The following is a 222,426-nucleotide window of genomic DNA, read 5'->3' on the forward strand; positions in this document are numbered from 1 at the left end:
CATCACCAACATGGGCGGCTTCGTCGCCTCGATGACGACGCTGCTCGCGATCGGCGTGCTGCTCGACGCGACCGGCGACAACTACCGGATCGCGTTCTCCGCGGTGTTCGTCCTTGAGGCGTTCGGGCTCTGTCAGATCCTGCGGCTCAAGTCGCGGGCGGTGCGCAGGGAGCGGGAGCAACTCGTCGCCAGCAGGGTCGAGGCCGTGCACGTACCCGTGTGAGCCGCCTCGGGGGCTCTGCCCCCGGACCCCCAGACCCCAGGACCCCGGTCCTCAAACGCCGGACGGGCTGAAAATCACGGGGTCACCGCGAAGTTCCGCAGGACCGCCTCCGCCAGTTCGTGGTCGCCCTCGATCTTCACCCGGTCCGCGACCGCCGCGTACGTCACGCGGCCGCACGCGAGCCTGAAGTACGTCTCCCAGTCGAGGCCGAAGGTGGCGAGCGGGCCCAGCGAGGGGGCGCCGTCGACGGTGCCCTTGCCGTCGGCGTCCAGCCGGACCGTGCGCAGGAACTCGACGGGGCCGCTCACGTCGAAGACGACCGCCGAGTTCGCGGGCGCGCCCGCCTTCTCGGCGACGACCTTCGGGAGGCCCTGGAGGAGCAGGTCCCGGGTGACGTACGCCCCCGGGGAGTCGAGGTTGCCGGGCTTGCGCAGCGTCGTACGGAGGTCCTGCTCGTGCACCCACACGTCGAACGCCCGCAGCCGCATGGCCAGTTCGAGGGTCTGCTCGGTGCCGAGCGGGCCGCGGATCTTGGTGCTCGGGTCCCGCGACTCGTTCCGCAGCTGCCGCGTACGGCGGATGATCGTGTACTCCAGCTCGGAGGTCATCTCCGGCGCGGTGTGGTGGCGCCGCACGTCGACCTGCATCTCCATGTACCGCTGGCCCTCGGTCTTCACGTGGAACAGGTCCCGGGGCAGGGTGTGGATCGGGCGGGGGTCGCCCAGCATCTCGCAGTCGAGGCCGATGACATGGGAGACGATGTCGCGCACCGACCAGCCGGGGCAGGGGGTGGCCCAGTTCCACTCTCCCTCGGCGAGGGGCGACACCAGCTCGGATATCGCTTCCACGGAATGCGTCCAGGCATCGGCGTAGTTCTGCAGGCTGGGATGGAGACTCACGGGACCCCTTGCGGTTGTACGCGGGCGGTGGGTGTCTGAGACGCTAAGTTACGCTGCCCACAGGCACCCCGGCAGTGCTTTCGTGTGACGATCGTAGGCCCGTGTTGACGGCTCGAATGCCAGGACGGTGGTAGTGTGCGCGCCTCCCTCATCCAGATCGCCGTAGACGAGGACGAACCGGTCAATTCCCGTCGGTCGCGGGTCGCTTCGCTGGTACGTGAGGTGAGCGCCCGGGACGGATCGGATCTGGTCGTTCTCCCGGAACTGTGGACCACGGGCGCCTTCGCCTACGAGTCCTTCGCGCGCGAGGCGGAGCCGCTGGAAGGCCCGACGTACGAAGCCATGTCGAAGGCCGCGAGCGACGCGGGCGTCTGGCTGCACGCGGGCTCCATCCCGGAGCGGGACCCTGACGGGCCGCTCTACAACACCTCGCTCGTCTTCTCCCCGGCCGGTGAGCTCGCCGCCGCCTACCGGAAGATCCACCGCTTCGGCTTCGACAAGGGCGAGGCCGTCCTGATGGCGGCCGGCTCCGAGCTGGCGACGGTCCGCACGCCGGATGCGACGCTGGGCCTCGCGACCTGCTACGACCTGCGCTTTCCCGAGCTCTTCCGGGGGCTGGTCGACGCGGGCGCCGAGATGTTCGTGGTGCCGGCGGGGTGGCCTGAGCGGCGGCGGGAGCACTGGCTGCTGTTCGCGCGGGCGCGGGCGGTCGAGGACCAGGTGTATGTCCTGGCGTGCGGTACGGGTGGGACGCATGCGGGGGTGCCGCAGGCCGGGCACAGTGTCGTCGTCGATCCGTGGGGTGAGGTGCTTGCGGAGGCGGGGGGCGGTGAGGAGGTCCTTACCGTCGACCTTGACCCCGGGAGGGTCTTGGCGACTCGTGAGCAGTTCCCGGCGCTGAAGGACCGGCTTCTGGGGCAGGCGCCGCCGCCGCGTCCCTGAGTCGCGGCGTGTGCCCACGCGCCGCGGGGGCTGCCGTCTTCTTCGCGGCTGCGGGTGCGTGGTGGTTGCTCGCGCAGTTCCCCGCGCCCCTAGGACGCGGCTTCGCCGTGGTCCTGGGGCGTGGCCTCTGGAGTCAGTCGTCGCCCCGCTCCTTCTCCGCCAGGCGGATTACGCAGACCGCTACGGCCAGGAGCAGTGCGGGGTCGGCGTCTTCGCGGGTGATGTGGAGGCCGTATGTGTCGCGGACGTGGAACCAGCGGCGTGAGATGTCGGCGAGGAGTTCACCGTCGTACTCGATGGCGAACTCGCGGTCGAGGATCTTGCCGCTGACGTCCAGCGCGGTGCCGTCGACCAGCTCGACGCGGTAGTGGTTGCGCAGCAGCGACAGGCGCTTGCGCTTCACCGTGGCGAGTGGCTCGCCCGCCCGCTCGATCACCATCGTGTCGCGCAGGGCGAGCATCTTGGCGTGGATGTCGATGAGGACTCTGCCCTGCGTGTCCTTCAGCTCGAAGGTGTCACGCAGGCGCATCGCCTTGCCGTCGACGAGGAAGACCTTGCGGCCCCGGTCGTCCTCGATCCAGTAGTCGTCACCGATGCCGAACACACGGTCGCGCACGAGAAGTCTCATGGCGCCATGACTACCCCGAATCGCCGCAGAGCGGACATGTCAGTAGCCGCGGGACTGCTGGTCCGGGTCGACCACGGTGGTGGTGGGTGCGACCGGCGGGACGACCGCCCGCCTGCGTCGGGCGATGCTGGTGAAGACGGCGACGCCGATGAGCCCCACAGCCATCATGATGACTCCGGCGACGGTGAGGTTGACCCCCTCCATCTCCCAGTCGGTCGCGAACGTGAGGATGGCACCCGCGGCGATCAGAATGATGCATCCGCCCAGGCCCATGAGGACCGCCTCCCTGCTGTAGTGGCTACGAAGTCACCGTGTACCCGGGTGCGTTGCAGCCACACAGCCATTCGGAAGGTCAGCCTTCCAGGAACGCCACCAGCGCGTTGGCCAGCATGTGCGGGTCGTCCGCGCCGCACAGCTCGCGCACGCTGTGCATGGACAGGATCGCGACGCCGATGTCGACGGTCTTGATGCCGTGCCGGGCGGCGGTGATCGGGCCGATGGTGGTGCCGCACGGCATCGCGTTGTTGGAGACGAACGACTGGAAGGGGACGCCCGCCTTCTCGCACGCGGCGGCGAACACGGCGCGGCCCGAACCGTCCGTGGCGTAGCGGTTGTTGACGTTCACCTTGAGGATCGGGCCGCCGTTGGCGCGGGGGTGGTGCGTCGGGTCGTGCCGCTCCGCGTAGTTGGGGTGGACGGCGTGGCCGGTGTCGGAGGAGAGGCAGACGGTCCCGGCGAACGCCCGCGCCCGGTCCTCGTACGAACCGCCGCGCGCGAACACGGACCGCTCCAGGACGCTGCCGAGCAGCGGGCCGTCGGCGCCGGTGTCGGACTGCGAGCCGTTCTCCTCGTGGTCGAAGGCGGCGAGGACGGGGATGTACGGCAGCTCGTCCTGGGCGGCGACGGCGGTGAGGGCGGCCGTCGCGGAGTGCACGGACAGGAGGTTGTCCATGCGGGGGCCGGCGAGCAGTTCGCGGTCGCGGCCGAGGAAGGCGGGCGCCTCGACGGCGTACGTCATGAGGTCCCAGCCGGTGACGTCGCCCTCGCCGAGCCCGGTCTCGTCCTCCAGGAAGCGGATCAGGTCGCCCTCGTGGACGTCGTCGCCGAGCCCCCAGATGGGCTGCATGTGCTTCTGCTTGTCGAGCTTGAGCCCCTCGGTGTGCACGGACCGGTCCATGTGGATGGCCAGTTGGGGCACGCGGAGCAGCGGCCGGTCGATGTTCACGAGCCGCGTGGTGCCGTCGCGCAGCGAGAGGCGTCCGGCGAGGCCGAGGTCCCGGTCGAGCCAGGAGTTGAGGAGCGGGCCGCCGTAGATCTCCACGGCGACCTGGCGCCAGCCGTGGGCGCCGGCGTCGGGCTGCGGCTTCACGCGCAGGTTCGGGGAGTCGGTGTGGGCGCCGACGATGCGGAAGGGGGTGTGCGCGGCGGCGCTCTCCGGGACGTACCAGGCGATGATGGCGCCGCCTCGCAGGACGTACTTCCCGCCCGTCGTACCGTCCCAGGCTTCGGTCTCCTCGACCTGCCGGAAACCGGCCTTCTCCAGCCGCTCGGCGGCGCTCGCCACGGCGTGGTACGGCGTGGGGCTCGCCGCGAGGAAGGTCATGAGGTCTTCGGTGTGGCCACGGTCGAAGGGCCGGGAGGGTGTGCGCATGGCAGCCAGCCTAATGGCGTCGCCGTGCGGGTGGCGGGGCGATCAGAGGCGGTCGATCTCGGTGAGGTCGATGTCGATGTCGTACGGGACGGACAGCTTGAGGCGGTCGTGATGAACGCCGGTGGAGAGGTACGCCCCGGTCACGGTGTCGTGCTGGTATGTGTAGACGGCGGGCAGATCGTCTTCGCCCTCCATCTCCACGCGCCAGAAGTGAGGAATGCCTGCTGCGGCGTATTTGTGCGGTTTGGTGTCGCGGTCGCGGTCTTCGGAGTCGGGGGAGACGACCTCAACGGCAAGGACCACGTCCGCTGCTGCGAAACGGGTCGACCGACGGCTCTTGACGGCCTCCGCCTTGACCAGGACGAGGTCAGGTTCAGGAGCGTTGCGTTTTCCCAGCACCACGGCCATCTCGCGGCGCGCCCGCAGATGTTCCGGGAGGCTGCGACGCAGGCCGTGCTCCAGCAGGTACATCACCAGCGTGTGGAAATCGCGCTGCGGACTCACGAAGACCAGGCTCCCGTCGATCAGCTCGGTGTGCGGCGGGAGGTCGTCAAGTGCGAAGAAGTCGTCCACGGTGTAGCCGTCCGGGGGCGGGACCGGCCATTTGGAACGGCTCGGCTGCCGACGGCTGGAACCTTCCGGCTGCCGGTGCTGCGAGTCGGGCAATGCCTCGGCGGTCATGGTTCCTCCCCATGGACGGGATCCTCGGCCACTTACTCAGCGTACCCAGCCCATACGGCGATGCCGCCACCCGAAAGAAGCAGGTGGCGGCATCGCGCTGACGTGCGAAGGAAACCCGTGCTCGGGCGGAGTCCTTTAGAACGCCGCCTCGTCCAGCTCCATCAGGTCGAGCTCCACGCCCTCGGCGAGCTTCCGCTCGGTGGCGACGGTCGGCAGGACGTTCGCGGCGAAGAACTTCGCGGCCGCGATCTTGCCCTCGTAGAAGGCCTTGTCCTTCGCGGAGGCCGTCGCGAGCTTCTCGGCGGCGACCGCGGCACCGCGCAGCAGCAGGTAGCCGACGACGACGTCGCCCGAGACCATCAGGAGGCGGGTCGTGTTCAGGCCCACCTTGTAGATGGACTTCACGTCCTTCTCCGTGGCCGCGAGGTCGGTCAGCATGACGCCGACGATGGCCTCCAGCTCGACGGCGGCCTTGGCCAGCTCCTCGCGGGCGCCGGCCAGCGCCTCGCCGCCCGTGCCGACCGCGAGGAACTTCTTGATCTCCTCGGCGAGGCCGTTCAGCGCGGCGCCCTGGTTGCGGACGATCTTCCGGAAGAAGTAGTCCTGGCCCTGGATCGCCGTGGTGCCCTCGTAGAGGGTGTCGATCTTGGCGTCCCGGATGTACTGCTCGATCGGGTACTCCTGGAGGTACCCCGAGCCGCCGAACGTCTGGAGCGACTGGGCGAGCAGCTCGTACGACTTCTCGGAGCCGTAGCCCTTCACTATGGGCAGGAGCAGGTCGTTCAGGGCGATCAGCGAAGACGCGTCCTCGCCCGCCGCCTCCTTGACCTGGATCTCGTCCTGGACGGCCGCGGTGTGCAGGACCAGGGCGCGCATGCCCTCCGCGTACGCCTTCTGCGTCATCAGCGAGCGGCGGACGTCCGGGTGGTGCGTGATGGTGACCTTGGGGGCCGTCTTGTCCATGAACTGGGCCAGGTCGGGGCCCTGCACGCGCTCCTTGGCGTACTCCAAGGCGTTCAGGTAGCCCGTCGAGAGCGTCGCGATGGCCTTCGTGCCGACCATCATGCGGGCGAACTCGATGATCATGAACATCTGGCGGATGCCGTCGTGCTTGTCGCCGATCAGCCAGCCCTTGGCGGGGTGCTGGTCGCCGAACGTCATCTCGCAGGTGTTGGAGGCCTTGAGGCCCATCTTGTGCTCGACGTTCGTGGCGTAGACGCCGTTGCGCTCGCCCAGCTCGCCGGTCTCCCAGTCGAACTCGTACTTCGGCACGAGGAAGAGGGAGAGGCCCTTGGTGCCGGGGCCGGCGCCCTCGGGGCGGGCGAGGACGTAGTGGAGGATGTTCTCCGACATGTCGTGCTCGCCGGACGTGATGAAGCGCTTCACGCCCTCGATGTGCCAGGAGCCGTCCTCCTGCTGCACGGCCTTCGTGCGGCCCGCGCCCACGTCCGAACCGGCGTCCGGCTCGGTCAGGACCATCGTCGAGCCCCACTGCTTCTCGACGGCGATCTGCGCGATCTTCTTCTGCGCCTCGTTGCCCTCGGCGTGCAGGATGCCGGCGAACGCGGGACCGGACGAATACATCCAGACCGCCGGGTTCGAGCCGAGCAGCAGCTCCGCGTACGCCCAGATCAGGGAGCGCGGGGAGGTCGTGCCGCCGATCTCCTCGGGCAGGCCGAGGCGCCAGTACTCGGAGTCCATGAAGGCCTGGTAGCTCTTCTTGAAGGACGCGGGGACGGGCGCGGTGTTGGTCGCGGGGTCGAAGACCGGCGGGTTGCGGTCGGCGTCCTCGAAGGACTCGGCCAGCTCGTTCTCCGCGAGGCGGCGGAGCTCGTCGAGGATGCTCTTGGCGGTGTCGACGTCCATCTCCGCGAACGGGCCGGTGCCGTACAGCTTGTCGCGGCCGAGCACCTCGAAGAGGTTGAACTCGATGTCGCGGAGATTCGACTTGTAGTGGCCCATGGCGAAGGCTCCGTAAGCAGGAAAGTGGATGAATACCAGCAAGTAGCTACGATGATGCTACCCGTCGGTAATAAGGCGCAACCCCTGAGCGGCCATCTGTGACGTCCGTGACTCAGTACGCTTACGCGCATGTACGGCTACGACCAGAATCCCGGCGCCCAGCAGCAGTACGCCCCGCCGGGCGCGCAGCCGCCGCCGCAGCAGATGCAGGGCATGCCCGGCGGTGGCTACGGCCAGCAGCCTCCGCTCTACCCCGAGCCCTCGCCGCCGTCCCTCGCGGACGCCGTGCGGGCCTTCACGACGGGGTCGATGTCCGCCGAGGACTTCCAGCAGATCTTCGCCACGTCGAAGGTCTACTGCCCGCGCGGTGACAACCCCGGCTTCCTCGCCCTGCACAACACCCAGCAGCCCGTGATCCCGATGTTCACCTCCCTCAAGGAGCTGCGCAGGTACGCGGGCAAGGACTCCAAGTACTTCGTCATCACCGGCGCGGAGGTCATCGACCTGCTCCCGACCGGGTACGGCTTCGTCCTCGACATGGAGGGCGAGCACCGCATGGTCTTCGACGCGAAGGCCGTGGAGCAGATGGTCGACTTCGCGATGCGCCGTATGTACGGGTAGTCCGTAGATCGTTTCTTGCCAGCACCGGAGCCCGGAGGGAATGCCCTCCGGGCTCCGTTCGTTGTGAGTGGCAGAAAGTTCTACGTTCAACTAAAGTCAGTGAACGAGGAGGTACCGACCATGCCTGCAGTGACTGTCGAGAACCCGCTGACCCTGCCCCGAGTGGTGGCGCCGGCCGACGCGACGCCGCGCCCCGTGCTCGCCGTGACCACGGCGCCGAGCGGCTTCGAGGGCGAGGGGTTCCCGGTGCGCCGGGCCTTCGCGGGGATCAACTACAAGTACCTCGACCCGTTCATCATGATGGACCAGATGGGCGAGGTGGAGTACGAGGCGGGCGAGCCGAAGGGCACTCCCTGGCACCCGCACCGCGGCTTCGAGACGGTCACGTACCTGATCGACGGAACGTTTGTGCACCAGGATTCCAACGGTGGCGGCGGCACCATCCGCAACGGCGACACCCAGTGGATGACGGCCGGCAGCGGCCTCCTGCACATCGAGGCGCCGCCGGAGGAGCTCGTCATGTCCGGCGGTCTCTTCCACGGCCTCCAGTTGTGGGTGAACCTGCCCGCCAAGGACAAGATGATGGACCCCCGCTACCAGGACATCCGCGGCGGCCAGGTGCAGCTGCTCTCCACGCCCGACGGCGGCGCGCTGCTCCGCGTCATCGCCGGTGAGCTCGACGGGCACGAGGGCCCCGGCATCACGCACACGCCGATCACGATGATCCACGCGACCGTGCGGCCCGGCGCCGAGGTGACGCTGCCCTGGCGCGAGGGCTTCAACGGACTCGCGTACGTCCTCGCCGGTCGCGGCACGGTCGGTGCCGAGCGGCGCCCGGTGCACATGGGGCAGACCGCGGTCTTCGGCGCCGGGTCCTCGCTGACCGTCCGCGCGGACGAGAAGCAGGACGCGCACGCCCCCGACCTGGAGATCGTGCTGCTCGGCGGGCAGCCGATCCGGGAGCCGATGGCCCACTACGGCCCGTTCGTGATGAACAGTCAGGCCGAGCTGCAGCAGGCCTTCGAGGACTTCCAGAAGGGCCGGCTGGGCTCGGTCCCCGCGGTGCACGGCATGTAGCTCCCGTCCTCTAGGTCCGGTCCCTGGGCGTACATAACTCGCGCGGCCGGTGACGCCGTGTTCGGGTAGGAGGGGTGAGTACCCTCCTGCCCGAGCCCGCGCGCCGCACCGCCGCCTGGTGCGTCGTCGTCCTCCTCGTCACCGGCGTGGCCGCCGTGGGGATCTGGCTCTGCGTCACGTTCAAGACAGCCGTGACACCCGTCCTCCTCGCGCTCCTCGGCACCGCGCTCCTCGGACCGCTCTACCGGCGCCTGCTCAGGATGAAAGTCCAGCGTTCCCTGGCCGCCGGGCTGACCTGCGCGGCCGTCGTCGCCGTCGTCGGCGGGGCCACCTACATCGTGGTCAAGGCGCTGATCGACAGCGGTGACCAGATCATCGCCTCGCTCAAGCAGGCCGCGACGGATCTGTCCAAGTACTTCGGGGCGGCGGGCACCTCGCTCGACGACATGGCGTCCAACGCCAAGGAACTCTTCGGGAAGTTCGGCGGGACCGCAGCGTCCGGAGTGATCAGCGGCATCAGCACGGTCGGCGAGATGATGGCGATGGCCGTCCTCGCCCTGCTGCTCGTCTTCTTCTTCCTGCGGGACTCCGACCGCGCGATGACCACGCTGCGCTCTCTCGCCCCCGGCAACACCGCAGGCATCATCGAGGCCATGGCCCGCCGCGCCTTCGAGGCCATCGAGGGCTTCATGCGCGGCACGACGATCATCGCGTTCATCGATGCCATCTGCATCACCGTCGGCCTGCTGATCCTCGGCGTCCCCGGCGCGTGGGGCCTCGGCGCGCTCGTCTTCGTCGGCGCCTACATCCCCTACCTCGGGGCGTTCCTCTCCGGCGCCGTCGCCATCCTGGTCGCCCTCGCAGACCGGGGCTTCGTGATCGCCCTGTGGGCCCTCGGCGTGGTCCTGGCCGTCCAGGTCCTCGAAGGCCACATCCTCCAGCCCATGATCCAGAGCCGCACCGTCCAGATGCACCCGGCGGTGGTCATGCTGGCAATCACAGCCGGAGCCTCGGTGGCCGGCATCCTCGGCATGCTCCTGGCAGTCCCCCTCACGGCAGCAGCCTTCGGAATCCTGTCAGAGCTACGAGGCACCTACACGCCCACGCCATAGCACCCCGAGAGCGCCCCACCAGGGGCGCGGGGAACGCCGCGAGCACCCACAGCGCTGCCGCAGCCGACAACGGCGCTGTCTCCAAGGGGCGCGGGGAACTGCGCGAGCAACCACAACCGAACCCGCAGCCGAGGACGGCGCTGTCTCTAAGGGGCGCGGGGAACTGCGCGACCAACCACAACGGCGCCGCGGCCGAGGACGGCGCTGTTTCAGGGGCGCGGGGAACGGCGCGAGCAACCACAACCGCACCCGCAGTCGACAATGGCGCTGTTTCAGGGGCGCGGGGAACTGCGCGACCAACCACAACCGAACCCGCAGGCAACAACGACGCCGCTACTCCACCCCACCCTCCCCGTCCCCATCCCCATCCCCGTCCCCCTCATAAAGCTCGAACCAAATACTCTTCCCGTCCCCCCGGGGATCCACGCCCCACGCCCCCGCGAGCAGCTCCATCAGAACGAGCCCACGCCCAGAAGAGGCAAGCTCCCCCGGCCGCCGCTTGTGCGGCAGATCATCGCTGCCGTCCGCCACCTCGGCCCGCAACCGCCGAGCCCCCGGCTCCCCAGTGACCTCGGCGACCATCAGGGCATCCCCGTCCGTGTGCACGAGCACATTCGTGAGCATCTCGGAGACCATCAGGACCGCCGAGTCGACCTGGTCGTCGTCGGCCCAGTCGTGCAGCAGGTCCCGCAGATGCCTGCGCGCCCCGGCGATGCGCTCGGGCTCGGCCTGGGCGATGGTCAGGACCGTACGGCGGGCATCCGTGCGCTGCTCGGGCCGGCTCGTACGGCTCAGCAGCAATATCGCTATGTCGTCCTCGCGGCGATCAGCGAGCGGCCCCGTCGTGTGGTGCGACGAAGGCCCGTGCACGGCCTGCACGAGCGAGTCGGCGAGCTGCTCGAGGCCGCCGGACTCGCCCTCGCCCGCGTCCTCGCCCGGGTACTCCTCCAGGATCGACCGGATCCGCGACCAGCCGCTGTCCAGGTCGTGGCCCCCGGTCTCGATGAGGCCGTCGGTGCAGATCAGCATGGTCTCGCCGGGCTCCAGGACGAGCCGGGTCGTCGGATAGTCGGCGTCCGGGTCGATGCCGAGCGGCAGACCGCCCGCGGTGGGCCGCTGCAGAACCGTTCCGTCACCCATGCGTATCGCGGGCTCGGGATGCCCGGCGCGGGCCATCTCCAGGACGCCGGTCGCCGGGTCGGCCTCCACGTACAGGCAGGTCGCGAAGCGCGGGTCGTACGCCGTGCCCCCATCGGCGCCCGTGCCGCTCGACCCGAAGGTGATGGACTCGGTGATCCCGGAGAGGAAGCGCGTCGCGCGCGAGAGGACGGCGTCCGGACGGTGCCCCTCCGACGCGTACGCGCGCAGGGCGATCCGCAACTGCCCCATCAGACCCGCCGCGCGCACGTCGTGCCCCTGCACGTCGCCGATGACGAAGGCGATGCGGCCGCTGGGCAGCGGAATCATGTCGTACCAGTCGCCGCCCACCTGAAGGCCGCCGCCGGTCGGCACATAGCGGGCCGCCACGCTCATCCCCGGGATCTGCGGGCCGAGCATCGGCAGCATCGAACGCTGCAGGCCCTCCGTGAGCTCCCGCTCGGACTCCGCGACACCGGCCCGCGACAGGGCCTGCGCCAGCATCCGCGCCACCGTCGTCAGGACGGAGCGCTCGTCGGGCGTGAACGACACCGGATACGTGAACGCCGCCATCCACGCGCCCATCGTGCGGCCCGCGACGGTCAGCGGCAGGAACGCCCACGACTGCCGTTCGAAGCGGCTGGCCAGCGGCCAGGAGGCGGGGTAGCGCCTGCGGTAGTCCTCCGGCGTGGAGAGGTAGACGGCGCGGCCGGTGCGCACCACCTCCGCGGCCGGATAGTCGGTGTCCAGCGGCATCGCCGAGAAGGGCCCGTCGTCGCCGGGCTGGTGCCCGTGGTGCCCGATGATCGTCAGCCGCTCGCCCTCCACCCCGAAGACCGCGAGCCCGTCCGGCGAGAACCCCGGCATGGAGAGCCCGGCGGCGACCCGCAGCACCTCTTCCGTGGAGCGCGCCTCGGCGAGCGCCCGCCCCGCGTCCAGCAGGAACGCCTCGCGGGAGCGGCGCCAGTCGCCGGTGACGGGGGTGCGGGCGGCGGTGCCCGGCGCGGGCTCCGTCACCTCTTGCAGGGTGCCGACCAGTTCATACGCCTCGGTCGCCCCGTGCATGACGGGCTTGGAGCGGCTGCGCACGGTGCGCAGGACCCGACGCCCCGTCTCGTCCATGATCCGCAGCCGGGCCTCGGCGAGGGTGCCCTCGGCGACGGCGAGCTGGACGGTTCCGTAGATCTCGTTCCAGTCGACGGGGTGGAAGCGGGAGCGTACGCCCGCCTCCGACAGGGTCTGGGCGCGTGCGGGCAGACCGAGCAGCCGGGCCGCCTCGGCGTCGAGCGTGACGGTCCCCGATGCGTTGTCCCAGCGCCACAGCCCGGTCGCGATGGCGGCCAGGACGTCCCGTACGGGTGGCAGGGAATCATCCCCCACCTGCAGAAGGGGATCGTCGGTGCGCATTGACCCACTTTAGGAAGATGTACAGGCAAGGCGCCACCGATCCCGGCGGCAACCTGCCCCCGGGCGGGTGGCCCCCGGAGATATCCGGAAACCGATCCTCGGCCGGGCGGTAGCCTTGGGAGGGTCTGCTCTCTCCCCTATTCGCGAAGACTGGATGAACGACGATGCATCGGTACAGGTCCCACACCTGCGGCGAGCTCCGCGCCTCTGACGTCGGCACCGACGTCCGGCTGAGCGGCTGGCTGCACAATCGCCGAGACCTGGGCGGCATTCTCTTCATCGATCTCCGCGATCACTACGGCATCACGCAGCTGGTGGCCCGCCCGGGCACGCCCGCCGCCGAGACGCTCGACAAGCTCTCCAAGGAGACGGTCGTCCGCGTCGACGGCAAGGTCGTCTCGCGCGGCGCCGACAACGTGAACCCGGAGCTGCCCACCGGCGAGATCGAGATCGAGGCCGCCGAGGTCGAGGTGCTCGGCGCCGCGGGCCCGCTGCCCTTCACGATCAACGCCGAGGACGGCGTGAACGAGGAGCGGCGCCTCGAGTACCGCTTCCTGGACCTGCGCCGCGAGCGCATGCACCGCAACATCATGCTGCGGTCGGCCGTGATCGCCTCCATCCGCTCCAAGATGGTGGCCCTCGGCTTCAACGAGATGGCGACGCCGATCCTCACCGCGACCTCCCCCGAGGGCGCGCGCGACTTCGTCGTCCCCTCCCGCCTGAACCCGGGCAAGTTCTACGCGCTCCCCCAGGCCCCGCAGCAGTTCAAGCAGCTGCTGATGATCTCGGGCTTCGACCGCTACTTCCAGATCGCGCCCTGTTTCCGCGACGAGGACGCGCGCGCGGACCGCTCGCCGGGCGAGTTCTACCAGCTCGACGTCGAGATGAGCTTCGTGGAGCAGGAGGACGTCTTCCAGCCCATCGAGAAGCTGATGACGGAGCTGTTCACGGAGTTCGGCGGCGGCCGCGAGGTGACGTCCCCCTTCCCGCGCATCCCGTTCCGCGAGTCGATGCTGAAGTACGGCAACGACAAGCCGGACCTGCGCGCCAAGCTCGAACTGCACGACATCACGGACATCTTCGAGGGCTCTGACTTCAAGGCGTTCGCCGGCAAGCACGTGCGCGCCCTTCCGGTGCCGGACACGGCGTCGCAGTCCCGCAAGTTCTTCGACGGCCTCGGTGACTACGCCGTGGAGCAGGGCGCCAAGGGCCTGGCCTGGGTGCGCGTCGCCGAGGACGGTTCGCTGTCGGGCCCGATCGCCAAGTTCGTCACCGAGGAGAACGTGGCGGAGCTGACCAAGCGCCTCGGCCTGGAGCCCGGTCACGCGGTCTTCTTCGGCGCGGGCGAGTTCGACGAGGTCTCGAAGATCATGTCGGCGGTGCGCGTCGAGGCCGCCAAGCGTGCCGGGCACTTCGAAGAGGGCGTCTTCCGCTTCTGCTGGATCGTCGACTTCCCGATGTACGAGAAGGACGAGGAGACCGGCAAGATCGACTTCTCCCACAACCCCTTCTCGATGCCGCAGGGCGGCATGAAGGACCTGGAGGAGAAGGACCCGCTCGACATCCTCGCCTGGCAGTACGACATCGTCTGCAACGGCATCGAGCTCTCCTCCGGCGCCATCCGGAACCACGAGCCCGAGGTCATGCTCAAGGCCTTCGAGATCGCGGGCTACGACGCGGAGACCGTCGAGCACGAGTTCGCGGGCATGCTGCGCGCGTTCCGCCTCGGCGCGCCGCCGCACGGTGGCATCGCCCCGGGCGTCGACCGCATCGTGATGCTCCTCGCCGACGAGCCGAACATCCGCGAGACGATCGCGTTCCCGCTGAACGGCAACGCGCAGGATCTGATGATGGGGGCGCCGACGGAGCTGGATGAGTCCCGGCTGCGGGAGCTCAACATTTCGCTGCGTAAGCCTGCGGCGCCGAAGCCTGCGGCGCAGTAGCGGTTACGTAATTGGCCCCGGAACCTTTGGTTCCGGGGCCTTTTGCTTGCCGTTCGCGTGCGGGTGCGTTGTGGCTGGGCGCGCAGTTCCCCGCGCCCCTGACGGGGCGGCTGTCTCAAGCCGCGTGGGTCGGGGAGGAGTTGGCTTCTGCTTCTGCCCACTCCGTTACGAGCTGTTCGTACAGCGCGCGTTCGTCGGGACGGAGGCGTCCGCCCGCGCGCAGCCACAGCGCACGGATGTCCTCATTGACCTCGTCGGCGCTGCGCCGGCGGTCGGGGGAGGGAGTCGTGGCCATGTCGTGAAGCTTACGTAGGCGGGTGTGAAGGCGGCGTCAATTTAAGCCTCCTCTCCGCATGACTTAGCTCACCGTGAGACATACCCCTCGTTTCAGTGGGCAGTCGTACCGGGCCTGAACCGCGCCCCGTTGAGCGCGACGGCGCCTGTCACCCCTCCTTCGCCGTCTTCTTCGCCATCAGCTCCACGGCCCGCGAGAAGCTGTCCGCCCCGTGCCCCGCCTCCACGACACGGCGGAACACGTCGTGCACGGCGGCCGGGAACGCCGTGTCGACGCCCGCGTCGGCGGCGGTGTGGAGGACGTGTTCCATGCTGGCCAGGCCCATGGAGGTGCGGTCCACGTCACCAGCGTGGTTGCCCGCGTCGATGCGGGGCGCGTAGAAGTCGATGAAGTGGCCCATGCCTGCGAAGTTCTCGGTGGCGTAGGGGGCGATGTCCGCGGCGGTGAGGCCGTGCGCTTTGGCCATGGCGACGGCCTGCCAGTAGGCGATCATTGATGGCCAGAAAATGACCATGTTCAGCTGGTACATGAGCGCGGCGAGCCCCTGATCCTCGCCCCGGTAGTCGGTTTTGCCGGTGATGACTTCGAGGGCGGCGCGGTGCTTGTCGTACGCCTTGCGGGGACCGCTGTAGAACGTCGACGCGTCGGCGGTGCCGATGAGGGGCGGCGGGACCAGGACGCCGCCGGTCAGGTGCGTCCCGCCGAGCTCGGTCACCCAGCGGGCGCCGGCCCGCGCCTTCTCCGGGGTGTCGGAGCTGAGATTCACGAGGGTGCGGCCCGCGACGGCCGTCTTGGCGGGCTCCAGGATCGCGTACATGGCGTCGAAGTCGGTGAGGCTGAGGATCACCAACTCGTTGGCGAGCAGGGCTTTCTCGGTGCTGTCGGCGAAGACCGCCCCGCGCTCCACCAAGGCGTCGGCGCGAGACCGGGTGCGGTTCCAGAGGGTGACGTCGTAGCCGCGGTCGAGGTAGGCGGCGGCCATGGCCTGGCCCATGGGGCCGAGACCGATGACGGTGACGGACTGCGATGAGGGCTGCGATGCGGAGGGCATGGATGACTCCAGACAGTTACTAGAACGATCGCTCTATCTAGCGCGTGGAGAGAAGGTAGCACGCCTCTAGAACGAACGCTCTAACTAATTGGAGATAGGGTGGGGGCATGCCCGAGAAGAGCGCTCCCACCACCCGCGACCGGATCGTCACCGTCGCCGCCCGCCTGATTCAGCGGCAGGGCTATGTGGGCACAGGAATCAAGCAGATCGCCAAGGAGGCGGAGGCCACGCTCGGCTCCGTCTACCACTTCTTCCCCGGCGGGAAGGAGGCCGTCGCGGTGGCCGCGATCGCCTACAGCGCCGAGGAGTTCGCGGAGCTGCTGCGGGCGGGGCTGGCCGGCGACGACGCCCCGGGCGCCGCGATCGAACGCTGCGCGGGTGAACTCGCCGCCGGGCTGCGGGAGTCGGGCTGGGTCGACGGTTGCCCGGTCACGGCGGCGGCCCTGGAGACGCTGGGCACGGACTCGGAGATCCAGCGGGTGTGCGCGGAGGCGCTGCGCGGCTGGGAGCGGATCGTGGAGGAACGGCTGCTCGGCGCGGGGTTCGCGGCACAGGACGCGCGCGAGGTGGCGACGACCGTCATCGGCGCGCTGGAGGGCGCCGAGGTGACGGCGCAGGTCTCGCGCAGCGAGGAGCCGTTGCGGGTGGTGGGGCGGCAGTTGGCGCGGTTGGTGGGGTTGTACGGCGGCTGACGCGACGCCACGCGGCGTGGCGGGGCGGGCTCTTGGGCGATGTGCATTGGTATGCACCAATGACGTAGGGTCCTCGGCGCCATGCGGTGCATAGCCACCGCATGGCGCTTTTTCATGTCAAGACCCTTAATCCATGCTCCAAAGCGGAAGAACCACGTGAAAAAACGAATACGTGCCACCGTGCGCACCGCCGCACTCGGTGCCGCGGCGACCGCCGTACTGCTCAGCTCTACCGGCCTCGCGGCAGCGGCACCGGTGACACCGGCGGCTCCCACCCCCACGGTGACCGCGTCCCCGGGAGCCACCGTGCCTCCGGAGGCGACGAAGGCGCCTGAACCCACCCGGACCCCGCAAGCCCCCAAGTCCTCCGCCGGGGCGGCCCAGAAGGGCAGCGGGAGCGAAGAGGCCAAGGACGGCAAGGACGGCGAAGAGGGCAGGGGCAGCGGGCAGAGCAAGGGCGACGAAGAGGGGGAGCGGCTCAAGGCCACCCCCGAGGAGATCGCCGAGGCTCGCGCCGCCGAGGCCTACTGGACGCCCGAGCGCATCGCGGACGCCGTGCCCGCCAACCCCGACAAGGGAGTTGCGGACGGCCCGCCGACCACAGCGGGCGACATGCTGCGTGCCCCCTCCAGCATCAACAACAACGGCGTCGCCACAGCCGGTGTCTTCCTCATCAGCCAGGATGACGACCCGCAGTCGGACCCGGGCAAGCGCGACCAGTTCTGCTCCGCCTCCTCCGTCGCCTCGCCGAACAAGTCGCTGGTGATCACGGCCGCTCACTGTCTCAATGACAACGACCGGTTCCGCAACCTCGCCTTCGCGCCCGGCTGGAAGGCCGATCCGCAGCACAAGGGCCGGGGCGTCGCCCCGTACGGCGTCTTCCCGATCAAGAAGGGGAAGATCTGGATCGACGGCCGCTATCTGTCCCTCGGCACGCAGAAGGCCGATGACCTCGACTTCGCCTTCCTGCGGACCGGCCCGAACTCCAAGGGCCAGTTCCTGGAGAACGCGACGGGTATGGGCAACGAGCTGACCACGCTCCCCGCCGCCGGCAACCTGAACCAGAAGAACGTCACCCTGATCGGCTTCCCCGGCAGCTCCAAGTCGCCGCGTGTGTGCCCCAAGACGTCGACGAAGGGATACGCGGGGCGCTTCCTGGAGATCGCGTGCGACGGGTTCGCGCCCGGTGTCTCCGGTGGGCCGTTCCTGCGCAACTTCGACGGCAAGCGGGGCGACGTCATCGGGGTCATCGGCGGTTACAAGACCGGTGGCAAGTACGACAACGTCTCCTACTCCTCGCAGTTCGACGCCGACGTCGTACGCCTCTACAACCAGGCGGTGAACGACTACACGCCGGACAAGCCGTCCCGGATCGAAGGCATGGGCGACGCGGGCCTGTGGCGGCACGCCACCGCCGCGGCCACCGGCCAGTTCCACACCTCGTCGCAGCGGACGAAGGACGGCGACCTCGTCGTGAAGTGGTCCGACGGGGAGGTGACGCTCTACCCCGGCGACCAGTCACAGGGCTTCTACACCGGCTGCGCCAAGGACCAGCCGTGCGAGACGCGCCTGGCGAAGCCGAACAAGATGTGGGCCGACTACGCCGAGGTCGTCACCGCCGGCGACTACACCGGTTCCAACGCGTACGACCTGATGGTGAAGTGGATCGACGGCGAGGTCACGATCTACAAGGACATCGACGAGCACACGCAGCTGCCCACCTCCACCTCCGAGCACCCGGCGAACGAGATCACGATCGCCAAGGCGGGCTCGACGTGGAAGTACGCGAAGGGCATCGCGACGGGCAAGTACGGCGGCAACAAGTGGGCCGACGACCTGGTGGTCCGCTGGGTGGACGGGGAGGTCACCAAGTACACGAACGTCGACGGCGGCGGCTTCCACGCCGAGCAGCAGCTCCTGGCCCCCAACGCCCTGTGGAAGGAGCACGCCTCCGTCATCGCGGGCGGCGACTTCGACGGGTCGACCAACTCCGACTTCGACCTGTTCGTACGCTGGTCGGACGGTGAACTCACCATCTACGAGGACATCGGCGCGCACGGCCTCGGCAAGGAGAACCAGCTCAAGGCCGCGAACGGCACGTGGAAGCACGCGCGCGTCATCGTGCCGGGCGAGTTCGGAGGCAACCTCTGGGAGGACGACGTCTTCGTGCGCTGGTCCGACGGCGAGGTGTCGGTGTACGGCAACACCCAGGCGGACGCGCTGGGCCGCGAGTACCAGCTCGTTCCTCCCGGATAGGTTCGTTTCATGCGCATACGTCACGCACGCCGTCACGTCCTCTCCGCGTCCGCCACGGCTCTGGCCGTTCTGATGCTCACGTCGGGCTGTGCGGGTGGGGGGAGCGGGGGTGGCGCCGACTCGAGCGCGCCGCCGAAGCCGAAGAAGACGTCCTCCGGCGAGCCTTCCCCCTCGTCCGGCGGTGCCAGGCCCTGGGAGCCGGACGACGCGCTGCAGCGCGCGGAACGGGCTCTGGACGCAGCCGCCGACGACGGCACGGAGGCGGAGTTCGTCGACTCCGGTACGGCGTACGTCGGCTCGGGCCTGGACAGGTCCTTCCCGGCGGGCGGCGCGGACCCCTACCGTTTCGAGATCACCTGCGACGCCGACGAGGCCGAGGAGCTCACCCTGACCCTGTCCCGGGCCGGGGAGGAGCAGGCCTACGGAGTGGAGTGCGGGGACAGTGAGGCGGACCAGTTCAACCTTCCGGCGGGCAAGCCGTTCAAGGCCCGGGTTGACCCCGAGAAGGCCGGCGCGGGAGTCATCGCCTGGCGTCTGAACACGATCGCCGAGGGCGATGTGAGCGGTTGCGACGACGACATCGACGGCTGCGAGGGCTGAGGGCGCCCGCCCGCGAGGGCTCTACGGGGCTGCCTCGCCAAACGTCCCCCTCGCCTTGACTACTCGGAGGAGCTGGGCGAGGGGGGCGGGGGAGGTGATCAGCTCGGTGGCGGGGTCGTCGCTTTCGCGAAGGTGTATGTGAGGTTCGGCAGCGGCCAGTTCTATGCAGGTATCACCATCGCCGCCACCGGAGAATGATGACTTCTGCCAGCGGATGGCCTGGTCCATGCGAGGCGCCTCACAGTTCCTTGATCATGCGGTGGATGAACTCTCGTGATTGTGCAGGGCTGAGTGACGACTTCTCCACTTGGCCAAGGAGGGCTCGAAGCCTCACGAGATGCGGCTCGGCATCGATGACTGCGGTTCCGGTCGGAGAGTCACGCAGCCCCGTGTCCAACCTCGCCACGGGTCCACCGAGGTACATCATTGTCGCCCCTGCACCGGCGAAGTTGTCCTGATCGAACGGGATGACGCGCACGCTGACGTGATCGAGCTCTGTCTGGTGCAGAATCGCCTCCAATTGGGCACGCGCAACCCGGCGGTCAACTACGCGGATGCGCAAGGCCGCCTCATGGACGATCGCCTCGTATGGGGTGGACTTTTCCCCTTCGAGGACGGTCCGCCGCCTCATGCGGTGCTCCAGTCTGGGTTCCAGTTCGCTTTCTGGGATCCCCGGGATTACGTACGAGTAGACCGCGCGGGCATATTCCGGGAGCTGGAAGAGTCCCGGCACGTAGGCGATGACGACCTCACGCAGGAACGTCGCATGGTGTTCCAACTCGGCGGTGTTCAGGAATGGTGGCGGCAGGGACCCCCTGAATTCTTCCCACCAGCCGCGCGTGCGATCGGTGGCCATGGCGACCAATGCCTCGATGAGCGCCTCATCGGCACATGCATAGTGAGCTGCGAGTCGCCGCACACGCTCCTCGCTAACGCCGGCGAAGCCGGCTTCCACCTGGCTGATCTGTGCCGAGGTCGAATGCAGCAGCGCCGCCACCTCTCGGGCTTTCAGCCCGGCAGCCTCTCGCAACCTGCGCAGCTCAGTCCCCAGGCGCACCTGACGCGCGGTGGGCTGGCTCCTCGGTGCCATGCGCTTCTCCTGCTCTCAACATCCGCGCCGCAGTGCCTCGTTCGGGTGCCAGATTACGCCACGATGTTGCGCGAGGAAAAATTTTTGCTCTACCGTCAGTGACGCGTCGCAAGCGCTGCGAGACCGCCGGGACACCGGAAGCGCACCACCCCGTCATGCCATGACGGCGGTGACATGCCACCGCCCTGCCACCGCCGCGTTCCGTCAACTCCCCCTCACCCGTTGGAGTTCTCGCATGCCCTCAAGCGAGCCGTGGGAGTACAGCCTGTACATCCCCCACGACCCCCGCGCCGTCACCATCTGCCGCCGCACCCTGCGCCTCATCCTCAGCCTGCACTGCTTGCCGCAACTCAGTGACATGGCCGAGCTGTTGGCCACCGAACTGGTCAGCAACGCTGTACGTCACACCAAGGGCCCCGCCGCCCTTCGCGTCCGTTACCGCGACGGTGTTCTCCGCGTGGGGGCCTGGGACGCCGACCCCACGCCGCCCGCCCCGCCCCCGCGCACCGCCCACGTGAGCGACGAGCAGGGGCGCGGCCTCGATCTCGTGCGGGCCTGTGCGGACGGGTGGGGCTGGTATCCGGGGGACCCGGGAGCCACGGAACCCGGCAAGCACGTCTGGTGCGAACTAAGTGCGGCGTAGCTCGTTGATCATGCCGAACAGAAAGGAGAACCGATGGTCGGCTCGTCACACGAAGCGATGCACCGGATCTTCCAGAAGGACACAGCTCTGCTGGTCCGATCGCTGCAACGTCTGCTCCATGTTCCGTTTCCGGAACCCCGGGACATCATGACCCTCGACGTGGACCTCACGGAGATCGAACCGGTCGAGCGCCGCTGCGACACCCTGCTGAGGGTGGACACCGACGACGGCAACTACCTGTTCGTCATCGAGTCGCAGGGCAAGAAGGACGAGTCCAAGCGCGGCAGCTGGCCGTACTACCTCTCGTACCTCTACGAGAAGTACCACTGCGAGCCGGTGCTGATCGTCGTGACCCAGAGCGCGGCGACGGCTCGTTGGGCCGCCAAGCCCATCCAGTTCGGGCTCCCGGGCTGGTCCTCGCTCACCGTTCGCCCGCTGGTCCTGGGGCCGGACAACGTGCCGGTGATCACGGACCGGCACGAGGCCGAGAGGGATGTCCCCCTTGCGGTGTTCTCGGCGATTACGCATGGAAGAGGACCGGGTTCCGCCGCCATACTGGGGGCACTGGCTGCGGCTCTGGAGACCATCGACCGCGAAGCGGCGGGAATGTTCGCACAGCTCACCCGGTCCGGTCTGGTGGACCCCCGGGCGAAGGAGATCTGGGAGGAACTGATGACGGCGACCAAGTACTTCTTCGACCACCCGTTCGCGGTGAAGGAGCGGGAGGAGGGCCGGGCTGAAGGCCGGGCCGAGGGCCGTGAAGAGGGCCGGGAGGTGGGCCGGGCCGAGGAGCGTGCCGAGACGATCCTGAACATTCTCGCCTGGCGGGGCATCGAAGTGCCTCCCGCCGTCCGTGCACGGGTCACCGCGTGCACCGACTTGCAGCAGCTCAAGGTCTGGTCGGAACGGGCGGTCCACGCGGCCAAGGCGGACGATCTGTTCGTGGGCGACAGCGCCTGACGCCGTACATCAGAAAGTCCCGCCACCTCCCCGTGCCTACCGGGAGGTGGCGGGACTTCCCGCGAAACGTAACGTACCGCTACGCGGCGGGCTTTTCCTCCAGGCGGGGGAACAGCACCGCGCCCTTCGTGACCGTCGCGCCCGCGGGGAGCGTGCCCCAGGTGCCGGCGGCGCGGACGTCCTGGTCGGCGAGGGCGCCGAGGAGGGGCTCCGCGCCGAGGGAGTCCCAGAGCTTCTGGGAAGTCTCCGGCATGATCGGGTTGAGGAGGACCGCCACCGCGCGGAGGGACTCCGCCGCCGTGTAGAGGATCGTCGCCAGGCGGGCCTTGCCCTCCGGGCTGTCGTCCTTGGCGACCTTCCACGGCTCCTGCTCCGTGATGTAGCCGTTGACCTGCTTCACGAAGTCGAAGATCGCCAGGATGCCGCCCTGGAAGTCCAGCTCCTCGCCGATCGCGCGGTCCGCGGTCGCGACGGCCTTGGCGAGGCCGTCCTGGACCGCCTGCTCGGCCTCGCCGGCGGCCGTCGCCTCGGGCAGGGTGCCGCCGAAGTACTTGCCGACCATCGCCGCGACGCGCGAGGCGAGGTTGCCGTAGTCGTTCGCCAGCTCGCTGGTGTAGCGGGCCGTGAAGTCCTCCCAGGAGAACGAGCCGTCGCTGCCGAACGCGATGGCGCGCAGGAAGTACCAGCGGTACGCGTCCACGCCGAAGTGGGACGTCAGGTCCTGGGGCTTGATGCCGGTCAGGTTCGACTTCGACATCTTCTCGCCGCCGACCATCAGCCAGCCGTTCGCGGCGACCTTGCCGGGCACGGGCAGGCCCTGCGCGAGCAGCATCGCGGGCCAGATCACCGCGTGGAAGCGGAGGATGTCCTTGCCGACGAGGTGGACGTTCGCGGGGAAGGTCGAGGCGAACTTCTGCTCGTCCGCGCCGTACCCGACGGCGGTCGCGTAGTTCAGGAGGGCGTCGACCCAGACGTAGATGACGTGCTTGTCGTCCCAGGGCACCTTGACGCCCCAGTCGAACGTCGAGCGCGAGATGGAGAGGTCCTGGAGGCCCTGTTTGACGAAGTTCACGACTTCGTTGCGCGCGGACTCCGGCTGGATGAAGCCCGGGTTCGCCTCGTACAGGGCGAGGAGCCTGTCGCCGTACTCGCTCAGCTTGAAGAAGTAGTTCTCCTCCTTGAGGAGCTCCACCGGCTTCTTGTGGATCGGGCAGAGCTTCGTGCCGTCCTCGGCCTCGATGAGGTCGCCGGGGAGCTTGTACTCCTCGCAGCCCACGCAGTACGGGCCCTCATAGCCGCCCTTGTAGATCTCGCCCTTGTCGTAGAGATCCTGGACGAACTCCTGCACGCGGTCCGTGTGACGCTTCTCCGTCGTACGGATGAAGTCGTCGTTCGCGATGTTCAGGTGCTCCCAGAGGGGCTTCCAGGCCTCGGTGACGAGCTTGTCGCACCACTCCTGGGGGGTGACGTCGTTCGCCTCGGCCGTGCGCATGATCTTCTGACCGTGCTCGTCCGTGCCGGTGAGGTACCACACCTTCTCGCCGCGCTGACGGTGCCAGCGCGTGAGCACGTCCCCTGCAACGGTCGTGTAGGCGTGGCCCAGGTGAGGAGCGTCGTTGACGTAGTAAATGGGGGTCGTCACGTAGAACGCCTTCGCGTCTTCGCTCGTCCCCTGCTTCTCGGATCCAGTGGCCGCCATGGTCGAAATCCTAACGGCCCTGTGAAGATCCACTCACCTCGATTCCAGGGGGTGGACCGGTGGCTTCCGGTCCAGCCCCTGGGGTGGCGTACGACCGGTTACGGGCGCCAGGACGCCAGCAGGCCCTCGTACAGCTCCTTGTCCGTGAGCTCGCGCGGGGCCGGGCCCGCGTGGAAGAAGGCCGCGTTGTCGGCCTTCAGCTTGCGGAGGTAGTCGAAGCCCTTCGCGTCGTGCTCGCCGAACGCCACGAACTGGAAGAAGAGGGGGTGCTCGGCGGCGTCCTTCAGGGCCTGCGTCGCCGGGCCCTTCGCGTCGGGGGCGCCGTCCGTCTGGAAGATCACCAGGGCGGGGGTGCCGCTCTCCTTGTGCTCCGACTTCTCGTAGTGCGCCACGACCTCTTCGATCGCGCGGTGGTAGCTGGTGCGGCCCATGTGGCCCGCGGCGGCGTGCAGCTCGTCGATGCGGCCCTCGTGCTCGGGGAGCGTGAGGGTGCCGGTGCCGTCGATCTCCGTGGAGAAGAAGACGACGTGCACGGTGGCTTCGGGGTCCGTGTGGGCGGAGAGGGCGAGGACCTGTTCGCCGAGGCTCTGGGCCGAGCCGTCCTTGTAGTACGGGCGCATGGAGCCGGAGCGGTCGAGGACCAGGTAGACCTGGGCTCGGGTTCCTGTGAGGTTGTTCTTCTTCAGGGCGGCGGCTGCGGCCTTGTATGCGTTGGCCAGCCCCGGGGCTTTGGACCTCACCTTTGCCGCGGAGACGGCGGGCTTTCCCTTGGCCGGGGTGGGGTTGCCGCCCGCGTCCGGGGTTGCCTCAGCCTCCGGCTCGGGGTCGGCCACCGGGGTGGCCTGAGCCTCCGGCTCGGGGTCGGCCTCAGGCGTCACCTCAGCCTCCGGCTCGGGGTCGGCCTCAGGGGCGCCTTCGTTGTCGGTGCTCGGCACCGGGGGCTGTGCCCACCCGTCCCGCCCAGCGGGACGATTGCCCACAGCAGTAGCGGCTTCCGCCTCGGGCTCGTCCACCGCGGGGGCAGGAGCGGGCTCGGCCTTGGCCTGGGGCTCGTCCGCAGCGGGAGCGGGCTCGGGCTCGGCCTGCGGCTCGTCCGCCGTGGGGGCGGTGGCGGCATCCGGCTCGGGGTCAGCCTGAGCCTGCGGCTCGGGGGCAGCGGCAGGAGCTACCTCGGCCTCGGGCTCGGGAGTCACCTCAGCCTTCGGCTCGGGAGCCGCGTCAGGAGCCACCTCGGCCTTCGGCTCGGGAGCCGCCTCAGGCTTCGGCTCGGGAGCAGGTTCCGGCTCCCGTGTGTTCGGCGGCGCCGGCTGCTGGGGGACCGTTACGTTGTCGAATGCTGCTGCTACCAGGTCGTCCACCGTGGAGGGGGACGGTTCCGGGCTCGGGGAGGGGACCGAGGCCTTGGGGGGCGGGGTCGGCTCGGGGGACGGGGACGGGAGGGTCACCGGCTCCGAGGCTGCCGCATCCTGCTCCGGCGCAGTCGCACGCTCAGGCTCCCGTGCCTCCGGAACGCTCTCCTTGCGTGATCGTCCGAACGCGTTCCGCAGGCGGTTCAGAATGCCCATGTGCGCAACCCTTCGCGTGAGTTGATTCCCGAAAATCCCTGGCCAGGGCGGACACGTAAGGTTAGCCGCCGCTGTGGGCGATCTTGGGCAGGGTCATCGACCGGCACGGGACTCCTCCTCCGCCCCCATCAGCTCACTGCCTGCCTGGCCTCAACTTCTTCCCGTGCGTCGCGGATTCACTCTCCGTTCACCCTCCGGCCGTCGTTATGCCGAATACCGCCCATAGCGTCACGGCGAAAACAGGCCATGCCAGACGACGGAGGACACGTGCGCAAGCTGCTGCCGATCATCACCTCGCATCAGGGGAGCGGCGGCCGTTCCGCCCTGACCTGCCGCTTCCGCTGCGGCGACGCCTGCTTCGGCGAGGTCCCGAACACCAGTGAGAACGAGTACGTCGGGGACGTCATCGCCGGTGCGCTCAGCCGCCGTTCGATGATGCGCGCCGCCGCCGTGGTGACCGTCGCCGCCGCCGCGGGCGGTGCGGTCATAGCGGACCCGGGCGCCCCGCAGGCAGCAGCCGCGGCGCCCACCGGCCGGCCCGGCCACCCCGGCCACCCCGGCGACAAGAAGAGCAAGGGGGCGCGCGGACTCCGGTTCGCGCCCGTCGCTCCGAACACCGCCGACACCGTCACCATCCCCGCCGGCTACGAGCAGAGCGTCGTCATCCGCTGGGGCGAGCCCATCCTGCGCGGCGCCCCCGCCTTCGACGCGTCGAAGCAGACCGCCAAGGCGCAGGCCGGGCAGTTCGGGTACAACAATGACTTTCTGAGTCTGCTGCCGCTGCGGCGTGAGCCCGGGCGGCAGGTGCTCGTGGCCAATCACGAGTACACGGACGAGCTGTTGATGTTCAAGGGGTACGACCCCGAGAACCCCACCCGTGAGCAGGTCGAGATCGCCTGGGCCGCCCACGGTCTGTCCGTCGTCGTGGTCGAGGGGGAGCGGAAGAGCGGGAAGCTGCGCGCCGTCAGCCGGCACCACCTCAACCGGCGCCTCACCGCCACCAGCCCCTTCCGGATCTCCGGCCCGGTGCGCGGCAGCGAGCTCGTCCGCACCAAGGCCGACCCGCGCGGCACCACCGTGCTCGGCACCCTCAACAACTGCTCGGGCGGCACCACCCCGTGGGGCACGACGCTGCACGGCGAGGAGAACTTCAACCAGTACTTCGCCAACGCGGAGAAGGTGACCGACCCGACGACCACCGCCCGCCTCAAGCGGTACGGCGTGACCGGCGCCGCCTCCGAGCGGAAGTGGGAGCGGTTCGACCGCCGCTTCGACCTCGCCCAGGAGCCCAACGAGGCCAACCGCTTCGGCTGGGTCGTCGAACTCGACCCGTACGACCCCGACTCGACCCCGCGCAAGCGCACCGCGCTCGGCCGCTTCAAGCACGAGGCCGCGCAGCCGCGCCTCACGGACGACGGCCGCCCGGTCGTCTACATGGGCGACGACGAGAAGTTCGACTACTTCTACAAGTTCGTCAGCAGCAAGCGCATGGCCAAGGGCACCTCCCGGGCCGCCCACGAGCACAACCTGACGCTCCTCGACGAGGGCACCCTCTACGTCGCCAAGCTGACCGGCGACTCGCCCGCGGCCGAGATCGACGGCAAGGGGACGCTCCCGGAGGACGGGGAGTTCGACGGCAGCGGCAAGTGGATCCCGCTCGCCACCGCGGGCCCCGGCGGCAAGGCCGTCTCGCACGTCGACGGCATGACCGCCGAGGAGGTGTACGTCTTCACGCGTCTCGCCGGTGACAAGGTGGGCGCCACGAAGATGGACCGCCCCGAGGACATCGAGCCGTCCCCGCACACCGGCAAGGTGTACGTGGCGCTCACCAACAACTCCGACCGCGGCAAGGCGGGCAAGGCCGGTGCCGACGAGGCCAACCCGCGCAACCTCAACAAGCACGGTCAGATCCTGGAGCTGACCGAGCGCCGCAATCGCGCGGACGCCACCACCTTCGGCTGGTCGCTCTTCCTCGTCGCCGGCGACCCGAACGACCCCTCGACGTACTTCGCGGGCTTCCCCAAGGAGCGGGTCTCCCCGATCTCCTGCCCCGACAACGTCGCCTTCGACCCGCACGGCAACCTGTGGATCTCCACCGACGGCAACCAGCTCGGCTCGCACGACGGCCTCTTCGGCGTCGCCACGCGCGGTGACCGGCGCGGCGAGCTCAAGCAGTTCCTGACCATGCCGACCGGCGCGGAGACCTGCGGCCCGATCGTGCAGGAGCGGCGCGTGCTCGTCTCCGTGCAGCACCCGGGCGAGGTCGACGGCGCGTCCGTGGAGAAGCCGGCGAGCGCCTGGCCCGACGGGCCCGGGAAGATCGTCCGCCCGTCGGTCGTCGCGGTGTGGCGCGAGGACGGCCGCGACATCGGCGTCTGATACGCCGGGACAGTGAGGGGCGGCGGGCGTCAGCGGGTGGCCGAGACCAGCGTTCCGCCGGTCGTCCCGCGGGCGTCGCCGGCCCGCAGCAGCCACTCCGCGTAGGCGGGCGCCTGCCGTGCCGCCTCCCAGTAGGCGGCCTCCAGCTCGCCGTACACCGCGTCGAGCTCTTCCTCGGTGCGCGCCGTCAGAATGAGGCGTACGCCGAGGGGGTCGCCGTACAGGGGGCGTACGGCCATGTCGGTCCTGCCGCGCGAGGTCGGCTGGCAGAGGGTGACGACCTCGCCCGTGGCGACGAGGGAGGATGCGGTGAGGTAGTCGCCGTGCAGGACACGGGGGTTGAGGCCGGCCGCGGTCAGGACGCGGCGCAGGCCGTCCCACTCGCCGTCGACCGTCGGGTCCACCATCCAGCGGTCGTCCGCGAGGTCGGAGAGGCGTACGACGGGACGGTCCGCCGCCGGATGGTCGGCGGCGAGGGAGACGAACTGCGGCTCCCGGTCGAGGAGTATCCGTCTTCGCAGGCTCTCCGGCATCCGCAGCGGGCAGCCCTCCACCTCGTGCACGAAGGCGATGTCGAGCTGGCCGGTCTCCACCATGCGCAGCAGGGCGTTCGCGGACACGTCCATCTGGAGGGACATCTCGGTCCCGGGCAGCCGTGCGCGCAGTCTGCGCAGCCAGCCCGGTATGGCACGGCTCGCCGTGGAGCCGATGCGCAGCTGCGGGCCCTCGGCGGTGCGGGTGGCGGCCGCCCTGGTCTCGGCGACCAGCGCCCGCATCTCCGTGACGAGGGGGCGGGCGCGGCTGAGGACGACCCGGCCGAGCTGGGTGGGGCGGCAGCCGGTGCGCTCGCGGGCGAAGAGCTGGCCGCCGAGCGCGTGCTCGATGCGCCGCAGCTGTGTCGTCAGCGACGGCTGGCTCATGCCGAGCTGCCGCGCGGCCTTGTGCAGGCTGCCGGTGTCGGCGATGGCGCACAGCGCGCGGAGGTGCCTGACCTCGAGCTCCATGGCCGTTGAGCGTAGAGGCGGTACGGCCGCCGCACCAGACGCTCAAACCCCATGAGAACCGGCCGATCTGGGCAGGCCGGGTCCCGGCGATAGCTCCGTGCTATCGCGAGTTGCCATCATCCCCACGCGTCACACGCTCCCCGACACTCACCGGTACCGAACCGTTCACCTTTCATCGACTGCCCCACGCGGTCGTGGAACGAGTAGGGAGCCCCCCACACATGAACAAGCGTTACCTGTCTGTCGCGGCCGTCCTCGGCCTCACCGTGGCCGGACTCGGCGCGACCTCGGTCTCGGCCTCCGCCGCACCGGCCGGCCCTGTCGGCTCCGGCCAGTCCTCGTACGCCCGGTACGAGGGATCGGCCGCGGAGGCCAAGGCCAACAAGGCGTTCTTCGAGGCCGTCGTGAAGGCGGTCGCCGAGAAGCGCGCGGCCAACCCCGGAGCCAAGTCCGTGACCGTCACGTACGACGCGTCCGGCGCCCCGTCCTTCGCCCGGCAGATAGCCAGTTCCACGTCCATATGGAACAGCGCCGTCTCCAACGTCAAGCTCCAGGAGGGCAGTTCCGGCGCGAGCTTCGAGTACCGTGAGGGTGACGACCCGCGCGGCTCGTACGCGAGCACGGACGGCCACGGGAAGGGCTACATCTTCCTGGACCACGCGCAGAACCAGGAGTACGACTCGACGCGCGTCACCGCGCACGAGACCGGGCACGTGCTCGGGCTGCCCGACACGTACGACGGGCCGTGCAGCCAGCTGATGTCGGGCGGTGGGCCCGGGCCCTCCTGCACGAATGCGCAGCCCGATGCGGCGGAGCGCTCGAAGGTCGAGCAGCTTTGGGCGAATGGGTTCGCCAAGGCGCTGCACAAGGTTCGCTGAGCGCGGCTGTAACGGGTTTTTCGGTTGTTGGGGAGCTGCGGGCCGGTTGTGGCTGGTCGCGCAGTTCCCCGCGCCCCTTTTACCTACCCTTCGGTGAGGCCACCGCCCGTGCCGCGCCCACCTCCTGGCGTAGGGGCTCCAAGACGCTCTCCTTGGAGTTGTCCGTGAAGTTCGCGTGGCCCTTCTCCAGGATCACCGACTTGCGCAGGCGGTCCGCCAGGCCGTCCAGTTCGTGGGCTACTTCGGCCACCTCGGCCGGAGTCGGGGGCTCCGCGCCGTGCCGGATGCGGACCCTTGCCGCCGTCGTGGCGTCGAGGATGCGTTCCACGGCGACGACCAGCGGCCACCAGGCGGCTGCCCGCGTGCCGGTGGGCGGCGGTTCCGTCAGGGCGCGCTGGAACTCGGAGCGGATGACGGACAGGTCGCGGTAGAGGCCGCGGCGCATGCGGGCGCGCTCGGCGGGTTCCCCGTCGGTGCCGAACGCGCACTCCACGTACCGCGCGGTGTCCGCCACCGCGTCCGCGAGCCGGTCGCCGATCCGGGTGCCCCAGCTCTCCGGCCAGAGCAGATATCCGGCGACGAGCGTGATGCCGCAGCCGATCAGGCTGTCGACGAGGCGCGGCACGACGAGGCCGAGGCCCTGGTGGTTGAGGATGTCGGAGAGCAGCAGGATGACCGGGGTGATCGCCGCGGTCTGGTAGCCGTAGCCGCGGGTGGTGAGGGCCGGGATGAGCGGGGCCAGGAGCATCATCACGGGCACGTCCCACCAGCCGTGGGGGACCTCCGCGAGGACCGCCGCCGCGACCACCAGGCCGGCCGCCGTGCCGAGCGCGCGCAGGACGGCGCGCGAGAAGACCGAGCCGAAGTCGGGCTTGAGGACGAAGGTGACGGTGAGCGCCACCCAGTACGACCTGGGGACTTCGACGAGGGAGACCAGGGCCTGGGCGACGCCGATGCAGAGGGCCAGCCGCAGGCCGTAGCGCCATGAGGTGCTGGACAGGATGACGTTGCGGGCGGCGCGGCGGGCGCGGACGCGCAGGGCGGCGGGGCGGCCGAGGCGGTCGTCGGCCGCGATGACGCCGAGCGGGTCGGGGTCGGCGAGGGTCTCCGCCGCGTGCAGCACGGCGTGGTCGAGGGCGCGGGCGGCGTGGTCCTGGGGTTCCGGGATGCGGGCCGCGGCGCGGGTCGCTGGTGCGCTGACGGTGGCGTGCGCGGTCGCGCCGCGCTCCACCGCGTCCGCGAGCGCGCGGACGGCGTCCGGGACCTCGGGCGGCAGGCGTACGCAGGCGTGGCGGGCGGCCTGGTCGGCGGCGGGGGCGGCCTCGACGATCGGGATGAGGGCGTTCAACTGGGCGACGAGTCGGACCAGTTCGGGGTTGCGGCCGTGGTCGCGGGTGCGCCGGGCGAGGACGAGGTCGTAGCTCTGGTTCAGGGATGCCGTCACGGCGGTGCGCGCGTCGCCGTACGCGTCCGTGCCCGCCGCATCCAGCAGCGCGGCCACCGAGCGGTAGGAAGCGGCGACGGCGGAGCGCTCGGGGACGCCGGAGCGCAGCGGCCAGGCGAGCAGGGCGAGCGCGAGGACGAGGAGCCCGCCGCCGGTCATCAGGGCCGGGGCGAGCCACCACTCCCCCGGCATCGGCAGCCCGGCGCCGACCACGCAGTTGAGCAGCAGGAGCAGGCCCGACACGGAGGCGACGGCGCCGATCGTCGACATCATCCCGGAGACCAGCGCGACGAACGTGACCGCGCCGACCGCCACCCAGCCGTGCCCGAAGACGAGCGAGCCGAGGGTGACGCCGATGGCTCCGAAGAGCTGCGGCACGGCGATGTTGAAGATCCGCATGCGGTAGGCGTCGGCGGTGTCGCCGATGACCCCGGAGAGGGCGCCCATGGAGGCGAGCGCGCCATAGGTGGGCTTGCCCGCGAGGATGCCGACGGCGAGGGGGAGCGCCATCGCGACGGAGGCGCGGGCCACGGCCGCCCAGGGGATGGGCGCGGACTGCGGCTTGAGGGACCTGACCAGCCAGTCGGGTGGGGTGAGCGGGCTCAGTGAGACCGGACGGGCGGTACGGGACTCTCGGGGCATGCGCCCATTATCGGTGCTTTACGTTACTTTCCCGGGCCGGGCGATCAAGGCCCGGCAGGGCACCCCGGTCAACGCTCCCTTTCGGCTTCGTACAGCGTCAGGGTGACGGCCAGGGCCCGGTGGTCGGTGTCGCCGATGTCCAGGAAGCGGGCGTCGCGGGCCGCGAAGTCCGGGGTGGCGAGGACGTGGTCGATCTGCGCGCCGAGCGGCGCGGGGGCGGCGGCGGGCCAGCTCGGGGTGCGCGAGGACCCGGCGAGGCGGGCGGCGTCGCGCAACCCCTCGTCCAGGAGCGCACGGAACGCGGCGTGGTCCTGGGTGGCGTTGAAGTCCCCGGCGACGATGGTGGGCCGCCCGCCTCCCGCGGCCGCGTACTCCTGGAGCTTCCGCAGCTCGGAGCGCCACAGGCCGACCTCGCGGGGCAGCGGCGGCATGGGGTGCGCAAGCTGTACGCGTACGGGATGTCCGTCGACGTCGGCGACGGCGCCGGGCATGCCGAGGGTGGCCTCGATGCCGGCCGCGCTCTTCAGCGGGAACTTGGAGAGGATGACGGAGCCTTCGGCGCCGTACGCCTCGACGGCCTCGCGGTGCGGGTAGTCGGCGCGGGGCAGCTCCTTGCGGAGCAGGGCCGAGCAGGCCGGGTCGCACTCCTCCACGAACAGCAGGTCGGGCCGCTCCTCGCGGACGGCCCGGACCAGGCCCGGGGTGCCCTGCCCGAACTCGACGTTCGACGTCAGCACGCGCAGCTCGGCGACGGCGGAGCCGCGGGGCGTGTCGGTGTTCCCGTACGGCTCCATGTACCAGGCGACGAGGCCGAGCGCGACGACGCCCCACAGCATGCCGGTCCGCCACCGCGCGAGCACGGCCATCAGCAGCCCTGCCCCCGCGGGCGCGAGCAGCCAGGGCAGGAACGCGAGGAGCTGCGGCACGGGCGTGAAACCGTCCGAGTCGGCGACCCGGAATCCGATGACGGTGCTCACCCCTGCGAGCAGCAGCCCGGCACCCCACGCGGCGGCCCGCCCCGCTCGCCGTCGCGGCGCCGGTTCGTCCCGGGACTCGTCGGCGGCCGTGCTGTTGACGTCGTTCACGCTGTCCACGCTGTTCACGCTGTCCAAGGGGACGGGCCTCTCGTCGTCGGTGGCTGTGGTGCATGTCGCTCCCGCCGGGCGCATCCTCCCTCAGAGACGGGGTGGGACCTACGACGGTTGCCCATCGGGCGGGAACCGCAGGAAGGGCCGGTCGGCGGGGGCGACGGCGTCGGGCGGTCCCGTGGCCGCGAGGACGACGTCGAGGACGCGGTCCGGGTCGGCGGCGTAACAGTTGGCGAACCAGGCCATGTTGGCCTCGACCACGGCCCACCGCCCGTCGGCCAGCACGCCGACGTCGAGGACGACGGCACGGGGAAGCCGCGGTCCCGCCCCCGCACAGCGCGCGAGGACCCGGCCGGCGAAGGCGCGGGCGCCGTCGCTGAGCGGCCCGGGACCGAGCAGCCCGCGGACCGCGTACCGGCTGCCGGTGACGACGCGCCCGTCGAGCACGAAGCACCGGTACTCGGCGGCGAAGTCGACGACATCAGAGACGAGTACGGCGGCGTCGTCCGTGACGCGAGCCGCGGCGTCGGCAGGCGGCAGTCGCGAGCCGTCCGAGTACACGGCCGCCGGAAACGACTTCTCCGACGGCGGCTTCACGAAGGCGGCCCGCCGCAGCCGCCGCGCCTCACCGAGCGTCGTGATGTCGACGCGGCGGCACGTGAGGTCGTACGGCAGGGCAGCGAGCCAGCCGTCGGCCGGTTCGAGCAGCGCGATACCGGCGCGGCCGGCGACCTGGTCGGCGGCGAGGGGCCCGCCGTACCAGTGCACGGCAGGGACCGGGGCCGGGGGCGCGACGGGCAGCCGCGCCGACACGCGCAGACCACGCCGGACGGCCGCCTCGGCGAGCAGCACGGCGGTGGAACTGCGCGGGTGCGGGGCCAGCAGAACGGCAGGTCCGGGCGTACACATGCTCGGTGACGGTAATCGAACCGACCGGTCACCGCCCGCGAGTTTCCGCGTACGCGGACCTACGCAGACCTATGACGGCGGTCGCTCAGGCGCGGTAGGAGCCACATCGCCAGAGCCACGACGAGTCCCGTCGCGATGATCACCCAGGCCGTCACCCGCAGCGTCTCCGTCAGCGCGTCGTACACCGCGCCCGCGGCGTCGCGTGAGATGTCCGGGGGGAGGTCGTCGAGGGTCAGGGCGCGGCCGGTCGCGACGGCGGCGGCCAGGACCGCGGCGGCGAGGGCCATGCCGAGCGCCGTGGCGGTGACGGCCCTGCGGCGGCGGGCGGCGAGCAGGACGCCCGCGACGGCGAGGGCGGCCGCCGCCACCGCGGGCCAGACCCCCGCCACCTGCAACGTGTGGAAGCTCTTCCACAGCCGGCCGAGGTCCTCGGACTCCAGGACCGTGATCTCCGTGTGCTTCACCGGGATCTTCGATGCGAACGGCACGCCGTCGTCCTCCAGTTGCCGCTTGATCTGCTCGGTGATGGGCGCGAGGTCGATGGTGACCTCGCCGTTCGAGTCGTCGTTGAGGGCGGACTGCACGGCGTCGTGCGCCCCCCGGTTCGCCGCGTTCCAGGCCGTCCGGTACGCCCCGGTCTCGGTGAACGACCGCACCGCGTCCCGTACGAACGACTCGACCGCGCCCCGCAGCGGGCCCACGTCGATCTCCTTCATCACCGAGTCGGTGACGGCGTCCGCCACCGCCGCGCGCACCGCGGGGTCGGAGGCGAGCGGCGCCATCGTGGCGACGTAGCTGTCCCGGTCCCCGATCTCGTACTTCGCCCAGGTGGAGAGCGCCCCGAGCGGCACCAGGAGGCAGGCGAGGACGAGGAGGACGGCGGACAGGGCGGGGCGGACGCTTTTCGGCACGCGTCCAAGGCAAGGCCCCGATCACGCGGGGCGCGACCGGGGCGACTGCATATGGGGCAACGAAGTCAGCCGCACAAGCGGCCAACACCCGCTACTTACGGTTGTACAGACGCATCGTCACCGGCCCGAACACCGCCACCAGGAGCAGCGCCCAGCCGAACGTCCACGCCAGCTCCGTCGTCGGCGACGTGCCGTCCATCAGGGCGCGGACCGCCGAGGAGACGTGGGTGATGGGGTTGTTGTTGACGAAGGCCTGCAGCCAGCCCGGCATCGTCTCGGGCTTCACGAAGATGTCGCTGAGGAACGTCAGCGGGAAGATCACCATCATGCTGACGCCCATCACCGACTTCTCGGTGCGCAGCAGCAGCCCGAACATCGTCCAGATCCACGAGAAGGCGAAGGAGAAGACGAGCAGGACCGCGATGCCCGCCACGACGCCGACGAAGCCGCCGTCCGGGCGGTAGCCCATGATGAGGCCGACGGTCAGGATCACCACGGAGGCGATGGCGTAGCGCAGGGCGTCGCCGAGGAGGTAGCCGACCATCACCGAGGGCCGCCAGATCGGCAGCGTACGGAACCGGTCGAAGACGCCCTTCTCGATGTCGGTGTTGACCGAGACGCCCGTGTACATCGTGATCATGACGACGGACATCACGAGGATGCCGGGCAGCAGGTACTGGATGTACTCGCGCGGCGACCCGGCCAGCGCCCCTCCGAAGAGGTACGTGTACATCAGCACCATCATGATCGGGAACGCCGTGACGTCGAAGAGCTGCTCCGGCACGTGCTTGATCTTGAGGATGGCGCGCCAGCCGAAGGTGAGGCAGGCGGAGAGCGCGGTCGGCCTTGCCGGGCGCTCGGTGGCGATGAGGAGCTCGGCGAGGGACTCGGCCCTGACGGGTGCGAGTTCCTGGGTCTCGGTGGGGGCGGGGGCGCTCATGCCGTGGCCTCTTCCTTCAGGTCCTGCACGTCTTCCGTCACGGGTGCCCGGTGGTCGGCGTCCGCGCCGGTCAGGGCGAGGAACACCTCGTCGAGGCTGGGCTGGCCGAGCGAGAAGTTGTCGACGGTGATGCCGGCGAGGGCCAGCTCGGCGAGCGCCCGCGATGCCTGCTCGGCCGCGCCGCCGCCGTTCCGCTCGCCGTGGGTGCCGACGCGGGCCGTCAGGGCCACCGGGTCGGGCTCCAGCTGCACCTGCGCGTCGAGCACCGCGCCGAGCAGCCGGGCCGCCTCCTCGCGCCGCGCGGCATCCCGCAGCCGCACATGCACCGAGCCCGCGCCGACCGACGCCTTGAGCTCGCCCTTGGTGCCCTCCGCGATGACCTTGCCCTTGTCGATGACGGCGATGCGGGCCGCCAACTGGTCGGCCTCGTCGAGATACTGGGTGGTGAGCAGGACCGTCGTGCCGTGGCCGACGACCGCGCGCACGATGTCCCAGACCTGGTTGCGGCTGCGGGGGTCGAGGCCCGTCGTCGGCTCGTCGAGGAAGAGCAGGTCCGGGGTGTTCAGGATGGACGCGGCGATGTCGATGCGGCGCCGCATGCCGCCCGAGTAGTTCTTCACCTGCCGCGCGGCCGCGTCCGTCAGGCCGAACGCTTCGAGGAGCTGCCCTGCCCGGTCCCGCGCCGCCTTCCTGGCGTGCCCGGTGAGGCGGCCGAGCAGGACGAGGTTCTCCATGCCTGTCAGGTCCTCGTCGACCGACGCGTACTGCCCGGTGAGGCTGACCCGGCTGCGTACGGCGTCCGCCTCGCGCACCACGTCGTGGCCGAAGACATGTGCCTCGCCCCCGTCCGGGCGCAGCAGGGTGGCGAGCATCTTGACCGCCGTGGTCTTGCCCGCGCCGTTGGGCCCGAGCACGCCGTAGACCGTGCCGGCCGGGACGGTGAGGTCGATTCCGTCGACCGCGCGGTTGTCGCCGAAGGTCTTCACCAGACCCGCGGTCTCGATGGCCGTGCCGCTCATGTCCGCCCGCCTTCTCGCAAGGGGTTCCGCGAAGGAGTGTCGTAGGGGCAGACCGGGTCCGCCCCGGAAACTCATCGGTCTCCAGGCTAGAACGGTCTCCGGTGGAGCGCTGGGCCGAACGGGTGTTTCCTGGATGAGGGGATCAGGAGGCTGATCATGCGAATCGCTCTGGGCCTGGGGGCGGCCTGCGCGGCGGCCGTACTGACGGCAGGAACCGCCGCCACCGCCACAGCCACTACATCCGTAAGTCCCGCATCCGTAAGTCCCGCATCCGTAAGTCCCGCATCCGTAAGTCCCGCCCATAACGACGACAGCGTCATCTGGGGCACCGTCGTCTCCGGCCCCGACCTGAAGGTCAGGGACGAGCCGAGCACCCGCGGCACGGTCCTCGCGAAGCTCCCGTACGGCAGCGAGGACCGCGTCAAGTGCGCCGTCAAGGGCACCACCGTGCACGGTGACCCGCACTGGTACTGGCTGGAGGGCGTCCGCGGCTGGGTGAGCGCGGCGTACATCAACACCGACGGCCGGCACGTGCCGAGCTGCCCGTCGTCCCAGGACCCGTGCCCGCAGTGGCGCGACAAGGACCACCGGGACCACAGGGACTGCGACCACGACCACGACCCGTGCGCGTACCGCGATCACTGACGTACGCCCTGTGCGCGTACCGCGATCACTGACGTACGCCCCGTGCGCGTACCGCGATCACTGACGCACAACCCGTGCAGAGAAGGGAACCGTCATGGCACATGCCGCGCCCACTCACGCCCACTACACGCCCCGCACCACCCCCGGCGCACGCGCCACCCCGACCTCCGCGGCCCGCTGGGCCGGTCTCGCCCTGCTCGCGGGGGTCGTCTACGGCCTCTGGGCCTGTGCGATCCGGCGCGACGGCGGGCCGATCACCACCGGGAACGTCCTGTTCGGTGTGGTGACCGGCCTGGTCTTCGCCGCCCTCATGTTCGCCCTGCACCGGGTGGCGCCCGCGCTCCCGCGCGAACTGCGCGCGCTGTCCTGGACGGCGTTCGCGGGGATCGCGTTCGGCTTCCTCTACAGTCTCGGCGGGGCGAGCGTGCTGCGGTCCACCGTGATGGCGCTGGTGGTCGCGGCGGGCGTCTTCGCGGTGACGTTCTACCGCTACTACACCACCGAGTGAGCTCGGTCCCGGTCTCGGTCCCGGTCCCGCTCCCGGCCCGCCCCGCGCCCCAGCCGGTGCGCGACGAGCAGTGAAGCGGCAAGCACCAGCCCGGAGTTGACGGCCACCGCCACGCTCACCCCGGACAGGACGGCCTGCGGATCAGCGCCCGCGCCCGTCCCTGTCCGGGCCGCCACGATCGCGCTCATCACCGGAATGCCGAGGGTGATGCCGACCTGCTGGGTCATGGTCGCCAGACCGGTCGCAAGGCCCTGCTCGGAGTCGGCGACGCCCGAGGTGGCGGTCACCATGAAGCCGACGATGAGCACCATGTTGCCGACGCCGCCGACGAACGTGGCGGCCAGCAGCAGATACAGCCAGCCCCCGGACGTCCCGAGGGCCACCAGGGACAGCGTGGCGGCGGCCTGCACCGCGCCTCCGCCGAGGATCGCCGCCCGGCCGCCGAACCGGCTCACCACCCGCCCGCCGAGCAGCCCCCCTGCCACCGTGCCGAGACCGAGGACGCCGAAGGCCAGACCGGTCGCGAGCGCCGAGTAGCCGAGGACCTCCTGGAGGTAGAGCGTCAGGAGGAAGACCAGCGAGGTCTCCGTGGCGAAGGCGATCAGCCCCGCCGTGTTGCCCCAGACGACCGTGCGGCGCCGCAGGATGCGGACGGGCACGAGCGGCGCGGGCGAGCGCCGCTCCACGAAGTGGAAGGCGACGAGCAGGGCGACGCCCGCGAGCAGCGCGGCGAGCGCGACGGGGTCGCCCCACCCGCTCTCGCCCGCCCGAGTGAGCCCGTGGACGAGCGCGAGGAGCCCGCCGGTGACGGTGACCGCGCCGGGCAGGTCGAGGCGGTGTCTGCAGACGATGCGCGACTCGGTGAGGAGGGCCGGGGCGAGGGCGACGACGGCCGCGGCGACCGGCACGTTGATGAGGAACGCCCAGCGCCAGGAGAGCAGTTCGGTGAGGAGCCCGCCGAGGACGGCGCCGGTGGTGAAGCCCGCCGACATCAGCGCTCCGTTGAGGCCGAGCGCCCGGTCGCGCAGCGGCCCCTCGCGAAAGGCGGTGGTGAGCAGGGCGAGCCCCGCCGGGGTGACCGCCGCGGTCGCCAGGCCTTGCAGCACCCGGGCGGTGAGCAGGACCTCCGGCGTGGTGGCGAGGCCGCCCAGGGCCGAGGAGAGTCCGAGCAGCGCCATGCCCCCGACGAACAGCCGCTTCCGCCCGAACAGGTCGGCGATACGCCCGAAGAGGAGCGTGAAACCGGCCGCGGCGAGCGCGAAGGCCGTGGAGATCCACTGGAGGTGGGCGAGGGAGAAGCCGAGCCCCTCCCCGACGACGGGGAGGGCGACGTTCAGGATCGAGAAGTCCACGGCGACCATGAACTGCGAGCCGAGGAGGAGGGTCAGGACCATCTTCTGGCGGCCGGTCATGCGCACGCGCACGCTGCCCGGGCCGGTGCCCGCCGAGATCCCGACGGCGCTCACAGCGCGTCCAGCTCGACCGCGCGGGCCATGGCCCGGTAACCGGCGTCGTTCGGGTGCAGGTGGTCCCCGCTGTCGTACGCGGGCGCGATCCGCTCCGGGTCCTTCGGGTCGGCGAGGGCCTTGTCGAAGTCGACGTACGCGTCGTACTCGCCGGACGTCCGCACCCACCGGTTGAATTCGTCGCTCACGGCGGCCGCGTGCTCGCCGTAGTGGTCGGAGCCGCCGAGCGGGAGCAGGGTGGCGCCGACGACCCGGACCCCTTTGGCGCGGGCCTGGCGTATCAACTCCCGGTGGCCGTTGATGAGTTCGCGTGCGGAGACGACCGGCGCCGGCTTGTAGGTGGGCTTGTCCGTCTCGCTGAAACCGATGTCGTTGAGCCCTTCGAGGACGACGACCGTGCCGACGCCGGGCAGGTCGAGGGCGTCCCGCGCGAAGCGGTTGGCGCTCTTCTCGCCGTACCAGGCCGAGTCGTTGAGGACCATATTGCCGCCGATGCCGGCGTTGAGGACGGGCCTCGGCCGCCCCGCCTCGTCGAGGCGCTCGGCGAGGGCGTCGGACCAGCGGCGGTCGCGGTCGGTGGAGGAGGCGAAGCCGTCGGTGATGGAGTCGCCGAAGAGGACGACGCCGTCGCGCCGCTGCCGCGCCTCGCCGTCCACGTCCACGCCCGCGAGGTAGTACCAGGACTCGGTCGACTCGCCGAAGGCGCGGCCCGCGGTGTCGGCGGAGTGGTCGCCGTCCGCGCGGTAGCTGGTCGCGAAGGACTGCGCGTGGAAGGTGGCGGGTCCCGTGGTCCGGGCGAGGTGCAGGGTGACGGTGACGGACTCGAACGCGTCGAGCTCCAACCCGGCGGCGTCGCTGGACAGTTGACCGTGGGCCGGGACGGTGACGGACCGCTTCCCGCCGAACGTGAGGTGTCTGACCGAGCCCTTCTCGACCGACGCCCCCTTCTTCGTACGGGCGATGGTGGCACCGGCGACCTTCAGCGGCGAGGTGCCGTACGCGTTGGAGAGCCGGATGCGGGCCCTGTCGCCGCCCTCCGTGACGCGGACGACCTGGCGCAGGGTCTGGCCGTCGAAGCCCGCCTCCGACCAGTTGGGCTTGAAGCCGGTGCTGGGGCGCTGGGGGGCGGCGGCCCAGGCGGCGGTCCAGGACGGGCCGGTGGAGGTGCGCTCGGGGGAGGCCTCGGCACCGGTCACGGCGAGGGTCGTGGTCAGGGCGAGAGCGACGGCGCCGGCGGTGACGGCGAGGGACGTGCGGGCACGCGAAATCATCGGGATCTCCTGGCGGTTGAAGAGAGAGGGTGTCCGTCCGGCGGGTCGCCGTCCTGACTCCTCAAAGATCCGCCGGACGCGATCCCCCATCAACGGCGATCCGTGAAACGATCGACGCGCTCAGGCTTATCGATGCAGGTCACAGTGGGTATGACGGTGGGTACCGGGGGGTACGTGGTGGAGCGGCAAGAGCTGGAGACCTTCTTGACCCTGGCCGAGGAGCTGCATTTCGGCCGCACGGCCGAGCGGCTGCTGCTCTCCCAGGCCCGGGTCAGCCAGACGCTGAAGAAGCTGGAGCGCAGGATCGGCGCCCCGCTCTTCGAGCGCACCAGCCGCGTGGTGCGGATGTCCCCGCTGGGCCGTCAGCTGTACGAGGATCTGGCGCCCCTCCACGCTCGGATGGAGGCGGCCGTGGCCCGCGCCAAGGACACGGCGCGCGGCGTCGACGGCGAGCTGAACGTCGGCTTCCTCGGCTCGGGCGCGGGCACCCTGACGGCCCCGATCCTGGCGATGTTCCGGGAGCGCTGCCCGCACGTCGAGGTGCGGATGCGGGAGACCCAGTTCCAGGACCCGCTGGGCGCGCTGCGCGGCGGCGACGTCGACCTGCTCTTCACGTGCCTGCCGGTCGAGGAGCCGGACCTGACGGTCGGCCCGGTCGTCATCAACGAACCGCGCATGCTGGCGATGCCGCTCGGCCACCCGCTCGCCGGCCGCACGTCGGTCTCCCTGGAGGAGCTGGCGGGCGAGACGTTCTTCGGCGTCGTGAACGGCGCGCCCGCGTACTGGTGGGACTTCCACGTGCCGCCGCGCACGCCGAGCGGCCGCGAGATCCACCGCGGCCGCGCCGTCGCGTCCTTCCAGGAGCTGATGACCCTCGTCGCGACGGGCCAGGGCATCTCACCGGTCGTCGCGTCCGTGGAGAAGTACTACGCGCGGCCCGACGTCACGTTCGTACCCCTGCGGGACGTGCCGCCCGCGGACGTGGCGCTGATCCACCGGGCGGCGGGCGTCGGCGCCCGGGCGGAGGCGTTCATCCGTGCGGTGGAGGACGCGGTCGCGGCGAACGGCGGTCCGGCGCCGTACTGAGCGCGAGCCACGTGGGGGCTTCTCAGGGCCCGGCGACGTCCGAGCGGTCGTTGCACAGCGCCCAGATGACGAAGACGCCGATCGCGATCGAGATGAGCGCCCAGATCGGGGTGTACGGCAGCCACAGGAACTGCGCCACGATGGCCAGCGCGGCGAGCGCGACGCCGCTGGCCTTCGCCCAGCTCGCACCCTTGAGGATGCCCCAGCCGACGACGGCCACGAGGATGCCGAGGACCAGGTGGATCCAGCCCCACGTGGTCAGGTTGAACTTGTAGACGTAGTCGCCGATCCGCTCGTAGACGTCGTCCTTGGCGATGCCCGCGACGCCCTCGAAGATGCCGAGGATGCCGTTCACCATCATCAGGACACCGGCGAACATGGTGCCGCCCGCGGCCCACCCGCTCTCCCGGGTCGGGTGCGGCTCGTGTGTTCCGTGGCCGGGCCGGTGCGGCGCGCTCGCGCTGCTCATGGCCACCACCCCCTCATCTCTCTGCTCGGGTCTCAGGTGGACTCACAGCCTGTGACGTCGCGAGGGGCGGGGCGAGCGGTGCTGGGCCGAACGGGTGGAGCGGTGTTTCCGTTTCCCGTGAGCGTTCAGGAGGCGGCGGCCACGACGCGGGTGATCTCCGCGGTCATCCGCCGGATGCCCGGCGACCGCACCGGGCACGGCCGTGACCTGGCCGTGGTCGGCGCCAGGCAGAAGTGCAGGAAGTCGTCGCCGCGGTGCATCGCCGTACGGCCGCTGCCCGGCTCCGTGCAGTACGCCGGGTGCCGCGTCTCGTACGCCGTGCACGGCAGCTTCTCGACCCACGTGTAGCGACCGGAGGCCGGGCTGACCGTCCGCCCCGCGTCGGCGACGAGCCCGCCCGACGCCTTCGCCTGCGCCCGGTAGACGGCGTTGACGCGCCGCACACGGTCGGGCGTCATCGCGTCCGGCCCCTGTAGGACCCACACGACACGCGTCCGGCCCGAACCGGCGGCGGCGTCGATCTGCGCGGCGAGCCGCCGCGCGTCTGCGGCGTACCGGTCGAAGTACTTCGCGCGCTGTTTGTCGTACGTGATGCCGTCCATGCACGGCGTGTAGCCCCACGCGTTCCCCCAGAACTGGAGGACGACGTAGTCCGGCCGCTCGGCCCGCACCAGTGCGGCCGCCTTGTCCTTGTCGGGTACGAGGGAGTCCTTGCCGGTCCCTTCGAGGTAGTCGCAGAGGGTGGTGCCGGAGTACGGAGCACTGCGGTAGCGGGCGCGGAGGCCGTCGCGGAGCTGCGCGCCGAGGACGTCCTGGTTCTCCATGGCGAGGGAGTCCCCGAGGTAGAGGACCTTCGGGGCATTCGGAGCCTTCGGGGCATTCGGGGCCTCTGGAGCCTTCGACCGCGGCTTTTCCGCGGCACGCTGCCGCGTGGTGGAGGACGGCGAGGGCTCACGGGGCGCCGCGGCGCCGGGTGGTGCCTCGGGCGCGTCAGCCGGTGCCGCGCCCCCGGAGCCCGATCCGGGGTCGCCGCAGGCACCCAACAGCAGCACGCCGGCCAGCAACCCCGGCAGCACCCCCGCGCTCCACAGCTTCCGCATGCGGCAACTCCCGCCCCAGTCAGCCGAAACGGCCACCAGGCAAGCACACGCGGGAGGGGGAGGGAAGGCATCCGCATGCCAACTGCGCTCCCGAGGGCGGACGGTGGCGCTTCAGTAGCGGAGAGCCGTGGTGACGTCGGCCTTCACGTCGTCGCCGTCTAGTTTGTGCGTGCTGCGGGCCGTGGCGTCCTTGGACGTGCCTGCGGGGACGCCGGAAATCTTGGTCACGACCGTGTCCAGAAGCTTGCCGTCGGCATTCTTGAAGGTGACCTGGACGGCGAAGGACTTCGACGAGTCGGCGCGGTTCTCGGCCGTGACCTTCACGGTGGTGCCGCCGGCCATGCCGCCTCCGTGACTCGCTCCAACTGGTCCCCCCAGTGAAGATCAGCGAGGCGGAGGCCGCATGCCGGAAGGGTCCGAACCGCTCAGCGCGCGACGTACTGCGTCAGGATCGCCTGCACCTCGTAGATGTCGACGCCCTTCGTGAACGTCTTCTGCATCGGCGCCGGGTTGCCGGAGATCCAGATCTTCAGCTCCGCGTCGAGGTCGAAGTGCCCCGCCGTCTCCACCGCGAAGTGCGTGATGCTGCGGTACGGCACCGAGTGGTACTCGACCTTCTTGCCGGTGATCCCCTGCTTGTCGACCATGATCAGCCGACGGTCGGTGAACAGCATCGTGTCGCGTATCAGCGTGTACGCGGCGTGCACCTGCTCGCCGTGACCGAGCAGCCGCGCGTAATCGCTCTGCGCCTTCGCCGGGTCGACGGTGTGCGCGTTTCCGAACAGTGCCATGTCAGGCCCCCCACTCAATTTCGATGAACTGTCACTGTATAGGTGACGCGTTTTTGCCCAGGTGGTTCAGGTAGCTCAGGTGGTTCAGGCGTCCGTCAGTCAGGGGGCGGTGAAGCCCGTGCAGTCGATGCTGGAGTAGTCGTCGGGCGCCCGGACCACGTGGAACTCGACCGCCCAGTCGCCCGGGTCGTTGGCCGTCGGAATCGCCTTCTTCGTGCCCACCTGCGGAATCCGGGTCGCGAAGTCGTCCGGGTAGGTGGCGGTCTTCCAGTCGTCGGGTTCCTTGCCGCCGTACAGGTCGACGGGCTTGCTCGCGTATCCCATGGCCCGGTTCTCGGTGGGAAGACCGGCGACGGGGCGGCCGGTGTCGGGATCGATGTCGTGCGGGGGTTTGACGGTCACGGCGACGTAATACTTCTTGGCTTTTCCGGCCTTGTCGCGGGAGGAGCTGAAGGCGTACTTGTCGCGGAAAGCGATCTTCACGGTGCCGTCCCGTCCGGGCACGACGGAACGCTGGAAGCCGGACGGCCCGCGCACTTCGGAGGGCACGTTGCAGGCGGCGTCTTCGGAGTTCCAGAAGACGCGGCTTATGCGGTCGGCGTTGATGTGGGAGGGGCCGCCGCCCCTGGACGCCTGATCGCCCGCTCCGGGTCGGGTCCCGGACCCGGATCCCGACTCCGGTTCCTTGTTCCCACGCTCGGTCCGGCCCCCGTCGTCCGGCAGCAGCTGGATGGCGACGAGTGCGAGTGCGACGGCAGCGGCCGCGGCAGCCGTCGTGATCGCGGCGAGCTTGAACCAGTACGGCTTCCGGCGCGGGGCCGGGGGCGGGTCCGCAGGCTGCGTAGGGAAGTGGGCGAACACTTCCGGAGCGGGAGCGGGAGCGGGGGAGGGCGCGGCGGTGATCCCCGCGAGGGACGCGTACGCCGGGTCGTCCACGAGCGCGGACCGCAGGGCGCACCGCTCGATCACCTCGGCCGAAGTCGGCCGGTCACCGGGCGACTTGGCGACGCACGCCTCGATCAGGGCCGCAAGACCCGGTTCGACGCCGGCCAGGTCGACCGGCTCGTGCACGGCCCGGTAGCTCACCCCGGCCGCCGCGCCCGCACCGAACGGCGGACGTCCCGTGGTCGCGTACGCCAGCGTCGCACCCAGCGCGAACACATCGGCGGCCGGGCCGACTTCATTGCGTATCAGCACTTCCGGCGCGGTGAACCCGGGCGTGCCCGGAGCCAGACCGGTGTCGGTCAGCGCCGTGTGCCCGTCCCCGCGCGCGATGCCGAAGTCGATGAGCTGCGGGCCCTGGCCGCCGAGGATGACGTTCTGCGGTTTCAGGTCGCGGTGTGTGATGCCGTACGCGTGCACGGCGGCGAGCCCCTCGGCCAGCGCGGCGAACAGCTTGCGGCAGGTGTCCGCGGGGAACGGCCCGCGCTCGGCGACGGCGGAGCCGAGCGTCGGCCCCTTCACGTACTCGGTGGCGAGCCAGTAAGGGGCAGCGTCGAGCGACGCGTCGATCAACTGGGCGGTGTACGCGCTGCGGACGACCCGCACGGTCTCCACCTCGCGCCGGAACCGCGCGAGGGCCTCCGGATGATCGGTGATCTCATCCTTGATCACTTTGATGGCCACGAGCCGCCCACCGGGCGACCGCCCGAGATAGACCTGCCCCATGCCTCCCGCGCCGAGGCGCGCGACAAGGGTGTACCGACCGATCGACTGCGGGTCCTGAGGCCTGAGCGCATCCACGGCACAAGGGTGCCGCACGCGCCGGATGATCTCTACGGGGAGGCGGCCGGGCCCGAGTTGCCCGGGTCGACGGGCAGCCGTGCCGGGTCGACGGGCAGCCGTGCCGGGTCGACCGGCAACCGTGCCGGGTCGAGCTGGGCGCCGCGCGTGAAGGCGAGACCGAAGGCGCCCTCTCCCAGGGCAGCCCTCGCCGCGGCTGCGATCCGGTCGACGTCGCCGCGTTCGGCGGGCGGGAGGGGCGCCCCCACGCTCCTGCGGGCCGCGTCCGCCGCGCCAAGCAGCAGAGCGGCGCGCTCCGGGACACCAGAGACGACCGCCGCACCCGCCAGGCCCTCCAGGGAGAGGGCGACGGCGCGTGGCTCGGCGAGCAGGCGGGCGGTGCGGAGGCCGCGGAGGTGGTGGGCCTCGGCGCCGGCCGCGTCACCGCGCAGCTCGGCGATGAAGCCCAGCTCGGCGTGGTGCAGGTGATCTCCGGCCAGTGAGGACACGTCGGCGTGGCGGTCGCGGATGCGCTGCAGATATGTCTCGGCCGCGGCGAGGTCGCCGACGCGGCGCGCCCCGAGCGCGAGCCCCATCTCGGCGTGGATCTCCCCGTACCGGTAGCCGTACTCGGCGGCCAACCGCCGCGCCTCCTCATGGAGTTCGCGCGCCCGCTCCCAGTCGCGGGTGAGCAGGGCCAGCCGGCCGAGCCCGGAGAGCCGCGCGGCGACCTCGGCCTGGAGCCCGAGCTCACGGGCGATGGCCAGGCCTTCCTGCTGGCGGCGGGCGGCTTCGTCGTAGTCGCCCCGGATCTCGGCGAGGGTGGCGAGGGGCGTGGCAGCCTGCAACTCGCCCCACCGGTCCCCCAGTTCGGCGAACAGTCCGGCCGCACGCCGCCCGGCGTCCCCGACGGTGTCGAGTTCCCCCCGAAGCAGGGCGTGCATCGCACGCAGGCCGAGCGCGGCGGCGGTGACCCACCGTTCGCCGGCCGCTTCGGCGAGGACGAGCACCCGAGCGTTGACCTCCTCGCTGGCGAGGGGCTCACCTGCACTGAAGAGGCCGTAGGCGTGGAGCCAGAGGATGCGGAGGTCGGTGTCGCGGAGGTCAACGGCAGAGGGAAGGTGAGCGGCGCACCCAGCTGCCGCTCCGAACCCGTGGCTGCCCCCTCTTTCGCCGGTGAGCAGGGCGAACGAGTCCCTGAAAAGCCGGAGTTCACCCGCATCGGGCGCGACGTCGAGCACTGCGGAAAGCGAACGGCGGGCCTCGGCGAGCCGCCCGCGCAACAGCCACCACCAGCCGAGCGCGCCACCGAGCCGCACGGCTTCTTCGGCACACCGGTCGGAACTCCGCCGCACCACTTCTCCGGCACCCTGGCCGGAGGCCCCCCGCACCGCTTCCTCCAGCGCCGCGCGAAGGTTCGCCGCCTCGGCGTCGAGGAGTTCGAGCCACACGCGCTGCTCACCCCCGCGAAGGTGCGGCTCGGCACGTTCGGCGAGGTCCAGGTAGTGGCGAAGATGGCGTTCGCGTACGCCACCGAGATCTTCCATCTCGCGCAGCCGCTCCATGGCGTAAGCGGAGACCGACTCCAGGAGCCGGTAGCGCGGGCCCGTCCCGGCGGGCCCCGGCGCCATGACGACCAGGGAACGGTCGACGAGGCGGGTCACCAGGTCCAGAACCTCGTCCCGAGTCACACCGTCACCCGCGCACACCGCCTCCGCCGCGTCCAGCGTGCAGCCGTCGCGGTGCACGGCCAGGCGGCGCAACACGATGCGTTCGGGGGCGCTGAGCAGCTCCCAGCTCCAGTCGATCATCGCCCGCAGGGTCTGCTGGCGGGCCGGCGCACCGCGCTGCCCCGAGGTAAGCAGCCGGAAGCGGTCACCGAGCCGTTCGGCCAACTCTCGTACGCCCAAGGCGCGTACACGCGTGGCCGCGAGTTCGAGGGCGAGCGGGATGCCGTCGAGACGACGGCAGACCTCCGCGACGGCCGCTTCCTCGGCGCCACCGGGGGTGAGCGTGAAACCGGGCGCCGCGGCACGGGCACGGGCCACGAACAGGCTGACCGCGTCGGCGGCCGGCAGCGGCTCCACCAGGAACACGGCCTCACCGGTGAGGCCCAACGGCTCCTGACTGGTGACCAGCACGCGCAGCCCCGGCGCGGCTCGCAGGAGCGTGTCCGTGAGCTCGGCGGCCTCTTCGACGACCTGCTCGCAGTTGTCGAGAACGAGCAGCATCCGGCGGCCGCGCAGGGCGGCGGCGAGGCGTTCGGTGGGGGTGTGGGTTCCGGCTGCGCCACCCCTGGCCGAGCGTGAGCCCGCCGGCCCGGGGGGTCCGGAGTCCGTCAGCCCGGACCGTCCGGAACCGGAACCGGAGCCGGAGCCCGGTGGACCCGACGGTATGTCGTCCCGGAGGCCGAGGACACCGGCCACGGTCTGAGCGAGATCGGCGACGCCGCTCCCGCCCCGCAGCCCGGCGAACTCGACGAGCCAGACGCCGTCGGGGAAGGCGGCGCGCCCTTCGCTCCCACCCGCCTGCCGGCCCGCGACCTCCACAGCGAGCCGCGTCTTACCGACGCCCCCGGACCCGGTGAGCGTCACAAGCCGCCCGGCGCCGAGAAGCTCTCCCGTCTCCGCCACGGCCCGCTCCCGCCCGACGAGCGCGGTGAGGGAAGCGGGGAGATTGGTGCGAACGCCGACGGACCCGACGGGAGGCTCGACTACGGGTGAGGGGGCCGGAGCGTTACCCAGGCTCGAACCGAGACCGGAAGCCAGGACTGAGCCCGGGACGGAACCGAGACTGGAACCCGGGCCGGAACCGGGTCCGGGTCCGGAGCGCGACCCCGAACCCAGCACCCCACCGGCCCCCGCCCTCAACCACCCAGCACCACCGACGCCGCCGACACCGCCACCGCCAACACCGCCACCGCCAACACCGCCACCACCCCCACCCGCCCCCAACCCCGGCTCCTGGCGCAGTATCGCCTCGTGCAGCGACACCAACTCCGGGCCGGGATCGAGGCCAAGCTCCTCCGACAGCTGCTGTCGTAGCGCCGCGTACGAGGCGAGGGCCTCGCTCTGGCGGCCCGCCAGGTAGAGCGCGCGCATATGCACGCCCCGCAACCGTTCACGGAGCGGGTGCCGGGCGACCAGTTCCGCCAACTCACCCGTGAGCAACGCATGTTCGCCCGCAGCGAGGCGCGCCTCTGCCTGTTCCTCCACCACGGCGAGGCGCTGCTCGGCGAGCCGGTCGGCTGTCGCCCGTACGAACGACTCGTCGGCGAGATCGGCGTACGCGGGCCCGCGCCACAACGCAAGCGCCCGCGTGAGCACATCAGCCCGCCCACGCGCATCCGCCACGCCACGCGCCTCCTCGACGAGAGAACGGAAACGATCCGCGTCCACCTCGTCACCGGCCGCCACATCAACACGCAACTGATAACCGGGCGCCTGGTACACCACGCGGTCCCGGCCGAGGGCGCGGCGCAGCTGGGAGACCTTGGCCTGGAGTGCGTTGGCCGGATTGCGCGGCGGCGCGTCACCCCACAGGTCGTCGATGAGCCGGTCGGCGGAGACCGGCCGCCCCTCGTGCACGAGCAGGTCGGCCAGGAGCGCCCTGACCTTCGCCTCGGGAACCTTGACCGGCTCCCCCTCGCCGTCCCACACCGCCAGTGGACCCAGCACCCCGAACCGCATGTGGATCACCGTACACACCGGTGACCGGCCCACAACGCCCCGTCAGCGGATCATCAGCGCCCCAGAAGCGCCGGCGAGCACAGTCGTCACATGAGCGGCGCAGCGCCGCCGCAAGGCAGGCGAAGGAGGGGGCCACATGCCCAAGTACGCAGGCAGGAAGGCCGTGGTCATCGGTGGCGCCACAGGCCTCGGCCTGGCCATCGCGAAGCGGCTGGTCGAGGGCGGAGCCGAGGTCCTGGTGACCGGCGGCCCCCACGCGGACCTCGCCGAAACCGCCGCAGAGGTGGGCTCCTGCGCCCACGTCATCCGCGCCGCGCCGACATCCCCGTCGTCCTCGGCGTTCTCGGCGTTCTCCACCGTCCTCGCTTCCGCCATCCAGGAACGGCTGGGCGGCATCGACCTCCTCTTCATCCACGCCGACGACGGCCTCGCCGCACCGCCCGCGCCCGAACTGCTCGATCTCCTACGAAAAGGAGGCTCGGTCGTCCTCACCGGCGGCTCGACCGACGACCCGGCGGCCAACTCCCTGGCACCCCTGACCCGTTGTCGCGCCCCGGCCGACGAGACAGCAGGCATAGCACTCCACCTGGCAACGAAACCTCCGCCCCACACCCCCGGACCCCCACACCCCCACGGCTGAGCCCGCCCCCGAACTCATCCGCGTACGCGCACCGAACCCCATACACGTACTGAAAGGCCCCACACCCACCATGCGCACAACAGAAGCAACTCCCACCCCCACCGCACCCACCCCAGCGCGCCCCCAAAAGACGTATGAGCAAAGAGGTCTCCCCCTCCTGGCTCTCCTCGCCCTGGCCACCGCCGTCTTCATCACCAGCCTCACCGAGACGCTGCCCGCGGGCCTGCTGCCCGCGATGAGCGCCGACCTCGGCGTCAGCGAGTCGGCGACCGGCCAGACCGTCACCATCTACGCGATCGGCACCGCTCTCACCGCGATACCCCTGACCGCCGCCACCGCGGGCTGGCGCCGCAAGCGGCTGCTGCTGACCGCGATGGCGGGCTTCGCCGCCGCCAACACCGTCACCGCGCTCTCGACGAACTACCCCCTCACGATGACGGCCCGTTTCGTCGCCGGTGTCGCCGCGGGGCTCGCCTGGGCGCTGCTCGCCGGTTACGCCCGCCGCATGGCGCCGCCTCACCTCCAGGGCAAGGCGATCGCCATCGCCATGGCGGGCATCCCGGTCGCGCTGTCGCTGGGCGTGCCGGCCGGGACGTTCCTCGGCAAGGCGGTCAGCTGGCAGGTCGCGTTCCTCGCCATGACCGCCCTGACCGTGGTCCTGCTGGCCTGGATAGCAACACTCGTACCCGACTACCCCGGGCAGCCGCGCCAGCCGCGCCAGCCGCGACAGGCGCACCTGGAGCGGAAGGTGCACCCGGAGCGGAAGGTGCGAGGCGACAGCACCAAGCCCTCAATGCTGCACACCCTGCGCGTGCCCGGTGTGACGCCGGTCCTCTTCGTCACGCTGGTCTTCGTCCTGGCGCACACCGTGCTGTACACGTACATCGCCGCGTTCCTCGACGAACTCGGCATGGCAGGTTCGACCGACGTCGTCCTTCTCGTCTTCGGCGCCGCGTCTCTGCTGAGCATCTGGATCGTGGGGTCCCTGATCCACCGCAGGCTGCGCGCGCTGACGCTCGCGAGCGTGCTCCTGGTCGGCGTGGCGGCGGCCGTACTGGCCGCCTTCTCCGACACCCCGGCACTCGTCTACGTCGCCGTGACGCTGTGGGGCCTGGGCTGGGGCGGCGCCCCCACTCTCCTGCAGACCGCCGCGGGCGACGCGGCCGGCGACGCGGCGGACGCGGCCCAGGCCATGCTCGTCACCCTCTGGAACATCGCCATGGCGGCCGGTGGCGTCTTCGGCGGCGTCCTGCTCGGCCTGGTCGGCACCTCGTCCTTCCCCTGGACGATCCTGCTGCTCCTGGCCCCGGTGCTGCTTGTGGTGGCGGCGGCCCGTAGGCACGGGTTCCCCGGAAGGGCCTGATTCCGGATCTGAGAAGATCACCCTCCGTACGGGGGTACGAGGGAGGGGAAAGCCGATGATGATCGTGCTGCTCGGCATCGGTGTGCTGGTCGCTGCGGCGGGTCTGGGAGCGGTCGTCTGGGCGGCACGCGGTGGCCCGCGCTGGGTCCACGGCGTGGCGAAGGCGACGACGGTCTCCGCGGAACTGGTCACCTCAGCGGTACGGAAGAGCGGCCGGAGCAACAACAACTCGGCCGGTTCGTCCGACTAGAAGTACCCGGCGAGACGGGCTCGGTGGTGCACCTCTTCGGTGCGGGGGAAGGCACCGAAGAGGCGACGGTCCGCGCCCGCCTCGCCGGGAGATCGTAGGCCGCACGGGGGGCCGGACGACTCCCTCAGAAGTCGTCGGCGCCGTTGCGGAGTTCGTACGTCCAGAAGCCGGTCAGCGCCTTCGCCGGGTCGACAGCGATGCCACCGCTGCCGGGGGCCGTGACGGAGGCCATGCCGCCACCGCCCTGCAGCGTCACGGAGAAGCCGGAGACGGGCTCGTTGCTCTCGTCGACGCCGCCGTCCGACACCTTGACCAGCGCGTACGCGGGGGCGCCGGCCTTGAGGACGACGGGGGCTGCGGGCTTGCTCTTGGCGACGGCGGGCACGTTCTGCTTGTGGCTCTCCAGGAACTGGATCTCGGGGAAGCCGGTCATCTTGCAGCTGTGGCCCGAGGTGTTCTTCGCGGTCAGCACGATGTGGGTGTAGGGCGGGCCACCGTGGCGCGCGGCGCTGATGCTGAGGTCCTTGGTGGTGCAACCGGGGACACCACTGGAACCTCCAGTACCGCCACCGCTGACGCCGGCGGCCTGGGCACCTGCGCCACCCTTCGCGGACTGCCCCTCCGATCCGACGGAGTCAGCCTTCGCCCCACTCGACTTGGAGCCACCGACGGAGACGGTGCTTTCGCTGCCCGTCGACCCGGCGGACTTCGTGTCGGAGCCGCCCCCGCCACAGGCGGTGAGGGAGAGAGCAAAGACGGCCGCACCGGCGGCGGCGAGAACGGTGGTGCTACGGAACGTACGCATGGGATGTCCCCCGAGATGAAACGCGAATGCTGGCACGACAACTGCCCGGCCGAGGAAACCCACCGCCTGACCTGCTGACATCCCCAACTCTGCCCGCCTCCGCTAACGTCCCACTGCCGTCCCACTGACGCCCGGCTGCTGCACACCCTCCCACCCCGGCCAGCCAGCCCCCGCCCTAACGGACGTACGCCAACCACGCCATCCCACCGGGCCACCGCAACCCTGCCCGGACCACCGGTCCAGGCCGAACCACCCGCCCCACGCCTGCCCGTTCAAGAGGCACCGTTCAAGAACCCACCGACCCATGACCAGCACCCTCATCGCCCCCACCCAGCAGGCCCCTACCCGACCGGCCCCCACCGACTGCTGGCTTGACCACTTCGGGCCCGACCAACGCAGGATCGGCACGCCCCTCGACCACCTCGCGGGCCACCTCGCTCAGCACCCGCCGATGCGAACGGGCATGCGCACGCAACGCGTCAAAGGCGGCGTCCACGGAAAGCCCCCTGCGCACAGCGAGCACACCCTTCGCCTGCTCGATGACGACGCGGCTGGACAGAGCCCGCTCCAACTGGTCGACGAGCGCCAGGCTGAGCTCGGCCTCGCGCGCACGGTGCAGGGTGATGGCGGTGAAGTCCGCCAGCGACTGCGCGAGCGAGAGTGAGCCAGGGGAGAAGGCATCCCCGTGCTCGGCGAACAGAACGAACACACCAAGGGCGCCGTCGGACACGCGAAGCGGCAGGGCGACCAGGTGGCTGTGACCGAGGGAGAGGGCCCGCGAGGCGTAACGCGGCCACGCCCGTACCGCAGGACGACGGTCGAGGGGAACCGGCCCCACGGTCAGCGCGGCGTCGCCATAGGGAACATGACCCGGCCCCTCACGCCACCCCACGGCTTCCCGCTCCAGGCAGGTCACCCCAGGCTCGGAGCCGCTGACCCGAGCCTCGTCGCGCCCACCGGGGACATAGACCACGGACGCGGCCCGGACACCGAGCAGGGACGGACTGTGCTCCGCCAGGACCGCGAGGGTACGAGAAACGTCCAGCGAGCCCTCCCCCGAGCCGCCGGCCAAGGCCACGAAGACATCGGCCAGCCGCTGCTGGGGCGTCATGCCATGCTCCTCAGAGACAGGGACCTCGGCTCAAGCCCCACCGAACGACGACCACGGCCACCGCACCCCGGGCGTACGCCCGCCCCTCGCCCAGATCCCCCAAGCCGCCCACACCACACCGAGGACGTCATCTCCGCACCCCTGCGGCACTGCGGCTCCATACCGAAACCCTACGCCGCACCCCTCACCCAGAGGCGGAGCTTCCGCTTTCTCGCCCCCCATGGGGTGAGGCACCCGCCACCCACCCGTTGAGAAAGAAGTTCCTCCGGGTCTGCTCCGGGCCCGGCCCGAGCCAGGTCCGAGCAAGGGGGCTCGGAAATATGTCTCGACTGACCGCCGCGAGGAAGCGGCGAGCACTAATGTGCCTGTACGGCGAGTGTGCCGTGCATCACATAGAACGGCCGGCGCGTGGTCTGGGGGCGACGCGAGCCTGCCGCGCACTACTGGGGTGGGGATCTCATGTACGAATTATCCAAGGGCGCCAACGTCGGCCTGGGGACCTTGAGCGAGAACGCCGATGCCGTGATCGTCAGCCTGGACTGGACGAGCCCGACGGGCGAAGGGGACGCGGACGTATCCGTCCTTCTGCTGAATGCCGGCGGCAAAGTGCGTAGTGACGCCGACTTCTACTTCTACAACAAACCGGTCGCCGCCGACGGGAGCGTGCAACTCCTGGGAAAGACGCCCACCGGGAGCGGCGACAAGGACCGCATCAGTTTCGACCTGACCGCGGTGCCTGAAGACATCGACCGGATCGTGATCGCGGCGAGCAGGTACGACGGAGCCCATTTCGGGGAACTGGACGATCTGCGGCTCACGCTGGCCGACAGCTCCGGTGAGGACCTGCTCCGGTTCGCGGTCGACGACACCGGACCGGTGAGCGCGTTCATCTTCGGCGAGCTCTACCGCCGTGGCGGGGAGTGGAAACTCCGGGCCGTCGGGCAGGGGTACGAGGCCGGCCTGGCAGGTCTGGCCACCGACTTCGGCGTGGACATCGAGGACGACGCGGCCACCGAGCGGGCACTCGACGACGAGACCGCCACGCAGGTGCTGGGCGGCGAGGAGCACACGGCCACCCCATCTCCGGTCACACTCTCGGCCGACGCACCTGCACCACAGACACCACAGACACCACAGACACCACAAACGCTGCAGACATCGCACGACGACGACGCAGCCCCGGCTCTCCGGCAACCTGCTCCAGATACGGAACCGAAGAAGGCCCCGACGCGCCTCCGCACCGCCAAGAAGAAGGTCACCCTGCCCAAGGTGGCCAAGAAGTCCTTGGCGGAGAACGAGACCTGGAAAGGGGCCAGGCTCTTCCCGGTCTCCGCGCTCAAGAGCGACCGGGACCGCGAAACGCGGGCCACATCCGTGCTTCTCTCGGTGATGGCGCAGATCCCCGAGTTCGGCAGGAGACTCACTGCCGCTTTCGGCGCGCCCGCGGGCCGTATGGAGACGTTCACGGAGGTTCCCCTGCCGCACGGAGACACCCCGAGACGCCCTGATGGTGTGATCCGTGTCGAACGGGCGGGCAAACTGTGGACCGCTCTCGTCGAAACCAAGACGAACGGCAACTCCCTCAAGGCCGAGCAGGTTCAGGCGTACATGGACATCGCCGCACGCCGCGGCTACGAGGCGGTGATCACCCTCTCGAACGACGTGGCCCTCGAGGGAAGCCCTCTGGTCGATGTCAGAATCGACCGCCGGCGCAAACACAAGGTGGCCCTGTGGCACCTTTCCTGGGCCGAAGTGGCGTACCAGGCACAGATGTTGATCCGGCACGAGGGCGTGGGCAACATGGCGCACGCCTGGCTGCTCCAGGAGCTGCTGCACTACATCCAGCACGAGAATTCCGGCTGCCACGGTTTCCAGAACATGGGTTCGGCCTGGGTCCCCGTACGCAACGGCATCGACGACGAAACCCTGTGCCAAGGCGACATGCGCGCCCTTGAGGTGGTGGAAAACTGGGAACGGCTCATCCGTCAGGTCTGCCTCAGGCTCGGTGGTGAACTCGGCCAGAAGGTGCTGCCGGTCCAACGCGCCAAGCGCGGGGTCGACCCCGAAGCGCGCCGGGCCGCCCTGGCGGACCAGCTCTGCCTCGACGGAAAGCTGCAAGCGGAGCTACGCGTCGAGGGAGCCCCCGGCACCCTGGTGATCGCGGCAGACCTGCGTACAGGCAAGCTCCGCACGTCCGTCGAGATCCCCGCACCCGACCAGGGCTACCCCCTGACCTGGGTGAAGCGCCTGGTCCGCCGCCTCGCCGAAGCACCTGCCGACCTGCACATCGAGACGCTCGTGGAAGGCGAAACAGGCGGCCCCCGGGGCACGTTGGAGCGCCTGCGCCCGGAGCCGGCGGACCTGCTCCCCAAGAACGGCGCCCAGATCACCGGCTTCCGCCTCTCCCTCTTCAAGGGCATGGGCAGCGGCCGCGGCAACGCCGAGTCCGGCTTCATCCGCAGCGTCGACGACGCCGTACACCGCTTCTACGCCACGGTGGCAGCGGGCCTGGACCGCCCGACAACCCGCCGCCCCCCAACCACCGAACGCCCACCCAAAACCACCACCACCCTCCCCCCGACCTCCACCCAGCCCCTCACCCCGCCGCATGCCGAAGCCGACCTGGCCCTGACGGAGTGATCAAGGCCCACGCCAAAGGGCCCAGGCCACACAACACGACCTGGGCCCAGAGCACGCAGACACACGCCGCCGGCGCCTGCGCCGCAGACCGACGCGGCCCCGTACGAACCTCTGCGTGCCCCAAGCCACGGCGGTAGGCTCCAGAACCGACAAGGCGAGGGCCGATGGAGGAGAGAGCATGGGCACTGCTGCTACCGACTCACCCGGCATCCCGCCCATGCCGGAGAGAACCCCCAAGGCACTCCGCGAAGCCATCGCTCAGCACGCTCCCCAGTTGCTCGCCGACTTCGACGCGCACTGGAAACGAGCGATCGCTGACACGTTCGACCTCGGTCCCGTCCCGGCGTTCATGGCCCGCTGGTGGGGCGAGTACGCCATCGCCCGTGACCCGCACCTCGACGCGCACCTGACCGACCTCGAAGCGCGTGCCACCGACGCCACCGACCTCGCCGAAGCCAGAAAGCTCCTGGAGGAGGCGTCCAACATCCGGCACACGGCCGCCCGCACGGAGCCGGGCCGGTGACGACGACGCCTTCATGGGGCCACCCTGGCAAATGGACTGGGCCCTCAAAGCCCAAGCCGCGCGAGACGCCCTGCCCGAACACGTACGGAAGATCGTCGACGCGGCCCGCGCCGAACTGGTGACGGCGAAGGACCCATACTTCCGCGGCATCGAAGCTGACGCCGAGCTGCCCGCCGCCATGCGAGTCGAGCCGGCACGATCCTCCAGCCCCAAGGGCCCTCGCATCCTCTACTTCGACAACTACCGCGGCTGGCTCCGCTACATCTTCATGCACCGCGTAGACGCCCCCCAGATCATCGTCGAAGAAATCTTCTGGCAATGACGCCGACCCGGTCCTCTCAGCTTGGGAAGCTCGGGTGATCCAGGGCCAGCTGCCCATCTGACCTGCGGGGTAACGGACTGCGAGGCCCTGACGGGTGTCCCCTGGATGTCCCACGATTCCCCGTGGTTCCCCGCTCAACCTGGCATGGGTCTGGCACGATCAACTGTTGGTCTCAGCTGAGCTCTACGAGCAACTAGTAGCGGAAGCTGGCGTGAGTGCCCCTTACGTGGATGAGGAAGTCGTCGATCGGTTCGCTGCCGTCGGCAGGCACCAATGACAGCCCTAGAGCACCCACCGCTCCCATGGCTCGCTCGACCCTTGAAGGGTCAGGCTGCTCTGCCTCTATCGAGTGGGTCTACTCCTCAAGGATGGGACGAACGCCTTCCCAGGCCGACGTCCCGGTGAAGTGGCAGCAGAACCACGGCTGATCGACCTCGTCGAGCGTGAGAGTTCCGAGCAGGTTATTCGCCTGCAAGAGTTGCCAAGATCGATCGGTCATCAGTCTCTCTCCCCCCCCCAGCAAGAGCGATGCACCGGCACAGTAGCGTATCGGCGCATCTGCCCTTGTGGCCTTCTGATCCGTAGCTCTACACAGACCGGTCAGGAGAGGTCATACAGGTTGCCCGGGGGCCAATGAGAGCCGGTGTGGAGTACTGCCGGTTGCTGGGGTTGCTGTACTTCGCTGCTGTACCGCGCCACCACGGAGCGGTTACTACTCGGCCTGGTGCGCTTGGGGTGTGCGGTGTTCACCGGCCACGACAGAGAGAGTGGCCCTCGACAGAAGCTGATTGGGTAAGAACAGGACAGGCGGCGCTTCCAACGGGCACCATGGTGTCATGCGCTTCGACCTCAGTCGGCTCGGTAGCCGTGAATTTGAGCACCTAACCCAAGCACTTGCAGTCGCTGAACTCGGGCCTGGCGTCGGAGTATTCGGCTCTGGTGCAGACGGCGGCAGGGAAGCCACCTTTGATGGCCCGGTGCCAATTACCACAAACGGGCACCCATGGAGCGGATATGGCGTCATCCAGGCTAAATATAAGGAGACTCTGGGCAAGCCTAAAGACGACGCCTCTTGGCTGATCAGTGAAATAGATGGAGAAATGAAGGGATGGGTAAATCGGAAAGCGGAAAACAAGAGGGTGCCCGCATATTTTCTTGTTTCCACTAACGTCCGACTCTCCCCGCAAGATGACGGAGGGATTGACAGGGTAGACAAGTGCCTAAAGGAACATGCGAAGCGGCTAGGGTTCAAAGGGTGGCTTGTTTGGCATTCCGATTCCATTTCGACATTTCTGGCCAATAATAGAGACATCCGTATAACATACGCTCCCTGGGTCACTCCCGGAGACGTTTTGGCGCAGGTCCTGTCCGACCAAGACGATCTCGGTCCGGATATCTCTGATGCCCTGAGTTCATTCACAGCGAAGGAACTACTCAGAGAGAGGTACGTAAACCTTGACCAAGCTGGTGCCACCGATGATGGCAGCGTAGCTCTAGCAGACATCTTTATCGATCTTCCTTATCAGCCGTGGTCCGGCATCGAGGAAGCCCCATCATCGAATTATCAAAGAGTCCTTAAATCTATCATTCATGCGTCGGATCAAGGAACTGAGAAAGTCGGGGGCCGGAATCACAGAGCGCAAAATGAGGCAGACGATAGATTTGTGCTCATTGGAGGTCCAGGTCAGGGGAAAACCACAATTACACAATTCGCCTGTCAAATGTTTCGGGCAGCACTAGTAGCCGATACAGCGGCCGGATCGTACGGCAAAGTGAAGCTGGCATGCAAAAAAATCGAAACATTGATGGATCAAGAGAGCCTGTCCGCGCCCAATAAGCGACGATGGCCGGTAAATATTCAGTTGACGAGGCTGGCGGATGACGTAGCGCGCGGGGGCTCTAGTTCAGTGCTTGGTTACTTGGCCAAGATTGTTTCCGCTAGGACGACGAAATCCGTTAGTGCGCATGATCTACGGAAATGGCTTGCCGCTTATCCATGGTTTGTAGTCTTGGATGGCCTCGATGAGGTGCCAGCTGCCAGCAATCGAGGAGAAATTCTTGCATTAATTGATGACTTCCTGATTGAAGCAGCAGCTGTTAGCGCAGATGTCTTCGTTATTGCAACTACACGCCCGCAGGGATATACCGACGAATTTTCTCCCAACCACTACAGGCATCTACAGCTTACCGCTTTGACTCGCGAAATTGCGATGAGCTACGGGAAAAAACTGGCTATTGCGCGTCATGGAAGTGACAGCGATCGTACAGATCGATTGATCGAACGCCTGGAGCGCGCCTACCTTGAGCCGGCTACTTCGCGCCTTATGGCCTCTCCTCTACAGGTAACGATTCTCGCTGTACTTCTAGAGCGCGTGGGACAGGCACCGAAGGACCGATTTAACCTATTTGCCGACTATTACAGAGTCATTTACGATAGGGAGTTGGAAAAAGATAGCCAGGCCAGCTCCCTGTTGCGCGATCATCAATCGGATGTGGACGCTATTCATGCGCATGTGGGGCTTCTGCTCCAAACTCGCAGCGAGCATTCTGGAGAAACGCATTCAACACTAGAATCGCATGAGCTCGGAGAAATAGTCCGTTCTCGATTGGAGAAAGAAGGGCATCGGGGCGACTCGCTATCGACACTCTGTAAGCAAGTGATCAAGGCGGCAACTGAAAGGCTTGTATTTCTTGTTTCCACTAGATCTGGTGAGATCGGGTTTGAAATCAGGTCTCTCCAGGAATTTTGGGCAGCTCAGGGGCTTATGCAGAAGCCCGAGGCGCTCATTTCTGACAGCCTGCGTAGTGTCTCTTCCAGCGCACACTGGCGCAATACCCTGCTCTTCGCTTTCGGGTATATCTTCACTAAGCGGGAACACCTTCGGGACACCGTAGTTTCGTTGGTTGTTGAGCTGAACAGCCATTCTGTTCTGCATGGGGACGTGAAGAAATCTATCCTCGCGGGCTCTCGGCTAGCTACGTCAGTTCTTTCCGATGGGATGGTAAGATCACCCGTTTACCTGCAATCACTAACTGATCAGGCAGTACGGCTCTTCCAGCTTCCGCCAGACCCCGACGTTCGCATGGTTCCGTCTGTCATATCGGAAGAAATGATTGATGTGGTATCGCAGCTCGCTGATGACCGATTGCATGATCGGGTCAGCGTAGACGATTTGAGTCTGCTCTACGGGTTGAGTGTTCTGAGCAGTCGCGCAGACCTATCCACTGACACACGTTCCGCTATCGGCAAATTTATTGCCCCTCTGTATGAGAAGCTGACGCCTAGGAATAGACAGGAGCTGATGGCGCTTGCATACAAAACCGGAAACACGACCTTGCGTAATTTGACCCAACTGTGCCTCGTTGAGGCGCCACTTCCGCAGGTAATCGATGCGCTCGGTGGATTGACTTCCTACAGGCGCAGATCTAAGCGCGCTGGCGGTATGGCTAAGCATAATTCTGCAGGGTCAGGCTGGGTCAGCGCTTTCCGAAGTGTGCTGCGCCCGGCGTCGTCAGGAAGCGATGGCAACACTGCCCGAGTAGAGATACTGAATTTTGATGCGCGTCTTAACAGCGTCCATGATGTCTCCTCGGCATGGGAACGTGTGCTTCGAGCTGCACCGCCAAAGCCCACACTAGTTTACGACGCGGCTCAATTCTGCTGTAACCCTAGTGCGCAGTCTTTGGCTTCGTTTCTAGAATCTGCGGCGAGGCAGCCGGAAAATCTGAAAGCCCTTGAAAGCCGCCTCCCATGGATCGTTTCGCAGGTCATAGTAGAGCAGCCAGCGATTCCAGAGGCTATTAATTCCCTGAAGCGTGGCGAATACGGAGATCTGCGCGAATGGGAGGGCTTGGAAAAGTCGTGGGTCGGGGGAATCGACTGGCGGATTACGCTCAATGGCATGAAGGACTGCCTTAATAGTGGAACGTCCTTCTATCCGCTGGCGGCCGCTAAGGGGTCTTATATGCTTCCCGACTCGGAGTCGGCTCTATATGGGCAAGTTGGGCAGATCTTTGAAGCCTATGCAGAGTGCCGAAGTGAGGTCGCAGGGATTCAGGCGAGATTTGCTAATTGGCTACTCACGCAGCTGCTGGTTTCGGCACACGGTCGCAGCGAATTTGTAGATGAGATGGGTCCTATCAGAGTGCAGGCGATTCTGGAAGATGCCATCCGAAGCGATTACGTCAATGTTGGCTGGATTGGTTACATTGATGGTGAGAACTATCCCCTATGGTTGGACTGCCTCGATTTTGCTGGGCGGAAATCAAAAAAGCTACCTCCGGCAATCAATCGTGAACGAATTGAAACCTTGCTATCCCTCTGGTTGCAGGACTCTACGCGCTGGGGGTTGGGTCGACTGGCGATTGCGGCGGGCCGTGAGCCTTCGTCTTCTTTGAGGGGTGAGTCGTACAGTCGCGTTTGGCAACGCAATGCCATTGTTGAGGAACTTCCCAAGAGGATGGCACTACTGGTGGCGTGCGTGTATGGGGAGCCGGCGTCGCGTCACGAGGCGCGCTCCCTAAGTGAGGAATTGCTGGCTCTTGGGAATTCTGAGCATGCCTGGCTGGCACTTGAGGCGATTCGCCAAATAGAGCCGGGCGACTCTCAGCCGAGTAGGGCATTTTGCCTAATGTGCGCCGAAGGGCTGACAAGGAACATTGAGCTACGTCAGACACTGATCGAAAGACTAGTTGAGGCGTTCGGGAAGGACGCTAGCGGCTTAGAGGAAAGTTAGACGATGGCTTGGCTGCGGCCACGATGTGCCCTTATCTGGCATCAGGTGGCTGATTGCTGTGCGCGCGGCACGGGCGCCGGCCGGGCTGGAGCGGGGCGGAGACAGGAGCGCAGGCCCGGCCGGGGGCCGGGCCGCGCGCGGGGAGCGGAGCGAGCCGCCTTGGACCAGTAGAGAAAGTTGTAACTCCGTCGGTCTGGTCGGAACGGACGGCCCTCGCGCAGGTCAGGTCCGGCCGGCCCGGGCGCTTTTGGTTCGGTGGACCGTAGCTGACTCTTCTGACCTTTTGGGCCGGTTGACGGGTCACTTGGTAGTCCTTGCGCCCGCATCACCCATAGTCCTTCGCCCAGTTGGGGCGCGGCGTACCTTGATTGCGTGGGAAACGATGACTTGGGGCGGAATCTGCGGCGGCTGCGGCGGTTGGCGTCGTTGACGCAGGAGGAGTTGGCTGAGCGTTCCGGCGTGTGTGTGGACGTGATTCGGCAGCTCGAGCAGCGGCGGAAGCATTCGGCACGGTTGCCCACGTTGCACGCGCTGGCGAACGGGCTCGGTGTGGAGCTGACGACGCTTCTCGGGGATCCGCCTGCCGTCTCCTCGACGGGGGAGAACGACGGGCCCCGCTTCGTGGCGGTGCGGCGTGCCATCATGCCGGCGCTTGGGGGGCCGGAGCCGGAGCCGCCTGGGTCCGGCTTTTCGCTCGATGTCCTGCGCGAGCAGATCGCGGAGGGGTGGACGCAGTACCACGCGGCTGAGTTCGACACCGTGATGAAGGCGTTGCCCGACATGATCGCGGATGCGCGGGCGGCCAGCGCCTTGGGTGATGGGGGTGGGGTGGGGGATGGTCGGAGCGCTGGGTTTGCGGCGTTGGGGAAGGCTCTTCAGCTTGCTGGGCACGTTGCCGTACGGATGGGGAAGACCGACCTCGCGCTCATCAGCCTGGAGCGGGCCATCGACGCGGCGGACCGCTCCGCCGATCCCTTGCTGCGGCCCATAATCGTCAACTCCGTCGCGTGGACCTACCAGCGGCAAGGCCGCCTCGGTGACGCCCTGAGTGTTGCTACGCGCGCTGCGGACGCCATCGTCGTCGGCGGATACACGGAGACCGCCGACGGCCTGAAGGTCTGGGGCGCGCTGACCATGTCCGCGGCCACGTCCGCCGCGCGCAGCAACGACTACCAGCGGGCAGCGGAGTTGATGGAGCACGCCGAGAAGGAAGCCAAGCGGGTGACCAAGCTGCCGCCAGGCAGCGACAGCCGGATGGTCAGCGTGTTCAGTCCGTCATCGGTTCGCATCGAACGCGTCCGGCTGGCCGTTCAGTACGGCCACCCGCAGGAGGCCCTGACGCTGGCCAAGGGCATGCGTCTTGGCAAGGACGTTCCCGCGTCCTGGCGGACCTGGCTGCTGTTGGATGTGGCCCGGGCCCACACCGACCTCGGTGACGCGGCCGGCGCGGTGAAGGCCCTGGAGTCGCTTCACCGCGTGGCGCCCTCGTGGATGCAGCACCACACTCTGGCCGTGACCATCGTGCGTGACCTGTGGGCACTTCCTCATCATCCGCCGGGTCTCCGGCAGTTGGCAGAGCTCTTGGGCGTCGCCGACTGACGTCGCCGAGTAGAGCCGCCGAATAGCGACTAGCGTCGCGAAAGTAGGACGCCACGTCCCTGTCACGCTGTGTGGCGGGTCGATTCCATGAGTGGGTCAGCGCTCGGCGGCCCCGTGAACGGTCCCCGGGCACGGCCCACCAGCAAGGAATCGACATGGCCGACAGGATGACGCGATCGCCGATCACGGAATGTACGGTCCCAGCCCCGGCCGCGACCCTGAGCGCATGGTTCGCGCACAGCCAGCTCGCCCCCGAGCAGGCCTGCCGGGAGTGGGCGGAATCCGGTGTGGCGCTGTTGCCGCTCGGCGGCCGGTTCGATGCCGTCCGCCTTCCCGAGGCGCTTGTGCAGGCGGCCGTCGGGGTCACCGCTCCACAGGCGGTCGCCACTCGCCTCGCCTGGCTCATCGCAGGGCCTGTCGTCTACGACGGCCGCACGTTGGGCGGCAGCTACTACGCATTGACGAAGCCGTGCCGCGACCGGGTGTGGAAGCACCAGGACTGCGCACCGCGGCTGAGCCGCGGGACTTACCTCGGCGTGCCGAGGCTCGACCGCACGGAGCCGCCCGGCCCGTACTGGATCGCGCGGCCGCGCTTCGAGGGCGACCTGTGCGAGCCCGCCACCGTGGCGGCCGTCATCGGCCTCGGGCAGAGTGCGGACGACGGAGACCCGGTGACGAGTGCGTCGATGTCGGCCCCAGTGGCCCGCCGCCGTGTGGAGCTCGTGTACCAGAGCTACCTCGCACATCTGGACCACTGCGCCCCATGCCAGACAGAGACCCACCCATGCGCCGACGGAGAACGGATGCGGCGCGCACTTCGGGCCGTACGAAGGGCCGGCCCACCCCCGTAGGCAACAAAGAACCCCCGGGTCCATGACCTGGGGGTTCAACAAGAGCGGGTGACGAGAATCGAACTCGCACTCTCAGCTTGGGAAGCTGATGTTCTACCACTAAACTACACCCGCGAAAGACGCCGTCCCGAAGCTGCTTCGAAGCGGTGTCGTACCGTCGCACACTGTACCTCATCCCGGGCCCCCGGCGCTCTCGCCGTGGGGCCCGAGTGGTGTTCGGGAGGGGGGATGCGCCGTGCGACGGGAGGGAGTTGGGGCGTACCGTGGAATGTGGTCGTGCCGCCTGGAGGGTCGTCCCTTTCATACCGTAATGTGGGCATTCGTCGTCGGCTCGGAGGCGAGCGAGAGACGAGTGAGTACGGGTACGTACGAGCTCACCTACGACTGGGGAAGGGACTCGAAGACTTGATGGAGCGCACCGTCGTCCGATGTGCCGAAGGGCACGTGTTCAGCACCGCTTCGTTCCCGATGCAGCAGGCGGACCGGCTCGGTCCCGGCCGGCTCATCCGGTGCCCGCGCTGCGCCCGGCTCCGGCACGCCGTGCCGGTCACCCTGCAGAAGCAGTAGTGGGGAGCAGGTAGCGGCCAGTGGGCGCTATGTCTGAAGTGGGTTAGTGGAGTGCGCGGGTCCTGTCCGATTGGGGAGGGCCCGCGCGCTCTGCGTATCCTCGGTGCGTGCTTCTCTCAGACAAGGACATCCGGGCCGAGATCGACTCCGGACGGGTACGGATCGACCCGTACGACGAATCCATGGTGCAGCCCTCGAGCATCGACGTGCGGCTGGACCGCTACTTCCGGGTGTTCGAGAATCACCGCTACCCCCACATCGACCCCTCCGTCGAGCAGGCCGACCTGACGCGGCTCGTGGAGCCCGAGGGTGACGAGCCGTTCATCCTGCACCCGGGTGAGTTCGTGCTCGCGTCGACGTACGAGGTCGTCAGCCTCCCTGATGATCTCGCCAGTCGTCTCGAGGGCAAGTCCAGCCTCGGGCGGCTCGGGCTGGTCACGCACTCCACCGCCGGGTTCATCGACCCGGGGTTCAGCGGGCACGTGACCCTGGAGCTGTCGAATCTGGCGACCTTGCCGATCAAGCTCTGGCCGGGGATGAAGATCGGGCAGCTCTGTCTTTTCCGGCTGACCTCGTCCGCCGAGGAGCCCTACGGCTCGGCGCGGTACGGGTCGCGTTACCAGGGGCAGCGCGGGCCCACCGCCTCCCGTTCCTTCCTCAACTTCCATCGGACCCAGGTGTGAGCAGCGGTATGAGTGACGTGCGCGAGAACCTTACGTACGACAAGTTCGGCGGCGCTGTGCGGGAGCTCGCGCAGACCATCGCCGACGACGGGTACCAGCCCGACATCATCATCTCCATCGCCCGCGGTGGCGTCTTCGTCGCGGGCGGGCTCGCGTACGCGCTCGACTGCAAGAACATCCACCTCGTGAACGTGGAGTTCTATACGGGCGTCGGGACGACCCTGGAGATGCCCGTCATGCTCGCGCCCGTCCCCAACGCCATCGACTTCACCGACAAGAAGGTGCTCATCGCCGATGACGTCGCCGACACCGGGAAGACGCTGAAGCTCGTCCACGACTTCTGCCTCGACCACGTCGCCGAGGTGCGGTCCGCCGTCATCTATGAGAAGTCGCACTCCCTCGTGAAGTGCGAGTACGTGTGGAAGCGGACCGACGAGTGGATCAACTTCCCTTGGAGCGTCGAGCCGCCCGTCGTGCAGCGGGCCGGGCAGGTTCTTGACGCCTGACCCGCCTGACCCGTCTGACCCGCCTGGCGTTGGTGAGTGAGAAGGGCCCGGGGACTTGTCGTCCCCGGGCCCTTTTCGCTCACGTACGGCACGTACGTCACGTACGTACTAGAACGTGCCCAGCTTGATGATCGACAGGATCGCCAGCAACTGGATCGTGGACGCGCCCAGTGCCTTCGGCCACGGCAGATCGTGGGACTTGCTGACCATCGTCGTGAGCAGTGCGCCCGCCGCGAGCCAGGTCGCCCAGCCGAGCAGCTGGACGAAGGGCTGGCCGCCGCCGAGGAACATCGCCACGATCACGCGCGGCGCGTCCGTCAGCGACATGATCAGCATGGAGAGGCCGACCGTCGGCTGCCAGGCGCCGTCGCCGCCGAGCTGGCGGGCGAGCGTGTGCGTGACCACGCCCAGGATGAAGGCGCTGATGGTGATCGCGATGCCGGTGGTGAGGACGAAGGGCACCGCGGACGACAGCGTGGCGTTGATCGCGTCGTCGCGGGCGTCGTCGAAGCCGAAGAGCGCGAGCAGGCCGTAGAGGAACGTGACGACGAGGGCGGGGCCCCACATCGCGTAGTCCCGCATGTGGAGGAAGGTGGGGCCGGGGCGCAGCACGATGCCGCGCAGCAGTTCCTTCCAGTGCAGGCGGGGGCCGAGGACCGGGGCGGGCGCCTGGCCGGCGCGGTAGGTGTCGCCCTGGGTGTAGGGGTCCTCGCCGATGGAGAAGGCCTGGGTGTGTCCGGGGTTGTTGGCCGCGTACGGGTCGTAGCCACCGGGCTGGGGGCCGTGGCCGCCGCCCTGAGGGGCGTAGCCGCCGTGGCCGTGGCCGGGCCCGTGGCTCCGGCCGTGGTCGTCGGGGCCGCCGAAGTACTCCGGCTCGCCGTGGTTGCCGCCGGCGGCCCCGGCCGGGGGCCACTGCTGGCCGCCACCGCCACCGCCGTACGGCCTGCCGCCCCCGCCGTACTGCTGCGGGGGCTGCGAGGGCTGCGGGCGCTGCGGGGTCGACGGCGCGGGTGGGTAGCCGTACGGCTGCTGGCCGCCCTGCGGGGCCTGCTGTCCGTACGGCTGCTGCCGCGGTTGTTGTTGCGGTCGCGCGGCGCGGTTGTCCCGGCCGCGTCCGATCCTGAATCCAGCCACGAATCGAACGTACCTGGTCTTCCGGGGTCGGGTCGTCCCTCCCCGGGAGGAGACGGGCTTTGCGGCCGACCTGTGACAACCCTTAGGGGAACCCTGAAGGGTCAGGGTTCCCCCGGGGCCTGGGTCAGGGTCGGTCAGCGGCCGAGCACCGCTCCGTACGCGTACGGGTGCGAAGACGCGGGCAGTCCGATGGAGTTGGGCGTGATGGCCCTGCTGCCCGTGGCGCCGCCGCCGGGCAGCTCCCAGACGCCGCCCGCGGAGGCGTTCTCGCCGGGGGCGGCCACGGACACGTCGGGGCGGCCGTCGCCGTCGTGGTCGGTGGCGGCGAGGTTCGCGCCGAAGGTGTCGCCCTTCTCGGCCGCGCCCGGGATGCCGGGGGTGTTCTGCTGGTACGCGACCGCGCCGGCCGCCGAGCCGTCCGCGTTCAGGATGCCCTTCGCGCCGCCCTTCAGGACGGTGACGCTGCCCGCGCGGGCGGCGCTGCCGATCGCCTCGCCGGGGGCGCCCGCGATCAGGTCGTCCTTGCCGTCGCCGTCGAGGTCCGTGGCGACGAGGGCGTTGCCGAAGTCGTCACCCGTTTCGGCGACGCCGGGGACGCCGGGGGTGTCCTGGTTGAGGGTCTGGCCCTCCCATACGAGGCCGGTGCCGTCCCCGTAGTGGATGTGGATGCCGCCGCCCTTGGCGATCTCCTCGGGGCCGCACGGGTCGTCGATGTTCTCGTCGGCGATCTCGCGGCAGTTGCCGAGGGCGAGGTCGTCGTGGCCGTCGCCGTTGAAGTCGCCGGTGGCGAGGGCGTTCGCGGCGCTGTTGTCGCTGCTCCACGTCAGGAAGAACGCGTACTCGTTCTTGCTGTAGTCGTACAGCTGGACGTGGGACTGGGTGTTGGGCTGGTTCTGCGTGTAGTACGCGACGGCCAGCTCGGGGCGGCCGTCGGAGTTGTAGTCGCCGGTCGTCATGACGGGGGCGCGGCCGCCCATGGGCCTGGCCATCAGGGGCTGGGTGCGGTCGACGAGGGGGTGGGCGTTGTAGACCACCTGGTCCTTGCCGCCGATGGCCAGGTCGACGTCCGTGTCGCCGGTGAAGTCGGCGGCGACCAGGGCGTTTCCGTAGGCGGCGCCGGTCTTGTCGCCGCGGGCGGCCGTGTTGGCCACGGAGAAGCCGTCGCCGGTGCCGTACAGGACGGTGACCGAGCCCGCGTCCGTCTTGGCGGCGATGTCCTCGCCCGGGGCGCCGATGACGAGGTCGGCGTACTTGTCGTCGTCTATGTACGCGGTGGTGACCGCGCCGCCGAAGCGGTCACCGGCCTCCGGGGTGCCGGGCACCTCGACGGTGGCCTGCGTGATGCGCCGCACGCCGTTCGTGCCCGGGCCGTCCTCGCCGCCGAAGACGACGCTCACGTAGCCGGCCTTCGCCTTGCCGTCGACGCTGCCGCTGGGCACGCCGACGGCGAGGTCGGCGTATCCGTCGCCGTTGAAGTCGCTGGTGAGGGGGGTGGGTTCGGCGGGTGCGGTGGGAGGTGCCGCGGGGGATGCGGCGTGTGCGGTCGTCGCCAGCGGGAGGGTGAGGCCGGTGGCGGCGAGGGCGGTGGCCGCGGCCAGGGCGAGGGTGCGTGTGCGCAAGAGGGCTCCAACTGTTGGATCGTCAGGGCGGCTTGACCGCTCTTGAGGGAGGGGTGTGGCCGGGCCCGCGGAGGGAGGTGGTGCGGGCCCGGCGAAGAGGAGATGGGCTGGGCCGTCAGTCGGCGAAGTTCGCGCCGAGGCGGGGCGTGCCCGTCGCCGAGATGCCGACCGTCGACGTGTAGACGCCCGCCGAGCCGGTGAGGGAGCCGTCGCTCTTGCTGGTCAGCGGGTAGAACGCGCCGTTCGCCCCGTTCTCGCCGTACGCGCCGACCATGACGTCGCCCCGTCCGTCACCGTTCAGGTCGTCGACGTGGATATCCGCGCCGAAGTAGTCCCTCTCCTCATTGGAGTTGGGGACGCCCGGCGTGTTCTGGTCGAGGAAGACCGCGCCGTCCGTGGAGAGGCCCGAGCCGTCCTTCTTGCCGTAGATGACCGTGGCCGAGCCCGCGTCCGTGACGCCGTCGAGGTTCTCGCCCGGCGCTCCCACGACCAGGTCGAGGTGGCCGTCGCCGTTGATGTCGCCGAGGTCGAGCTCGCCGCCGAAGACGTCGCCCTTCTCGCCGGTGCCCGGCACGCCCGCGGTGTCCTGGGTGAAGATCTGCGTGTCGCCGTACGGGCCGTTGGCCGCGCCGTGCACCACGTACACCGAGCCGCCCTTGTGCGAGCCGGCGATCTCGTCGTCCCACTCCAGGCCGATGACGATGTCGCCGTAGCCGTCGCCGTCCGTGTCGCCGACGTCGGTGATGATGCCGCCGGGCAGCCGCTGCTGGTCGGTGGTCTTGAGGCCGTCGGCGGTGCCGGGCACCCACAGGTTGGCGTTGTAGCCGTCGCCGGTGGAGTAGCCGTCGACGATGAGGTCTTCCCGGTCGTCGCCGTTCACGTCGCCGGAGTGCAGGTTGAAGGGGCCCGCGCCCTCGCCGCTCTGGATGGCGGGCTTGACCGTGTAGCGGCCGGTGCCGGTGCCGCTGCTACGGGAGATCTTGCCGTCGAGGACGTCGATGGTGGCCGCGCCGGACCGGGCGCCGATGGCGAGGTCGGTGGCGCCGTCGCCGTCGAAGTCACCGGCCTCGATGGGCCCGCCGAAGTAGTCGTGGCCGTCCGGGCGGGGGTCCTTCACCGTAGTACCGCCGGAGAGGCCGTTCGCGGAGCCCCACAGGATCTGCACGGTGCCGCCGTCCTTGTCGCTGCCGACGTCCTCGCCGGGGGCGCCGACCGCGAGGTCGTCGTAGCCGTCGCGGTCGAAGTCGCCGTACGCGGTGTCGTAGCCGAAGGTGTCGCCCGTCTCGGCGGAGCCGGGGACGCCCGCGCTGTTCTGGCTGAAGGTCTTGTGGCGCAGCGTGCTGCCGCCGTACGTGACGGTGACCTGGCCGGCGCCGTCCTTCCCGCCGACGTTGGCGCCGGGCGCGGAGGTGGCGAGGTCCGCGACGCCGTCGCCGTTGAAGTCGGCCTCGTGCGAGGGCAGCGGGTCCGCGGGCGCGGCGGACGCGGCGGTGGCCGTGACGGCGAGCAGCCCGCCCGTCAGCGCGGCCGCGGTGGCCGTCGCCGCGGCGAGGCGCGTGCGTCTGGAGCGGACGGTGGTGGAGGTGCGCTTGTGCTTGGCCATGCGGTACTCCTGCGGCATGCGGGGATGCCTGGCGGGCATCCGCGGTCGATGGGGGCCGGGGCGGGCGTGTTCACCGGGCGTTGGCCCTGGCGTCATGCCGTGATCGGCTAAGGGGAGACCTGCGGTGGGGCACAAGGGTTGTACGGGGGGCGGGAGTTGGGGGTGATTGGCGGGGTTCGGGTGGCTTGCGCCAGCACGGGCTGGACCTCGGAGATCCAGCCCGTCCGCGCCCGGGTCACCGCCCGAGAACCATCCCGTACTCCCGCGCTCCCGTGAGCCCCAGCTTGCCCGGCGTCACCGACGTGACCGCCGGGTTCGGGCCGTCCTTGGGGGTCGCGGAGTACCAGACGCCGCCCTTCTGCCCGTCCTCGCCGGGCGCGCCGACCGCGACGTCCGGGTAGGAGTCGCCGTTGTAGTCGCCGGTCGCGACGGCCGCGCCGAGGTGGTCGTCGGCCTCCGCCGTGCCCGCCACGCCGGTCGAGTTCTGGCTGAAGGCGGGGCCGGTGAGGTCGCCGCCGGTGCCGGACGAGGCGAGGACCCAGTACGTACCCGCGTTCTGGGCGGTGCCGACGGCCTCGGCGTCGGCGCCGACGACCAGCTCGTCGATGCCGTCCCGGTCGAGGTTGCCGACCGCGAGCTGCGCGCCGAAGTTGTCGCCGGTCTCGGCGGTGCCGCCGACCTGCGGGCTGTTCTGGGAGGTGCAGGAGGAGCCGCCGTCGCCGAGCTTGCCGCCCTGCTTGCCGTAGATGACGGCGATGGCGCCGCCGAGGATGTCCTCGCAGTAGGTGCCCTCGGCCTCGGGGTTCGGCCGCATGTTGCCCACGGCGAGGTCCGCGGTGCCGTCCCCGTCGAAGTCGCCGGTGGCGAGCGCGGTGTCGGAGCTGTCGGCGGTGTGCCAGGTCTGCTGCCACTCGCCGGATGCACGGCTCTGCACGGTCGTGCCGCTGGCCTCCATGCCGTGGTACGAGATGGCGAGGTCGTCGCCGCCGTCGCCGTCGAAGTCACCGGCGGCCAGGGCGGACGGGCCCGCGAAGTGCCAGCCCGTGACCCGGGAGACCGCGGAGGGCGAGCCCGCGGTGAAGGGGCCCGGCCGGGTCACGACCGCGTCCGACTCGTCGAAGTGCGAGTTGAGGGCGATGTCCTTGTCGCCGTCCTTGTCGAAGTCACCGGTGGTGAGGATCGAGCCGTACCTGGCGCTGTCGTTGCCGCCGTTGGCGGCGGTGAAGCCGCCCTTGAAGCCGCTCGCGGAGCCCCAGACGACCGCGACGGTGCCGGCGGCCGTGCCGGCGGTGGTCGCCTCTCCGGGCGCGCCGACGACCAGGTCGCTGTAGCCGTCGCCGTTCATGTCGTTCGAGTCGACGGCGTAGCCGAACTTGTCGCCCGCCTCGGCGGTGCCGGGCACGCCGGTCGTGGCCTGGCTGACGGTGGCCGAGCCGTGCTTGCCGAGGCCGGAGGCGCCGCCCCAGACGACGTTGACGTATCCGGCCTTGGCCTGGCCGCCGACGGTCGCGCTCGGCACGCCGACGGCGAGGTCGACGTAGCCGTCACCGTTGTAGTCGGCGCGGATCTTGGCGGGGGCGGAGGGCGCGGCGGGGGCGGCCGCGAGGGCGTTGCCCGCGGTCAGGCCGGTGACGCCGAGGGCGGTGGCGGCGCAGAGGGCGCCTGCCGCGAGGAGCTTGTTGCGCGCGTTCTTGCGCGCGGTGTTTCGCACGTACGAGGACATGGAGAGGTCTCTCATCAGTTGAGGGTGTGCATGAGTGGAGGCCGGGTGGGAGCCCATGGGGCGGCCCGGCGGGAGGCGGGGTCAGCGCACGGTGCGGCCGAAGCCGGCTCCGGTGCCGCCGACCCCGACCCCGGCCCCGACTCCGAAGCCGGTGCCGATGTCCTCGCCGGTGGTGCCGGCCAGGCTTCTTACGCGCACGTGGGACTCCCGGAGCCTCTGGAAATCTTTGGGTACTGCTTGCGGGGGTGTGACTTCTGAGGCGTACGAAGGGTTGTGCGAAGGGAGTGGTGGGGTGGCTGTCGGATGAACTTCCGGCGGCTCGGCGACTTCGGTGGGCCGGTGACGTTCGATACGCACCGGGGCCGCCCGGTGTTTTCCGGAGTGTGGCGGCTCCGGGCCGGCAGTAAAGGGCGCTCCCTGCGGTCGCGTCGGCTACGCCGATTCCGCTCCGCTCCACCCTTGACTCCCGCCCCTCCACCGCACGTTGACTTCGACCCGGACGGCCAGGGGTGGGGCCGACGGGGACCCCTGGGATGGGTCATCCCCTTTCGCCGCCGGGTGCGGACCGGTCCATCGTGTGTGCCTGTCACGGTCGGGCCTCGGCCTCCCGCCTCCCGGCTTCGCCGCTCGGGTCATCAACTCTCGCGGCCGGGTGCGGACCGGCCCATCGTGGGCGCGGGCCACGGTCGGGGTGCGGTCGCCCGGCGCGGCCAGGCTGGCTGGGTCATCACCCTTCATTGCCGGGTGCGGACCGGCCCATCGTGTGTGCCCGTCGCGGTGGGGGTGATGCCGGGCATGTGGGCGGCCGGTCGGGCACCTACTTTGGAAAAGTTGTGAATGGGGATGCCGCGCGCCCCCCTGTCACGCCCTGCGCGCCGTCACGCAGGGCCGGCCATGGAGGGATTGTGGCGCGGTGGGCTCGGATGCTGGGGGCGCATTGGCTGTTCACGCGGGGGCGTGCGGCGAACGCATTCGCAACTTTCCCAAAGTAGGTCCCCGAGGGGCAGCCTCTCCCGCCCGGCTGGGACGGCGCATTGGTCGTGAAGAGGGGGCGCACGGCCTCCCCATTCGCAACTTCATGAAAGTTGGTCCCCGACAGGCGGCCTCTGCCTTCCGGCCGGGGCGGCGTATTGGTCGTGAAGAGGGGGCGCGGGGCTCCTCCATTCACAACTTCGCGAAAGTTGGTCTCCGACAGGCGGCCTCCCCTTTCCGGTCGGGGCGGCGCATTAGTTGTGGAAGGGGCGCGCGGCGTCCTCGTTCGCAACTTTTCTGAAGTAGGTGCCCGGGAGGGGCGGGGCCCGGGCCTGCCCAGCGCCCTTGACCGTGACGGCCGCCCACGATGGACCGGTCCGCACCCGGCAGGGCGAGCCGATGACCCGAGCAGCGAAGCCGGGGCCTGGGCGTTTGTGACGGCGCACGGGGAGTGTCAGGGGGCGCGCGCCCTTCGGGTTCACAACTTTGCGAAAGTAGGTGCCCGACCGGCGGCCCGTATGCCCAGGAACACTCCCCTGCGATGGGCCCACCATGCCGGATCGGCCTGCACGTGGCGGCGAGAGCCGATGACCCGGCCGGGCAGGCCGCGCCGGTGATCTAGCTACGACTGTGACCCGCGCCCACGATGGGCCGGTCGGCACTCGCCCGCGAAAGCCGATGACCTGGCAAGCCAGGCCTCGTGGGTGGCCGAGGTCCGAACGTGACGTCGACACACGATGGGCCGGTCGGCACTCGGCCGCGAAAGGTGATGACCCGAGCGGCGAAGCTGGGACGGGGGGCCGAGGCCCGAGCGTGCCCGCGCCCACGATGGGCCGGTCCGCAGTCGGCGGCGAGAGCCGATGACCCGGCCAGCCGAGCCGCGCGGACGACCGAGCCGGGGCCGTGGCCCGCGTCCACGATGGGCCGGTCCGCACTCGGCGGCGAGAGCCGATGACCCGAGCGGCGAAGCCGGGAGCCGGGGGCCGAGGCCCGACCGTGACAGGCACACACGATGGACCGGGCCGCACCCGGCAGCGAAAGGGGATGACCCAACCCAGGGGTCCCCGTCGGCCCCACCCCTGGCCGTCCGGGTCAAAGTCAACGTGCGGTGGAGGGGCGGGAGTCAAGGGTGGAGCGGAGCGGAATCGGCGTAGCCGACGCGCAGCGCAGCGGAGCGCCCTTTACTGCCGGCCCGGAGGCGCCACACTCCGCAAAAAGCCGGGCGGCCCCGGTCACCATCAAAGTCGCAGGCCCACCGAAGGCGCCGCCCTTAGCCCCGCCCACCAGTACTCGGCTTCGTATTGAGGATCTCCCGCGCCTGCTCCGCCGCCCGGACAATGCTCTCGGAGACGAAGTCCACGAAACGGGCGACGTTTTCGAGGCGGGCGCCGGCCGGGGTGTCGGGGCCGAGGACGGTGACACCCTGCCGCGCCGTCTCGACGAGCTGGGCGTGGGCCCGGGCGCTGGCGATCATCGACTGGTACCAGACGTCGTTGTCCACGACATAGCGCTCACGGCGGCGTTCGTCGCGCTCCCGGCGGATGAGGCCTTGGCTGTCCAGGAACGCCACCGCCTTGGAGACCGACGCCGGGCTGACCTGAAGGTGCTGGACGAGTTCGGACGCGGTGAGGCTGCCCGCGTCGCTGACGGAGACGGCGACCAGGACCCGGGCGGTCATCTTCGGCAGGCCCGACTGCATGAAGACGGTGGCGAGCAACTCCTCGTACTCACGCACTGCCTCGCCATCGCGTCCATGGGCCTGCGGAGAGGCGTGCGCAGAGGCCTGCGGGCCTCGGGGGGCGGTCTGCCTGCGCCGGTGGGCGCGCTGTTCGGTGGCGCGGTGGGCCAGGTCGGCGCGGTAGCCGGTGGGACCGCCATTGCGCATGACTTCGCGCGTGATCGTCGAGGTGGGGCGGTCGAGGCGCCTGGCGATCTCCGCGTAGGCGAGTTCGTCGGCCAGTCCCGACGCGATCTGCCGGCGTTCCTGCTGGGTGAGTCTGCCTCCCGGCATCGCGGTCTCCTCGCGGTCGTATCTGGTGTTGCCAGCCTAGCGTTCAATTTCATCCCATTGCAACGAGACTGCCCACCCTCGTTGCTTTGAAGTCATAGCCGTTGCAACGAAATGGTGGCAGTGAGCTGCGTAAACGTAAGTCGCGTGCAACAAGTGTGTTGCCCGATCTAGAAACGCAACGTAGCTTTTCCCTCATCGGAAACACCGCGCCTCACCAACCAAACGGGGCCCAACCCCAGGAGCACACCATGCAGAAGTTCGCCACCCCCGCCCCCATCTCCGCCGTCCTCGACATCCCCGCCGGCCGCATCCAGTTCATCGCCGCCGACCGCGCCGACACCGCGGTCGAGGTCCTGCCTGCCGACGCCTCGAACGGCAAGGACGTCAAGGCGGCGGAGCGGATCGCGGTCGAGTACGGCGACGGCGTCCTGCGGATCGAGGCCGCCGAGCCGAAGAACCGCCTCCTCGGCAACGGCTCAGGAGCGGTCGAGATCACCGTCCAGCTGCCCGCCGGGTCCAAGGTCGAGGCCAAGGTGGCCGCCGGCGAGCTGCGCGGCGTCGGGCGGCTCGGTGACGTCGTCTTCGAGGCCGCACAGGGCTCGGTCAAGCTCGACGAGGCAGCCGACGCCGTCCTCTCCCTGATGGCCGGGGACGTCTCGGTCGGCCGTCTCACCGGGCCCGCGAAGGTCGAGGTCCAGAAGGGCGCCATCCGCGTCGCCGAGGCCGTACGCGGCACCGTCGACCTCCGTACCGAGGCCGGGGACATCTCGGTCGGCGTCGCCCGCGGCGTCTCCGCCTCCCTGGACGCCGGCACCACCTACGGCCGGATCCACAACGCGCTCATGAACGCCGAGGGCCCCGACGCCGGCCTGTCCATCCGCGCGACCACCTCCTACGGCGACATCGCCGCCCGCAGCCTCTGAGCACCCACAGCCACTGAAGGAGCAGCCACCATGACGGACGACCTGGCCATCGCGGCGTACGGGTTGCGCAAGGCGTACGGGGACAAGACCGTCCTCGACGGCATCGACCTGACCGTGCCCACCGGCAGCGTCTTCTCCCTGCTCGGCCCCAACGGCGCCGGCAAGACCACCGCCGTCAAGATCCTCTCCACCCTCGTCCGCGCCGACGACGGCCGGGTCAGGATCGACGGCCACGACATCACCGCCGACCCGCAGGCCGTCCGCGCCACCATCGGTGTCACCGGCCAGTTCTCCGCCGTCGACGGCCTCATCACCGGCGAGGAGAACATGCTCCTCATGGCCGACCTGCACCACCTGCCCAAGGAGGAAGGACGGAGGACCGCCGCCGAACTGCTGGAGCGCTTCGGCCTTACCGAAGCCGCCCACAAGCCCGCCGCCACCTACTCCGGCGGCATGAAGCGCCGCCTCGACATCGCCATGACCCTGGTCGGCAGCCCGCGCATCATCTTCCTCGACGAACCCACCACCGGCCTCGACCCGCGCTCCCGCCACACCATGTGGCAGATCATCCGCGGCCTCGTCGCCGACGGCGTCACCGTCTTCCTCACCACCCAATACCTCGAAGAAGCCGACCAGCTCGCCGACCGCATCGCCGTCCTGCACAACGGCACCATCGCCGCCCAAGGCAGCGCCGAGGAACTGAAGCGGCTCGTCCCGGGCGGGCATGTGCGGCTGCGGTTCAGCGACCCGGCCGCCCACCGGTCCGCCGCCCACGCCCTGCACGACGCCACCCGCGACGACGAAGCACTCGCTCTGCACATCCCCAGCGACGGCAGCCAACGCGCCCTGCGCGCCATCCTCGACCGCCTCGACTCCGCCGGCATCGAGGCCGACGAACTGACCGTCCACACCCCCGACCTCGACGACGTCTTCTTCGCCCTCACCGGCCCGGCAGCCGTCCACAACCAGCCCAAGGAGAACGCCCGATGAGCAGCAGCCTCTCCCTCGCCCTGCGCGACTCGTCCACGATGCTGCGCCGCAACCTCCTGCACGCCCGCCGCTACCCGTCCCTCACCCTGAACCTGCTGCTCACCCCGGTCATGCTGTTGCTGCTCTTCGTCTACATATTCGGCGACGCGATGAGCTCGGGCCTCGGTCAGGGCTTCGCAGAGGGCGCCGGCGGGCCCAACCGCTCCGCGTACATCGCGTACGTCGTCCCCGGCCTGCTCCTGATGACGATCGGCAGCACCGTGATCGGAACCGCGGTCTCCGTCTGCAACGACATGACCGAGGGCATCATCGCCCGCTTCCGCACGATGGCCATCCACCGCCCTTCGGTGCTCATCGGGCACGTCGTCGGCAGCGTGCTGCAGGCGATCGCGAGCGTGGTCCTCGTCGGTGCCATCGGTGTCGCCATCGGCTTCCGGTCCACCGACGCGTCCGCTCTCGAATGGCTGGCCGCGTTCGGGCTGATAGTGCTCTTCGCGACGGCGCTCACCTGGATCGCGGTCGGCATGGGCCTGGTCAGCCCGAACGCCGAGGCTGCCGGGAACAACGCGATGCCGCTGATCCTGCTGCCGCTCCTCTCCAGCGCCTTCACCCCGGTCGACTCGATGCCCGGCTGGTTCCAGCCGATCGCCGAGTACCAGCCGTTCACCCCCGCCATCGAGACCCTGCGCGGCCTGCTGCTCGGCAGCGGGATCGGCCACAACGGATGGCTCGCCGCCGGCTGGTGCCTGGGGCTCGCGGTGCTCGGCTACTTCTGGTCGACGTCGAAGTTCAACCGTGACCCGAAGTAGGTCGTACGTAACGCGAACAGGTGCTGACGCGAACAGGCCGGTCCCGCCCGAAGGCGGAACCGGCCTGAACCATTCTGCTGTCGCGGTTACTTCACCGGCTCGGGCTCCGGCTCGTCCACCGACTCGGCGTCGCCCGCCGGGTCGACCGGCGTCTTCACGGAGTCGAGCAGCAGCTGCGCGACGTCCACGACCTGGAGGGACTCCTTGGCCTGGCCGTCGTTCTTCTTGCCGTTCACGGAGTCCGTGAGCATGACGAGGCAGAAGGGGCAGGCGGTGGAGACGATGTCGGGGTTGAGCGACAGCGCCTCGTCGACCCGCTCCGTGTTGATGCGCTTGCCGATGCGCTCCTCCATCCACATGCGCGCACCACCGGCGCCGCAGCAGAAGCCGCGCTCCTTGTGGCGGTGCATCTCCTGCTGACGCAGGCCCGGGACGGACGACATGATCTCGCGCGGGGGCGTGTAGACCTTGTTGTGGCGGCCCAGGTAGCACGGGTCGTGGTACGTGATCAGGCCCTCGACCGGCGTCACCGGGATCAGCTTGCCCTCGTCGATGAGGTGCTGGAGCAGCTGCGTGTGGTGGATGACCTCGTAGTCACCGCCGAGCTGCGGGTACTCGTTGGCGATGGTGTTGAAGCAGTGCGGGCAGGTCGAGACGATCTTCTTGGCCGTCTTCGGCTTGCGCGACTCCTCGGTCACCTTGCCGTCGTCGTCGAACTCCTCGCCGAACGCCGCGTTCAGCGTCATGACGTTCTCCTGGCCGAGCTGCTGGAACAGCGGCTCGTTGCCCAGGCGCCGCGCCGAGTCACCGGTGCACTTCTCGTCGCCGCCCATGATGGCGAACTTGACGCCCGCGATGTGGAGCAGCTCCGCGAAGGCCTTCGTGGTCTTCTTCGCGCGGTCCTCCAGGGCGCCGGCACAGCCGACCCAGTAGAGGTACTCGACCTCGGTGAGGTCCTCGACGTCCTTGCCGACGACCGGCACCTCGAAGTCGACTTCCTTCGTCCACTCCAGGCGCTGCTTCTTGGCGAGGCCCCAGGGGTTGCCCTTCTTCTCCAGGTTCTTGAGCATCGTGCCCGCCTCGGACGGGAACGCGGACTCGATCATCACCTGGTAGCGGCGCATGTCGACGATGTGGTCGATGTGCTCGATGTCGACCGGGCACTGCTCGACGCAGGCGCCGCAGGTGGTGCAGGACCACAGGACGTCGGGGTCGATGACGCCGTTCTCTTCGTGGGTGCCGATGAGGGGGCGCTCGGCCTCCGCGAGGGCGGCGGCGGGCACGTCCTTCAGTTGCTCCTCGGTCGCCTTCTCGTCGCCCTCCATCGTCTTGCCGCCGCCCGCGAGCAGGTACGGGGCCTTGGCGTGCGCGTGGTCGCGCAGCGACATGATGAGGAGCTTGGGGGAGAGCGGCTTGCCGGTGTTCCAGGCGGGGCACTGCGACTGGCAGCGGCCGCACTCGGTGCAGGTGGAGAAGTCGAGGATGCCCTTCCAGCTGAACTGCTCGACCTGGGAGACACCGAAGACGGCGTCCTCGGCCGGGTCCTCCCAGTCGATCGGCTTGCCGCCGGACGTCATGGGCTGCAGCTCGCCGAGCGTCGTACCGCCGTTGGCCTCGCGCTTGAACCAGATGTTCGGGAAGGCGAGGAAGCGGTGCCAGGCCACACCCATGTTGGTGTTCAGGGAGACGACGATCATCCAGATGAAGGACGTCGCGATCTTCAGCCCGGCGAAGAAGTACGTGAGGTTCTGGAGGGTGGAGAGGTCCATGCCCTCGAACCAGGTGACCACCGGGTACGAGATGAAGAACGACGCCTCGTAGCCGTCGACGTGGTGCTGGGCGCCCTCCAGGGCGTGCAGCGTGAAGATGCAGACGCCGACGATGAGGATGACGGACTCGACGAAGTACGCCTGGCCGGTCTTCGAGCCCGCGAAGCGGGACTTGCGGCCCGGCTTGCCGGGCTTGTTCAGCTGCCGGATGACGATCAGCGTGAGGATGCCGAGCACGGTCATCGTGCCGATGAACTCGACGAAGACGTTGTACGGCGCCCAGTCACCGATGATCGGCAGGATCCAGTCGGCCTGGAAGAGCTGGCCGAAGGCGTTGACGATCGTCAGCAGCAGCGAGAAGAAGCCCACCGCCACGAACCAGTGCGCGAAGCCGACGATGCCCCACCTGTTCATGCGCGTGTGGCCGAGGAACTCCTTGACCACGGTGAGGGTGCGCTGGACCGGGTTGTCGGTCCTGAGGCCGGCGGGCACGGGCTGACCGAGTCGTACGAACTTGTAGATCTGCACGATGGCACGGCCGAACAGCGCGACGCCGACCGCGATTAGGACCAGCGACACGATGATCGCGGCGAGTTGCATTGGGGGCTCCTCGGGCCTGCGAGGCGAACTATTACTAAGCGGTAACTTATGCAGTCCGTCTGAGACTACCCACTTACTCCGCCGCACTGTAGCCAGCAACCCGGTGATCTGCGTCGCTCAGGCAACCCTTTGCATGTCAGGTGCCGGGTGCTCCGTGTTTTCAGGGGCGCGGGGAACTGCGCGCCCAGCCACACACGACCCGCAGCCGAGAACCGACCCCCGGAAGGCCCGCACCTGCGCGTAAGCACAGGATAAGAGTTGAGTGCCCCAGACTCACATCTGTTGACGCCAGCGCAGCGCTGATGCATGCTTGAGCCAGATCCACTCAAGAAGTACATCTGGAGGAACCGAAATGGCACGTGCGGTCGGCATCGACCTGGGCACGACTAACTCCGTCGTCAGCGTTCTCGAAGGCGGCGAGCCCACCGTCATCACCAACGCCGAGGGCGCCAGGACCACGCCGTCCGTCGTCGCCTTCGCGAAGAACGGCGAGGTGCTCGTCGGCGAGGTCGCCAAGCGCCAGGCGGTCACGAACGTCGACAGGACCATCCGGTCGGTCAAGCGCCACATGGGCACCGACTGGAAGGTGGACATCGACGACAAGGGGTTCAACCCCCAGCAGATCTCGGCGTTCATCCTGCAGAAGCTGAAGCGCGACGCCGAGTCGTACCTGGGTGAGAAGGTCGCCGACGCGGTCATCACCGTCCCGGCGTACTTCAACGACTCCGAGCGCCAGGCCACCAAGGAGGCCGGCGAGATCGCGGGCCTGAACGTCCTGCGCATCGTCAACGAGCCCACCGCCGCCGCCCTTGCCTACGGCCTCGACAAGGACGACCAGACCATTCTGGTCTTCGACCTCGGTGGCGGCACCTTCGACGTCTCGCTCCTCGAGATCGGCGACGGCGTCGTCGAGGTGAAGGCCACGAACGGCGACAACCACCTCGGTGGTGACGACTGGGACCAGCGCGTCGTCGACTACCTGGTCAAGCAGTTCAACAACGGCCACGGCGTGGACCTCTCCAAGGACAAGATGGCGCTCCAGCGCCTGCGCGAGGCGGCCGAGAAGGCCAAGATCGAGCTGTCCTCCTCCACGGAGACCACGATCAACCTGCCCTACATCACGGCCTCCGCCGAGGGCCCGCTGCACCTGGACGAGAAGCTCACGCGCGCCCAGTTCCAGCAGCTCACGTCCGACCTCCTGGAGCGCTGCAAGACGCCGTTCCACAACGTCATCAAGGACGCGGGCATCCAGCTGAGCGAGATCGACCACGTCGTTCTCGTCGGTGGCTCCACCCGCATGCCCGCCGTCGCCGAGCTCGTCAAGGAGCTCACCGGCGGCAAGGACGCCAACAAGGGTGTGAACCCGGACGAGGTCGTCGCCATCGGCGCCTCGCTCCAGGCCGGTGTCCTCAAGGGTGAGGTCAAGGACGTCCTGCTCCTCGACGTGACCCCGCTGTCCCTCGGCATCGAGACCAAGGGCGGCATCATGACGAAGCTCATCGAGCGGAACACGACCATCCCGACCAAGCGGTCGGAGATCTTCACGACGGCCGAGGACAACCAGCCGTCCGTGCAGATCCAGGTCTACCAGGGCGAGCGCGAGATCGCGGCGTACAACAAGAAGCTCGGCATGTTCGAGCTCACGGGCCTGCCGCCGGCCCCGCGCGGCGTCCCGCAGATCGAGGTCTCCTTCGACATCGACGCCAACGGCATCATGCACGTGACCGCGAAGGACCTCGGCACGGGCAAGGAGCAGAAGATGACCGTCACCGGTGGCTCCTCGCTGCCGAAGGACGAGGTCAACCGGATGCGCGAAGAGGCCGAGAAGTACGCGGACGAGGACCACGCCCGCCGCGAGGCCGCCGAGTCCCGCAACCAGGGCGAGCAGCTCGTCTACCAGACCGAGAAGTTCCTCAAGGACAACGAGGACAAGGTCCCCGGTGACGTGAAGACCGAGGTCGAGGAAGCCGTCAATGAGCTGAAGGAGAAGCTCAAGGGCGAGGACACGGCCGAGATCCGCACCGCCACCGAGAAGGTCGCCGCCGTCTCGCAGAAGCTGGGCCAGGCCATGTACGCCGACGCCCAGGGCGCGCAGGCCGCGGGCGGTCCCGAGGGCGCTGCCCCGGGTGCCGACCAGGCCAAGGAGGACGACGGAGTCGTCGACGCCGAGATCGTCGACGACGAGAAGCCCGGAGACGCGAAGGGTGGCGCCGCCTGATGACCGAGGAGACCCCGGGCTTCGGCGAGAACGAGAACGCCGAGAAGCCTGACGTCCCCTCCGGCGCCACCCCTGATGACGCGACGCCGAAGGCCGCCGAGCCCTCCACCGAGGAGGGTCCGGCGGCCCCGGCCGGGGACGCAGCAGCGAGCAAGACGTCCGCTCAGGACGTGAGCCTGACCGCCCAGCTGGACCAGGTCCGCACCGCGCTCGACGAGCGCACCGGCGACCTCCAGCGGCTGCAGGCCGAGTACCAGAACTACCGCCGTCGGGTGGAGCGGGACAAGGTGACGGTGAAGGAGATCGCCTCGGCGAACCTCCTCTCCGAGCTCCTCCCCACCCTCGACGACATCGGCCGCGCCCGTGAGCACGGCGAGCTGGTGGGCGGCTTCAAGTCGGTGGCCGAGTCCCTCGAGACCGTCGTCGCCAAGATGGGCCTTCAGCAGTTCGGCAAGGAGGGCGAGCCCTTCGACCCGACGATCCACGAAGCCCTGATGCACAGCTACGCACCGGACGTCACCGAGACGACCTGCGTCGCGATCCTGCAGCCGGGGTACCGGATCGGCGAGCGCACCATCCGCCCCGCGCGGGTGGCCGTCGCCGAGCCGCAGCCCGGCGCGCAGACGGTCAAGGGCGAGGAGCCCGACGGCTCCGCGAGCGCGGAGAAGGCCGACGAGAAGGAGACCGGTGGCCCGGACGAGGGCTGACGGCAACGACATGAGTGAGGAGGGACGTCGGGGATGAGCACCAAGGACTTCATCGAGAAGGACTACTACAAGGTCCTCGGCGTCCCCAAGGACGCCACCGAAGCCGAGATCAAGAAGGCGTACCGGAAGCTCGCCCGCGAGAACCACCCGGACGCCAACAAGGGCAACACCAAGGCGGAGGAGCGCTTCAAGGAGATCTCCGAGGCGAACGACGTCCTCGGGGACCCCAAGAAGCGCAAGGAGTACGACGAAGCGCGTGCTCTCTTCGGCAACGGTGGATTCCGGCAGGGCCCCGGAGCCGGCGGCGGCTCGTTCAACTTCGACCTGGGCGACCTCTTCGGAGGCGGCGGCCCGGGTGGCGGTGGAGCGGCCGGCGGCTTCGGCGGCGGTCTCGGTGACGTCTTCGGGGGCCTGTTCAACCGCGGCGGCGCGGGTGCCGGAGCCGGCACGCGTACGCAGCCGAGGCGCGGCCAGGACATCGAGTCCGAGGTCACGCTCAGTTTCACGGAGGCGGTGGACGGCGCGACCGTGCCGCTCCGCATGTCCTCCCAGGCCGCCTGCAAGGCGTGCTCCGGCACCGGCGACAAGAACGGCACGCCGCGCGTGTGCCCGACCTGCGTCGGCACGGGCCAGGTCTCGCGGGGCGGTGGCGGAGGGTTCTCCCTCACCGACCCGTGCATGGACTGCAAGGGCCGTGGGCTGATCGCCCAGGACCCCTGCGAGGTCTGCGGCGGCAGCGGCCGCGCCAAGTCGTCGCGCACCATGCAGGTGCGGATCCCGGCCGGTGTCTCGGACGGGCAGCGCATCCGCCTGCGCGGCAAGGGCGCGCCCGGTGAGCGGGGCGGCCCGGCAGGCGATCTGTACGTGGTCGTGCACGTCGACAGCCACCCCGTCTTCGGCCGCAAGGGCGACAACCTCACGGTCACGGTTCCGGTGACGTACCCGGAGGCGACGCTGGGCGGCGAGGTGAAGGTGCCCACCCTGGGTGGGCCGCCCGTCACCCTGAAGCTCCCCGCCGGCACGCCGAACGGTCGTACGATGCGGGCCCGCGGAAAGGGCGCGGTCCGCAAGGACGGCACCCGGGGCGACCTGCTCGTGACGGTGGAGGTGTCGGTCCCGACATCCCTGTCGGACTCGGCGAAGGAAGCCCTGGAGTCCTACCGCAAGGCGACTGCGGGCGACGACCCGCGGGCAGAACTGTTCCAGGCCGCGAAGGGAGCGTGACCCCATGGATAGGGTCGGCCGTCGTCATAATCCGTACCAACTCACCGACGAGACACCCGTGTACGTCATCTCGGTGGCCGCCCAGCTGAGCGGTCTGCACCCGCAGACCCTGCGGCAGTACGACCGCCTGGGTCTGGTCTCCCCGGACCGCACGGCGGGCCGCGGCCGACGCTATTCCGCCCGCGACATCGAGCTGCTCCGCACGGTGCAGCAGCTGTCGCAGGAAGAGGGCATCAACCTCGCGGGCATCAAGCGCATCATCGAGCTGGAGAACCAGGTCGCGGCGCTCCAGTCGCGGGTCGCGGAGCTCTCCGCGGCCGTGGACGGCGCCGCCGCGGCGATGCAGCAGCGCGAAGCGGCGGTGCACGCCTCGTACCGCCGCGACCTCGTCCCCTACCAGGACGTGCAGCAGGCGAGCGCGCTGGTGGTGTGGCGGCCGAAGCGGACGACCGAGCAGTAGACCTCATGGTCTGAGGACGTCTGAGTACCCTGAAGCGGGGCCGGGAGGTGGTGACCTCCCGGCCCCGCTTCGGTGTGTACGGGTGCGGGGAGTTGAGCTGACGATGGCCATGGTGGGCCTGTTCTGGATCGCCGAGGGCGATGTGTACGTGGGGGCGAAGCCGGCCGGGCTCGCTCCCGGGGTGCGGCTGACGCCGGAGGGCGTACTGGCCCTCGGCGACAAGCAGTCCGGCATGTGGCCGTGGGAGGACGTGCGCGCGCTGACCGTCGACGACGTCCCGGTGAAGTCCCTGAAGCGGCAGGTGGGCGCGGTGGTCGACCTGGCGCTCACGGTCGGCCTCGGCGGCAGCGACGAGGCTCCGACGATGACGGTGCGTCTCACGGACGCCGAGGGCGAGGAGACGGAGCTGACGGCGTACACGGCGGCGGCGGTCGGTTACTCCCGTACGGAGTACGACCTCTCGCGCGCCCTCCTCGCCCGCCTCACGGAAGGCGCGGGGACCCTCCTCACCGCCCTGACGGCGATGTCCGACTGGGGCCGCCGCCATGAGGGCGGGTCGCCGCGGGCGGCACAGCGGGTGGAGTTGTTGCGCGAGTGGGGCAGCCCCCTGGCGTGACGTGAGAGCGCCCCGGTCGGCTACGGGGGAGCAGTCGGCCGGGGCGCTCGGGGGAAGCGGGAGGGGGCCTGCCAGCTGCCCCCGCCGCTGCCCCCAGCTTGCAGGGCGGGGCGGGGTGGGCGGTAGCGCCATCTTGTTGCGGTGCAGTGAGCTGAGGAGGGAACAAGAAGGCACAAGGCACCCGGAACCGGACGAGTCATCCCCGGTCGAGGATCCCCGACCGGGCGATCAGGAAGCCGAGCTGGGCGCGGCTGTTGCTGCCGAGGGTGGCCGCCAGCTTGGCGATGTGGACGCGGGCGGTGCGGACGTTCATGCCGAGGCGCTCGGCGATCTCGGCGTCGGTGAGGCCTTCCACGAGGAGGCCGGCGATGGCGTGCTGGCGGGCGGTGATGCCGTTCTCGGACGGCTGGGGAGCCGCTTGCGGCCACATGGGGGTGGCCATGCGCCACAGTCGCCAGAAGGTGGTGGCGAAGTACTCGACGAGGGCGGGGTGGCGGAGTTCGAGGGCGACGCTGCGGTCCTTGCTCGCCGGGATGAACGCGACGGTCCGGTCGAAGACGAAGAGCCGGTCGGTGACCTCGTCGAGGGTGCGTGCCTCGGTGTCGCCGTCGAGCTGTTCGAAGTAGGCGAGCACGGGCAGAGAATGGCGCGTTGTGTGCTGGTAGAGGGTCCGCATCCGGCATCCCCGGGTGAGGATCGCCTGGTCCCGCGGGAAGACTTCGGCCAAGGTCTCGGGGGGCCGCATGCCGCCGGGCTGGACGGCCAGGAACTCCTCGGTGACCTCGTTCATGGCCCGGTCGATGGCCGAGTTGATGCGGTCGAGTCCGTCGAGCACGGTGACGGTGGTGCTGGTGGGGTGCAGCCACTGCAGGTCGTCGAGGCCGTGTTGCAGGAGGCCGAGGCGGACGAGGCACGGGGCCGGTTCGGCGGCGCTGTGGTGGAGCCGGCCTTCCCGCAGGGCGCGGGCGTAGACGGACAGCCCTGCTGCACACATTTCTTCGAGCGGGTGCGGTAAGTGCTTCGTGGCCATGCGAGCCCCCTCCTGCCTGGTTGAAGCGTCGCGATTCTATGCAGGCGGGGAGAGGCGGGGCCGGATGCCGCAGTTGAAGTGTCTGCTTCTGGACGGCTGTTTCCGGGTGTCCGGTTCTGGGCGTGCGGCGTTGCTGACACCGGTGTCACCGGTGTCACCGGTCGTGGTCAAGAATCCCTGACTGGCCGATGAGGTAGCCGAGTTGCGCGCGGCTGTTGCTGCCGAGGGTGGCGGCGAGTTTGGCGATGTGGACGCGGGCGGTACGGATGTTCATGCCGAGGCGGGCGGCTATTTCGGCGTCGGTGAGGCCTTCTATGAGGAGGCCGGCGATGACTTTCTGGCGGGGCGTGACGCCTTTCTCCGAGGGCAGTCGTGACGTTTGCGGATACAGGGGGGCCGCGAACCGCCACAGGCGCTCGAAGGTCGTGACGAAGTAGTCGATGAGAGCGGTGTGCCGTATCTCCAACGCGGTGGTGTGGTCCTGGCTCGCCGGGATGAACGCGACGGTCCGGTCGAAGACGAAGAGCCGTTCGGTGCCCTCGTCCAGGGAGCGGGCTTCGACGTCGCCGCGTAGCTGCTCGAAGTGGGCGAGTGCGGGCAGCGCATGCCGTGTCGTGTGCTGGTAGAGAGTACGGAGTCGGCCGCCTCGGTTCAGGATGGCTTGTTCGCGCGCTCGAGTACGGGCCGGTGATTCGGGGGGCCGGACGTCGCCGGGCTGAATGGTGAGCACTTCATGGCAGGCATGGGCGATGGCCTCGTCCATTGCCGCGTCGATGCGGGCCGGCCCCTGCAGGACTCTGATGGTCGAGGAGGCTCGTACCGGTGCGGACGGGACGTCGATGTCGAGGAACGCCTCGAATGCGGCGGTGAGTCTTTCCTCTCGGCGGCGGTGGTGGGCGACCCGGTCCTCGATGGTGCGCAGGAGGCGGGACAGGGCGACGGCGGGAGTCGTGGGGTGGAGCCACTGCATGTCGTTGAGGCTGGGGTGGAGGAGGCCGAAGTCGACGAGGCACGGGGCCGGCTCGGCGTCGCGGCTGTGGACCCGGCCTTCGCGCAGGGCCTGGGCGTAGACGGCTGATCCTGACGCGCAGAGATTCTCCACCCCATGCGGCTCGTGCTCCGCGGCCATGCGTTTCACCCTCCCGTTCGGTCGAAGGGGCGGTGATTCTATGGGCTGGGCTCAGCCACACCACGGAGAACACGCGAGGTTCCGCTCCGGTTCAGTTGTTGCGTTGTTCCAGGATCTTCGATTCACCGATCAGGAAGCCGAGTTGGGCGCGGCTTTCGCTTCCCAGGGTGGCGGCGAGTTTGGCGATGTGGACACGTGCCGTGCGGACGTTCATGCCGAGGCGGTCGGCGATCTCGGCGTCGGTGAGGCCCTCGACCAGGAGGCCGGCGACCGCGCGTTGGCGGGTGCTGATGCCCTTCGGGGCCGGCTGTGGGGCCGCCTGCGGGAACAAGGGGATGGCCATGTTCCATTGGCGCTTGAAGGCGGCGATGAGAAAGTCGATCAGGGCCGGGTGACGGATCTCGAGCGCTACGTTGCGCTCCTTCGTCACTGGGATGTACGCCACGGATCTGTCGAGAATGAAGAGCCGTTCCGTGACTTCTTCGAGGGTCCGGACTTCGATGTCGCCGTCGAGTTGCTCGTAGTAGGCGAGAGCGGAGAAGGAGTAACGCGTGGTGTGCTGGTAAAGGGTCCGCATCCGTGCACCACGGGAGAGCATCCCCTGCGCGTCTGCCAGGGATTTGGCCAACGCCTCGGCCGGCCGGTGGCCGCCGGGCTGGATGACAAGCACCTCCTGGCACGTGCGTGCCATGGCCCGGCCTATCACGGCCTGGATCTCGGTAAGACCTTCCAGTACGGCGATGGCGGGCGGCCCTTCGGTGCGTACTGCCTTAGGGACAATGTCCAGCAGCGGCGCGAAGGCGTCGGCGAGTTGGACCTCGTGTCGGCGTTCCTGGAGCAGTTGTTGCTCGATGGTGTGGAGCAAGCGGGGCAGGGCCACTGACGGAGGTACGGGGAGCAGCCATCCGTCGTGCTCGGTGTCCACGCGCAGTAGCCCGAGGTCGATCAGGCATGGGGCGCCGTCGGTGTCGTGACGAGGGAGGCGGCCTTCGTGGAGGGCGCGGGCATAGAGTTCCGAGCCCGCTTCACATAATTCGCCGTCGTCGTGGGCGGCGTGCGGTGTGGCCGTCATGTCGGGCGGCCTTGTTCGAGGATGCCGGACTGGGCTATCAGGTAGCCGAGTTGGGCGCGGCTTCCGCTGCCGAGGGCGGCGGCTATTTTGGCTATGTGGGCGCGGCAGGTGCGGACGTTCATGCCGAGGCGGCGGGCGATGGCCTCGTCGACGTGGCCTTCGACGAGCAGTTTGGCTATGGAGCGTTGGACGCCGGTGATCCCTCCGGTGGGAGGGTCGTAGGGCGCTTCGTCGAGGAGAGGGGACGCACGGCGCCAGAGTTGCTCGAAGACCTTTGCCAGGTATCCGACGAGTCCGCTGTGGCGCAGTTCCAGGGCCACTTGGCGGTCGTCCTGGGCCGGTATGAAGGCGACCGTTCGGTCGAAGATCATCAGTCGCTCGATGAGCTCTTCCAGGGTGCGCACCTCGACCTTGCCCTGTTTCATGTACTCGGCGTAGGCAATGGTCCCTTGGCTGTGCCGGGCGGTGTGCTGGTAGAGCGTACGCATCGTGATGCCGCGCTCGATGATGCCTTGGCTCCGCTGTACGGCCTCGGTGAGGACGGCTTCACTTCGTCCGCCGCCAGGCTGCACGGTGAGGATCTCGGACCGGCATTCAGCCGTGGCGACATCGATGGCCGCATTGATCCGAGTGGCGCCTTCCAGGACAGTGATGGCATGGTCGGCCGGCCGGTCCATCGCGCTGATGGCCATGAATGGCTCAAAGGCGTCGGTCAGTTCGATGGCAAGGGTCCTGCGCTGCAGGATTTCCCGCTCAATGGGGTGCAGACGCTGCGCCAGTACTGAGGTGGGCGGGGCCGGCCGCAGCCAGTCCGAGTCCTCCGGGTCGGGGTGGAGAAGGGCGAACTCCATCAGGCAGGGTGCGGCCTCCACTTCGCTGCGGTGGACGCGGCCCGAGCGCAGTGCACTGGCGTAAAGCCGCTTGCCGTCGGCGCATAGTTCAACCACGGAGTGCGGATGTGTCCCAATTGGGCTTTTTGTTGTCATGCCTCCACCCCCCAGGGTCCTGAACGTGCAGGAACATGATGCATCGGTCCTGTGGTGCTCGCATGGCTGAATGAGCCATCGTCTTGTCAGGCCGGGGGAGAGTCGCGATGGAAGTGAGGACGAAGCCCGCTATGCGCAAGGGAATGCTTCGCTCGGTACTTGTCGGTACCTTCTCCGTTGGGTTGGCCATCAGTGCGTTCAGCGGCCTTGATCTGGACTCGGGGGCCGGGAACACGAAAGCGGTCTCCGAGCCGGGGGTAGAGACGCAGGACATCGTCTGGACCTCCGGTCCGGCCGGAGACATTGTCTGGTCTTCGGCGTCGAAGGACGACATCGTCTGGGGCAACAAGTCGGCTGGAAGCGATACCGCGCCTTCTGCGGTTAAGGAGGTTGACGCATCGTGAGCACCCCTCCCGACGACCGCACCTTCCGCCGAGAAATGGCCACCGCCTACCGCTCCGGTTGGCACTTCATCGATCTGGTGACCGCGATCCCCCACCGCGGTGACTCGTTGATGGTGACCCTGCTCGGTGAACCGATCGTCGTCACGCGTGACGACGAGGAGGAGATCCGGGCCTACCGGTGCCTGCGGCGGCCCAGAGGAGCCCCGCAGCCCGTGCGGTGCGCCATCCGGTACGGGATGGTGTTCGTCAATCTCGACCGGCGCGACCACCAGATGGTCGGGCAGCAGGAACAGCAGGGCCCGGACGCCATGGGCGTCTCGGACAACATCACAGCCACCCCCCGCAGTGCCTGACGCGATTCCCCCGTCGTTGTAAATCGCGCAGGCGCTTCCCCCAGCAGCGGCGCCACCGTGGACCTGAACACGGTGGCGCCGCTGTGGTGTGTGCCGAGACAGGAGAGGGGTGGCGTCAGGCCTTGCCCAGGGCTCGGGTCACCGTGATCTCGATCAGGACCCGGTCCGGGTTCGGGGACGGACGGCGTTCGTAGCGCTCCTCGTAGCGGTCCTCCGCTTCCGCTATCGCCGCAGGTTCCGTACGGATGGCCGCGTGGCCCTCCAGGGTCGCCCAGCGCCGGCCCGCGAACTGGCAGACCGCCACCCGGGCCCCGGGGCCTTCCACGCCCGTCGCCGCCAGGATGTGCGCGACCTTCCGGCTCGTCTTGCGGGCGAGGACCCGGGCGACGCCCGCCTGTGGGTCGTACGTCACGCCGACCGGCACCACGTGCGGGGTGCCGTCCGGGCGCAGCGTCGTCAGGGTGCACAGGTGCCGTTCACGCCAGAAGCTGAGGTAGGGCTCGGGCGGGTCGGACGGGTCGATGCGCGGGTTCGGGGCCATGACCAGGGAACATAGCCGCCCGGACTTCACGGGCTCTCCTTGAGTGGAATAGACTCAAGTTTGTGTAGGTTGAGTAAGTCAGTGTGGGAGGGGGACCCGTCTCGCAAGGGCCCCCACTCGTAGGACCCCGTAAGGAGGAGAAGCGCACGTGGACGCCGAGCTGACCAACAGGAGCCGGGACGCGATCAACGCGGCCAGCAGCCGCGCGGTCAAGGACGGTCACCCCGACCTGACGCCCGCGCACCTGCTGCTCGCGCTGCTGGAGGGCGAGGACAACGAGAACATCGTCGACCTGCTCGCCGCGGTCGACGCAGACCAGGCCGCCGTGCGCGCGGACACCGAGCGCGTCCTCGCGGGCCTGCCCAGCGTGACCGGTTCCACCGTCGCGCCGCCCCAGCCCGACCGTGAGCTGCTGGCCGTCGTCTCGGACGCCGGGCAGCGCGCGAAGGAGCTCGGGGACGACTACCTGTCCACCGAGCACCTGCTCATCGGCATCGCGGCCAAGGGCGGCAAGGCCGGGGACGTACTCACTCGGCACGGGGCCGGCAGCAAGAAGCTGCTGGACGCTTTCGAGAAGACAAGGGGAGGGCGCCGGGTGACCACACCCGACCCCGAGGGTCAGTACAAGGCACTGGAGAAGTTCGGCACCGACTTCACCGCGGCGGCCCGCGAAGGACGGCTCGACCCCGTCATCGGGCGGGACCAGGAGATCCGGCGCGTCGTGCAGGTCCTTTCACGGCGCACGAAGAACAATCCCGTCCTCATCGGCGAGCCCGGTGTCGGCAAGACCGCCGTCGTGGAAGGGCTCGCCCAGCGCATCGTGAAGGGCGACGTCCCCGAGTCCCTGAAGAACAAGCGGCTCGTCTCCCTGGACCTCGGCGCCATGGTCGCCGGCGCGAAGTACCGCGGCGAGTTCGAGGAGCGGCTCAAGACCGTCCTCTCCGAGATCAAGGAGAGCGACGGGCAGATCATCACCTTCATCGACGAGCTGCACACCGTCGTGGGCGCGGGCGCCGGCGGCGACTCCGCCATGGACGCGGGGAACATGCTCAAGCCCATGCTCGCCCGCGGTGAGCTGCGCATGGTGGGTGCGACGACGCTCGACGAGTACCGCGAGCGGATCGAGAAGGACCCCGCGCTGGAGCGCCGCTTCCAGCAGGTCCTCGTCGCCGAGCCGAGCGTCGAGGACTCCATCGCGATCCTGCGCGGGCTCAAGGGGCGGTACGAGGCGCACCACAAGGTGCAGATCGCCGACAGCGCCCTGGTGGCCGCGGCGACACTCTCCGACCGGTACATCACCTCCCGCTTCCTGCCCGACAAGGCCATCGACCTCGTCGACGAGGCCGCGTCCCGGCTCCGGATGGAGATCGATTCCTCGCCCGTCGAGATCGACGAGCTCCAGCGCGCCGTCGACCGGCTGAAGATGGAGGAGCTGGCGCTCAGCAAGGAGACCGACCCGGCGAGCAAGCAGCGCCTGGAGAAGCTGCGGCGCGACCTCGCCGACAAGGAGGAGGAGCTGCGCGGCCTCACCGCACGCTGGGAGAAGGAGAAGCAGTCCCTCAACCGCGTCGGTGAGCTGAAGGAGAAGCTCGACGAACTGCGCGGCCAGGCCGAGCGCGCCCAGCGCGACGGCGACTTCGACACCGCGAGCAAGCTGCTCTACGGAGAGATCCCCGCCCTGGAGCGCGACCTCGAAGCCGCCTCCGAGGCCGAGGAGGAGGCCGCACAGTCCGCCGCCCGGTCCAAGGACACCATGGTGAAGGAGGAGGTCGGTCCCGACGACATCGCCGACGTGGTCGGCGCCTGGACCGGTATCCCAGCCGGACGACTCCTCGAGGGCGAGACGCAGAAGCTGCTGCGCATGGAGGACGAGCTCGGCAAGCGGCTCATCGGGCAGGGCGAAGCGGTGCGGTCCGTTTCCGACGCGGTGCGGCGCACCCGCGCCGGGATCGCCGACCCCGACCGGCCCACCGGGTCCTTCCTCTTCCTCGGTCCGACCGGTGTCGGCAAGACCGAGCTCGCCAAGGCCCTCGCCGACTTCCTCTTCGACGACGAGCGGGCCATGGTCCGCATCGACATGAGCGAGTACGGCGAGAAGCACAGCGTCGCCCGGCTGGTGGGCGCGCCTCCCGGGTACGTGGGGTACGAGGAGGGCGGCCAGCTCACCGAGGCGGTGCGCCGCCGACCGTACAGCGTCGTACTCCTCGACGAGGTCGAGAAGGCGCACCCCGAGGTCTTCGACGTCCTGCTCCAGGTGCTCGACGACGGGCGGCTCACCGACGGGCAGGGGCGGACGGTCGACTTCCGCAACACGATCCTGGTGCTCACGTCCAACCTCGGCAGCCAGTACCTGGTGGAGCCGCTGACGAGCGAGGAGGAGAAGAAGCAGCAGGTCCTCGAGGTGGTGCGGGCCTCCTTCAAGCCCGAGTTCCTCAACCGGCTCGACGACATCGTCGTCTTCTCGGCGCTCACCAAGGACGAGCTCGCGCACATCGCCGGGCTGCAGATCGACCGCCTCGCCAAGCGGCTCGCGGACCGGCAGCTCACGCTGGACGTCACGCCGGAGGCGCTGGCCTGGCTTGCGGACGAGGGCAACGATCCGGCGTACGGGGCGCGGCCCCTGCGGCGCCTCATCCAGACCTCCATCGGCGACCGCCTCGCCAAGGAGATCCTCGCGGGTGAGGTGAAGGACGGGGACGTGGTCCGCGTGGACCGCTTCGAGGACGGCCTGATTGTGGGCCCAGCGACGAGTTCTCCTACGGGGAAGTCTCTGTAGCGGCGGCTTCGTGGTTGCTCGCGCAGTTCCCCGCGCCCCTTCAGGGGCGCGGGGAACTGCGCGAGGACGGACCACTGTCCGCAGACGGCGAACGGCGGAAACACGGCAGACGAGCAGCCGGGCTTGCCCCGGGGGCCCCACCCTGGGAGAGGATGGGCCCATCCATACGAAGGGACAAAGCACGTGAGCATCGACCCGTCCTCGATTCCGAATTTCGGGGGACAGCCCGACCCGCAGCAGGGCTCAGGACCGGCGGGCCCCGTCGTCCCCGACCAGGACCTGGTGAAGCAGCTTCTGGACCAGATGGAGCTCAAGCACGTCGTCGACGACGAGGGTGACCTCGCGGCGCCGTGGGAGGAGTTCCGTACGTACTTCATGTTCCGCGGCGAGGACGACCAGCAGGTCTTCTCGGTGCGGACGTTCTACGACCGGCCGCACCCGATCGAGGAGAAGCAGCAGCTTCTCGAGTCGATCGACGACTGGAACCGCCGCACGCTGTGGCCGAAGGTCTACAGCCACACGCACGACGACGGCACGGTCCGCCTCATCGGCGAGGCCCAGATGCTGATCGGCACCGGTGTCTCGCTGGAGCACTTCGTGTCGTCGACGGTCAGCTGGGTGCGCGCCGCGATCGAGTTCGACCGCTGGCTCGTGGAGCAGCTGGGCCTGGAGGCCGAGGTCGACTCCGCCGAGGGCGAAGAGAAGCCGGGCGACGAGCAGGCCTGAGGGCCCGTAAGACCACTAAGTGAAGCCGTAAGCGCGTGAGAGCCCGGCGGGGTGATGCACACCCCGCCGGGCTCTCGGCGTACCGCAGGCCGCCGGCTCTCAGCCCGCCAGTGACTTGAGGCGCGTCACCGCCTCCTCCAAGACAGCCGTCCGCTTGCAGAAGGCGAAGCGGACGAAGGGCGCGCCCGCGTCCCTGTGGTCGTAGAAGACCGCGTTCGGGATGGCGACGACGCCCGCCCGCTCCGGGAGCGAGCGGCAGAAGGCGAAGCCGTCGGTCGTGCCGAGCGGGGTGATGTCGGTCGTGATGAAGTACGTGCCGGCCGGGCGGTAGACGTCGAAGCCCGCTGCCGTGAGGCCCTCGCCGAGGAGGTCCCGCTTGGCCAGCATGTCCGCGCGGAAGTCGTCGAAGTAGGACGGCGGGAGGGCGAGCGCCTCCGCGATGGCGTACTGGAAGGGGCCGGAGGAGACGTACGTGAGGAACTGCTTCGCCGAGCGGACCGCCGCGACCAGCTCCGGCGACGAAGTGATCCAGCCGACCTTCCAGCCCGTGAACGAGAACGTCTTGCCCGCGGAGCCGATGCTGACCGTGCGCTCGCGCATGCCGGGGAAGGTGGCGAGCGGGAGGTGTTCGGCGTCGTCGAAGACCAGGTGTTCGTAGACCTCGTCGGTGACGACAAGGAGGTCGCGCTCGACCGCCAGCCTCGCGATCTCGGTGAGCTCGGCGCGGGTGAGGACGGTGCCGGTCGGGTTGTGCGGGGTGTTGAGGAGGATCAGCCGGGTGCGGTCGGTGACCGCGTCGCGCAGCTCGTCCAGGTCGAGGACGAAGCGGCCGTCGCGGGGGCGCAGGGTGACGGGGACGCGCGTGCCGCCCGCGAGGGCGATCGAGGCGGCGTACGAGTCGTAGTAGGGCTCGAGCGCGATGACCTCGTCGCCCGGCTCGACGAGGGCGAGCAGTGACGCGGCGATCGCCTCGGTGGCGCCCGCCGTCACGAGGACCTCGCGGTCGGGGTCGTACGAGAGCGCGTAGCGGGCGAGCTGGTGCTCGGCGATCGCCGTGCGGAGCTCGGGGACGCCGGGTCCCGGCGGGTACTGGTTGCCGCGGCCGTCGCGCAGCGCCCGCACCGCGGCCTCCCGCACGGCCTCGGGGCCGTCCGTGTCGGGGAAGCCCTGGCCCAGGTTGATCGCGCCCGTCCGGACCGCGAGGGCGGACATCTCTGCGAAGATCGTCGTGCCGAACTCGGCGAGGCGGCGGTTGAGCAGCGGGCGCCCGGAGGGGCCGGGCTCGCGCCCGGAGGGGCCGGAGGAGGACGTCATGGCCGCCATCCTGCGCCGAACCTCTGGAGTTCCTCAACTCTGCTTTGCGTCGGCTTGGACAAGGGCATCCCCCTGTCACACGAGAAGCCGGCCCACGGGGGACCTGCTTCGGGGGGAACGGAAGGAGCGTGGGGGCCATGTTCGTGGCTTTCGTCTTCGTTGCGGTGCTGATCTTCGCCTTGGTCGCGGCGATCGGTTACGGGGGGAACGGCCGGCGCCGCACCCGGTCGCGCTGGACCTCGGGCACGGCGTCGAGCTCGGCGGGCGGCGGCAGCTGGTGGGCCGGCGGCGGCGACGGCGGGCACCACGACGGCGGCGGATCGTCGTGCGGCGGCGGTTCGTCGTGCGGCGGAGGCAGCTCCTCCTGCGGGGGCGGCGGGGGTGGATGCGGCGGAGGCAGCTGACACGGGGCAGCTGGTCCACCGAATCCACGAAGCGCCCGGCGGGGCCCGCAATTCCCGCCGGGCGCTTCGGTGTTGCGGCGCGGAGTCGGGCTTCCGCTTCGGCACCACGTCAGGGCCGTGTTCCGTGATGGCTGTACTGAACAGTTGAACTGCGTAGCCCTCATGGGGATGGAAACCACACGTACTTGGGTAAAAACGCAGTGGCAGCGTCGCCGACCATGATTCCCTCTGAAACGTCAGCACCGCCCTCGGACGTCTGGTCCAGGTTTCCTGGTCCAGGTTTCACAGACCGGGATCTGGATACCCGAAAGACGTTCTTGTGGGCACGAGCCGGCATTCCGACCTCCCGGAGTCCGTTCCGGGTGCGCCGGCCCCACCTCCATTGAGTGTTAGCGGAGCCGACCCATGCTCACGACCCTGAAGACCGTCTATACCGACACGCGCGCCGAGGACCTGGCCTGGGCCCTGGGCCGCGAGCCGTTGCCCGCGCTGGCCACCCTCGAATTGGAACTGGCGGACGCGAAAATGCAGTTGAGACTGCTCGGGGCCTCGCACCAGGTACTCCTGGAGGACGAACAGGGCGGTTGTTCGGAGACCGTGGCCTGCATCCCCGGCAGCAGTACGCCCCTTCCGCTCGGCGTTTCGAAACGCGTGGGTGAATGGGAGTACGAATTCGCGGCCCGGGTGGAAACACTGTCGCGTGGTCAGTTCGCGGGCCGTGCGCAGGAGTTGCTCGCACTTGTGGCCGAACACCCGCACGGATTGGCGGGTGTGTTCCCCGGCAGTCCGCACGCATTCACCGCAATGCTCGCACAGCGGCACGAAGGATCGCTGATGTGGCGTACGTGGCACGCGTATCCCCAGGAAGGCCAGCTCGTGGCGACACGGACGAGGGTGGGTGCGCGCATGCCGCTGCCCGCGTCGCTCTGACGGGCGAGGCGATGAGCGAGGCGATGAGCGAGGGGGCGGGCAAGGGACGGGCGGGAGCACCGGCGGGGGATTTGCACCCATGTGGGGGACTCGGCACGAGCCGGTGGTGACGTAGCGTTCCAGGGTGCTCCAGTCGTCGGTGCGGTTGCCGGTCTCGCCCCGTACAGGACGGTTCCTCGTCCTCGTGGGCGTCTTCGTCTGCGCCGCCTGCGGCCTCGTGTACGAACTGGAACTCGTCGCCCTCGCCGCGTACTTGATCGGTGACTCCGTCACCCAGGCCTCCGTCGTGCTCTCCGTGATGGTCTTCGCCATGGGCATCGGCTCGCTGCTCGCCAAGCGGCTGAGGCGCCGCGCCGCCGCCTGGTTCGGCCTCGTCGAGGCCGCGCTCGCGCTGGTCGGCGGGTGCAGCGCCATGGCGTTGTACGCGGCGTTCGCGTGGACCGGCGACAAGGGCGAGGTGTGGGCGAGCGGGTCGCGCGGCCTGCTGGTCGCGTTCTCCCTCGCCATCGGCATCCTCATCGGCGCCGAGGTGCCGCTCCTGATGGTGCTGATCCAGCGCATCCGGCGGCAGGACGCGGGCGGCGCCGTCGCCGACCTCTTCGCCGCCGACTACGTGGGCGCCCTGGTCGGCGGGCTCGCCTTCCCCTTTCTGCTGCTGCCGCAGTTCGGGCAGCTGACGGGCGCCCTGTTCACCGGCGCGGTCAACGCCGTCGCGGGCGGCGCGCTCGTCCTCGGCCTGTTCCGGCAGGACCTGAGCGTGCGCGCCCGCTGGGTGCTCCTCACCGCGAACGTGGTGGTGCTCTCCCTGCTCGCCGCCGCCGCGGTGCTCGTCGACGACTTCGAACGGGCCGCCCGGCGCGCGGTGTACGGCGGGGACATCCGGGTCGCCGTGCAGACCGACGTGCAGGAGGTCGTCCTCACCGGCGGCCGGCGCAGCTCCCTCGACCTCTTCCTCGACGGCCGCCTGCGCATCAGCGGACGCGACGAGCAGCGCTACCACCGGGGTCTCGTCGCACCCGCGATGCGCGGGCCGCACGCGCGCGTGCTCGTCCTCGGCGGCGGCGACGGCCTCGCAGCCCGCGAGATCCTGCGCCACCCGGACGTGCGCCGCGTCGACATCGTCGAGCTGGACGCCGGCGTCGTCGACCTCGCGCGGCACGACCCCGCCCTGAGCGAGCTCAACGGCCGGGCGTACCGCGACCCCCGGGTCCGCGTGGTGCACACCGACGCGTTCCGCTGGCTGCGCCAGACCCGCGCGAAGTACGACGTGGTCGTCTCCGACCTGCCGGACCCGGGCATCACGGCCAGCACGAAGCTGTACTCCCGGGAGTTCTACGGCCTCGCCACCCGGGCCCTCGCCGACGGCGGCAGGCTCGCCGTGCACGCGGGACCGCTGACCGCGAGGCCGCGCGTCTTCTGGACGGTGGAGGCCTCGCTGCGCGCGGCGGGCCTGCGGACCGTGGCGTACCGGGTCGGCGGGCGGCTCTCGGGGTTCGCCGCCGGGCCCGACCGCACGGCGCAGGGGGCCGGGGCGCCCCGCGACTGGGGCTTCGTGCTCGCCTCGCGGACCCGGCCCGTGCTGCTCCGCGCGGCACGGTCGGAGGTGGTGCGGGCCGGGGCGCGGGCGGCCGAGCCGACCCGGCAGCGGGGACTGCCGCCCTCCACGCTGGTCCATCCGCGTTACGCGAACTGACGTACCCGGCGCGGCGAACTGTCGTACAAGTGGTGGCCGCGTGGGTAGGCTCCACTGCCATGGAGCATGAGGTGTTCGTTCCGGTATCGGCAGAGCGGCTCCGGCAGGTCCTGGCCGACCCCGAGCGGGTCGCCGGGGCGGTTCCCGGGCTTCAGCGCGACGCGGAGGAGACGGCGGGGCCGATCTCCGGCCGCCTCAAGGTGCGCGTCGGGGGACACACCATCACCTACCGCGGCTCGGCGCGGACGGCTGCCCGCGCCGACGGGACGTACACCGTCGAGGGCGAGGGTGCGGAGGTCCGCGGCTCCGGTGCCGTGCGGCTGACGTTGACCGTGCGCCTCGTGCCGGCCGCCGAGGGGGCGACCCTCGTGTTCGACGGCGGCGCGACCGCCGACGGCCGGATCACGGAAGGTTCTCCACAGGCTGTGGAATCCGCTGTCCGGCGGCTTCTGGACCGGTTCGCCGAGGGCCTCGGGGCGGCGGCGCCCCCGGACACGGCGCCGAGCGACGACATCGATGACGCCGACGACGCCGATGAGTTCGACGACATCGACGACATCGACGACGCCGACGACGGCATCAACCTCGACGACACCAACGTCCTCGACGAGGTGGACGGCATCGAGGACCTCGAAGACCTCGAAGAGCTGGAGCGCCTCGAACACCTCGACAACGTGGACGACATCGGGGACATCGACGTGCCGCCCGCCGAGGCCGCGCACGCGCGCCGCACCATGATCGGCCGCAGCGCCGAGGAGGTCGACCACGCCCCGCCCCGCGGCCGGTACGCGCCCACCCCCGCCCCCGAGTCCCTCACCGCCAACGCCACGCTCCGCTGGGCCGCGCCCGCCGCCGCGCTCGCGCTGGCGTCGGCCATCGTCGTCGGCCGGGCCCTGCGCCGCCGCCGCTGACCGCTCACGCGGTGCCGACCGCGCACGTCGTAGGGTCGGCCCTGTGAGTACCGAAGACGTGACCCTCACCGCGGGCGACGCGGAAGTGACGGTGCAGCCGGGCAACGGCTGCCGCATCGGAAGTCTGCGCATCGGCGGCGTCGAGCTGCTGCGCCAGGGGAAGAAGTACGGCTGCTTCCCGATGGTGCCGTGGTGCGGCCGGATCAGGGACGGCCGGTTCCGCGACGGCGCGGTGGTCCACCAGATGCCGCTGAACTCCCCGCCGCACGCCATCCACGGCTTCGCCCGCGACGCCGAATGGCGCACGGCACGGACCTCGAAGACCGAGGCCGTCTTCACGTACGACCTGACCGAGCCCTGGCCCCACCCGGGCCGCGTCACCCAGATCGTGGAACTCGGCGAGGACGCGTTGACGCTCCGCCTCGGCATCGAGACGTACGGCGACTCCTTCCCCGCGCAGGCCGGCTGGCACCCGTGGTTCAACCGGGTCCTCGACGGCGGCGGCGAGCCGGTCCGCATCGGCTTCGACCCCGCCTGGCAGGAGGAGCGCGGCGACGACCACCTCCCCACCGGCCACCGCATCGACCGCAAGCCCGGCCCCTGGGACGACTGCTTCGGCATGCCGGACGGCGTCGACGTGACGCTGACCTGGCCCGAGCGGCTCGAAGTGAACGTCAAGAGCCGCGAGCAGTGGGTCGTCGTCTACGACGAGCAGGAGGCCGCGGTCTGCGTCGAACCGCAGACCGGCCCGCCCAACGGCCTCAACACCGACCCGCGCCTGGTCACCCCCATCGAGCCCCTGGAGACGGCGACGACGTGGACGTGGCGACGCCTTTAAGCTTCTGGACATGACTGACGTACGCGGCGAGCTGCTGCAGCAGATCAAGGACAAGGCCGTCGTGCACGGCAAGGTGACGCTCTCGTCCGGCCTGGAGGCCGACTACTACATCGACCTCCGCCGGATCACCCTCGACGGCGAGGCCGCCCCGCTGGTCGGCCAGGTCCTGCTCGACCTGACCGCCGACCTCGACTTCGACGCCGTGGGCGGCCTGACCATGGGCGCCGACCCCGTCGCGGGCGCGATGCTGCACGCGTCCGCCGCGCGCGGCAAGCGCCTCGACGCCTTCGTGGTCCGCAAGGCCGCCAAGGCGCACGGCATGCAGCGCCGCGTCGAGGGCCCCGACATCAAGGGCCGCCGCGTCCTGGTCGTCGAGGACACCTCCACCACCGGCGGCTCGCCGCTGACCGCCGTCGAGGCCGTCCGCGAGGCGGGCGCCGAGGTCGTCGGCGTCGCCACGATCGTGGACCGGGCCACCGGCGCCGGCGAGAAGATCACCGAGGGTGCGGGTGTGCCGTACCTCTTCGCGTACTCGAAGGACGACCTCGGCCTGGACTGACGGCCGCGTCCGCAAGGACCGTCGCGTCTGGAAAGATGGGGGCGACAATGTCGTCGCCCCCAGGTCAGGGTCCAGGCAGCACAGCACCCACCCGCACATCACAAGGAGCGGACACATGCCCATCGCAACTCCCGAGGTCTACGCCGAGATGCTCGACCGGGCGAAGGCAGGCAAGTTCGCCTACCCGGCGATCAACGTGACGTCCTCGCAGACGCTGCACGCGGCGCTGCGCGGCTTCGCCGAGGCCGAGAGCGACGGCATCATCCAGATCTCCACCGGTGGTGCGGAGTTCCTGGGCGGTCAGCACAGCAAGGACATGGTGACCGGCGCGGTCGCGCTCGCCGAGTTCGCGCACATCGTCGCCAAGAAGTACGGCATCACGGTCGCGCTGCACACCGACCACTGCCCCAAGGACAAGCTGGACGGCTATGTCCGCCCGCTCCTCGACATCTCCGCCGAGCGCGTCAAGGCCGGCCAGAACCCGCTGTTCCAGTCCCACATGTGGGACGGCTCCGCCGAGACCCTCGCCGACAACCTGGCCATCGGCCAGGAGCTGCTCGCGAAGGCCGCCGCCGCGAAGATCATCCTCGAGGTGGAGATCACTCCGACCGGTGGTGAGGAGGACGGCGTCAGCCACGAGATCAACGACGAGCTGTACACGACCGTCGACGACGCGCTGCGCACCGCCGAGGCCCTCGGCCTGGGCGAGAAGGGCCGCTACCTCCTCGCCGCCTCGTTCGGCAACGTGCACGGCGTCTACAAGCCGGGCAACGTCGTCCTGCGCCCCGAGCTCCTGAAGGACCTCCAGGAGGGTGTGGGTGCGAAGTACGGCAAGCAGTCGCCGTTCGACTTCGTCTTCCACGGCGGCTCCGGCTCGACCGCCGAGGAGATCGCGACCGCGCTGGAGAACGGCGTCGTGAAGATGAACCTCGACACCGACACGCAGTACGCCTTCACGCGGCCCGTCGCGGACCACATGTTCAAGAACTACGACGGCGTCCTGAAGGTCGACGGCGAGGTCGGCTCGAAGAAGACGTACGACCCGCGCACCTGGGGCAAGCTCGCCGAGGCCGGCATGGCGCAGCGCGTCACCGAGGCCTGCGCGAACCTGCGCTCCACGGGCACGAAGCTGAAGTAGTACCTCTCGTCTCGCGTGTGGAGGCCCCGGGTCGGTGACCCGGGGCCTTCGCCGTACCGGCATGCCGCAGACTTGGACCCATGGCCATTCACAAGGATCTGCTCGGGGGACCGCCCCCGACCCACCTGCCCGACGACCCGGAGCCGCGCGAGCTCCTCGCGAACGGCACGGCTCCCGCCGACGTCGCCGCGAAGTACCCCATGTCCTCGCTCGCCTGGGCCCGGCTCGCCGACGAGGCGTACGAGCGCGGCAGCGTCGTCGAGTCGTACGCGTACGCCCGTACGGGCTACCACCGCGGCCTGGACTCCCTGCGCCGCAGCGGCTGGAAGGGCCACGGCCCGGTGCCGTGGGAGCACGAGCCCAACCGCGGCTTCCTGCGCGCCCTGCACGCCCTCGCGCGGGCGGCGCAGGCGATCGGCGAGCAGGAGGAGTACGAGCGCTGCGCGGGCTTCCTGCGGGACTCTTCCGAGACCGCGGCGAAGACGCTCGGCTGACGTGAGCGGGGTCCGGGGTTGCCGCCACGGGGGCGCTGCCCCCGGACCCCCGGCTTCGGGGCGCTGCCCCCGGACCCCCTTATCGGCCTGAACGGCCTCGTCCTCAAACGCCGGACGGGCTGAAACTCACTGGGCCCGGACGGGCTGACATTACGGTGCCGGGGGTGTTTTCAGGGGCGCGGGGAACTGCGCTACCAGCCACACCCAACCCGCACCCGAAAAATCAACGCAAGGACCCCAAGAGCCCTGCATCGAACGGCGCCGCCTCCCCCAGGCGGCCACTCATCGCCTTGTTCGCCCACTCCGCGTCGGCGATCAGCGCACGGCCCACCGCGATCACGTCGAACTCGTCCCGCTCCATGCGGTCGAGGAGCAGGTCGATACCCGTCGTGGCGGTCTCCTTCGTCCAGCCGGGGCTGAGGAACTCCTTGTCGAGGCCGACCGAGCCGACCGACAGCGTGGCCTTTCCGGTGAGCTTCTTGACCCAGCCCGCGAGGTTCAGGTCGTCGCCGTCGAACTCGGGGAGCCAGTAGCGGCGCGTGGAGGCGTGGAAGGCGTCGACGCCCGCGGCCGCCAAGGGGGCGAGCAGGGCGTCCAGTTCGGCGGGGTCGGCGGCGATCTTCGCGTCGTACGCGTCCGCCTTCCACTGCGAGAAGCGGAAGATCACGGGGAACGTCGGCGAGACCGCCGCGCGCACCGCCTCGACGATCTCGCGCGCGAAGCGGGTGCGGGACGCGAGGTCGCCGCCGTAGCCGTCGGTGCGGCGGTTGGTGTTGCCCCAGAGGAACTGGTCGATCAAATAGCCGTGGGCGCCGTGCAGTTCGACGCCGTCGAAGCCGATCCGCTCGGCGGCGGCCGCGCTCTCCGCGAAAGCCCCGATGACCGCGTCGATGTCGGCGCCGGTCATCGCGTGGCCCTTGGCGGTGCCGTCGAGGGCGAGGCCGGAGGGGCCCGCCGGGGGTGCGGAGGGGACCGGGCCCTGGCCCTCGTCGCGGGTCGCGCCGACGTGCCACAGCTGCGGGACGATCTTGCCGCCCGCCGCGTGCACGGCCTCGGCGACCCGCTGCCAGCCCGCCAAGGCCGCCTCTCCATAGAAGCGCGGGACACGGTGGCTGCTGCCGGCCGACGGGTGGTCGACGTACGTGCCCTCGGTGACGATCAGGCCGACGCCGCCCGCGGCACGGCGCGCGTAGTACTGCGCCACGTCCTCGCCCGGCACGCCGTCCGGCGAGAACTCGCGGGTCATGGGGGCCATGGCGACGCGGTTGCGCAGGCTGAGGCCGTTGATGTCGAAGGGGCGGCCGAGGAGCCGGGCGGCTCGTGCGGCGGTCGTGTCCGTGGCGGCTGCGGCGTCTGTGGTGGCCGTGGTGTCCGTCGTGGCCGTGGTGGCCGCGGGGTCCGTGCTCTTCGTGCTTTCCATGACAGCACTGTACGCACTTTGCCCATGTCCGAAGCAAGGCGAGTACCGTGAACGTCATGAACTGGCCCGCGACCGAGCGCCTCAGCCTGACCCCCGCGCCCGGCGGCCTCGCCCTCGTTCAGGAGCTTCTGAACACCGCGTCCGCCGGCCACGCCGACCCCGTCGACCTGCTCGCCGACGGTGAGCTCGACCGTGCCCAGGAGTGGGCCGACCGGGCCGTACGCGCCTGGGCGGAGGGGACGGGCCGGGGTGACGTGCGCCTGGTCCTGACGGCCGAGGACCTGGTGAAGCTGCGCTGTCTGCGGGACCAGCTGCGGCGCGCACTGGCCTGTACCGACCGGGACGGGGGCGCGGTGCGCTTCACCTCGGCGCCGGTGGTGGTCGCCCTCTCGGGCGACGGCGCGCTGACCGTGGAGCCGGAGGGTGCGGGTGCCCGCTGGCTGGCGTCCGCCGTGCTCGCCGAGGCGCTGCTCGCCCAGGCATCGAACCTCTGGCGGCGGCTGAAGATCTGCCGCAACGAACCCTGTTCCGCCGCGTTCTACGACCGCTCCCGCAACAACAGCGGCGTCTGGCACTCGGTGCGCGGCTGCGGGAACGCCGCCCATCTGCGGGCCTGCCGGGAGCGCCGACGGGCACAGCCGGAAAGCAGCGTAAAGCTTTAGGAGCTGTCCGGCCTGGAGTGTGCCTTGCCGATTGCGGGAAAGTTGCGGAAGATGCCGGTGGGGACCGGGGCCCCCGTGCCGGTAACGGCAGGGGCGGACCGCTACCCGGAGTACGTATCGAGGAGACAGCGATGTCCCCAGAGACGCATGAGGCATCCCCCGAGGAGCGCGCGGCGTCCACCGAGGTCCACGAGGCGGAGAGCCCGAACCTCGACTTCGCAGGCACCACCCCTTACGAGGACTACGTCCAGGCGGACGTCCTCACCCATCTGCAGCACCTGCGCTCGGACGACCCCGGCGAGATGGTCTTCCTGGTCACCACCCAGGTCATGGAGCTGTGGTTCACGGTGATCGTCCACGAGTGGGAGACCGCGGCGCACGCCCTGCGCCGCGACGACATCCCCACCGCGCAGAACGCGCTCAAGCGCAGCCTGCGCGAGCTGGAGGCCCTGAACGCCTCCTGGCGCCCGCTGGCCCAGCTCACGCCCGCCCAGTTCAACTCCTACCGCAGCTCGCTGGGCGAGGGCTCGGGATTCCAGTCCGCGATGTACCGCCGCATGGAGTTCCTGCTCGGCGACAAGTCCGCGTCCATGCTCGTCCCGCACCGGGGCGCGCCCCGCGTCCACGCGGAGCTGGAGAAGGCGCTGCACGAGCCGAGCCTCTACGACGAGGTGCTGAGCCTCCTCGCGCGGCGCGGGTACGCCGTCCCCGCGGCCGTCCTGGAGCGCGACCTCTCCAAGAAGTACGAGCCGTCGCCGGAGGTCGAGGCCGTCTGGACCGAGCTCTACTCCGGTGACGAGCACGCCGACCTGGCCCGCCTCGGCGAGACGCTCACCGACGTCGCCGAACTGGTCTGGCGCTGGCGCAACGACCACCTGGTCGCCACCCGCCGCGCCATGGGCGCCAAGACGGGCACGGGCGGCTCGGCCGGCGTGGCCTGGCTGGAGAAGCGCGCGTCGAAGAACGTGTTCCCCGAGCTGTGGACTGCGAGGAGTCATGTCTGACCTGCGGAGCGGTGACCTGCGAGCCGAGGCCGAGGCGCTGGCCTCCCGCGACGAACTCGCCGCCAAGCGCAAGGAGTTCGTCCTCGACGACACGGTGTACCTGGACGGCAACTCGCTGGGCGCCCTGCCCGCGCACGTGCCGGGACGGCTCGCCGAGGTCATGACCCACGAGTGGGGCACGCTCCGCATCCGCTCGTGGGAGGAGAGCGGCTGGTGGACCGCGCCCGAACGCATCGGCGACCGCATCGCCCCGCTGGTCGGCGCCGCGCCGGGCCAGATCGTCGTCGGCGACTCGACCAGCGTCAACGTCTTCAAGGCGCTGGTGGCGGCGGTCCGCATGGCGAGGGAAGGTCACGAGGGGCGTGCGGGGCGTGCGGGGCGTGACGAGATCGTCGTCGACGCCACGACCTTCCCCACGGACGGATACATCGCCGAGTCGGCGGCCCGCCTCACCGGCTGCCGGCTGATACCGGTGGCCCCGGGCGACGTCCCCGGCGTACTCGGCGAGCGCACCGCCGCCGTCCTGCTCAACCACGCCGACTACCGCACAGGCCGCCTGCACGACCTGCCGGGCCTGACGGCGGCGGTCCACGCGGCGGGCGCCCTCGTCGTCTGGGACCTGTGCCACACGGCGGGCGCGCTGCCCGTCGGCCTGGACGCGCACGGCGTGGACCTCGCGGTGGGCTGCACCTACAAGTACCTGAACGGCGGCCCGGGTTCGCCCGCCTACCTCTACGTACGCGAAGGCCTCCAGCCCCGCTTCGACTCGCCGCTGCCCGGCTGGAACTCGCACGCCGAGCCCTTCGGGATGCGGCCCGCGTTCGAGGCGGCGGACGGGGCGCTGCGCGGGCGCGTCGGCACGCCCGACATCCTGTCGATGCTCGCCCTGGAAGCGGCGCTCGACGTCTGGGACGGCGTGTCCGTCGACGACGTGCGCGCCAAGTCCCTCGCCCTGACGGACTTCTTCCTGCGCTGCGTCGGCGCGTACGTGCCGCAGGGCAGGGTCGAGTCCCTCACCCCGGCCGCGCACGCCGAGCGCGGCAGCCAGGTCGCGCTGCGCTGCGAGGACGCGGGTGACGTGATGCGGCGCCTCGTCGAGCGGGGCGTCGTCGGGGACTTCCGCGCCCCTGACGTGCTGCGGTTCGGATTCACACCGCTGTACGTGTCCTTCGCGGACGCCGAGCGGGCGGCTCGTGTCCTCGCGGAGACCCTGGGCTGATAACGTCCGGCGGATCTTGCTCCCGCCGCTCCGCGTCCCGGAGCGGCGGGGGCGAGCCCGCCAGCCGTACCGCTGTTGAGAGGTTGCCGCATGCCGGACGACGCCGCCGTGGCCCGCGATGCCGCCGAGGCCGAAGCCGCCTTCTCGCATCCCGCCGTGGAGCCGGACGTGACCGCCGCGTACGGCGAACACCCCGACCAGATCGTCGACTTCTACGCGCCGAGGGGCGACGTGGGCATCCCCGCGCCCCTCGTCGTCCTGCTGCACGGCGGCGCGTGGCGCGCGCCCTACGACCGGCGGCACGTCACGCCGTTCGCCGACTTCCTCGCCCGCCGGGGCTTCGCGGTGGCCAACGCCGAGTACCGCAGGGGCAGTCCCATCCCCGCACAGGGCGGCACGCGCCCGGTGGCCGGACGCTGGCCCGAGACCTTCGACGACGTGGCCGCCCTCTTCGACGCGCTGCCCTCGCTCGTACGGGAGGCGCTGCCGTCGGCCGACCCGCGCCGCACCGTGGTGACCGGGCACTCGGCGGGCGGCCACCTCGCGCTGTGGGCCGCCGCCCGGCACGTCCTGCCCGCCGACGCGCCCTGGCGCACCGACCGCCCGGCCCCGCTGCGCGGCGTCGTCGCCCTCGCACCCATCGCGGACTTCCGCGCCGCCGAGGAGCTGGCGGTCTGCGACGGCGCACCGGCCCAACTCCTGGGCGGCAGCGACCGGTTCGAGGATCGGCTGCCGTACGCCGACCCGGCCGCACTGCTCCCCACGGGCATCGCCACCACTGTGGTGCAGGGCCGCACCGACATCGTCGTGCCGCAGGCGGTGGCCGAGGCGTACGCCGACGCGGCCGCGAAGGCGGGCGAGGTCGTGGGCCTCACGCTCCTTGAGGACGTGGGCCACTTCCCGCTGATCGACCCGGCGGCGGACGCGTGCGCGGTGGTCGCGGAGGAGATCGCCCAGCTGGCGTTCTGACGCGCCTGCGGCTGGTGCTCTGGCGCGCCTGCGGCCGGTGCTCTGGCGCGCCTGCGGTCGACGTTCCGATCATCCCCGGGGATACCCGTAATACCTGAGAGCTACTCCGCCGCTGTATACCCCAGCGTGATGTGGGCGACAGCGCCCGATCCATAACTTCCTTTCCGTGAGAGCGAGTCGGAGCACCGGCCCGCACGGAAGCGGAAGGTATGGACGCGATGAGGATCCGGGCCGGGCGGCTGCGCCGCACCCTGTTGGCCTTCGGTGTCGCCGCCGCCGTGGTGGTCCCGGTGTCGGGCGCCGCCCGCCCGGAGATCCCGGCCCCGGCGCCCGCCGCGCTGGGCCGGGTCACGGCGGCGACCCTCCCCGAGGCGTACGCGGCGAACCGGGCGAACGCCACCGAGGCGGCCGCCCTCGCCGAGGGGTACGGCGCGGCGGACCGGGCCGCCGCACTGCGCGCCATGGCCTCGCCCGGCCGGCAGTTCCTCGCCTTCGACGCGCGGGGCGTCGGCCGCACCGCCGAGGTCGTCGGCGACCTGGCGGGCGCGGACCGCGTCGCCGTCCTGGTGCCGGGCTCCGACACGTCCCTCGACTCGTACGGCAGGCTGCGGTCCGGTGCCCTCGCCCTGCACGCGGAGCTCGGCCCGCGCACGGCCGTCGTGGCGTGGCTCGGGTACGAGACGCCGGGCACGGTCAGCCCGGCCGTCCTGACCACCGGCCGCGCCGACGACGCGGCGCCCGCGCTGCGCTCCTTCGTCGGCGGCCTGCGCGGCATCAACGCCCACGCGCGCGTGTCCCTGCTCTGCCACTCGTACGGCTCGGTGGTGTGCGGCAGCGCCGCCTCGGGCCCGCGCGGCCTGGACGTCGCCGACATCGCGTTCTACGGAAGTCCCGGCACCGGCGTCGACGACGCGGCGGAGCTGCACACGCGGGCCCGGATCTGGGCGGGCAGGGGCGCCGGCGACTGGATCGCCGACGTGCCGCACACCAGCACCGACGTCTTCGGCACGACCGTCGGCTTCGGCACCGACCCGGTCTCCGCCCGCTTCGGCGCCCGCGTCTTCGCGGCGGGCGACGGCGGCCACAGCGACTACCTGAAGCCGGGCTCGGTCGCGCTCGGCAACCTCGCACGGATCGTGCGCGGGGACGACCCGGAGGTCACTCATGCGTGAACTGTCCCGGCTCGCCAGGCGCATCGACGCCGCCACCCCGCCCGGCCGGGACCGTGCCGTCGACGCCCTGCGGGCCTTCGCCATCGTCGGGGTGGTGGGCGGCCACTGGCTGGTCACCGCCCTGGTGTCGGACGGCGGCACGCTCCGCGCCGCCAGCCCGCTGCAGCACATGCCGTGGCTCGCGCCGGTCTCCTGGGTCTTCCAGACGCTCGCCGTGTTCTTCCTGGTCGGCGGGCACGTGGCGACGAAGAGCTACGCGACGGCGCGGGAGCGCGGCACCGGGTATCTCCCGTGGCTCGCGGCCCGCGTCGGCCGCCTCTTCCGGCCGGTCGCCGCGGTGCTCGCGCTGTGGACCGCCGTCGGCGCGGGCCTGGTCCTGTCGGGCGCGGCCCCGGACACGGTGCACACGCTGGTGAAGCTGGCGCTGTCGCCCCTGTGGTTCCTGCTGGCCTTCGCCGGTCTCACCGCGGCGACCCCGCTGGTGCGGCGGCTCAACCCGCTGTGGCCGCTGGCCGTCGTTCTCCACGTGGACCTCGTGCGGTTCGGTTTCGGCGGCCCCGCCTGGCTCGGCTGGGTCAACCTGGCGGCGGGCTGGCTCGTGCCGTACACGCTGGGCGCGGCCTGGACGCGCGGTGAGCTGACGCGGCACTCGGGCCGGGTGCTGCTGACGTGCGGCGCGGCGGCCACCGCCGGGCTCGTCCTGTGGGGCGGCTATCCGGCCTCGATGGTCGGCGTCCCGGGCGAGCCGATGTCGAATCTGAACCCGCCCACGCTGGCGGCCGTCACCTTCGGCATCGCCCAGTGCGGCCTGGCCCTGCTGCTGCGGGAGCCGCTGGCGCGGTGGCTGCGCCGGCCCGCGGCCTGGGCCGCGGTGGCCCTCGTGAACCTCTCCGCGATGACGATATTCCTCTGGCACCAGACGGCACTGATGGCGGTCACCGCGCTCGGCCTGCTCCCCGCGAGCCTCTTCGCCGGGGGCCCGCTGCCCGGCCTGCACACGGTGCCGGACGGGCCGGGCTGGGTGCTCGCCCGGCTCGCCTGGCTGCCGGTGTTCGGGCTGGGGCTCGCGGTGTGCCGTTCGGCGTTCCGGACGTACGAGCAGGGGGGCCGGGGGCGCCGAGGGGCCCGGGTGAAGCGGGGCCGGGCGCGTCGCCGGGCCGGGGGCAGGGGAGCGAAGGCGGTGCCGCGTGCCTAGAGTTGATCTTGTGGAGGGTGACGGCCGCGGGCGCGGCGACAGCGAGCGGTTCGACGGGGCCGTCACGGCCGGGCTACGGGCCCTGCGCAAGGAGCTGTGGACGGTCGCGCCGATGCCCCTGCCGCCCCTCTGGCGGCCCCGCCTGATCCGCTGGCTGCCGCACGTCGTGATCGTGTGGATCGCCCTCGGCACGACGCTCGGCAACCTCGACCAGCTGTCGGCCCGCTACCGGCTCGGCTACACGGTCGGCTCGTTCCTGTCCCTGGGCCAGGCCGCGGCGCTCCTGCTCGTGCTGGTGCGGCCGGTCCCCGCGTGGTGGCTGTCGCTCGGGGCGAACATGACGGCCGCCGCCCTGACGCTGATGCCGACCGACCAGGAGCGCGAGCCCTGGCCCTGGGGCCCGCCCTCGCTCGTCGCGCACGCCGCGGTGCTGCTGCTCCTCACCCTGCGGGTGCCGCCCCGGGCCGCCTGGGCCGCGTGCGCCCTCAGTGTCGGCGTGCCAGGACTGCTGCAACAGACGGTCAACCCCGGTGGGTACGACACCACGGTGCCGCTCTCGGCGGTCGTGTTCGGCGCCGTCACCCTCATCGGCACGCTGTTGCGCGGCCGCCGCGAGGCCCGCAGCAGGCTCGTCGAGCAGGAGACGCTCACCGCCGAGGAGCGGGCCCGGCGCACGCTCCTGGAGGAGCGCAGCCGCATCGCCCGCGAGCTCCACGACGTGGTCGCCCACCACATGTCCGTGATCTCCATCCAGGCGCAGGTCGCCCCGCACCTGGTGAAGGACCCGCCCGACGAGCTCAGGGAGAACCTCGCGGGCATCCGGGCCAACGCCCTGGAGGCCCTCACCGAACTGCGCCGCGTCCTCGGCGTCCTGCGCTCGGAGAACCCCGACGAGCCGGAGGCCGCGCCGCACGCCCCGCTGCCCACCCTGGAACGCCTCGACGGCCTCGTCGACAACGCGCGCGCGGCCGGACTGACCGTCCACCGCGAGAGCGCGGGCGAGCCGCGCCCGCTGCCGCCCGGCGTGGACCTGTCGGCGTACCGCATCGTGCAGGAGGCGCTCAGCAACGCGATCCGGCACGCGCCGGGCTCGACGGTACGGATCGGTCTCACGTACACGCGCGGCGGGCTGAGCGTCCGCGTCACGGACTCCGGCGCGCGTGGCGCGGCGCCGCCCTCGCCCGGTGCGGGCCACGGGCTGCTCGGCATGCGGGAGCGGGCGGCCATGCTGGGGGGCGACCTCGTCACCGGCCCCACCCCGGACGGCGGCTACGAGGTCTCCGCCTTCCTGCCGACCGACGCCCCGCCCACCACTGCTCAGCCGACCCACGGAGAGACCACACCATGACGATCAAGGTCCTGATCGCCGACGACCAGATCATGGTCAGGCAGGGCTTCTCCGTCCTGCTGAACGCGGAGCCGGACATCGAGGTGATCGGCCAGGCCGTCGACGGCGCGGACGCGGTCTCCCAGGTCGCCGAGCTCGTGCCGGACGTGGTCCTCATGGACATCCGCATGCCCGAGCTGAGCGGCATCGAGGCGACCCGCCGCATCACGTCCGCCCGGTCCGAGGTGCGGGTCCTCGTCCTGACCACCTTCGACCTCGACGAGTACGTGTATGAGGCGCTGCGCGCGGGCGCCTCCGGGTTCCTGCTCAAGGACGCGTCGGCGGACCAGCTCGCCGAGGCGGTCCGCGTGGTGGCGGCGGGCGACGCGCTGCTCGCGCCGGGGATCACGCGGCGCCTCATCGCCGAGTTCTCCCGCATGGACGGCGGCCCGCGCGGCCCGCTCAGGTCCCGCGTCGGCGGCCTCACCGAGCGCGAGACGGAGGTCCTCGCGCTGATCGCGCAGGGCCTGTCGAACGCGGAGATAGCGGCGCGGCTCGTCGTCGCCGAGCAGACCGTGAAGACGCACGTCGGCCGCATCCTGGTGAAGCTGGGCCTGCGGGACCGCACACAGGCTGCGGTGTTCGCGTACGAGTCGGGGGTGGTCCGCCCGTCGGGAGGCCTCTGAGGTCTCTGAAACCCCCGAGGAAACCTCCGAGTAGTACTTGCGACGGACCTTCCCGAACCCGTCCTGGTGCGGACGACCGCCCGGCCGCGCCCCCGTACCTTCGTAGACGTGACCGATACGACTGAGCAGCTCAAGGCCCGGGGCCGCACCAGCCCCGAGTACCACCTCCTGCTGGACCTCTTCGGCGGCATGCGCCAGGCGCTCTTCCACGACGCCTTTGCCTACCGGCCCCTGCCGCCCCGGGACACGTACGGGCCGCTGAGCAGCCGGCTGCCCGAACGGATACGCGGTTACGCGGTCTGGAGCCGGCACGCCTTGGTGGTGTCCGCCGCCCTGATCGCGATGCTCCTCGCCGCCGGCTCGGGCGGCATCGGTAACGACATCGCGTACGTCCTGACCGGCTTCGTCCCCGCGGTCGCGATCCTGATGACGCTGGCCAGGCCGGTCGGCGCCTACTGGTTCTCGCTGCTCTCCACCCCGGTCACCGGTGCGCTCGGGAACAGCTGGGACGGCTGGCCGTGGGGGCCCGCCGCGTTCTTCGGGCACATCGTGGTGATGGTCGTCGTGGCGGCCAGGACGGGGCCGCGCACCGCCCTGTGGATGTGGGTCGGCACGGGGGCGTACTCGGTGGCGGCCGAGGTGTTCCTCGGAGGCATCGGCACCAACGCTCCGCAGATGCTGTTCTTCTCGGCGCTGGCACTCCTGATCACCACCGTGGTGCACGTGCGCCGCGAGGCGCAGCGCGAGGTCACCGTGCAGCGCACCGTCACCGCCATCGAGCGCGACAAGCGGACCCTCCTGGAGGAGCGCACCACCATCGCCCGCGAGCTGCACGACGTCGTCGCGCACCACATGTCGGTGGTCGCCATCCAGGCGGAGGCCGCGCCCTACCGCGTGGAGAACCCGCCCCCCGAGCTGGAGCAGGCCTTCGTGACGATCCGCGAGAACGCGGTGTCGGCGCTGACCGAGCTGCGCCGCGTCCTCGGTGTCGTACGGGCGGAGGACTACGAGGCGCCGGACGCCCCGCAGCCCACGCTCGCCGACCTCGACCGGCTCCTCGCCAACGTCCGCGACGCCGGCCTGACCGTCGACAAGGTCGTCACCGGAGCGGTCCGCGAGCTGCCGCAGGGCGTGGAGCTCTCGGCGTACCGCATCGTGCAGGAGGCGCTCAGCAACAGCCTGCGCCACGCGCCGGGCGCCCCGGCCCGTGTCGAGGTCGGCTACGTCCTCGGCGGCCTGGGCCTGCGCATCGTGAACGGCCCTGCGACCGGCCTGGTCAAGCCGTCCCCGGGGGCGGGCCACGGCATCACGGGGATGCGCGAGCGGGTCACCATGCTGAACGGCGAGATGACGGCGGAGCCGACGGCCGAGGGCGGCTACGAGGTGACGGTGTTCCTGCCGGTGCCGCTCGCGGACCGCCTCGACCCGGCGGGAGAAGACGCATGACGATCAAGGTGCTGATCGCCGACGACCAGATGATGGTCCGCGAGGGCTTCTCCGTCCTCCTGAACGCCATGCCCGACATCGAGGTGATCGGCGAGGCCGTGAACGGCAGGGAGGCGGTCACCAAGGTCGCCGAGCTCGCGCCCGACGTGGTCCTGATGGACATCCGCATGCCGGAGCTGAACGGCATCGAGGCGACCCGCGAGATCGTCGCGTCCGAGGGCGGTACGGACGGGTGCAAGGTGCTCGTCCTGACCACCTTCGACCTCGACGAGTACGTCTACCAGGCCCTGCGCGCCGGGGCCTCCGGCTTCCTGCTCAAGGACGCTTCGGCCCGCCAGCTGGCGGACGGCGTCCGCGTGGTGGCGTCCGGCGAGGCGCTGCTCGCGCCGACCGTCACCCGCCGCCTGATCACGGAGTTCTCGAAGCTGGCCGAGGCGCCGCGGCTCTCGGCGGCCGTCCAGGCGCAGCAGTACGGCGAGCTCACCGAGCGCGAGACGGAGGTGCTCGTCCTCATCGCGCAGGGCCTGTCGAACGCGGAGATCGCCTCCCGCCTCGTGGTCGCCGAGTCCACCATCAAGACGCATGTCAGCCGGGTGCTCGTGAAGCTGGGCCTGCGGGACCGCACGCAGGCCGCGGTGTTCGCGTACGAGGCGAGGCTGGTCACTCCGGGGTAGTGCCACGAGGGGGTGCGAGCACCTAGCGTCCCTCCATGGACGCAGCCGACGCACCCGACGTACTCGATGCAGCCGCCGCCCCCGACGCAGCCGACGCCCCCTTCGACCCCTCGTCTCCCGGCTTCCTGGCCGACCCGTACCCGGCATACGCGGCCCTGCGGGAAAGCGGCCGGGTCCACCACTACGCGCCCACCGGCCAGTGGCTGGTCCCGCACCACGCGGACGTCGCCGCCCTCCTGCGCGACCGCCGCCTGGGCCGCACCCACCTGCACCGTTTCACGTACGAGGAGTTCGGGCGCGCGGCCCCGCCCCCGGAGCACGAGCCGTTCCACGTCCTCAACGACAACGGCATGCTCGACCTGGAGGCACCCGCCCACACCCGCATCCGCCGCCTGGTCTCCCAGGCGTTCACGCCCCGCACCGTCGAGCGGCTGAGGCCGTACGTCCACGGGCTGGCGGACCGGCTGGCGCGCGACCTGGCGGCGGACGGCGGCGGGGACCTGGCGGCCCGCGTGGCCGAGCCGCTGCCCGTGGCGGTCATCGCACAGCTGCTGGGCATCCCGGAGAGCGACCGCCCCCTCCTCCGCCCCTGGTCGGCGGCGATCTGCGGCATGTACGAGCTGAACCCGTCCGAGGAGACGGCGGCGCGGGCGGTGCGCGCGTCCCTCGAATTCACCGCGTACCTCACGGAGCTGATCTCGGACCGTCGCCGGAGGCCGGGCGACGACCTGCTCTCCGCACTGATCGCGGCCCACGACGAAGGGGACGCGCTCACCGAGCAGGAGATGATCTCGACCTGCGTGCTGCTGCTCAACGCGGGCCACGAGGCGACGGTGAACGCCACGGTCAACGGCTGGCACGCGCTGTTCCGCAACCCCGACCAGCTGGCGGCCCTGCGCGCGGACCCGGACGGGCTGATCCCCACGGCCGTCGAGGAGCTGCTGCGCCACGACACCCCCCTGCAACTCTTCGAGCGCTGGGTCCTCGACGACATCGAGATCGACGGAGTGACGATTCCGCGCGGCTCGGAGCTGGCCCTGCTCTTCGGCTCGGCCAACCACGACCCGGCGGTCTTCGACGCCCCCGCCACCCTCGACCTGGCCCGCCGCGACAACCCGCACATCTCCTTCAGCGCGGGCATCCACTACTGCATCGGCGCACCCCTGGCCCGCATGGAGCTGACGGCCTCCCTCGGCGCGCTGCTGCGCCGGGCCCCGGGTCTGCGCCTCGCCGCGGAGCCCGCACGCAGGCCGAACTTCGTGATCCGGGGGTTCAAGGAGCTCCTGGTCGAGGTGTGAGCCGGACCCGGCAGCTCACCGCGGCAGCGTCAGCCGCCACGCCTTCGGATGGACCGTCCAGGTCCGCGTCCGCACCGGGCCCGCCACCACCGCGTCCGCCCGGTACCGGAAGTCCGCCCCCGACACCGTGACCGTCCTCGCCCGCACCCGCAGGGGCGCCGCCTCCGCGCCCACCGAGGTCGGCCGGACCTCCACCTGGGCGAGGCCGCCGGGCCCCGCGGTGATGCGCACGGTCTCGACCGGCTGGTCCAGGTCGACCAGCGTGACCCCGTCCGCCTCGATCCGCAGCCGCGCCGGGGAGCGCCCGTCGGCCGCCGCGGGCCGCGAGGGGCGGGCGGCGAGGGTCCGTACGAAGGACTGGCAGGTCCGCAGCCAGGCGTGGCCCTCCGCGGGAGCCCCGGCCGGCACGCGGGCGGCGGCGCCGACAGCGGAACCCCGGGCGACGGCCGACGCCCCCACGGGCGGAATGCGCAGATCGCCGAGGACGACCCCGTCGCTGTCGTCGACGAGCAGATCGAGCCGCCGCTCGGCTCCCTCCAGCACGGCCCGCGCCGCGGCGACCGCACCGACCGGCACTCCCAGCCCCCGCGCGAGCGTCTGCGAGGCCCCCACCGGCACGACGGAAAGCACACATCCGGCGAGGTCCCGCTCCCGGTGGAGCACCCCCACCGCCCGCAGCAGCGCCCGGTCGTCCCCGATCACCACGAGACGCCGGGCACCCCGTCTGGCCAGGGCTTTCGCGAAGTCCTCGGGGCCGTCGGGCAGACAGAGACGGACCGCCGCACCCGCACCGAGTACGTCCTTCGCGATCCGTACCGACTCACCGTCCGTGCGCCGGGCGACCGGGTCGATGACGACTAGGAGCTGGTCGCGAGCCGACAACGTGCGCCCTTTCTTTTAGCCGTTCTTTGAGACCTCGGGTAGCATCTTTGTGCAAGAGCCCCTTGCGCTATTGCGCCAGGGGCTTCGTCTATTCCGGGGCAGCATCCAAGGCACACCCATACGGCGGCTACGGCCCCTGACCTTGGACATGCCCCGCCCGGAAGGGGTGTACGCCTGTGCCCGCACTTGTGCTGCTCGGTGCTCAGTGGGGTGACGAAGGCAAGGGAAAGGCCACTGACCTGCTCGGTGGCTCGGTGGACTATGTAGTGCGCTACCAGGGCGGCAACAACGCCGGCCACACGGTTGTCGTAGGCGACCAGAAGTACGCGCTGCACCTCCTCCCTTCCGGGATTCTGTCCCCGGACTGTGTGCCTGTCATCGGCAATGGAGTCGTCGTCGACCCGTCGGTCCTGCTCTCCGAGCTGAGCGGTCTGAACGAGCGCGGCGTCGACACGTCGAAGCTCCTGATCAGCGGAAACGCCCACATCATCACGCCGTACAACGTGACGGTCGACAAGGTGGGCGAGCGCTTCCTCGGCAAGCGGAAGATCGGCACGACCGGCCGCGGCATCGGCCCGACGTACGCCGACAAGATCAACCGCACCGGCATCCGCGTGCAGGACCTCTACGACGAGTCGATCCTGCAGCAGAAGGTCGAGGCGGCCCTGGAGCAGAAGAACCAGCTCCTGACCAAGGTGTTCAACCGCCGCGCGATCGAGGCGGAGCAGATCGTCGAGCAGCTCCTGGAGCACGGCGAGAACATCAAGCAGTACGTCGCCGACACCACGCTGATCCTCAACAACGCGCTCGACGACGACAAGGTCGTCCTGTTCGAGGGCGGCCAGGGCACGCTCCTGGACGTGGACCACGGCACGTACCCCTTCGTCACCTCGTCGAACCCGACCGCCGGCGGCGCCTGCACCGGCACCGGCGTCGGCCCGACGAAGATCAGCCGCGTCATCGGCATCCTGAAGGCGTACACGACCCGCGTCGGCGCGGGCCCGTTCCCGACGGAGCTGTTCGACGCGGACGGCGAGGCGCTGCGCACCATCGGCGGCGAGCGTGGTGTGACGACGGGCCGTGACCGTCGCTGCGGCTGGTTCGACGCCCCGATCGCCCGCTACGCGACCCGCGTGAACGGCCTGACGGACTTCTTCCTCACCAAGCTCGACGTCCTCACCGGCTGGGAGCAGATCCCGGTCTGTGTGGCGTACGAGATCGACGGCAAGCGTGTGGAGGAACTCCCCTACTCGCAGACCGACTTCCACCACGCGAAGCCGATCTACGAAATGCTGCCGGGCTGGTCCGAGGACATCACCAAGGCCCAGACCTTCTCCGACCTGCCGAAGAACGCGCAGGGTTACGTGAAGGCCCTGGAGGAGATGTCCGGCGCCCCGATCTCCGCGATCGGCGTGGGCCCGGGCCGCACGGAGACGATCGAGATCAACTCGTTCGTCTGATCGGCTCACCGGTCACACGAGTCGCATGAGGGGTGGGTCGCGCTGGACTGCGGCCCACCCCTTCGGCATGCCTCAGCCGGACGCGTCGTCGCCGCAGACGCGCAGGCCCTCCGGGGTGGCGCACGGCAGGTGGCCGTGGGTGCGGATGACGTCGAGGCCGGTGCCGCGGGCGTAGGCGAGGAAGCCGGCGGCCAGGGAGTCGGCGGGCGGGAGGCCGTAGGTGTAGGCGTACTCGATCTCGCGGTAGGGGTAGCCGGTCTTCAGGAGCTGGTCGGTCGAGGGGGCGTGGCCCTCCAGGTTCAGTCGGTGCAGGCCCTTCAGGCCGGAGGCGGCGCGGAGTTCGCTGTAGCCGATGGCGCCGGGGATGCGGCCGACGGCGTCGAGGACCTGGTCGGTGGAGTCGAGTTCGCAGCGGGTGACGGGGACGGACCGGTCGTCCTTGCCGAGGCAGTCGTTGGAGGAGGCCTTGATCTCGAAGTTCCCGCCCAGGACGCGGCGTTGGAGCGTGTCGCGGGTGCCGGAGCTGGAGCCCCGGCTGACGAGGACGACGGGCAGGTCGGGGCCGCCGAGCTCCTTCCAGTTGCGTACGTCGCCGCGGTAGAGGCGGCGCACCTGCGGCAGGGTCAGATTCCGCAGCGGCACGCGGTCGTTGAGGACGAGCGTGAAGACGGAGACCGCCACACGCGTCTCGGCGAGCCGCGGGAAGCCGTCCGACTTGGGCCCGTCGGAGAAGGCGAGGAGAGGCGGCGCCCCGTCGTCCTTCGCGCGGCCGGACTTCCGCCCCGCGTCGTCCAGTTCGCGTATGCCCGCCGCGCTGCCGTGCGCGCTGACCGTGATGTCGGAGCCCGGGCAGTCCTCCTCGTACTTGTTCGCGAGCTCCTCGGCGACCGGTGCGAACGCCGTCGAGCCGAGCACCGTAAGTTCGCCCGTCGCGCACTCGATCGGCGGCGGGTCGGCGTCCCGCAGCACGATGATCGAGGCCAGCGTGATCACGGACAGGGTGAGGAGCACGGTCAGGAGCTGCGCGGGCCTGGACAGCAGCGGCGGCTTGCCGTCGAGGGTGGTGGAGCGGTTGGGCCGCACCTCACCGGCCTGGATGCCGCCGGAGAGGGTGACCTCGCCGCCGACCGGGCCGCCGGTGAGCAGGACCAGGAGCTTGTAGTGCTGGCCCCTGTTCAGCGGGACGCGCGGGATGTGCAGCGTGCTGCCCTCGTAGCGCAGGCCCGCGCCCGGCGTGAAGTGCTCCATCAGGTGGTCGTCGCCGGACGGCGCGGTGACGGCGAGCCCGCGGACGGTGCGGCCCGTGAAGACGGCGGTCAGCCCGTGCAGCGCGCGGCCGCTGTAGTCGGCGTCGGTCACGGCCTGCGAACCGTCGTTCTCGACGCGCAGCAGGACGAGCGTGGCGTCGGACATCTCGGGGGTCTCGTCGAAGAGCCCGAGCCGGGTGTTGGCGCCGCCCGTGCGGATGTTGTCGCCTATGGCCGTGTCCAGCTGGACGCGGTAGCCGATCCGCTTGCGGCGCGGCACCCGGCGCTCGTACCAGAGCGCGCCGACGGTGGCGACAAGGCCGAGGGCGGCCGTGAGCACGGCGATGGTGTTCTCGGCGCTCAACCAGTCCATGGGCGGTGACGGTAGGCGGCGCGGTGCCGCCCGGCGGCGGCTTCCCCGTCCCGTCGCCCGCTGTTCGCCACGGGTTCAGCCCACCGCGTCCGTACGCCGGTCAGTTGCCCCTGTCGTACGTCAACTCGCCGCTGCCGTCCGTGTTCGCGCGCCGCAGCTTGCCGTTGCCGAGGATCGTGATGACGCTCGGCTCGCCGGGCGTGCAGGACGACATGGGCTCGCCGACGGTGACCACGGTCGGGCCGATGCGCAGCCGGTCGCCGGAGGCGGACTCCAGCTTCCCCTGGAAGACACAGTGGTACGTCCCGCCGTCCTCGGTCGGCCCGTCCGCCGTCACCGAGAGCACCGTGTCGCCCACCTCGCCCTGCTGGAGGGTGAGTTCGCGGGTGCTGCGGCCGGTGTCGGTGGTCAGCCCGCCGCTCCAGCTGCCCAGGTACTTGTCGGGGATCGTGCCCTTCTCCGGCGCCGGGGTCGTGGGCCCCGGCGTGGTCGGGCCCGGCGTCGGCGAGGAGGGCCCCGGCGTCTTCGGTGAACTGCTCGCGCTGTTCTTGGCTTCGCCGCGCTTGTCCTCTGTGCTGTCACCGTTCATGACGGCGTAGACCGTGCCGCCCGCTCCGACGGCCACTATCAACGCCACGACGACCAGCGCCACGGTCGACCGGGTGCTGCGGCGCGGGGGCTCGGGCAGGGGGACGGGGCCGTACGGGGGTGTGGGGCCGTAGCCCGGAGGCGGCTGGTGGGGGTAGCCGTACGGGGCGGACTGGGGGTGCGGCGGCTGGTGGGGATAGCCGTACACCGGCGCGCTGGGCGGGGGCGTGGGCGGCGGGGTCTGGCCGGACACCATGGTGGGCAGGTGGTCGAGGGGCGCGGCACCGGGCGTGCCGGGGGGCGGGGGAGTGGCGTGCGCGCCGTTCACCGCGTCCGGTACGGCGGGCGGGGTTTGGGCGGGCGTGCTGTCCGGGCCCGGGCCCGGCTTCTCCGGGGCGGCAGGGGTGGCGGGGGCGGCAGAGGCGACGGGACCGGCCTTGTCCTCCGGGCTCTGCGTGCTCTGCTGGCTCTCAGGGCCCTCCGCGCTGTCAGAGCGCTCAGGGTTCTCAGGATTCTCCGGGCTCTCCGGGTCCTCCGCGTCCAGCAGCTGCACCGCGTGCCGCCCGAGCTGGGCGACCAGCGCGGCCGGCAGCCACGGGTCGATGGTGCGGCCGTCACCGAGGGCCGCCGCCGCACCCGTGCGTTCCAGGACCTCGTCGAGGGAGGGCCGGGCCGCCGGGTCCTTCCGGAGGCATGCGGCGATCAGCTCGGAGAGGCTCTCGGGCAGCCCTTCCAGATCCGGTTCCTCCTGCGCGATGCGGAACATCAGCGCGTGCACACCGCTGTTGGCCGTGCCGAAGGGCAGCGCCCCCGACGCCGCGTAGGCGAGGACGGAGCCGAGGCAGAACACGTCGCACGCCGGGGTGATGCGGTCGCCGCGCACCTGCTCCGGTGCCATGAAGCCGGGCGAGCCGACCAGCGCGCCGGTCCGCGTGAGGCCGCCGTCGGTGACCGTCTCCAGCGCGCGGGCGATGCCGAAGTCGATGACGCGGGGGCCGTCGATGGTGACGAGGACGTTGGACGGCTTGAGGTCGCGGTGGATGATGCCCGCCGCGTGGATGTCCTTGAGCGCACCCGCGAGCCCGGCCGCGAGAATGGTCACGGACCGCTCGGGCAGCGGGCCGTGGTCGTGCGAGACGACACTCTGCAGCGAGGGCCCCGCGACGTACCCGGTCGCGACCCACGGGATGGCCGCCTCCGTGTCCGCGTCCAGGACCGGCGCCGTCCACGCCCCGCCCACCTGCCGCGCGGCCTGTACTTCCTGCCGGAACCGGTTCCTGAACTCGTCCTGCTCGGCGAGCTCCTGGCGGACCAGTTTGACCGCGACCGTACGGCCCCGGTCGGACCGTGCGAGGTACACCTGCCCCATGCCGCCGGCGCCGAGCCGCGCCAGCAGGCGGTACGCGCCGATGCGCTGCGGATCTCCGGGTACGAGCTTCTCCATCGCCGCACCGACCTCCCCCATTGGTGTGCAACAGAGTGAGGATAGTGCGGCCGTGGGACAGGGAGGAGCGGGCTTGCCTCTACGGTTCCGTAACGGGTTCCGCAAAAGGCCCCATGCCGCCCGCGGAACCGGCTTCCGGAGCACCTGCGGCGACCGTGTCCAGCGCGGCGGACAACCGCTCCAACACCCGTACAGTCTCCGCGAATCCGTCCGTGCCGAGCGCCGCCGCGAGGCGCTCCGCCAGCTCCGCGTGGCCCGGGTCGATCTTCGCGACCGCGGCCAGGCCCGCGTCCGTGGGGCGCAGCAGTTTGGCGCGGCGGTGCGCCGGGTTCGGGGCGTACTCGGCGAGGCCCTTGCGCACCAGGAGGTCCGCCACGCGCTGCACGCTCTGCCGCGTGATGCCCATCGCGCGGGCGATCCCGGAGACCGGCAGCGGTTCGCGCAGGACGGCGCCGAGGACCTGCCAGTGCGCGGCGGTCAGGCCGGCGGGCCCGGCCAGCTCCTCGGAGACGGCGAGGAGCTGGCCGTTGAGCCGGAAGACGGTCAGCGCGGTGCGGCTGAGCAGCTCTTGCCGGGCGCGTGTCATCTGTCCCGGCCCGCTCATGAGTTGAGCGTCTCGTACGCGGCCGGGTCCGAGTGGTGGAAGAGGCGGTACCACGCGTCGAGCTTCTCGTCGTCGAGCACGTCGCCGAGCCGGCCGAAGATCTCCCGGGCGAACGCGACCGGTTCGGTCGGCCCCGCCGTGATCAGGTCGCCGTCGGTGACGGCGTCCCTCTCGACGTACCGCTCGCCGCCCTTATAGCCGGTGGCGGCCAGGTACATCGCCGCGCCGCTGGTGTGCGTCCGGTCGTCGAGCAGCCCCTCGCGGGCGAGGCCCGCCGTGGCCCCGCAGATAGCGGCGACCGGCACCCCCGCGTCGAGGAACACGCGGGCCGTGCGCGCGAACGGCGCGAGGTCGTCGCTCGTGTCCCACAGGTCGGCACCCGGCAGGATCAGCAGCGAGCCGTTCTCGGGACGCAGCTCGCCGAGGGCCAGATCGGGCTGGACGCGCAGACCGCCGATGGAGGTGACCGGGGCGGTGGTCGGGCCGACCGTGCGGATCTCGTGGCCGAAGCGGGCGAGCCAGGCCGTGGTGTGGCCGGTCTCCCAGTCGGCGAAGGTGTCGTAGACGGCCAGGTATACGGGCTTGCGGGACATGAGGGCCTCCATACGCCGTATCGATTGACAGCATCCTGCCAAAGCGACAGCATGCTGTCAATGGGGGAGTGGCCCCGTGTGCGGCCCCGCGCTTCCTTAACGTCCACAAGGGGCGCCCTTAACCCGTCCCTCCCTAGCGTCCTCGTCATGGACAGCACACTGACCCTCAGCGCCCACCTGGGCCTCGACCTGGCCGCCGTCGCCCTGCTGACCTTCGGGGTCTTCTATCCGCGGCACCACAGGCGTGAGCTCGTCCCCGCGTATCTGGCCCTGAACGTCGCGCTGTTCGCGGTGGTCGCCGGGCTCGGCACCGTCGGTGGCGACGGCGGGCTCGCCCTCGGCTTCGGCCTCTTCGGCGTGCTCTCGATCGTGCGGCTGCGCTCCGACGCCCTCCAGCACCAGGAGGTCGCGTACTACTTCATCACCCTGGTGCTCGGCCTGCTCTGCGGCCTGCCCGCGCTCAGCCTGCCGGTGGCGGCGCTGCTCTCCGGCGTCCTGCTCGTGGTGATGTACGGCGCCGACCACCCCCGCCTCTTCGCGGGGGACCGGCGCGCGATCGTCACGCTGGACGCCGTCTACCGCGAGGAGGGCCCGCTCAGGGCCGAGCTGGAGCGGCGCCTCGGACGGCCGCTGGGCTGGACGGTCCAGGAGGTGGATTACGTACGCGACCTCATGGTGCTGGAAGTCCGTTTCCGGCAGCCGGAACCTTCCGAGCGGCGTGGGGAGTTGACCGTACGACGACGCACGACCCGGTCCCGCACGATCACCCCCGGCCACCAGAAGGAGACCGTGTGAACCCCGCCGTACGCGCCATCGGCCGCGCCGCTCTCGCCGCGCACCCCATCTCGCTCGACGAGGTGAACGCCAGGGCGGAGCTGCTCGCCCGCTTCGACAACAGCTATCTCGTGCCCGTGGAGATCTTCGAGGACCTCGCGGCCCTGCTGACCGACCCCCGGCGGCGGGGCGGGCCCTTCCGGGCGCTCAGCATCGGCGGAAAGCGCTGGTTCCGCTACCACTCGACGTACTACGACACCCCCGAGCTGCTCACCTTCCACGACCACCGGCAGGGCCGGCGCCTCCGCTACCGCATCCGGGAGCGGGTCTACCAGGACAGCGGAGAGCGGCAGTTCGAGATCAAGCTGAAGAGCGGGCGGGGCGAGACCGTCAAGCACCGGCAGCGCCTGGAGGGCGCCGACCACGTCCTGGACGCGGTCCGGCTCGGATTCCTCGCCGGCGTGCTGCGCGGGTCGTACGGCATCGAGGCGCCCGGCGGCCTCACCCCCTCGCTCGTCACCGACTACCAGCGCGCGACCTTCGTCGCCGACGGGCAGCGCATCACGTGCGACGCGGGGCTCGTCGTGCGGGACACGGCGACCGGACGCAGCGCGGCCGCCGACAGCGGGCTCGTGCTGGTGGAGACCAAGACCAAGGGGCATCTGACGGACGCCGACCGGGTGCTGCACCGGTTCGGGGTGCGCGCCGCGGAGTTCACCAAGTACTGCGGGGGATATGCCGCGGTCCGGCCCGAGCTGGGCATCAACAAGTGGGCCCGGGCGGTGCGGACGGCGTTCCCGCGGGCGGCGGCTCCTGAGGGAGCGGGCGCGGGAACGTGAGGGTGACCTCGGCGCCGTCGGCCGTGCTCACCGTCTCGAAGCGGCCGTTCGCCTCCTCGGCCGTGCGGCGCGCGATGTCCAGGCCGAGGCCCGTGGAGCCCGCGCCGCTCGTGCCCCGGCCGGGCGCGGTCCCGTCGGGGAAGCCCGGGCCCTCGTCGGCGACGGTGAGCTCCGCCTCGCCGCCGGGCAGGACGCGGACCGCCACGCGGTAGGCGGTGCCCTGCGGCGTGTGGTCCAGGACGTTGCCGATCAGGGCGTCGAGGGCGGCGGCGAGTTCGTCTGCGGGGACGGTGACAGGGACCGGGAGCGGCTCGTCCTCGCCGGGGGTGACCGTTTCCGCCCGCCGCCCCTGGTCCTCCGCCAACGGCGCCCAGAACGCCGCGCGTTCGCGGGCCACCGCCGCCAGGTCCGCGCTCGGCGCCTCGCGCAGCGGCCGCCGTGCCTTGCGGATGACGTCGTCGACGCTGCGCTCCAGCGCGGCGACGTCCGCCGCGATGCGGTGGGCCTCGTCCGGGTCGCGGAGGGTCTCGGCGTCCAGGCGCAGGGCGGCCACCGGGGTGCGCAGGCGGTGGGCCAGGTCGGCGGCGTTCTCCCGTTCGGCGGTGAGGAGTTCGTCGATGCGGGCGGCAAGGCGGTTCAGCTCGCCCGCCACCAGGCGGAGCTCGGGCGGGCCCTCGGGGGTGGCCCGCGCCGTGAGGTCGCCCGCCGCTAGGCGGTCGGCGGTGCGGGCGAGACGGCGGGTGGCGCCGACGAGCCGGGCACCGAGGCGGTCGGCGAGGAGCAGGCCGAGGAGGACGAGCCCCACGCCGATGCCGGCCAGCACGAGCCAGGAGGCAAGCGTGCCTGCGTACAACTGCTTCTCCGTGAGCGTCACTTGGACGACCGCGGTGCCGCCCTTCGCGCCCTGCACGGGGACCAGGACGAGACGGCTGCCGGAGTCCGTCTCGTAGGTGAAAGCGCGGCCCGTGCGGGCGAGACGTACCGGATCGGTGAGAGGGGAGCCGCTCTTCGCGCGCGGCCCGATCACCGAGCCATCCGCGAGGATGAGGGAAGTGGCGGGCAGCCCCTTGCCGTTGACGCTCTCGACCGTCTGCTCGGCGGTCTCGCGCTCGTCGGCGGTCGCCAGGGCCGGGCCCAGGGCGTGGGCCACCCACTGGGCGCGGGCGGTGGCCTCGGCGGTGGCGCGGTCGGCGGCGTGGGTGCGGGTCAGGAGGGTGAGGGGGACGAGGAGGGCGGTGAGGACCAGGGCGGTGGTGGCCGCGGTCAGCAGGAGGAGGCTGCGGCGCATGGGTCAGTCCGTGTCCGTGTCCGGGTGCGGGTCCGTGGCGGTGGCGGGGCTCTCGGGGGCCGCGAGCTTCACGCCGACGGTGCGGACCGTGTGCAGATAGCGGGGCTGCTGCGCGGTCTCACCCAACTTCCGTCGCAGCCAAGACAAATGGACGTCGACGGTCTTGTCCGCGCCGCCCAGCGGCTGCTGCCAGACCTCGGCGAGGAGCTCGCGGCGCGAGACGACCTGACCGGGCCTGCGGGCCAGATAGGCGAGCAGGTCGAACTCGCGCGGGGTGAGGTCGAGGGCGGTGCCGTCGAGGGTCACTTCCCGGGCCGTCGGGTCTACAGATAGGGCACCCACGCGGAGGGGTTCCTCCGTCTCCGCCACCCCGAGGCGGCGCAGCACCGCCTTGATCCGGGCGTCCAGCTGGGCCGCGCCGAAGGGTTTGACGATGTAGTCGTCGGCGCCGGCTTCGAGGACCGTGACCATCTCCGGCTCGTCGTCCCGGGCCGTCGCGACGATGACGGGAACATCGCTGACCGCGCGCAGCATCCGCAGCACCTGGGCGCCGTCGACGTCCGGCAGCCCCAGATCGAGGACGACCAGGTCGGGCCCGCTGGTCACCGCCGCGTCCAGGCCCGCCATGCCGCTGGGCGCGGTCGCCACCGCGTGGCCCTTGTCGCGCAGGGCCCGCACCAGCGCGCCGCGGAGCTGGGGGTCGTCCTCGACGACGAGAAGATGCGCCATACAACCACCGTAGTGAGGGGCCGGGCCGGAGCTTGGGCAGGGTCCTTGTCGGGGTCTTAACCGGACGTTAGGAAACGATGCGGCACAGTGGCGGGATGAGGAAGTGGCGGAACGCCGTCGTCACGGCGGCGTGGGTGGCCGTGGGGACGGCGGCGGGGGCGCTGGGCGCGTGGCAGCTGGCGAGCGCGGACGGCGGGGGCGACGCGGCGCACAGTCGGCCGCTGGATGAGGGGGCGGTGCGGAGGGCGCTGGCCAAGGCCGCGGATGCTCCTCCGGTACGCCCGGAGACTCCCACGTCTCCGCCGACCTCGGCTCGCCCGTCCCCCTCCCCCTCTGGGGAACGGTCGACGGTCCGGTTCACCGGCGGCTCCGCCACGGTGGAGTGCCGTCCTGACGGCACGGTCCGGCTCATCTCCTGGAGCCCTGCGGACGGCTTCCACATAGACGACGACGTCGAGCGCGGCCCGGCCCCTGTCGTACGCCTGGAGGCCGAACCCGCCGACGACGACGAACAGGAGGACCTCCCGTACGAGGTCCGCTGCGCGGGGGCCACTCCGCGGGTGAAGGTCGCCCCCGACATGGACGACGACTGACCCGTGCGGACCCGCTGCGGCCGGCCGCGCAGTTCCCCGCGCCCCTGACCAACCCGCCTCCTCGCCTCCCGCTCCGCGAGGCAAAACGGGGGCGGCCACACCGGCTCCCCAGGGGCGCGGGGAACTGCGCGCTCAACCCCCACCGGCGGCAAGCCGCGAAAGAACCCCCGCCCGGCAGGGCAAGCCCCGGGTGGCAGGCCGGGGCGGGAGGCAGACGCCCGGCCCACCCAGGGGCGCGGGGAACTGCGCGACAAGCCCCCACCAACCCGCACCCGGCGAACGCCGAGCCGCCACCCCGCCACCCGACACTCTGTCGGGTTCCTCCCCCCACGCCCGACAGGACGCCCATACCGTGTCCACTCCGTGGACATTTACCCTCGGCCCCATGACCCCTCAGCCGAATCCCCAGGTCGGCGCCGCCGTGAAGGCCGCGGACCGCGCACATGTCTTCCACTCCTGGTCCGCACAGGAGCTCATCGACCCGCCGGCGATCGCCGGCGCCGAGGGCTCGTACTTCTGGGACTACGACGGAAACCGCTACCTCGACTTCACCAGCGGCCTCGTCTACACCAACATCGGGTACCAGCACCCGAAGGTCGTCGCCGCGATACAGGAGCAGGCGGCGACGATGACGACCTTCGCGCCCGCCTTCGCCGTGGAGGCCCGCTCCGAGGCCGCACGCCTCATCGCGGAGCGCACCCCCGGCGACCTGGACAAGATCTTCTTCACGAACGGCGGCGCCGACGCCGTCGAGCACGCCACCCGCATGGCCCGCCTGCACACGGGCCGCCCCAAGGTCCTCACCGCGTACCGCTCGTACCACGGCGGCACCCAGCAGGCCATCAACCTCACCGGCGACCCGCGCCGCTGGGCCTCCGACAGCGGCACGGCGGGCGTCGTCCGCTTCTGGGCGCCGTTCCTCTACCGCTCCCGCTTCTACGCGGAGACGGAGGAGCAGGAGTGCGAGCGCGCCCTCCAGCACCTCGAGGACACCATCACCTTCGAGGGCCCGCAGACGATCGCGGCGATCGTCCTGGAGACCGTCCCCGGCACCGCGGGCATCATGCTCCCGCCGCCCGGCTACCTCGCGGGCGTGCGCGCGCTCTGCGACAAGTACGGCATCGTCTTCGTCCTCGACGAGGTCATGGCGGGCTTCGGCCGCACCGGCGAGTGGTTCGCCGCCGACCTCTACGACGTCACGCCGGACCTGATGACCTTCGCCAAGGGCGTGAACTCCGGCTACGTACCGCTCGGTGGCGTCGCCATCTCCGCCAAGGTCGCCGAGACCTTCGCCAAGCGGCCCTACCCGGGCGGCCTCACCTACTCCGGCCACCCCCTCGCCTGCGCCGCCGCCGTCGCCACGATCAACGTCATGGCGGAGGAGCGCGTCGTCGAGCAGGCGGCGACCCTCGGCGCCCAGGTCATCGAGCCGGGCCTGCGCGCGCTCGCCGAGCGCCACCCCTCGGTCGGCGAGGTGCGCGGCGTCGGCATGTTCTGGGCCCTGGAGCTGGTGAAGAACAGGGAGACCCGCGAGCCGCTCGTGCCCTACAACGCCACCGGCGAGGCGAACGCCCCCATGGCCGCGTTCGGCGCCGCCGCCAAGAAGCACGGCCTGTGGCCCTTCATCAACATGAACCGCACCCACGTCGTGCCCCCGTGCACCATCACGGAAGCGGAGGCGAAGGAGGGCCTCGCCGCCCTGGACGCGGCGCTCTCCGTGGCCGACGAACACACCGTGTAGCACCGCCTCACCTGGGGTGACGGCGCCGGGGCGGGGCCACCTTCGGGCCCCCGCCCCGAAACCCCGACCGCGTAGTCTGGCGTGCTCGTAAGGGAACACACACGCGACCACGCACCCAGACTCCGCGGGGGAAAACAGATGCCCGGCACCGACGGCCCCGCCGTCATCCGCAGCACTCTGCGCCAGCAGATCGCCGACGCCCTCCGCGACGAGGTCCTGGCCGGCAGGCTCGAGCCGGGCCAGGAGTTCACGGTCAAGGAGATCGCCGAGCAGTACGGCGTCTCCGCGACCCCGGTCCGCGAAGCCCTGGTCAACCTCACCGCGCAGGGCCTCCTCGACGCCGACCAGCACCGCGGCTTCCGCGTCCACGAGCACACCCTGGACGACTACCGGGGCATGCTGGAGGCCCGCGGCCTCGTCGCCGACGGCATCTTCCGCGACCTCACGGAGCACGGCGCCCGCCGCGACGTCGGCGACGCCCTCCTCTCCGTGCGCCGCCGCGGCGAGGAGGCGGCCCGCGCGGCCTGCGCCGGCGACCTCACCGTCCTGATCGGCTACGACCTGCGCTTCTGGCGCGAGCTCAGCGCCCTCTTCGGCAACCCCTACCTCTCCGAGTTCCTGCACCGCCTGCGCGTGAAGTCCTGGGTCTGCGCCGTCACCCACCTGCGGCGCTGGAGCGACCTCAACGGCGGCGACCTGCGCGGCCTGCTCTGGTCCCGGCACACCGAGCTCGTCGACGCGCTGGTGCACCACGACCCGGCGGCCGCCCACGGGATCGTCGTCGAGTACAACGCGCACTCCCTGTCCCTCATCGAGCGGCTGGCCGCTGCATGAGCGTGGACCTGACAGTCGTCGTTCCCGCGTACAACGAGGAGCGGCGCCTGGGCCCCACGCTGGCCGCGCTCCGCGACCACCTCGACCTGACGTGCCGGGGCGGGTGGGAGCTGATCGTCGTCGACGACGGCTCGACCGACCGCACCGCGGAGATCGCCGAGGCCGCGGCCGCCGACGACCCCCGCGTCCAGCTCGTCCGCGGCGACCGCAACCGCGGCAAGGGCCACGCGCTGCGCCTCGGCGTCCTCGCCTCGTACGGCCGCCGCGTCCTGGTCACCGACGCCGACCTCGCCGCGCCCATCGAGGAGCTCGACCACCTCGACAAGGCGCTCGCCGACGGCAACGCGGCCGCGATCGGCTCCCGCGCCCGCCCCGGCGCGACCATCGGCGCCCACCAGCACCGGCTGCGCGAGCTCCTCGGCCGGACCGGCAACTTCCTCATACGCACGGTCGCCGTCCCCGGAATCCGCGACACCCAGTGCGGCTTCAAGCTCTTCGACGGCGACCGGGCCCGCGAGGCGTTCGCCGCGTCCAGGCTGCACGGCTGGGGCATCGACGTCGAGATACTGCAGTACTTCCGGCGGGCCGGCTGGCCCGTCGCCGAGGTGCCCGTGCGCTGGTCCCACCAGGAGGGCTCGAAGGTCCGGCCGCTCGACTACGTGAAGGTCCTCGCCGAGCTGACCCTCCTCAAGGCCCGCGCGGTCCGCCGGGCGGACGTCCTGATCCCCCTCCTCTTCCTGGCCCTGTCCCTCACCCTCTTCTCGGGACGCTGGACGGACCCGGCCCACCGCTACTTCCCCGACTCCATGCAGGACCAGAACCAGTGGGAGTGGTTCTTCGCGGTGACGGCGGACAACGTCCGCCACCTGAACAACCCCCTGTTCACCACCCTCCAGAACGTCCCGGACGGCGTGAACCTCATGGCCAACACGGTCATGCTCGGCCTCTCCGTCCCGCTCGCCCCCCTGACCTGGCTCCTCGGCCCTGCGGTCGCCCTGAACGTGGCGATGACCGGCGGCCTCGCCGCCACCGCCCTCACCTGGTACCGGCTGATCCGCAAGCGTCTCGTCCCGCACCGGGGCGCCGCCGCCACCGGCGCGGTCCTCGCCGCCTTCGCGCCCCCGATGGTCAGCCACGCCAACGCCCACCCGAACTTCATCGTCCTGTTCATGATCCCGCTGATCATCGAGCGGGCGCTGCGGCTCTGCGAGGGCACCCGGGTCGTACGCGACGGAGTCGTCCTCGGCCTCTTCACGACGTACCAGATCTTCCTCGGCGAGGAACCGCTCCTCCTCGCCGCGCTCGGCATGCTGCTCTTCGCCCTCGCGTACGCGGCCGTACGCAGAGACGTGGCGAGGGAGGCCTGGCGCCCGCTCGCGCGCGGCCTCGCGATCGCCCTCGCGGTGACGATCCCGCTGGTCGCCTTCCCCCTGTACTGGCAGTTCTTCGGGCCGCAGAGCTACAAGAGCGTCCTGCACGGCGACAACGCGGGCAACAGCCCGCTCGCGTTCCTCTCCTTCGCCGAGCGCTCCCTCGCGGGCAGCGACGCGACCGCCGACCACCTCGCCATGAACCCCACCGAGGAGAACGCCTTCTTCGGCTGGCCGCTCGCCGCCCTGGCCTTCGCGATCGTCGTACGCCTCTGGGAGCGCACGGTGGTCAAGGCGCTCGCGTTCACCGTGGTCGGCGCCGCGCTGCTCTCGCTCGGACCGAAGTTCCGCATTCCGCTGACGGACACCGTCCTGCCCGGCCCGTGGGCGGCACTCTCCGACCTGCCTCTCTTCGAGTCCGTCATCGAGTCGCGCGTGGCGATGGTGTGCGCACCGGCGCTCGGCATGCTGCTCGCGCTGGCGCTCGCCGGCCTGCTGTCCGCCCCCCGGCGCATGCACCGGTACGCGGGTCTCGCGGCCGTCGCCGTCGCGCTGCTGCCGATCGTGCCCGCGCCGCTGAAGGCCGTGGACCGGACCGACGTGCCGCCGTTCATCGCGCAGGGCACCTGGCGCTCGTACCTGGGCGACGGCGAGAGTCTCGTCCCGGTGCCGGTCCCCGACCCGGGCAACGCGGAGGGCCTGCACTGGCAGACCACCGCCGGCCTGGGCTTCCGCATCCCGGGCGGCTACTTCAACGGCCCCTGGGGCCCCGACCGCGTCGGCATCTACGGCCCCACCCCCACGAACACGTCGAACCTGCTGGGACACGTCCGCTCCACGGGCCGCATCCCCAAGATCACGTCCGCCTGGCGCGAGGCGGTCCGCAGGGACCTGACGTTCTGGAACGCGGGCGTCCTGGTCCTGGCGCCGCAGGAGAACGACACGGAACTGCGCACGACCGTGGACGCGCTCGTCGGCCGTCACGGAAAGTGGGTGGGCGGCGTATGGATATGGGACCTGCACCAGGGCAGCTAGAGGACCAGAGGCCCGACTACGCTGCCTGCACGCGAAGCAACACTCCGCGACTGCCTGCACGCGGAGTCGACAATCCGCAACGAAAGCTCACTCGTACCGTCCGTCGCCCGACCTGACCCGAGGAGTCCTTCTTGGCCTGCGACCTGTGGCTGGTCCCGCTCGTCGACGTGCTGTGCCACAGCGCCGACAACCCCTTCGCGGAAGAGCTCGCCGTCTACGACAAGGCGCTGCACGAGGCGGGACTCCCGCCCGTCCCCGTCTTCGCCTACATGCCCGGCCTGTCGGGCGACGTGGCCCCGGTCGCGGGCTTCGACTACGACGCACTGCATTTCCTGCGCCGCGCGTACCTCCTCCAGATCTGCGGCCTGGAGGTCACGCCGGTGGACGCGCTCGGCGGTGACTACGAACAGCTCCTGGAGATGTTCGACGCCACGGCCCAGCAGTCGCACCTGGTCTGGCACTACGACCACGCGGGCGCGTACGTCCCCGTGGACTTCCCCGCCCCGCTCTCGAACGACGAGCTGCTCGCGGGTGGCGGCCCCCTCGGCTCCTCCCAGGCGCTCCTGCGCGAGCTGGAGTACGTGGCCCCCTCGATCGGCATAGACCCCGCCAACCCACCCCTGCCCCCGGCCCCGCCCGCGGCCCCCACCTCCCTGGAGGAACCGGCGGCCCCGCCCCCGCCGGACGCGAGCCCCTTCGCGAGGGAACGCCACGTCTGGCTGGGCCTGCACGCGGCGGCGACCCGCAGCCTGGCGCAGGGCTCAATGATCATCTACAGCTAGCGATGACTTTCCGCGTCTCGCCCGGTCTACCGATCTGACTGTCGTACACGACCGACTGCCAGAGGCAGCAACAGGAGGAGCCACGTGAGTCAGCCGAGTCAGCCGAGTCAGCCGAGTCAGCTACTGAAGGTGCAGAACTTCACGGTTTCGCAGGACGGGTTCGGTGCCGGTGAGGGCCAGAGCCTGGAGCGGCCCTTCGGCCACGCGGACCCCCGGGAGCTGATGACCTGGGCGGGCGCGACGGCGAGCTGGCCGAACCGCAAGGACGCGGGCGGGAGCCGCGGTCTCGACGACTACTTCACGCGGGACTTCTCCCACAACATCGGCGCCGAGATCATGGGCCGCAACAAGTTCGGGCCGCAGCGCGGGCCCTGGCAGGACCACGAGTGGCGCGGCTGGTGGGGCGAGGAGCCGCCGTTCCACACGCCGGTGTTCGTGATGACGCACCACGAGCGCCCTTCGTTCACGCTCTCCGACACCACGTTCCACTTCGTCGGCGGCGACCCCGCCGCGGTCCTGGAGCGGGCCCGGGAGGCGGCCGAGGGCAAGGACGTGCGGCTCGGCGGCGGCGCCACGGTCATCCGCCAGTTCCTGGCAGCCCGCCTGATCGACACGCTGCACGTGGTGGTCACCCCGGTAAAGCTGGGCTCCGGCGTCCGCCTCTGGGATTCCCCCGACGACCTCCTCGACCGCTACCACCTGGACATCGTCCCAAGCCCGAGCGGCGTGACCCACCACGTGTTCTGGCGCAGGTGACCTGACCGACGTACGCGCTGATCGGCCGGTCAGCGCGGCTCCGGTGGGCGCTGTCGGGGCATGTTCGGGCGGGCTCCGGGTGGCAGCGGGAACCGTCCGGGGTAGGCGGGTGCCTCGCGGGGCGGGCCGCCCGGGGTCATCGCCTGCATGGCCAGCGGCACGGGCCCGGCCCGGAACTCCACCATCCAGTCGGAGGTCTCCGCCCGCACCAGCTCCGTCACGTCGTCGGAGAACCTGCGCAGCACCCCGAGGCACCGCTCGGCCGCTTCCCCGGCGGTGCCCTCGGTGGGCCCGAGCACCTCCCGCACGCTCTCCGACGCCCAGTCGAACTGCAGCACCTGCAGCCGCCGCTGCACGGCCTGCGCGGTCGCCACGTCCCGCATCCACCCGGACGTGAGCCCGAAGAACCGGTCGCACCCCACGCACGCCACCCCGGCGAGCAGCGACACGAACCCCCAGGAGGCCTCGGGCCCGGCCACCGCGGCCAGATCGAGCAGCGGCAGCACGCCGGCGCCCACGGCGCCCAGCGCGGCGCCCACCCGCAGCAGCCGGGCCGCGCGCCGCTTGCGGCCGCGGTCGGCGAGATACCACTCGGCGGTGTCGAGGGCGCCGCGCTCCACCCACCGGTACAGCTCGTCGAGGCGCGCGGCGGGCTCACCCCAGTCGCCGAGGGGAAAGGCCCGCCCGGTCAGATCCCCGAACCGCGCGCCAGCCCCCGCACCCGGCCTCGCACCAGGCCCCGCCCCCGGTCCCGGAGAGGCGCCCGCCCCCGAACCCTGCCCCTCGGGGGGCACCCCCTCAGGGGGCATCCCCTCGGGCTGCATCTCCGGCTGGCTCACCCGGCACTCCTCTACGAGATCGCGCGTATCGACACTAAGTCCTACCGCCCAATGGGTGGCCATGAGCCCGGATTCACGGCTTTTCCGCCCGGAAGAGGTGCTTGATCAGGTATAGGAAGACGGCTGATCTCACTCGAAAGAGTGCTGGAGCGACGCGCCCGCCGACCACGTAGGCTCGTTCCAGGCGGAAACCCCGCCAGATGGACCCGTACCCACGGACCGTACGAAACGGAGCTGATCGTGATCCCCGGTGGTGGCCAGCCCAACATGCAGCAGCTGCTCCAGCAGGCCCAGAAGATGCAGCAGGACCTCGCGGCGGCGCAGGAGGAACTGGCACGCACGGAGGTGGACGGCCAGGCGGGCGGCGGCCTCGTCAAGGCGACGGTGACCGGCTCCGGCGAGCTGCGCGGCCTGGTGATCGACCCGAAGGCGGTCGACCCCGAGGACACGGAGACGCTGGCGGACCTGGTCGTCGCGGCGGTCCAGGCGGCCAACGAGAACGCGCAGGCGCTGCAGCAGGAGAAGCTCGGCCCGCTGGCCCAGGGCCTGGGCGGCGGCGGCATCCCGGGCCTTCCCTTCTAAGAAACCCCCCGGCCAACTACCGTACGTAGAAGGCAGACACCCTCGGCAGCACTACAGGAAAGGCGTTCCGTGTACGAAGGCGTGGTTCAGGACCTCATCGACGAGTTGGGCAGGCTGCCCGGCGTCGGTCCCAAGAGCGCGCAGCGGATCGCCTTCCACATCCTCCAGACGGAGCCCACGGACGTGCGCCGCCTGGCGCACGCGCTCCTGGAGGTCAAGGACAAGGTCCGCTTCTGCGCGACCTGCGGGAACGTCGCGCAGGAAGAGCTCTGCAACATCTGCAGAGACCCCCGCCGGGACCCCTCCGTCATCTGCGTGGTCGAGGAGCCGAAGGACGTGGTCGCGATCGAGCGGACGCGGGAATTCCGCGGTCGCTACCACGTCCTGGGCGGCGCGATCAGCCCGATCGAGGGCGTGGGCCCGGACGACCTGCGCATACGAGAACTCCTCGCGCGCCTGGCCGACGGCACGGTCACGGAGCTGATCCTGGCGACGGACCCGAACCTGGAGGGCGAGGCGACGGCGACGTACCTCGCGCGCATGATCAAGCCCATGGGCCTGAAGGTCACCCGCCTGGCCAGCGGACTCCCTGTCGGGGGAGATCTGGAATACGCGGACGAGGTCACCCTGGGCCGCGCCTTCGAGGGGAGACGACTCCTAGATGTCTGACGCCACGCTGCACGCGACTGCCCAGAACCAGAACCCGGACGACTTCGCGGTTCAGATCTCCGACCAGATCGAGAGCTTCATCGTCTCGGTCCGCGAGGTGGCGAAGGGCGACGAGCCGGACTCGGCCGTGCCCTTCCTCCTCCTGGAGGTCTCCCAGCTCCTCCTGGCCGGCGGCCGCCTGGGCGCCCACGAGGACATCGTCCCCGAGGAGCGGTACGAGCCGGACCTCGGCCCGGAACAGGACGTCGACGACCTCCGCGAACGCCTGGCCCTCCTCCTGGACCCGATCGACGTCTACTCCGAGGTCTTCGACCCGTACGAGCCCCGCAAGGCCCCGGTCCCCTGCCGCATCTCGGACGACCTGGCCGACGTGGTCGCGGACCTCTCCCACGGCCTGGCCCACTACCGCGCGGGCCGCACCACGGAGGCCCTGTGGTGGTGGCAGTTCTCCTACTTCTCGAACTGGGGCTCCACAGCCTCCGGCGCCCTCCGAGCCCTCCAGTCCCTGGTCGCCCACGTCCGCCTGAACCAGCCCCTGGAAGACCTCGACGGCCTGGACACGGACGAGGACCTGGCAGCGGAGGGCCTGGAGGAGGAAGCGGGCAAGGTAATGGCAGAGGAGATCGCGGGACCACTGGGCCTCAGGACGGTGAAGTAACCCCGGCTTCGGCCTCGGCTTCTGTGCGGGGGCGCGGCACACAGCCGTGCCCAAGGGGAGGCCTTCACCGTTTCACTCGTCGAGCCGATCACACGACGATGGGGGGCCCGATGAGCCGTTACAGCAGTTGGCCTGACGTGAAGCGCCGGATGCGCGAATGCCGCCCTGAGGTGCCCGACGCCGAATGGGCGGACCGCAAGCAGGCGGCGCGCAAGGCGACCGAGGCGTACGTGCTGGAACACCGGAAGTCGCCGATCCGGGACCCCAGTTGAAGGCTCGGCGCTACGCTGAGTCACACAGCTGCGCTAGGGAGCGGGGGCCATGGCGGACGAAGCGTGGGTAGGGCTGGCCGAGGCGATCGGGGCGGTGCGGGCGGAGTTGGGGCGGGCGGCCGAGGAAGGCCGCGGGCAGGAACTCCAATTCAGTACGGGGCCCGTGGAACTGGAATTCACCGTCGACGTGCGCAAGGACGGGGAGGCCCGCGCGAAGGTTCTCGTGCTCCCCTTCGGGGCCGAGGCGAAGGCGGCGCGGTCCAAGGGGACAGTGAATCGGCTCAAGGTGACGTTGCAGCCCATCGACCCGGAGACGGGTGAGGACGCGCGGGTCGGGGACGACGTGGGGGAGCGGCCCCGGTAGGGCGGCCACGTCATGGACGTACGACGTGTCGTGGAGATCTGGAACCCGGGCGAAGGCAGGGCGGGCACAGGCTATCTGGTCGCGGACGGGATCGTCCTCACGGCGCTGCACAACGTCCGGGGTGCCGGGGGGCTGGAGGTCCGCCGACTCGACCCGGTTGGGCACGAGCAGTGGACCGAAGCCGAACTGCTCTGGCCTGAGCCCGCGCCGGACCCGCAGCCGGACGCGGCACTGATCCGCGTGACGGGCGCGTCCTGGGCGCCGCTGCCGCCCGGTGCCGCCCCCCTGCGGTGGGGCCGCATCGATGCGACCGTCACCGAGAGCCGACTCGGCTGCCTGGCCGTCGGCTTCCCGCGTTCCGAAGTGCGGGACGGCGTCCGGGACACGAAGGAGATCCGGGGCCACGTCGAGACCCTGACCGGCCTGAAGTCGGGCGGCGACGTGATCACCGCGCACGTCGACCGGGTCGCGGCCCCCAGTAAACCGGGCGAGAAGTCGCGCTGGTCGGGAGCCTCCGGCGCGGCACTGTTCGCACGCGGCCGGCTCGTCGGCGTCGTTACGACCGACCGCGCGCGGGACTACGAGGGGGACCAGCTCACGGCGGTCTCCGTGGCATCGCTCGCCGCGCGGCCCGGCTTCGCGATAGCGGTGAAGGCGGCGGGCGGTGACCTGGTCCTGGAGGACGTCAGGGCGACGGACGCCGACGCGGACGTGCCGCGCACGGCGTACGACGTCGAGGTGCCCCGGGGGATGCACAACCTTCCCGACCTGCCGTCACGGTTCTTCGTCGGCCGCGAAGAGGCACTCGCCACGCTCGGCCGCGCCCTGTCCGAGGGCTCCCAGACGATCACCCAGACCCTGCATGGCCTCGGCGGCGTCGGAAAGACGACGCTGGCGCTGCACTACGCCCACGCCAACCGGCACGCGTACCGGCTGGTGTGGTGGCTCCGCGCGGACACGCCCGATTTGATCGACACGGGTCTGGCGGCGCTCGCCGCTCGCCTGCGAGGAGATCGCGCCCCCACCCTCACCACGGTGCAGGCGGCCTCCTGGGCCATCGGATGGTTGCAGACCCACCCGGGCTGGCTACTGGTCTTCGACAACGCGGAGAAACCGGAGGACGTCCGGTCGGTCACGGGACAACTCCGCGATGTCGGTCGGCAGTTGATCACCAGCCGCTGCAAGGGTGGTTGGCCGGGCGACCCCCTCGCGCTCCCGGTGCTGGACGCCGAAGCCTCACTGGACCTGCTCGCCCGTCTGACGGACGGTGGCGACGAGGAGGAGGACGCTCGGCCCCTGGCCGAGGACTTGGGTCACCTGCCCCTCGCTCTGGAGCAGGCGGGCGCCTTCATCGCGCAGACCTCGATCACGATCGGGGAATACCGCGAGATGCTCCGCGTGTACGGGAGGCACATCACGGACGCCGCACCCGAGGGCTCGAACCCCATGCGGACGATGGCCCGGATCTGGCGCATCACCCTGGACGTCCTCCAGGAGCGGGATCCGCGGGCCGTGCACCTCCTCCGCATCGCGGCCTGGTACGCCCCGACAGGCATCCCTCGTGATCTCTTCACCCCGCTCGCCGAGAACCCCGTCGACCTGGCCCGACTCCTCGCTCTCGTGGCCAACTACAACATGATCACCCTCGATCGCTCGTCCCTCGGCGTCCACCGTCTCGTCCAGACAGTGGCCCGTACGCCGTCGGAGGACGACCCGCACCGCACCGAACCCCTGGTCACCGCGGCTCGCGACCAAGCTGCGGTTTGGATGTGCCACATGCTCGTGGGCGACCCGTCGGGTGATGTGGCCGCATGGCCGACCTGGAGAAGGTACTTGCCGCACGCCGAAGCCCTGTTCGAGGCTTGGCGTTCTGCCGATGACACAGAAGACACTTGTCTGCTGCTCAATCAGGTGGCGTCTTACCTCGAAGGGCAAGGGGAGGTCCGTAAGGCCATCAGGCTCTTCCACCGCGGTGCGGAATCTGCGACTCGGTTGTTTGGTGAGGACCACCCGGACACGTTGAGGCTGCGGAACAACCTGGCGGGCGCCTATGAGACAGCCGGCGATGTGGGTCGTGCGATTCCTCTGTATGAGCAGGGGGTGAGTGGTTTGCGGCGGACCTTGGGTGAGGACCACCCGGACACGTTGAAGGCGCGGAACAACCTGGCTTTCGCGTACAGGACGGCGGGCGACGTGACTCGCGCGATTTCCCAGTATGAGCAGCTGTCGGATGATTTGCGGCGGGTCTTGGGTGAGGACCACCCGGACACGTTGAAGGCGCGGAACAACCTGGCTTTCGCGTACAGGACGGCGGGCGACGTGACTCGCGCGATCCCTTTGTACGAGGAGACCTTGGCTACGCGGCTGCGAGTCTTGGGTCCGGATCACCCCGGCACTCTGTCGTCACGGAACAACCTGGCGGGCGCCTACGACGCGGCGGGTGATCTGGGTCGTGCGATTGCCCTGTACGAGGAGACGTTGGCCGCGCGGCTGCGGGTGTTGGGTTCGGATCACCCGGACACTCTGTCGTCACGAAACAACCTGGCAGGCACCTATCAGGCGGCGGGTGACGTGGTTCGTGCGGTCGCCCTGTACGAACAGATCGTGGTGGACAGCGTCCGCGTGTTGGGTGCGGATCACCCGAATACGCTGACGTCGCAGAACAATCTCGCCTTTGCCTATGCGTCCGCAGGTGATGCGGAACGTGCGCTTGAGTTGTATGAACAGGTGCTGGCCGACTGCGTTCGAGTATTGGGCGCGGACCACCCGCATTCACTGGGGGCGCGGAACAACCTTGCCTTGGCCTACGACTCGACAGGTGAAGCGGTACGTGCGCTTGAGTTGTATGAGCAGGTGTGGTCGGACTGTGACCGAGTACTGGGTGCGGACCACCCGCAGACGCTGATGTCGCGGAACAACCTGGCGGGCGCGTACAAGCGGACGGGCGATATGGGACGTGCGCTTGAGTTGTATGAGCAGGTGTGGTCGGACTGTGACCGAGTACTGGGTGCGGATCACCCGCAGACGCTGATGTCGCGGAACAACCTGGCGGGGGCGTGCGTAGTGGTGGGGGACAATGAACGCGCGATTTCCCTGTACGAGAAGACGTTGGCAGCTCGGTTGCGGGTGCTGGGCGAGGATCACCCCGACACACTGACGTCACGGAACAACCTGGCGGGCGCCTATGACGCGGCGGGTGACGTGGAGCGTGCGATCCCCGTGTACGAGCAGGCGTTGAGCGACTGTATTCGGGTGCTGGGGGCGGAGCATTCGACCACTGTGGTCGTGCGTCGGAATCTGGCTGCTGTGCGTGCCAGGAACTGGAAGTTCAGGAAGCCTACGGACTGACCGAATCCAGGACTCCCAGGAGGCGGACCGGTGCCACGTATGGCGCCGTCGGTGTCGGCTCGGAGTACCAGAGCAAGGGCCACGTGTTGCCGTTCAGGGCCGGTACGCCGATGTACGTCACCGTGCGCGGTGTCCCGAAGCGTTGTACGCCGAGCGGCCATGTGTGGTCCTTGGCGGTGCCTGGCGGGACCAGGAAGTACATCCAACGGAACCCCGTCGCCTCGCAGATGACGGGGCCGGCGTCCCCGTCCGCCTCGGCTACCAGTCGTGCGGCGACCTGTTCCCCTCGTACGCCCTGAATCCGGAGCGTGTCGAAGTGCACGCCCGACACCCGGAGTTGGTGGCCCGCCACCGGGACCCACTCGGGCCAGTGAATTGCGTTCGTCATGGTCACAGGGTGCGGAGCGCGAGGCTACGCTCGGTAGTGACTGAGGGGATACGCGCGTCGGTGTATCCGTCGGAGGTGGTCACTGTGTCCGTTCAGTACAACCCGACCTGGCGGTACAGCGGGAACCAGCTGAAGCGGTGGCGGATGAAGGCGAACGTCACGCGCGAGGAGTTGGGCGCCGCCGCGAATTACGCGCCGGACACCATCAAAGCCATGGAGCAAGGTGTTCGGATGCCGACGTCTCGGGTGCTGGATGCGGCGGACGGGCTGTGCGGGGCGGATGGGCTGTTGAGCGCGGCGAAGGATTACGTGAAGGCGGAGAAGTTCCCGCCTCGGGCCCAGGACTTCATGGAGTACGAGCAGCAGGCAATCAGCTTGTGGTGGTACGAAGTCGCGCTGGTTCCGGGCTTGCTGCAGACCGAGGCGTACGCCCGGAGCCTGATCGGCAATCGCTGCCCGCCGCTGGATGAAGAGACAGTGAATGAGCGAGTTGCCGCACGCATCGAGAGGCAGGCGCTGCTGACGCGTAAGTCGCCGGTGGCATGCAGCTTCGTGCTGTACGAGGCCGTGCTTCGTGGGCCGCACGTGGACAAGGCACAGGTCGCCCAATTGCTGGAGCTGGGGCGGCGCTGCAACATCACTGTCCAGGTGCTGCCATTCGACCGTGCCATTCCGTCTGCTCTCCTGGGAGCGATGGTGTTGCTGGAGACCGACGAGCGCGAGCGGTATGCCTTCAGTGAAGGCCAGTTGGCGTCTCAGCTGACCTCGGAGCCGGAAGTGGTCGGCGTGTACACGGAACGGATTAGCATGCTCAGGGCAGAGGCTCTCAGCGCTGCTGAGTCGGTCCGGTTCATCGAGCGGATGGTGGGAGAGCAGTGAGCGAGCGGCTGGCGTGGTTCAAGTCGAGCTACAGCGATGACGAGGGCGGTGCCTGCCTTGAAGTCGCCATCGACCGGCACACGTCCACCCCCACCGCCCTCCACATCCGCGACTCGAAGCTCCCCGCGAGCCCCGAGGTCACCGTCTCCGCCTCTGCCTGGGCCACCTTCATCGCCGCAGTTCAGCCCGGGGCTTGAGCCCCGGGACCCGAGCTCTTTCCTGGGACTGGTTCACCGATGAAATGAACCCAACCAACCGGGCCAAAAGGGGAGTTGAGGGTTCCGTCACCCTCAAGAGTGACGTTCCGTAGTCGGCTTGCGCCGGAGTGTGAAGGCGATCTAGGTTCGCGGCAATAGAACGGCCCCGGACGGTGCTACCAACACCGGTCCGAGGCCTAGCCCTACGAATCGAAAGCAGTCGATCGTGGCTTGCGCCAACCCTAATCCCGTCCTCCCCTCCCCGTCCCACCCGATGGCCAAATCGGGGTACGGGAAACGCCTCGCGGGTGACGCGGAACCGGACACCGAGCCCGACTTCGCACACTTGGGCCCCCGCGATGCCGAGTTCGCGACGTTCGTCGATCACCTGCCCGACGGGGCGGCGATGGGGCACAAGGTGCTCGCCGCCGAACACCCCCGCTACGGCCAGCAGGCCACCCGCACGTCCCTCAGGCGCCTCACCGAGGCCGGCCATCTGCGCTGGGTCAAGGAACACATCACCGTCGAGGACAACTCGATGCGGTGGGTGACCAGGACGTACTGGTCACGGGAGCCCAAGTCCCGTAAGTGGTGGGCCGAGTTCGTGCGCACCCGGCACGGGCGGGACGTCACCGACGCCTACCAGCCGGGCCTGGCAAGGGTGTCCGAGTCGGAGCCGGAAGAGGTGACGGCCCCCACCCCCGAGACCCCCGAACCCAGCGCAGCGCACCGTACCCTCGCCCAACTCCGGGCCGCCGACCGCCGCATGGCCCTCTCCGAGGCGGAATGCACGCAGCTCGCGCCCCGCGCGGCCGAGTGGCTGGAACGAGGCGCGACCCCGTCCGACATCACACGCGCCCTCACCGAAGGGCTGCCGCCCACCGTCACCAACCCGGGCGGTCTCGCCCGGACCAGACTGGAGAACAAGATGCCTCCCAAGCGTCAGGCCCCCGCCAAGGCACGCGCCCGCGTCACCCGCGCCGTCATGATCTGCCCGTTCTGCGAGGAGCCCGAGACCTCTGTCGAACTGGTCGACGGGATCTGCACGGACTGCTGCCCCCAGGAGGAACGGTCCGGGTACATCCCGGACACGTTCCTCGCACGGCCGTCGAGCCCGTCGGTCCCGTCGAGCGCCCCGCGCCCGCGCCCGGCGGGATACGACGACGTGGTGGACGTGACCGAGCGGGTCGCGGAGCTGCGTCGCGCCGCCGGGCTGCCGTCGCCCCGGGGCGACGTATGAGCGTGCAGGACGTGCCGGTCCGGGCACCATGGAGTCAAGGAGGCGACGCCATGACCCCCAGGACCACCGACCGGCCCCAGATGTCCGTCGAGGACTTCGAGGAGCTGGCCAGCCGTGCGCCCGAGACGGTGCGGTTGGAGTTCATCAATGGAAAGGTCCAGGTCAAGCCGGTGCCGGATGGTTCCCACGGCCAGATCGTCATGTGGCTGATCAAGCACTGCATGCAGCAGCGCCCCGAGCTTTCCCTCTTCCCCGAGCAGGGCCTCAAGGTCGAGGGCTACCGGAGGGGCCGGGCCCGCCCGGACGGCGTGCTCGCGCCGGACGAGAACTTCGTGGGCCAGGGACAGTGGGCCGAGCCGGCCGGCGTGCTGATGGCCGTGGAGGTCACTTCCTACGACCAGGACGCCGACCGGCGCGACCGCGTCGAGAAGCCCGACGGGTATGCCGCCTCCGGCATCCCGGTGTATCTCCTCGTCGACCGCGACGCGGGTGAGGTCCGGGTGTACGCGGATCCGGAGGCCGGGAGGTACCGCTCCCTCGTCCGGCGGGCGTTCGGCGACGCCGTCGAGCTCCCCGAACCCGTCGGTATCACCCTGGACACGGCCAAGCTCAAGGAGTACGCCGCCTGAGGCCCCCGGCCAGACTCCGCCAGACCCTGTGACGCGCCCCACTTTCCGGAGTGCAGTGCTCCGAACCGGGCATGTGCCAAGCCGAGCGGTCGGAACGTACGCCCCGAAGAGCGGGAACGTACGCCTGCGGTGATCAACTTGTGAGCGGGACATCTCACGATGTGATATCAGCGAGGCGAATTTCGGCCGCTCGTTAGACTGAGCCGACCGCAGTAGTGCGGTGACAGACGGACTGAGCGAGGAGCGCACGTGGGCCTTGTCGTGCAGAAGTACGGAGGCTCCTCCGTAGCCGATGCCGAGGGCATCAAGCGGGTCGCCAAGAGAATTGTCGACGCCAAGAAGAACGGCCACCAGGTCGTTGTCGTGGTGTCGGCGATGGGCGACACGACGGATGAGTTGATCGATCTCGCCGGACAGGTATCCCCGATCCCTGCCGGACGCGAATTCGACATGCTGCTGACCGCCGGTGAGCGGATCTCCATGGCCCTGCTGGCCATGGCGATCAAAAACCTGGGCCACGAGGCCCAGTCGTTCACGGGCAGCCAGGCCGGCGTCATCACCGACTCCGTCCACAACAAAGCGCGGATCATCGATGTGACCCCGGGCCGCATCCGGACCTCGATCGACGAGGGCAACATCGCCATCGTCGCCGGGTTCCAGGGCGTCAGCCAGGAGGGGAAGAACATCACGACCCTCGGGCGCGGCGGGTCGGACACGACCGCGGTCGCCCTCGCCGCCGCCCTCGACGCCGAGGTGTGCGAGATCTACACGGACGTGGACGGCGTCTTCACCGCCGACCCGCGTGTGGTCAAGAAGGCGCGGAAGATCGACTGGATCTCGTTCGAGGACATGCTGGAGCTCGCGAGCTCCGGGTCCAAGGTGCTCCTCCACCGGTGTGTGGAGTACGCACGTCGTTACAACATCCCGATCCATGTGCGGTCCTCGTTCTCGGGGCTTCAGGGCACGTGGGTCAGCAACGAACCGCAAGGGGACCGCAAGGTGGAGCAGGCCATCATCTCCGGTGTCGCGCACGACACCTCCGAGGCCAAGATCACGGTCGTCGGCGTGCCCGACAAGCCGGGCGAGGCCGCCTCGATCTTCCGCGCCATCGCGGACGCCGAGGTCAACATCGACATGGTCGTGCAGAACGTGTCGGCCGCCTCGACGGGCCTGACCGACATCTCCTTCACCCTTCCCAAGGCCGAGGGCCGCAAGGCCATCGACGCCCTGGAGAAGACCCGGTCGGCCATCGGCTTCGACTCCCTCCGCTACGACGACCAGATCGCGAAGATCTCGCTCGTCGGTGCCGGGATGAAGACCAACCCGGGCGTCACCGCGACCTTCTTCGAGGCGCTCAGCGACGCCGGCGTGAACATCGAGCTCATCTCGACCTCCGAGATCCGCATCTCGGTCGTCACCCGCGCCGACGACGTGAACGAAGCCGTGCGTGCCGTGCACACCGCCTTCGGGCTCGACTCCGACACGGACGAGGCCGTCGTCTATGGAGGCACCGGCCGATGAGCCGTAAGCCGACGCTCGCGGTCGTCGGAGCGACCGGGGCCGTCGGCACCGTCATGCTCCAGATCCTGTCGCAGCACGCCGACATCTGGGGCGAGATCAGACTCGTCGCCTCCCCGCGCTCGGCCGGCCGCAAGCTGGCCGTGCGCGGGGCGGAGACCGAGGTCCTTGCCCTGTCCGAGGACGTCTTCGACGGGGTCGACGTCGCCATGTTCGACGTCCCCGACGAGGTGTCCGCGCAGTGGGCGCCCGTCGCCGCAGCCAAGGGCGTCGTCGTGGTCGACAACTCCGCCGCCTTCCGGATGGACCCGGACGTTCCGCTGGTCGTCCCGGAGGTCAACCCGCACGCCGCGCGCGTGCGGCCGCGCGGCATCGTCGCCAACCCGAACTGCACGACGCTCTCGATGATCGTCGCCGTCGGCGCGCTGCACGCCGAGTTCGGCCTGCGCGAGCTGATCGTCTCCTCGTACCAGGCGGTCAGCGGGGCGGGACGCGACGGCATCGATACGTTGCGTCGGCAGCTGAACCTCGTCGCGGGCAGCGAACTGGGCACCAGCCCCGGTGACGTACGCCGTGCCGTGGGAGACGACACCGGCCCCTTCCCGGAGCCCGTGGCGCTGAACGTCGTGCCGTGGGCCGGCTCCCTGAAGGACGACGGCTGGTCGTCCGAGGAGATGAAGGTGCGGGACGAGTCGCGGAAGATCCTCGGCCTGCCCGGGCTCCGCGTCGCCGCCACCTGCGTGCGCGTGCCCGTCGTCACCACCCACTCCCTGACCGTCCACGCGCGCTTCGAGGACGAGGTCACCGTCGACCGGGCACGCGAGATCCTCGCCACCGCGCCCGGCGTCGTGCTGTTCGACAATCCGGCCGCCGGGGAGTTCCCCACACCGGCCGACGTGGTCGGGACCGATCCGACCTGGGTGGGGCGGGTGCGGCGCGCCCTGGACGACCCCACCGCGCTGGAGCTCTTCGTCTGCGGGGACAACCTGCGCAAGGGCGCCGCGCTGAACACCGCGCAGATCGCCGAGCTGGTGGCCGGGGAGTTCACGGCCGGTTGAGTCCGCGGCCGGTTGGGCCGAACGACCGTCCGGAGCGCGCGGATTACGCGGATTGGTACATACCACCCCACGGGCGAGCCCTTTGTGGGATCTGTGTAAGTTCTGTGTCCAACTCAGTGACCGTGGACGCTTGAACTGGATCATCTCCGCGTTCGAAGATTCGCGTCTGATCACTGCAACCGGCGGCGGGGCGGGGGGCGTCTTTAGCGGTCGCCCTCAGGGGCGGCCCGAGCGCCGGAAAAAAATGGGGCATAGGGGAAGAGCTGGTACGCATGGGGGCTTTTGATGCATCGTCACAAGCGGTGCCCGCGCGACATGCCGCAAACGCGATGCCGGATGCGTACAACCCTGATGGGGGGAAGCGTGTCCAACAAGCGTGGCAGAGGTACTCGACTTCACAGCGGTACAGGCGAGAGGCGCGGCAGCGCTGCGTCCTACTCGTCGTCCCCGCACGGCCGGCGGCATGCCGGTGATCGCACCCATGCCCGCGGCGCGGCCCGCCCGTATGCCGGCGCAGCGCGAAGGCGCTGACGACGCCATGACCATGACCGCGGGCACCACAGTCGACCACCTCACCGAGACCTATCGCGCCCACTACCGGTCGCTGCTCGGCCTCGCCGCGCTGCTTCTCGACGACACGGCGTCCTGCGAGGACGTGGTGCAGGAGGCGTTCATCCGGGTGCACTCGGCCCGCAAGCGGGTGCGTGACCCGGAGAAGACGCTCGCCTATCTGCGTCAGACCGTGGTCAACCTCTCGCGGTCCGCGCTGCGCCGGCGCATCCTCGGGCTCAAGCTGCTCTCCAAGCCGATGCCCGACATGGCGAGCGCGGAGGAGGGGGCGTACGACCAGCTGGAGCGCGACGAGCTGATCAAGGCGATGCGCGGCCTCCAGCGGCGCCAGCGCGAGGTCCTCGTGCTGCGCTACTTCGCCGACATGACCGAGGCGCAGGTCGCCGAGACCCTGGGCATATCCCTGGGTTCGGTGAAGGCGTACGGCTCGCGTGGCATCGCGGCCCTGCGGGTCGCCATGGAGGCGCCGGCATGAGTGAGCGCAAGCGTGATGAGCAGGGCGGATTTGAGCACCATGGCAGGAACGGAAACGTGAACCACGGTCCCGACGACGGCCCCGGGCCGGACAGCGGACCCGAAGGGTCCGGTGCTGAAGACGAACTCGGCTCGGAGGGCGGGCGCGGCTCGACGGACGAGCCCGGCTCGGCGGATGGGCGCGGCTCGGAGAACGGGCGCGGCTCGGAGAGCGGGAGCCGCCCGGTGGGCGGTCTTCGGGCCGTCGGTGGGCTCGGCTCCGAGGACGAGTCCGGCCCCAAGGACACGCTCGGCGCCGACGAGCTCGCACTGCGGCGGATGATGCGGCAGGCCGTGCAGGAGATCGAGCCGGGTGAGCGCGCCCTCGAACACCTGCGGCAGGCGGTCCCCGCCCGCCGGGCCCGCAAGCGCCAGGCCGTCGTCGGCATCGCGGCCGCCGCGCTCTTCATCGGCACCGCGGTCCCCGCCCTCGTGCACGTCACCAACTCCAAGGGCGACTCGGACGACCGCCCCTCGATCGCCGGCAACAGCCAGGACGCGCAGGGCGGTTCGACCCAGGGCAAGGACCCGGAGCGGGACGCGAAGGGGTCCGAGAAGAAGCCCGACAAGTCCAAGAGCAAGGACAAGAAAGACAAGAAGGACAAGAAGGACGGCAAGGCGAAGGGCGGCACGGGCGGCGGCGGTACGGGATCGCCCGACCCTTCCACCTCCGAGGCCGCCAGCTCGCCGGCCTGCGACGCGGCCCAGCTCGGCGCCACGGGCAGCACGAACCCCGCGGATGCCAGTGGCTCGGTCTACGGCTCCTTCCGCGTCTCGAACGTCTCCGACAGCAGTTGTACGGTCGAGGCCGCAGGCGCCGTCAGCGCGGTGGCGCAGGGCGCGGCCGACCCCACGAAGATCGTCGTGGTCGACCACACGGCGGGGGACGCGGCGCTCGGCCTGCCCGACCCCTCCCAGGAGGCCAGCCCGCTCGTGCTGCAGCCCGGCGCGGCGTACGAGGTGCGGTTCGCCTGGCTGCCGTCGGAGAAGTGTCCCTCGGACGGCGGCGAGCCCACGCCCAACCCGTCGCCCTCGGAGGGCGGCGGCAGCGGGACCCCGGGCGGCGGAACGCCCGAGGGCATGGAGACCCAGCTGGGCCGCACGGACGGCGGCGTGGCCGACGGCAGCGTCGTGGTCTCCCTGACCGCCGAGACGGGGGCCCCGTCGGCGGCCGCCACGATCACGAACGCGTGCGCGGGGACGGTGTACCGGACCGGGGTGCTGCCCGCTTCCTAGGCCTGCGGCCCGGCGGCCGGGGGTTCCGAGGTCCGGGGTTCGGAGGGCTGGGGTTCGGAGGGCTGGGGTTCCGAGGCCTGAGGGTCCGTGTGCAGGCCCAGCCGGGCGTCGCGCGCGAACTCCGCCTCGCGGCGGAACAGCCGGAACCACATGAAGACGACGAACCCGGCGAAGACGAACCACTCACCGGTGTAGCCGAGGTTCTGGAAGGCCTTCAGGTCGAGGCCCGTGTTGCTGGGCGCGGTCGCCGGGACCGCCTTCATCCCGGAGTCCCCCTTGTCGAGGGTGATCCACGCGTCGTACACGTCGTCGCGTACGAGGTTGACCAGTGACGCCGAGCTGATCGCGCCCAGCTGGCCCTTGGGCAGGCCGCCCGCGGCGCTCACGCCGTTCGACCCCGGGCTCTCCGACGCCTGCAGCGCCCCGGTCACCGTGACCTCGCCCTTGGGGGCGGCCGGGGCCTTGGCGGCGCTCGCGTCGCCGGGGAGCCAGCCGCGGACCACGGGCAGTGACTTGCCCTCGTCCGTGCGGAGCAGGGTCAGGACGTAGAAGCCGCGCTTCTCGTCGAGCTCCCGGTCAGGGACGAGGAGCTGTGTGCCGTAGCGGCCGGTGGCCGTGGCCTGCTCGCCGGACGTTTCCTTGTCGACGGGCAGCAGAGAGGCGAGGGGACGCCCCTCGGCGTCACCCCAGGCGTCCGCCGCCTGGTCCGCGACCTGCTCCTTGGCGGACTCGTGATCCTGTACGCGGTCCTCGAAGCGGCCGAGCTGCCAGGACCCCATGAAGATGCAGAAGGGGATGGCCAGCACGACGAATATGTTGATCCCCCACCAGCGGGGCGTCAGCAGAAACCGGTACACACCCCCAAGGTACGGTGCCGCCGCCCCCCGCCGACCCGTGGGGTCCACCCCGCCTCACTCCCGGACGCACTCGGCACAGTCGCGGGACATATCGGTCACGCCCCCATGGGGCATACCGATCACGCCCCCAGATGCCGCCCCGCGAAGTCCAGCTCCAAGGCCACCTGCTTGATGCGTTCGTCCACGACGAGGGAGCCGTGGCCCGCGTCGTAGCGGTACACCTCGTGGGTGGCGCCACGGGCGGCGAGGCGGTCCACGTAGTTGTCGATCTGGCGGATGGGGCAGCGGGGGTCGTTGACGCCGGCCGAGATGTAGACGGGGGCCTTCACGTCGTCGACGTACGTCAGGGGGGACGACGCGGCGAAGCGCTCGGGGACCTCCTCCGGTGTGCCGCCGAGCAGCGTGCGGTCCATCGCCTTCAGGGCCTCCATCTCGTCGTGGTACGCCGTCACGTAGTCCGCGATGGGGACCGCCGCGAGGCCGACCGCCCAGGAGTCGGGCTGGGTGCCGAGGCCGAGGAGGGTGAGGTACCCGCCCCAGGAGCCGCCCGACAGGACCAGGCGGTCGGGGTCGGCGAGCCCCGACGACACCGCCCACTCCCGCACCGCCGCGATGTCCTCCAGCTCGATGAGGCCGACGCGGTGCTTGAGGGCGTCCGTCCACTCTCTGCCGTAGCCCGTGGAGCCGCGGTAGTTGACGCGCACGACCGCGTACCCGTGGTCGACCCAGGCCGCCGGGCCGGCCGCGAAGGAGTCGCTGTCGTGCCAGGTGGGGCCGCCGTGCACCTCGAAGACGGTGGGGAGCGGGCCCGAGGAGCCCGCGGGCCGCTGCACCAGCGCGTGGATGCGGCCGCCGGGCCCGTCCACCCACACGTCCTCCACCGGGACGGACTTCGGCGCCTTCATGCCGGGCGGGTCAAGGACCACGCCGCCCGCCGTGGAGCGGACCACCGGCGGCTCGGCGGCCGACGACCACATGTACTCCACGCTGCCGTCGGGGCGTGCCGTCGCGCCCGACACGGAGCCCGCGGGCGTCTCGATGCGCACCAGCTCGCCGGAGGCGAAGTCATAGCGGAAGAGCTCGCCGCGTGCCTCGAAGCCGTGCGCGATGAGGAGCGCGGAGCCGTCCGGATACCATTCGGCGCTCACGTCGCCCGGCAGGCCGAGCGCGAGGTCGTTCTCCTCGCCGGAGGCGACGTCCCACACCATCGGCTCCCAGCGTCCGCGCCGCTGGTGCCCGACGAGGAGGCGCGTGTCACCGTCGACCGGCGCGAAGCCGAGGACCTCCAGGCCCAGCTCGACCGTGCCGCCCTTGGTGTCGTCGAGCTCGGCGACCGTCGCACCGTCCGGCCGGATCACGCGCAGCGCGGAGTGCATCGCGTCGCCGTGCTCCGTGTGCTCCACGGCGATCAGCGAGCCGTCGTACGACAGGTCGCCGACGCCTGCCGACTCCCGGTGGCGGTACACCTCGACCGGGTCGGCGTCACCCGGGCGCACGACATGGATCGTCGAACCGTCCTCGTCCGTGGAGCGGCCGACGACCACCGTGCCGCCGTCCCTGCCGAGGGCGAGACCCGCGGGATACGAGGCGGCCAGGCCCGGCACCGCCGGCTCGTCGGCGCCGCCGCCGAAGGGCTGGCGCAGCCAGACGCCGAACTCGTCGCCGTCCTTGTCGTCGAACCACCAGATCCACTCGCCGTCGGGCGACAGCGCGCCGTCCGTCGTGCCGTTCGGCCGGTCGGTCACCTGGCGCTGGGTGCCGGTCGCCCTGTCCCAGGCGTACAACTCGTACGTCCCCGTGGCGTTCGACACGAACAGGGAGCGCTCGGGGGCGTCCTCCGCCCAGTCGGGCAGGGAGACGCGCGGCGCCCTGAAACGCTTCTCCCAGTCCGGCATGGCGTCCGCCACGCCACCCACGGTCTTCTCCGCACCTGTCGCGCTCGTCGCACCCGTCTCGCTCATGCCCTCCATACTGCCTGGCCCCGCCGACAATCCGCTGGCGGGAGTCCCCAGCCTGTGGATAACTTTCCGGCCATGTACTCCCCGACGCCCGCCGACTGGCGCGAGACCAACCGGAAACGCTGGGACGAGCGCGTTCCCCTCCACCTCGCCAGCGACTACTACGACCTCGACGCCTTCCGCGCAGGCAAGGACCCCCTGCGCGACCACGAACTCGCGGAAGTGGGCGACGTACGAGGAAAGTCCCTGCTGCACCTCCAGTGCCACATCGGCCTGGACACCCTGTCCTGGGCGCGCCACGGAGCGTCCCGCGTGGTCGGCCTCGACTTCTCCGAGCCCGCCGTCGAGGCGGCCCGGGAACTCGCCGCCGAGCTCGGCCTCACTCCGGAGCAGGCCACCTTCGTCACCGCCGACGTGTACGACGCGGCCGAGGCGGTGCCCGACTCCTCGTACGACATCGTCTACACCGGAGTGGGCGCGCTCGGCTGGCTCCCCGACATCCGGCGCTGGGCCGAGACCGCCGCCTCGCTGGTCGCCCCCGGCGGCTTCCTCTACCTCAACGAATTTCATCCGCTCACCGACGTCCTGGACGACGCCACGGGCTCCCGCGTCGAGCACGACTACTTCGCACGCGATGCCTGGGTCGACGAGACGCCCGGCGGTTACGCGGACACCGTCACCCCCACCGTCCACAACCGCACCGTCGAATGGCAGCACCCGATCGGCGACGTGGTCTCGGCGCTCGCCGCCGCGGGACTGCGCGTCGAGTTCCTGCGCGAGCGCGACCAGACCCTCTTCGCGCGGTTCGGCGCGCTGGAACTCCGCGACGGCACCTACCGGTTCCCCGCGGACCGGCCCCGCATCCCGCTCATGTACTCCCTGCGGGCGAGCCGCGCCCGGGACCAGTGAACGTCAGGGGAGGGGAGAGGGCGGCCGCAGCCAGCCTTCCTGGTCGGGCGCGAACTCGCCAAGTTTCGTCCAGTCCCACGCCTGCAGCACCTCACGCCCCCGGTCGTCGTCCGGCTTCAGGACGGCGACGACGACATCGGACGTGTGCCGGGTGAGGAGCAGCGTCCGAAGGCGGGAGGCGAGGTCCGAGCCGCGCTCGGCGGGCGCGACCATCAGCTCGCTCAGCAGGAACACCCGCCCCGAAGCGGTCTGTTCCACGACCGCCGGGGGCAGGACGCCGCTGAACCTCTCCCACCACGCGCCGCTGCGCTCGGCGCGGTATCCGTAGAGACAGCCGACCAGGCCCGCCGAGTCGGCCACGACCATGTCGAAGTCCGTCTGCTGCACGTCCTGCTCGAAGCGGTGCAGAAACTCACGCCGGTCCCCGAACTCGGCGCCGGCCATGCCGCGACAGGACTCTACGTAGAGGTCGGCCAAGGCCTCACGCTGCATCTCCGCCTGCCAACGGCTCAGTCGCCGCAAGAACACCTCTGGCATGTACGCCTCCCGCCCCGGCCCGCTGAGGGCAACTCCCCCTACACCCTGGACTCCGCATCGTGTCAGCACGGACGGGCGAGGGGAACGGGGCGACAGGCAGGATCAACATGCTTAACCGGCAGATCACTGGGCAGGTGGTCTGGTGACGTGCCCCCGCCGCCCCCCCACGAGCGAAGGTGAACCAGTGAGGACCCCCACACAGTTGTCCGCAGCACCCACGCTCGAGGAAGCGCGCGCCGCGGCTCCCTGGGAAGAGACGCCCAGCAGCGAACTGCCGTGGGTCGAGGACGCGGGGAGTGTCGCGCCCAAGGACGCGCGGGCCCTTTCGAAGATCTTCTTCGACCGGCTCCAGCACCTCGAAGAGGGCACGCACGAGTACCAGTACGCACGCAACACCCTGATCGAGATGAACCTGTCGCTGGTGCAGTTCGCCGCCTCCCGCTTCCGCGGCGGCAGCACCGACATCGACGACATCGTGCAGGTCGGCACGATCGGCCTGATCAAGGCCATCGACCGCTTCGAGCTGTCCCGTGAGGTCGCGTTCAGCACCTTCGCGCTGCCGTACATCACCGGTGAGATCAAGCGGTTCTTCCGCGACACCACCTGGGCGGTCCACGTGCCGCGCCGCCTCCAGGAGCTCCGCGTCGACCTCGTGAAGGCCAAGGAGGCGCTCGGCGCCGAGCTGGACCGCGAGCCCACCGTCCGGGAGCTGGCCGACCACCTCGGCCTCACCGAGAGCGAGGTCAACGACGGCCTCGTCGCCTCCAACGGCTACACCGCGGGGTCCATCGACGTCCCCCTCAGCCAGGACGACGGCTCGAAGGGCCGTGACTACGCAGACGTCCTCGGCGAGGAGGACCCCGCGCTCGACCTCTTCGAGGACCTGCACGCCCTGGCGCCCCTCGTCGAGCAACTGGACGAGCGCGAGCGGCACATCATCGAGATGCGCTTCGGCCAGGAGATGACGCAGGGACAGATCGGAGAGGTGCTCGGGGTCTCCCAGATGCACGTCTCGCGACTGCTGACCCGCACCCTCGCCAAGCTCCGCTCCGGGCTGCTCACCGAAAGCTGAGCCGACGGTCCCTCAGCGCAGGCGACGGGACTTGTGCGACTGCACCCTCAGGCGTACGTCGGCGGTCAGCGCGCGGGGTGCCGTCGCCGCCCGCGCCTCCGCCACCGTGTCCCGGGCGAGCAGCCGGAGGACCGTCTCCGGAGAGCTGTCCGGCAGCAGGACCACGGTGATGCGGGCCCGCAGCCGCCGCGAGTTCCCCCGTAGGCGTACGCGCGCGTCGGCCACGCCCTCGATGGCGCGTGCCCGCTCGGCCATCGCGGCCGCCAGCGCGGCCCCGGAGAGCGTCACATCGGGCTGCCCCAGGGGCAGTTCTCGCACGCGCCCGCTGCGCAGCTGCGCCACGGCCCACCCCAGGAACAGGAGTACGCCGACGGAGAGCGCGGCGATCACCAGCGGCGTCCACCAGCCCTGATCGCGCCACCTGCCGAGGTCCCGTCCGTCGAGCCACACCCGGTCGGCGCCCAGCCGCGGCCAGCCCGCCGGCAGCCGCTCGCGGACGCCGTCGGTCGCGGACGCAAGCACAGCTCCCGCGCCGAGGAGCGCCACGGCCGCACAGAGCAGCGCCGTGCGGTTCGCGCCGCTGCGGAGTCGGCTCATCGGACACCGCTCTCCGGAGCCGAGTCGCCGTCCGCCGCGGGTACCGCCACCGGCCCCGGCGCGGGAGCGCGCCAGGCGGGCTCGGCGCGCAGCCGGACGCGGAGCCGCGGCGGCCGGGCCACCCCACAGGACGTCAGGGCCCGCTCCGCCGCCTCCGTCACCGCCCGGTGCGCGTCCTCCTCCCGGCCGAAGGCGAGCCCGGCACGCACGCGTGCCCTACGGCGGCCGACATCGACCCGCACCCGGGTGATGCCGGGACAGTCCGACACGGCGTCCCGCACCAGCGACGCCATCGCACGCCGGTCGAGGGCCGCGTGGACGCCCGGCAGCGGCGGCCGCATGGGGAGCCGCCCGCGACGGCCCGGCGTGACGGCGAGGACGAGCAGCCACACACCGAGGCAGAACACGGCGAACGCCACCGCCGCACCCGGCCAGAGGCCGCTGTCCGGGCCGTGCGTGGTGAGCCACTCCATCAGGTCGGCCCGCCACCGGGCGGGCCGACGGTCGGCCGTGCGGACGGCTACCACGTCGTACAGGAAGACGCCGCACACCACGGCGGCGGCGCACGCCGACACGGCGACGGGCACCCGCCGCGAGGACCACGGCCGCCGGGCCCGACCCCCGACACGCGCCTCCACCGAAGCGCTCTCCTCCACCGGAGCGCCGACCCCGCCCTCCTCCCGTAGAGACAGCTCCCGGACCCGCACCCGCGCCGCGGGCACGGCAAGACCGGTGAGCCGCGCCGTGCGGTCGGCGACATGGGCCCTGACGCGTTCGCCCGCGTCGTCGAGCACCGCGGGATAGGGCAGCGTCACGGTGACGTCGACCCGGGCCCGACGGCCGCGTACGGACGCCGTGCTCCGGGTCGTCCGCACCTCGCCGGGCGCGAGCGCCTCCGTGGCGGCCTGCTCTGCGATGCGGCGCACCGCCCGGTCCGCGACGGTCGTCGACCCGCGGTCCGCCGCCGGAGTGCTCATCGCCGCCCCCGGTCACGGCCGCTGAGGAAACCCCGTATGTCCGTGCCGTCGTCGACGAGACGCCCCGCGACGAAGCCCACCGCGCCGAGCGCGGCGACCAGGAGGAAGGCACCGAAGCCGCCGAACCACCCGGCGAACCCCAGCGCCATCCCGGCGATCAGGCCTACCAGAGCTGCGCTCACCACTCACCTACTCCACGCGCGTCTCGCCGGCGGAGTCCGAACCGTCGTCGTCGGGCAGTCGTACGTCGTTGACCGCGACGTTGACCTCGACGACCTCGAGACCGGTGATGCGCTCCACGGCCGCGATGACGTTCTCGCGCACGTCGTGGGCGACGTCGGTGATGGGCACGCCGTACTCGACGACGATGTCCAGGTCGATCGCCGTCTGCCGCTCGCCGACCTCGACCTTCACCCCGCGCCCGACGTTGGGCCGGCCGCCGGGGACGCGGTCGCGGACGGCGCCGATGGTGCGGGAGAGCCCGCCGCCCATGTCGTACACACCGGGGATCTCGCGCGCGGCCGTACCGGCGATCTTCACCACCACCACGTCGGCGATGGAGGTCTTCCCGCGGGTCGCGGCCGGCTCGGTGGCCCCCGTCCTGCCCGCCACGGTGGTGCTGCCCGGCACCGCCTGGTGCGGGGCGCCGGTGAGGCCCTGCTCGCCGCCACCGGAGGCGGCGGTCTTCGAAGTGATCTCCTGAGTCGCCATGGAGCCATCTCCTCGTCGTCAGTGACTGCGGGCCGAGTGCCCAGCCCCGCGCTTGTCTGACACCGGGGCAGAGGATTCGTTACGCGTCCCGGTGGAATTTCTTCTCCCGGCGGCCCCCGCACCCGCGTCGCGTAACGCGGGCGCCCGCCGAGTGTCGTAGGAGTACGACCTGAGTGAGAGGAGCCGCGTGTGCGGGGCGACCCGGACAGAGCGCCGGCCGAGGCGGACGACTCCCCGCGGTCCGACGACGGATTGCTGGCGGTACGGGCCGCGGAGGGCGACGAAGAGGCCTTCGAGGTACTGGTGCGCCGCCACGCGCCGGGCCTGCTGCGGCTCGCGACACGGCTGCTCGGCAGCCGCACGGAGGCCGAGGACGCGGTGCAGGATTCCTTTGTGAGCGCCTGGCGCAAGGTGCCGGAGTTCCGCAGGGACGCGCAGTTCGGCACGTGGATGCACCGCATCGTCACGAACCGGTGCCTGAACGTCCTGCGCGCTCGCCGCCCCGCCGTCGACCTGGGCGACGTGCCCGAGCCGCAGGCACCCGAGCACGAGGCCTCCCCGGCGCGGGTCGCCGAGGCGCACGCCGCCGTGGCGGAGCTCGGCCGGGCGATGGAGGGGCTCTCTCCGGAACAGCGCGTGTGCTGGGTGCTGCGCGAGCTCAACGGCCTCGCCTACGAAACCATCGCCGAGACGGTCGGCATCAGTCCGGAGGCGGTACGGGGCCGCGTCTTCCGGGCTCGGCGCTATCTCACGGAGGCGATGGCCGCATGGCGTTGAACGAGGAGAACGAACTGCTGCCCTGCGGCCGCGACGTGTGGAGCGTGTGGGAGCGCGCGGAGAACGGCGAGGCCGACCCGCACGCCGCCGCCTGCCCGCACTGCGCCGACGCGCGGAACACGCTGCGGCACCTGGAGGACGTCGTCGCCGCGGCCCGCGACGCGGACCCGCGGGAGCCCGAGCCCGACACCTCCGCGCTGGTGGGACGCGTCATGGACGTGGTGCGCCTCGAACTGCGCCCCGGCCGCACACTGCCGCTGGGCGAGGAGGACGAGGACGCGTGGATCGTGGAGGCCGCGGCCGCAAGGACCGTCCGGGCCGCCGCCGAGTCCCTGCCGGGCGTACGGGCGGGCAGCTGCCGCATCGAGGCGCTCCCGGAGGAGGGCCGCGCCGACACGGCGGGCCGGCATCCGCGCGGGCCCGTGCGGATCCGCACGGAGGTCGCGGTGACCCTCACCTGGCATCTCCCGGAGGTCGCCGAGCTGGTCCGCCGACGGGTCCTTCAGGCGGTGGACGCCGAACTCGGCATGCGGGTCGCGACCGTCGACGTGACGGTCGCCGACATCATCGACGACGCTGAAGGCGCTGACGACGACAGCGCGGAGAGGCGGCACCCGTGATGGACCGACGTACTGCCGGTGAGCTGGCCGAGGCCGTCCAGGAAGCGGTGCTCGGCACGGTCGGCGTCGCCTTCCTGCGCCCCGGCATCGCCGAACTCCTGCGCGTCACCACCCCGCTGACCAGGCGCTCTTCGGCGGTCCGCGTCACCCGGGACAAAGGCGCGGCGGCCTGGCACGCCGAGATCCACGTCGTCCTGCGCCGCGGGTACCGCTCTGTGGACGTCACTCGGGAGGTGCGCGCCGCCGTGACCGGGGCGCTGCTGCGGATGACCGGTGAACCGGAACCCCCGCGGGTCACGGTGACGGTGACCGGACGCGTATGAGAGGACTCCGGTGACCATCCGCGGGTTCACGGGGCCAGCGGGACCCGCGCGACGATGCGCTTCCCGCCGCCGGGGAGGTGCGTCACGCTGACGTCGTCGGACAGGCGGCACACCGTGGGCCAGCCGTGTCCGCCGCTCACGAGGAGGGCCGTGCGGGGGCGGGTGGCCGGGACCGCGTCGCTGTTGTCCTCGACGACGATCTCGACGGAGTCGGACCTTACGCGGCACTGGAATCCGCGCAGACCGCCGCCGTGCCTGAGCGCGTTGGTGACCAGTTCCGATGTGACCAGAACCGCGTCCGCTACCGCCATCTCGCCGATGTGCCGATGCCCCTGGCGCAACGCTGCGCGCACGGCCTCCCGGGCGGCTGCCGGGCTGCGGGGGCGGGTGAGGATGCGGGCTTCCTGAGTGCTGTCGGTTGTCACAGCGCATCACTCCCACCGATGTTGTGGGGACTGTTCCTCTTCGGCTGCCCCGTGAGTCCGGCCCCACACACGGTGTTCGGGTGGTTCGCCCGGTCGGCACCGAAATGCCCGGTGGCCGCACGCGGGGGTCCGTGTGCGGCCACCGGGCATGGTGTCCGGGGGTCAGAACAGGAAGTCCAGGCCCAGTCCGGCGTGCCAGTGGTGGTGGTGCCCGTGCCCGTGGCCGTGCCCGTGCCCGTGGTGACCGTGGTGCCAGTCGTCCCCGTCCCGGCCGTCGGCCTGCTGCGCGGCCGGGACGGCGGCGGAGGCGGGAGCCGCGAGGGCGACGCCGGCCGGGACGGCCAGCGCGGCGGTGACGGCGGCGACGGACAGGGCGCGGGATATGCGCTTCATACTCAGACCCTTCGGTGAATGCGTGTGCACGCGCCGGTGCGGCGTGCACGGACGCTCACCACGCTGAAGGGTCGTACGGGGGCCTGCTCGCCGAGCGCCGCTGGCGGAGTGACGCCGTCCGGGGGCGGGGGGAAGGCGCCGTCAGCGATGTGCGGGCCTTCCCCGGCAGCGCCCCCGGAGGGAGCGGAGTCCCTGGATCAGTGGTTGGCGGTGCCGTTGCCCGAGAGCAGCGGGATGTCCTCCAGGATGTGCGACAGCGGCTCGTCACCCTTGGCCTGCGTCGAGTTCTCGACACACTGCTGCATCTGCGGCGCCGAGAGGATCGGGATGTCCTGAACGCCGACGTTGACGAGGGCGACGATGTTCTGGATGTTGGCCTTGACCGGGAGGCCGACACAGAGCTTGTTCAGCGAGCCCTGGACCAGGGTCATCTGCGGGCTCATGTCGCCCTTGGTCCCGGAGTTGCCGAACGCCTGCCCGGCGCCGTTGCCGCTGACGGACTGGGTGCCCGTGTCATCGCCGATGGCCATGGCCTGCGGAGCCGCGGTGACGGCCATGCCGGCTGCGGTCAGGGTCATGGCGGTCGTTGCGAGCAGCTTCTTCATGGTGAGGAGTTCCCTTCGAGTGAGGCTCCACTCCGGAGCCGCGTGGTGATCAACTGAGCGACAGAGCGGGAGTTGCGGCGATTCGGCCATTCGATGGATAAATGTGCTGAACGTCAGCTTTCGTCTCAACGGCACCGTTTCGTCGCGCACTTCGAAAGGAACGACAGGAACGACGGAAACGAAGACGGAGACGCCCCACTCTTGACGAGGAAATATGGCTGACCGCACAGGACCATGGCAGCGGCTAGGTGTCATTCCGACGAGCAGGCAGTCCCCGGAGTGCCGCACCGACCCCATCTACGATTCCTTGCTCAGGAGTTGGTACGCGCAGGGGAAAACCGTCCCGGGACGGCCCGACCCCGAGTGGCGAAGACTGGTCGAGCGCGACCCGTGGCCCCGGCAGTGAACGAATGCGGCGGGCCGCCGAGGAGAAAGATGGCGGCCCGCCGGGAGGCGTTCGGTGTCAGCGGTTGGCGGTGCCGTTGCCGGACAGGATCGGCAGGTCCTCCAGGATGTGCGAGAGCGGCTCGTCGCCCTTCGCCTGCGTCGAGTTCTCGGTGCACTGCTGGGTCTGCGGCGCGGAGAGGATCGGGATGTCCTGGATGCCGATGTTGACCAGGCCGACGATGTTCTGAATGTTGGCCTTGGCGGGCAGGGCGATACAGGGCTTGTTGAACGAGCCCTGGATGAGCGCCATCTGCGGGCTCATGTTGCCGTGCGTCGCCGAGTTGCCGAACGACTGCATGGCGTTGTTGCCGCTCATCGTCTCGGTGCCGCCGTCGTTGCCGATGGCGAGGGCCGTGGGTGCGGCGGACGCCGACATGCCGACGACGGAAGCCGTGACCGCAGCTGCGGTCATAACCTTCTTGATCACAGGTGTTCCTCTCTGAGTTAGCCCCGTCCTCGGAGCACCCTGAGCAACTGCCCGGAACGGGAGGGGTTGCTGAAATTCACTCCGATGGCCCAATAAGCGGCCACCCGCGGGTATGAGTGATTCCGTCGTCGTGCCGATCGCCGACGATCCGATGGAGTGAATGCGCGGAACTAAACGTGGAGTGGGGAGTTGAGCAGGCCGCAGTAACGTGAGCGTCTGCCCCAGAAAAGGAACCACAAATGCTTAAGAAGGCAATGGCAATGGCAGCGGCTGCGGTGGCCGTAGCCGGTATCGCTTCCCCCGCGATGGCCGTCGGCGACGACACCGGCACCCAGTCGATGAGCGGCAACGGTGCCCAGCAGTCGTTCGGTAACTCCGCCACCAAGGGCGACATGAGCCCGCAGCTCTCCCTGGTCCAGGGCACGCTGAACAAGCCTTGCATCGGCCTCCCGGTCAAGGCCAACATCCAGAACATCGTTGCCCTCGTCAACGTCGGCATCCAGGACATCCCGATCCTCTCCGCGCCGCAGACCCAGCAGTGCACCGAGAACTCGACGCAGGCGAAGGGCGACGAGCCGCTGTCGCACATCCTCAGCGACATCCCGGTGCTGTCCGCCAACGGCGAGCACAACGGCTGAACTGCCGCGCTGTAGAGACTGCTCGGGCCACCCGCCCTTTTCCTCCTCGGGTGGCCCGGGCTTTCTCATGTCACGGGACAACTCCCTTATCGTCGCGGCCGGTTCCCTGGCGAGCCGCATTCGAGTGAACTTCCGAAGTGTGTCAACCCGGCGGTTTCTTGGGATCCGGCCGCTCGTTAAGCAGGGCTCAGGTCGCGGTGCGGGAACAGGGATTGCCCGCCCGGCTCCGGCCGCCGTTTAGGCGTGGCCCGAAAGAAGGGAAAAGCTGTGAAGCTCAAGAAGAGCGCAACGATCATCGCTGGTGCGGTCATGGCGCTGGGCATGGGTGCCCCGGCCTTCGCCGACGCCGGTGCCTCGGGTGCGGCCTCCAATTCCCCGGGTGTCATCTCCGGCAACGTCATCCAGGTTCCCGTCCACGTGCCGGTCAACGTGTGCGGCAACAGCATCAACGTCGTCGGTCTCCTGAACCCGGCGTTCGGCAACACCTGCGTCAACGACTGACGTAACGGCTCAGCTGTTCCTGCTGTGTCCCAGCCGGCCCTGGCGGCCCTCCCGGCGCCAGGGCCGGCTTCCCATCGTTCAGAGAAAGACCACTAGATTGCGACAGGCCCTCAGCAAAGGAATGCTCTCCGCCGCGGCCGCCACGAGCATCCTGTCCCTGTCCGGCACCCACGCGTTCGCCGCTTCCGGAGCGAACGGGCAGGCGCTGGACTCGCCCGGCTTCTTGTCGGGCAACAACGTGCAGGCCCCCGTGGAAGTGCCGGTGAACGTGTGCGGCAACTCGGCGAACGCCGCCGCGGCAGGCAACCCGGCCTTCGGCAACACCTGCGGCTCCTCCTCCCACTCCTCTCACTCCTCTCAGTCCTCCCACTCCGGCTCCCACTCCGCGCCCCGCTCCGCGCCCCCACGCTCGGCGGAGAGCGCTCCGAAGGCGACCCCGCGCGGCAACTCCGAAAGCACCAACAGCCCTGCCGCGACCTCCCGTTCCAGCCGCTCGGACACCCCGGCCCGCTCGGCCTCCGGCTCCGCGGCCCAGGGCGACACCACCCGGTCCCCCGGCGTGGGCGCGGGCAACAACGCGAAGGCCCCGGTCGACGCGCCGGTGAAGGCCTGCGGCAACACCGTGGGCATCGTCGCCGCCCTCTCGCCCGTCACCGGCAACCGCTGCGGCGAGGGCCACCACTCCCACCGGGACCCGCACCCCGCCGAGTCCCCGGCCGCGGGAAAGCCGCCCGTCACCCCACCGGGCACCCCCGTCCCACGGCCCCGGGCGGCGACCCCCGAGGACCCCGCGCGCCCCGGCGGCCCCGAGGACCTGCGTTCCCCCGAGGTGTCGTCGGCCGGCGATCCGCACCACGTGCCGCAGGGCAGGCACGCCCGGCGCCCGGTCGCCATGGAGACACCCCACGACCTGCTGGCCGCCACGGGAACGGACGCCGCGCTGCTCGGTGCGGCGGGCGCGAGCGCGGGGCTGCTGCTCGGCGGGGCCATCCTGTACCGGAGGGGGCGCGCCTCGTCCCGGCGCTGAGTCCGGACATGGCAGTACGCCGGCAGGGAAGCGGAGACGGAATCGCTTCCCTGCCGGCGTTCAGGGAGGTAGAGACCTGACCTGCCCATCGGGGGGCGTCGCTCACCCACGGCATGGGAGCCGACGGCTGGCGGGAAGCGACCCGGCCTGTCCCAGTGAAGCCCGTTCAGTGCATCACCGGACGGCCCGCGCGGGAAGCGGAGTTCACCCGTTCGCCCGCTGTGTCACTCATAAGAGAGCCGCCGGAATCAGCACGTCGGACGGACCGCTCGACGCCCCGCACCAGGCGTTCGGCGGTGAACGAAGCCCCGTACACGAAGCGCATGGCGGGCCCGAAGCTTGACGCGGTCGTCAGGCCGGCCAGGAAGAGCCCGGGGAGCGAGGACTCGAAGCGGTCGCTGACGTAGGGGGTGCCGTCCGCGAGGGAGCGCAGGCGGGCGCGGACGTCCGGGGGCAGGACGCCGATGCGGTGGGTCGTCGCACGGAAGCCCGTGGCCGCGATGATGTGGTCCGTCTCGAAGCGCAGGCCGCCGCCGGTCCGCACGCGGACGCGGCCACCGGCGGGTTCGGCCGTCTCGACCCGGTGGCCGGTGTGGATCTCGACGCCGGCCTCGACGCGGTCCCTGACCCACCACGCGCCGGCCGGGCCGAGCGCGCCCGCCGCGACGCGGGCCCGGGTCGGCTCCGGGAGCAGCCGGAAGAGCCCGGGCGCCGATGCGTAGAACGTGTTGCGCCAGCCGCAGCCGAGGCCGGTGTGCGGGGCGCGCACGGACTCCCGCCACGGACGCTGCCGGGGCGGCGGCACGGTGTTCCAGCGCACGCGCGGCGACCGGGCGAGGATCCGCACGTGGGTGCCCTGTTCGGCCAGCAGGGCGGCGGTCTCCAGCGCCGCCTGCCCCGCGCCGAGCACCGTCACGTCCTGGCCGCGGAAGCGCAGCAGGTCGGCGTGGTGGCTGCTGTGCGAGACGTGGGCGTCGCCCAGGCCGCGTACGGACCGGGGGATCTCGGTGAACGGCAGGACGCCCACCGCGAGGGCCACGGCACGCGCGTGGTGGACCTCGCCGTCCTCGGTCCGCGCCTCGTGGCCGCCCGGGACGGGCCGAACGGCGGCGACGATGCGCTCGTCGACCGGCGGGGTCGCCCGCTCGGCGAACCAGCGGCCGTAGGAGGCGAAGTGCTCGACGGGCAGCGGGCGGCCGTGCTCGGCGGGCAGCCCCTCACGGGCGCAGTACGCGGCCAGGCCGTACCGGCCCGCGGGGTCGGAGAGGTCGGACGCCCACGGCTCCGACTTGAGCAGCATGCCGCGCGGCATGTGGTCCCGCCAGGACGCCATGGTCCTGCCGAAGACGCATACGTCCAGGCCGGCCGCCGCGGCGTGCGAGGCGATCGACAGGCCGTACGGGCCCGCTCCTACGACCAGCAGGTCATGCATCGGTGACGGCTCGCTCTCGGTTCGCCTGGGCGGGGAGGACGGCGGGCGGGTGCTCCACCGGCCCGGCCGACAGGGACGTCAGGGCGCGGCGCGACCGGTGGCCCATGCCGTCGCGCAGCCTGCGCACCACATGGCGGCGCCACATGAGGCGCATGGCGGCCCCGGGGGCGGGATCGTCGGCGGCGTGCCAGGCGAGTTCCCCGTACGGCGAGGAGACGGTCAGCGAGCGCAGCGCCGCCAGCGGGGCGTAGTTCTCCACCACGAACGTGCGGCCCGGCAGGGGCTGCGGGTCGGGCACCGGCCGGTGGGTCAGATCGAGGTGCAGGGCGCGCACCACGTCCGTGCCCGTGCCGTCGGCGAAGAGGCGGAACTGGGCGCCGGGGCGCGGGTTGAAGTCGATGAGGTGGAAGTCGCCGGTCGTGGCGTCCCTGCGGAAGTCGAGGTCGAAGATCCCGCGGTACTCCAGGGCCGACACGACCTGCGCGGCGGCGGACCAGAGCGCGGGGTTCGCGGTCCAGTCGCCGCTCACCGTCAGGCCCGCGGAGCGCGGCCACGACAGGTGCTTGCGGCCCGTGCCACCGCCGCGTACGACCCCGTCACGGCCCGCGCAGCCGTGCACGAACCAGTCGGCGTCGCGGGTCCCGGGCACGAAGGCCTGGAGGAGGAGGCGGCTGCCGGCCTCGGTACGCCGCTCGAACAGGGCGGCGGCCTCGTGCGGGGAGCCGAGCACGGTGGTGCTGCGCAGGCCGGTGCCGCGGGGCAGCAGCCAGGGGCGGCTCCACTTCGCCACGGCGGGGGTCCCGAGGCGGTGCACGGCGTCGGCCGCCTCGGCGGCGGACTCCGGTGCCAGGGTCGTGGGGTGCGCGACGCCCGCCTGGGCGCAGACCCGGGCGAGAGCCGCCTTGTCCGCCACGCGCTCGGCCACGTCGCCGGGCACGCGGGGCACCAGGAAGCGGTCGGTGAGCTGGTCGTACAGGGCGCCGACCGCGAGGGCGCCGGCGTCGTCGAGGGGGATCAGCACGGCCGGTCCGGTGAGCCGGTGCGCGACCCGGCGCAGCACGGCGGCCACTTCGGCGAGCGACGCTCCCGGGGCGGGCGGCGCGTGCATCCGGTGCAGATAACGGGACCGCTGTACGGGACTCCCGAAGTCGTCGGCCACCAGATGGACCTCGATTCCGGCGCGGCCCAGTGAGCGCACGGCACCCAGCGTCCCGTGATGGAAGGGATTCCTGTCGATCCGCAACAGGACCGCAGGAATGCGTGTATCCAGAGGCTGCAACGTCACCCTCGCTTGTCGATCGCCCATGCGGGCGATGTGGCGGAATACGGGATTAGAAACACGATTGGCGCAATAGAAATACATATGACGGGGTGTCAGTGAAGTGAGGTCGGAAACGAGGAGCAGGTATGGGCGCACACGCCCCACAAAGCCTTCGAGGCGGCAAACGTCTTCGACGCAGTCAACGTCTTCGAGGCCGTAAACGTCTCGCCTTCATCGTCGCCGGAATCGTCTCTTCGACGGCCCTGGCCTCCGTACCGGGACACACCGTTGATGTCGTACGCGACGGTGAACCGCCGGCCGCCGTCTCCCCGGCCCCCGCCTTCGGCGCGTATCTCGACTACGGCCCGCGCGGGGTCGAGCGCATCGGTGAGCTCAGCGAGTGGCTCGGCGGCGCCGAGCTGCGGGTCGGGCACACGTACCTTCCGGGCGATCTCTGGAGCAACATCGAGGGCGCCCCGAACTTCCTGGAGAGCTGGGCGGCGTGGCGCAAGGAGAAGGACGACAGGCTCTTCGTCCTCAACGTCCCGATGCTCGAACGCAACGAGGAGGGCGTCGACGACCGCGAGGTGGCCCGACTGCTTGAGCGGGGCGCCGCGGGCGACTTCGACGGCCACTACAGAGTGCTCGCCGAGCGCCTGGTCGACCTGGGCGTGCCCGACACGGTGGTCGTGCTCGGCTGGGAGATGAACGGCACGACGTACACCCATCGCTGTGGTCCGGACCCGGAGTCCTGGAAGAAGTACTGGAACAGGATCGTCACCACGATGCGATCCGTTCCGGGGCAGAAATTCACGTTCGACTTCACCCCCAGCAGAGGGCGGGACGCCGTTCCCTGGACGGAGTGCTATCCCGGTGACGATGTCGTCGACATCATCGGCATGGACTCGTACGACCAGCCGCGCGGAATGTCGTTCGACGAGCAGATCAGCGAGCCCTATGGGCTCCAGCAGCACGTGGACTTCGCGGCGGAGCACAAGAAGCCCATCTCGTACCCGGAATGGGGGCTTTTCCGCAACGGCGACAACGAAGAATACATGCGCCGCATGCTGAAATGGATGGACGAGAAGAAGCCGCTGTACAACACGGTCACCGACTACTGCCCGCACGGTGTCTGGCAGTGCAAGGACAACCCCGCCGCGGCGCGGGTCTACCGCGAGCTGCTCTCCGGCCGCGCCGGGGACCCGACGGGACCGACCAGGCCGGCCGAGCCCGGGAAGCTCCCGGCCTGCTCGCCGGTGGAGCTCGGCGACTGGGTCGAGTACTGGCTGGGCGGCAGGCTGTGTCTGCGCTTCGACTGGTTGAAGGACGAGAAGGCGCAGAAGCAGCCCTGACGCCCCACCGGGCCCCGGTGGCGTGAGCCGTCACGACGAGGCTCCGCCGCCGGAGCGTGTGTCTCCGCCCCCGCGGCGCGCGTCCCGCTCGCGCTCGCGCAGCCGCCGCTTCGCCCACTGGCGGCCCGCCGCGCCCCAGGCCACCGCGTGCACCAGGGGCGCGGTGCGCCTGCGGGCCAGCAGGAAGCGCCGGTTGGTGACCGGCTCGGGCCGCCAGTGGTGCTTGTACGGTTCGTTGCCGCGCAGCAGGCTCAGCGCGCGGGGGTGCTCGCCGCCGGTGTGCCGGGTGGACGCCTCCAGGAGCATCGTCGCCACATCCACCTTGCGCTCCCTGAGCCGCGGATCGGCGCCGTACAGATAGCCGCCGGCCAGCGTGCCCGACAGCAGCGTCAGGTCCGCGGCCAGCACCTCGCCGTCCAGGCTGAACTCGGTCAGCACGGCCTCGCCCGCCGCGACCATCGGGCGCATGGAGCGGAGCAGGTGCTCGTGGAACCGCGGCTGGAGGTGCTCGGGCGTCACCTTCCGTCCCTGCCACTGCAGTTGGTGCAGGCGCAGCAGCGTCCGCACCGAGGACTCCACCTCCTCGACGGGCACGACCCGGCTCTCCACGCCGATCGCCGCCAGCTTGCGGATCTTGGCGCGGGCGCGCTGGGCCCGCGGGGCCGGCAGCCGCTTGAGCAGCCCGTCCAGCGGCAGTCCGGGAAGTTCGAGGCAGTCGGAGGCGGCCAGCGTGCGCCGCGGCCCCGGCCAGCGTTCGTAGAGGCTCTCCACGCACGCGCCCGGTCTGACCTCCCCGAAGTCGATCAGCGCGGTCCGGGCCAGCGCGTACAGGCCGGTGAGGAGCGCCTCCGTCCCCTCCTCGCGGCACGAGCCGTCCAGCAGCACGTCGGTGAAGTCGGAGATCGCGCCGCCCAGCGGCTTCAGCGCCGGGAGCGGCCGGTCCACCCGCATCATCGGTGCCGCGGCGATCAGCCGGCCGCCGCTGTGGACGAGCAGCACCCGCAGCCGGCCGGGGCTGCCGTACGACCGCCACCAGGACGACAGCCACGCGTGGCTCTGGAACGGCGTGGCCGCCGCACACGCCCGGTACAGCCGCCCCCACGGTTCGGCCAGCGCCTCGAACTCGTCCTCGTCCACGCACAGGTGGGCCGTGGGCAGGCTGCTCGGTGCCGTGCTCGCCGGTGCCGTGCTCATGGGGCGCTCCGCACCAGGCCGGACGCGGGCCCGGGGACGGAGGCGCCCGCCGCCGTCTCCTCCGTACGCGCGCGGGGGCGGACCAGGAGCGCGAGGCCGCCGAGCAGCCCGCCGGCGCTCGCGCCGACCAGGGCCGTCACCCCGGTGGAGAGCGACGAGGGCGCGTCCGGCGCCAGGGCGCGGGAGAACGGCAGCAGCTTGACCTGGGTGCTGCCCTTGGAGTGGTTGGCGCTCGTGGCGAGCGACCGCGCCACCGCGTCGGCGGCGGTGACGGCTGAGTCCGGCTGCTCCGTGGTCGCCGAGACCGCGATCATCGGCGCGTCGGGGGACGTGGCGACCCGCACCCTGTCCCGCAGCTCCGTGGCCGACATGCCCGCCGCCACCTGCGCGTCGCCAAGCACGGCGAGCTGCGTCGCCACCCGGCCGTACGCCTGCGCGAAACCGAGCGCCGTGGCCGGGTCCGCCTTCGCCTGCGGGACGGCGACGACGTAACTCGTGGCCGTGTACTCCGGGGTCTGCAGGGCGCCGTATCCGGTGCCGATGAGGGCGCCGAGGACCGCGCAGGCGGGCAGGGCCGACCAGCGGGGCAGCCGGGCGAGGCGGGCTCGCAGGGGTCCGGTGCGCGAGTGCGCGTGCGCGGAGTCGCTCATCGAGGGGTCACCTCCAGGGTCGGGCCGGGGACAACTGACGCGTAGACGTCCATCAGTTGGTCGGCGCTTCGGGTGATGCTGTAGTGGCGTACCGCCGCCGGTGCCTCGCGGTGCGGCGGCACGTCACCGCGCAGGCCGTGCAGGGCCCGCGCGAAGGAGTCCGGGTCGCTCGGGCAGTAGGCGGCGCCGGTCCGCTCGCCGGCGCCTAGGCCTTCGACGGCGGGGCAGGACGCGTAGAGCACGGGGAGCCCCGCGGCCAGGCCCTCGACGAGCGCCAGGCCGAAGGCCTCCTCTGGGGAGGGGGAGGCCAGGACGTCCATGGCGGAGAGCAGCGCGGGCAGGCCGCCCGCGTCGTGGGTGGACTCCCCGGTGAACCACACCCGCCCGGCGAGGCCGAGCCGGTGCGCGAGCCGCCGCAGCCCCTCCTCCTGCGGGCCGCTCCCCACCAGGACGACGACGACGTCCTCGGGCAGCCGGGCGGCGGCCTCCAGGAGGACGTCGAAGCGCTTGCCGGTGGCCAGCCGCCCCACGCCGCCGACGACGTACGCGTTCTCGGGCAGCCGCAGCCGGGCGCGCGTGCGGGCGCGCGCCGCCGGGTCGAACCGGAAGCGCTCGACCTCGATGCCGTTCGGCACCACCCGGATGCGCTGCCGGGGCACGCCCCACCGGTGCAGCCGCGCCCCGACCGCGGGCGAGACCGCGACCGTCACCCGGCCGAGCCGCTCCCCGGCCAGATACAGCGCGCGCACGCCAGGCGTCAGCGGCCTGCCCTCCATCTGCGAGTCGCCCAGGGAGTGTTCGGTGGCCACCACCGCGCGCACTCCCGCCATCCGGGCCGCGACCCGCCCGTACAGGCAGGCGCGGTAGAGGTGGGTGTGCACCAGGTCGTACCGGCCCACGCGGATCAGCCGGGTCAGCCGCGGCAGCACCGCCACGTCGCGGTTGCCGGCCATGCCCAGGTCGGTCACGCGGGTGCCGTCGGCCTCGATGCCCTGTGCGACGGTGCCCGCGTTGGTCAGCGTGACCACGTCGCTGGACGTCGGCAAGTGGCGGAGCAGGAGGCGCAGTTGCTGCTCGGCGCCGCCCACGCCGAGCCCGGTGATGACGTGCAGGACCCTCATTCCGCCACCGCCGAGCCGTCCAGCGCGCGGCGCCTGAGCCGGTTCGTGCGCAGCTTCAGCCGCAGGCGCCAGGCCGTGTCGCCCTGGCCGACGTGGACGCGGGGCAGGGCGTACGTCCCGGCGAGCGCTCCCGGCGCGATCGCGCACCCGTAGCCGTAGCCGGCTTCCTGCACCGCCGCGACGACGCGCTCGTCGACGTGGCCGTAGGGGTAGCAGAAGCCCCGCACCTCGCCGCCGGTCAGGTCGCGCAGCACGGCACGGCTGTCGCTCACCTCGCGGCGCAGCAGCGCGTCGTCGGCGGCGGTCAGGTCGACGTGGGTCAGCCCGTGCGAGCCGATCTCCATGCCGCTCTCGGCCGCGTGCCGGATGCCCTCGGCGCCGAGGAGCGGTTTGCGCGGGCCGAGCGGGTCCCAGGCGTTGTCGCCGTCGAGGCGGCCCGGCAGGACGAACAGGGTCGCGGTGCAGTCGTACCGCCGCAGCAACGGCAGCGCCTCCTCGACGAAGTCGCGGTAGCCGTCGTCGAAGGTGAGGCCCACGAGGTTGTGCTCCAGGCCCCGCGCGCACGCCTCCAGCAGGTGCGTCATCGATACGCCGCGCAGCCCCTGGCGCCGCATCCACCGCAGCTGCTCGGCCAGCCGGTCCGGCGCGACGGTGATCTCGTACGGGTCGTCGGACGGATCCGCGACGGAGTGGTACATCGCCACCCACGCCGGGTTGCGCGGCGGCCGCAGCCGAAGGAAGGGCTCCGTACCGGACGGCGCGGGCGGAGTGAGGTCAACGGACATGACGCAGCTTTCTGCCGACGGAGCGAAGGACGGTGGTCCAGGGCCGCACCCCCAGGAGCAGGCCGAGGAGCACGAAGGAGACGGTCACCGCGGTGAAGCTCGCGAGGACGGCCGGGGCGGGCTGCGCCACGGCCCGCGCGACCACCGCGCCGAGCAGCGCGGCGCCCCCGGCGGCGAGCGCCAGCCGGCCGAGCTGCCCGAGGACGGCCCGCGTCCTGACCGGCACCGTGTGCGGGCCAAGGCCGCGCAGCAGGAGCAGGGCGGAGACGCAGATGCCCGTCGCGTTGGCCCCGGCGATCCCATGGACGCCCCACGTGCCGACGGTCAGGAAGCCGATCCCCGCGGTGGCGACGACGCCGATGAACATGGCGAAGAGCGGGATCCAGGTGGTCCTGGCCACGGAGAAGTGCGCCCGGGCCAGCGCGCCCACCAGCGTGTGGCCGAGCAGGCCCAGTGCGTAGACCCGCATGACCGAGGCGGTGGTGGCCGTGTCCCGGGCGGTGAAGGCACCACGCTGGAAGAGCAGTTCGATGAGCGGCGGCGCGGCGGCGATGACGGCTGCCGCGCCCACCAGGACCACGCACCCGGCGAGGACGACGTCGCGCTCGACGCGGTCGCGGGCACGTTCCGTCTCGCCCATGGCCAGGGCCCGGGCGACCACGGGGAAGGTGACCGTGCAGATCATGAGGGACAGGGCCATCGGCATCTGCGCGACCTTCTGCGCGTAGTTCAGATGCGAGATGGCTCCGGCGGGCAGCGACGAGGCCAGGAACCGCTCGATGAGGACCTGCGACTGACGGCACAGGGCGAACAGCAGGACCGTCCAGATGATGGCGGTCTGAAGGGCCTTGGCGGGCTCGCCCCCGCTCGTGGACGTGGTCGTGGTCGTGGTCGTCGTCTCGGACTCGGGACGGTACGGGCGTCGCAACTGCCGCCACAGCGAGGGCGCCTGTACGACGACCATGAGGACGCCCCCCACGGCCACGCCCGCCGCCGCGGCCCGCACCCCCAACGGCACCGCAAGGGCGAACAGGGCGGCGATGATGGCCGCGTTGTAGGCGACGTAGACCGTCGCGGGCGCGACGAACCGCTGGTGCGCCCGCAGCGCCGCGCTGCAGTAGCCGGTGAGCCCGAAGGTCAGGGCGCAGGTGGCGGTCAGCCGGGTGCAGTCGACGGCCAGCTGCGGGTCGGGCAGTCCGGGGGCCAGCACGGCGACCAGGTAGGGGGCCGCCGCGATGAGGAGCGCGGCGGTCCCCGTGAACCACAGGATCATCCGCGGCAGCGACGCCCGGACGAGCTCCCGGACCGGGTCGGCGGCCGGGCCGTCCGCGCGGCGCGCGAGGGCCAGGCTGAACGCGGGCACGAGGAAGAAGGCGAGGCCGTCCTCGATGAGCAGCGTCGCGGCCACCTCGGGGACCGTCCACGCCACCAGGAACGCGTCGGTGTCGGTACCGGCGCCGAAGAAGTGCGCCAGCGCCTGGTCGCGTACGAGTCCGAGGAGCGAACCGGCGACGGACAGCACGACCGTGACGAGCGCGGCCTTGGCGAGGAACGAGCCACCGGTCTTCCCGCCCGCCTCCTGGCCGCCGGTCTTCCCGCCTGCCTCCTGGCCGCCGGTCTTCCCGCCCGCCTCCTGGCCACCCTCGGCGAGCCCTGCCCCGGGGGCCGGGTCCGGGGCCGGGTCCGTGTCCGGCGTCGGGTCCGGACCCGCGGCGACCGGCGAAGGCACGGCGGTCATCGCACGCCCCCCGTTCCAGCCCGCTCATGGGAGCCGACCGCCCACCAGGCCGCGAGGCCGAACGCGACGCCGGTCAGGACGGTGGAGGGGCCGCCGATGTCGGCGTACACGAAGTCGGTCAGCTGCCAGATCAGCAGCCCGCAGGCCACCAGCGCACAGTCGAGCTCCGGGCCGCCGGGACCGTTGCGCCCGGCCCGCTGCCGCCGCCACCGGCGCACCGCGCACACCACGAGCGCCGCCCACCCGCCGGCCAGCGTGGTGAGGCCGAGCAGCCCCTGTTCGCCGAGCACTAGCAGGTACATGTTGTGCGGGGACAGCAGGGGCTGGCGGACGAAGCCGCTGCCTGCCCCCGCGGTGTCGCTGCCGGCGGACAGGGCCAGCGAGGCGTGGCTGTCGCGGTGGTCGGGGAACCCCTTCAGGCCGACTCCGGTCACCGGCCGCTCCCGCCACATGTCGACCGAGGCGGCCCACATCGTGTAGCGGTCGGTGACCGACTGGTCGGGCGTGCCGGTGACTTGGGTGATGCTGCTGAGGCGCTCCTGGAGCATCGCGGAGCCGACTCCGAGGCCCGCCACCAGGACCACGGCGGCGGCACCGGCGGCCAGCAGGACACGGCCCGCCCGGCGCACCCCGGCGAGCAGCAGCACCCCGGCGCACGCCACCGCGGCGGCGATCCACGCGCCGCGGCTGAAGGACAGGGCGAGCGGCACGGTGAGCAGGGCGGCGCAGACCACCGCCGCTGAGCGCTGGCGCGGCGAGTGGGGACGGAAGGCCAGCGCGAGCGCGCAGACGAGTCCGTACGAGACGACGGTGGCCATTCCCATGACGTCCGTGGAGCCGAACGTGCCCACCGCGCGAATGTCCTCGCCCATGTACGAGGCGCCGGTGCCGGTCAGGTTCTGGTGTACGCCGATGACGCCCTGCCACAGCCCGAGCGCCACGAACGACCAGGCGAGCAGGCGGAAGTGGTGGGCGTCGCGGATCAGCAGCAGCACGGCGGCCGGCACCAGGACGAAGACCTGGAGGTAGCGCGCGGCCCCGGCGACACCGGTCGCGGCGGACGAGGCGCCGAAGGCGGCCACGGTGATGCCGACGACCGGCAGCCCGAGGACCACCGCGGCGGTACGGGTCAGCGGGCGCCGCCCGGCCCGCACGGCGCGTACGACGCAGAAGCCGACGACGAGGGCGGACGCCGCGTCGGCGAGGGTGCCGGTGCCGCCCCCGCCACCGGAAGAGGCACCCCCGGCGGGCACCGGCAGCGCGAGCAGGGCGACCAGGAGCACCACCGGCAGGACCGGCGCGCTCCGCCGCAGCGCGGGCAGCACCGCGCCGGGCAGGCGGGAGCCGCGCGGCAGGGCGGTCGTCAGGTGGTTCACGCGCTCAGCTCCCCGTGCGGCGTACGAGGCAGCCGACGGTCCGCAGGAGGATGCACAGGTCCTGCCAGAACGACCAGCTGTCGATGTAGGCGTTGTCGAAACGGCACCGGTCCTCGATGGAGGTGTCGCCGCGCAGGCCGTGGATCTGGGCCAGTCCCGTGATGCCGGTCGGCATGCGGTGCCGGTGGGCGTAGTCCGGGTACGTCTGGCTGAACTGCGCGACGAAGAAGGGCCGTTCGGGCCGCGGTCCGACGAGGCTCATGTCGCCCCGGAGCACGTTCCACAGCTGGGGCAGCTCGTCCAGCGAGGTGCCCCGCAGGAACCGGCAGAACGCGCTCATGCGGCGCTCGTCGGCGACGCTCCACCGGGTCGCCGCCTCCTGCTGGTCGGCGGGCCTGTGGGTGCGGAACTTCAACAGGGTGAACAGCTGCCCGTCCTTGCCGACGCGCTCCTGCCGGAAGATCACGCCGGGGCCCTCGACGGCCCGCAGCACCAGGGCGCAGACCGCGAGGACCGGCGCGGCCGCGAGCAGCAGGACGCCCGACACCGCGATGTCCAGCAGCCGCTTGCCGACGCCGGGCCGCGGGGACGCGGCGGACGTCAGGGGGCGGCAGGCGAACCCGGCCACGTACTGCCGGGGTCCGTCAGGTCCGTGCCCGGCCCCCGAGCAGCGCGGGTCGAGCTCCCACAGGTCGCAGCCCAGCTGGTGCAGCGTCGGCAGCAGGCCGGTCGGCCCGGGGCCCTGGCCGGCGAGGAGGAACACGGCCCGGACGTCGTTCTGGATCACCGCCCGGTGGAGTTCGTCCTCCGTGCAGAGCACCGGAAGGCCGGGCCCGGGATCCACCGCCGTATCGGCACCGCCGTCGTCGTCCTGCGGGGCCGGGTCCGCCGGCTCGCTCACGATGCCGACGGGCCGCACGCCGCAGCCGGGGCGCCGCAGCAGCGCCGCGGCCACCCCGCGCGCCTGGTCGCCGGGCCCGACCACCAGGACCGGGCTCGGTCTGCGCAGGGTGGCGGTCCGCCGGTGCCGGTGGACGAGCGCGCGCCCGCAGCAGCTCAGCAGGGCCTGCGCCGCCGCCATGCCGAGCAGCGTGCGGAGCGGGAGCGGCTGCGACCAGGGCAGCGCGGGGGCGAGGACCGCGGTGAGGGACCAGGCGAGGGCGATCCGCCCGGTGAGCGACGGCACCTGGCCGAGCGTGTCGGGGAGTGGGGCGTACTCGTACAGGCGCCCGCGCGCGTTAAGGAGCAGCACGGCTGCCACGAGCAGGGGTGCCAGTACGGCCTGTTGCCGCGGGTCGTCGAGCAGCAGCAGGCCGAGGAGGGCCGCCACGCAGTCGGCGACCACCGGTGCCGCGGCCGGGTGCCGCGTGCGGGCCGGCCGCCGTGCCGACGCCCCTGCGCGGCGGGCCGTCGCCTCGCGTGGTGCGACGACGAAGGTTCCGGGCGGGGCCTGGGTGTCCTGCCGTGGCTGAGCCGATGAGGAGGCAACGGTCCGTTCGGCACTCACGTGGTGGTGCACTCCCTGCGTTCGGTGGGCGCCGTGCCCAGAAGCTCGCCGTACACCGCGTCGATCGCGGCCGCGGCACGCCGTGCGTCGTGGTGGTCCAGTACGTGCAGGCGGCCCCGCCGCCCCAGCGCGTCCCGCAGTGCTCCGTCCCGCAGCAGCGCGATGAGCGCCCGTGCCAGTGCCTCGGGGTCCTCCGGCGGTACGAGGGCGTGCGGGCGGTGGTCCCGCGGCAGGCTCTCCCTGGCCCCGTCGACGTCGGTGACCACGACGGGACGGCCGCAGGCCATGGCTTCGAGCGGGGCCAGCGCCATGCCTTCCCAGCGGGACGGCAGGACGACGACGTCGGCCGCCCGGTACCAGGGCGCCGCGTCGGCCGCCGCGCCGACGAACGCCACCCGCGGCCCGGCCCGCTCCCGCAGCCGCGCCGCGTCCGGCCCGTCCCCGACCAGGACGAGACGGGCCTCGGGCACCCGCGCGGCCACCGCGGGCCAGGCACGCAGCAGCACGTCCTGCCCCTTCTGCCGGCACAGCCGCCCCACGCACACCACGAGGGGGACGCGCGCGGGCCCGTGTCCCTCGGGCGCGAACCGGGCGGTGTCCACGCCGTTGGGGACCACGGAGCAGGGGCCGGTGACGCCGGCCCGGCGGCCGGTGGCCAGCTCGGCCTCGCTGACGCAGACGGTGCGGGTCGTCCAGCGGGCCGCGTGGCGTTCCCAGAGGCGGGCCAGGAGCCCGGTGGGTCCGCCGACCGCCTCGAAGGACCAGGCGTGCGGCTGGAACACCGTGGGGATGCTGCCGCGCAGCGCGAGCCGCGCGGCGAGTCCGGCCTTGGCGCTGTGCGCGTGGACGAGCGCGGGTGCCGCCGCGTCGATGACGCGCTTGAGGTCCCTCGTCTCGGCGCGGAGGCGGGGGCCGGGGGAGCGGGTCGCCTCCCAGGGGTGGACGCGGATGCCGGCGGCGGCCAACGCCCGGGGCAGGAAGCCCTCCTGGGGACAGGCCACGTGGACGTCCGTCCCGGCCGCGGCCTGTGCCGTGGCCAGGTCGACGACGACCCGCGCCACGCCGCCGTCCACCGGCTGGCTGATGTGCAGGACCGTTGCGGCTGCCCTCAGCACTCCTGAGTGACGCATGACGGCGTTGGCCTTCCGAGTGTGAGAACTCTGAACCACAGCGGACATGGGGTGATGCGCAGTGAATGTACGAATCTGAACGCGTATGGGTGGAATGCCCTAAACGGAAGCGCAACTGTAGCCGCTGAAGTGAGCCGCTCCGTCAACCTCGGTACGTGTGTCGGATTCGTGAAGAGAGGCGCGGGCGCAATGAATCCCGCCGCGTATCACCCGTCTGGGCGCACAACTCGGCGTCGAGGTCGGCAGTTGATCCCTCTAGACGGGCATCCCGCCCGTACGTCGCATCATCACCAAGGAGCAGCACCCCATGTCGCGTACCACCAAGGCATTCGCCCTGTCCGCCGTCGCCGCCGCAGCCGTGGCCGGATCCGCGGGTGTCGCTGCCGCCGACAGCGGCGCGCAGGGCGCCGCCACCAACTCCCCCGGTGTCATCTCCGGCAACACCGCGCAGGTGCCGGTCCACATTCCCGTCAACGTCTGCGGCAACAGCATCAACGTCATCGGTCTGCTGAACCCGGCGTTCGGCAACCAGTGCGCCAACGACTGACGCACCGTCTGATCTGAGCGGCCGTCCCCACGGAAGCGGGGGCGGCCGTTCCGCATGTCCGGCCGGGTTTCGCCGCCCGCCGCGGTGGTGACGGCCGTGCCCCGAATGGAGTGTGCGCCCGCCCGTCGCCGACCGGCCGTCACCTCCGCCCCCCACCTGCGGGGATGCCCGCACGCACCAGGAAAGGCCAGGGCGTCGCGCGGCCGCTCGGTTGCGGGCGGCGTGCGCCGCTCCCACGGTGATCACAAGATCCGACGCATCACCGGAAGGGAAAAACTTATGCGCGCTCTGCCCGTACGGCGCCTCGCGACCACCACCCTGTGCGTGACGCTGCTTCTCGGCACGGCCGGCCCGGCCTTCGCCTCCCAGGGCGACGTCACCCGCGACGAAGCCCGGACCGCCCCGCGCGCTGCCACCCCCGAGGAGATCGAGAAGCGCACCGAAGCCGTGCGTCAGGCGATCGAGGCCGTCGCCGAGACGCCCGGCGAGGCATCGGACCCCACGGCGGAAGCCGTGGCCGAGCTGCGGAAGGCCGTCGACGGTCTGGTGCGGGCCACCTCGGCCGAGGACCCCCCGAAGGACGTGCTCGGAGGGCTCCCGCAGATCCTCACCGGCCTGATCGGCACCCTCACCTCCCTGCTGGGCGGCACCCAGCCCAAGGCGCCCACTGAGACCCTCCCGCAGACCCCGTCGCTGACGCAGAACCCGTCGCTCCCGGCGACCCCGGCGCTCCCGGCGGTCTGAGCGGTCCTTTCTTTCCGGCGTTTCCGTACCGGCCCGCGCTCGTTAGTCCTGGCGAAAAGAGACGACAGGCAAAACGATGCCTGAACGGTGCTCGCCGAAGGCGACACGCGTCGCCAAAGAAAGGAACATGATGAAGGCCCTGAAGGCTGCCGCTGTCCTTGCCGGTTCGCTCGCCGTCGCCGGTTCCGCCGCGCCCGCGGTCGCCGACAGCCTGACGCCCACCAGCCTGAACGGCGGGCTCGAAGCCATCACCAGCCAGAACCTGCTCGACACCAAGCCGGTGGGCACGAACATCCTCGACACCGAGAACAAGGGCTCCGTCATCAACACCGTCAAGGACACCGCGGAGGGCCTGAACTCCGCCGGTGGTCCCGCGGAACTCCTCGGCGGACTTCCCCTCGGCAAGTAAGAGCCCGAATTACCGCGCCGGGCAGCGGAATTGGCTCCACAGAGTGAAGTAATTCCCCCGGGCGGCACGATCGCCGTCCGAGGTCGCGCAAGGGCCGGTCACCTCTTCCACGGACCGGCCCTTCGGCGCGTCACCGCAGCCGACCGAGTGACCCCATCGTGTGATGGCGGGCCCCGGTTGGGCCACACGGGTGACAACCGGACCGGGCGCGTCCGTCCGCGTCTATACGGTTCCCCTCATGACCTCAACATCCAGCGAACAGCGCCCCTTTCAAGAGACTGACCTGGGAACCCTGGCTGTTCTCGCCTGGAGCGGCGAGCACCCCGAGGAAGAGAAGGACATGCCCTTCCTGCTGGCCTACTCCCTCGGTGACACGGAGGGCGGCCCGGAGGCCACCGCCGAAGCGATGCGCACCGTCCTCGACGAGGCGGGCCTGCCCATCGGTGGCCCCCTCCTCGACGGGGCGCGCAACCCCTCCCTGCCGGTGAGCCTGCTCGTCGAGGGCGACCAGGCCGTCGTCAACATGCCCCACCTGAACGCGCAGTGCGCGGTGCCGCCGGAGTGGCTCGCCGCCGTCAAGCAGCGTGGACACGCCTACTTCCTCGCCACCACGCGCGCGTGGCCGGAGGCCAAGCCGGGCGAGCCCGTCCCGGAAGACCGCCTCCGCGAGTTCGCCGGTGCCGAGGAGACCCTGCTCAACGCCACCCACTGTCTGCTGCCCGCGCGCAGCCTGCGCTGATGCGCGGCGCCACCGAACTGCCGCACCGGGTACCGCCGCAGGCCGTCGGCCGACCCGGCGCGGGCCCCACCACCACGCCCGCACCGGACGGCGCCCCCGAGCAGCGGGGCGGCCGGCGGCTCGGCCTGCTCCTGGTGGTCACCGGCGCGGCGGGGCTGCTCGCGGCGTGGGTCATCACCCTCGACAAGCTCAGGCTCCTGGCGGACCCGGACTTCGTCCCCGGGTGCAGCCTCAACCCCGTGGTCGCCTGCGGAAACATCATGAAGAGCGAGCAGGCGGCGGCCTTCGGCTTCCCCAACCCGCTGCTCGGCCTCGTCGCGTACGCCGTCGTGATCTGTGTCGGCGCCGGCCTGATCGGCGGCGCCCGCCACCCCCGCTGGTACTGGCTGACCTTCCACGCGGGCGCTGCGTTCGGTGTCGCGTTCTGCGGCTGGCTGCAATTCCAGTCGCTCTATCGCATCAATTCCCTCTGCCTGTGGTGCTGCCTCGCCTGGGCCGCCACCATCGTCATGTTCTGGTACGTGACAGCGCACAACGTACGGTCCGGATTCCTCCCCGCCCCGCGCGCTCTGCGCGCCTTTCCGTGGGAATTCACCTGGGTCCTTCCCGCCGTGCACATGGGCGTCGTCGGGATGCTGATCCTGACGCGCTGGTGGGATTTCTGGACCAGCTGAAAACCGGGGACCGCACGGCGAAAGGACGGATCGAGCCCGATGGAGAAGAACCTGGCCGACCGGGTGACCCGCCGTCACCTCATCGGGACCGCGGCCGCGGCGCTCCTCGGCGCCGCCGGCGTCGTCCGCGCCCTGCCGGACCGGCCCGCCCCTGACCCGCCCGCACCGGGACCGGCGGCCGCGCCCGCGGACCCGCCGTTCGACGAGACGTACCAGGGCCGCCGCATCCAGGGAGAACCGATGGCCCAGCAGGCCGGGCACGATTCCGCGGGCTGGCGCGTCACCGTCGACGGGCGGCGGCTCGCGCTGATGCGCCGCGCGGACGGCAGCTATCTGAGCATGGTGGACCACTACGGTTCGTACGCGACGCCGCTGGCCGCCGCCCGAGGAGCCGTCGACGAACTCGGCCCCCTCCAGGCCCTGAGCGGCCGCGGCCACTGAGCCGGCCACGTGGCCCCCGAACGCGGAAGGGACGGGCATGGCCCCCACGCGCAGGAACCAGCGGAGCCTCAGCCGCCCGGAGCGGCGCCGCTTCGTCGACGCGGTGCTGAAGCTCAAACGCCGGGGCGAGTACGACGAATTCGTCCGCACGCACATCGACTTCTATGTGTCGGACGGGGAGCAGCGACTCCGCGTCGCCCATATGACCCCCTCGTTCTTCCCCTGGCACCGCCGCTTCCTGCTCGACTTCGAGCGGGCCCTGCAGCGCGTCGACCCCGGCGTCACCGTCCCCTACTGGGACTGGACGAAGGACCGCGGTCCGGCCGCGTCGCTGTGGGGCGAGGACCTGATGGGCGGGAACGGACGGCGGGGCGACCGGCAGGTCATGACCGGCCCGTTCGCGTACCGGCACGGGCGCTGGAAGATCAAGGAGGGGGTCACCGACGGGGATTTCCTCACCCGTGACCTCGGGCGCCCCAAGGACCCGATCGACCTGCCCACGGCGCGGGACGTGGCGCGCGCCCTGGCCGATCCCCGCTACGACGTGCCGCCGTGGAACTCCACGTCACCGCAGGGCTTCCGCAACAGGCTGGAGGGCTGGACGTCCGCGAGCGGCACCGAGCGGTGGCAGAACCACAACCGTGTCCACCGCTGGGTCGGCGGCCACATGCTGGGCGGGGCGTCGGTCAACGACCCGGTCTTCTGGCTCAACCACGCCTTCGTGGACCTGCTCTGGGACCGGTGGCGGCGCCGGCACCCCGAGTCCGCCCCCTATCTGCCGGAGCGGCCGCCGGGACCCGGCTCGTCCCAGCACGGGCGCATCGTCGCCCGCGACGAGCCGATGCCGCCCTGGGACGTCACCCCGGGCGAACTGCTCGGGCACAAGGGGCTTTACAAGTACGCCTGACGGAGCCTGAAGGAGCATGAGGAAGCCCCCGGCGGAACGCGCGGCGGGGGCTTCGTCGGGGTGGGGTCAGCCGCCGTAGCCGGAGTGGCCGCCGCCGTTGTGACCGCCACCGTGGTGACCGCCGCCGTTGTGGTGACCGCCGTGGTGACCGCCCTTGTGGCCGCCGTTGTTCACGCACGGGTTGCCGAAGGCGGGGTTCAGCAGGCCGATGACGTCGACGGTGTTGCCGCAGACGTTCAGCGGGACGTGGATCGGGACCTGCAGCAGGTTGCCCGAGAGCACACCGGGGGAACCGACCGCGGAACCCGACGCACCGGCATCCGCCAGGGCCATACCGGCGCCGCCGATGACGACCGCTCCGGTGGTGAGGGTGACAGCGGCTGCCTTCGCGATGCGAGACATCACTTTCTCCTTTGATTTGGATAGAGCGGCTGCCCACACGCAACCGCCTATTGTCCAACTGCTTTCGCCGAGGCGAGGTCACGGTGCGGGCGTACGGCATGACCATGCTGGATGAATGCATCGTTTTCGCGAAATGCCGTGGCGATAAGTGGGACAACTGGCCCGAACGGGTGGCGGCGGTCCGTGGCCGGGCGCGCCCCGCGTACAGAGGGCCGCGAATGCGCTTCCTGAGTGAGGCCTCGGCCGGACCCGTGACTTTCGGGAGCCCCGGCCGGTTCTGAAAACATGACTTCAGCACGACGACTCATCACCGCCGTCTCGCTGGCCGCCGGCGCGGTGGCTCTGGCCACGCCGGCCGCCCAGGCGTCCGCCCCCACCCAGGACACGGGAAGGATGGAGGTGCTCGACACCATCGACGGCCTCGGCACGACCGGCATGCCCGCGGACCAGGCGGCCCGGATGCCGCACCTCAAGGACCAGCTGGTCGGCCTCAACAACCTGAACGAGCTGAACCAGCTGCGCCAGATCACCGACCTGGTGGCCCCCCTCACGAACCTCGTGCCCGGCATCCAGTAGGCCGGCGCCCGACGGTCAGATGAGCCGCACTCCGCGCTCGGCCAGGTAGCTCACCGGGTCGATGTCCGAACCGTATTCACGCCGGGCCCGTATCTCCAGGTGGAGGTGCGGGCCCGTGGCACGCCCGGTGGCCCCGCTCCTGCCGAGGAGGGAACCGGCCTCGACGGCCTGGTCCTCGCGGACCGCGATGCTCGACAGATGGGCGACGAGGGCGTAGTGGCCGTCCGGCATCCGCACCGTCACGGCGTTGCCGTACGCGCCGGACCACCGGGCGACGAGGACCGTGCCCGCACCCACGGCGTACACCGGCGTCCCCTCCGGCACGGCGAGGTCGATGCCCGTGTGGTGGCCGGCGAGCCAGTTGCCGCGTATGCCGTAGGCCGCGGAGACCCGGAATCCGACGCGCAGCGGCATCGCGTACTGCTCCGGCGGGGCTTCCGGGACCCTGCGCGTCTCATCCAGGCCGAGCCGGTCGTCCGCCTCGGCCAGGGCGGCTTCGAACTCGGCGTCGTAGGCACCGGTACAGACGTGGTCCGAAGAGGAGTGGTCCGACGGGGAGTGGCCTGGCGGGGAGGGGTCTGACGGGGAGTGGTCTGCCCGGGCGGCGGCGCGGGACGCTGTCAGCGGCAGCGCGCCGCCGGCCAGCAGCGCCGCGGCGGCCCCCAGAGCGCGACGCCGCGTGGTGACCCCTTTTGCCGCACTGGCTATGTCCTGTTCCATGTCCGACAGCTCACCGGTGCCGCGCCCGCCTCGCATCTCGGGTGAGCCGCCCGGCGTATGCCGCCCTGGCTAGGCCGTCGGAGGGAAGACCTCTTCGTCCGCGCCGAGCTCCGCGGGCGGCGGCCAGTGGGGGCGGGCGTGCTCCGGGAGGGAGCGCAGGGCCTGGCTGACCGAGGTGTGGGACGAGAACAGGGCCGTGCTCCCGCTGTGTTCGAGCAGTGTGGCGAGACGGCGGCCCACGCCCGCCAGCATCAGGTCACCGGACCGCCGCCGCAGGAGCCAGTGCAGGGCGAGCAGGCAGTTCAGGCCGCGGGAGTCGCAGAACGTCAGCGCCGTCACGTCGAGGACGATGTGGCGCCGGCCCGCGTCGACCGCACCGGCCAGGGTGTCCATGAAGAACTTCTCGGACGCCTGGTCGAGTTCGCCGCTGAGCCGCAGCACGGCGCAGAGGTCGGAGTGGGCGAGGCCCGCGATGGACAAACGGTGGGACTGCATGCCCATCACACCTCCGGTTTCGTCGACGATCCAGGATCGACGTATACAGGATCGGCAGAGAGACGTCAGCCCACCGGGGCCAAGTCACAGCTGTCACCAGGCACCGGAAGCCGACCGGTCCGGCGCCGAAAGCCGTCCACCCGAATCGGACAATTCACCCGTCCGTCCGGCGCTGGGACCCGCCCTGGACGCATGACCGCCGCTTACGTTGGTGCCCCTCGGCCCCTCTCCGGACGACTCCAGGCCGACGACATCAGGAGCGCGCGTGAAGATCGATTGCGTCGGTGGCGGACCTGCCTCCCTGTACCTGGCCGTCCTCGCCAAGCTCCAGGACCCGTCCCACGAGATCACGGTCCACGAGCGGCACGCGGCCGACGCCTGTTTCGGCTGGGGCGTCACGTACTGGCCGGACCTCCTGGCGGACCTGTACGCCCACGACCCCGAGTCCGCCCGGCTCATCGAGGAGCAGTCCGTGCGCTGGCAGGGCGGGTTCGCCCATGTGGGCGACCGGACCACGGCCCACGACGGCGACCCCGGGCGCGCCATCGCCCGCCACCGGCTGCGGACCGTACTCGCCGACCGGGCCCGGTCCCTGGGCGTACGCCTGGAGTTCGGCCGTGAGATCGGCGGCCGCGCGGACCTCCCCGACGCGGACCTCGTCGTCGCCGGCGACGGGGCGCGCAGCAGGCTCCGCGCCGAACACGCGGACCGGTTCGGCACGCGGGTGACCACGGGCGCCAACCGCTTCATCTGGCTCGGCACGACCCGCGTCTTCACCGCGTTCACCTTCGCTTTCGTCGAGACCGACCACGGCTGGATCTGGTGTTACGCCTACGGGTTCAGCGCCGGGCACAGCACCTGTGTCGTCGAGTGCTCCGCCACGACCTGGGCGGCGCTCGGCTTCGACCGGCTCGGCCACGGCGAGGCGCTGCGCCTGCTGGAGAAGCTCTTCGCCGACCTGCTCGATGGCCATGAACTGCTCGGCCGCAGGGACATCGAGAGCCCCGCCCAGTGGCAGGCCTTCCCCACCGTCACCAACGCGTCCTGGTCGCACGACGGCCTCGTGCTGATCGGCGACGCCGCCCACACGACGCACTACTCCATCGGGGCAGGCACGACCCTCGCGCTCCGCGACGCGATGGGCCTCGCCCGTGCCCTGCGGACCGCCACCGCGCCGGCGGAGCTCCCCGCCGCCCTCGCCGCGTACGAAAGGGAGCGCAAGCAGGCCCTGCTCTCGGTGCAGAGCGCCGCGCGGCACAGCGCCCAGTGGTACGAGAACCTGCCGCGCTACATGGGTCTGGAGCCGCACCAGATGTTCGCGCTGCTCGGCCAGCGGCACTCGCCGCTCCTGCCCCATGTGCCGCCGCAGCTCTACTTCCACCTGGACCAGGCCGTCGGCCGCCTCCAGGCCCTGCGCTGGCTCAAGCAGCGCCTGGGTCCGCGTCTCGCCCGTACGCTGCAGAGCCGCCGAGGCCGGGCGGGGAGCGGCGTCTAGGAGGCGTGCTGCCTGCGGGCCAGCCTGGTGAGGGTACGGACCAGGCCGCCGGGGCCGCTCTCGCGCGCGGGGAGGGGTTCTCCGTCGGAGGAGACGGCGCCGACGACCGCGTCGCCCCCGTGCACGACCAGCTCGCTGGGCAGGCCCAGACCGCGCGCCCGGTGGACGACCGCGGCCGCGTCCCCGGGGAGGCAGGCGCTGAGGTCGATGACCAGCACGTCCGGGAGCAGCACCCGGGCCCGGGCGAGGGCCAGCGTGCTGTCATCGGTGTGGGACAGGACGCACACGTCGGGGATGCTCTCGATCCGGGCGATCAGATCCTTCTCGTTCTCCCGCCCGACCAGCACCAGCACGGTAAGCACGTCCCCATCCTCCTCCGGACGCCCGCCGGTGTCCTGAGCGGGCCGCCGAAGGAGGGCGGGTCGGTGTGCGCGGGTGCGGGTTCCCGGGTGCGGTCAGCGTCCGGTGGTGGCGGCCTGCGTGCTCGTCCGCACGGACTTCAGCCCGGTGTCGACCACGGACAGGGCGATCTTGCCCGCGTCCATCACCTGCTGGCCCTTCTCGATGGGGTCCATCAGGGTCTCGCCGACGGCCCGGCCCACATTGCCCTGTCCCTCTTCGGGCGAGGCCGCGGCGGCGTGAGCGGGGGCGGTCGCGGCGACGGCGGCGGCGGCCAGGGTCAGAGCGGTGAGCATGCGCTTCGAGTTGTTCATGGTCTTTCAAACGGCGAAGAGCGCGGGAAGGGTGCGCCGACACCGCCGGTAATCCGGGCAATTCCACCGTCCGAGCGATGCGGACAGAGCGGCGCGGGGAGCTGTGCACGGGGAGCTGTGCACAGAGCAGCGCCGCTTCAGAAGTGCAGCATCGACATGAGCTCGGGGCTGCGCAGGCCCGTCGACATCTCCGGGAGGCGTTGGCCAGGCCGTATCCAGCCCGCGTGCTCGGCGGCGGTGACGGCGGCCGCCTCCGCCCGGTCCGCCGCGGCGTTCAGCGCCGCGTCCGCGCCGAGGGCGTCCCGGCCCGCCGCGGCCGCTGCCGCCTGCGACGCCTCGAGCGCGGCGCGGTACGCGGCGTCGACGGGCCCGCTCTCGCCGTCGTGCAGCTGTCCCAGCTGGGCGGCCTGCGCGGCGGCGGCCGCGGCGTTGCGCGCGCAGCGGGAGTCCGCCGCCGGGTCGGGGGCGGACTCGGAGAGCACGGCGAGGGCCTGGGCGCAGACGCGGGCCGCGTGGGCGGCCTTCCAGGAGGTGTTCTGCTCGGCGCCGTGCCGCTCGATGTGGTGGCGGACCGCCGCGGCGCGGAAGGCGGCGCTCTTGGCGCGGGCGGCGTGACCTGCCCGGAGAGCCGCGTCAGGGTCCGGCTCGGGGCGTGCCTCAGGGGTCGCTTTCTCGTCGTGGGCGCGGTCGCTCATGGTCGTCTCCTCGTCCGCGGGACGTGCCGGGTGCCGGTGTGCCGGTGTCGGTGACGGTGCCGAATGTCCGGCAGGGTGGCAGCTGCGGCTTCAACAGGCCAGGGGGTCAGAGAAGTCAGACAAGGATTCCCAGGGCCGCGTCCAGCGACCATGTCTGCCAACTCCACGTGAAGAAGGCGACTAGAGAGGCCAGCGCCATCATGAGGTTCTGGCCCTGCTCGGCCCAGTCGTGGATCATCAGGACGAGGTAGATCAGGTTGAGGACGAGGCCGCCGACGAGGGCGACCGGGGTGAGGAAACCGAAGATCAGGCCGAGCCCGAGGGCCAGTTCGGCGTAGGCGACGACGTACGCCATCACGCGCGGCCGTGGCTTCACCACGACGTCGAATCCCCGGCGCACGGCAGGCCAGCGGTGTTTCTCGGCGATGCCCGCGGCCCAGTCGATGCCGCCGCCGCCGAACCACTGCTTCTTGTCCTTGTGGCGCCAGCTCTCCAGCCACCACAGGCCTATGCCGATCCGGAGAACGGCCACCCATTCGGCTCCACCGAGCCAGATCGTCTGCATCGCGCGTCCTCCCCAACCAACCTGACGGGGCGTCAGTTCAGCGGATCGGGCCGTGACGCGCAAGGGGTCGAGTTGCGGGCGGGCGCTTGCCGTCGCCCGGAGGAGGCCATAACCTCGATCCGATGGAATCTGATGGAGCGTCAGGTTTAGGTCGGTGAAACCGGCAGGCGGCGGCAGCGGTAGGGGGCACAACAGTGGTCAGCAGCGAGGTCGGAACCAATGAACTCCCCCGGGTCATCAGCGTGGACGACCACGTGATCGAGCCCGCGCACCTCTTCGAGAAGTGGCTCCCGGCCAAGTACCGCGACCGGGGCCCTAAGCCCTTCACCGCGGGCATCGGCGAACTGGAGTACATCGGCGGCAAGTACAGGTTCACGACGGACCCGGCGGGCCAGATCACCGACTGGTGGGAGTACGAGGGCAACATCTTCCCGTACAAGCGCATCATCGCCGCCGTCGGCTTCTCGCGCGACGAGATGACGCTCGACGGCATCACCCGCGAGCAGATGCGCCGCGGCTGCTGGGACCCGAAGGCCCGCCTCGCCGACATGGACGTCAACCACGTCGAGGCGTCCCTCTGCTTCCCGACCTTCCCCCGCTTCTGCGGGCAGACCTTCTCCGAGGCCAAGGACAAGGAGGTCGGCCTCGCCTGCGTCCGGGCGTACAACGACTGGATGGTGGAGGAGTGGTGCGGCGACAGCGGCGGCCGGCTGATCCCGCTCTGCCTGATCCCGCTCTGGGACGTGGAGCTCGCCGTCGCCGAGATCCGGCGCAACGCAGCCCGCGGGGTGCGGGCCGTCACCTTCAGCGAGATCCCGACGTATCTGGGGCTGCCGTCGATCCACTCCGGGTACTGGGACCCGTTCTTCGCGGCGTGCGAGGAGACGGGGACCGTCGTCAACATGCACATCGGCTCGTCGTCACAGATGCCGGCCGCGTCGCCGGACGCGCCGCCCGCGGTGCAGGCGTCGCTCTCCTTCAACAACGCGATGGCGTCGATGATGGACTTCCTCTTCAGCGGGGTCCTGGTGAAGTTCCCGCGGCTGAAACTCGCTTACAGCGAAGGGCAGATGGGCTGGATCCCGTACGCCCTGGAGCGCGCCGACGACGTGTGGGAGGAGCACCGGGCATGGGGCGGCGTGAAGGACCTGATCCCGGAGCCGCCCTCCACGTACTACTACCGGCAGATCTTCTGCTGCTTCTTCCGCGACAAGCACGGCATCGAGGCGATCGAGACCGTCGGCGTCGACAACGCCACCTTCGAGACCGACTACCCGCACGTCGACTCGACCTGGCCGCACACCAAGGAGGTCGCGGCCGACCACGTCGGGCACCTGCCGGCGGAGATCCAGTACAAGCTGCTGCGCGGGAACGCGATCCGCATGCTGGACCTGCCGTTCGACCGGACCGGCCGGTAGGGGCCGACGACCGGCCGATACGGTTCATCCGACCCCCCGACGGAGAGGCGATCGGATGAGCATTCCCCGGATCAGCACCCCCGGGATCAGCACTCCCGGGATCAGCACCCCCCTTTCGGAGACGCTGGTCACGCTCGGCCGCCGGTACGTGCGTGATGCCCCCGGCACCCTCGGCAAGGCGGCGCTGGCCGCCCGCTTCCTGAATCCGCGCCTCCGGGAGAGCCCGCGCCGCCGCGTCGTCGCCGACCGGTACGGCCATCGGTTCGCCGTCGACACCCAGGACCTCATCCAGCGCTACGTGTACCTCTTCGGGGCCTGGGAGCCGCACATGACGCGGTGGCTGCGCGGGCGGCTCGGCGCCGGGGACGTGTTCGTCGACGTCGGGGCGAATGTGGGGTACTTCGCCGTCCTCGGCTCGGGGCTCGTCGGACCCGAGGGGCGGGTCGTGGCGATCGAGGCCTCGCCCGACTTCCATCGGCGCGTCCTGCGGAACGCCGGACTGAACGGATGCTCCAACATCCGCGCGGTCAACGCGGCCGTGTCGGACGAGCACAAGCGGCTCACGTTCATCCTCGCCAGCTCGAACAACATGGGCGCGAACAGCATCGTCCCGTACGACGGGCCCGCCGAGTCCACCTTCGACGCGGACGCCGTGCCGCTGCCCGAGCTCCTGGAGCCCGACGAGCTCGCCCGCGCACGCGTCATCAAGATCGATGTGGAGGGGGCGGAAGGCGGCGTCATCAGGGGCCTCGCCCCGGCCCTCGACCGCCTCCGGCCCGACGTGGAGATCGCCGTGGAGGTGACCCCCGATCGCATGACGCAACTGGGGGACAGCGTCGACGAATTGCTGGACACCCTGCGGAAGGCGGGGTTCCACCCCTATCGGCTGGTCAACGAGTACGCGGCCGAGAGCTACCCCGGCGCGATCCGGCGCCCCGCGCCGCCGGTGCGGTGGCGGCAGCCGGTGGTCGGCGAGACCGAGCTGGTCTTCTCACGGGTCGACGCGGAGACACTGGAGTGAGCAGGGAGGGTGGTCGGAACTCTCAGTCGGTGCCGGGCCGGAAGTGCCACCCGAGGTCCGCGAGCGCCCTGGCCCTGGCCTCCACCACCGCCATCCGCGCGGCCCGCTCACCCGTGTCGACGTGCGCGCTCTGGCCGGTCGCCTGGCCCTCCCACTTGCGGTAGAGAAGACCCACCTCCGACGAGAACCAGCCGCGCGCCACCGAGTCGAGCGCCAGCAGGAGCCCCGTGTCCTCGGACGCCGGCAGCGCCATCCAGCCGCCCAGGGCGATGAGCAGGTCACGGCGGACGAAGAGCGTGGCCGGGTGGACCGGCGCGCGGTAGTCGTGGCGCGCCCAGTGGTCGAGGACCGTCCCGCGCTCGACGGGCCCGTGCTCCGGATCGCCGGGGAAACCGGCCGTGGAGCCGTCGGGCAGCAGGTCGAGCGCCCGTGAGGTGGCCCACCCGATGGTCCGGTCGCCTTCGAGCGCCGCGAGATCGCGGGCCAGCGCACCGGGAGTGAGCTGGTCGTCGGCGTCCAGGATCTTCACGTACTCGCCCTCGGCGCGCGCGAGCGCCATGGTGCGCGCGACCCCCGGACCGCCGGGCCGCCCCTGGCGGAACGACACCCGCTCGTCGTCCGGGACGTGCGGCGCGACCCGATCGCTCGTGCCGTCCTCCTGGATGAGCCAGCGCCACTCCCAGCCCGGCGGAAGCTCCTGCCGGCGGAGCGACTCGTACGCGTCCGCGAGGAAGGGCGCCGAGGGCGCGTGGACAGCTGTGACGACGATGATCCGCCTGCGCACGGCACTCACCACCTTTCCTGGGCCCACACCCTATGACTCCGAAAGAGGAGTTGACGAGAACACCAGGAAGTTTCGGTACGAAACGATCTCGCGGCTAAAAACCTGAACGGGCGACGGCGCATCGCCCCAGGCGCTGAATAGCGCCGGACAATGGAAGGGCCCGACCGCTGGCGACGGGGGATGCACCAGCGATCGGGCTCTGCTTACAACAGTAACAAGGCTTAATGCGCGACGGGAGTCAACTCTGCCTTTTGACCATGGAGTTGTGATCGGGATCACGTGGCAGTGGCGGTCCGTTACTCGTCGCACGGCGGGTCGTACGAGAGGCGGGGAAGATACTCATCCCATTTATCCCGCGTCAGAACACCCCGCGTGGTCGAGCAAATACGGCTGACGGCTTCGTCGGTGTCCAGGTCCCACAGCCGGACCGTGTCCGTACCGCTCGACACCCCGAGCATGTGGCTCTGCGGGCTGAACGCCAGGAAAGTGCCGGTCTTGGCGTTGGGGCTCATCGACTGGCCGATGGGGGAGACGTCCGCCGGATCGCCGACGTCCCAGAGCCGGACCGTGTTGTCGTTGCTGCCGGTCGCCAGGGTGTGGCCGTCCTCGCTGAACGTCAGCGACACGATCGCGTCGGTGTGTCCTGTCAGGGTCGCGTCGAGGCGGGGCTTCGCGCGGCGGTCCGCGACGTTCCAGAGCCGGACCGTCCCGTCGTCGCTGCCGGCGGCCAGCGTGCGGCCGTCAGGGCTGTACGCGATCTCGTTGACCGGCCCCAGGTGTCCCTTGAGGGGCGCTCCGAGCCGCTTCACGTGGCGCGGGTCGGTCACGTTCCAGAGCCGGACGGTGGCGTCCGCGCTGCCGCTGACCAGCGTGCGGCCGTCGTTGCTGAAGTCGAGGGAGTTGACGTACCCCTGATGGCCGGTGAGCGGCGGGCCGAGCCTGCGCAGCCGGTCCGGCGAGCTGACGTCCCACAGCTGGATGGTGCGGTCCGTGTCCGCGGTCGCGAGGACGCGCCCGTCCGGGCTGAAGGCGAGCGCGGCGGCGAACCGGGTGCGCAGCTTGACGGGCGGGCCGTAGGCGACGGCCTTCCCGGGGTCGGAGACGTTCCACAGCTGCACCGCGCGATTGCCCGTGAGCACCGCGAGCGTGCGCCCGTCGGGCGAGAACACCGGCGAACGGACGAGCCCCTCCCCGGGCCGGAACGGCTTGCCGAGCGCCACCGGCCGCTCGGGACGCCGCACGTTCCACAGCCGGACCTTCTCGTCCCCCGCCGCCGTCGCGAGCACCTGCCCGTCGGGCCGGAACGCCCCGATGCGTCCCAGCATGTCCGCCGTCGAGATCGACCAGAGGCGCACCTTGTTGTCGCCCGTGCCGGTGGCGAGGGTCCGTCCGTCGGGGCTGAACCCGAGGGCGTACATCTCTCCGCTGCTGCCCGCGAGGGGCTCACCGACCTGCGACGGATGCGCCGGATCGCGGACATTCCACAGGCTCGCCGTGCTGTCCGCGCTGGCCGCCGCGAGCATCGTGCCCGCCGGGTTGAACGCCACGGACCACAGCGGGCCGGTGTGGCCGGTCAGCGGCGTGCCGAGCGGCTTGCCGCGGCGGGGATTCCGGACGTCCCAGAGGCGGATCGTGTTGTCCGAGCCGCCGCTGGCGAGCGTGGCGCCGTCGGGGCTGAAGGCGACGGAGTGCGTCGTGCTCGTGTGCCCGCGCAGGACCTTGCCGATCGGCTCGGGGCGGCGCCGGTCGGCCGTGTCCCACAGCCTGATCGGGCCGTTGTCGCCACCGGCCGCCAGCGTCCGCCCGTCGGGGCTGAACGCCACGGACCGCACGGCCGCGGTGTGGCCGGTCAGCTTGGCGAGCGCCTTCGGCCTGGCCGGCGCCGCCACATCCCACAGGCGTACGGCATGGTCCTCGTTGGCGGAGGCCAGCGTGCGCCCGTCCGGGCTGAAGGCGAGCAGATAGATCGTGCCGCCGTGCCCGGTCACCGGCGCGCCCAGCGGCCGCGGACGGCTCGGGTCCCGCACGTCCCACAGCCTGATCGTGCCGTCGTCCGAAGCGCTGGCGAGGGTCTTGCCGTCCGGACTGAAGACCGCGGTGCTCACCCAGCTCTTGTGACCGGTCAGGGGCTTGCCCAGCGGCTCGGCGTGCGCCGGGTCCGACACGTCCCACAGGCGGACGGTCCGGTCGTAGCTGGCGGTGGCCAGAACGCGCCCGTTCGGGCTGAACGAGGTGAGGTACACGGCACCCTTGTGACCCAGGAGCGGTGTGGCCAGCGGCGCGTTCACGATCGAGATCAGCCGGTTCCGTACGCCCTCGTCGCCGGGCCGCAGGCGGTGCGCCACCAGGTCGAGCTGCGCGGACAGCGACGGATCCGTGTGCTGGGCCCGGTCGGCCTCGGCGACGACCTGCTGGAACACCGCGTCGTCCCGCTGCTGCCGCGCGACCACCGCGGATACGACGGCCACCATCGCCAGTACGACGAGGACCGCCACCGCGCCCCGGCTCAGCCAGACGAAGCGCCTGCGCAGCCGGCCCGAAGCGGCCAGGAACTCCACCGCGCCCCGGGTCAGATACGTGTCGCCCGCGCTCTTCGCCCAGGCGCTCGCCTGTTCGAGCCGGGAGCCCCGGTAGAGCAGCGACGAGTCGCGCCCGGAGTCCTCCCAGGCCTTCCCGTCCTCCTCCAGACGCTGGCGCAGCAGATGGTCGCTGCGGTCCTCGTCGATCCAGTCGCGCAGCCGAGGCCAGGCGTGCAGCAGCGCCTCGTGCGTGATCTCCACGGTCTCCGCGTCGAGGGTCACCAGACGGGCCTGGACCAGCGCTTCGAGCGACTCCTCCGTCTTGTGCGGGTCCGTCGACTCCTCCGCCAACTGCCGGCGCGTCCCCCTTCTCCGGGTCGCCTGGGTGTCCTCGCCGAGCCGGACCAGGCGGAGCAGCAGCAGCCGCGCGGCCGTACGGGCGGCCGGGTCGAGGCCGGACCAGGCCCGCTCGGCGGTCGCCGCCACCGCGCCCTGGATGCCGCCCGCCGCGCGGTAGCCGGCCAGGGTGAGCCGCCCCGTCTTCCGCCGCTGCCAGGTGGCGAGCAGCGCGTGGGAGAGCAGCGGCAGCACTCCCGCGTCGTGCGCCCCGCGCGGCCCGTCCGTGCTCACCTCCCGGACGATCAGCTCCGCGAGCCCCGGTTCGAGTTCGAGCCCGACGGCCTTGGCCGGCCCGGTCACCGCCTTGCGCAGCTCACCGGTGGTCAGCGGCCCGAGCACCATGTGCCGGTGCTGGAGGGCGTCGGCCAGCTCGGGGTAGCCGAGGCACTCCTCGTAGAAGTCGGCGCGTATGCCGAGGACTACGAGGGCGGGGGTGGGGGCGGGGGCAGGGTTGGAGCCGGGTTCGGGGCCGGGGGCGGGGGCGCCTGTGCCGTCCTTGGCCGGGCTGCAGGCGGCATGGAGCAGCTGGATGAAGGCGCGCCGCTCGGCCTCGTCCGGGCAGAGAGTGAAGGTCTCCTCGAACTGGTCGACGATGATGACGGGGCGGGTGGGGGGAGTGCGGGTACGGGTGCTTGGTGCGGGGGCGGGGGCTGGGGCGTCTGGAGCCGCCTCCCTGTCGGGGGCCGTGCGTTCTGCGCCCGTGCGTTCCCCGGCCGTGCGCTCCACCCAGGCGGCGACGGACTCACGTACAGACCGGGCGAATTCGGGTGTAACGGGCTCGTCGGCCGTGCCCTCCTCCGGGACGACGTGCGGGACGGCACGCGCGAGCTCGGGTATCTGGCGGAGCAGCTCGGCGAGCGGCTCGCTGCCCGGTACGAGCTGCAGGACGGGACCGGTGGCCCGGCCGCCCTCCTCGTCCAGGGCGCCGTTGCGCAGGGTGGGCACCAGGCCGGCGTTCAAGAGGGAGGACTTCCCCGCGCCGGACGCGCCCACGAGCATGACCAGACCGCCCGTCGCCTCCGCCGCGCGGAGCTGGGAGACGAGGGCCTCCGTGCTCCGCTCGCGACCGAAGAACCACTGGGCGTCCTGCTGACGGTACGAAGCGAGGCCTCGGTACGGGCAGACGCTGGGGGCGGCGGGATCCTCGGCGGCACCCGGCGGATCCGCGCCCTCCTCGGCCCCGGGGGCCCGGTCGCCGACAGGGTCGGCCACCGCGCGCTCCCACAGGCGGTGCCACTGAGCCATGTCGTACAGACCGGCGGAAACGGGTGCGGGCCGTTCACGCCGCGCCTCGGGGATCAGGACGTGCAGTACGGCCGCGAGTGCGGCGAACTGGGCCGGCACGTTCTTCGCGCGCCGCCAGTCGCTGATCCGCTGGGCGGACACCCGTACGGGCCGCCCCCGCTCGTCGACGCGCTGGAGCCTGACGACGGCTTCGGCCACACGCTTGAGGGGCGGGTTACCGGCTTCCTTGTACAGCAGCGCGAGACGTTCCGCGAAGCTTGTGCGTGCCCCTGAGTCGGAACTCAAGGCCTCCACCCCTTACTTCCGCCGCGCCTGGACATCCGGACCGGAAAACTCACTTTATACGGCTGACCTGCGCGGAAGGTGTCCGGACGAGGGTGCGCCCTCCTCCCGGAGACCGGTAACTGGCAGGATTTCGTCGCAGTAGCGAACCAACCACGCAGCGTCCTGGCAGGTCACCGGCGCAGTGCTCACGGAGGCGGCTCACGCCACCGATGGTTCTGAGCCTGGCTTGCGTCACAGTGACGACGGGCTCGTCGCGTGGCTCGAGAGATCAGTGCAGTCGGTCATATACGGACCGCGTTCACATCGAAGGCGTTTCCGGACTTTCCCTGATCCGCGCCGATACGAAGTTCCATCACGGGTCGGCGTTGTACGCGTCGATCGGTGCCGGTCCCCACGAGGGGAGGGACCGGCGCCGGTCCGACGCGCTGCTGCTCATCAGACTCCGCAGAGCGAAGCCCGTCATGCCGCCCACGGCGTGACGGGCTTACACGTGCTGGCTGCGACGGCCCCCGCACCCCCCCCGCACCACCTCCCCCGGAACCTCCCCACCCCACACTCAAAAATCTATGCCAGCCGGAGTAGACATTGGGTGCTGGTGTGGTTATGGTTTCTCTCGTACCCCAGAGAGACCGCAGGGCCTGGCAGAGACGAACTGCCAGGGAGCAGTACCCGCAGTAGCAGTACGCAGGACGGTGCGGTGGTGGAGTTTCGAAGCCAGGGTTGTATGCAGGACGGCGACGGGACTGACCACCGGACCGGGTGGCCCGCAGTGATCAGGGGCCGCCATGAGCAGAACAGCAGTACCGCAGTAGCAGTACCCGCAAGAAGAAGTACCAGCAGTACAAGCAGTAATTGATCACCGAGGAAATACGGAGGAACAAGACGCCATCAGGATCGCCCAGGCAGAAGTCTGAGCCTGGGTACCGCAGGACATCGATAGTGAGGTGGTCTCCGGTCAAGCAACCGCGATCCCCGCACCCCCGACAGCATTCAGGTCGGGCCTGCGGACGCAAAAGGCCGACGCGGTATCAAGGTCGGCAGATGGTGTAGCAATTCCTTCGGGGCCCTGGTGCCGTACGGCACCAGGGCCCCTCCACGTATTAGGGCTCTATTCACTGGTCAGGCGGCCGGGGCAGGGCGCGGGCTGCCGTGGAAGACCTGGCTGGTGTGCCAGGAGCGGTGGGTCGTGGCGACGGGGCGGGCGCCCGGTTGAGGTCCGAGGAGCGGTCGGTCGGCGAGGGCGATGACCTGCTCGCGGGCGGCGGGGCTGTGGCCGACGAAGCGCTGGGAGACCAGGATGCGGTGGCCGTCGCCGACACCGAGGACGCCCTTGTCGAAGAGTTTGTGGTGCAGCGAGCACAGGCACAGACCGTTGTCGACGTCGTCCGGGCCGTCGAACGCCCACCAACGCACGTGCGCCGCCTCCAGCCCGACCGGAACCGCGCCGATCCTGCCGTCGTAGCCGCAGAAGGCGCACCGGTACTCGTACGCCGTCAGGACCCGCTCCCGCATCCGCGGATCCCGCTGCCTGCGCACGACAGCCGAGACCTCCCCGGTCTCCACCGGCTCCAGCTCCAGGCCGGCGGACTCGCACAGGTCGCCATGGAGTGAAGGGGGGAAGTGCAGGTCGAGCAGGACACGTGCCATCCGGCCGAGCAGCGCCGGTTCACGCCGCAGCGCCGCCCGCAGCTCCGGCACCAGCCGCCCGGCGGCCCCCGCGGCCCGCAACTCCCGCACACCGCTGCCGGGGCTGCCCGGCCCCCGATCGGTCCGCACCTCCCACACACCGTCGCTCACCAGGTGATGGAAGGGGTAGGCCGGAGTAGTCCGGTTCGGCGGACCGTACTCGGCCAACAGCCGCTGCAGATCCTCCTCCACAGCGCTGTACCGCAGCTCGCCGCCGGCATCCTGCTGAAACCGACCAAGGGCATACAGCAACAACAACGGCTTGTGCGGAGCACGAACCCCACTCCTACTCCACTGCCTCAACTCCGCGACCCGCTCCAGCCAGTCCATGACCGGCGATCGTAGCCGCGCGTTGTCGACCATCGATCTGCGCATGCGTGGACGAAGCAGCACCCGAACTCACTTGATTGGGACTGGGCACCCCCCAGCCACCCACCTGGGCCTCCCGATGGCCGTTGACACCGCACGAGACCGTGTGCGACTCGAACCTCCATCAATGAATCAAAAGTCCTGGAGGGGACCGTCATTCCAGGGTCTGCCGCCAGTGGGCCGCACCACAACTGCCACCGGGCCGAAGGGGAGTTCGCCGCAACACCGGTGACCGCTACGACTCGATCACGACCTGCCTGGAAATCTGCATGCTGCACCTGGCCCCGGAGACGCGATCGTCTTCGACGACTACGCCGCCCCCGACCGGCACAGCACTGACCGGCGTCTGCGGTTCGTCACTTGACCCCTCGAAGAGGGCCAAAATGCGATGGCGCATCGAGCCATTCGTAATCTTCATGCCATTTGCAGCTTCCGGCGTAGATTTTCCCGATTCCGCCGTTGATCAGGAAGAGCTTGCATGGAACGCCGTACTCGATGGAAGCGCCTGCAGGTAGGTCATTCTCTGAGACCGGGAGTTCGTCAATGGTGAGCGCATTCAATGCATGCGGGAGCTCCATGTGGCGAACTCTCGAAAAAAGCACGTCGATTCGGCTGTCCGTGTCATCTCGCTGCCCGCTTCGCAGCAGAAGCTGCGCATAGCTGAACGTGTAGTGCCAAACCTCAAAGTTGCGTTCCCAGCTGGCGATCCGCATTCTTGATGCTCCGTATTCATTCGCGCGCTCATTCATATTCCGCACGGCCTTGCGGTTGCTCAGCCCCAGGGCGATGCAAGGCGTCAGGCCCATGGGGTCCGCCCATGCAATGGGGTTGCGCACGTACGTAACCGCGTTGGGGGCTGGGGTAAGGCCGAGCGGGTCGGGTGTGAGATAGCGGGCGGTGGCAGGGTCGTAGTAGCGGTGAACGTTGTAGTGATGGCCAGTTTCCCGGTCGAAGTATTGCCCCGGGAAACGCAAGGGGGTGTATGCGGAACTCAGTCGAGACCATGTAGTAGTGCCCCACAGGCTGGTACGCGTGTGCCACGCTATGTTGCCGTCGGTGCCGATGAGCTCAGTCGGGGTGCCGACGAGGTCTGTGGCTATCGCGAAGAATCGGGCGTCGATCTCTTCCTGCGTGATCGCATCCAGACGGCGTTCTGTCTGCCCGACCGGGTGCAGGCCATCGTGGTCCCAAGTGAGGGCGACGGAGCCCTGCCATTGTTCCGGAGCAGTGGTGATTTCCTCGATGAGGACCGAGCCGGCCCAGGTGAACGTGGTCTGCTCGACGGTCGAATCGCCATTCTCAGCGAGACGCAGCTTCGCCGTTCGCCGCCCGAGAGGGTCGTAGGTATAGCGCCAGCGAGTTCCGTCAGGTGTGGTGACCTCCGTAAGTTGGTTGTCGGAGTTCCAGACGTAGTGCCAGGCGTCGGGCTTGCGGGAGAGGCGAGTCTTCTGCCGCAGCGTAAGGCGGCCGGCGGCATCGTATTCGTAGCGGATACTCCCCGCAGTGATGAGGCGGGTGCCGTTGTAGTTCCGCTCGCCGCGGGCGTCGTCGTCCGGGCGGGTATCCGGCCAGGCAGCCGAGGTTTGGTTGCCGACAGCGTCGTAGGCGTAGGTCTCGGACCACTTGCGTGCGCTCACACCGGTGACCCGGCCGAGCGGGTCGAGGTCGTAGCGGCACAGTCCTCCGGGAGACCTCGACCAAGATCTTCTCCCGGATTGCTCACAAACGATCACTGGATACGCAGGAAGGGCCTGATCCGAATTCGGATCAGGCCCTTGACCTGGTACTTCACTGTCGGGGTGGCGGGATTTGAACCCACGACCTCTTCGTCCCGAACGAAGCGCGCTGCCAAGCTGCGCTACACCCCGATGTCGTTGGCCCACTGCCTGCGGTGCAGGTCGTGGCGACATCGATTACTTTAGCGGACCGGCGGCCGGAGACGAAATCCGGTTTCCTCGGGGTGGGGCTGGGCGGGGCCGGCCAGGGCTCGCGGGGCGGGGGAGAGGGGGAAGAGGGGCCGCCTCAGTCTCGCGGTGCCAGCGTCAGCAGCGTCGCCTCCGGAGGGCAAGCGAAGCGCATCGGGGTGTAGCGGCTCGCGCCGCAGCCCGCGGAGACGTGCAGGTAAGACTTCCTGCCCTCCGCCTCGTGGCGGGAGAGGCCCTTCACGCGGTCCGTGTCCAGGTCGCAGTTGGTGACCAGGGCGCCGTAGAAGGGGATGCAGAGCTGGCCGCCGTGGGTGTGGCCGGCGAGGATCAAGGGGTAGCCGTCCGCCGTGAACGCGTCCAGGGAGCGCAGGTACGGGGCGTGCACGATGCCCATCGAGAAGTCCGCGCCGGAGTCCGGGCCGCCCGCCACGTGCGCGTACCGGTCGCGCTTGATGTGCGGGTCGTCCAGGCCGGTGAGGCCGATCTCGTAGCCCTCGATCTTCAGCGAGCCGCGGGTGTTCGTGAGGTTCACCCAGCCCGCCTCGTCGAAGCCGTCGCGCAGGCCCTCCCACGGGTTGTGGATGACGCCGACCGCGGGGGCGTTGCCGTTCAGGCCGTGCTTGCCCTGTGCCTTTTCGAGCAGGTAGCGGGCGGGGTTGCGCAGCCTCGGGCCGTAGTAGTCGTTCGAGCCGAAGACGTACGCCCCGGGGAACTCCATCAGCGGGCCCAGCGCGTCCAGCGTCTCCGGGACGCCCTCCGGGTCGGACAGGTTGTCGCCCGTGTTGATCACGAAGTCGGGCCGCAGCCCCGCCAGCGAGCGCAGCCACCGCTGCTTCTTGCGCTGTCCCGACACCATGTGGATGTCGGAGACCTGGAGGACCCGCAGGGGACGCATCCCCGACGGCAGTACGGGCACCGTGACCCGCCTCAACCGGAAAGAACGGGGCTCGATGCCGAACGAGTAGGCGAGACCGGCCGCGGCCGTCGCCGTGATGCCCAGAGGTACTGCGTATCGCGCGCGCATCCCCCCATCGTGTCAGACCCCCGCCGGCCCTCGATCCGGAGGGCGTTCAGGGTCAACCCCCGCCCCGTTCAGGGCCGATGCCCGCCCCCGGCAGGCCGACCGAGCGGAAATCGGGGGGCAGGCAACTCTCCGCACCTGCCACAATCAACCCATGACCACCCTCAAGGCGAAGCTGCACGAAGACCTCACCGCCGCGATCCGGGGGCGCGACGAGCTGCGCTCCTCGACGCTCCGGCTGACCCTCACCGCGATCACGAAGGAGGAGGTCGCGGGCAAGGAGGCACGCGAGCTCTCCGACGACGAGGTGCAGAAGGTGATCGCCCGCGAGGCGAAGAAGCGCCGCGAGGCCGCCGAGGCCTTCGCCGAGGGCGGCCGCGCCGAGCAGGCCGCGAAGGAGAAGGCGGAGGGCGAGATCCTCGCCGAGTACCTCCCGAAGCAGCTCTCCGACGACGAGCTCCAGGAGATCGTCGCCCAGGCCGTGGCGGAGGCCAAGGCCGCCGGTGCGGAGGGGCCGCGCGCCATGGGTCAGGTCATGAAGATCGTGAATCCGAAGGTCGCGGGTCTGGCCGAGGGCGGCCGCGTCGCCGCCACGGTCAAGAAGCTCCTCGCGGGCTGAGAGCCGATCCCTCGCCTTCACAGAGGGAAGGGTCCGTACGGCGATGAGGGCGCCCCCTGCCTCAGGGGGCGCCCTCATCCACGTATCAGCCGATGCAGCGAGCCGGGACTACCGCGGCCAGCCCCCGCCGATCCCGCCCCCGATGCCGTTCCCGCCGCCACCGTGACCGCCACCGCCACCGTTCCCGTTCCCGCCGAGCACGTCCGGCGGGATCGAGAAGCCGGGCCAGGGCTCGCCGCCGCCCCCACCGCCGATCCCGCCACCGTCACTGCCGCCGCCGCCATTGCCCCCGCCGGGACCGCCGGGACCAGTACCGCCGCCACCGTTTCCGCTGCCGCCGTCACCCCCCGGCTTCCCGTCGTCGTGGCCGCCGCCGTGGTCCCGGTCCTTGCTCTTGCCGCCGGGGATGTGGACGGTGTTGAAGCCCGGCGCCGGCTTGCCCGCGAGGGCGCCGCTCATCGCGTCGCGCCAGATCGGGCCCGGCACCTCGCCACCGAACACCTTGTCGTACGGGACGCCGCCGATGGTGATGTCGACCATCTGCCGCTTGTGCATCGGGTCGCCGACCCAGACCGCGCCCGACATGTTCGGGGTGTAGCCCACGAACCAGGCGGCGTAGCGATAGTCGGTCGTACCCGTCTTGCCCGCGCTCGGGCGGGAGCCGAGACCCGCCTTCTTGCCCGTGCCGTCCTCGACCACGCCCTGGAGCAGCGTGTTGATGGTGTCGGCCGTCTTCTCCGACATGGCGCGCGAGCACGTCGACTTCGGCACCGGCAGCGACTTGCCGCCGAGCGTCGTGATCGACTCGATGGCGATCGGCGTGCAGTACGTGCCGCGCGAGGCGAAGGTCGCGTACGCGCCCGCCATCGTCAGCGGTGACATCTCCTGGGTGCCGAGGGCGATCGACGGCGCCTGCACGATCTCCTTGCCGTCGGCCCGCTTCACGCCCATCTTGTCGGCCAGCTTCGTCACCGGGCAGATGCCGATGTCGCCGATGAGCTGCACGTAGTAGGTGTTGACCGACTTCGCGGTCGCTTCCTCCATGCCGTAAGGGCCGACCTCGGACTCGTTCTCGTTGGTCAGCTTCGCGCCGCCCGAGTTCCGCCACTCCTTGCCGTCACAGGTCGCCACCCGCTCCGGATACGGCATCTCGTACGGGGACGAGTAACTCTGCCCCGCCGACTTGCCGCCCTCCAGGGCCGCCGCCGCGACGATCGGCTTGAACGTCGAACCGGGCTGATAGCCCGCGCCGCCGCCCATGGAGTCGTCCACGGAGAGGTTGATCGTGGTCTCGTCCTTCTTGAAGCCGTACGGACGGGACTGGCCCATGCCCAGGATCTTGCCCGTGCCCGGCTCGACGATGGTGGCGGCGGTCGCCACGTCGTCGGTCTTGTTCACGTGATCCTTTATCGAGGCCTGCACCGAGTCCTGGGCCTGCGGATCCAGCGTGGTGCGGACCTTCAGGCCGCCCCGGTTCCAGACCTTGGCCCGCTCTTCCTTCGTCTTGCCGAAGACCGGGTCGTTGAGGAACACCTCGCGCACGTAGTCGCAGAAGAAGCCGGCGCCGCTGACCGAGGTGATGCAGCCGTTCTTGGGGCGGCTCACCTTCAGGCCGAGGTCGGTCTTCTTCGCCTCGTCGGCCTCCGCCTGCGAGATGTCGTGCGTGTCGGCCATCCGCTGCAGCACCACGTTGCGCCGCTTGGTGGCCTCGGCCGCGTCGTTGACCGGGTCGTACCTGCTGGGGGACTGCACGATGCCGGCGAGGAGCGCGGCCTCCTGCACCTTCAGGTCCTTGGCGTGCTTGGAGAAGTACCGCTGGGCCGCGGCCTCGATGCCGTACGCCTGCTGACCGAAGTACGTGATGTTCAGGTAGTTCTTGAGGATGCGCTTCTTGCCGAGCTTGTCCTCGACCTGGATCGCGTACTTCAGCTCGCGGATCTTGCGGCCCAGCGTCTGCTGCGTGGCCTCGGCGACCTTCGTCGGGTCGTCGCCGGCCTCCTCCACGAAGACGTTCTTCACGTACTGCTGCGTGAGCGTGGACGCGCCCTGCGAGACGCCGCCGCTCTGCGCGTTCTGGTTGAGGGCGCGCAGGATGCCCTTGAGGTCGACCGCGCCGTGCTCGTAGAAGCGGGCGTCCTCGATCGCGACGATCGCCTTCTGCATGTACGGCGAGATGTCCTTGAGCGGCACGACCGTGCGGTCACGTGAGTAGACCGTCGCGATCTGCCCGCCCTTGTTGTCCAGGATCGTGGTGCGCTGACTGAGCGGCGGCTGTTTGAGGTTGGCGGGGATCTCGTCGAACGACTCGACCGAGCCCTTGGCCGCCAGGCCCAGTGCCCCGGCCGCGGGCAGGGCGATCCCGGCCAGCACCGCACCCGCCAGGACGCTGACTCCTAGGAACTTCGCGGCCTGCTGAGTTGGTGACAGACCACCGCCCGAGCGCTTCTTTCCCATGAGGGCAGCCTACGTTCTGATTCGCCGGACAGGCCTTAATGCCTTGGCCTAAGCTGCTCCCAACTGTCACAGCGGTGCGGTTCGGCAACAAGCCCTGCATCGCTTCCGGATCCGACGAATTCCTGTCCGAATTCGCCTCATGTGGCGCCCGTCGTCCGTTGTGACTCAACTGAACTGTCCCGGAATGCCGGGTTCCTCACGGATGTCGCCCGCTCACTCCGTCGGGTGATCTGCCGCTTACGCATAGTCCGTTCGGGCCATCCAAGATTGGGCCCGAAGGGGGTGTTGCGCTGTGCCCACCTTCCGTAACGTCCTCAACTGGCGGCGGTGCATATGCCGCTGCCGCCGTGGGGGAGCCTCGATTCGGGAGAGGACGGCGCCGGTATGGGCTGGGTAACCGACTGGAGTGCGCAGGCGGCCTGCCGCACTACCGATCCGGATGAACTGTTCGTTCAAGGAGCAGCGCAGAACAGGGCCAAGGCGGTGTGCACCGGATGTCCGGTGCGGACCGAGTGCCTTGCCGACGCGCTGGACAATCGCGTCGAGTTCGGCGTGTGGGGTGGCATGACGGAGCGGGAGCGTCGCGCTTTGCTGCGCAGGCGTCCCACCGTCACCTCATGGCGCAGGCTCCTGGAGACAGCGCGCTCCGAGTACGAGCGCGGCGCGGGCCTGCTGCCCGTGGACTTGGAGGACGAGGAGACGTACGAGAGCTACGCGGCGGTGGGGTAGGCCGTCAGGGCGATGAAACCTGATCCGGGGTGTCCGGGCCGGTGAACCCCACGTTCCGTCAGCCCGCCAGCCGGTCCCCTACGGCCCGGAGCCCCGCAAGGTCATGCACATCCCCGGGCAGCGCGGCCACTTCGGCGACCGCCACCTCGGGGTGGCGCGCGGTGAAGCGATCGCGCGTGCGCTGCTCCCGTGTGAGCAGCTGCATGCGCTCCGCGTGCAGCCGCAGCAGAGCCGCGGTCAACTGCTCGACGGACGGGTCGGGTGCCGCAGGGGTCTTCGTGGCGGCCGTGACGGCAGGGTTCTCAGTGACGGCAGGGTTCTCCGTGACCGCGGGGGGCTCGCTGGTCGCGGAGTCTGCGGTGGTCGCTGCGGTGGTCGCGGGGTCCTCGGACGGTGCGGGGTCCTCGGACGGCGCGGGAGCCTCGGCGGGCCCGGGGTCTTCTGGAGTCGCGGGTTCCTCTGAAGTCGCCTGATTATCGTGGGAGTTACGAACTCCTACCTTCCCCTCCCCCTGATCCACAATGCCGCTCTCCTCAAGATTTTCCGCGGCGGCGAGTGCCCGCTCGGCCGACAGCTGAGCGGCGCCGCTGCCATGCACCCGGTTCAGTACGAGACCGGCCAGCGGCATGTCGTCCGCGGCGAGGCGCTCCACGAAGTACGCGGCCTCCCGCAGCGCGTCCCGCTCCGGCGAGGCCACCACCAGGAACGCCGTGCCGGGCGCCTGCAGCAGCCGGTATGTCGCGTCCGCCCGCGTACGGAAACCGCCGAACATGCTGTCCATGGCCGTGACGAACATCTGTACGTCACGCAGCAGCTGCCCGCCGAGCAGCTTGCCGAGGGCCCCCGTCATCATCGACATGCCGACGTTCAGGAACTTCATCCCGGCCCGGCCGCCCACCTTCGCCGGCGCCATGAGGAGCCGGATCAACTTCCCGTCCAGGAAGGATCCGAGGCGCTTCGGGGCGTCGAGGAAGTCCAGCGCCGAGCGCGAGGGCGGCGTGTCCACGACGATCAGGTCCCACTCGTCCCGGGACCGCAGCTGCCCCAGCTTCTCCATCGCCATGTACTCCTGCGTGCCCGCGAAGCCCGCCGAAAGCGACTGGTAGAAGGGGTTGTCGAGGATCGCCCTTGCGCGCTCCTTGTCCGTGTGCGCCTCGACGATCTCGTCGAAGGTGCGCTTCATGTCGAGCATCATGGCGTGCAGCTCACCGGTGCCGTCGATCGCCTTGACCTGCCGCGGGACGTTGTCCAGGGAGTCGATGCCCATGGACTGGGCGAGCCTGCGCGCCGGGTCGATGGTGAGCACGACGACCTTGCGGCCCCGCTCCGCCGCGCGCAGCCCGATCGCGGCCGCCGTGGTCGTCTTGCCGACGCCGCCGGATCCGCAGCACACCACGATGCGGGTCTTCGGGTCGTCGATCAGGGAGTCCACGTCCAGCACGCGGCCGGGGGCCAGCGTCCGTGCCGCTTCCTGGCTGCTCGTCATGCGATCCCTTGCTTCCGCAGTTCCGTGGCGAGTTCGTAGAGGCCCGCCAGGTCCATCCCGCCGGTGAGCAGCGGGAGTTCGTGCAGAGGCTGACCGAATCCGGTCAGCTGGGCGCGCTGGTCGCGCTCTAGGGCGTACCGCTCGGCGTACTCCGCGGCCTGCTCCAGGAGCGGATCGACCAGCCGCTCGGCGCCGCCGCCGCGGCGCGCACCGCCGAGCCCGGCGGCCGACAGTGACTTGGCGATGGCTGTACGGGGCGTCCGGTCGAGGCCGCGCTCCAGCGAGGCGTCGCCCAGCAGGGCCGGACGCACCATGTTGACGATGACCCGGCCCACGGGCAGCTGCGCGGCCCGCAGCTCGGCGATCCCGTCGGCGGTCTCCTGGACCGGCATCTCCTCCAGGAGGGTCACCAGGTGCACGGCCGTCTCGGGGGACTTCAGGACCCGCATCACGGCCTGCGCCTGATTGTGTATCGGGCCGATCTTCGCGAGCCCGGCGACCTCGTCGTTCACGTTCAGGAAGCGGGTGATGCGGCCGGTCGGCGGGGCGTCCATCACCACGCAGTCGTACGCGTACCGCCCACTCTTGTCCTTCCGGCGTACGGCTTCGCAGGCCTTGCCGGTCAGCAGCACGTCCCGGAGGCCCGGCGCGATGGTGGTGGCGAAGTCGATGGCGCCGAGCTTCTTCAGGGCCCGGCCCGCGCCCCCCAGTTTGTAGAACATCTGGAGGTAGTCGAGCAGCGCGAGCTCGGGATCGATGGCGAGGGCATACACCTCCCCGCCCCCGGGAGCGACGGCGATCTTCCGCTCCTCATAGGGCAGCGCTTCGGTTTCGAAGAGCTGCGCGATGCCCTGCCTGCCCTCGACCTCGACGAGGAGGGTGCGTTTGCCCTCCGTCGCCAGGGCGAGCGCGAGGGCCGCGGCCACCGTGGTCTTGCCGGTACCGCCCTTGCCACTGACGACCTGGAGCCTGCTCACCCTTCCGAGCCTAACCAGTCGCCGCCCGGACCATGCAGGAGCCCACCCTGAGCAGCCCCCGACACCGACTACAGTCGGCCACATGACCAAGTGGGAATACGCAACCGTGCCTCTGCTCGTCCACGCCACGAAGCAGATTCTGGACACCTGGGGCGAGGACGGCTGGGAGCTGGTCCAGGTCGTGCCCGGGCCGAACAACCCCGAGCAGCTCGTCGCCTACCTGAAGCGGGAGAAGCAGGCATGAGCGGCGCAGTCGAGGCCCGCCTCGCCGAGCTCGGCCTGACCCTGCCGGAGGTCGTGCCGCCGCTGGCCTCGTACCAGCCGGCCGTCCAGTCCGGCGTGTACGTCTACACCGCGGGCCAGCTCCCGATGGTGGACGGCAAGCTCGCCGTGACCGGCAAGGTCGGCGGCGAGGTCACCCCGGAGGAGGCCAAGGACCTGGCCCGCACCTGCGCGCTGAACGCGCTGGCCGCGGTCAAGTCGGTCGCCGGTGACCTGGACCGCGTCGCGCGTGTCGTGAAGGTCGTCGGCTTCGTCGCGTCGGCCCCGGACTTCACCGGGCAGCCCGGCGTGATCAACGGCGCCAGCGAACTCCTCGGCGAGGTCTTCGGCGACAAGGGCGTGCACGCCCGCAGCGCCGTGGGCGTCGCCGTGCTGCCGCTGGACGCCCCGGTGGAGGTCGAGTTCCAGGTGGAGCTCACAGAGGCGTAAACAGGTGGAGCTCACAGAGGCGTAAAACGGTCGCTCCGGAGAAACAGTCCCTCCGGAGAAACCGTCCCTCCGGAGAAACCGTCCCTCCGGAGTGGCCGTTCACACCGAGCGGCACTCCGTAGGGCCCGATTGTTGCCTCTCGAACATCAGCCCACTAGGGGATAGCCTCCGCCCATGGCAAATGGGCAGTGGTACCCCCCGGAGTGGCCCGACCGCATCCGCGCCCTCGCGAGCGGCGAGCTGACTCCGGCCACCCCGCGCCGCGCCGCGACCGTCATGCTGCTCAGGGACGGCACGGAGGGCGCTGAAGTACACATGCTGCGCAGACGCGCCTCCATGGCCTTCGCCGGAGGCGCGTACGCGTATCCGGGCGGCGGTGTCGACCCGCGCGACGACGACCACCTGGTGCGCTGGGCAGGGCCCCCGCGCGCGTCCTGGGCGGCCCGGCTCGGCGTCGAGGACGAGGCCGCCGCCCAGGCGATCGTCTGCGCCGCGGTCCGCGAGACGTACGAAGAAGCGGGCGTCCTGCTCGCGGGGCCGACTCCGGAGACGGTGGTCGGCGACACCACGGGCGACGACTGGGAGGCGGACCGCGAGGCCCTGGTGGCCCGTGACCTGTCCTTCGCGGAGTTCCTGGACCGCCGCGGCCTCCACCTGCGCAGCGACCTCCTCGCCGCGTGGGCCCGCTGGATCACCCCCGAGTTTGAGCCCAGGCGTTACGACACGTTCTTCTTCGTGGCCGCGCTCCCCGAGGGCCAGCGCACCCGCAACGCTTCCACGGAGGCCGACCGCACGGTCTGGATCCGCCCGGCGGAGGCGGCCGCCGGCTACGACGAGGGCGAGCTCCTGATGATGCCGCCCACCATCGCGACCCTGCGCGCCCTGAGCGCCCACCCGACGCCCCAGGCGGCCCTCGCCGCCGCCCCCTCCCAGGACATGACACCGGTCCTCGCGCAAGCCCACCTGGAGAACGGCGCATTGGTCCTCTCCTGGCCGGGCCACGACGAGTTCACCAAGCACATCGCCGCGGGCAGCGAGCGGTGACCTCACCCTGCCACCCCCGCCCAGACAGGACAGGAGTCACCCCCGCATGACCGATGCCGCCGCCCTCCCCGGCCAGCCCCGCGGCGGAGTCCTCACCGGCCCCGCCACCGCCCGCGCGGTCAACGTCCTCGCGCCCAACCCCTCCGCGATGACCCTGGACGGCACGAACACCTGGATCGTCTCCGAGCCGGACTCCCCGCTGGCGGTGGTCATAGACCCGGGGCCGCTGGACGACGCCCACCTGAGCCGCGTCGTCGAGACGGCCGAGAAGATGGGCAAGCGCGTCGCCCTGACCCTGCTCACCCACGGCCACCCCGACCACGCGGAGGGCGCCTCCCGCTTCGCGGAGCTGACGCGCACCCACGTACGCGCCCTGGACCCCGCCCTGCGCCTCGGCGACGAGGGCCTGGCGGCCGGCGACGTCATCACCACGGGAGGCCTGGAGCTGCGCGTCGTCGCCACCCCCGGCCACACGGCGGACTCGCTCTGCTTCCACCTCCCCGCCGACCGCGCGGTCCTGACGGGCGACACAATCCTCGGACGCGGCACGACGGTCGTGGCGCACCCCGACGGCCGCCTCGGCGACTATCTGGACTCCCTGCGCCGGCTGCGCTCCCTGACGGTCGACGACGGCGTCCACACGGTCCTGCCGGGGCACGGGCCGGTCCTCGAGGACGCCCAGGGGGCCGTCGAGTTCTATCTGGCGCACCGCGCCCACCGGCTGGCGCAGGTCGAGACGGCCGTGGAGAACGGCCACACGGAGGCCGCGGACGTCGTCGCACACGTGTACGCCGACGTGGACCGCTCCCTGTGGCCGGCCGCGGAGCTCTCGGTCCGGGCGCAGTTGGACTACCTGCGGGAACACGGGCTGATCTGACGGCCGGAAAACGCGATGGGTCCCGCCTCCGAAGAGGCGGGACCCATCCACGTACAGAACGTGTCAGAACACGTCAGGCCACCTGGAGAACAAGCGTCAGCGCGACCGCTTGGCCAGGCGCTCGACGTCCAGCAGGATCACGGCGCGGGCCTCGAGCCGCAGCCAGCCGCGACCGGCGAAGTCGGCGAGCGCCTTGTTGACCGTCTCGCGGGAGGCGCCGACCAGCTGGGCGAGCTCTTCCTGCGTGAGGTCGTGCACGACGTGGATGCCCTCTTCGGACTGCACGCCGAAGCGGCGCGACAGGTCGAGGAGCGCGCGGGCCACGCGGCCGGGCACGTCGGAGAAGACGAGGTCGGACATCTGGTCATTGGTCTTGCGCAGGCGCCGGGCGACGGCGCGCAGCAGCGCGGCGGCCACCTCGGGCCGGGCGTTCAGCCAGGGCTGGAGGTCGCCGTGGCCGAGGCCGAGCAGCTTCACCTCGGTGAGGGCGGAGGCCGTGGCGGTCCGCGGGCCGGGGTCGAAGAGCGAGAGCTCACCGATCAGCTCGCCGGGGCCGAGCACCGCGAGCATGTTCTCGCGGCCGTCGGGCGAGGTGCGGTGGAGCTTCACCTTGCCCTCGGTGACCACGTACAGCCGGTCTCCGGGGTCGCCCTCATGGAAGAGAGCATCCCCGCGCGCGAGCGTCACCTCACTCATGGAGGCGCGGAGCTCCGCGGCCTGCTCGTCATCGAGCGCCGCGAAGAGCGGGGCGCGCCGCAGAACGTCGTCCACGAGTTCTCTCCTTGTCGACCTGCTCAGGGGATCTTGGTTCCCCGCATATCAGGGGTCCGTGTTCCCCATTTTGCCGGACGGTCCAAACAGTGTGATCAGTCACAAGTCTGCCGCACCGGCGCCGCGAGCTGTGCGGGAGGGGGCCAATTGGGGGCCGATCCATGGGGTCAGGGACGGATGTCAGTGTCGGGCTCTAGGCTGGCCGGGTGTCCAAAAAGCCGGTGAGAGCACAGGCCGAGGGGGCTGAGCCGGTGGCCGCCCTCCAGGATTCCGCTGTGGGCGAACACGCGTCCAATGCTTCCAATAAAGCGACAAAACGGACAGCTTTTCTGATGTCCCCGGCGAAGAGGTCGGCCCTGTGAGCGCGAAGAAGACGACGCCCGAGAAGAAGGCGATCCCGGAGAAGAAGGCGGCGCCCGCGAAGAAGAAGGCGGCGCCCGGGAAGGTGACCCGCGAGAAGGCGACGCCCGAGAAGCCGTCGACCGCCCTCGTCCGCCGCGCCCGGCGGATCAACCGCGAGCTCGCGGACGTGTATCCGTACGCCCACCCGGAGCTGGACTTCGAGAACCCCTTCGAGCTCCTGGTCGCCACGGTCCTCTCCGCCCAGACGACCGACCTGCGGGTCAATCAGACGACCCCGCGCCTCTTCGCCAAGTACCCGACTCCGGAGGACCTGGCCGCGGCCGTCCCCGAGGAGGTCGAGGAGCTGATCAGGCCCACCGGCTTCTTCCGGGCCAAGACCAAGTCGATCATGGGCCTGGCGAAGGCCCTGCGGGACGACTTCGGCGGTGAGGTCCCCGGCCGTGTGGACGACCTCGTCAAGCTGCCCGGAGTGGGCCGCAAGACCGCGTTCGTCGTCCTCGGCAATGCGTTCGGTGTCCCCGGCATCACCGTGGACACCCACTTCGGCCGCCTTGTCCGCCGCTGGAAGTGGACCGAGGAGACCGACCCGGAGAAGGTCGAGGCGGCCGTCGCCGCGCTCTTCCCGAAGAGCGAGTGGACGATGCTCTCGCACCGGGTGATCTTCCACGGCCGCCGCATCTGCCACTCCCGCAAGCCCGCCTGCGGCGCCTGCCCCATCGCCCCGCTCTGTCCGGCGTACGGGGAAGGTGAGACGGACCCGGAGAAGGCACAGAAGCTGCTGAAGTACGAGAAGGGCGGTTTCCCGGGCCAGCGCCTCAAGCCGCCGCCGGACTACCCGGGCAAGCCGGCACCGCCGCTCGCCGAGGGGTGAGGCGCCACGGGCGAGTACCGACAGCACCGGGTGGAACGAACCACAGGGCCAAGAGCGTTGTCCAGAGACGGACGGGGGTGCCGATGACGCACGCGAGCGACATGACGGACAGCACGACCAGCGATACCCACCTGAGCAACACCCACCCGAGCAGCACCCATGCGGGCACGAGTGACGGCAGCCCCCTGCTCAGCACCGCGGGCCTGCCCACGTGGCTGGACCCGGTCGTCCACGCCGCGCGGACCGTCGAGCCGCTCCAGCTGAGCCGCTTCCTGCCCCCGGAGAGCGGCGCCGGACGCCAGTCCGCCGTACTCGTCCTCTTCGGAGAGGGCGAAAAGGGCCCCGAGCTGCTCCTGATGGAGCGCGCGGGCTCCCTCCGTTCGCATGCGGGCCAGCCCTCCTTCCCCGGCGGCGCCCTCGACCCCGCGGACGGCGACCCGCAGGGCGAAGGGCCGCTGCGCGCCGCCCTGCGCGAGGCCGAGGAGGAGACGGGGCTCGACCCCAGGGGGGTCCAGCTCTTCGCCGTGCTGCCCCGCCTCTTCATCCCGGTGAGCGACTTCGTCGTGACCCCCGTGCTCGGCTGGTGGCGCACCCCGACACCGGTGGGCGTCGTCGATCCGAACGAGACAGCGCGGGTCTTCACGGTCCCCGTGTCCGATCTCACGGACCCGGCGAACCGGGCGACGGCGGTCCACCCCCGCGGCCACGACGGCCCGGCGTTCCTCGTCGAGTCCGCTCTGGTCTGGGGTTTCACCGCGGGCGTGATCGATAGAATCCTGCACTTCGCGGGCTGGGAGCGCCCCTGGGACCGCGGCAGGCGGGTCCCGCTCGACTGGCACGCATGACAAGGTTGCGTGGAATGGGCGACCGCGATGCGAGGCGAGGATTGAATCGGTGAACGTGCTGGACGTCCTGCTGCTGCTCGCCGCCGTGTGGTTCGCGGTCGTGGGGTACCGCCAGGGCTTCGTGGTCGGCATCCTCTCGGTGATCGGATTCCTGGGCGGCGGCCTCGTCGCCGTCTATCTGCTGCCGATCATCTGGGACGCCGTCAAGGACGACGACGCGGCCACGGTGAGTACGACCGCGGCGGTGGTGGCCGTCGTCATCGTGATCGTCTGTGCCTCGATCGGCCAGGCCTTCACCACCCACCTCGGCAACAAGCTCCGCAGATACATCACTTGGCAGCCCGCCCGCGCCCTGGACGCGACGGGCGGCGCCCTGGTGAACGTCGTGGCGATGCTCCTCGTCGCCTGGCTGATCGGCTCCGCCCTCGCGGGCACGACGCTGCCGACGCTCGGCAAGGAGGTGCGCAGCTCCAAGGTCCTCCTCGGGGTCTCCCGCGCGCTGCCGGGCCAGGCCGACACGTGGTTCAACGACTTCTCGTCGGTCCTCGCGCAGAACGGCTTCCCGCAGGTCTTCAGCCCGTTCTCGAACGAGCCCATCAAGGACGTCAGGCCCCCGGACCCCAAGCTCGCCAAGAGCAAGGTGGCGACGGAGGCCAAGCGCTCCATCGTGAAGGTCCGCGGTGAGGCCCGCAGCTGCGGCAAGGTCCTGGAAGGCACCGGATTCGTCTTCGCCGACCGCCGCGTCATGACCAACGCGCACGTGGTCGGCGGCGTGGACGAGCCGACGGTCCAGATAGGCGATCAGAACCAGGTGTACGACGCGAAGGTCGTGCTCTACGACTGGGAGCGGGACATCGCCGTACTGGACGTGCCCACGCTGAAGGCGCCCGCGCTGCGGTTCACGTCGCAGGACGCGCCCAGCGGCGCCGGCGCCATCGTCGCGGGCTTCCCCGAGGACGGGCCTTACGACGTCCGCCCCGCGCGCGTGCGCGGCCGCATCCAGGCCAAGGGCCCGGACATCTACCACCGCGGCACCGTGCGCCGTGATGTGTACTCGCTCTACGCGACGGTCCGCCAGGGCAACTCCGGCGGCCCGCTGCTCACGCCCAACGGCAAGGTCTACGGCGTGGTCTTCGCGAAGTCCCTCGACGACCCGGACACCGGGTACGTGCTGACGACGGACGAGGTGCGCGAGGACATCGAGCGCGGCCGCACCGCCAACCAAGAGGTCGACAGCCAGGGTTGCGCGCTCTAGAGCGGTGGCGGGAGGGCCCGGCCGGCCGGGTCAGTCGCGCGTGTGCCGAAGCCGCGCGGAGACCCAGCGGGCCCTCCTGCGGAGGATGCGGGGAATGCCCATCGCCTGAGTGGGGCCGTGGTGGCCCGGGTCCTGCTGCGGCCCGCCCCTCTCATGGCTGTTCAGCGCTGCGGCCGAGCGGCGATTGCGTGCTACGTCACTGTAGTCGTGCGTCCAGCCCATACCCCGACGTGTGCCCGCGCCCCAAGGTCGGTAACCGCGCGCAGGCGCCCCAATTGGCCTATGCGCCGGGCAATTGGCGTTCGTAGGACAAGTGTTCGCCGCGAACACCCGCACCGTTTCACCGATCGGGCTCGGGATCCTTCAACCAGTTCACCAACTCCGTGGAGAACGCCCCCGGATCCTCCTCGTGCGGGAAGTGTCCGAGGCCGTCGAACAGGCGCCAGCGGTACGGGGCTTCGACGTATTCGCCGGAGCCGGCCGCGCTTCTCGTCCGCATCACGGGGTCGAGCGAGCCGTGCAGATGCAGCGTCGGCACCCGCACCGGGCGCTTCATGCGCCGGTTGAACTGGATTCCGTCCGGCCGCGCCATCGACCGCACCATCCAGCGGTACGGCTCGATCGAGCAGTGCGCCGTCGAGGGGATGCACACGGCGCGCCGATACGTCTCGATCGCGTCGTCGTCCGGCAGCCGCGGCCCCGACCAGTCCCGCACCAGACGGCCCACCAGGGCCCCGTCGTCGGCGACGAGCTGACGCTCCGGCACCCATGGCCGCTGGAAACCCCACACGTACGAGGCGGCGGCGGTCTGCTTGCGGTCCGACAGCATCGCCGAACGCCAGCGCCGCGGATGCGGCATCGAGGAGACGGCGAGGCGGCGCACCAGCTTGGGCCGCATCACGGCCGCCGTCCACGCCAGATACCCGCCGAGGTCGTGCCCGACGAGCGCCGCGTCCGGCTCGCCGAGGGAGCGCACGACGCCGGTGATGTCGAGCGCGAGGTTCGCCGGGTCGTAGCCGCGGGGCGTGCGGTCGCTGCCGCCCACCCCCCGCAGGTCCATCGCGACGGCCCGGAAGCCCGCGTCGGCGAGCGCCACCATCTGGTGCCGCCACGTCCACCAGAACTGCGGAAAGCCGTGCAGCAGCAGGACCAGCGGCCCGTCGCCCAGCTCGGCGATGTGGAAGCGCGCGCCGTTGGCGGCCACGTCCCGGTGGGTCCAGGGGCCTTCGATGCGTACGACCGAGGCGGAGGGTTGGGCCGATGGGGTGGCAGGGTCCGTCATGAGGACGAGCGTGCCACAGTGGCCCCCGTCTCACCGACTCGGACGTCGACCGTACCCGCGGGGCTCACCGCACGGGGGTGTGGCTTGACGTTCCCCAGTACGGCAGCCGTCTCTTTGGCCGAAGCGGCAACCTTCTGCGGGCCCTTGCCCTTCTTGGCCTTCTTCGCGAAGACGACGCCGATCAGCGCGAGCAGCCCGGCCACCAGCACATTGGCGGCGAAGGACAGCAGGAAGCAGACGGCGAGGTTCCAGCCGCTCCAGGTACGGATGCCGTACGCGAGCGCGAAGCTCAGCATCGGCAGCGAGAAGATGAGGACCGTGCCGGCCGCGGCGAACGCGCCGCCGCCGATCGCGCCGCGCTTGACGTCCTGACGCAGCTGGGCCTTGGCCAGTGCGATCTCGTCGTGCACCAGCGCGGACATCTCACCGGTCGCCGTGGCGACCAGCTGGCCGAGGCTGCGCTCGGCGCCGACAGGACCGTCGGGTGAGCTCATCGCGTTCTCCCCTTTTTCTCTTCTGATCTCTTCTGAGATATGTCTGCTCAGATCATGCCGGACCGTTGCCATCCTCGCGTTCCCCACCCGAGACTTCGGCAAGCCTTCGATGCTCCGCGGCCTTCTTCTCGTAGATCGCGGCCATTCGGAGGTGGTACTCCGGGTCGTCCATCTCGTAGATGTCGGGGACACCGCTGAGGTCCTCGTCGCGCTCCTCGTCCTCCCACAGCTTGCGGTACTTGGCGTTGCGTACCTTCAGGAGGATTCCGGAGAGCACGGCCGCGATGAGGGAGCCGCTCAGGACGGCCGCCTTGATCTCGTCGGTGAGCAGCGGGTCCGCGGTGAAGGCGAGTTCGCCGATCAGCAGCGAGACGGTGAAGCCGATGCCGGCCAGCGAGGCGACCGCGAAGACGTCGGGCCAGGCCAGGTCGTCGTTCAGCTCGGCCTTGGTGAAGCGTGCCGCGAGCCACGTGCCGCCGAAGATGCCGACCGCCTTGCCGATCACCAGGCCGAGCACCACACCGAGCGTCTCCGGCTTGGTGAACACATCGCCGAGCGCGCCGCCCGAGACGACCACTCCGGCGCTGAACAGGGCGAACAGCGGCACGGCCAGGCCCGCGGAGAGGGGACGTACGAGATGTTCGATGTGCTCGCCGGGGGAGTGCTCCTCGCTCGCGTCCTCCTTGTGGCAGCGCAGCATGAGGCCCATGGCGACGCCCGCGATGGTGGCGTGGATGCCGCTGTTGTACATCAGGCCCCAGATGGCGAGCGCCAGCGGAACGTAGATGTACCAGCCGCGCACCCGCTTCCTGAGCAGCAGCCAGAAGACGGCGAGGCCGAGGACGGCGCCGCCGAGCGCCGCGAAGTTGAGGTCGCTGGTGAAGAAGACCGCGATGATCAGGATCGCGAAGAGGTCGTCGACGACGGCGAGGGTGAGCAGGAAGGCGCGCAGCGCGGACGGCAGCGAGGTGCCGATGACCGCGAGGACCGCGAGCGCGAAGGCGATGTCGGTCGCCGTCGGGACGGCCCAGCCGTCCAGGGAACCGCCGCCGACGGTGTTGGTGAGGACGTAGACGAGCGCGGGCACGGCCATGCCGCAGAGCGCCGCGACGACGGGCAGCGCCGCCGCCCTCGGGTCGCGCAGGTCGCCCGCGACCAGCTCGCGCTTGAGTTCGATGCCGGCGACGAAGAAGAAGACCGCGAGCAGGCCGTCGGCCGCCCAGTGCTGGATGGAGAGGTCGAGCCCGAGCGAGGCGGGGCCGAGGTGGAAGCCGCGTACCGAGTCGTAGGAGCCGCCGGCCGTGTTGGCCCAGATCAGGGCGGTGACAGCCGCGACGAGCAGGAGCACGCCACCGACGGTCTCGGCGCGCAGCGCGTTCGCGACGAAGTTCCGCTCGGGGAGCGAGAGGCGTCCGAGGACCTTGCGCTGGTTGTCGGTGTTGCGTATGGGCGCGGACACGTGAGTCGACCTCCGGTCGGGTAGGCAGGGCTGAGCACATGCCGACCAGACTTCCCGGCGCACCTTGGTACTTCTCGTCGCGTCATCTTGTCGCGATGTTGACGCGATCCTTAGCTTACCTAACGTACGCCCGGACGAATCCAGTGATCTTCACCCTAAGTGCAAAAAGGGCACCCGGCGCGCCTGGCGCCGGGTGCCCTTCTCGTCGTACGGCTACGGCCTAGTCCTCGCTGGGCGCGGCCGGCAGCTTCGTCTGGATCAGGTCCATCACGGACGAGTCGGTGAGCGTCGTGACGTCACCGAGCTCGCGGTTCTCCGCGACGTCCCGGAGGAGACGGCGCATGATCTTGCCGGACCGGGTCTTCGGCAGCTCGGCCACCGGGAGGACCCGCTTCGGCTTGGCGATCGGGCCGAGCGTGGCGCCCACGTGGTTGCGCAGGTCCGCCACGAGCCCCTCGTCCTCGGCGCTCGCCGTGCCCCGCAGGATCACGAACGCCACGATGGCCTGGCCCGTCGTCTCGTCCGCCGCGCCCACGACCGCCGCCTCGGCGACGGCCGGGTGCGAGACGAGCGCCGACTCGACCTCGGTGGTGGAGATGTTGTGCCCGGAGACGAGCATCACGTCGTCCACCCGGCCGAGCAGCCAGATGTCGCCGTCGTCGTCCTTCTTCGCGCCGTCACCGGCGAAGTACCTGCCCTCGAAACGCGACCAGTACGTGTCGATGAACCGCTGGTCGTCGCCCCAGATGGTGCGCAGCATCGACGGCCACGGCTCGGTCAGGACGAGATAGCCACCGCCGCCGTCCGGCACCTCGTTCGCCTCGTCGTCGACGACGGTGGCGGAGATGCCCGGCAGGGCGCGCTGGGCGCTGCCCGGCTTGGTCTCGGTCACGCCCGGCAGCGGCGAGATCATCATCGCGCCGGTCTCGGTCTGCCACCAGGTGTCCACGATGGGGCACTTGTCGGCGCCGATGTTCTTTCGGTACCACATCCACGCCTCGGGGTTGATCGGCTCGCCGACCGACCCGAGCACCCGCAGGCTGCTGAGGTCGAACTTCGCGGGGATGTCGTCGCCCCACTTCATGAACGTGCGGATCGCCGTGGGCGCCGTGTACAGGATGGTGACCTTGTACTTCTGGACGATCTCCCAGAAGCGGCCCTGGTGCGGGGTGTCGGGGGTGCCCTCGTACATCACCTGGGTCGCGCCGTTGGCCAGCGGGCCGTACGTGATGTACGAGTGGCCGGTGACCCAGCCGATGTCGGCCGTGCACCAGTAGACGTCGGTCTCCGGCTTGAGGTCGAAGACGGCGTGGTGGGTGTAGGCCGCCTGCGTGAGATAGCCGCCGGAGGTGTGCAGGATGCCCTTCGGCTTCCCGGTGGTGCCCGAGGTGTAGAGGATGAAGAGCGGATGCTCCGCGTCGAAGGCCTCGGGGGTGTGCTCGGTGGACTGCCGCTCCGTGATCTCGTGCCACCACACGTCGCGGCCCTCGGTCCAGGTGCTGCCCGCCTCTTCGAGGGACTGGCCGGTGCGGCGCACCACCAGGACGTGGCGCACGCCGTCGACGCGGCTGACGGCCTCGTCCACGGCGGGCTTGAGCGCGGAGGGCTTGCCCCGGCGGTACCCGCCGTCGGCGGTGATGACGACCTTCGCGTCGGCGTCCTCGATGCGCTTGGCGATCGCGTCGGAGGAGAAGCCGCCGAAGACCACCGAGTGGGCGGCGCCGATGCGGGCGCAGGCCAGCATCGCGACGACCGCCTCGGGGATCATCGGCAGATAGACGGCGACGCGGTCGCCCTTCTGGACGCCCAGCTCGGTCAGGGCGTTGGCCGCGCGGCTGACCTCGTCCTTGAGCTCGGCGTAGGTGATGGCCCGGCTGTCGCCGGGCTCACCCTCGAAGTGGATCGCGACACGGTCGCCGTTTCCCGCCTCGACGTGGCGGTCCACGCAGTTGTACGCGACGTTGAGCTTTCCGTCGGCGAACCACTTGGCGAACGGGGGGTTCGACCAGTCGAGCGTCTCGGTCGGCTCCGTGGCCCAGGTCAGCCGGCGGGCCTGCTCGGCCCAGAAGCCGAGCCGGTCAGCCTTGGCCTGCTCGTACGCATCCGCCGTGACGTTCGCGGAGGCTGCCAGCTCCGCCGGCGGCGCGAAGCGACGCTCCTCCTTCAAGAGGTTGGCCAGGCTTTCATTGCTCACGACATCTCCCTTGCGCTGCTTTGCCGGGGGCGACCGTTGTGTCCGAAGCCACAGCTCATCAGACACATCCCGTGGTGACAAGGGTCTGCCGAAAATTGGTTTAGACCTTTACCCGGTTTACTCGATCTGACCTCCGGCTACCCGGAAGGGGTCCGCTCGGCTTCGTCCTGCGCCGTGGGGGACACCTGATCGAAGACCTCGTCGGGGAGCGGCTCCAGACCGGTGCCCTCCGTCAGCAGATAGGCCTGCGCCTCACCGACGTGGAAGTACATACCGTGCAGCTCAAGATCTCCTTCGGCAAGTCGGCGCGCCACCGATTCATGCGCCTTCAAGTGCTCCAACTGCTGCACCACATTGGTGAGACAGAGCTGCTCCACCGCGTCGGCGGGCGCTCTTCCGGCGAGGCGCGCCCACGCCCTGTCCTGCGCGCCCATCCGCTCCACGCTCGGCAGGCCGTGCCGCAGCCACCGCTTCAGCGGCGTCTGGGCGCCCCCGGGCGGGGCGCTGAGCAGCGCCTGCATGGCACCGCAACCGGAGTGGCCGCACACGGTGATGGACCGGACCTGGAGCACGTCGACCGCGTACTCGATGGCGGCGCCCACCGAGTCGTCCCCGCTCTCGGCACCCGGCAACGGCACCAGGTTGCCCACATTGCGGACGACGAAGAGGTCGCCGGGACCGCTCGACGTGATCATCGAGGTGACGACCCGGGAGTCGGCGCAGGTCAGGAAGAGCTGTGCGGGCTGCTGGCCCTCGCGCGCGAGCCTGGCGAGCTCGCCGCGCACATGAGGCGCCGTGTTCCGCTGGAAGGCGCTGATGCCGCTGGCCAGTTGGTGCCCGCTGGGCCGCCTCACCGCCCGTCCGTCCTTCCGCTCCTCCTGCGGCCGGTCGCAGTGGTGGTTGCGCCACGGGGCCCAGGGCCTGCAGCAGGAGTGGGAGGAGGAGCTGGCGGGCTCGGCGATACGGGCCCCGGAGCGGCCGGTGATCTCGACGCTGCCGCCGTGCGCGGTGTGCGAGTCCTGCCAACACTGGAGCGATTCGTACGCGGCGTGGTCCATGAAGGAGCCGTCCAGCTCCACGATGACGTCCGACCCCTGCGGCACGAGGTGCAGCGCCTTGCTGAGCCGCGGCACCGCGAGGAACGTCAACTGGCCGCGCACCCGCAGGCGGTGGACGCCGGTCTCGTCCTCGCAGTGGGTGATGCGGGTGCGGGCGAGGCGGTGCAGCGAGACGGCCACGGCGACGGCGACGCCGAGTGCCACGCCTTCGAGGACACCGAGGAAGACCACACCGAGGGTGGTGACGGCATAGACGACGATTTCGCGGTGGCGGGTGATGGTCCGGATGTGGTTCAGGCTGACCATCTGGATGCCGACGGCCATGACGAGGGCGGCGAGGGCGGCGAGGGGGATCAGCTCCAGGACGGGAACCAGGAGGAGCGAGGCCACCACTACCCAAATGCCGTGCAGCATCGTGGAGTTCCTGCTGACGGCGCCGGCGCGCACATTGGCCATGCTGCGCACCGCGACTCCGGCGACGGGGAGGCCGCCGAGCGCTCCGGACACGATGTTCGCCGAGCCCTGGCCGAGCAGTTCGCGGTCGAGGTCGGAGCGGCGCACGCCCGGGTGCAGCTCGGACTGGCTCGCGACGACCTTGTCGACGGCGACGGCGCCGAGCAGTGACTGCACGCTGCACACCAGCGTGATGGTGAGCACGGCGGCGACGAGCCCCAGCGCGGGCCCTTCCGGCAGCCCGACGAGCGCGTGACTGCGCCAGGACGGCAGCTCCACCTTGTCGACGCGGAGCCCGGCGAGCGAGGAGACGGCGGTCGCGGCGGCGACGGCGACGAGGGCCGCGGGCAGGACGCGGGCGATGCGCCCGGCCCGCCCGGGGATCCGTGGCCAGAGCAGCAGGATCGCCAGCGTCAGGACGCTGATCGTCAGGGCGGCCGGATGCAGGTCGGCGAGCTGGGCGGGCAGCGCCCGGAGGTTGTCGAGGACGACGCTCTGCGGGGTGCCGCCGAGCACGATGTGCAGCTGGGCGACGGCGATGGTGACGCCGATGCCGGCCAGCATGCCGTGGACGACGGCGGGGCTGACGGCGAGGGCCGTGCGGGCCACGCGCAGGCAGCCGAGGCCGAGTTGGCAGAGGCCGGCGAGGACGGTGATGGCGCAGGTGGTGCGCCAGCCGTACTGGTGGATGAGGTCGGCGGTGACCACGGTGAGTCCGGCGGCGGGGCCACTGACCTGGAGCGGCGAGCCGCCGAGCGCTCCGACGAAGATGCCGCCGACGGCCGCGGCGACGAGGCCGGCCTGGAGCGGTGCCCCGGTGGCGAGGGCGATGCCGAGGGACAGCGGCAGCGCGATCAGGAAGACGGCGATCGACGCGGAGAGGTCGGCCCCCGCGATGCGGAATCTCTTGTGGGGCGGCGGGGCGTGGGGCTCGTGGTCGCGGGGCGTGTGAGCCGAGTCGGTGGTGCGAGTGGGGACGCAGGCAGACATGTTTCCCGTCTCCTCCGGGGCAGCGCGGTCGCGGACAAGGGGTCCTCCGGAGGTCTCCGGAGGGCAGATCGCGGCCGTGGGTCACGGCGTAACAGCGGCGGGATTTCTCAACTCTCGGTAAACGAACCGTAATCCAGAGTAAAGGATCCGGGAGGACTTTCGTGGCAAATGGGGCAATTAGTCACCCTGATGAGTGAATAAAAAATGTAATCGGCTTGTCGAATGATCGCTTATCGAACTCCGTGCGAACTTCGGTGTGATATGTCCCGACTTGTACGGAAAGTAGGTGGGCGGAACATGGCCACCACCCGGAGGATCACCGCGAGCCTCACCGCCCTGGTGGCGTGTGGAGCCGCACTGGCCGGCTGTGCCGACGGAAGCACCGGCTCGAAGGAGGGCGCTCACGGCGCGAAGAAGGCGGCCGGTGCTCCGGCGCCCAAGAGCGCCGTCCGCATGATCGGCGACGGGTCCACCGCGTTCACCGGCAAACAGCCGAACCTGCCGAGACCCACCCGCCTCAAGCCGGGCCAGAAGCCACCGCAGTTCGTGGTCTTCTCGTGGGACGGGGCGGGCGAGGACAGCCAGAAGCTGTTCTCCCACTTCCGCAAGGTGGCCAAGCGGAACAACGCGACGATGACCTACTTCCTCAGCGGCGTGTACATGCTCCCCGAGGAGAAGCGCAGGCTCTACAAACCGCCGCAGCACATGGCCGGCAGTTCGGACATCGGCTTCAATGACCGCGCCGGGATCAAGGACACCGTGGAGCAGCTCCGCGGCGCCTGGCTCGAGGGCAACGAGATCGGCACGCACTTCAACGGCCACTTCTGCGGCAGCGGCCGCGGGGTGGGCGAGTGGTCCGTCGCGGACTGGAAGAGCGAGATCAGGCAGGCCAAGTCCTTCGTGAAGGCCTGGAAGACCAACACGGGCATCAAGAAGGCGCCGCCCCTGCCCTTCGACTACGACAAGGAGCTGATCGGCGCCCGCACCCCCTGCCTCGAAGGCCGCAAGAACTTCATGCGGGCCGCCGGGGAGCTGGGGTTCCGCTATGACACGAGCGGCGTGAACGACCAGGTATGGCCCAAGAAGAAGGAGGGGCTGTGGGACCTGTCGATGCAGCTCGTCCCGGTCCCGGGCCGCAAGTTCGAGACGCTCACCATGGACTACAACTTCATGGTGAACCAGTCCGGTTCGACGTCACAGGGGGACCCGGACAAGCACGAGTACTGGGGCGACCAGATGCGGGACGGCCTGCTCCAGGGCTTCGACCGCGCCTACCGTGGCAACCGCGCGCCCCTGATCATCGGCAACCACTTCGAGTCCTGGAACGGCGGCACGTACATGCGCGCCATCGAGGAGACCATCGAGGCGGTCTGCACCAAGCGCGACGTGCGCTGTGTCTCCTTCCGCCAGCTCGCGGACTGGCTCGACGCGCAGGACCCGAAGACGCTGAAGAGGCTGGCAGGGCTGCGGGTCGGCAAGGAGCCGAAGGAAGGCTGGGCGGCGTTCCTCTCCGCCCAGCCCGCGCCGGCGCCGAAGGGGGTCCCGGGCGCTCCGGCGATCAAGCGGTAGTCCCCGCCGGCCCGATCGGGTCCCGCCGGCCCGGTCGGGTCCCGTCGACTCGGCCAGGCCGTGCCGACTCGGTCGGGCCGTGTCGACTCGGTCAGGTCGTGGTGACTCGACCAGGTCGTGGTGACTCGACCAGGTCGTGGCGACTCGGTCAGGCCGTGGCGACGGAGTCAGCTGTGGCGGTCATGCGCTCACGCAGCACGAAGTCGGGGTCGACCTGGGCAGCCAGGTCGGCCCCCGTGCGCTCGTTGCCCCAACTTTGCGCGTTCTTCAGGTGGAAGTGGACCATCTGGCGGGTGTACCGCTCCCAGTCGCGCCGGTCGTACGAGGCGTCGACGGCGTTCTGGAGAGCCTGCAGGGAACGGCGGTTCTCCTCCTCCAGGAGCTCGAAGCGCGGCGGGTGCCCCTTCTCCATGGCGCGCACCCAGTCCGAGTGCCCGACGGTCACCAGGAGGTCGTCACCGACCTGCTCGCGCAGGAAGTCGACGTCGTCCTGGCCCTGCACCTTGTTGCCGACGACGGCGAGGCTGACGCCGAAGTCCCGTGCGTACTCCTTGTACTGGCGATAGACGGAGACCCCCTTCCTCGTCGGCTCCGCCACCAGGAACGTCATGTCGAAGCGCGTGAACATGCCGGAGGCGAAGGAGTCCGAGCCTGCGGTCATGTCCACGACCGCGTACTCGTCGCGGCCGTCCACCAGGTGGTTCAGGCAGAGCTCCACCGCTCCCGTCTTGGAGTGGTAGCAGGCGACACCGAGGTCGGCTTCGGTGAACGGCCCGGTGACCATCAAACGCACGGTGGCGTCGTCCAGTTCCACGGGCCGCGCGCACGCGTCGTAGACGGGGTTGTCCTCGCGCACCCGGAGGAGCCGGGAGCCCTCACCGGGAGGCGTCGTCTTGATCATGGTGTCCGCCGAGGTGATCCGCGGGTTGGAGCCCCGCAGATAGTCCTTGATCAGGGGCAGGCGCGCGCCCAGGGCGGGCAGCTCGGCGGCGACCGTCTCGTCGAGACCCAGTGCGGGGCCCAGGTGCTGGTTGATGTCGGCGTCCACCGCGATGACGGGCGCGCCGGTGCCGGCGAGGTGGCGGATGAAGAGCGAGGACAGCGTGGTCTTGCCGCTGCCGCCCTTCCCTACGAAAGCGATTTTCATAACCACGTAGCGTAGCGGCTCGCATACTGGCGGTGCTCGATCCGCGTGAAGAAGACCACTCCTTCGTGGAGGGGGGCCCGGAAGTACGTAGTGTCGTACTCATGAGTACGACAGCCGATCCGATCGCGGCCCTGGGCGCACTGCCCGGCGTGGCCGACTCCGTGGACTCCGTGCGCAAGGCCGTGGACCGGGTCTACGGGCACCGGATCATGCGGCGCCGCAGCAACGAGATCACCTCCGAGGCGGCACTGCGCGGCGCCCGCGGCTCCGCCGCGCTCTCCGGCGCCGAGTGGGCGCTCGAAGAAG

210 protein-coding genes and 2 tRNA genes (2 of these 212 only partly in view) are annotated in these 222,426 nt (G+C 70.6%); 113 read left to right on the forward strand and 99 right to left on the reverse strand.

Annotated features, from left to right (window positions below):
- On the forward strand, nt 1-223 hold the final stretch of the coding sequence (locus ACZ7LU_RS23930) for an MFS transporter (RefSeq protein WP_471917949.1). The gene continues 1,118 nt to the left of window position 1, outside the view; the window shows 223 of its 1,341 coding nt (coding positions 1,119-1,341); its start codon lies beyond the left edge, outside the window; it ends in the stop codon at nt 221-223.
- Between the two features lie 74 nt (nt 224-297).
- Here ACZ7LU_RS23930 and ACZ7LU_RS23935 read toward each other — a convergent pair whose 3' ends face one another.
- Entirely contained in the window at nt 298-1,122 is an 825-nt protein-coding gene (locus ACZ7LU_RS23935) for a maleylpyruvate isomerase family mycothiol-dependent enzyme (RefSeq protein WP_398301966.1), read from the reverse strand.
- Nucleotides 1,123-1,257: 135 nt separating this feature from the next.
- Here ACZ7LU_RS23935 and ACZ7LU_RS23940 point away from each other — a divergent pair, with 135 nt between their 5' ends.
- Complete coding sequence (locus ACZ7LU_RS23940) at nt 1,258-2,064, forward strand: carbon-nitrogen family hydrolase (protein ID WP_471917950.1); 807 nt, start codon at nt 1,258-1,260, stop codon at nt 2,062-2,064.
- Between the two features lie 133 nt (nt 2,065-2,197).
- Here the strand turns inward: ACZ7LU_RS23940 and ACZ7LU_RS23945 are convergent, their stop codons facing one another.
- The 5 genes from ACZ7LU_RS23945 to ACZ7LU_RS23965 form a co-directional block, all read right to left on the reverse strand.
- Nucleotides 2,198-2,692: an LURP-one-related/scramblase family protein gene (locus ACZ7LU_RS23945; protein WP_471917951.1), complete on the reverse strand. Its 495-nt coding sequence runs from the start codon at nt 2,690-2,692 to the stop codon at nt 2,198-2,200.
- A gap of 39 nt (nt 2,693-2,731) precedes the next feature.
- The gene (locus tag ACZ7LU_RS23950; protein ID WP_398301971.1) at nt 2,732-2,965 is read right to left on the reverse strand and encodes a DUF6458 family protein; all 234 of its coding nucleotides are present in this window, start codon (nt 2,963-2,965) and stop codon (nt 2,732-2,734) included.
- Nucleotides 2,966-3,044: 79 nt separating this feature from the next.
- Entirely contained in the window at nt 3,045-4,343 is a 1,299-nt protein-coding gene (locus ACZ7LU_RS23955; RefSeq protein WP_471917952.1) for a M18 family aminopeptidase, read from the reverse strand.
- 42 nt (nt 4,344-4,385) lie between these two features.
- Entirely contained in the window at nt 4,386-5,024 is a 639-nt protein-coding gene (locus tag ACZ7LU_RS23960) for a Uma2 family endonuclease (RefSeq protein WP_471917953.1), read from the reverse strand.
- 135 nt (nt 5,025-5,159) lie between these two features.
- Nucleotides 5,160-6,986: an acyl-CoA dehydrogenase gene (locus ACZ7LU_RS23965; RefSeq protein WP_398302612.1), complete on the reverse strand. Its 1,827-nt coding sequence runs from the start codon at nt 6,984-6,986 to the stop codon at nt 5,160-5,162.
- A gap of 129 nt (nt 6,987-7,115) precedes the next feature.
- On the opposite strand from ACZ7LU_RS23965, the gene ACZ7LU_RS23970 reads away from it, so the two are divergent.
- The 3 genes from ACZ7LU_RS23970 (at nt 7,116) to ACZ7LU_RS23980 (ending at nt 9,796) form a co-directional block, all read left to right on the forward strand.
- Nucleotides 7,116-7,607 carry an SseB family protein gene (locus ACZ7LU_RS23970; protein ID WP_127913024.1) on the forward strand — a complete coding sequence of 164 codons (492 nt, stop codon included), beginning with the start codon at nt 7,116-7,118 and terminating at the stop codon, nt 7,605-7,607.
- Nucleotides 7,608-7,727: 120 nt separating this feature from the next.
- The gene (locus ACZ7LU_RS23975) at nt 7,728-8,684 is read left to right on the forward strand and encodes a pirin family protein (protein ID WP_398301976.1); all 957 of its coding nucleotides are present in this window, start codon (nt 7,728-7,730) and stop codon (nt 8,682-8,684) included.
- A gap of 74 nt (nt 8,685-8,758) precedes the next feature.
- The gene (locus ACZ7LU_RS23980) at nt 8,759-9,796 is read left to right on the forward strand and encodes an AI-2E family transporter (RefSeq protein WP_468092631.1); all 1,038 of its coding nucleotides are present in this window, start codon (nt 8,759-8,761) and stop codon (nt 9,794-9,796) included.
- A 333-nt stretch (nt 9,797-10,129) separates the two neighbouring features.
- Here ACZ7LU_RS23980 and ACZ7LU_RS23985 read toward each other — a convergent pair whose 3' ends face one another.
- Nucleotides 10,130-12,340, reverse strand: coding sequence for an ATP-binding SpoIIE family protein phosphatase (locus tag ACZ7LU_RS23985; RefSeq protein ID WP_471917954.1), 2,211 nt, complete (start codon nt 12,338-12,340; stop codon nt 10,130-10,132).
- A gap of 164 nt (nt 12,341-12,504) precedes the next feature.
- Between ACZ7LU_RS23985 and aspS the strand changes: the two genes are divergently transcribed.
- Complete coding sequence (gene aspS / locus ACZ7LU_RS23990; protein ID WP_471917955.1) at nt 12,505-14,283, forward strand: aspartate--tRNA ligase; 1,779 nt, start codon at nt 12,505-12,507, stop codon at nt 14,281-14,283.
- Nucleotides 14,284-14,398: 115 nt separating this feature from the next.
- Here aspS and ACZ7LU_RS23995 read toward each other — a convergent pair whose 3' ends face one another.
- Together ACZ7LU_RS23995 and ACZ7LU_RS24000 are read right to left on the reverse strand one after the other, a co-directional pair.
- Nucleotides 14,399-14,578 (reverse strand): hypothetical protein, encoded by a 180-nt coding sequence (locus tag ACZ7LU_RS23995; RefSeq protein WP_398301984.1) that lies wholly within the window; start codon nt 14,576-14,578, stop codon nt 14,399-14,401.
- A 148-nt stretch (nt 14,579-14,726) separates the two neighbouring features.
- Nucleotides 14,727-15,629, reverse strand: coding sequence for an NAD(P)-dependent oxidoreductase (locus tag ACZ7LU_RS24000; protein WP_471917956.1), 903 nt, complete (start codon nt 15,627-15,629; stop codon nt 14,727-14,729).
- Between the two features lie 107 nt (nt 15,630-15,736).
- On the opposite strand from ACZ7LU_RS24000, the gene ACZ7LU_RS24005 reads away from it, so the two are divergent.
- From ACZ7LU_RS24005 to ACZ7LU_RS24015, 3 genes are all read left to right on the forward strand, one after another.
- Entirely contained in the window at nt 15,737-16,321 is a 585-nt protein-coding gene (locus ACZ7LU_RS24005; protein WP_471917957.1) for a TetR/AcrR family transcriptional regulator, read from the forward strand.
- Between the two features lie 156 nt (nt 16,322-16,477).
- A complete protein-coding gene (locus tag ACZ7LU_RS24010; RefSeq protein ID WP_471917958.1) occupies nt 16,478-18,577 on the forward strand; it encodes a trypsin-like serine peptidase in 2,100 nt (699 codons plus the stop codon).
- Nucleotides 18,578-18,586: 9 nt separating this feature from the next.
- Nucleotides 18,587-19,177 carry a hypothetical protein gene (locus ACZ7LU_RS24015; RefSeq protein ID WP_468092619.1) on the forward strand — a complete coding sequence of 197 codons (591 nt, stop codon included), beginning with the start codon at nt 18,587-18,589 and terminating at the stop codon, nt 19,175-19,177.
- A gap of 21 nt (nt 19,178-19,198) precedes the next feature.
- Here the strand turns inward: ACZ7LU_RS24015 and ACZ7LU_RS24020 are convergent, their stop codons facing one another.
- Nucleotides 19,199-19,405: a DUF397 domain-containing protein gene (locus ACZ7LU_RS24020; protein WP_471917959.1), complete on the reverse strand. Its 207-nt coding sequence runs from the start codon at nt 19,403-19,405 to the stop codon at nt 19,199-19,201.
- Nucleotides 19,406-19,415: 10 nt separating this feature from the next.
- A complete protein-coding gene (locus ACZ7LU_RS24025; RefSeq protein WP_471917960.1) occupies nt 19,416-20,267 on the reverse strand; it encodes a helix-turn-helix domain-containing protein in 852 nt (283 codons plus the stop codon).
- Nucleotides 20,268-20,502: 235 nt separating this feature from the next.
- Here ACZ7LU_RS24025 and ACZ7LU_RS24030 point away from each other — a divergent pair, with 235 nt between their 5' ends.
- Complete coding sequence (locus ACZ7LU_RS24030; protein ID WP_471917961.1) at nt 20,503-20,910, forward strand: ATP-binding protein; 408 nt, start codon at nt 20,503-20,505, stop codon at nt 20,908-20,910.
- A gap of 33 nt (nt 20,911-20,943) precedes the next feature.
- Nucleotides 20,944-21,870 (forward strand): RpnC/YadD family protein, encoded by a 927-nt coding sequence (locus ACZ7LU_RS24035; RefSeq protein WP_471917962.1) that lies wholly within the window; start codon nt 20,944-20,946, stop codon nt 21,868-21,870.
- Between the two features lie 79 nt (nt 21,871-21,949).
- Here ACZ7LU_RS24035 and metG read toward each other — a convergent pair whose 3' ends face one another.
- The gene (gene metG, locus ACZ7LU_RS24040) at nt 21,950-23,569 is read right to left on the reverse strand and encodes a methionine--tRNA ligase (RefSeq protein ID WP_398302002.1); all 1,620 of its coding nucleotides are present in this window, start codon (nt 23,567-23,569) and stop codon (nt 21,950-21,952) included.
- A gap of 98 nt (nt 23,570-23,667) precedes the next feature.
- The gene (locus tag ACZ7LU_RS24045; RefSeq protein ID WP_471917963.1) at nt 23,668-24,762 is read right to left on the reverse strand and encodes a VWA domain-containing protein; all 1,095 of its coding nucleotides are present in this window, start codon (nt 24,760-24,762) and stop codon (nt 23,668-23,670) included.
- A gap of 639 nt (nt 24,763-25,401) precedes the next feature.
- Between ACZ7LU_RS24045 and ACZ7LU_RS24050 the strand changes: the two genes are divergently transcribed.
- Nucleotides 25,402-27,513 carry a PhoX family protein gene (locus ACZ7LU_RS24050; protein ID WP_471917964.1) on the forward strand — a complete coding sequence of 704 codons (2,112 nt, stop codon included), beginning with the start codon at nt 25,402-25,404 and terminating at the stop codon, nt 27,511-27,513.
- A gap of 29 nt (nt 27,514-27,542) precedes the next feature.
- Here ACZ7LU_RS24050 and ACZ7LU_RS24055 read toward each other — a convergent pair whose 3' ends face one another.
- Nucleotides 27,543-28,517: a LysR family transcriptional regulator gene (locus tag ACZ7LU_RS24055; protein ID WP_471917965.1), complete on the reverse strand. Its 975-nt coding sequence runs from the start codon at nt 28,515-28,517 to the stop codon at nt 27,543-27,545.
- Between the two features lie 221 nt (nt 28,518-28,738).
- On the opposite strand from ACZ7LU_RS24055, the gene snpA reads away from it, so the two are divergent.
- Complete coding sequence (snpA, locus tag ACZ7LU_RS24060; RefSeq protein WP_471917966.1) at nt 28,739-29,395, forward strand: snapalysin; 657 nt, start codon at nt 28,739-28,741, stop codon at nt 29,393-29,395.
- A 79-nt stretch (nt 29,396-29,474) separates the two neighbouring features.
- Here snpA and ACZ7LU_RS24065 read toward each other — a convergent pair whose 3' ends face one another.
- The 6 genes from ACZ7LU_RS24065 to ACZ7LU_RS24090 all read right to left on the reverse strand — a co-directional run bounded on the left by ACZ7LU_RS24065 (nt 29,475) and on the right by ACZ7LU_RS24090 (nt 36,348).
- Complete coding sequence (locus tag ACZ7LU_RS24065) at nt 29,475-31,481, reverse strand: FUSC family protein (protein ID WP_471917967.1); 2,007 nt, start codon at nt 31,479-31,481, stop codon at nt 29,475-29,477.
- A gap of 68 nt (nt 31,482-31,549) precedes the next feature.
- Nucleotides 31,550-32,575 (reverse strand): endonuclease/exonuclease/phosphatase family protein, encoded by a 1,026-nt coding sequence (locus ACZ7LU_RS24070; RefSeq protein ID WP_471917968.1) that lies wholly within the window; start codon nt 32,573-32,575, stop codon nt 31,550-31,552.
- A 99-nt stretch (nt 32,576-32,674) separates the two neighbouring features.
- Nucleotides 32,675-33,478 carry an ATP-grasp domain-containing protein gene (locus ACZ7LU_RS24075; RefSeq protein WP_471917969.1) on the reverse strand — a complete coding sequence of 268 codons (804 nt, stop codon included), beginning with the start codon at nt 33,476-33,478 and terminating at the stop codon, nt 32,675-32,677.
- A gap of 59 nt (nt 33,479-33,537) precedes the next feature.
- Nucleotides 33,538-34,389: a hypothetical protein gene (locus tag ACZ7LU_RS24080; protein WP_471917970.1), complete on the reverse strand. Its 852-nt coding sequence runs from the start codon at nt 34,387-34,389 to the stop codon at nt 33,538-33,540.
- A 91-nt stretch (nt 34,390-34,480) separates the two neighbouring features.
- Nucleotides 34,481-35,329 carry an ABC transporter permease gene (locus tag ACZ7LU_RS24085; RefSeq protein ID WP_398302021.1) on the reverse strand — a complete coding sequence of 283 codons (849 nt, stop codon included), beginning with the start codon at nt 35,327-35,329 and terminating at the stop codon, nt 34,481-34,483.
- Nucleotides 35,326-36,348 (reverse strand): ATP-binding cassette domain-containing protein, encoded by a 1,023-nt coding sequence (locus ACZ7LU_RS24090; RefSeq protein ID WP_468714954.1) that lies wholly within the window; start codon nt 36,346-36,348, stop codon nt 35,326-35,328. The genes ACZ7LU_RS24085 and ACZ7LU_RS24090 overlap by 4 nt, the downstream gene beginning before the upstream one ends.
- 156 nt (nt 36,349-36,504) lie before the next feature.
- On the opposite strand from ACZ7LU_RS24090, the gene ACZ7LU_RS24095 reads away from it, so the two are divergent.
- Nucleotides 36,505-36,993: an SH3 domain-containing protein gene (locus ACZ7LU_RS24095; RefSeq protein ID WP_471917971.1), complete on the forward strand. Its 489-nt coding sequence runs from the start codon at nt 36,505-36,507 to the stop codon at nt 36,991-36,993.
- Between the two features lie 94 nt (nt 36,994-37,087).
- The gene (locus tag ACZ7LU_RS24100) at nt 37,088-37,501 is read left to right on the forward strand and encodes a hypothetical protein (protein ID WP_398302028.1); all 414 of its coding nucleotides are present in this window, start codon (nt 37,088-37,090) and stop codon (nt 37,499-37,501) included.
- On the opposite strand, the gene ACZ7LU_RS24105 is transcribed toward ACZ7LU_RS24100, so the two are convergent.
- A complete protein-coding gene (locus tag ACZ7LU_RS24105; RefSeq protein WP_471918137.1) occupies nt 37,486-38,913 on the reverse strand; it encodes an MFS transporter in 1,428 nt (475 codons plus the stop codon). The two genes, ACZ7LU_RS24100 and ACZ7LU_RS24105, sit on opposite strands and share 16 nt — an antisense overlap.
- Before the next feature lie 50 nt (nt 38,914-38,963).
- On the reverse strand, nt 38,964-40,238 hold the full coding sequence (locus ACZ7LU_RS24110; RefSeq protein ID WP_471917972.1) for an SGNH/GDSL hydrolase family protein: 1,275 nt from the start codon (nt 40,236-40,238) through the stop codon (nt 38,964-38,966).
- A gap of 150 nt (nt 40,239-40,388) precedes the next feature.
- Here ACZ7LU_RS24110 and ACZ7LU_RS24115 point away from each other — a divergent pair, with 150 nt between their 5' ends.
- A complete protein-coding gene (locus ACZ7LU_RS24115; protein ID WP_471917973.1) occupies nt 40,389-41,324 on the forward strand; it encodes a LysR family transcriptional regulator in 936 nt (311 codons plus the stop codon).
- 22 nt (nt 41,325-41,346) lie between these two features.
- Here the strand turns inward: ACZ7LU_RS24115 and ACZ7LU_RS24120 are convergent, their stop codons facing one another.
- The 6 genes from ACZ7LU_RS24120 to ACZ7LU_RS24145 all read right to left on the reverse strand — a co-directional run bounded on the left by ACZ7LU_RS24120 (nt 41,347) and on the right by ACZ7LU_RS24145 (nt 49,095).
- Nucleotides 41,347-41,793, reverse strand: a complete 447-nt coding sequence (locus ACZ7LU_RS24120) for a DUF7144 family membrane protein (protein ID WP_398302034.1) — start codon at nt 41,791-41,793, stop codon at nt 41,347-41,349.
- 125 nt (nt 41,794-41,918) lie between these two features.
- Nucleotides 41,919-42,893 (reverse strand): SGNH/GDSL hydrolase family protein, encoded by a 975-nt coding sequence (locus tag ACZ7LU_RS24125; protein ID WP_471917974.1) that lies wholly within the window; start codon nt 42,891-42,893, stop codon nt 41,919-41,921.
- 111 nt (nt 42,894-43,004) lie between these two features.
- On the reverse strand, nt 43,005-43,235 hold the full coding sequence (locus tag ACZ7LU_RS24130) for an FxLYD domain-containing protein (protein WP_468092578.1): 231 nt from the start codon (nt 43,233-43,235) through the stop codon (nt 43,005-43,007).
- Nucleotides 43,236-43,318: 83 nt separating this feature from the next.
- Entirely contained in the window at nt 43,319-43,684 is a 366-nt protein-coding gene (locus ACZ7LU_RS24135) for a PH domain-containing protein (RefSeq protein ID WP_398302040.1), read from the reverse strand.
- 99 nt (nt 43,685-43,783) lie between these two features.
- Complete coding sequence (locus tag ACZ7LU_RS24140; RefSeq protein WP_471917975.1) at nt 43,784-45,427, reverse strand: serine/threonine-protein kinase; 1,644 nt, start codon at nt 45,425-45,427, stop codon at nt 43,784-43,786.
- Nucleotides 45,428-45,459: 32 nt separating this feature from the next.
- Nucleotides 45,460-49,095, reverse strand: coding sequence for an AfsR/SARP family transcriptional regulator (locus ACZ7LU_RS24145; RefSeq protein WP_471917976.1), 3,636 nt, complete (start codon nt 49,093-49,095; stop codon nt 45,460-45,462).
- A gap of 136 nt (nt 49,096-49,231) precedes the next feature.
- On the opposite strand from ACZ7LU_RS24145, the gene ACZ7LU_RS24150 reads away from it, so the two are divergent.
- The 3 genes from ACZ7LU_RS24150 (at nt 49,232) to ACZ7LU_RS24160 (ending at nt 51,348) form a co-directional block, all read left to right on the forward strand.
- Nucleotides 49,232-49,735, forward strand: coding sequence for an SDR family NAD(P)-dependent oxidoreductase (locus tag ACZ7LU_RS24150; RefSeq protein ID WP_471917977.1), 504 nt, complete (start codon nt 49,232-49,234; stop codon nt 49,733-49,735).
- Between the two features lie 70 nt (nt 49,736-49,805).
- Nucleotides 49,806-51,098, forward strand: coding sequence for an MFS transporter (locus tag ACZ7LU_RS24155; RefSeq protein WP_471917978.1), 1,293 nt, complete (start codon nt 49,806-49,808; stop codon nt 51,096-51,098).
- A gap of 55 nt (nt 51,099-51,153) precedes the next feature.
- Complete coding sequence (locus tag ACZ7LU_RS24160; protein ID WP_398302050.1) at nt 51,154-51,348, forward strand: hypothetical protein; 195 nt, start codon at nt 51,154-51,156, stop codon at nt 51,346-51,348.
- Nucleotides 51,349-51,472: 124 nt separating this feature from the next.
- On the opposite strand, the gene ACZ7LU_RS24165 is transcribed toward ACZ7LU_RS24160, so the two are convergent.
- A complete protein-coding gene (locus ACZ7LU_RS24165) occupies nt 51,473-52,153 on the reverse strand; it encodes a DUF4232 domain-containing protein (protein ID WP_471917979.1) in 681 nt (226 codons plus the stop codon).
- Between the two features lie 286 nt (nt 52,154-52,439).
- Nucleotides 52,440-53,264 (reverse strand): GAF and ANTAR domain-containing protein, encoded by an 825-nt coding sequence (locus ACZ7LU_RS24170; protein WP_471917980.1) that lies wholly within the window; start codon nt 53,262-53,264, stop codon nt 52,440-52,442.
- Nucleotides 53,265-53,723: 459 nt separating this feature from the next.
- Between ACZ7LU_RS24170 and ACZ7LU_RS24175 the strand changes: the two genes are divergently transcribed.
- From ACZ7LU_RS24175 to ACZ7LU_RS24185, 3 genes are all read left to right on the forward strand, one after another.
- Complete coding sequence (locus ACZ7LU_RS24175) at nt 53,724-55,904, forward strand: TerD family protein (RefSeq protein WP_471918138.1); 2,181 nt, start codon at nt 53,724-53,726, stop codon at nt 55,902-55,904.
- 178 nt (nt 55,905-56,082) lie between these two features.
- On the forward strand, nt 56,083-56,427 hold the full coding sequence (locus tag ACZ7LU_RS24180; protein ID WP_471917981.1) for a DUF6247 family protein: 345 nt from the start codon (nt 56,083-56,085) through the stop codon (nt 56,425-56,427).
- A 31-nt stretch (nt 56,428-56,458) separates the two neighbouring features.
- The gene (locus ACZ7LU_RS24185; RefSeq protein WP_471917982.1) at nt 56,459-56,749 is read left to right on the forward strand and encodes a hypothetical protein; all 291 of its coding nucleotides are present in this window, start codon (nt 56,459-56,461) and stop codon (nt 56,747-56,749) included.
- A 355-nt stretch (nt 56,750-57,104) separates the two neighbouring features.
- On the opposite strand, the gene ACZ7LU_RS24190 is transcribed toward ACZ7LU_RS24185, so the two are convergent.
- Nucleotides 57,105-57,248 carry a hypothetical protein gene (locus ACZ7LU_RS24190; RefSeq protein WP_471917983.1) on the reverse strand — a complete coding sequence of 48 codons (144 nt, stop codon included), beginning with the start codon at nt 57,246-57,248 and terminating at the stop codon, nt 57,105-57,107.
- A 337-nt stretch (nt 57,249-57,585) separates the two neighbouring features.
- Between ACZ7LU_RS24190 and ACZ7LU_RS24195 the strand changes: the two genes are divergently transcribed.
- The 3 genes from ACZ7LU_RS24195 (at nt 57,586) to ACZ7LU_RS24205 (ending at nt 63,935) form a co-directional block, all read left to right on the forward strand.
- On the forward strand, nt 57,586-61,485 hold the full coding sequence (locus tag ACZ7LU_RS24195) for an NACHT domain-containing protein (protein ID WP_471917984.1): 3,900 nt from the start codon (nt 57,586-57,588) through the stop codon (nt 61,483-61,485).
- A 372-nt stretch (nt 61,486-61,857) separates the two neighbouring features.
- Nucleotides 61,858-63,084: a helix-turn-helix domain-containing protein gene (locus ACZ7LU_RS24200; RefSeq protein WP_471917985.1), complete on the forward strand. Its 1,227-nt coding sequence runs from the start codon at nt 61,858-61,860 to the stop codon at nt 63,082-63,084.
- Between the two features lie 155 nt (nt 63,085-63,239).
- Nucleotides 63,240-63,935, forward strand: coding sequence for a hypothetical protein (locus tag ACZ7LU_RS24205; protein ID WP_471917986.1), 696 nt, complete (start codon nt 63,240-63,242; stop codon nt 63,933-63,935).
- Nucleotides 63,936-63,978: 43 nt separating this feature from the next.
- On the opposite strand, the gene ACZ7LU_RS24210 is transcribed toward ACZ7LU_RS24205, so the two are convergent.
- Nucleotides 63,979-64,049: transfer RNA gene (locus ACZ7LU_RS24210), tRNA-Gly, on the reverse strand.
- 291 nt (nt 64,050-64,340) lie between these two features.
- On the opposite strand from ACZ7LU_RS24210, the gene ACZ7LU_RS24215 reads away from it, so the two are divergent.
- The 3 genes from ACZ7LU_RS24215 to ACZ7LU_RS24225 all read left to right on the forward strand — a co-directional run bounded on the left by ACZ7LU_RS24215 (nt 64,341) and on the right by ACZ7LU_RS24225 (nt 65,691).
- Entirely contained in the window at nt 64,341-64,502 is a 162-nt protein-coding gene (locus tag ACZ7LU_RS24215; protein ID WP_468715225.1) for a hypothetical protein, read from the forward strand.
- A gap of 107 nt (nt 64,503-64,609) precedes the next feature.
- A complete protein-coding gene (gene dcd / locus ACZ7LU_RS24220) occupies nt 64,610-65,185 on the forward strand; it encodes a dCTP deaminase (RefSeq protein ID WP_030788950.1) in 576 nt (191 codons plus the stop codon).
- A gap of 8 nt (nt 65,186-65,193) precedes the next feature.
- Nucleotides 65,194-65,691, forward strand: a complete 498-nt coding sequence (locus tag ACZ7LU_RS24225; RefSeq protein ID WP_398302064.1) for a phosphoribosyltransferase — start codon at nt 65,194-65,196, stop codon at nt 65,689-65,691.
- A 108-nt stretch (nt 65,692-65,799) separates the two neighbouring features.
- Here ACZ7LU_RS24225 and ACZ7LU_RS24230 read toward each other — a convergent pair whose 3' ends face one another.
- The 5 genes from ACZ7LU_RS24230 to ACZ7LU_RS24250 all read right to left on the reverse strand — a co-directional run bounded on the left by ACZ7LU_RS24230 (nt 65,800) and on the right by ACZ7LU_RS24250 (nt 74,753).
- On the reverse strand, nt 65,800-66,825 hold the full coding sequence (locus ACZ7LU_RS24230) for a Yip1 family protein (RefSeq protein ID WP_468092550.1): 1,026 nt from the start codon (nt 66,823-66,825) through the stop codon (nt 65,800-65,802).
- A 134-nt stretch (nt 66,826-66,959) separates the two neighbouring features.
- Nucleotides 66,960-68,444: an FG-GAP-like repeat-containing protein gene (locus ACZ7LU_RS24235; protein ID WP_471917987.1), complete on the reverse strand. Its 1,485-nt coding sequence runs from the start codon at nt 68,442-68,444 to the stop codon at nt 66,960-66,962.
- Between the two features lie 115 nt (nt 68,445-68,559).
- Nucleotides 68,560-70,047, reverse strand: coding sequence for a VCBS repeat-containing protein (locus ACZ7LU_RS24240; RefSeq protein WP_471917988.1), 1,488 nt, complete (start codon nt 70,045-70,047; stop codon nt 68,560-68,562).
- 235 nt (nt 70,048-70,282) lie between these two features.
- Nucleotides 70,283-71,785 carry an FG-GAP repeat protein gene (locus ACZ7LU_RS24245; protein ID WP_471917989.1) on the reverse strand — a complete coding sequence of 501 codons (1,503 nt, stop codon included), beginning with the start codon at nt 71,783-71,785 and terminating at the stop codon, nt 70,283-70,285.
- Nucleotides 71,786-74,012: 2,227 nt separating this feature from the next.
- Nucleotides 74,013-74,753: a helix-turn-helix domain-containing protein gene (locus tag ACZ7LU_RS24250; protein ID WP_471917990.1), complete on the reverse strand. Its 741-nt coding sequence runs from the start codon at nt 74,751-74,753 to the stop codon at nt 74,013-74,015.
- A gap of 248 nt (nt 74,754-75,001) precedes the next feature.
- Here ACZ7LU_RS24250 and ACZ7LU_RS24255 point away from each other — a divergent pair, with 248 nt between their 5' ends.
- The 3 genes from ACZ7LU_RS24255 to ACZ7LU_RS24265 are packed head-to-tail and all read left to right on the forward strand — an operon-like array spanning nt 75,002 to nt 77,475.
- Nucleotides 75,002-75,676 carry a DUF4097 family beta strand repeat-containing protein gene (locus ACZ7LU_RS24255; RefSeq protein ID WP_471917991.1) on the forward strand — a complete coding sequence of 225 codons (675 nt, stop codon included), beginning with the start codon at nt 75,002-75,004 and terminating at the stop codon, nt 75,674-75,676.
- Between the two features lie 30 nt (nt 75,677-75,706).
- A complete protein-coding gene (locus tag ACZ7LU_RS24260; RefSeq protein WP_471917992.1) occupies nt 75,707-76,666 on the forward strand; it encodes an ATP-binding cassette domain-containing protein in 960 nt (319 codons plus the stop codon).
- Nucleotides 76,663-77,475, forward strand: a complete 813-nt coding sequence (locus tag ACZ7LU_RS24265; protein ID WP_471917993.1) for an ABC transporter permease — start codon at nt 76,663-76,665, stop codon at nt 77,473-77,475. Before ACZ7LU_RS24260 ends, ACZ7LU_RS24265 begins: the two co-directional genes overlap by 4 nt.
- A gap of 86 nt (nt 77,476-77,561) precedes the next feature.
- Here ACZ7LU_RS24265 and ACZ7LU_RS24270 read toward each other — a convergent pair whose 3' ends face one another.
- Entirely contained in the window at nt 77,562-79,844 is a 2,283-nt protein-coding gene (locus ACZ7LU_RS24270) for a (Fe-S)-binding protein (RefSeq protein ID WP_471115707.1), read from the reverse strand.
- 352 nt (nt 79,845-80,196) lie between these two features.
- On the opposite strand from ACZ7LU_RS24270, the gene dnaK reads away from it, so the two are divergent.
- The 5 genes from dnaK to ACZ7LU_RS24295 all read left to right on the forward strand — a co-directional run bounded on the left by dnaK (nt 80,197) and on the right by ACZ7LU_RS24295 (nt 85,069).
- On the forward strand, nt 80,197-82,062 hold the full coding sequence (gene dnaK, locus ACZ7LU_RS24275) for a molecular chaperone DnaK (protein WP_398302086.1): 1,866 nt from the start codon (nt 80,197-80,199) through the stop codon (nt 82,060-82,062).
- Nucleotides 82,062-82,769: a nucleotide exchange factor GrpE gene (grpE, locus tag ACZ7LU_RS24280; RefSeq protein WP_468092530.1), complete on the forward strand. Its 708-nt coding sequence runs from the start codon at nt 82,062-82,064 to the stop codon at nt 82,767-82,769. The genes dnaK and grpE overlap by 1 nt, the downstream gene beginning before the upstream one ends.
- A gap of 33 nt (nt 82,770-82,802) precedes the next feature.
- Nucleotides 82,803-83,993, forward strand: coding sequence for a molecular chaperone DnaJ (gene dnaJ / locus ACZ7LU_RS24285; protein WP_398302090.1), 1,191 nt, complete (start codon nt 82,803-82,805; stop codon nt 83,991-83,993).
- A gap of 4 nt (nt 83,994-83,997) precedes the next feature.
- Nucleotides 83,998-84,453 (forward strand): heat shock protein transcriptional repressor HspR, encoded by a 456-nt coding sequence (locus ACZ7LU_RS24290; RefSeq protein WP_362988010.1) that lies wholly within the window; start codon nt 83,998-84,000, stop codon nt 84,451-84,453.
- A 103-nt stretch (nt 84,454-84,556) separates the two neighbouring features.
- Nucleotides 84,557-85,069, forward strand: coding sequence for a hypothetical protein (locus ACZ7LU_RS24295; RefSeq protein ID WP_471917994.1), 513 nt, complete (start codon nt 84,557-84,559; stop codon nt 85,067-85,069).
- A 196-nt stretch (nt 85,070-85,265) separates the two neighbouring features.
- Here the strand turns inward: ACZ7LU_RS24295 and ACZ7LU_RS24300 are convergent, their stop codons facing one another.
- From ACZ7LU_RS24300 to ACZ7LU_RS24315, 4 genes are all read right to left on the reverse strand, one after another.
- Complete coding sequence (locus tag ACZ7LU_RS24300; protein ID WP_398302094.1) at nt 85,266-86,099, reverse strand: helix-turn-helix transcriptional regulator; 834 nt, start codon at nt 86,097-86,099, stop codon at nt 85,266-85,268.
- A 154-nt stretch (nt 86,100-86,253) separates the two neighbouring features.
- Nucleotides 86,254-87,228, reverse strand: a complete 975-nt coding sequence (locus ACZ7LU_RS24305) for a LuxR C-terminal-related transcriptional regulator (RefSeq protein ID WP_468563567.1) — start codon at nt 87,226-87,228, stop codon at nt 86,254-86,256.
- Nucleotides 87,229-87,319: 91 nt separating this feature from the next.
- The gene (locus ACZ7LU_RS24310) at nt 87,320-88,300 is read right to left on the reverse strand and encodes a helix-turn-helix transcriptional regulator (protein ID WP_398302098.1); all 981 of its coding nucleotides are present in this window, start codon (nt 88,298-88,300) and stop codon (nt 87,320-87,322) included.
- Nucleotides 88,297-89,286 (reverse strand): helix-turn-helix transcriptional regulator, encoded by a 990-nt coding sequence (locus ACZ7LU_RS24315; protein ID WP_398302099.1) that lies wholly within the window; start codon nt 89,284-89,286, stop codon nt 88,297-88,299. The genes ACZ7LU_RS24310 and ACZ7LU_RS24315 overlap by 4 nt, the downstream gene beginning before the upstream one ends.
- 131 nt (nt 89,287-89,417) lie before the next feature.
- On the opposite strand from ACZ7LU_RS24315, the gene ACZ7LU_RS24320 reads away from it, so the two are divergent.
- Together ACZ7LU_RS24320 and ACZ7LU_RS24325 are read left to right on the forward strand one after the other, a co-directional pair.
- Nucleotides 89,418-89,690, forward strand: coding sequence for a hypothetical protein (locus ACZ7LU_RS24320; protein WP_469250536.1), 273 nt, complete (start codon nt 89,418-89,420; stop codon nt 89,688-89,690).
- The gene (locus tag ACZ7LU_RS24325) at nt 89,687-90,043 is read left to right on the forward strand and encodes a hypothetical protein (RefSeq protein ID WP_362987996.1); all 357 of its coding nucleotides are present in this window, start codon (nt 89,687-89,689) and stop codon (nt 90,041-90,043) included. The genes ACZ7LU_RS24320 and ACZ7LU_RS24325 overlap by 4 nt, the downstream gene beginning before the upstream one ends.
- A gap of 115 nt (nt 90,044-90,158) precedes the next feature.
- Here ACZ7LU_RS24325 and ACZ7LU_RS24330 read toward each other — a convergent pair whose 3' ends face one another.
- Nucleotides 90,159-90,584: a pyridoxamine 5'-phosphate oxidase family protein gene (locus tag ACZ7LU_RS24330; protein ID WP_398302618.1), complete on the reverse strand. Its 426-nt coding sequence runs from the start codon at nt 90,582-90,584 to the stop codon at nt 90,159-90,161.
- Between the two features lie 148 nt (nt 90,585-90,732).
- Here ACZ7LU_RS24330 and clpB point away from each other — a divergent pair, with 148 nt between their 5' ends.
- Both clpB and ACZ7LU_RS24340 read left to right on the forward strand, forming a co-directional pair.
- Complete coding sequence (clpB, locus tag ACZ7LU_RS24335) at nt 90,733-93,360, forward strand: ATP-dependent chaperone ClpB (RefSeq protein WP_471917995.1); 2,628 nt, start codon at nt 90,733-90,735, stop codon at nt 93,358-93,360.
- Between the two features lie 183 nt (nt 93,361-93,543).
- Nucleotides 93,544-94,086, forward strand: a complete 543-nt coding sequence (locus ACZ7LU_RS24340; RefSeq protein ID WP_471917996.1) for a type III secretion system chaperone family protein — start codon at nt 93,544-93,546, stop codon at nt 94,084-94,086.
- Between the two features lie 99 nt (nt 94,087-94,185).
- Here the strand turns inward: ACZ7LU_RS24340 and ACZ7LU_RS24345 are convergent, their stop codons facing one another.
- Complete coding sequence (locus tag ACZ7LU_RS24345) at nt 94,186-95,409, reverse strand: pyridoxal phosphate-dependent aminotransferase (RefSeq protein WP_471917997.1); 1,224 nt, start codon at nt 95,407-95,409, stop codon at nt 94,186-94,188.
- 128 nt (nt 95,410-95,537) lie between these two features.
- Here ACZ7LU_RS24345 and ACZ7LU_RS24350 point away from each other — a divergent pair, with 128 nt between their 5' ends.
- The 8 genes from ACZ7LU_RS24350 to ACZ7LU_RS24385 all read left to right on the forward strand — a co-directional run bounded on the left by ACZ7LU_RS24350 (nt 95,538) and on the right by ACZ7LU_RS24385 (nt 102,367).
- Complete coding sequence (locus ACZ7LU_RS24350; protein ID WP_468301396.1) at nt 95,538-95,804, forward strand: hypothetical protein; 267 nt, start codon at nt 95,538-95,540, stop codon at nt 95,802-95,804.
- Between the two features lie 405 nt (nt 95,805-96,209).
- A complete protein-coding gene (locus ACZ7LU_RS24355) occupies nt 96,210-96,734 on the forward strand; it encodes a DUF2617 family protein (protein ID WP_398302111.1) in 525 nt (174 codons plus the stop codon).
- Nucleotides 96,735-96,858: 124 nt separating this feature from the next.
- A complete protein-coding gene (locus ACZ7LU_RS24360) occupies nt 96,859-98,427 on the forward strand; it encodes a polyamine aminopropyltransferase (RefSeq protein ID WP_471917998.1) in 1,569 nt (522 codons plus the stop codon).
- A 59-nt stretch (nt 98,428-98,486) separates the two neighbouring features.
- Entirely contained in the window at nt 98,487-99,338 is an 852-nt protein-coding gene (locus tag ACZ7LU_RS24365; protein ID WP_471917999.1) for an SRPBCC family protein, read from the forward strand.
- Between the two features lie 43 nt (nt 99,339-99,381).
- Entirely contained in the window at nt 99,382-100,176 is a 795-nt protein-coding gene (locus ACZ7LU_RS24370) for an aldose epimerase family protein (RefSeq protein ID WP_468301390.1), read from the forward strand.
- A 10-nt stretch (nt 100,177-100,186) separates the two neighbouring features.
- On the forward strand, nt 100,187-100,735 hold the full coding sequence (gene pyrE, locus ACZ7LU_RS24375; protein WP_062774598.1) for an orotate phosphoribosyltransferase: 549 nt from the start codon (nt 100,187-100,189) through the stop codon (nt 100,733-100,735).
- A 115-nt stretch (nt 100,736-100,850) separates the two neighbouring features.
- A complete protein-coding gene (gene fbaA, locus ACZ7LU_RS24380) occupies nt 100,851-101,873 on the forward strand; it encodes a class II fructose-bisphosphate aldolase (protein ID WP_398302119.1) in 1,023 nt (340 codons plus the stop codon).
- A gap of 80 nt (nt 101,874-101,953) precedes the next feature.
- Nucleotides 101,954-102,367: a DUF3151 domain-containing protein gene (locus ACZ7LU_RS24385; protein ID WP_471115685.1), complete on the forward strand. Its 414-nt coding sequence runs from the start codon at nt 101,954-101,956 to the stop codon at nt 102,365-102,367.
- Between the two features lie 223 nt (nt 102,368-102,590).
- Here the strand turns inward: ACZ7LU_RS24385 and ACZ7LU_RS24390 are convergent, their stop codons facing one another.
- Nucleotides 102,591-103,787 carry an NADH:flavin oxidoreductase gene (locus ACZ7LU_RS24390; RefSeq protein WP_471918000.1) on the reverse strand — a complete coding sequence of 399 codons (1,197 nt, stop codon included), beginning with the start codon at nt 103,785-103,787 and terminating at the stop codon, nt 102,591-102,593.
- A 56-nt stretch (nt 103,788-103,843) separates the two neighbouring features.
- On the opposite strand from ACZ7LU_RS24390, the gene ACZ7LU_RS24395 reads away from it, so the two are divergent.
- The 11 genes from ACZ7LU_RS24395 (at nt 103,844) to ACZ7LU_RS24445 (ending at nt 115,439) form a co-directional block, all read left to right on the forward strand.
- The gene (locus ACZ7LU_RS24395) at nt 103,844-104,449 is read left to right on the forward strand and encodes a CGNR zinc finger domain-containing protein (protein ID WP_471918001.1); all 606 of its coding nucleotides are present in this window, start codon (nt 103,844-103,846) and stop codon (nt 104,447-104,449) included.
- Nucleotides 104,450-104,580: 131 nt separating this feature from the next.
- Nucleotides 104,581-105,453 carry a tryptophan 2,3-dioxygenase family protein gene (locus ACZ7LU_RS24400; RefSeq protein WP_468090668.1) on the forward strand — a complete coding sequence of 291 codons (873 nt, stop codon included), beginning with the start codon at nt 104,581-104,583 and terminating at the stop codon, nt 105,451-105,453.
- Entirely contained in the window at nt 105,446-106,672 is a 1,227-nt protein-coding gene (kynU, locus tag ACZ7LU_RS24405) for a kynureninase (protein ID WP_471918002.1), read from the forward strand. The genes ACZ7LU_RS24400 and kynU overlap by 8 nt, the downstream gene beginning before the upstream one ends.
- Nucleotides 106,673-106,762: 90 nt before the next feature.
- Nucleotides 106,763-107,641: an alpha/beta hydrolase gene (locus ACZ7LU_RS24410; protein ID WP_471918003.1), complete on the forward strand. Its 879-nt coding sequence runs from the start codon at nt 106,763-106,765 to the stop codon at nt 107,639-107,641.
- 218 nt (nt 107,642-107,859) lie between these two features.
- The gene (locus ACZ7LU_RS24415; RefSeq protein WP_471918139.1) at nt 107,860-108,813 is read left to right on the forward strand and encodes an alpha/beta hydrolase; all 954 of its coding nucleotides are present in this window, start codon (nt 107,860-107,862) and stop codon (nt 108,811-108,813) included.
- Nucleotides 108,806-110,008, forward strand: a complete 1,203-nt coding sequence (locus ACZ7LU_RS24420) for an acyltransferase family protein (protein ID WP_471918004.1) — start codon at nt 108,806-108,808, stop codon at nt 110,006-110,008. The genes ACZ7LU_RS24415 and ACZ7LU_RS24420 overlap by 8 nt, the downstream gene beginning before the upstream one ends.
- Before the next feature lie 10 nt (nt 110,009-110,018).
- Complete coding sequence (locus ACZ7LU_RS24425) at nt 110,019-111,356, forward strand: sensor histidine kinase (RefSeq protein WP_471918005.1); 1,338 nt, start codon at nt 110,019-110,021, stop codon at nt 111,354-111,356.
- Nucleotides 111,353-112,021, forward strand: coding sequence for a response regulator (locus ACZ7LU_RS24430; RefSeq protein WP_471918006.1), 669 nt, complete (start codon nt 111,353-111,355; stop codon nt 112,019-112,021). Before ACZ7LU_RS24425 ends, ACZ7LU_RS24430 begins: the two co-directional genes overlap by 4 nt.
- 108 nt (nt 112,022-112,129) lie before the next feature.
- Nucleotides 112,130-113,467, forward strand: a complete 1,338-nt coding sequence (locus tag ACZ7LU_RS24435; protein WP_471918007.1) for a sensor histidine kinase — start codon at nt 112,130-112,132, stop codon at nt 113,465-113,467.
- Nucleotides 113,464-114,141 (forward strand): response regulator, encoded by a 678-nt coding sequence (locus tag ACZ7LU_RS24440; protein ID WP_398302141.1) that lies wholly within the window; start codon nt 113,464-113,466, stop codon nt 114,139-114,141. Before ACZ7LU_RS24435 ends, ACZ7LU_RS24440 begins: the two co-directional genes overlap by 4 nt.
- A gap of 35 nt (nt 114,142-114,176) precedes the next feature.
- Nucleotides 114,177-115,439 (forward strand): cytochrome P450, encoded by a 1,263-nt coding sequence (locus ACZ7LU_RS24445; protein ID WP_471918008.1) that lies wholly within the window; start codon nt 114,177-114,179, stop codon nt 115,437-115,439.
- 15 nt (nt 115,440-115,454) lie between these two features.
- Here ACZ7LU_RS24445 and ACZ7LU_RS24450 read toward each other — a convergent pair whose 3' ends face one another.
- Nucleotides 115,455-116,321 (reverse strand): diacylglycerol kinase family protein, encoded by an 867-nt coding sequence (locus ACZ7LU_RS24450; RefSeq protein WP_470973890.1) that lies wholly within the window; start codon nt 116,319-116,321, stop codon nt 115,455-115,457.
- Between the two features lie 176 nt (nt 116,322-116,497).
- On the opposite strand from ACZ7LU_RS24450, the gene ACZ7LU_RS24455 reads away from it, so the two are divergent.
- Nucleotides 116,498-117,781, forward strand: a complete 1,284-nt coding sequence (locus ACZ7LU_RS24455; protein ID WP_362987947.1) for an adenylosuccinate synthase — start codon at nt 116,498-116,500, stop codon at nt 117,779-117,781.
- A gap of 72 nt (nt 117,782-117,853) precedes the next feature.
- Here the strand turns inward: ACZ7LU_RS24455 and ACZ7LU_RS24460 are convergent, their stop codons facing one another.
- From ACZ7LU_RS24460 to ACZ7LU_RS24475, 4 genes are all read right to left on the reverse strand, one after another.
- A complete protein-coding gene (locus ACZ7LU_RS24460; protein WP_471918009.1) occupies nt 117,854-119,401 on the reverse strand; it encodes a substrate-binding domain-containing protein in 1,548 nt (515 codons plus the stop codon).
- Nucleotides 119,402-119,501: 100 nt separating this feature from the next.
- Complete coding sequence (locus tag ACZ7LU_RS24465) at nt 119,502-121,433, reverse strand: serine/threonine-protein kinase (protein ID WP_471918010.1); 1,932 nt, start codon at nt 121,431-121,433, stop codon at nt 119,502-119,504.
- Nucleotides 121,434-121,512: 79 nt separating this feature from the next.
- On the reverse strand, nt 121,513-122,019 hold the full coding sequence (locus ACZ7LU_RS24470; RefSeq protein WP_471918140.1) for a MarR family winged helix-turn-helix transcriptional regulator: 507 nt from the start codon (nt 122,017-122,019) through the stop codon (nt 121,513-121,515).
- Nucleotides 122,020-122,033: 14 nt separating this feature from the next.
- Nucleotides 122,034-122,630 carry a type 1 glutamine amidotransferase family protein gene (locus ACZ7LU_RS24475; protein ID WP_471918011.1) on the reverse strand — a complete coding sequence of 199 codons (597 nt, stop codon included), beginning with the start codon at nt 122,628-122,630 and terminating at the stop codon, nt 122,034-122,036.
- 147 nt (nt 122,631-122,777) lie between these two features.
- Between ACZ7LU_RS24475 and ACZ7LU_RS24480 the strand changes: the two genes are divergently transcribed.
- A complete protein-coding gene (locus ACZ7LU_RS24480; RefSeq protein ID WP_398302154.1) occupies nt 122,778-123,425 on the forward strand; it encodes a DUF4956 domain-containing protein in 648 nt (215 codons plus the stop codon).
- Nucleotides 123,422-124,243, forward strand: a complete 822-nt coding sequence (locus ACZ7LU_RS24485) for a VTC domain-containing protein (protein ID WP_398302157.1) — start codon at nt 123,422-123,424, stop codon at nt 124,241-124,243. Before ACZ7LU_RS24480 ends, ACZ7LU_RS24485 begins: the two co-directional genes overlap by 4 nt.
- Here ACZ7LU_RS24485 and ACZ7LU_RS24490 read toward each other — a convergent pair.
- Nucleotides 124,167-125,531 carry a sensor histidine kinase gene (locus tag ACZ7LU_RS24490; protein ID WP_471918012.1) on the reverse strand — a complete coding sequence of 455 codons (1,365 nt, stop codon included), beginning with the start codon at nt 125,529-125,531 and terminating at the stop codon, nt 124,167-124,169. The genes ACZ7LU_RS24485 and ACZ7LU_RS24490 overlap by 77 nt on opposite strands.
- A 3-nt stretch (nt 125,532-125,534) precedes the next feature.
- Nucleotides 125,535-126,260 carry a response regulator transcription factor gene (locus ACZ7LU_RS24495; RefSeq protein ID WP_471918013.1) on the reverse strand — a complete coding sequence of 242 codons (726 nt, stop codon included), beginning with the start codon at nt 126,258-126,260 and terminating at the stop codon, nt 125,535-125,537.
- Nucleotides 126,261-126,355: 95 nt separating this feature from the next.
- Here ACZ7LU_RS24495 and ACZ7LU_RS24500 point away from each other — a divergent pair, with 95 nt between their 5' ends.
- The 6 genes from ACZ7LU_RS24500 to ACZ7LU_RS24525 all read left to right on the forward strand — a co-directional run bounded on the left by ACZ7LU_RS24500 (nt 126,356) and on the right by ACZ7LU_RS24525 (nt 133,371).
- Nucleotides 126,356-126,853, forward strand: a complete 498-nt coding sequence (locus tag ACZ7LU_RS24500) for a hypothetical protein (protein ID WP_471918014.1) — start codon at nt 126,356-126,358, stop codon at nt 126,851-126,853.
- Nucleotides 126,854-127,238: 385 nt separating this feature from the next.
- Nucleotides 127,239-128,594 (forward strand): aspartate aminotransferase family protein, encoded by a 1,356-nt coding sequence (locus tag ACZ7LU_RS24505; protein WP_398302165.1) that lies wholly within the window; start codon nt 127,239-127,241, stop codon nt 128,592-128,594.
- A 138-nt stretch (nt 128,595-128,732) separates the two neighbouring features.
- A complete protein-coding gene (locus ACZ7LU_RS24510) occupies nt 128,733-129,428 on the forward strand; it encodes a GntR family transcriptional regulator (protein WP_398302167.1) in 696 nt (231 codons plus the stop codon).
- On the forward strand, nt 129,425-131,833 hold the full coding sequence (locus tag ACZ7LU_RS24515) for a dolichyl-phosphate beta-glucosyltransferase (RefSeq protein ID WP_471918015.1): 2,409 nt from the start codon (nt 129,425-129,427) through the stop codon (nt 131,831-131,833). The genes ACZ7LU_RS24510 and ACZ7LU_RS24515 overlap by 4 nt, the downstream gene beginning before the upstream one ends.
- A gap of 131 nt (nt 131,834-131,964) precedes the next feature.
- On the forward strand, nt 131,965-132,615 hold the full coding sequence (locus ACZ7LU_RS24520; protein WP_398302172.1) for a hypothetical protein: 651 nt from the start codon (nt 131,965-131,967) through the stop codon (nt 132,613-132,615).
- Nucleotides 132,616-132,699: 84 nt separating this feature from the next.
- Nucleotides 132,700-133,371: a dihydrofolate reductase family protein gene (locus ACZ7LU_RS24525; RefSeq protein ID WP_471918016.1), complete on the forward strand. Its 672-nt coding sequence runs from the start codon at nt 132,700-132,702 to the stop codon at nt 133,369-133,371.
- Nucleotides 133,372-133,400: 29 nt separating this feature from the next.
- On the opposite strand, the gene ACZ7LU_RS24530 is transcribed toward ACZ7LU_RS24525, so the two are convergent.
- The gene (locus ACZ7LU_RS24530; protein WP_471115638.1) at nt 133,401-134,210 is read right to left on the reverse strand and encodes an SLATT domain-containing protein; all 810 of its coding nucleotides are present in this window, start codon (nt 134,208-134,210) and stop codon (nt 133,401-133,403) included.
- 240 nt (nt 134,211-134,450) lie between these two features.
- On the opposite strand from ACZ7LU_RS24530, the gene ACZ7LU_RS24535 reads away from it, so the two are divergent.
- The 6 genes from ACZ7LU_RS24535 to fxsT all read left to right on the forward strand — a co-directional run bounded on the left by ACZ7LU_RS24535 (nt 134,451) and on the right by fxsT (nt 140,103).
- Nucleotides 134,451-134,792 (forward strand): YbaB/EbfC family nucleoid-associated protein, encoded by a 342-nt coding sequence (locus tag ACZ7LU_RS24535; RefSeq protein WP_398302177.1) that lies wholly within the window; start codon nt 134,451-134,453, stop codon nt 134,790-134,792.
- Between the two features lie 69 nt (nt 134,793-134,861).
- Nucleotides 134,862-135,461, forward strand: a complete 600-nt coding sequence (gene recR, locus ACZ7LU_RS24540) for a recombination mediator RecR (protein WP_164322503.1) — start codon at nt 134,862-134,864, stop codon at nt 135,459-135,461.
- A complete protein-coding gene (locus ACZ7LU_RS24545) occupies nt 135,454-136,119 on the forward strand; it encodes a DUF5063 domain-containing protein (protein WP_398302180.1) in 666 nt (221 codons plus the stop codon). The genes recR and ACZ7LU_RS24545 overlap by 8 nt, the downstream gene beginning before the upstream one ends.
- A gap of 110 nt (nt 136,120-136,229) precedes the next feature.
- On the forward strand, nt 136,230-136,391 hold the full coding sequence (locus tag ACZ7LU_RS24550; RefSeq protein ID WP_468301337.1) for a hypothetical protein: 162 nt from the start codon (nt 136,230-136,232) through the stop codon (nt 136,389-136,391).
- 49 nt (nt 136,392-136,440) lie between these two features.
- Nucleotides 136,441-136,755 carry a trypco2 family protein gene (locus tag ACZ7LU_RS24555; protein WP_471918017.1) on the forward strand — a complete coding sequence of 105 codons (315 nt, stop codon included), beginning with the start codon at nt 136,441-136,443 and terminating at the stop codon, nt 136,753-136,755.
- A gap of 12 nt (nt 136,756-136,767) precedes the next feature.
- A complete protein-coding gene (fxsT, locus tag ACZ7LU_RS24560) occupies nt 136,768-140,103 on the forward strand; it encodes an FxSxx-COOH system tetratricopeptide repeat protein (RefSeq protein WP_471918018.1) in 3,336 nt (1,111 codons plus the stop codon).
- Here fxsT and ACZ7LU_RS24565 read toward each other — a convergent pair.
- Entirely contained in the window at nt 140,093-140,491 is a 399-nt protein-coding gene (locus ACZ7LU_RS24565) for a hypothetical protein (RefSeq protein ID WP_471918019.1), read from the reverse strand. The two genes, fxsT and ACZ7LU_RS24565, sit on opposite strands and share 11 nt — an antisense overlap.
- Nucleotides 140,492-140,575: 84 nt before the next feature.
- Here ACZ7LU_RS24565 and ACZ7LU_RS24570 point away from each other — a divergent pair, with 84 nt between their 5' ends.
- The 8 genes from ACZ7LU_RS24570 (at nt 140,576) to ACZ7LU_RS24605 (ending at nt 148,331) form a co-directional block, all read left to right on the forward strand.
- A complete protein-coding gene (locus ACZ7LU_RS24570; RefSeq protein ID WP_471115629.1) occupies nt 140,576-141,370 on the forward strand; it encodes a helix-turn-helix domain-containing protein in 795 nt (264 codons plus the stop codon).
- Nucleotides 141,367-141,567 carry a DUF397 domain-containing protein gene (locus ACZ7LU_RS24575; RefSeq protein ID WP_471918020.1) on the forward strand — a complete coding sequence of 67 codons (201 nt, stop codon included), beginning with the start codon at nt 141,367-141,369 and terminating at the stop codon, nt 141,565-141,567. Before ACZ7LU_RS24570 ends, ACZ7LU_RS24575 begins: the two co-directional genes overlap by 4 nt.
- A gap of 274 nt (nt 141,568-141,841) precedes the next feature.
- The gene (locus ACZ7LU_RS24580) at nt 141,842-142,807 is read left to right on the forward strand and encodes a hypothetical protein (protein WP_471918021.1); all 966 of its coding nucleotides are present in this window, start codon (nt 141,842-141,844) and stop codon (nt 142,805-142,807) included.
- 50 nt (nt 142,808-142,857) lie between these two features.
- Entirely contained in the window at nt 142,858-143,436 is a 579-nt protein-coding gene (locus ACZ7LU_RS24585; RefSeq protein WP_471115620.1) for a Uma2 family endonuclease, read from the forward strand.
- Between the two features lie 249 nt (nt 143,437-143,685).
- Entirely contained in the window at nt 143,686-144,957 is a 1,272-nt protein-coding gene (locus ACZ7LU_RS24590; RefSeq protein WP_362987897.1) for an aspartate kinase, read from the forward strand.
- Entirely contained in the window at nt 144,954-146,012 is a 1,059-nt protein-coding gene (locus tag ACZ7LU_RS24595) for an aspartate-semialdehyde dehydrogenase (protein ID WP_398302198.1), read from the forward strand. The genes ACZ7LU_RS24590 and ACZ7LU_RS24595 overlap by 4 nt, the downstream gene beginning before the upstream one ends.
- 376 nt (nt 146,013-146,388) lie before the next feature.
- Entirely contained in the window at nt 146,389-147,057 is a 669-nt protein-coding gene (locus ACZ7LU_RS24600) for a SigE family RNA polymerase sigma factor (protein ID WP_398302200.1), read from the forward strand.
- On the forward strand, nt 147,054-148,331 hold the full coding sequence (locus ACZ7LU_RS24605; protein WP_471918022.1) for a hypothetical protein: 1,278 nt from the start codon (nt 147,054-147,056) through the stop codon (nt 148,329-148,331). The genes ACZ7LU_RS24600 and ACZ7LU_RS24605 overlap by 4 nt, the downstream gene beginning before the upstream one ends.
- On the opposite strand, the gene ACZ7LU_RS24610 is transcribed toward ACZ7LU_RS24605, so the two are convergent.
- Complete coding sequence (locus ACZ7LU_RS24610; protein ID WP_471918023.1) at nt 148,328-149,188, reverse strand: SURF1 family protein; 861 nt, start codon at nt 149,186-149,188, stop codon at nt 148,328-148,330. The genes ACZ7LU_RS24605 and ACZ7LU_RS24610 overlap by 4 nt on opposite strands.
- A 119-nt stretch (nt 149,189-149,307) precedes the next feature.
- Nucleotides 149,308-151,149, reverse strand: a complete 1,842-nt coding sequence (locus ACZ7LU_RS24615) for a S9 family peptidase (RefSeq protein WP_471918024.1) — start codon at nt 151,147-151,149, stop codon at nt 149,308-149,310.
- Between the two features lie 72 nt (nt 151,150-151,221).
- Here ACZ7LU_RS24615 and ACZ7LU_RS24620 point away from each other — a divergent pair, with 72 nt between their 5' ends.
- Entirely contained in the window at nt 151,222-152,055 is an 834-nt protein-coding gene (locus ACZ7LU_RS24620; protein WP_471918025.1) for a class I SAM-dependent methyltransferase, read from the forward strand.
- A gap of 3 nt (nt 152,056-152,058) precedes the next feature.
- Here the strand turns inward: ACZ7LU_RS24620 and ACZ7LU_RS24625 are convergent, their stop codons facing one another.
- Complete coding sequence (locus ACZ7LU_RS24625; protein WP_398302209.1) at nt 152,059-152,592, reverse strand: hypothetical protein; 534 nt, start codon at nt 152,590-152,592, stop codon at nt 152,059-152,061.
- A 271-nt stretch (nt 152,593-152,863) separates the two neighbouring features.
- Here ACZ7LU_RS24625 and ACZ7LU_RS24630 point away from each other — a divergent pair, with 271 nt between their 5' ends.
- The gene (locus ACZ7LU_RS24630) at nt 152,864-153,664 is read left to right on the forward strand and encodes an RNA polymerase sigma factor SigF (RefSeq protein ID WP_398302626.1); all 801 of its coding nucleotides are present in this window, start codon (nt 152,864-152,866) and stop codon (nt 153,662-153,664) included.
- Nucleotides 153,665-153,676: 12 nt separating this feature from the next.
- Here ACZ7LU_RS24630 and ACZ7LU_RS24635 read toward each other — a convergent pair whose 3' ends face one another.
- From ACZ7LU_RS24635 to ACZ7LU_RS24650, 4 genes are read right to left on the reverse strand one after another with little or no spacing between them, the layout of a single operon-like run.
- Nucleotides 153,677-154,261, reverse strand: a complete 585-nt coding sequence (locus ACZ7LU_RS24635; protein WP_471115608.1) for an Asp23/Gls24 family envelope stress response protein — start codon at nt 154,259-154,261, stop codon at nt 153,677-153,679.
- Complete coding sequence (locus ACZ7LU_RS24640) at nt 154,258-155,238, reverse strand: DUF6286 domain-containing Asp23/Gls24 family envelope stress response protein (RefSeq protein ID WP_471918026.1); 981 nt, start codon at nt 155,236-155,238, stop codon at nt 154,258-154,260. Before ACZ7LU_RS24640 ends, ACZ7LU_RS24635 begins: the two co-directional genes overlap by 4 nt.
- Entirely contained in the window at nt 155,235-155,420 is a 186-nt protein-coding gene (locus ACZ7LU_RS24645) for a hypothetical protein (RefSeq protein ID WP_398302215.1), read from the reverse strand. The genes ACZ7LU_RS24640 and ACZ7LU_RS24645 overlap by 4 nt, the downstream gene beginning before the upstream one ends.
- Nucleotides 155,421-155,427: 7 nt before the next feature.
- A complete protein-coding gene (locus ACZ7LU_RS24650) occupies nt 155,428-155,949 on the reverse strand; it encodes an Asp23/Gls24 family envelope stress response protein (RefSeq protein ID WP_398302217.1) in 522 nt (173 codons plus the stop codon).
- A gap of 189 nt (nt 155,950-156,138) precedes the next feature.
- On the opposite strand from ACZ7LU_RS24650, the gene ACZ7LU_RS24655 reads away from it, so the two are divergent.
- From ACZ7LU_RS24655 to ACZ7LU_RS24665, 3 genes are read left to right on the forward strand one after another with little or no spacing between them, the layout of a single operon-like run.
- The gene (locus ACZ7LU_RS24655; RefSeq protein WP_471918027.1) at nt 156,139-156,726 is read left to right on the forward strand and encodes an RNA polymerase sigma factor; all 588 of its coding nucleotides are present in this window, start codon (nt 156,139-156,141) and stop codon (nt 156,724-156,726) included.
- On the forward strand, nt 156,717-157,346 hold the full coding sequence (locus ACZ7LU_RS24660; protein WP_471918028.1) for an Asp23/Gls24 family envelope stress response protein: 630 nt from the start codon (nt 156,717-156,719) through the stop codon (nt 157,344-157,346). The genes ACZ7LU_RS24655 and ACZ7LU_RS24660 overlap by 10 nt, the downstream gene beginning before the upstream one ends.
- A complete protein-coding gene (locus tag ACZ7LU_RS24665) occupies nt 157,346-157,669 on the forward strand; it encodes an Asp23/Gls24 family envelope stress response protein (RefSeq protein WP_471918029.1) in 324 nt (107 codons plus the stop codon). The genes ACZ7LU_RS24660 and ACZ7LU_RS24665 overlap by 1 nt, the downstream gene beginning before the upstream one ends.
- A 26-nt stretch (nt 157,670-157,695) precedes the next feature.
- On the opposite strand, the gene ACZ7LU_RS24670 is transcribed toward ACZ7LU_RS24665, so the two are convergent.
- The 4 genes from ACZ7LU_RS24670 to ACZ7LU_RS24685 all read right to left on the reverse strand — a co-directional run bounded on the left by ACZ7LU_RS24670 (nt 157,696) and on the right by ACZ7LU_RS24685 (nt 159,966).
- The gene (locus ACZ7LU_RS24670; RefSeq protein WP_471918030.1) at nt 157,696-158,094 is read right to left on the reverse strand and encodes an ATP-binding protein; all 399 of its coding nucleotides are present in this window, start codon (nt 158,092-158,094) and stop codon (nt 157,696-157,698) included.
- 162 nt (nt 158,095-158,256) lie between these two features.
- The gene (locus ACZ7LU_RS24675) at nt 158,257-158,487 is read right to left on the reverse strand and encodes a hypothetical protein (RefSeq protein WP_471918031.1); all 231 of its coding nucleotides are present in this window, start codon (nt 158,485-158,487) and stop codon (nt 158,257-158,259) included.
- A gap of 197 nt (nt 158,488-158,684) precedes the next feature.
- Nucleotides 158,685-159,092 carry a rodlin gene (locus tag ACZ7LU_RS24680; RefSeq protein ID WP_398302229.1) on the reverse strand — a complete coding sequence of 136 codons (408 nt, stop codon included), beginning with the start codon at nt 159,090-159,092 and terminating at the stop codon, nt 158,685-158,687.
- A 463-nt stretch (nt 159,093-159,555) separates the two neighbouring features.
- On the reverse strand, nt 159,556-159,966 hold the full coding sequence (locus ACZ7LU_RS24685; protein WP_398302231.1) for a rodlin: 411 nt from the start codon (nt 159,964-159,966) through the stop codon (nt 159,556-159,558).
- Nucleotides 159,967-160,205: 239 nt separating this feature from the next.
- On the opposite strand from ACZ7LU_RS24685, the gene ACZ7LU_RS24690 reads away from it, so the two are divergent.
- The 3 genes from ACZ7LU_RS24690 to ACZ7LU_RS24700 all read left to right on the forward strand — a co-directional run bounded on the left by ACZ7LU_RS24690 (nt 160,206) and on the right by ACZ7LU_RS24700 (nt 162,132).
- Nucleotides 160,206-160,604, forward strand: a complete 399-nt coding sequence (locus tag ACZ7LU_RS24690; protein WP_398302232.1) for a rodlin — start codon at nt 160,206-160,208, stop codon at nt 160,602-160,604.
- A 309-nt stretch (nt 160,605-160,913) separates the two neighbouring features.
- The gene (locus ACZ7LU_RS24695; RefSeq protein WP_398302628.1) at nt 160,914-161,105 is read left to right on the forward strand and encodes a chaplin; all 192 of its coding nucleotides are present in this window, start codon (nt 160,914-160,916) and stop codon (nt 161,103-161,105) included.
- A 97-nt stretch (nt 161,106-161,202) separates the two neighbouring features.
- Nucleotides 161,203-162,132: a chaplin gene (locus ACZ7LU_RS24700; protein WP_471918032.1), complete on the forward strand. Its 930-nt coding sequence runs from the start codon at nt 161,203-161,205 to the stop codon at nt 162,130-162,132.
- A gap of 166 nt (nt 162,133-162,298) precedes the next feature.
- On the opposite strand, the gene ACZ7LU_RS24705 is transcribed toward ACZ7LU_RS24700, so the two are convergent.
- Both ACZ7LU_RS24705 and ACZ7LU_RS24710 read right to left on the reverse strand, forming a co-directional pair.
- Complete coding sequence (locus ACZ7LU_RS24705; RefSeq protein ID WP_471918033.1) at nt 162,299-163,564, reverse strand: FAD-dependent oxidoreductase; 1,266 nt, start codon at nt 163,562-163,564, stop codon at nt 162,299-162,301.
- A complete protein-coding gene (locus tag ACZ7LU_RS24710; protein WP_471918034.1) occupies nt 163,557-164,843 on the reverse strand; it encodes a carboxylate--amine ligase in 1,287 nt (428 codons plus the stop codon). Before ACZ7LU_RS24710 ends, ACZ7LU_RS24705 begins: the two co-directional genes overlap by 8 nt.
- 128 nt (nt 164,844-164,971) lie before the next feature.
- On the opposite strand from ACZ7LU_RS24710, the gene ACZ7LU_RS24715 reads away from it, so the two are divergent.
- The gene (locus tag ACZ7LU_RS24715) at nt 164,972-166,177 is read left to right on the forward strand and encodes a glycoside hydrolase family 26 protein (protein WP_471918035.1); all 1,206 of its coding nucleotides are present in this window, start codon (nt 164,972-164,974) and stop codon (nt 166,175-166,177) included.
- 30 nt (nt 166,178-166,207) lie between these two features.
- Here the strand turns inward: ACZ7LU_RS24715 and ACZ7LU_RS24720 are convergent, their stop codons facing one another.
- From ACZ7LU_RS24720 to ACZ7LU_RS24755, 8 genes are read right to left on the reverse strand one after another with little or no spacing between them, the layout of a single operon-like run.
- A complete protein-coding gene (locus tag ACZ7LU_RS24720) occupies nt 166,208-167,371 on the reverse strand; it encodes a GNAT family N-acetyltransferase (protein ID WP_471918036.1) in 1,164 nt (387 codons plus the stop codon).
- Entirely contained in the window at nt 167,368-168,021 is a 654-nt protein-coding gene (locus ACZ7LU_RS24725; RefSeq protein WP_471918037.1) for a YveK family protein, read from the reverse strand. Before ACZ7LU_RS24725 ends, ACZ7LU_RS24720 begins: the two co-directional genes overlap by 4 nt.
- On the reverse strand, nt 168,018-169,142 hold the full coding sequence (locus ACZ7LU_RS24730; protein WP_471918038.1) for a glycosyltransferase: 1,125 nt from the start codon (nt 169,140-169,142) through the stop codon (nt 168,018-168,020). The genes ACZ7LU_RS24725 and ACZ7LU_RS24730 overlap by 4 nt, the downstream gene beginning before the upstream one ends.
- Nucleotides 169,139-169,927, reverse strand: coding sequence for a polysaccharide deacetylase family protein (locus ACZ7LU_RS24735; protein ID WP_471918039.1), 789 nt, complete (start codon nt 169,925-169,927; stop codon nt 169,139-169,141). Before ACZ7LU_RS24735 ends, ACZ7LU_RS24730 begins: the two co-directional genes overlap by 4 nt.
- Nucleotides 169,917-171,665, reverse strand: a complete 1,749-nt coding sequence (locus tag ACZ7LU_RS24740; protein ID WP_471918040.1) for a lipid II flippase MurJ — start codon at nt 171,663-171,665, stop codon at nt 169,917-169,919. The genes ACZ7LU_RS24735 and ACZ7LU_RS24740 overlap by 11 nt, the downstream gene beginning before the upstream one ends.
- Nucleotides 171,662-173,032 (reverse strand): O-antigen ligase family protein, encoded by a 1,371-nt coding sequence (locus tag ACZ7LU_RS24745; protein ID WP_471918141.1) that lies wholly within the window; start codon nt 173,030-173,032, stop codon nt 171,662-171,664. Before ACZ7LU_RS24745 ends, ACZ7LU_RS24740 begins: the two co-directional genes overlap by 4 nt.
- Nucleotides 173,033-173,045: 13 nt before the next feature.
- Nucleotides 173,046-174,548 (reverse strand): exopolysaccharide biosynthesis polyprenyl glycosylphosphotransferase, encoded by a 1,503-nt coding sequence (locus ACZ7LU_RS24750; protein ID WP_471918041.1) that lies wholly within the window; start codon nt 174,546-174,548, stop codon nt 173,046-173,048.
- Complete coding sequence (locus ACZ7LU_RS24755) at nt 174,545-175,678, reverse strand: glycosyltransferase (protein ID WP_471918042.1); 1,134 nt, start codon at nt 175,676-175,678, stop codon at nt 174,545-174,547. The genes ACZ7LU_RS24750 and ACZ7LU_RS24755 overlap by 4 nt, the downstream gene beginning before the upstream one ends.
- A 307-nt stretch (nt 175,679-175,985) precedes the next feature.
- On the opposite strand from ACZ7LU_RS24755, the gene ACZ7LU_RS24760 reads away from it, so the two are divergent.
- The 7 genes from ACZ7LU_RS24760 (at nt 175,986) to ACZ7LU_RS24790 (ending at nt 180,139) form a co-directional block, all read left to right on the forward strand.
- Nucleotides 175,986-176,225 carry a chaplin gene (locus ACZ7LU_RS24760; RefSeq protein ID WP_398302256.1) on the forward strand — a complete coding sequence of 80 codons (240 nt, stop codon included), beginning with the start codon at nt 175,986-175,988 and terminating at the stop codon, nt 176,223-176,225.
- 279 nt (nt 176,226-176,504) lie between these two features.
- Entirely contained in the window at nt 176,505-176,969 is a 465-nt protein-coding gene (locus ACZ7LU_RS24765) for a hypothetical protein (RefSeq protein ID WP_398302258.1), read from the forward strand.
- 130 nt (nt 176,970-177,099) lie between these two features.
- Nucleotides 177,100-177,378, forward strand: coding sequence for a hypothetical protein (locus ACZ7LU_RS24770; protein WP_398302632.1), 279 nt, complete (start codon nt 177,100-177,102; stop codon nt 177,376-177,378).
- 238 nt (nt 177,379-177,616) lie between these two features.
- Entirely contained in the window at nt 177,617-178,117 is a 501-nt protein-coding gene (locus tag ACZ7LU_RS24775) for a DUF5949 family protein (RefSeq protein ID WP_398302260.1), read from the forward strand.
- A complete protein-coding gene (locus ACZ7LU_RS24780) occupies nt 178,117-178,791 on the forward strand; it encodes a vitamin K epoxide reductase family protein (protein ID WP_471918043.1) in 675 nt (224 codons plus the stop codon). The genes ACZ7LU_RS24775 and ACZ7LU_RS24780 overlap by 1 nt, the downstream gene beginning before the upstream one ends.
- A 39-nt stretch (nt 178,792-178,830) precedes the next feature.
- Complete coding sequence (locus ACZ7LU_RS24785) at nt 178,831-179,232, forward strand: tyrosinase cofactor (RefSeq protein WP_468714810.1); 402 nt, start codon at nt 178,831-178,833, stop codon at nt 179,230-179,232.
- A 37-nt stretch (nt 179,233-179,269) separates the two neighbouring features.
- Complete coding sequence (locus tag ACZ7LU_RS24790; protein WP_471918044.1) at nt 179,270-180,139, forward strand: tyrosinase family protein; 870 nt, start codon at nt 179,270-179,272, stop codon at nt 180,137-180,139.
- A gap of 66 nt (nt 180,140-180,205) precedes the next feature.
- Here ACZ7LU_RS24790 and ACZ7LU_RS24795 read toward each other — a convergent pair whose 3' ends face one another.
- Nucleotides 180,206-180,541 (reverse strand): chaplin, encoded by a 336-nt coding sequence (locus ACZ7LU_RS24795; protein ID WP_470974003.1) that lies wholly within the window; start codon nt 180,539-180,541, stop codon nt 180,206-180,208.
- A 285-nt stretch (nt 180,542-180,826) separates the two neighbouring features.
- Between ACZ7LU_RS24795 and ACZ7LU_RS24800 the strand changes: the two genes are divergently transcribed.
- On the forward strand, nt 180,827-181,117 hold the full coding sequence (locus ACZ7LU_RS24800) for a hypothetical protein (protein ID WP_398302271.1): 291 nt from the start codon (nt 180,827-180,829) through the stop codon (nt 181,115-181,117).
- 15 nt (nt 181,118-181,132) lie between these two features.
- On the opposite strand, the gene ACZ7LU_RS24805 is transcribed toward ACZ7LU_RS24800, so the two are convergent.
- Entirely contained in the window at nt 181,133-181,837 is a 705-nt protein-coding gene (locus ACZ7LU_RS24805) for a M23 family metallopeptidase (RefSeq protein WP_471918045.1), read from the reverse strand.
- Nucleotides 181,838-181,906: 69 nt separating this feature from the next.
- Nucleotides 181,907-182,332, reverse strand: coding sequence for an STAS domain-containing protein (locus ACZ7LU_RS24810; protein WP_471918046.1), 426 nt, complete (start codon nt 182,330-182,332; stop codon nt 181,907-181,909).
- Between the two features lie 265 nt (nt 182,333-182,597).
- On the opposite strand from ACZ7LU_RS24810, the gene ACZ7LU_RS24815 reads away from it, so the two are divergent.
- Nucleotides 182,598-183,827 carry an FAD-dependent monooxygenase gene (locus tag ACZ7LU_RS24815; RefSeq protein ID WP_471918047.1) on the forward strand — a complete coding sequence of 410 codons (1,230 nt, stop codon included), beginning with the start codon at nt 182,598-182,600 and terminating at the stop codon, nt 183,825-183,827.
- Here the strand turns inward: ACZ7LU_RS24815 and ACZ7LU_RS24820 are convergent.
- The 4 genes from ACZ7LU_RS24820 to ACZ7LU_RS24835 all read right to left on the reverse strand — a co-directional run bounded on the left by ACZ7LU_RS24820 (nt 183,824) and on the right by ACZ7LU_RS24835 (nt 185,800).
- A complete protein-coding gene (locus tag ACZ7LU_RS24820; RefSeq protein ID WP_468563454.1) occupies nt 183,824-184,189 on the reverse strand; it encodes a response regulator in 366 nt (121 codons plus the stop codon). The two genes, ACZ7LU_RS24815 and ACZ7LU_RS24820, sit on opposite strands and share 4 nt — an antisense overlap.
- 93 nt (nt 184,190-184,282) lie before the next feature.
- Nucleotides 184,283-184,540, reverse strand: a complete 258-nt coding sequence (locus tag ACZ7LU_RS24825) for a hypothetical protein (protein ID WP_471918048.1) — start codon at nt 184,538-184,540, stop codon at nt 184,283-184,285.
- A gap of 137 nt (nt 184,541-184,677) precedes the next feature.
- Nucleotides 184,678-185,235: a hypothetical protein gene (locus ACZ7LU_RS24830; RefSeq protein WP_471918049.1), complete on the reverse strand. Its 558-nt coding sequence runs from the start codon at nt 185,233-185,235 to the stop codon at nt 184,678-184,680.
- 115 nt (nt 185,236-185,350) lie between these two features.
- Nucleotides 185,351-185,800, reverse strand: coding sequence for a DoxX family membrane protein (locus ACZ7LU_RS24835; RefSeq protein WP_398302285.1), 450 nt, complete (start codon nt 185,798-185,800; stop codon nt 185,351-185,353).
- A gap of 194 nt (nt 185,801-185,994) precedes the next feature.
- Here ACZ7LU_RS24835 and ACZ7LU_RS24840 point away from each other — a divergent pair, with 194 nt between their 5' ends.
- Nucleotides 185,995-187,218 carry an amidohydrolase family protein gene (locus ACZ7LU_RS24840; protein ID WP_468090787.1) on the forward strand — a complete coding sequence of 408 codons (1,224 nt, stop codon included), beginning with the start codon at nt 185,995-185,997 and terminating at the stop codon, nt 187,216-187,218.
- A 55-nt stretch (nt 187,219-187,273) separates the two neighbouring features.
- Nucleotides 187,274-188,239, forward strand: coding sequence for an FkbM family methyltransferase (locus ACZ7LU_RS24845; protein WP_471918050.1), 966 nt, complete (start codon nt 187,274-187,276; stop codon nt 188,237-188,239).
- Between the two features lie 22 nt (nt 188,240-188,261).
- On the opposite strand, the gene ACZ7LU_RS24850 is transcribed toward ACZ7LU_RS24845, so the two are convergent.
- From ACZ7LU_RS24850 to ACZ7LU_RS24875, 6 genes are all read right to left on the reverse strand, one after another.
- Nucleotides 188,262-189,023: a glycosyltransferase family 2 protein gene (locus ACZ7LU_RS24850; RefSeq protein ID WP_471918051.1), complete on the reverse strand. Its 762-nt coding sequence runs from the start codon at nt 189,021-189,023 to the stop codon at nt 188,262-188,264.
- Between the two features lie 296 nt (nt 189,024-189,319).
- Nucleotides 189,320-193,480, reverse strand: a complete 4,161-nt coding sequence (locus ACZ7LU_RS24855) for an NACHT and WD repeat domain-containing protein (protein WP_471918052.1) — start codon at nt 193,478-193,480, stop codon at nt 189,320-189,322.
- Between the two features lie 1,110 nt (nt 193,481-194,590).
- A complete protein-coding gene (locus ACZ7LU_RS24860) occupies nt 194,591-195,487 on the reverse strand; it encodes a phosphorothioated DNA-binding restriction endonuclease (RefSeq protein WP_471918053.1) in 897 nt (298 codons plus the stop codon).
- A gap of 395 nt (nt 195,488-195,882) precedes the next feature.
- Nucleotides 195,883-197,259 (reverse strand): RHS repeat domain-containing protein, encoded by a 1,377-nt coding sequence (locus tag ACZ7LU_RS24865; protein ID WP_471918054.1) that lies wholly within the window; start codon nt 197,257-197,259, stop codon nt 195,883-195,885.
- Between the two features lie 61 nt (nt 197,260-197,320).
- Nucleotides 197,321-197,394: transfer RNA gene (locus tag ACZ7LU_RS24870), tRNA-Pro, on the reverse strand.
- Nucleotides 197,395-197,548: 154 nt separating this feature from the next.
- Nucleotides 197,549-198,475 carry a metallophosphoesterase gene (locus tag ACZ7LU_RS24875; RefSeq protein ID WP_398302304.1) on the reverse strand — a complete coding sequence of 309 codons (927 nt, stop codon included), beginning with the start codon at nt 198,473-198,475 and terminating at the stop codon, nt 197,549-197,551.
- 151 nt (nt 198,476-198,626) lie between these two features.
- Between ACZ7LU_RS24875 and ACZ7LU_RS24880 the strand changes: the two genes are divergently transcribed.
- Nucleotides 198,627-199,091, forward strand: coding sequence for a GatB/YqeY domain-containing protein (locus ACZ7LU_RS24880; protein ID WP_398302306.1), 465 nt, complete (start codon nt 198,627-198,629; stop codon nt 199,089-199,091).
- Nucleotides 199,092-199,199: 108 nt separating this feature from the next.
- Here the strand turns inward: ACZ7LU_RS24880 and ACZ7LU_RS24885 are convergent, their stop codons facing one another.
- The gene (locus ACZ7LU_RS24885) at nt 199,200-201,545 is read right to left on the reverse strand and encodes a transglycosylase domain-containing protein (protein ID WP_471918055.1); all 2,346 of its coding nucleotides are present in this window, start codon (nt 201,543-201,545) and stop codon (nt 199,200-199,202) included.
- 384 nt (nt 201,546-201,929) lie between these two features.
- On the opposite strand from ACZ7LU_RS24885, the gene ACZ7LU_RS24890 reads away from it, so the two are divergent.
- Complete coding sequence (locus tag ACZ7LU_RS24890) at nt 201,930-202,274, forward strand: WhiB family transcriptional regulator (protein WP_030782081.1); 345 nt, start codon at nt 201,930-201,932, stop codon at nt 202,272-202,274.
- Between the two features lie 58 nt (nt 202,275-202,332).
- On the opposite strand, the gene bagB is transcribed toward ACZ7LU_RS24890, so the two are convergent.
- Together bagB and bagA are read right to left on the reverse strand one after the other, a co-directional pair.
- Entirely contained in the window at nt 202,333-203,760 is a 1,428-nt protein-coding gene (gene bagB, locus ACZ7LU_RS24895) for an ATPase BagB (RefSeq protein ID WP_468090802.1), read from the reverse strand.
- Nucleotides 203,757-204,737, reverse strand: a complete 981-nt coding sequence (bagA, locus tag ACZ7LU_RS24900) for an ATPase BagA (protein ID WP_398302312.1) — start codon at nt 204,735-204,737, stop codon at nt 203,757-203,759. The genes bagB and bagA overlap by 4 nt, the downstream gene beginning before the upstream one ends.
- An 82-nt stretch (nt 204,738-204,819) precedes the next feature.
- Between bagA and ACZ7LU_RS24905 the strand changes: the two genes are divergently transcribed.
- The 4 genes from ACZ7LU_RS24905 to ACZ7LU_RS24920 all read left to right on the forward strand — a co-directional run bounded on the left by ACZ7LU_RS24905 (nt 204,820) and on the right by ACZ7LU_RS24920 (nt 207,369).
- Nucleotides 204,820-204,981, forward strand: a complete 162-nt coding sequence (locus ACZ7LU_RS24905; RefSeq protein ID WP_003975360.1) for a DUF4177 domain-containing protein — start codon at nt 204,820-204,822, stop codon at nt 204,979-204,981.
- Nucleotides 204,978-205,448, forward strand: a complete 471-nt coding sequence (locus ACZ7LU_RS24910) for a RidA family protein (RefSeq protein ID WP_362987746.1) — start codon at nt 204,978-204,980, stop codon at nt 205,446-205,448. Before ACZ7LU_RS24905 ends, ACZ7LU_RS24910 begins: the two co-directional genes overlap by 4 nt.
- Before the next feature lie 174 nt (nt 205,449-205,622).
- Nucleotides 205,623-206,492: an NUDIX hydrolase gene (locus ACZ7LU_RS24915; RefSeq protein WP_468090806.1), complete on the forward strand. Its 870-nt coding sequence runs from the start codon at nt 205,623-205,625 to the stop codon at nt 206,490-206,492.
- Between the two features lie 46 nt (nt 206,493-206,538).
- The gene (locus tag ACZ7LU_RS24920) at nt 206,539-207,369 is read left to right on the forward strand and encodes an MBL fold metallo-hydrolase (protein ID WP_398302314.1); all 831 of its coding nucleotides are present in this window, start codon (nt 206,539-206,541) and stop codon (nt 207,367-207,369) included.
- 96 nt (nt 207,370-207,465) lie between these two features.
- Here the strand turns inward: ACZ7LU_RS24920 and ACZ7LU_RS24925 are convergent, their stop codons facing one another.
- On the reverse strand, nt 207,466-208,140 hold the full coding sequence (locus ACZ7LU_RS24925) for a Crp/Fnr family transcriptional regulator (protein WP_016642758.1): 675 nt from the start codon (nt 208,138-208,140) through the stop codon (nt 207,466-207,468).
- A gap of 358 nt (nt 208,141-208,498) precedes the next feature.
- On the opposite strand from ACZ7LU_RS24925, the gene nth reads away from it, so the two are divergent.
- The 3 genes from nth (at nt 208,499) to ACZ7LU_RS24940 (ending at nt 211,474) form a co-directional block, all read left to right on the forward strand.
- A complete protein-coding gene (gene nth, locus ACZ7LU_RS24930) occupies nt 208,499-209,374 on the forward strand; it encodes an endonuclease III (protein WP_471918056.1) in 876 nt (291 codons plus the stop codon).
- A gap of 77 nt (nt 209,375-209,451) precedes the next feature.
- Nucleotides 209,452-210,219 (forward strand): NUDIX hydrolase, encoded by a 768-nt coding sequence (locus ACZ7LU_RS24935; RefSeq protein WP_468090813.1) that lies wholly within the window; start codon nt 209,452-209,454, stop codon nt 210,217-210,219.
- A gap of 49 nt (nt 210,220-210,268) precedes the next feature.
- Nucleotides 210,269-211,474, forward strand: coding sequence for a MarP family serine protease (locus ACZ7LU_RS24940; protein ID WP_471918057.1), 1,206 nt, complete (start codon nt 210,269-210,271; stop codon nt 211,472-211,474).
- A 30-nt stretch (nt 211,475-211,504) separates the two neighbouring features.
- On the opposite strand, the gene ACZ7LU_RS24945 is transcribed toward ACZ7LU_RS24940, so the two are convergent.
- From ACZ7LU_RS24945 to ACZ7LU_RS24970, 6 genes are all read right to left on the reverse strand, one after another.
- Nucleotides 211,505-211,696: a hypothetical protein gene (locus ACZ7LU_RS24945; protein WP_398302321.1), complete on the reverse strand. Its 192-nt coding sequence runs from the start codon at nt 211,694-211,696 to the stop codon at nt 211,505-211,507.
- Nucleotides 211,697-211,814: 118 nt separating this feature from the next.
- Nucleotides 211,815-212,756 carry an alpha/beta fold hydrolase gene (locus ACZ7LU_RS24950; RefSeq protein ID WP_471918058.1) on the reverse strand — a complete coding sequence of 314 codons (942 nt, stop codon included), beginning with the start codon at nt 212,754-212,756 and terminating at the stop codon, nt 211,815-211,817.
- Nucleotides 212,753-213,250, reverse strand: coding sequence for a phage holin family protein (locus ACZ7LU_RS24955; RefSeq protein ID WP_398302325.1), 498 nt, complete (start codon nt 213,248-213,250; stop codon nt 212,753-212,755). The genes ACZ7LU_RS24950 and ACZ7LU_RS24955 overlap by 4 nt, the downstream gene beginning before the upstream one ends.
- 52 nt (nt 213,251-213,302) lie before the next feature.
- The gene (gene nhaA, locus ACZ7LU_RS24960; protein ID WP_468090817.1) at nt 213,303-214,709 is read right to left on the reverse strand and encodes a Na+/H+ antiporter NhaA; all 1,407 of its coding nucleotides are present in this window, start codon (nt 214,707-214,709) and stop codon (nt 213,303-213,305) included.
- 220 nt (nt 214,710-214,929) lie between these two features.
- Complete coding sequence (gene acs, locus ACZ7LU_RS24965) at nt 214,930-216,903, reverse strand: acetate--CoA ligase (RefSeq protein ID WP_398302329.1); 1,974 nt, start codon at nt 216,901-216,903, stop codon at nt 214,930-214,932.
- A gap of 137 nt (nt 216,904-217,040) precedes the next feature.
- Entirely contained in the window at nt 217,041-219,404 is a 2,364-nt protein-coding gene (locus ACZ7LU_RS24970) for a bifunctional SulP family inorganic anion transporter/carbonic anhydrase (RefSeq protein ID WP_471148905.1), read from the reverse strand.
- A gap of 297 nt (nt 219,405-219,701) precedes the next feature.
- Here ACZ7LU_RS24970 and ACZ7LU_RS24975 point away from each other — a divergent pair, with 297 nt between their 5' ends.
- Entirely contained in the window at nt 219,702-220,973 is a 1,272-nt protein-coding gene (locus ACZ7LU_RS24975) for a hypothetical protein (RefSeq protein ID WP_398302333.1), read from the forward strand.
- 148 nt (nt 220,974-221,121) lie between these two features.
- Here ACZ7LU_RS24975 and ACZ7LU_RS24980 read toward each other — a convergent pair whose 3' ends face one another.
- Complete coding sequence (locus ACZ7LU_RS24980; RefSeq protein ID WP_471918059.1) at nt 221,122-222,120, reverse strand: ATP-binding protein; 999 nt, start codon at nt 222,118-222,120, stop codon at nt 221,122-221,124.
- A gap of 101 nt (nt 222,121-222,221) precedes the next feature.
- Here ACZ7LU_RS24980 and ACZ7LU_RS24985 point away from each other — a divergent pair, with 101 nt between their 5' ends.
- Nucleotides 222,222-222,426 carry the 5' end (the start) of a Fic family protein gene (locus ACZ7LU_RS24985; RefSeq protein ID WP_471918060.1) on the forward strand. Its footprint extends 611 nt past the window's final position, so 205 of the gene's 816 nt are visible here — the first part of the coding sequence; it begins with the start codon at nt 222,222-222,224; its stop codon lies off the right edge, out of view.

Source organism: Streptomyces sp. NPDC039462 (genome assembly GCF_055639375.1).

Excerpts from the sequence above, each read along its gene's own strand:
- ACZ7LU_RS23945 (WP_471917951.1), bottom strand. The coding sequence starts at position 2,692 with ATGAGACTTCTCGTGCGCGACCGTGTGTTCGGCATCGGTGACGACTAC.
- ACZ7LU_RS23950 (WP_398301971.1), bottom strand. The coding sequence starts at position 2,965 with ATGGGCCTGGGCGGATGCATCATTCTGATCGCCGCGGGTGCCATCCTC.
- ACZ7LU_RS23955 (WP_471917952.1), bottom strand. The coding sequence starts at position 4,343 with ATGCGCACACCCTCCCGGCCCTTCGACCGTGGCCACACCGAAGACCTC.
- ACZ7LU_RS23960 (WP_471917953.1), bottom strand. The coding sequence starts at position 5,024 with ATGACCGCCGAGGCATTGCCCGACTCGCAGCACCGGCAGCCGGAAGGT.
- ACZ7LU_RS23965 (WP_398302612.1), bottom strand. The coding sequence starts at position 6,986 with ATGGGCCACTACAAGTCGAATCTCCGCGACATCGAGTTCAACCTCTTC.
- ACZ7LU_RS23970 (WP_127913024.1), top strand. The coding sequence starts at position 7,116 with ATGTACGGCTACGACCAGAATCCCGGCGCCCAGCAGCAGTACGCCCCG.
- ACZ7LU_RS23975 (WP_398301976.1), top strand. The coding sequence starts at position 7,728 with ATGCCTGCAGTGACTGTCGAGAACCCGCTGACCCTGCCCCGAGTGGTG.
- ACZ7LU_RS23985 (WP_471917954.1), bottom strand. The coding sequence starts at position 12,340 with ATGCGCACCGACGATCCCCTTCTGCAGGTGGGGGATGATTCCCTGCCA.
- aspS (WP_471917955.1), top strand. The coding sequence starts at position 12,505 with ATGCATCGGTACAGGTCCCACACCTGCGGCGAGCTCCGCGCCTCTGAC.
- ACZ7LU_RS23995 (WP_398301984.1), bottom strand. The coding sequence starts at position 14,578 with ATGGCCACGACTCCCTCCCCCGACCGCCGGCGCAGCGCCGACGAGGTC.
- ACZ7LU_RS24000 (WP_471917956.1), bottom strand. The coding sequence starts at position 15,629 with ATGCCCTCCGCATCGCAGCCCTCATCGCAGTCCGTCACCGTCATCGGT.
- ACZ7LU_RS24005 (WP_471917957.1), top strand. The coding sequence starts at position 15,737 with ATGCCCGAGAAGAGCGCTCCCACCACCCGCGACCGGATCGTCACCGTC.
- ACZ7LU_RS24015 (WP_468092619.1), top strand. The coding sequence starts at position 18,587 with ATGCGCATACGTCACGCACGCCGTCACGTCCTCTCCGCGTCCGCCACG.
- ACZ7LU_RS24020 (WP_471917959.1), bottom strand. The coding sequence starts at position 19,405 with ATGGACCAGGCCATCCGCTGGCAGAAGTCATCATTCTCCGGTGGCGGC.
- ACZ7LU_RS24025 (WP_471917960.1), bottom strand. The coding sequence starts at position 20,267 with ATGGCACCGAGGAGCCAGCCCACCGCGCGTCAGGTGCGCCTGGGGACT.
- ACZ7LU_RS24030 (WP_471917961.1), top strand. The coding sequence starts at position 20,503 with ATGCCCTCAAGCGAGCCGTGGGAGTACAGCCTGTACATCCCCCACGAC.
- ACZ7LU_RS24035 (WP_471917962.1), top strand. The coding sequence starts at position 20,944 with ATGGTCGGCTCGTCACACGAAGCGATGCACCGGATCTTCCAGAAGGAC.
- metG (WP_398302002.1), bottom strand. The coding sequence starts at position 23,569 with ATGGCGGCCACTGGATCCGAGAAGCAGGGGACGAGCGAAGACGCGAAG.
- ACZ7LU_RS24055 (WP_471917965.1), bottom strand. The coding sequence starts at position 28,517 with ATGGAGCTCGAGGTCAGGCACCTCCGCGCGCTGTGCGCCATCGCCGAC.
- snpA (WP_471917966.1), top strand. The coding sequence starts at position 28,739 with ATGAACAAGCGTTACCTGTCTGTCGCGGCCGTCCTCGGCCTCACCGTG.
- ACZ7LU_RS24065 (WP_471917967.1), bottom strand. The coding sequence starts at position 31,481 with ATGCCCCGAGAGTCCCGTACCGCCCGTCCGGTCTCACTGAGCCCGCTC.
- ACZ7LU_RS24075 (WP_471917969.1), bottom strand. The coding sequence starts at position 33,478 with ATGTGTACGCCCGGACCTGCCGTTCTGCTGGCCCCGCACCCGCGCAGT.
- ACZ7LU_RS24085 (WP_398302021.1), bottom strand. The coding sequence starts at position 35,329 with ATGAGCGCCCCCGCCCCCACCGAGACCCAGGAACTCGCACCCGTCAGG.
- ACZ7LU_RS24090 (WP_468714954.1), bottom strand. The coding sequence starts at position 36,348 with ATGAGCGGCACGGCCATCGAGACCGCGGGTCTGGTGAAGACCTTCGGC.
- ACZ7LU_RS24095 (WP_471917971.1), top strand. The coding sequence starts at position 36,505 with ATGCGAATCGCTCTGGGCCTGGGGGCGGCCTGCGCGGCGGCCGTACTG.
- ACZ7LU_RS24100 (WP_398302028.1), top strand. The coding sequence starts at position 37,088 with ATGGCACATGCCGCGCCCACTCACGCCCACTACACGCCCCGCACCACC.
- ACZ7LU_RS24105 (WP_471918137.1), bottom strand. The coding sequence starts at position 38,913 with ATGACCGGCCGCCAGAAGATGGTCCTGACCCTCCTCCTCGGCTCGCAG.
- ACZ7LU_RS24110 (WP_471917972.1), bottom strand. The coding sequence starts at position 40,238 with ATGATTTCGCGTGCCCGCACGTCCCTCGCCGTCACCGCCGGCGCCGTC.
- ACZ7LU_RS24115 (WP_471917973.1), top strand. The coding sequence starts at position 40,389 with ATGACGGTGGGTACCGGGGGGTACGTGGTGGAGCGGCAAGAGCTGGAG.
- ACZ7LU_RS24120 (WP_398302034.1), bottom strand. The coding sequence starts at position 41,793 with ATGAGCAGCGCGAGCGCGCCGCACCGGCCCGGCCACGGAACACACGAG.
- ACZ7LU_RS24125 (WP_471917974.1), bottom strand. The coding sequence starts at position 42,893 with ATGCGGAAGCTGTGGAGCGCGGGGGTGCTGCCGGGGTTGCTGGCCGGC.
- ACZ7LU_RS24130 (WP_468092578.1), bottom strand. The coding sequence starts at position 43,235 with ATGGCCGGCGGCACCACCGTGAAGGTCACGGCCGAGAACCGCGCCGAC.
- ACZ7LU_RS24135 (WP_398302040.1), bottom strand. The coding sequence starts at position 43,684 with ATGGCACTGTTCGGAAACGCGCACACCGTCGACCCGGCGAAGGCGCAG.
- ACZ7LU_RS24145 (WP_471917976.1), bottom strand. The coding sequence starts at position 49,095 with ATGCGGTTCGGGGTGCTGGGTCCACTGGCGGTGTGGGACGGCGAGGGG.
- ACZ7LU_RS24150 (WP_471917977.1), top strand. The coding sequence starts at position 49,232 with ATGCCCAAGTACGCAGGCAGGAAGGCCGTGGTCATCGGTGGCGCCACA.
- ACZ7LU_RS24155 (WP_471917978.1), top strand. The coding sequence starts at position 49,806 with ATGCGCACAACAGAAGCAACTCCCACCCCCACCGCACCCACCCCAGCG.
- ACZ7LU_RS24160 (WP_398302050.1), top strand. The coding sequence starts at position 51,154 with ATGATGATCGTGCTGCTCGGCATCGGTGTGCTGGTCGCTGCGGCGGGT.
- ACZ7LU_RS24165 (WP_471917979.1), bottom strand. The coding sequence starts at position 52,153 with ATGCGTACGTTCCGTAGCACCACCGTTCTCGCCGCCGCCGGTGCGGCC.
- ACZ7LU_RS24170 (WP_471917980.1), bottom strand. The coding sequence starts at position 53,264 with ATGACGCCCCAGCAGCGGCTGGCCGATGTCTTCGTGGCCTTGGCCGGC.
- ACZ7LU_RS24175 (WP_471918138.1), top strand. The coding sequence starts at position 53,724 with ATGTACGAATTATCCAAGGGCGCCAACGTCGGCCTGGGGACCTTGAGC.
- ACZ7LU_RS24180 (WP_471917981.1), top strand. The coding sequence starts at position 56,083 with ATGGGCACTGCTGCTACCGACTCACCCGGCATCCCGCCCATGCCGGAG.
- ACZ7LU_RS24185 (WP_471917982.1), top strand. The coding sequence starts at position 56,459 with ATGGACTGGGCCCTCAAAGCCCAAGCCGCGCGAGACGCCCTGCCCGAA.
- ACZ7LU_RS24190 (WP_471917983.1), bottom strand. The coding sequence starts at position 57,248 with ATGACCGATCGATCTTGGCAACTCTTGCAGGCGAATAACCTGCTCGGA.
- ACZ7LU_RS24195 (WP_471917984.1), top strand. The coding sequence starts at position 57,586 with ATGCGCTTCGACCTCAGTCGGCTCGGTAGCCGTGAATTTGAGCACCTA.
- ACZ7LU_RS24205 (WP_471917986.1), top strand. The coding sequence starts at position 63,240 with ATGGCCGACAGGATGACGCGATCGCCGATCACGGAATGTACGGTCCCA.
- ACZ7LU_RS24225 (WP_398302064.1), top strand. The coding sequence starts at position 65,194 with ATGAGTGACGTGCGCGAGAACCTTACGTACGACAAGTTCGGCGGCGCT.
- ACZ7LU_RS24240 (WP_471917988.1), bottom strand. The coding sequence starts at position 70,047 with ATGGCCAAGCACAAGCGCACCTCCACCACCGTCCGCTCCAGACGCACG.
- ACZ7LU_RS24245 (WP_471917989.1), bottom strand. The coding sequence starts at position 71,785 with ATGAGAGACCTCTCCATGTCCTCGTACGTGCGAAACACCGCGCGCAAG.
- ACZ7LU_RS24250 (WP_471917990.1), bottom strand. The coding sequence starts at position 74,753 with ATGCCGGGAGGCAGACTCACCCAGCAGGAACGCCGGCAGATCGCGTCG.
- ACZ7LU_RS24255 (WP_471917991.1), top strand. The coding sequence starts at position 75,002 with ATGCAGAAGTTCGCCACCCCCGCCCCCATCTCCGCCGTCCTCGACATC.
- ACZ7LU_RS24260 (WP_471917992.1), top strand. The coding sequence starts at position 75,707 with ATGACGGACGACCTGGCCATCGCGGCGTACGGGTTGCGCAAGGCGTAC.
- ACZ7LU_RS24265 (WP_471917993.1), top strand. The coding sequence starts at position 76,663 with ATGAGCAGCAGCCTCTCCCTCGCCCTGCGCGACTCGTCCACGATGCTG.
- ACZ7LU_RS24270 (WP_471115707.1), bottom strand. The coding sequence starts at position 79,844 with ATGCAACTCGCCGCGATCATCGTGTCGCTGGTCCTAATCGCGGTCGGC.
- dnaK (WP_398302086.1), top strand. The coding sequence starts at position 80,197 with ATGGCACGTGCGGTCGGCATCGACCTGGGCACGACTAACTCCGTCGTC.
- grpE (WP_468092530.1), top strand. The coding sequence starts at position 82,062 with ATGACCGAGGAGACCCCGGGCTTCGGCGAGAACGAGAACGCCGAGAAG.
- dnaJ (WP_398302090.1), top strand. The coding sequence starts at position 82,803 with ATGAGCACCAAGGACTTCATCGAGAAGGACTACTACAAGGTCCTCGGC.
- ACZ7LU_RS24290 (WP_362988010.1), top strand. The coding sequence starts at position 83,998 with ATGGATAGGGTCGGCCGTCGTCATAATCCGTACCAACTCACCGACGAG.
- ACZ7LU_RS24295 (WP_471917994.1), top strand. The coding sequence starts at position 84,557 with ATGGCCATGGTGGGCCTGTTCTGGATCGCCGAGGGCGATGTGTACGTG.
- ACZ7LU_RS24300 (WP_398302094.1), bottom strand. The coding sequence starts at position 86,099 with ATGGCCACGAAGCACTTACCGCACCCGCTCGAAGAAATGTGTGCAGCA.
- ACZ7LU_RS24305 (WP_468563567.1), bottom strand. The coding sequence starts at position 87,228 with ATGGCCGCGGAGCACGAGCCGCATGGGGTGGAGAATCTCTGCGCGTCA.
- ACZ7LU_RS24310 (WP_398302098.1), bottom strand. The coding sequence starts at position 88,300 with ATGACGGCCACACCGCACGCCGCCCACGACGACGGCGAATTATGTGAA.
- ACZ7LU_RS24315 (WP_398302099.1), bottom strand. The coding sequence starts at position 89,286 with ATGACAACAAAAAGCCCAATTGGGACACATCCGCACTCCGTGGTTGAA.
- ACZ7LU_RS24320 (WP_469250536.1), top strand. The coding sequence starts at position 89,418 with ATGCGCAAGGGAATGCTTCGCTCGGTACTTGTCGGTACCTTCTCCGTT.
- ACZ7LU_RS24330 (WP_398302618.1), bottom strand. The coding sequence starts at position 90,584 with ATGGCCCCGAACCCGCGCATCGACCCGTCCGACCCGCCCGAGCCCTAC.
- ACZ7LU_RS24345 (WP_471917997.1), bottom strand. The coding sequence starts at position 95,409 with ATGGCGGCCATGACGTCCTCCTCCGGCCCCTCCGGGCGCGAGCCCGGC.
- ACZ7LU_RS24350 (WP_468301396.1), top strand. The coding sequence starts at position 95,538 with ATGTTCGTGGCTTTCGTCTTCGTTGCGGTGCTGATCTTCGCCTTGGTC.
- ACZ7LU_RS24355 (WP_398302111.1), top strand. The coding sequence starts at position 96,210 with ATGCTCACGACCCTGAAGACCGTCTATACCGACACGCGCGCCGAGGAC.
- ACZ7LU_RS24365 (WP_471917999.1), top strand. The coding sequence starts at position 98,487 with ATGGAGCATGAGGTGTTCGTTCCGGTATCGGCAGAGCGGCTCCGGCAG.
- pyrE (WP_062774598.1), top strand. The coding sequence starts at position 100,187 with ATGACTGACGTACGCGGCGAGCTGCTGCAGCAGATCAAGGACAAGGCC.
- fbaA (WP_398302119.1), top strand. The coding sequence starts at position 100,851 with ATGCCCATCGCAACTCCCGAGGTCTACGCCGAGATGCTCGACCGGGCG.
- ACZ7LU_RS24385 (WP_471115685.1), top strand. The coding sequence starts at position 101,954 with ATGGCCATTCACAAGGATCTGCTCGGGGGACCGCCCCCGACCCACCTG.
- ACZ7LU_RS24390 (WP_471918000.1), bottom strand. The coding sequence starts at position 103,787 with ATGGAAAGCACGAAGAGCACGGACCCCGCGGCCACCACGGCCACGACG.
- ACZ7LU_RS24395 (WP_471918001.1), top strand. The coding sequence starts at position 103,844 with ATGAACTGGCCCGCGACCGAGCGCCTCAGCCTGACCCCCGCGCCCGGC.
- ACZ7LU_RS24400 (WP_468090668.1), top strand. The coding sequence starts at position 104,581 with ATGTCCCCAGAGACGCATGAGGCATCCCCCGAGGAGCGCGCGGCGTCC.
- kynU (WP_471918002.1), top strand. The coding sequence starts at position 105,446 with ATGTCTGACCTGCGGAGCGGTGACCTGCGAGCCGAGGCCGAGGCGCTG.
- ACZ7LU_RS24410 (WP_471918003.1), top strand. The coding sequence starts at position 106,763 with ATGCCGGACGACGCCGCCGTGGCCCGCGATGCCGCCGAGGCCGAAGCC.
- ACZ7LU_RS24415 (WP_471918139.1), top strand. The coding sequence starts at position 107,860 with ATGAGGATCCGGGCCGGGCGGCTGCGCCGCACCCTGTTGGCCTTCGGT.
- ACZ7LU_RS24420 (WP_471918004.1), top strand. The coding sequence starts at position 108,806 with ATGCGTGAACTGTCCCGGCTCGCCAGGCGCATCGACGCCGCCACCCCG.
- ACZ7LU_RS24430 (WP_471918006.1), top strand. The coding sequence starts at position 111,353 with ATGACGATCAAGGTCCTGATCGCCGACGACCAGATCATGGTCAGGCAG.
- ACZ7LU_RS24440 (WP_398302141.1), top strand. The coding sequence starts at position 113,464 with ATGACGATCAAGGTGCTGATCGCCGACGACCAGATGATGGTCCGCGAG.
- ACZ7LU_RS24445 (WP_471918008.1), top strand. The coding sequence starts at position 114,177 with ATGGACGCAGCCGACGCACCCGACGTACTCGATGCAGCCGCCGCCCCC.
- ACZ7LU_RS24460 (WP_471918009.1), bottom strand. The coding sequence starts at position 119,401 with ATGGACTGGTTGAGCGCCGAGAACACCATCGCCGTGCTCACGGCCGCC.
- ACZ7LU_RS24465 (WP_471918010.1), bottom strand. The coding sequence starts at position 121,433 with ATGGAGAAGCTCGTACCCGGAGATCCGCAGCGCATCGGCGCGTACCGC.
- ACZ7LU_RS24470 (WP_471918140.1), bottom strand. The coding sequence starts at position 122,019 with ATGACACGCGCCCGGCAAGAGCTGCTCAGCCGCACCGCGCTGACCGTC.
- ACZ7LU_RS24475 (WP_471918011.1), bottom strand. The coding sequence starts at position 122,630 with ATGTCCCGCAAGCCCGTATACCTGGCCGTCTACGACACCTTCGCCGAC.
- ACZ7LU_RS24480 (WP_398302154.1), top strand. The coding sequence starts at position 122,778 with ATGGACAGCACACTGACCCTCAGCGCCCACCTGGGCCTCGACCTGGCC.
- ACZ7LU_RS24490 (WP_471918012.1), bottom strand. The coding sequence starts at position 125,531 with ATGCGCCGCAGCCTCCTCCTGCTGACCGCGGCCACCACCGCCCTGGTC.
- ACZ7LU_RS24495 (WP_471918013.1), bottom strand. The coding sequence starts at position 126,260 with ATGGCGCATCTTCTCGTCGTCGAGGACGACCCCCAGCTCCGCGGCGCG.
- ACZ7LU_RS24500 (WP_471918014.1), top strand. The coding sequence starts at position 126,356 with ATGAGGAAGTGGCGGAACGCCGTCGTCACGGCGGCGTGGGTGGCCGTG.
- ACZ7LU_RS24505 (WP_398302165.1), top strand. The coding sequence starts at position 127,239 with ATGACCCCTCAGCCGAATCCCCAGGTCGGCGCCGCCGTGAAGGCCGCG.
- ACZ7LU_RS24510 (WP_398302167.1), top strand. The coding sequence starts at position 128,733 with ATGCCCGGCACCGACGGCCCCGCCGTCATCCGCAGCACTCTGCGCCAG.
- ACZ7LU_RS24515 (WP_471918015.1), top strand. The coding sequence starts at position 129,425 with ATGAGCGTGGACCTGACAGTCGTCGTTCCCGCGTACAACGAGGAGCGG.
- ACZ7LU_RS24545 (WP_398302180.1), top strand. The coding sequence starts at position 135,454 with ATGTCTGACGCCACGCTGCACGCGACTGCCCAGAACCAGAACCCGGAC.
- ACZ7LU_RS24550 (WP_468301337.1), top strand. The coding sequence starts at position 136,230 with ATGAGCCGTTACAGCAGTTGGCCTGACGTGAAGCGCCGGATGCGCGAA.
- ACZ7LU_RS24555 (WP_471918017.1), top strand. The coding sequence starts at position 136,441 with ATGGCGGACGAAGCGTGGGTAGGGCTGGCCGAGGCGATCGGGGCGGTG.
- fxsT (WP_471918018.1), top strand. The coding sequence starts at position 136,768 with ATGGACGTACGACGTGTCGTGGAGATCTGGAACCCGGGCGAAGGCAGG.
- ACZ7LU_RS24565 (WP_471918019.1), bottom strand. The coding sequence starts at position 140,491 with ATGACGAACGCAATTCACTGGCCCGAGTGGGTCCCGGTGGCGGGCCAC.
- ACZ7LU_RS24580 (WP_471918021.1), top strand. The coding sequence starts at position 141,842 with ATGGCCAAATCGGGGTACGGGAAACGCCTCGCGGGTGACGCGGAACCG.
- ACZ7LU_RS24585 (WP_471115620.1), top strand. The coding sequence starts at position 142,858 with ATGACCCCCAGGACCACCGACCGGCCCCAGATGTCCGTCGAGGACTTC.
- ACZ7LU_RS24595 (WP_398302198.1), top strand. The coding sequence starts at position 144,954 with ATGAGCCGTAAGCCGACGCTCGCGGTCGTCGGAGCGACCGGGGCCGTC.
- ACZ7LU_RS24605 (WP_471918022.1), top strand. The coding sequence starts at position 147,054 with ATGAGTGAGCGCAAGCGTGATGAGCAGGGCGGATTTGAGCACCATGGC.
- ACZ7LU_RS24615 (WP_471918024.1), bottom strand. The coding sequence starts at position 151,149 with ATGAGCGAGACGGGTGCGACGAGCGCGACAGGTGCGGAGAAGACCGTG.
- ACZ7LU_RS24620 (WP_471918025.1), top strand. The coding sequence starts at position 151,222 with ATGTACTCCCCGACGCCCGCCGACTGGCGCGAGACCAACCGGAAACGC.
- ACZ7LU_RS24625 (WP_398302209.1), bottom strand. The coding sequence starts at position 152,592 with ATGCCAGAGGTGTTCTTGCGGCGACTGAGCCGTTGGCAGGCGGAGATG.
- ACZ7LU_RS24635 (WP_471115608.1), bottom strand. The coding sequence starts at position 154,261 with ATGAGCCGACTCCGCAGCGGCGCGAACCGCACGGCGCTGCTCTGTGCG.
- ACZ7LU_RS24640 (WP_471918026.1), bottom strand. The coding sequence starts at position 155,238 with ATGAGCACTCCGGCGGCGGACCGCGGGTCGACGACCGTCGCGGACCGG.
- ACZ7LU_RS24650 (WP_398302217.1), bottom strand. The coding sequence starts at position 155,949 with ATGGCGACTCAGGAGATCACTTCGAAGACCGCCGCCTCCGGTGGCGGC.
- ACZ7LU_RS24660 (WP_471918028.1), top strand. The coding sequence starts at position 156,717 with ATGGCGTTGAACGAGGAGAACGAACTGCTGCCCTGCGGCCGCGACGTG.
- ACZ7LU_RS24665 (WP_471918029.1), top strand. The coding sequence starts at position 157,346 with ATGGACCGACGTACTGCCGGTGAGCTGGCCGAGGCCGTCCAGGAAGCG.
- ACZ7LU_RS24675 (WP_471918031.1), bottom strand. The coding sequence starts at position 158,487 with ATGAAGCGCATATCCCGCGCCCTGTCCGTCGCCGCCGTCACCGCCGCG.
- ACZ7LU_RS24680 (WP_398302229.1), bottom strand. The coding sequence starts at position 159,092 with ATGAAGAAGCTGCTCGCAACGACCGCCATGACCCTGACCGCAGCCGGC.
- ACZ7LU_RS24690 (WP_398302232.1), top strand. The coding sequence starts at position 160,206 with ATGCTTAAGAAGGCAATGGCAATGGCAGCGGCTGCGGTGGCCGTAGCC.
- ACZ7LU_RS24695 (WP_398302628.1), top strand. The coding sequence starts at position 160,914 with ATGGCGCTGGGCATGGGTGCCCCGGCCTTCGCCGACGCCGGTGCCTCG.
- ACZ7LU_RS24705 (WP_471918033.1), bottom strand. The coding sequence starts at position 163,564 with ATGCATGACCTGCTGGTCGTAGGAGCGGGCCCGTACGGCCTGTCGATC.
- ACZ7LU_RS24715 (WP_471918035.1), top strand. The coding sequence starts at position 164,972 with ATGGGCGCACACGCCCCACAAAGCCTTCGAGGCGGCAAACGTCTTCGA.
- ACZ7LU_RS24720 (WP_471918036.1), bottom strand. The coding sequence starts at position 167,371 with ATGAGCACGGCACCGGCGAGCACGGCACCGAGCAGCCTGCCCACGGCC.
- ACZ7LU_RS24725 (WP_471918037.1), bottom strand. The coding sequence starts at position 168,021 with ATGAGCGACTCCGCGCACGCGCACTCGCGCACCGGACCCCTGCGAGCC.
- ACZ7LU_RS24730 (WP_471918038.1), bottom strand. The coding sequence starts at position 169,142 with ATGAGGGTCCTGCACGTCATCACCGGGCTCGGCGTGGGCGGCGCCGAG.
- ACZ7LU_RS24735 (WP_471918039.1), bottom strand. The coding sequence starts at position 169,927 with ATGTCCGTTGACCTCACTCCGCCCGCGCCGTCCGGTACGGAGCCCTTC.
- ACZ7LU_RS24740 (WP_471918040.1), bottom strand. The coding sequence starts at position 171,665 with ATGACCGCCGTGCCTTCGCCGGTCGCCGCGGGTCCGGACCCGACGCCG.
- ACZ7LU_RS24755 (WP_471918042.1), bottom strand. The coding sequence starts at position 175,678 with ATGCGTCACTCAGGAGTGCTGAGGGCAGCCGCAACGGTCCTGCACATC.
- ACZ7LU_RS24760 (WP_398302256.1), top strand. The coding sequence starts at position 175,986 with ATGTCGCGTACCACCAAGGCATTCGCCCTGTCCGCCGTCGCCGCCGCA.
- ACZ7LU_RS24765 (WP_398302258.1), top strand. The coding sequence starts at position 176,505 with ATGCGCGCTCTGCCCGTACGGCGCCTCGCGACCACCACCCTGTGCGTG.
- ACZ7LU_RS24770 (WP_398302632.1), top strand. The coding sequence starts at position 177,100 with ATGAAGGCCCTGAAGGCTGCCGCTGTCCTTGCCGGTTCGCTCGCCGTC.
- ACZ7LU_RS24775 (WP_398302260.1), top strand. The coding sequence starts at position 177,617 with ATGACCTCAACATCCAGCGAACAGCGCCCCTTTCAAGAGACTGACCTG.
- ACZ7LU_RS24780 (WP_471918043.1), top strand. The coding sequence starts at position 178,117 with ATGCGCGGCGCCACCGAACTGCCGCACCGGGTACCGCCGCAGGCCGTC.
- ACZ7LU_RS24785 (WP_468714810.1), top strand. The coding sequence starts at position 178,831 with ATGGAGAAGAACCTGGCCGACCGGGTGACCCGCCGTCACCTCATCGGG.
- ACZ7LU_RS24790 (WP_471918044.1), top strand. The coding sequence starts at position 179,270 with ATGGCCCCCACGCGCAGGAACCAGCGGAGCCTCAGCCGCCCGGAGCGG.
- ACZ7LU_RS24795 (WP_470974003.1), bottom strand. The coding sequence starts at position 180,541 with ATGTCTCGCATCGCGAAGGCAGCCGCTGTCACCCTCACCACCGGAGCG.
- ACZ7LU_RS24800 (WP_398302271.1), top strand. The coding sequence starts at position 180,827 with ATGACTTCAGCACGACGACTCATCACCGCCGTCTCGCTGGCCGCCGGC.
- ACZ7LU_RS24805 (WP_471918045.1), bottom strand. The coding sequence starts at position 181,837 with ATGGAACAGGACATAGCCAGTGCGGCAAAAGGGGTCACCACGCGGCGT.
- ACZ7LU_RS24810 (WP_471918046.1), bottom strand. The coding sequence starts at position 182,332 with ATGCAGTCCCACCGTTTGTCCATCGCGGGCCTCGCCCACTCCGACCTC.
- ACZ7LU_RS24825 (WP_471918048.1), bottom strand. The coding sequence starts at position 184,540 with ATGAACAACTCGAAGCGCATGCTCACCGCTCTGACCCTGGCCGCCGCC.
- ACZ7LU_RS24830 (WP_471918049.1), bottom strand. The coding sequence starts at position 185,235 with ATGAGCGACCGCGCCCACGACGAGAAAGCGACCCCTGAGGCACGCCCC.
- ACZ7LU_RS24835 (WP_398302285.1), bottom strand. The coding sequence starts at position 185,800 with ATGCAGACGATCTGGCTCGGTGGAGCCGAATGGGTGGCCGTTCTCCGG.
- ACZ7LU_RS24845 (WP_471918050.1), top strand. The coding sequence starts at position 187,274 with ATGAGCATTCCCCGGATCAGCACCCCCGGGATCAGCACTCCCGGGATC.
- ACZ7LU_RS24860 (WP_471918053.1), bottom strand. The coding sequence starts at position 195,487 with ATGGACTGGCTGGAGCGGGTCGCGGAGTTGAGGCAGTGGAGTAGGAGT.
- ACZ7LU_RS24875 (WP_398302304.1), bottom strand. The coding sequence starts at position 198,475 with ATGCGCGCGCGATACGCAGTACCTCTGGGCATCACGGCGACGGCCGCG.
- ACZ7LU_RS24880 (WP_398302306.1), top strand. The coding sequence starts at position 198,627 with ATGACCACCCTCAAGGCGAAGCTGCACGAAGACCTCACCGCCGCGATC.
- ACZ7LU_RS24885 (WP_471918055.1), bottom strand. The coding sequence starts at position 201,545 with ATGGGAAAGAAGCGCTCGGGCGGTGGTCTGTCACCAACTCAGCAGGCC.
- ACZ7LU_RS24890 (WP_030782081.1), top strand. The coding sequence starts at position 201,930 with ATGGGCTGGGTAACCGACTGGAGTGCGCAGGCGGCCTGCCGCACTACC.
- bagB (WP_468090802.1), bottom strand. The coding sequence starts at position 203,760 with ATGACGAGCAGCCAGGAAGCGGCACGGACGCTGGCCCCCGGCCGCGTG.
- ACZ7LU_RS24905 (WP_003975360.1), top strand. The coding sequence starts at position 204,820 with ATGACCAAGTGGGAATACGCAACCGTGCCTCTGCTCGTCCACGCCACG.
- ACZ7LU_RS24910 (WP_362987746.1), top strand. The coding sequence starts at position 204,978 with ATGAGCGGCGCAGTCGAGGCCCGCCTCGCCGAGCTCGGCCTGACCCTG.
- ACZ7LU_RS24915 (WP_468090806.1), top strand. The coding sequence starts at position 205,623 with ATGGCAAATGGGCAGTGGTACCCCCCGGAGTGGCCCGACCGCATCCGC.
- ACZ7LU_RS24920 (WP_398302314.1), top strand. The coding sequence starts at position 206,539 with ATGACCGATGCCGCCGCCCTCCCCGGCCAGCCCCGCGGCGGAGTCCTC.
- ACZ7LU_RS24945 (WP_398302321.1), bottom strand. The coding sequence starts at position 211,696 with ATGGGCTGGACGCACGACTACAGTGACGTAGCACGCAATCGCCGCTCG.
- ACZ7LU_RS24950 (WP_471918058.1), bottom strand. The coding sequence starts at position 212,756 with ATGACGGACCCTGCCACCCCATCGGCCCAACCCTCCGCCTCGGTCGTA.
- ACZ7LU_RS24955 (WP_398302325.1), bottom strand. The coding sequence starts at position 213,250 with ATGAGCTCACCCGACGGTCCTGTCGGCGCCGAGCGCAGCCTCGGCCAG.
- ACZ7LU_RS24970 (WP_471148905.1), bottom strand. The coding sequence starts at position 219,404 with ATGTCTGCCTGCGTCCCCACTCGCACCACCGACTCGGCTCACACGCCC.
- ACZ7LU_RS24975 (WP_398302333.1), top strand. The coding sequence starts at position 219,702 with ATGGCCACCACCCGGAGGATCACCGCGAGCCTCACCGCCCTGGTGGCG.
- ACZ7LU_RS24980 (WP_471918059.1), bottom strand. The coding sequence starts at position 222,120 with ATGAAAATCGCTTTCGTAGGGAAGGGCGGCAGCGGCAAGACCACGCTG.